Annotated in this window: 220 protein-coding genes, 2 tRNA genes and 4 pseudogenes (2 of these 226 cut by a window edge); 156 read left to right on the top strand and 70 right to left on the bottom strand. The window is 38.0% G+C overall.

The window, feature by feature from the left end:
• Positions 1-157: the 5' end (the start) of an alanine--tRNA ligase gene (gene alaS, locus SOI76_RS12360; protein WP_104079450.1), read on the bottom strand. The gene continues 2,480 nt to the left of window position 1, outside the view; 157 of the gene's 2,637 nt are visible here — the first part of the coding sequence; its start codon is at positions 155-157; the stop codon falls past the left edge of the window.
• A gap of 270 nt (positions 158-427) precedes the next feature.
• Between alaS and epD the strand changes: the two genes are divergently transcribed.
• The 6 genes from epD (at position 428) to SOI76_RS12330 (ending at position 6,773) form a co-directional block, all read left to right on the top strand.
• Positions 428-1,447, top strand: a complete 1,020-nt coding sequence (gene epD, locus SOI76_RS12355; RefSeq protein ID WP_104079451.1) for a type I glyceraldehyde-3-phosphate dehydrogenase — start codon at positions 428-430, stop codon at positions 1,445-1,447.
• A 166-nt stretch (positions 1,448-1,613) separates the two neighbouring features.
• Positions 1,614-2,699, top strand: a complete 1,086-nt coding sequence (locus SOI76_RS12350; protein WP_104079452.1) for a hypothetical protein — start codon at positions 1,614-1,616, stop codon at positions 2,697-2,699.
• Positions 2,700-2,888: 189 nt separating this feature from the next.
• On the top strand, positions 2,889-4,055 hold the full coding sequence (gene hisZ, locus SOI76_RS12345; RefSeq protein WP_014206187.1) for an ATP phosphoribosyltransferase regulatory subunit: 1,167 nt from the start codon (positions 2,889-2,891) through the stop codon (positions 4,053-4,055).
• A gap of 64 nt (positions 4,056-4,119) precedes the next feature.
• Complete coding sequence (gene purA / locus SOI76_RS12340) at positions 4,120-5,439, top strand: adenylosuccinate synthase (RefSeq protein ID WP_002121613.1); 1,320 nt, start codon at positions 4,120-4,122, stop codon at positions 5,437-5,439.
• 121 nt (positions 5,440-5,560) lie between these two features.
• Entirely contained in the window at positions 5,561-5,878 is a 318-nt protein-coding gene (locus tag SOI76_RS12335) for a hypothetical protein (RefSeq protein ID WP_104079453.1), read from the top strand.
• A gap of 115 nt (positions 5,879-5,993) precedes the next feature.
• Complete coding sequence (locus SOI76_RS12330; protein WP_057074204.1) at positions 5,994-6,773, top strand: M48 family metallopeptidase; 780 nt, start codon at positions 5,994-5,996, stop codon at positions 6,771-6,773.
• Positions 6,774-6,827: 54 nt separating this feature from the next.
• Here the strand turns inward: SOI76_RS12330 and tas are convergent, their stop codons facing one another.
• Together tas and crp are read right to left on the bottom strand one after the other, a co-directional pair.
• Entirely contained in the window at positions 6,828-7,877 is a 1,050-nt protein-coding gene (gene tas / locus SOI76_RS12325) for an NADP(H)-dependent aldo-keto reductase (protein ID WP_057074205.1), read from the bottom strand.
• A 159-nt stretch (positions 7,878-8,036) separates the two neighbouring features.
• Positions 8,037-8,744, bottom strand: a complete 708-nt coding sequence (gene crp, locus SOI76_RS12320; RefSeq protein WP_005070320.1) for a cAMP-activated global transcriptional regulator CRP — start codon at positions 8,742-8,744, stop codon at positions 8,037-8,039.
• Positions 8,745-8,984: 240 nt separating this feature from the next.
• Between crp and SOI76_RS12315 the strand changes: the two genes are divergently transcribed.
• From SOI76_RS12315 to SOI76_RS12305, 3 genes are all read left to right on the top strand, one after another.
• Complete coding sequence (locus SOI76_RS12315; RefSeq protein ID WP_002121587.1) at positions 8,985-9,104, top strand: hypothetical protein; 120 nt, start codon at positions 8,985-8,987, stop codon at positions 9,102-9,104.
• 78 nt (positions 9,105-9,182) lie between these two features.
• Positions 9,183-9,605, top strand: a complete 423-nt coding sequence (locus tag SOI76_RS12310; RefSeq protein ID WP_002121528.1) for an OsmC family protein — start codon at positions 9,183-9,185, stop codon at positions 9,603-9,605.
• A gap of 126 nt (positions 9,606-9,731) precedes the next feature.
• A complete protein-coding gene (locus SOI76_RS12305; RefSeq protein ID WP_104079454.1) occupies positions 9,732-10,097 on the top strand; it encodes a GNAT family N-acetyltransferase in 366 nt (121 codons plus the stop codon).
• Here SOI76_RS12305 and SOI76_RS12300 read toward each other — a convergent pair.
• Complete coding sequence (locus SOI76_RS12300; protein WP_104079455.1) at positions 10,094-10,903, bottom strand: M23 family metallopeptidase; 810 nt, start codon at positions 10,901-10,903, stop codon at positions 10,094-10,096. The genes SOI76_RS12305 and SOI76_RS12300 overlap by 4 nt on opposite strands.
• A 300-nt stretch (positions 10,904-11,203) precedes the next feature.
• Here SOI76_RS12300 and clpB point away from each other — a divergent pair, with 300 nt between their 5' ends.
• Positions 11,204-13,783 (top strand): ATP-dependent chaperone ClpB, encoded by a 2,580-nt coding sequence (gene clpB, locus SOI76_RS12295; RefSeq protein ID WP_005070314.1) that lies wholly within the window; start codon positions 11,204-11,206, stop codon positions 13,781-13,783.
• A gap of 260 nt (positions 13,784-14,043) precedes the next feature.
• The gene (locus SOI76_RS12290) at positions 14,044-14,460 is read left to right on the top strand and encodes a hypothetical protein (RefSeq protein ID WP_104079456.1); all 417 of its coding nucleotides are present in this window, start codon (positions 14,044-14,046) and stop codon (positions 14,458-14,460) included.
• An 18-nt stretch (positions 14,461-14,478) separates the two neighbouring features.
• Here the strand turns inward: SOI76_RS12290 and rlmKL are convergent, their stop codons facing one another.
• Positions 14,479-16,689, bottom strand: coding sequence for a bifunctional 23S rRNA (guanine(2069)-N(7))-methyltransferase RlmK/23S rRNA (guanine(2445)-N(2))-methyltransferase RlmL (gene rlmKL / locus SOI76_RS12285; protein WP_205668398.1), 2,211 nt, complete (start codon positions 16,687-16,689; stop codon positions 14,479-14,481).
• A 239-nt stretch (positions 16,690-16,928) separates the two neighbouring features.
• Here rlmKL and SOI76_RS12280 point away from each other — a divergent pair, with 239 nt between their 5' ends.
• From SOI76_RS12280 to SOI76_RS12260, 5 genes are all read left to right on the top strand, one after another.
• On the top strand, positions 16,929-17,273 hold the full coding sequence (locus tag SOI76_RS12280; RefSeq protein WP_104079458.1) for a hypothetical protein: 345 nt from the start codon (positions 16,929-16,931) through the stop codon (positions 17,271-17,273).
• 124 nt (positions 17,274-17,397) lie between these two features.
• The gene (gene pyrB, locus SOI76_RS12275; protein ID WP_016141676.1) at positions 17,398-18,414 is read left to right on the top strand and encodes an aspartate carbamoyltransferase catalytic subunit; all 1,017 of its coding nucleotides are present in this window, start codon (positions 17,398-17,400) and stop codon (positions 18,412-18,414) included.
• A 12-nt stretch (positions 18,415-18,426) separates the two neighbouring features.
• Entirely contained in the window at positions 18,427-19,662 is a 1,236-nt protein-coding gene (gene pyrX / locus SOI76_RS12270) for a dihydroorotase (RefSeq protein WP_205668399.1), read from the top strand.
• Between the two features lie 213 nt (positions 19,663-19,875).
• The gene (locus SOI76_RS12265; protein ID WP_104079460.1) at positions 19,876-21,303 is read left to right on the top strand and encodes an OmpA family protein; all 1,428 of its coding nucleotides are present in this window, start codon (positions 19,876-19,878) and stop codon (positions 21,301-21,303) included.
• A gap of 93 nt (positions 21,304-21,396) precedes the next feature.
• Positions 21,397-22,176 carry a Rossmann-like and DUF2520 domain-containing protein gene (locus tag SOI76_RS12260; RefSeq protein WP_104079461.1) on the top strand — a complete coding sequence of 260 codons (780 nt, stop codon included), beginning with the start codon at positions 21,397-21,399 and terminating at the stop codon, positions 22,174-22,176.
• A gap of 14 nt (positions 22,177-22,190) precedes the next feature.
• On the opposite strand, the gene yliJ is transcribed toward SOI76_RS12260, so the two are convergent.
• Complete coding sequence (yliJ, locus tag SOI76_RS12255) at positions 22,191-22,817, bottom strand: glutathione S-transferase family protein (protein ID WP_104079462.1); 627 nt, start codon at positions 22,815-22,817, stop codon at positions 22,191-22,193.
• A gap of 171 nt (positions 22,818-22,988) precedes the next feature.
• A complete protein-coding gene (gene trmB / locus SOI76_RS12250) occupies positions 22,989-23,705 on the bottom strand; it encodes a tRNA (guanosine(46)-N7)-methyltransferase TrmB (RefSeq protein WP_104079463.1) in 717 nt (238 codons plus the stop codon).
• 145 nt (positions 23,706-23,850) lie between these two features.
• Here trmB and SOI76_RS12245 point away from each other — a divergent pair, with 145 nt between their 5' ends.
• Together SOI76_RS12245 and gstB are read left to right on the top strand one after the other, a co-directional pair.
• On the top strand, positions 23,851-26,289 hold the full coding sequence (locus SOI76_RS12245; protein WP_104079464.1) for an ExeM/NucH family extracellular endonuclease: 2,439 nt from the start codon (positions 23,851-23,853) through the stop codon (positions 26,287-26,289).
• Between the two features lie 207 nt (positions 26,290-26,496).
• Positions 26,497-27,108 (top strand): glutathione binding-like protein, encoded by a 612-nt coding sequence (gene gstB, locus SOI76_RS12240; protein WP_016141668.1) that lies wholly within the window; start codon positions 26,497-26,499, stop codon positions 27,106-27,108.
• Between the two features lie 60 nt (positions 27,109-27,168).
• On the opposite strand, the gene SOI76_RS12235 is transcribed toward gstB, so the two are convergent.
• Both SOI76_RS12235 and ahpF read right to left on the bottom strand, forming a co-directional pair.
• Entirely contained in the window at positions 27,169-27,513 is a 345-nt protein-coding gene (locus SOI76_RS12235) for a hypothetical protein (protein ID WP_057074217.1), read from the bottom strand.
• A 171-nt stretch (positions 27,514-27,684) separates the two neighbouring features.
• Positions 27,685-29,250 (bottom strand): alkyl hydroperoxide reductase subunit F, encoded by a 1,566-nt coding sequence (ahpF, locus tag SOI76_RS12230; RefSeq protein WP_032006576.1) that lies wholly within the window; start codon positions 29,248-29,250, stop codon positions 27,685-27,687.
• A gap of 256 nt (positions 29,251-29,506) precedes the next feature.
• On the opposite strand from ahpF, the gene SOI76_RS12225 reads away from it, so the two are divergent.
• Both SOI76_RS12225 and mdmC read left to right on the top strand, forming a co-directional pair.
• Positions 29,507-29,725, top strand: a complete 219-nt coding sequence (locus SOI76_RS12225; protein WP_069122663.1) for a DUF1653 domain-containing protein — start codon at positions 29,507-29,509, stop codon at positions 29,723-29,725.
• Positions 29,726-29,770: 45 nt separating this feature from the next.
• Positions 29,771-30,358 (top strand): O-methyltransferase, encoded by a 588-nt coding sequence (gene mdmC / locus SOI76_RS12220; RefSeq protein ID WP_104080184.1) that lies wholly within the window; start codon positions 29,771-29,773, stop codon positions 30,356-30,358.
• A 65-nt stretch (positions 30,359-30,423) separates the two neighbouring features.
• On the opposite strand, the gene SOI76_RS12215 is transcribed toward mdmC, so the two are convergent.
• Together SOI76_RS12215 and ahpC are read right to left on the bottom strand one after the other, a co-directional pair.
• Positions 30,424-30,639 (bottom strand): KTSC domain-containing protein, encoded by a 216-nt coding sequence (locus SOI76_RS12215; protein WP_005070287.1) that lies wholly within the window; start codon positions 30,637-30,639, stop codon positions 30,424-30,426.
• Between the two features lie 194 nt (positions 30,640-30,833).
• A complete protein-coding gene (ahpC, locus tag SOI76_RS12210; protein WP_003652649.1) occupies positions 30,834-31,397 on the bottom strand; it encodes an alkyl hydroperoxide reductase subunit C in 564 nt (187 codons plus the stop codon).
• A gap of 352 nt (positions 31,398-31,749) precedes the next feature.
• Here ahpC and hrpA point away from each other — a divergent pair, with 352 nt between their 5' ends.
• Both hrpA and fabH read left to right on the top strand, forming a co-directional pair.
• Positions 31,750-35,607: an ATP-dependent RNA helicase HrpA gene (hrpA, locus tag SOI76_RS12205; RefSeq protein WP_104080185.1), complete on the top strand. Its 3,858-nt coding sequence runs from the start codon at positions 31,750-31,752 to the stop codon at positions 35,605-35,607.
• A gap of 95 nt (positions 35,608-35,702) precedes the next feature.
• Entirely contained in the window at positions 35,703-36,809 is a 1,107-nt protein-coding gene (gene fabH / locus SOI76_RS12200) for a beta-ketoacyl-ACP synthase III (protein ID WP_104080186.1), read from the top strand.
• 99 nt (positions 36,810-36,908) lie between these two features.
• On the opposite strand, the gene SOI76_RS12195 is transcribed toward fabH, so the two are convergent.
• The 7 genes and pseudogenes from SOI76_RS12195 to benA all read right to left on the bottom strand — a co-directional run bounded on the left by SOI76_RS12195 (position 36,909) and on the right by benA (position 45,068).
• The gene (locus SOI76_RS12195; protein WP_104080187.1) at positions 36,909-38,165 is read right to left on the bottom strand and encodes an OprD family outer membrane porin; all 1,257 of its coding nucleotides are present in this window, start codon (positions 38,163-38,165) and stop codon (positions 36,909-36,911) included.
• A 44-nt stretch (positions 38,166-38,209) separates the two neighbouring features.
• The gene (benK, locus tag SOI76_RS12190; RefSeq protein ID WP_104080188.1) at positions 38,210-39,568 is read right to left on the bottom strand and encodes an aromatic acid/H+ symport family MFS transporter; all 1,359 of its coding nucleotides are present in this window, start codon (positions 39,566-39,568) and stop codon (positions 38,210-38,212) included.
• Between the two features lie 477 nt (positions 39,569-40,045).
• Positions 40,046-41,239 carry a benzoate/H(+) symporter BenE gene (gene benE, locus SOI76_RS12185; RefSeq protein ID WP_104080189.1) on the bottom strand — a complete coding sequence of 398 codons (1,194 nt, stop codon included), beginning with the start codon at positions 41,237-41,239 and terminating at the stop codon, positions 40,046-40,048.
• Positions 41,240-41,296: 57 nt separating this feature from the next.
• The gene (benD, locus tag SOI76_RS12180; protein WP_104080190.1) at positions 41,297-42,082 is read right to left on the bottom strand and encodes a 1,6-dihydroxycyclohexa-2,4-diene-1-carboxylate dehydrogenase; all 786 of its coding nucleotides are present in this window, start codon (positions 42,080-42,082) and stop codon (positions 41,297-41,299) included.
• Positions 42,083-42,100: 18 nt separating this feature from the next.
• Positions 42,101-43,117 (bottom strand): benzoate 1,2-dioxygenase electron transfer component BenC, encoded by a 1,017-nt coding sequence (gene benC / locus SOI76_RS12175; protein WP_032052684.1) that lies wholly within the window; start codon positions 43,115-43,117, stop codon positions 42,101-42,103.
• Positions 43,118-43,169: 52 nt separating this feature from the next.
• Positions 43,170-43,689, bottom strand: a pseudogene (benB, locus tag SOI76_RS12170) (benzoate 1,2-dioxygenase small subunit).
• On the bottom strand, positions 43,686-45,068 hold the full coding sequence (benA, locus tag SOI76_RS12165; RefSeq protein WP_004793610.1) for a benzoate 1,2-dioxygenase large subunit: 1,383 nt from the start codon (positions 45,066-45,068) through the stop codon (positions 43,686-43,688). Before benA ends, benB begins: the two are co-directional and overlap by 4 nt.
• Before the next feature lie 106 nt (positions 45,069-45,174).
• Between benA and SOI76_RS12160 the strand changes: the two are divergent.
• Positions 45,175-45,304, top strand: a pseudogene (locus SOI76_RS12160) (hypothetical protein).
• 44 nt (positions 45,305-45,348) lie between these two features.
• Positions 45,349-46,308, top strand: a complete 960-nt coding sequence (benM, locus tag SOI76_RS12155) for a LysR family transcriptional regulator (RefSeq protein WP_004702719.1) — start codon at positions 45,349-45,351, stop codon at positions 46,306-46,308.
• Between the two features lie 47 nt (positions 46,309-46,355).
• On the opposite strand, the gene SOI76_RS12150 is transcribed toward benM, so the two are convergent.
• Entirely contained in the window at positions 46,356-46,556 is a 201-nt protein-coding gene (locus SOI76_RS12150) for a heavy-metal-associated domain-containing protein (RefSeq protein ID WP_104080191.1), read from the bottom strand.
• Positions 46,557-46,722: 166 nt separating this feature from the next.
• Between SOI76_RS12150 and actP the strand changes: the two genes are divergently transcribed.
• The 3 genes from actP (at position 46,723) to SOI76_RS12135 (ending at position 50,108) form a co-directional block, all read left to right on the top strand.
• Positions 46,723-49,194: a heavy metal translocating P-type ATPase gene (gene actP, locus SOI76_RS12145; RefSeq protein ID WP_104080192.1), complete on the top strand. Its 2,472-nt coding sequence runs from the start codon at positions 46,723-46,725 to the stop codon at positions 49,192-49,194.
• A 75-nt stretch (positions 49,195-49,269) separates the two neighbouring features.
• Positions 49,270-49,671, top strand: a complete 402-nt coding sequence (cueR, locus tag SOI76_RS12140; RefSeq protein ID WP_004642046.1) for a Cu(I)-responsive transcriptional regulator — start codon at positions 49,270-49,272, stop codon at positions 49,669-49,671.
• Between the two features lie 29 nt (positions 49,672-49,700).
• Positions 49,701-50,108 carry a GFA family protein gene (locus tag SOI76_RS12135; protein ID WP_104080193.1) on the top strand — a complete coding sequence of 136 codons (408 nt, stop codon included), beginning with the start codon at positions 49,701-49,703 and terminating at the stop codon, positions 50,106-50,108.
• 595 nt (positions 50,109-50,703) lie between these two features.
• Here the strand turns inward: SOI76_RS12135 and SOI76_RS12130 are convergent.
• The gene (locus SOI76_RS12130) at positions 50,704-51,060 is read right to left on the bottom strand and encodes a four-helix bundle copper-binding protein (protein WP_104080194.1); all 357 of its coding nucleotides are present in this window, start codon (positions 51,058-51,060) and stop codon (positions 50,704-50,706) included.
• A 475-nt stretch (positions 51,061-51,535) separates the two neighbouring features.
• Positions 51,536-51,865, bottom strand: coding sequence for a hypothetical protein (locus SOI76_RS12125; RefSeq protein ID WP_104080195.1), 330 nt, complete (start codon positions 51,863-51,865; stop codon positions 51,536-51,538).
• A gap of 441 nt (positions 51,866-52,306) precedes the next feature.
• Between SOI76_RS12125 and SOI76_RS12120 the strand changes: the two genes are divergently transcribed.
• Positions 52,307-52,900, top strand: coding sequence for a LysE family translocator (locus tag SOI76_RS12120; RefSeq protein WP_057074231.1), 594 nt, complete (start codon positions 52,307-52,309; stop codon positions 52,898-52,900).
• A 47-nt stretch (positions 52,901-52,947) separates the two neighbouring features.
• Positions 52,948-53,166: a hypothetical protein gene (locus SOI76_RS12115; RefSeq protein ID WP_104080196.1), complete on the top strand. Its 219-nt coding sequence runs from the start codon at positions 52,948-52,950 to the stop codon at positions 53,164-53,166.
• 262 nt (positions 53,167-53,428) lie between these two features.
• Here SOI76_RS12115 and xseB read toward each other — a convergent pair whose 3' ends face one another.
• Both xseB and xseA read right to left on the bottom strand, forming a co-directional pair.
• Positions 53,429-53,623 (bottom strand): exodeoxyribonuclease VII small subunit, encoded by a 195-nt coding sequence (gene xseB / locus SOI76_RS12110; protein ID WP_104080197.1) that lies wholly within the window; start codon positions 53,621-53,623, stop codon positions 53,429-53,431.
• Positions 53,613-54,878 carry an exodeoxyribonuclease VII large subunit gene (gene xseA / locus SOI76_RS12105; protein WP_104080198.1) on the bottom strand — a complete coding sequence of 422 codons (1,266 nt, stop codon included), beginning with the start codon at positions 54,876-54,878 and terminating at the stop codon, positions 53,613-53,615. The genes xseB and xseA overlap by 11 nt, the downstream gene beginning before the upstream one ends.
• A 256-nt stretch (positions 54,879-55,134) precedes the next feature.
• Here xseA and SOI76_RS12100 point away from each other — a divergent pair.
• Both SOI76_RS12100 and SOI76_RS12095 read left to right on the top strand, forming a co-directional pair.
• Positions 55,135-55,211, top strand: a tRNA-Met gene (locus SOI76_RS12100).
• Between the two features lie 175 nt (positions 55,212-55,386).
• Entirely contained in the window at positions 55,387-55,620 is a 234-nt protein-coding gene (locus SOI76_RS12095; protein WP_002119938.1) for a hypothetical protein, read from the top strand.
• 151 nt (positions 55,621-55,771) lie between these two features.
• Here the strand turns inward: SOI76_RS12095 and SOI76_RS12090 are convergent, their stop codons facing one another.
• Entirely contained in the window at positions 55,772-56,443 is a 672-nt protein-coding gene (locus SOI76_RS12090; RefSeq protein WP_104080199.1) for an XRE family transcriptional regulator, read from the bottom strand.
• Between the two features lie 673 nt (positions 56,444-57,116).
• On the opposite strand from SOI76_RS12090, the gene SOI76_RS12085 reads away from it, so the two are divergent.
• The 3 genes from SOI76_RS12085 (at position 57,117) to SOI76_RS12075 (ending at position 58,545) form a co-directional block, all read left to right on the top strand.
• Positions 57,117-57,371 (top strand): hypothetical protein, encoded by a 255-nt coding sequence (locus tag SOI76_RS12085; RefSeq protein WP_016141646.1) that lies wholly within the window; start codon positions 57,117-57,119, stop codon positions 57,369-57,371.
• A gap of 209 nt (positions 57,372-57,580) precedes the next feature.
• Positions 57,581-57,970, top strand: coding sequence for a hypothetical protein (locus SOI76_RS12080; protein ID WP_104080200.1), 390 nt, complete (start codon positions 57,581-57,583; stop codon positions 57,968-57,970).
• 29 nt (positions 57,971-57,999) lie between these two features.
• Positions 58,000-58,545, top strand: a complete 546-nt coding sequence (locus SOI76_RS12075) for a glycoside hydrolase family 108 protein (protein ID WP_104080201.1) — start codon at positions 58,000-58,002, stop codon at positions 58,543-58,545.
• A gap of 97 nt (positions 58,546-58,642) precedes the next feature.
• Here the strand turns inward: SOI76_RS12075 and SOI76_RS12070 are convergent, their stop codons facing one another.
• Positions 58,643-59,260, bottom strand: a complete 618-nt coding sequence (locus SOI76_RS12070; protein ID WP_104080202.1) for a LysE family translocator — start codon at positions 59,258-59,260, stop codon at positions 58,643-58,645.
• A gap of 239 nt (positions 59,261-59,499) precedes the next feature.
• On the opposite strand from SOI76_RS12070, the gene SOI76_RS12065 reads away from it, so the two are divergent.
• From SOI76_RS12065 to SOI76_RS12050, 4 genes are all read left to right on the top strand, one after another.
• Complete coding sequence (locus tag SOI76_RS12065; protein ID WP_104080203.1) at positions 59,500-60,432, top strand: lauroyl acyltransferase; 933 nt, start codon at positions 59,500-59,502, stop codon at positions 60,430-60,432.
• Between the two features lie 241 nt (positions 60,433-60,673).
• Positions 60,674-60,889, top strand: a complete 216-nt coding sequence (cspV, locus tag SOI76_RS12060) for a cold-shock protein (protein ID WP_032055504.1) — start codon at positions 60,674-60,676, stop codon at positions 60,887-60,889.
• Between the two features lie 213 nt (positions 60,890-61,102).
• Positions 61,103-61,324, top strand: coding sequence for a hypothetical protein (locus SOI76_RS12055; RefSeq protein ID WP_104080204.1), 222 nt, complete (start codon positions 61,103-61,105; stop codon positions 61,322-61,324).
• A gap of 355 nt (positions 61,325-61,679) precedes the next feature.
• Entirely contained in the window at positions 61,680-62,489 is an 810-nt protein-coding gene (locus tag SOI76_RS12050; protein WP_104080205.1) for a pyrroline-5-carboxylate reductase family protein, read from the top strand.
• Between the two features lie 15 nt (positions 62,490-62,504).
• Here SOI76_RS12050 and SOI76_RS12045 read toward each other — a convergent pair whose 3' ends face one another.
• The 3 genes from SOI76_RS12045 to SOI76_RS12035 form a co-directional block, all read right to left on the bottom strand.
• Complete coding sequence (locus SOI76_RS12045) at positions 62,505-62,621, bottom strand: hypothetical protein (protein WP_004793556.1); 117 nt, start codon at positions 62,619-62,621, stop codon at positions 62,505-62,507.
• 178 nt (positions 62,622-62,799) lie between these two features.
• Entirely contained in the window at positions 62,800-63,285 is a 486-nt protein-coding gene (locus tag SOI76_RS12040) for an Lrp/AsnC family transcriptional regulator (RefSeq protein WP_104080307.1), read from the bottom strand.
• Positions 63,286-63,518: 233 nt separating this feature from the next.
• Positions 63,519-64,193, bottom strand: a complete 675-nt coding sequence (locus SOI76_RS12035) for an HAD family hydrolase (protein WP_104080206.1) — start codon at positions 64,191-64,193, stop codon at positions 63,519-63,521.
• A 197-nt stretch (positions 64,194-64,390) separates the two neighbouring features.
• On the opposite strand from SOI76_RS12035, the gene yafE reads away from it, so the two are divergent.
• Both yafE and SOI76_RS12025 read left to right on the top strand, forming a co-directional pair.
• Positions 64,391-65,158 carry a class I SAM-dependent methyltransferase gene (gene yafE / locus SOI76_RS12030; RefSeq protein ID WP_104080207.1) on the top strand — a complete coding sequence of 256 codons (768 nt, stop codon included), beginning with the start codon at positions 64,391-64,393 and terminating at the stop codon, positions 65,156-65,158.
• A gap of 282 nt (positions 65,159-65,440) precedes the next feature.
• The gene (locus SOI76_RS12025) at positions 65,441-65,779 is read left to right on the top strand and encodes a hypothetical protein (RefSeq protein ID WP_016141636.1); all 339 of its coding nucleotides are present in this window, start codon (positions 65,441-65,443) and stop codon (positions 65,777-65,779) included.
• 220 nt (positions 65,780-65,999) lie between these two features.
• On the opposite strand, the gene SOI76_RS12020 is transcribed toward SOI76_RS12025, so the two are convergent.
• Positions 66,000-66,542 (bottom strand): AAA family ATPase, encoded by a 543-nt coding sequence (locus SOI76_RS12020; RefSeq protein WP_104080208.1) that lies wholly within the window; start codon positions 66,540-66,542, stop codon positions 66,000-66,002.
• Positions 66,543-66,696: 154 nt separating this feature from the next.
• On the opposite strand from SOI76_RS12020, the gene SOI76_RS18700 reads away from it, so the two are divergent.
• The 3 genes from SOI76_RS18700 to SOI76_RS12010 all read left to right on the top strand — a co-directional run bounded on the left by SOI76_RS18700 (position 66,697) and on the right by SOI76_RS12010 (position 68,538).
• On the top strand, positions 66,697-66,822 hold the full coding sequence (locus SOI76_RS18700) for a YHYH domain-containing protein (RefSeq protein WP_005076872.1): 126 nt from the start codon (positions 66,697-66,699) through the stop codon (positions 66,820-66,822).
• 91 nt (positions 66,823-66,913) lie between these two features.
• Complete coding sequence (locus tag SOI76_RS12015; RefSeq protein ID WP_104080209.1) at positions 66,914-67,336, top strand: hypothetical protein; 423 nt, start codon at positions 66,914-66,916, stop codon at positions 67,334-67,336.
• A 647-nt stretch (positions 67,337-67,983) separates the two neighbouring features.
• On the top strand, positions 67,984-68,538 hold the full coding sequence (locus SOI76_RS12010; RefSeq protein ID WP_104080211.1) for a TetR/AcrR family transcriptional regulator: 555 nt from the start codon (positions 67,984-67,986) through the stop codon (positions 68,536-68,538).
• A gap of 54 nt (positions 68,539-68,592) precedes the next feature.
• Here the strand turns inward: SOI76_RS12010 and SOI76_RS12005 are convergent, their stop codons facing one another.
• The gene (locus tag SOI76_RS12005) at positions 68,593-69,534 is read right to left on the bottom strand and encodes a metal-dependent hydrolase (protein ID WP_104080212.1); all 942 of its coding nucleotides are present in this window, start codon (positions 69,532-69,534) and stop codon (positions 68,593-68,595) included.
• A 295-nt stretch (positions 69,535-69,829) separates the two neighbouring features.
• Complete coding sequence (locus SOI76_RS11995) at positions 69,830-70,063, bottom strand: DUF2171 domain-containing protein (protein WP_016141633.1); 234 nt, start codon at positions 70,061-70,063, stop codon at positions 69,830-69,832.
• Positions 70,064-70,312: 249 nt separating this feature from the next.
• Here SOI76_RS11995 and SOI76_RS11990 point away from each other — a divergent pair, with 249 nt between their 5' ends.
• The 4 genes from SOI76_RS11990 to SOI76_RS11975 are packed head-to-tail and all read left to right on the top strand — an operon-like array spanning position 70,313 to position 73,323.
• Positions 70,313-71,326: an acyl-CoA/acyl-ACP dehydrogenase gene (locus SOI76_RS11990; RefSeq protein ID WP_104080213.1), complete on the top strand. Its 1,014-nt coding sequence runs from the start codon at positions 70,313-70,315 to the stop codon at positions 71,324-71,326.
• A complete protein-coding gene (locus SOI76_RS11985; protein WP_104080214.1) occupies positions 71,314-72,108 on the top strand; it encodes a PIG-L deacetylase family protein in 795 nt (264 codons plus the stop codon). Before SOI76_RS11990 ends, SOI76_RS11985 begins: the two co-directional genes overlap by 13 nt.
• Positions 72,083-72,682: a class I SAM-dependent methyltransferase gene (nodS, locus tag SOI76_RS11980; protein WP_104080215.1), complete on the top strand. Its 600-nt coding sequence runs from the start codon at positions 72,083-72,085 to the stop codon at positions 72,680-72,682. Before SOI76_RS11985 ends, nodS begins: the two co-directional genes overlap by 26 nt.
• Complete coding sequence (locus tag SOI76_RS11975; protein WP_205668455.1) at positions 72,679-73,323, top strand: glycosyltransferase; 645 nt, start codon at positions 72,679-72,681, stop codon at positions 73,321-73,323. The genes nodS and SOI76_RS11975 overlap by 4 nt, the downstream gene beginning before the upstream one ends.
• 4 nt (positions 73,324-73,327) lie before the next feature.
• On the opposite strand, the gene SOI76_RS11970 is transcribed toward SOI76_RS11975, so the two are convergent.
• Entirely contained in the window at positions 73,328-73,690 is a 363-nt protein-coding gene (locus tag SOI76_RS11970; protein WP_104080217.1) for a DUF3592 domain-containing protein, read from the bottom strand.
• A 241-nt stretch (positions 73,691-73,931) separates the two neighbouring features.
• Between SOI76_RS11970 and SOI76_RS11965 the strand changes: the two genes are divergently transcribed.
• The 3 genes from SOI76_RS11965 to SOI76_RS11955 all read left to right on the top strand — a co-directional run bounded on the left by SOI76_RS11965 (position 73,932) and on the right by SOI76_RS11955 (position 77,246).
• The gene (locus SOI76_RS11965; protein WP_104080218.1) at positions 73,932-75,185 is read left to right on the top strand and encodes a mechanosensitive ion channel family protein; all 1,254 of its coding nucleotides are present in this window, start codon (positions 73,932-73,934) and stop codon (positions 75,183-75,185) included.
• 300 nt (positions 75,186-75,485) lie between these two features.
• Entirely contained in the window at positions 75,486-76,727 is a 1,242-nt protein-coding gene (locus SOI76_RS11960) for an NADH:flavin oxidoreductase/NADH oxidase family protein (RefSeq protein ID WP_104080219.1), read from the top strand.
• A 39-nt stretch (positions 76,728-76,766) separates the two neighbouring features.
• Positions 76,767-77,246 carry a DUF6632 domain-containing protein gene (locus tag SOI76_RS11955; protein WP_104080220.1) on the top strand — a complete coding sequence of 160 codons (480 nt, stop codon included), beginning with the start codon at positions 76,767-76,769 and terminating at the stop codon, positions 77,244-77,246.
• A gap of 47 nt (positions 77,247-77,293) precedes the next feature.
• Here the strand turns inward: SOI76_RS11955 and SOI76_RS11950 are convergent, their stop codons facing one another.
• Positions 77,294-77,698 (bottom strand): hypothetical protein, encoded by a 405-nt coding sequence (locus tag SOI76_RS11950; protein WP_104080221.1) that lies wholly within the window; start codon positions 77,696-77,698, stop codon positions 77,294-77,296.
• 148 nt (positions 77,699-77,846) lie between these two features.
• Positions 77,847-79,097, bottom strand: a complete 1,251-nt coding sequence (locus SOI76_RS11945; protein ID WP_104080222.1) for an MFS transporter — start codon at positions 79,095-79,097, stop codon at positions 77,847-77,849.
• Between the two features lie 111 nt (positions 79,098-79,208).
• Between SOI76_RS11945 and SOI76_RS11940 the strand changes: the two genes are divergently transcribed.
• The 5 genes and pseudogenes from SOI76_RS11940 (at position 79,209) to SOI76_RS11925 (ending at position 82,417) form a co-directional block, all read left to right on the top strand.
• Positions 79,209-79,655: a winged helix-turn-helix transcriptional regulator gene (locus SOI76_RS11940; RefSeq protein WP_104080223.1), complete on the top strand. Its 447-nt coding sequence runs from the start codon at positions 79,209-79,211 to the stop codon at positions 79,653-79,655.
• A gap of 85 nt (positions 79,656-79,740) precedes the next feature.
• Positions 79,741-80,070 (top strand): hypothetical protein, encoded by a 330-nt coding sequence (locus tag SOI76_RS11935; RefSeq protein ID WP_001210984.1) that lies wholly within the window; start codon positions 79,741-79,743, stop codon positions 80,068-80,070.
• A 76-nt stretch (positions 80,071-80,146) separates the two neighbouring features.
• Positions 80,147-80,230, top strand: a pseudogene (locus tag SOI76_RS18695) (hypothetical protein); the annotation flags it as partial.
• A gap of 581 nt (positions 80,231-80,811) precedes the next feature.
• On the top strand, positions 80,812-81,405 hold the full coding sequence (locus tag SOI76_RS11930) for a DUF4142 domain-containing protein (protein WP_104080226.1): 594 nt from the start codon (positions 80,812-80,814) through the stop codon (positions 81,403-81,405).
• A 382-nt stretch (positions 81,406-81,787) separates the two neighbouring features.
• On the top strand, positions 81,788-82,417 hold the full coding sequence (locus SOI76_RS11925; RefSeq protein ID WP_104080227.1) for a hypothetical protein: 630 nt from the start codon (positions 81,788-81,790) through the stop codon (positions 82,415-82,417).
• A gap of 48 nt (positions 82,418-82,465) precedes the next feature.
• Here SOI76_RS11925 and SOI76_RS11920 read toward each other — a convergent pair whose 3' ends face one another.
• From SOI76_RS11920 to cysS, 4 genes are all read right to left on the bottom strand, one after another.
• Positions 82,466-83,092, bottom strand: a complete 627-nt coding sequence (locus tag SOI76_RS11920) for a TetR/AcrR family transcriptional regulator (protein ID WP_104080228.1) — start codon at positions 83,090-83,092, stop codon at positions 82,466-82,468.
• Positions 83,093-83,197: 105 nt separating this feature from the next.
• Complete coding sequence (locus SOI76_RS11915) at positions 83,198-84,553, bottom strand: hypothetical protein (RefSeq protein WP_086375757.1); 1,356 nt, start codon at positions 84,551-84,553, stop codon at positions 83,198-83,200.
• Between the two features lie 353 nt (positions 84,554-84,906).
• A tRNA-Gly gene (locus tag SOI76_RS11910) sits at positions 84,907-84,982 on the bottom strand.
• A gap of 63 nt (positions 84,983-85,045) precedes the next feature.
• Complete coding sequence (gene cysS / locus SOI76_RS11905; RefSeq protein WP_104080229.1) at positions 85,046-86,467, bottom strand: cysteine--tRNA ligase; 1,422 nt, start codon at positions 86,465-86,467, stop codon at positions 85,046-85,048.
• A gap of 213 nt (positions 86,468-86,680) precedes the next feature.
• Between cysS and kdsD the strand changes: the two genes are divergently transcribed.
• From kdsD to SOI76_RS11845, 11 genes are all read left to right on the top strand, one after another.
• On the top strand, positions 86,681-87,658 hold the full coding sequence (gene kdsD / locus SOI76_RS11900; RefSeq protein ID WP_002122342.1) for a KpsF/GutQ family sugar-phosphate isomerase: 978 nt from the start codon (positions 86,681-86,683) through the stop codon (positions 87,656-87,658).
• A 3-nt stretch (positions 87,659-87,661) separates the two neighbouring features.
• A complete protein-coding gene (gene kdsC, locus SOI76_RS11895) occupies positions 87,662-88,201 on the top strand; it encodes a KdsC family phosphatase (RefSeq protein ID WP_016141540.1) in 540 nt (179 codons plus the stop codon).
• Positions 88,202-88,238: 37 nt separating this feature from the next.
• Complete coding sequence (gene lptC, locus SOI76_RS11890; protein WP_045126504.1) at positions 88,239-88,787, top strand: LPS export ABC transporter periplasmic protein LptC; 549 nt, start codon at positions 88,239-88,241, stop codon at positions 88,785-88,787.
• A complete protein-coding gene (lptA, locus tag SOI76_RS11885; protein WP_002122334.1) occupies positions 88,771-89,319 on the top strand; it encodes a lipopolysaccharide transport periplasmic protein LptA in 549 nt (182 codons plus the stop codon). The genes lptC and lptA overlap by 17 nt, the downstream gene beginning before the upstream one ends.
• Positions 89,319-90,065, top strand: coding sequence for an LPS export ABC transporter ATP-binding protein (gene lptB / locus SOI76_RS11880; RefSeq protein ID WP_009389082.1), 747 nt, complete (start codon positions 89,319-89,321; stop codon positions 90,063-90,065). The genes lptA and lptB overlap by 1 nt, the downstream gene beginning before the upstream one ends.
• Positions 90,066-90,338: 273 nt before the next feature.
• A complete protein-coding gene (locus SOI76_RS18690; RefSeq protein ID WP_016141537.1) occupies positions 90,339-91,805 on the top strand; it encodes a TolC family protein in 1,467 nt (488 codons plus the stop codon).
• Positions 91,802-93,943 carry a type I secretion system permease/ATPase gene (paxB, locus tag SOI76_RS11865; protein ID WP_104080230.1) on the top strand — a complete coding sequence of 714 codons (2,142 nt, stop codon included), beginning with the start codon at positions 91,802-91,804 and terminating at the stop codon, positions 93,941-93,943. The genes SOI76_RS18690 and paxB overlap by 4 nt, the downstream gene beginning before the upstream one ends.
• The gene (locus SOI76_RS11860) at positions 93,940-95,130 is read left to right on the top strand and encodes an HlyD family efflux transporter periplasmic adaptor subunit (RefSeq protein WP_057075330.1); all 1,191 of its coding nucleotides are present in this window, start codon (positions 93,940-93,942) and stop codon (positions 95,128-95,130) included. The genes paxB and SOI76_RS11860 overlap by 4 nt, the downstream gene beginning before the upstream one ends.
• Positions 95,131-95,222: 92 nt before the next feature.
• Complete coding sequence (locus tag SOI76_RS11855; protein ID WP_104080231.1) at positions 95,223-95,822, top strand: IMPACT family protein; 600 nt, start codon at positions 95,223-95,225, stop codon at positions 95,820-95,822.
• The gene (locus SOI76_RS11850; RefSeq protein ID WP_104080232.1) at positions 95,815-96,426 is read left to right on the top strand and encodes a DapH/DapD/GlmU-related protein; all 612 of its coding nucleotides are present in this window, start codon (positions 95,815-95,817) and stop codon (positions 96,424-96,426) included. The genes SOI76_RS11855 and SOI76_RS11850 overlap by 8 nt, the downstream gene beginning before the upstream one ends.
• A 155-nt stretch (positions 96,427-96,581) precedes the next feature.
• Positions 96,582-97,424: a universal stress protein gene (locus SOI76_RS11845; protein ID WP_002115820.1), complete on the top strand. Its 843-nt coding sequence runs from the start codon at positions 96,582-96,584 to the stop codon at positions 97,422-97,424.
• A 116-nt stretch (positions 97,425-97,540) separates the two neighbouring features.
• Here SOI76_RS11845 and SOI76_RS11840 read toward each other — a convergent pair whose 3' ends face one another.
• The 5 genes from SOI76_RS11840 to mutS all read right to left on the bottom strand — a co-directional run bounded on the left by SOI76_RS11840 (position 97,541) and on the right by mutS (position 103,101).
• Complete coding sequence (locus SOI76_RS11840) at positions 97,541-98,209, bottom strand: O-methyltransferase (RefSeq protein ID WP_104080233.1); 669 nt, start codon at positions 98,207-98,209, stop codon at positions 97,541-97,543.
• A 138-nt stretch (positions 98,210-98,347) separates the two neighbouring features.
• Positions 98,348-99,070 (bottom strand): D-Ala-D-Ala carboxypeptidase family metallohydrolase, encoded by a 723-nt coding sequence (locus SOI76_RS11835; protein ID WP_199937157.1) that lies wholly within the window; start codon positions 99,068-99,070, stop codon positions 98,348-98,350.
• Between the two features lie 130 nt (positions 99,071-99,200).
• A complete protein-coding gene (fdxA, locus tag SOI76_RS11830) occupies positions 99,201-99,524 on the bottom strand; it encodes a ferredoxin FdxA (protein WP_002051033.1) in 324 nt (107 codons plus the stop codon).
• Between the two features lie 345 nt (positions 99,525-99,869).
• Positions 99,870-100,400, bottom strand: coding sequence for a GNAT family N-acetyltransferase (locus SOI76_RS11825; RefSeq protein WP_104080234.1), 531 nt, complete (start codon positions 100,398-100,400; stop codon positions 99,870-99,872).
• A 61-nt stretch (positions 100,401-100,461) separates the two neighbouring features.
• Complete coding sequence (gene mutS / locus SOI76_RS11820; protein ID WP_104080235.1) at positions 100,462-103,101, bottom strand: DNA mismatch repair protein MutS; 2,640 nt, start codon at positions 103,099-103,101, stop codon at positions 100,462-100,464.
• Positions 103,102-103,824: 723 nt separating this feature from the next.
• On the opposite strand from mutS, the gene SOI76_RS11815 reads away from it, so the two are divergent.
• Positions 103,825-104,283: a hypothetical protein gene (locus tag SOI76_RS11815; RefSeq protein WP_032055920.1), complete on the top strand. Its 459-nt coding sequence runs from the start codon at positions 103,825-103,827 to the stop codon at positions 104,281-104,283.
• Positions 104,284-104,400: 117 nt separating this feature from the next.
• Positions 104,401-104,715, top strand: a complete 315-nt coding sequence (locus SOI76_RS11810; protein WP_032055919.1) for a hypothetical protein — start codon at positions 104,401-104,403, stop codon at positions 104,713-104,715.
• 516 nt (positions 104,716-105,231) lie between these two features.
• Here the strand turns inward: SOI76_RS11810 and SOI76_RS11805 are convergent.
• The 3 genes from SOI76_RS11805 to SOI76_RS11795 all read right to left on the bottom strand — a co-directional run bounded on the left by SOI76_RS11805 (position 105,232) and on the right by SOI76_RS11795 (position 107,923).
• Positions 105,232-105,669 carry a DUF2147 domain-containing protein gene (locus SOI76_RS11805; protein ID WP_104080236.1) on the bottom strand — a complete coding sequence of 146 codons (438 nt, stop codon included), beginning with the start codon at positions 105,667-105,669 and terminating at the stop codon, positions 105,232-105,234.
• Between the two features lie 310 nt (positions 105,670-105,979).
• On the bottom strand, positions 105,980-107,008 hold the full coding sequence (locus SOI76_RS11800) for a MerR family transcriptional regulator (RefSeq protein ID WP_104080237.1): 1,029 nt from the start codon (positions 107,006-107,008) through the stop codon (positions 105,980-105,982).
• Positions 107,009-107,224: 216 nt separating this feature from the next.
• Complete coding sequence (locus SOI76_RS11795; protein ID WP_104080238.1) at positions 107,225-107,923, bottom strand: DUF1826 domain-containing protein; 699 nt, start codon at positions 107,921-107,923, stop codon at positions 107,225-107,227.
• Positions 107,924-108,275: 352 nt separating this feature from the next.
• Here SOI76_RS11795 and dos point away from each other — a divergent pair, with 352 nt between their 5' ends.
• Together dos and SOI76_RS11785 are read left to right on the top strand one after the other, a co-directional pair.
• Positions 108,276-109,649 (top strand): EAL domain-containing protein, encoded by a 1,374-nt coding sequence (gene dos, locus SOI76_RS11790; protein ID WP_104080239.1) that lies wholly within the window; start codon positions 108,276-108,278, stop codon positions 109,647-109,649.
• A gap of 146 nt (positions 109,650-109,795) precedes the next feature.
• Positions 109,796-111,742: an acid phosphatase gene (locus tag SOI76_RS11785; RefSeq protein ID WP_104080240.1), complete on the top strand. Its 1,947-nt coding sequence runs from the start codon at positions 109,796-109,798 to the stop codon at positions 111,740-111,742.
• 187 nt (positions 111,743-111,929) lie between these two features.
• On the opposite strand, the gene SOI76_RS11780 is transcribed toward SOI76_RS11785, so the two are convergent.
• Positions 111,930-112,688, bottom strand: a complete 759-nt coding sequence (locus SOI76_RS11780) for an HD domain-containing protein (protein WP_104080241.1) — start codon at positions 112,686-112,688, stop codon at positions 111,930-111,932.
• Positions 112,689-113,380: 692 nt separating this feature from the next.
• On the opposite strand from SOI76_RS11780, the gene SOI76_RS11775 reads away from it, so the two are divergent.
• On the top strand, positions 113,381-113,935 hold the full coding sequence (locus SOI76_RS11775) for a TetR/AcrR family transcriptional regulator (RefSeq protein ID WP_205668456.1): 555 nt from the start codon (positions 113,381-113,383) through the stop codon (positions 113,933-113,935).
• A gap of 175 nt (positions 113,936-114,110) precedes the next feature.
• Here the strand turns inward: SOI76_RS11775 and SOI76_RS11770 are convergent, their stop codons facing one another.
• Positions 114,111-114,209: an excalibur calcium-binding domain-containing protein gene (locus SOI76_RS11770; protein WP_199937158.1), complete on the bottom strand. Its 99-nt coding sequence runs from the start codon at positions 114,207-114,209 to the stop codon at positions 114,111-114,113.
• Positions 114,210-114,760: 551 nt separating this feature from the next.
• On the opposite strand from SOI76_RS11770, the gene SOI76_RS11765 reads away from it, so the two are divergent.
• The 16 genes from SOI76_RS11765 (at position 114,761) to SOI76_RS11690 (ending at position 129,545) form a co-directional block, all read left to right on the top strand.
• Positions 114,761-115,453: a hypothetical protein gene (locus SOI76_RS11765; protein WP_104080242.1), complete on the top strand. Its 693-nt coding sequence runs from the start codon at positions 114,761-114,763 to the stop codon at positions 115,451-115,453.
• 164 nt (positions 115,454-115,617) lie between these two features.
• Positions 115,618-115,935: a hypothetical protein gene (locus SOI76_RS11760; RefSeq protein ID WP_205668457.1), complete on the top strand. Its 318-nt coding sequence runs from the start codon at positions 115,618-115,620 to the stop codon at positions 115,933-115,935.
• Positions 115,936-116,110: 175 nt separating this feature from the next.
• The gene (locus tag SOI76_RS11755) at positions 116,111-116,305 is read left to right on the top strand and encodes a hypothetical protein (protein ID WP_079284409.1); all 195 of its coding nucleotides are present in this window, start codon (positions 116,111-116,113) and stop codon (positions 116,303-116,305) included.
• Positions 116,306-116,555: 250 nt separating this feature from the next.
• Positions 116,556-117,017 (top strand): hypothetical protein, encoded by a 462-nt coding sequence (locus SOI76_RS11750; RefSeq protein WP_057075310.1) that lies wholly within the window; start codon positions 116,556-116,558, stop codon positions 117,015-117,017.
• A gap of 312 nt (positions 117,018-117,329) precedes the next feature.
• A complete protein-coding gene (locus tag SOI76_RS11745) occupies positions 117,330-117,674 on the top strand; it encodes a hypothetical protein (protein ID WP_032055899.1) in 345 nt (114 codons plus the stop codon).
• Positions 117,675-117,794: 120 nt separating this feature from the next.
• Entirely contained in the window at positions 117,795-118,739 is a 945-nt protein-coding gene (locus SOI76_RS11740) for a DUF4424 family protein (protein ID WP_205668458.1), read from the top strand.
• Positions 118,740-118,835: 96 nt separating this feature from the next.
• Positions 118,836-119,747 carry a LysR family transcriptional regulator MumR gene (mumR, locus tag SOI76_RS11735; protein WP_032038316.1) on the top strand — a complete coding sequence of 304 codons (912 nt, stop codon included), beginning with the start codon at positions 118,836-118,838 and terminating at the stop codon, positions 119,745-119,747.
• Positions 119,748-120,045: 298 nt separating this feature from the next.
• Positions 120,046-121,299, top strand: a complete 1,254-nt coding sequence (ycsG, locus tag SOI76_RS11730; RefSeq protein WP_104080244.1) for an NRAMP family divalent metal transporter — start codon at positions 120,046-120,048, stop codon at positions 121,297-121,299.
• Positions 121,300-121,333: 34 nt separating this feature from the next.
• Entirely contained in the window at positions 121,334-122,098 is a 765-nt protein-coding gene (locus SOI76_RS11725; RefSeq protein WP_104080245.1) for a LamB/YcsF family protein, read from the top strand.
• 2 nt (positions 122,099-122,100) lie between these two features.
• Positions 122,101-122,916, top strand: a complete 816-nt coding sequence (locus tag SOI76_RS11720; RefSeq protein WP_104080246.1) for a putative hydro-lyase — start codon at positions 122,101-122,103, stop codon at positions 122,914-122,916.
• Positions 122,917-122,948: 32 nt separating this feature from the next.
• Positions 122,949-124,532, top strand: coding sequence for an urea amidolyase family protein (gene ybgK / locus SOI76_RS11715; RefSeq protein ID WP_104080247.1), 1,584 nt, complete (start codon positions 122,949-122,951; stop codon positions 124,530-124,532).
• Positions 124,532-126,250: an acetyl/propionyl/methylcrotonyl-CoA carboxylase subunit alpha gene (gene bccA, locus SOI76_RS11710; RefSeq protein WP_104080310.1), complete on the top strand. Its 1,719-nt coding sequence runs from the start codon at positions 124,532-124,534 to the stop codon at positions 126,248-126,250. The genes ybgK and bccA overlap by 1 nt, the downstream gene beginning before the upstream one ends.
• 303 nt (positions 126,251-126,553) lie before the next feature.
• Positions 126,554-127,774, top strand: coding sequence for a chloride channel protein (locus tag SOI76_RS11705; protein ID WP_104080248.1), 1,221 nt, complete (start codon positions 126,554-126,556; stop codon positions 127,772-127,774).
• A gap of 109 nt (positions 127,775-127,883) precedes the next feature.
• Positions 127,884-128,792, top strand: a complete 909-nt coding sequence (locus SOI76_RS11700) for an SEL1-like repeat protein (protein WP_104080249.1) — start codon at positions 127,884-127,886, stop codon at positions 128,790-128,792.
• A gap of 183 nt (positions 128,793-128,975) precedes the next feature.
• Entirely contained in the window at positions 128,976-129,176 is a 201-nt protein-coding gene (locus tag SOI76_RS11695; RefSeq protein ID WP_104080250.1) for a hypothetical protein, read from the top strand.
• 12 nt (positions 129,177-129,188) lie between these two features.
• Positions 129,189-129,545: a hypothetical protein gene (locus SOI76_RS11690; protein WP_104080251.1), complete on the top strand. Its 357-nt coding sequence runs from the start codon at positions 129,189-129,191 to the stop codon at positions 129,543-129,545.
• 67 nt (positions 129,546-129,612) lie between these two features.
• On the opposite strand, the gene SOI76_RS11685 is transcribed toward SOI76_RS11690, so the two are convergent.
• The gene (locus SOI76_RS11685) at positions 129,613-130,833 is read right to left on the bottom strand and encodes a reverse transcriptase/maturase family protein (protein WP_104080252.1); all 1,221 of its coding nucleotides are present in this window, start codon (positions 130,831-130,833) and stop codon (positions 129,613-129,615) included.
• A gap of 1,291 nt (positions 130,834-132,124) precedes the next feature.
• Between SOI76_RS11685 and SOI76_RS11680 the strand changes: the two genes are divergently transcribed.
• Positions 132,125-132,691, top strand: a complete 567-nt coding sequence (locus SOI76_RS11680) for a TetR/AcrR family transcriptional regulator (RefSeq protein WP_104080253.1) — start codon at positions 132,125-132,127, stop codon at positions 132,689-132,691.
• A 51-nt stretch (positions 132,692-132,742) separates the two neighbouring features.
• On the opposite strand, the gene SOI76_RS11675 is transcribed toward SOI76_RS11680, so the two are convergent.
• Complete coding sequence (locus SOI76_RS11675; protein WP_032055881.1) at positions 132,743-133,174, bottom strand: SRPBCC family protein; 432 nt, start codon at positions 133,172-133,174, stop codon at positions 132,743-132,745.
• 128 nt (positions 133,175-133,302) lie between these two features.
• Positions 133,303-134,235 (bottom strand): aromatic amino acid DMT transporter YddG, encoded by a 933-nt coding sequence (yddG, locus tag SOI76_RS11670; protein WP_104080254.1) that lies wholly within the window; start codon positions 134,233-134,235, stop codon positions 133,303-133,305.
• A 204-nt stretch (positions 134,236-134,439) separates the two neighbouring features.
• Between yddG and SOI76_RS11665 the strand changes: the two genes are divergently transcribed.
• Both SOI76_RS11665 and ybdR read left to right on the top strand, forming a co-directional pair.
• Positions 134,440-135,390 carry a 3-hydroxyacyl-CoA dehydrogenase NAD-binding domain-containing protein gene (locus tag SOI76_RS11665; RefSeq protein WP_104080255.1) on the top strand — a complete coding sequence of 317 codons (951 nt, stop codon included), beginning with the start codon at positions 134,440-134,442 and terminating at the stop codon, positions 135,388-135,390.
• A gap of 238 nt (positions 135,391-135,628) precedes the next feature.
• Entirely contained in the window at positions 135,629-136,792 is a 1,164-nt protein-coding gene (gene ybdR, locus SOI76_RS11660; protein ID WP_104080256.1) for a zinc-dependent alcohol dehydrogenase, read from the top strand.
• Between the two features lie 212 nt (positions 136,793-137,004).
• Here the strand turns inward: ybdR and kefF are convergent, their stop codons facing one another.
• Positions 137,005-137,541 carry an NAD(P)H-dependent oxidoreductase gene (gene kefF / locus SOI76_RS11655; RefSeq protein ID WP_032055874.1) on the bottom strand — a complete coding sequence of 179 codons (537 nt, stop codon included), beginning with the start codon at positions 137,539-137,541 and terminating at the stop codon, positions 137,005-137,007.
• Between the two features lie 92 nt (positions 137,542-137,633).
• On the opposite strand from kefF, the gene SOI76_RS11650 reads away from it, so the two are divergent.
• Positions 137,634-137,987: a winged helix-turn-helix transcriptional regulator gene (locus SOI76_RS11650; RefSeq protein WP_032055872.1), complete on the top strand. Its 354-nt coding sequence runs from the start codon at positions 137,634-137,636 to the stop codon at positions 137,985-137,987.
• A gap of 127 nt (positions 137,988-138,114) precedes the next feature.
• Here SOI76_RS11650 and SOI76_RS11645 read toward each other — a convergent pair whose 3' ends face one another.
• Positions 138,115-138,516: a hypothetical protein gene (locus SOI76_RS11645; protein WP_104080257.1), complete on the bottom strand. Its 402-nt coding sequence runs from the start codon at positions 138,514-138,516 to the stop codon at positions 138,115-138,117.
• The gene (locus SOI76_RS11640; protein ID WP_104080258.1) at positions 138,509-139,849 is read right to left on the bottom strand and encodes an MFS transporter; all 1,341 of its coding nucleotides are present in this window, start codon (positions 139,847-139,849) and stop codon (positions 138,509-138,511) included. Before SOI76_RS11640 ends, SOI76_RS11645 begins: the two co-directional genes overlap by 8 nt.
• A gap of 98 nt (positions 139,850-139,947) precedes the next feature.
• Here SOI76_RS11640 and SOI76_RS11635 point away from each other — a divergent pair, with 98 nt between their 5' ends.
• The 28 genes from SOI76_RS11635 (at position 139,948) to SOI76_RS11500 (ending at position 180,746) form a co-directional block, all read left to right on the top strand.
• Positions 139,948-140,844 carry a LysR family transcriptional regulator gene (locus SOI76_RS11635; protein ID WP_104080259.1) on the top strand — a complete coding sequence of 299 codons (897 nt, stop codon included), beginning with the start codon at positions 139,948-139,950 and terminating at the stop codon, positions 140,842-140,844.
• A gap of 104 nt (positions 140,845-140,948) precedes the next feature.
• Positions 140,949-144,146 carry a type VI secretion system Vgr family protein gene (locus tag SOI76_RS11630; RefSeq protein WP_104080260.1) on the top strand — a complete coding sequence of 1,066 codons (3,198 nt, stop codon included), beginning with the start codon at positions 140,949-140,951 and terminating at the stop codon, positions 144,144-144,146.
• Between the two features lie 9 nt (positions 144,147-144,155).
• Entirely contained in the window at positions 144,156-149,012 is a 4,857-nt protein-coding gene (locus tag SOI76_RS11625; RefSeq protein ID WP_250621812.1) for an RHS repeat-associated core domain-containing protein, read from the top strand.
• Positions 149,009-149,413: a hypothetical protein gene (locus SOI76_RS11620; RefSeq protein ID WP_104080261.1), complete on the top strand. Its 405-nt coding sequence runs from the start codon at positions 149,009-149,011 to the stop codon at positions 149,411-149,413. The genes SOI76_RS11625 and SOI76_RS11620 overlap by 4 nt, the downstream gene beginning before the upstream one ends.
• A 217-nt stretch (positions 149,414-149,630) precedes the next feature.
• Positions 149,631-152,258 (top strand): type VI secretion system Vgr family protein, encoded by a 2,628-nt coding sequence (locus SOI76_RS11615; RefSeq protein WP_205668459.1) that lies wholly within the window; start codon positions 149,631-149,633, stop codon positions 152,256-152,258.
• 1 nt (position 152,259) lies between these two features.
• Entirely contained in the window at positions 152,260-153,180 is a 921-nt protein-coding gene (locus SOI76_RS11610; protein ID WP_104080262.1) for a hypothetical protein, read from the top strand.
• Positions 153,173-155,926, top strand: a complete 2,754-nt coding sequence (locus SOI76_RS11605; RefSeq protein ID WP_104080263.1) for a T6SS effector BTH_I2691 family protein — start codon at positions 153,173-153,175, stop codon at positions 155,924-155,926. Before SOI76_RS11610 ends, SOI76_RS11605 begins: the two co-directional genes overlap by 8 nt.
• A 10-nt stretch (positions 155,927-155,936) precedes the next feature.
• Positions 155,937-156,671: a putative type VI secretion system effector gene (locus tag SOI76_RS11600; RefSeq protein ID WP_081399337.1), complete on the top strand. Its 735-nt coding sequence runs from the start codon at positions 155,937-155,939 to the stop codon at positions 156,669-156,671.
• 51 nt (positions 156,672-156,722) lie between these two features.
• Positions 156,723-157,499 carry a putative type VI secretion system effector gene (locus SOI76_RS11595; RefSeq protein ID WP_005304004.1) on the top strand — a complete coding sequence of 259 codons (777 nt, stop codon included), beginning with the start codon at positions 156,723-156,725 and terminating at the stop codon, positions 157,497-157,499.
• Between the two features lie 16 nt (positions 157,500-157,515).
• Positions 157,516-158,421, top strand: a complete 906-nt coding sequence (locus SOI76_RS11590; protein WP_005304006.1) for a tetratricopeptide repeat protein — start codon at positions 157,516-157,518, stop codon at positions 158,419-158,421.
• A 692-nt stretch (positions 158,422-159,113) separates the two neighbouring features.
• The gene (locus SOI76_RS11585) at positions 159,114-159,803 is read left to right on the top strand and encodes a hypothetical protein (protein ID WP_104080264.1); all 690 of its coding nucleotides are present in this window, start codon (positions 159,114-159,116) and stop codon (positions 159,801-159,803) included.
• Positions 159,804-159,819: 16 nt separating this feature from the next.
• Entirely contained in the window at positions 159,820-160,323 is a 504-nt protein-coding gene (gene tssB, locus SOI76_RS11580; RefSeq protein WP_005041656.1) for a type VI secretion system contractile sheath small subunit, read from the top strand.
• Entirely contained in the window at positions 160,316-161,797 is a 1,482-nt protein-coding gene (tssC, locus tag SOI76_RS11575) for a type VI secretion system contractile sheath large subunit (protein ID WP_057074691.1), read from the top strand. The genes tssB and tssC overlap by 8 nt, the downstream gene beginning before the upstream one ends.
• A 49-nt stretch (positions 161,798-161,846) precedes the next feature.
• A complete protein-coding gene (locus SOI76_RS11570) occupies positions 161,847-162,350 on the top strand; it encodes an Hcp family type VI secretion system effector (RefSeq protein ID WP_016141469.1) in 504 nt (167 codons plus the stop codon).
• A gap of 78 nt (positions 162,351-162,428) precedes the next feature.
• Positions 162,429-162,905: a type VI secretion system baseplate subunit TssE gene (gene tssE, locus SOI76_RS11565; protein WP_002048404.1), complete on the top strand. Its 477-nt coding sequence runs from the start codon at positions 162,429-162,431 to the stop codon at positions 162,903-162,905.
• A 16-nt stretch (positions 162,906-162,921) separates the two neighbouring features.
• A complete protein-coding gene (tssF, locus tag SOI76_RS11560) occupies positions 162,922-164,733 on the top strand; it encodes a type VI secretion system baseplate subunit TssF (RefSeq protein WP_104080265.1) in 1,812 nt (603 codons plus the stop codon).
• Positions 164,697-165,695 carry a type VI secretion system baseplate subunit TssG gene (gene tssG, locus SOI76_RS11555; RefSeq protein ID WP_104080266.1) on the top strand — a complete coding sequence of 333 codons (999 nt, stop codon included), beginning with the start codon at positions 164,697-164,699 and terminating at the stop codon, positions 165,693-165,695. The genes tssF and tssG overlap by 37 nt, the downstream gene beginning before the upstream one ends.
• Positions 165,692-167,101, top strand: coding sequence for a hypothetical protein (locus SOI76_RS11550; protein WP_104080267.1), 1,410 nt, complete (start codon positions 165,692-165,694; stop codon positions 167,099-167,101). Before tssG ends, SOI76_RS11550 begins: the two co-directional genes overlap by 4 nt.
• Positions 167,102-167,131: 30 nt before the next feature.
• A complete protein-coding gene (gene tssM / locus SOI76_RS11545; RefSeq protein ID WP_104080268.1) occupies positions 167,132-170,953 on the top strand; it encodes a type VI secretion system membrane subunit TssM in 3,822 nt (1,273 codons plus the stop codon).
• Between the two features lie 37 nt (positions 170,954-170,990).
• A complete protein-coding gene (gene tagF / locus SOI76_RS11540; protein ID WP_104080269.1) occupies positions 170,991-171,950 on the top strand; it encodes a type VI secretion system-associated protein TagF in 960 nt (319 codons plus the stop codon).
• A gap of 2 nt (positions 171,951-171,952) precedes the next feature.
• A complete protein-coding gene (gene motB / locus SOI76_RS11535; RefSeq protein WP_104080270.1) occupies positions 171,953-172,720 on the top strand; it encodes an OmpA family protein in 768 nt (255 codons plus the stop codon).
• A 16-nt stretch (positions 172,721-172,736) separates the two neighbouring features.
• A complete protein-coding gene (locus SOI76_RS11530; RefSeq protein ID WP_004793184.1) occupies positions 172,737-173,000 on the top strand; it encodes a PAAR domain-containing protein in 264 nt (87 codons plus the stop codon).
• A 148-nt stretch (positions 173,001-173,148) separates the two neighbouring features.
• Positions 173,149-175,830 (top strand): type VI secretion system ATPase TssH, encoded by a 2,682-nt coding sequence (gene tssH / locus SOI76_RS11525; RefSeq protein ID WP_104080271.1) that lies wholly within the window; start codon positions 173,149-173,151, stop codon positions 175,828-175,830.
• A gap of 22 nt (positions 175,831-175,852) precedes the next feature.
• Positions 175,853-176,947, top strand: a complete 1,095-nt coding sequence (tssA, locus tag SOI76_RS11520) for a type VI secretion system protein TssA (RefSeq protein ID WP_032053535.1) — start codon at positions 175,853-175,855, stop codon at positions 176,945-176,947.
• Positions 176,948-176,963: 16 nt separating this feature from the next.
• Positions 176,964-178,328 (top strand): type VI secretion system baseplate subunit TssK, encoded by a 1,365-nt coding sequence (gene tssK / locus SOI76_RS11515; protein WP_032053536.1) that lies wholly within the window; start codon positions 176,964-176,966, stop codon positions 178,326-178,328.
• A gap of 17 nt (positions 178,329-178,345) precedes the next feature.
• Entirely contained in the window at positions 178,346-179,152 is an 807-nt protein-coding gene (gene icmH, locus SOI76_RS11510; protein WP_016141458.1) for a type IVB secretion system protein IcmH/DotU, read from the top strand.
• 12 nt (positions 179,153-179,164) lie between these two features.
• Complete coding sequence (locus SOI76_RS11505; RefSeq protein ID WP_104080272.1) at positions 179,165-179,785, top strand: hypothetical protein; 621 nt, start codon at positions 179,165-179,167, stop codon at positions 179,783-179,785.
• Between the two features lie 7 nt (positions 179,786-179,792).
• The gene (locus SOI76_RS11500; protein WP_016141456.1) at positions 179,793-180,746 is read left to right on the top strand and encodes a M15 family metallopeptidase; all 954 of its coding nucleotides are present in this window, start codon (positions 179,793-179,795) and stop codon (positions 180,744-180,746) included.
• Here the strand turns inward: SOI76_RS11500 and SOI76_RS11495 are convergent.
• Positions 180,743-181,600, bottom strand: a complete 858-nt coding sequence (locus SOI76_RS11495; RefSeq protein WP_068562777.1) for a LysR family transcriptional regulator — start codon at positions 181,598-181,600, stop codon at positions 180,743-180,745. The genes SOI76_RS11500 and SOI76_RS11495 overlap by 4 nt on opposite strands.
• A gap of 147 nt (positions 181,601-181,747) precedes the next feature.
• Between SOI76_RS11495 and SOI76_RS11490 the strand changes: the two genes are divergently transcribed.
• From SOI76_RS11490 to SOI76_RS11475, 4 genes are all read left to right on the top strand, one after another.
• The gene (locus tag SOI76_RS11490) at positions 181,748-182,416 is read left to right on the top strand and encodes an ankyrin repeat domain-containing protein (RefSeq protein ID WP_068562776.1); all 669 of its coding nucleotides are present in this window, start codon (positions 181,748-181,750) and stop codon (positions 182,414-182,416) included.
• A gap of 16 nt (positions 182,417-182,432) precedes the next feature.
• Positions 182,433-182,918 (top strand): nucleoside deaminase, encoded by a 486-nt coding sequence (locus SOI76_RS11485; protein WP_104080312.1) that lies wholly within the window; start codon positions 182,433-182,435, stop codon positions 182,916-182,918.
• A complete protein-coding gene (cynX, locus tag SOI76_RS11480; protein WP_104080273.1) occupies positions 182,915-184,096 on the top strand; it encodes a cyanate transporter in 1,182 nt (393 codons plus the stop codon). Before SOI76_RS11485 ends, cynX begins: the two co-directional genes overlap by 4 nt.
• A 129-nt stretch (positions 184,097-184,225) precedes the next feature.
• Positions 184,226-185,383 carry a winged helix-turn-helix domain-containing protein gene (locus SOI76_RS11475; RefSeq protein WP_104080274.1) on the top strand — a complete coding sequence of 386 codons (1,158 nt, stop codon included), beginning with the start codon at positions 184,226-184,228 and terminating at the stop codon, positions 185,381-185,383.
• A 40-nt stretch (positions 185,384-185,423) separates the two neighbouring features.
• Here SOI76_RS11475 and SOI76_RS11470 read toward each other — a convergent pair whose 3' ends face one another.
• Both SOI76_RS11470 and SOI76_RS11465 read right to left on the bottom strand, forming a co-directional pair.
• The gene (locus SOI76_RS11470) at positions 185,424-185,882 is read right to left on the bottom strand and encodes a GNAT family N-acetyltransferase (RefSeq protein WP_274389063.1); all 459 of its coding nucleotides are present in this window, start codon (positions 185,880-185,882) and stop codon (positions 185,424-185,426) included.
• 287 nt (positions 185,883-186,169) lie between these two features.
• Entirely contained in the window at positions 186,170-186,829 is a 660-nt protein-coding gene (locus SOI76_RS11465) for an epoxyqueuosine reductase QueH (RefSeq protein ID WP_104080275.1), read from the bottom strand.
• A 435-nt stretch (positions 186,830-187,264) separates the two neighbouring features.
• Here SOI76_RS11465 and SOI76_RS11460 point away from each other — a divergent pair, with 435 nt between their 5' ends.
• The 4 genes from SOI76_RS11460 to SOI76_RS11445 all read left to right on the top strand — a co-directional run bounded on the left by SOI76_RS11460 (position 187,265) and on the right by SOI76_RS11445 (position 190,300).
• A complete protein-coding gene (locus SOI76_RS11460) occupies positions 187,265-187,558 on the top strand; it encodes a hypothetical protein (RefSeq protein WP_104080276.1) in 294 nt (97 codons plus the stop codon).
• Between the two features lie 203 nt (positions 187,559-187,761).
• Positions 187,762-188,226 (top strand): redox-sensitive transcriptional activator SoxR, encoded by a 465-nt coding sequence (gene soxR, locus SOI76_RS11455; protein ID WP_104080277.1) that lies wholly within the window; start codon positions 187,762-187,764, stop codon positions 188,224-188,226.
• 161 nt (positions 188,227-188,387) lie between these two features.
• Positions 188,388-188,822: an I78 family peptidase inhibitor gene (locus SOI76_RS11450; protein ID WP_104080278.1), complete on the top strand. Its 435-nt coding sequence runs from the start codon at positions 188,388-188,390 to the stop codon at positions 188,820-188,822.
• 542 nt (positions 188,823-189,364) lie between these two features.
• A complete protein-coding gene (locus SOI76_RS11445) occupies positions 189,365-190,300 on the top strand; it encodes a dihydrodipicolinate synthase family protein (RefSeq protein ID WP_000065199.1) in 936 nt (311 codons plus the stop codon).
• A 55-nt stretch (positions 190,301-190,355) separates the two neighbouring features.
• Here the strand turns inward: SOI76_RS11445 and SOI76_RS11440 are convergent, their stop codons facing one another.
• A complete protein-coding gene (locus SOI76_RS11440; protein ID WP_104080279.1) occupies positions 190,356-191,261 on the bottom strand; it encodes a DMT family transporter in 906 nt (301 codons plus the stop codon).
• Positions 191,262-191,681: 420 nt separating this feature from the next.
• Between SOI76_RS11440 and ygaE the strand changes: the two genes are divergently transcribed.
• The 6 genes from ygaE to ybbB all read left to right on the top strand — a co-directional run bounded on the left by ygaE (position 191,682) and on the right by ybbB (position 196,856).
• Positions 191,682-192,365: a GntR family transcriptional regulator gene (ygaE, locus tag SOI76_RS11435; RefSeq protein WP_000174668.1), complete on the top strand. Its 684-nt coding sequence runs from the start codon at positions 191,682-191,684 to the stop codon at positions 192,363-192,365.
• Positions 192,366-192,533: 168 nt separating this feature from the next.
• On the top strand, positions 192,534-193,466 hold the full coding sequence (locus SOI76_RS11430; RefSeq protein WP_104080280.1) for a 4-hydroxyproline epimerase: 933 nt from the start codon (positions 192,534-192,536) through the stop codon (positions 193,464-193,466).
• Positions 193,463-194,566, top strand: coding sequence for an NAD(P)/FAD-dependent oxidoreductase (ooxB, locus tag SOI76_RS11425; protein ID WP_104080281.1), 1,104 nt, complete (start codon positions 193,463-193,465; stop codon positions 194,564-194,566). Before SOI76_RS11430 ends, ooxB begins: the two co-directional genes overlap by 4 nt.
• Positions 194,567-194,797: a 2Fe-2S iron-sulfur cluster-binding protein gene (locus tag SOI76_RS11420; protein ID WP_104080282.1), complete on the top strand. Its 231-nt coding sequence runs from the start codon at positions 194,567-194,569 to the stop codon at positions 194,795-194,797. It begins immediately after the preceding gene.
• Positions 194,797-196,059 carry an FAD-dependent oxidoreductase gene (ooxA, locus tag SOI76_RS11415; protein ID WP_104080283.1) on the top strand — a complete coding sequence of 421 codons (1,263 nt, stop codon included), beginning with the start codon at positions 194,797-194,799 and terminating at the stop codon, positions 196,057-196,059. The genes SOI76_RS11420 and ooxA overlap by 1 nt, the downstream gene beginning before the upstream one ends.
• 44 nt (positions 196,060-196,103) lie before the next feature.
• Entirely contained in the window at positions 196,104-196,856 is a 753-nt protein-coding gene (gene ybbB / locus SOI76_RS11410; protein ID WP_065708507.1) for an AraC family transcriptional regulator, read from the top strand.
• 66 nt (positions 196,857-196,922) lie between these two features.
• Here ybbB and abaF read toward each other — a convergent pair whose 3' ends face one another.
• The 3 genes from abaF to yveA all read right to left on the bottom strand — a co-directional run bounded on the left by abaF (position 196,923) and on the right by yveA (position 201,675).
• Positions 196,923-198,212: a fosfomycin efflux MFS transporter AbaF gene (abaF, locus tag SOI76_RS11405; protein ID WP_104080284.1), complete on the bottom strand. Its 1,290-nt coding sequence runs from the start codon at positions 198,210-198,212 to the stop codon at positions 196,923-196,925.
• 158 nt (positions 198,213-198,370) lie between these two features.
• Positions 198,371-199,951: an aldehyde dehydrogenase (NADP(+)) gene (locus SOI76_RS11400; protein ID WP_104080285.1), complete on the bottom strand. Its 1,581-nt coding sequence runs from the start codon at positions 199,949-199,951 to the stop codon at positions 198,371-198,373.
• Positions 199,952-200,103: 152 nt separating this feature from the next.
• Complete coding sequence (gene yveA, locus SOI76_RS11395) at positions 200,104-201,675, bottom strand: APC family permease (protein WP_104080286.1); 1,572 nt, start codon at positions 201,673-201,675, stop codon at positions 200,104-200,106.
• A gap of 449 nt (positions 201,676-202,124) precedes the next feature.
• Here yveA and sdaA point away from each other — a divergent pair, with 449 nt between their 5' ends.
• Positions 202,125-203,504 carry an L-serine ammonia-lyase gene (gene sdaA / locus SOI76_RS11390; RefSeq protein ID WP_104080287.1) on the top strand — a complete coding sequence of 460 codons (1,380 nt, stop codon included), beginning with the start codon at positions 202,125-202,127 and terminating at the stop codon, positions 203,502-203,504.
• Between the two features lie 43 nt (positions 203,505-203,547).
• Here the strand turns inward: sdaA and paaZ are convergent, their stop codons facing one another.
• On the bottom strand, positions 203,548-205,650 hold the full coding sequence (paaZ, locus tag SOI76_RS11385) for a phenylacetic acid degradation bifunctional protein PaaZ (RefSeq protein ID WP_104080288.1): 2,103 nt from the start codon (positions 205,648-205,650) through the stop codon (positions 203,548-203,550).
• A gap of 265 nt (positions 205,651-205,915) precedes the next feature.
• Between paaZ and paaA the strand changes: the two genes are divergently transcribed.
• From paaA to paaI, 13 genes are all read left to right on the top strand, one after another.
• The gene (gene paaA / locus SOI76_RS11380) at positions 205,916-206,854 is read left to right on the top strand and encodes a 1,2-phenylacetyl-CoA epoxidase subunit PaaA (RefSeq protein WP_017399176.1); all 939 of its coding nucleotides are present in this window, start codon (positions 205,916-205,918) and stop codon (positions 206,852-206,854) included.
• A 32-nt stretch (positions 206,855-206,886) separates the two neighbouring features.
• On the top strand, positions 206,887-207,177 hold the full coding sequence (paaB, locus tag SOI76_RS11375) for a 1,2-phenylacetyl-CoA epoxidase subunit PaaB (RefSeq protein ID WP_000389648.1): 291 nt from the start codon (positions 206,887-206,889) through the stop codon (positions 207,175-207,177).
• A gap of 12 nt (positions 207,178-207,189) precedes the next feature.
• Positions 207,190-207,945: a 1,2-phenylacetyl-CoA epoxidase subunit PaaC gene (paaC, locus tag SOI76_RS11370; RefSeq protein ID WP_001016793.1), complete on the top strand. Its 756-nt coding sequence runs from the start codon at positions 207,190-207,192 to the stop codon at positions 207,943-207,945.
• A 16-nt stretch (positions 207,946-207,961) separates the two neighbouring features.
• The gene (gene paaD / locus SOI76_RS11365; RefSeq protein ID WP_001177938.1) at positions 207,962-208,462 is read left to right on the top strand and encodes a 1,2-phenylacetyl-CoA epoxidase subunit PaaD; all 501 of its coding nucleotides are present in this window, start codon (positions 207,962-207,964) and stop codon (positions 208,460-208,462) included.
• 23 nt (positions 208,463-208,485) lie between these two features.
• Positions 208,486-209,547, top strand: coding sequence for a 1,2-phenylacetyl-CoA epoxidase subunit PaaE (gene paaE, locus SOI76_RS11360; RefSeq protein WP_104080289.1), 1,062 nt, complete (start codon positions 208,486-208,488; stop codon positions 209,545-209,547).
• An 8-nt stretch (positions 209,548-209,555) separates the two neighbouring features.
• Positions 209,556-210,329, top strand: a complete 774-nt coding sequence (gene paaF / locus SOI76_RS11355) for an enoyl-CoA hydratase-related protein (protein ID WP_104080290.1) — start codon at positions 209,556-209,558, stop codon at positions 210,327-210,329.
• Positions 210,329-211,120: a 2-(1,2-epoxy-1,2-dihydrophenyl)acetyl-CoA isomerase PaaG gene (paaG, locus tag SOI76_RS11350; protein ID WP_104080291.1), complete on the top strand. Its 792-nt coding sequence runs from the start codon at positions 210,329-210,331 to the stop codon at positions 211,118-211,120. Before paaF ends, paaG begins: the two co-directional genes overlap by 1 nt.
• A gap of 2 nt (positions 211,121-211,122) precedes the next feature.
• Complete coding sequence (gene paaH, locus SOI76_RS11345; RefSeq protein WP_104080292.1) at positions 211,123-212,661, top strand: 3-hydroxyacyl-CoA dehydrogenase; 1,539 nt, start codon at positions 211,123-211,125, stop codon at positions 212,659-212,661.
• A 12-nt stretch (positions 212,662-212,673) separates the two neighbouring features.
• Positions 212,674-213,882, top strand: a complete 1,209-nt coding sequence (pcaF, locus tag SOI76_RS11340; protein ID WP_104080293.1) for a 3-oxoadipyl-CoA thiolase — start codon at positions 212,674-212,676, stop codon at positions 213,880-213,882.
• A 40-nt stretch (positions 213,883-213,922) separates the two neighbouring features.
• Entirely contained in the window at positions 213,923-215,212 is a 1,290-nt protein-coding gene (paaK, locus tag SOI76_RS11335; RefSeq protein ID WP_000377865.1) for a phenylacetate--CoA ligase PaaK, read from the top strand.
• A gap of 53 nt (positions 215,213-215,265) precedes the next feature.
• The gene (gene paaX / locus SOI76_RS11330) at positions 215,266-216,231 is read left to right on the top strand and encodes a phenylacetic acid degradation operon negative regulatory protein PaaX (RefSeq protein WP_000062822.1); all 966 of its coding nucleotides are present in this window, start codon (positions 215,266-215,268) and stop codon (positions 216,229-216,231) included.
• Positions 216,218-216,823 (top strand): DapH/DapD/GlmU-related protein, encoded by a 606-nt coding sequence (gene paaY / locus SOI76_RS11325; RefSeq protein WP_104080294.1) that lies wholly within the window; start codon positions 216,218-216,220, stop codon positions 216,821-216,823. Before paaX ends, paaY begins: the two co-directional genes overlap by 14 nt.
• Before the next feature lie 77 nt (positions 216,824-216,900).
• Positions 216,901-217,284, top strand: coding sequence for a PaaI family thioesterase (gene paaI, locus SOI76_RS11320; protein WP_104080295.1), 384 nt, complete (start codon positions 216,901-216,903; stop codon positions 217,282-217,284).
• A 36-nt stretch (positions 217,285-217,320) separates the two neighbouring features.
• On the opposite strand, the gene SOI76_RS11315 is transcribed toward paaI, so the two are convergent.
• The 3 genes from SOI76_RS11315 to SOI76_RS11305 all read right to left on the bottom strand — a co-directional run bounded on the left by SOI76_RS11315 (position 217,321) and on the right by SOI76_RS11305 (position 218,974).
• Positions 217,321-217,743, bottom strand: a complete 423-nt coding sequence (locus SOI76_RS11315; RefSeq protein ID WP_104080296.1) for a hypothetical protein — start codon at positions 217,741-217,743, stop codon at positions 217,321-217,323.
• A gap of 89 nt (positions 217,744-217,832) precedes the next feature.
• Entirely contained in the window at positions 217,833-218,339 is a 507-nt protein-coding gene (locus SOI76_RS11310; RefSeq protein WP_104080297.1) for an SMI1/KNR4 family protein, read from the bottom strand.
• Positions 218,340-218,392: 53 nt separating this feature from the next.
• Positions 218,393-218,974 (bottom strand): histidine phosphatase family protein, encoded by a 582-nt coding sequence (locus SOI76_RS11305; RefSeq protein WP_104080298.1) that lies wholly within the window; start codon positions 218,972-218,974, stop codon positions 218,393-218,395.
• Positions 218,975-219,187: 213 nt separating this feature from the next.
• Here SOI76_RS11305 and SOI76_RS11300 point away from each other — a divergent pair, with 213 nt between their 5' ends.
• Positions 219,188-219,685 carry a GNAT family N-acetyltransferase gene (locus SOI76_RS11300; RefSeq protein ID WP_104080299.1) on the top strand — a complete coding sequence of 166 codons (498 nt, stop codon included), beginning with the start codon at positions 219,188-219,190 and terminating at the stop codon, positions 219,683-219,685.
• Between the two features lie 8 nt (positions 219,686-219,693).
• On the opposite strand, the gene SOI76_RS11295 is transcribed toward SOI76_RS11300, so the two are convergent.
• Both SOI76_RS11295 and SOI76_RS11290 read right to left on the bottom strand, forming a co-directional pair.
• The gene (locus tag SOI76_RS11295; protein WP_104080300.1) at positions 219,694-219,957 is read right to left on the bottom strand and encodes a hypothetical protein; all 264 of its coding nucleotides are present in this window, start codon (positions 219,955-219,957) and stop codon (positions 219,694-219,696) included.
• Between the two features lie 83 nt (positions 219,958-220,040).
• Complete coding sequence (locus tag SOI76_RS11290) at positions 220,041-221,030, bottom strand: DUF4238 domain-containing protein (RefSeq protein ID WP_250621813.1); 990 nt, start codon at positions 221,028-221,030, stop codon at positions 220,041-220,043.
• A gap of 716 nt (positions 221,031-221,746) precedes the next feature.
• On the opposite strand from SOI76_RS11290, the gene SOI76_RS11285 reads away from it, so the two are divergent.
• Positions 221,747-222,301, top strand: coding sequence for a TetR/AcrR family transcriptional regulator (locus SOI76_RS11285; protein WP_104080302.1), 555 nt, complete (start codon positions 221,747-221,749; stop codon positions 222,299-222,301).
• A gap of 43 nt (positions 222,302-222,344) precedes the next feature.
• On the opposite strand, the gene SOI76_RS11280 is transcribed toward SOI76_RS11285, so the two are convergent.
• Positions 222,345-222,812, bottom strand: a complete 468-nt coding sequence (locus SOI76_RS11280) for an Lrp/AsnC family transcriptional regulator (protein ID WP_057074727.1) — start codon at positions 222,810-222,812, stop codon at positions 222,345-222,347.
• A 118-nt stretch (positions 222,813-222,930) separates the two neighbouring features.
• On the opposite strand from SOI76_RS11280, the gene SOI76_RS11275 reads away from it, so the two are divergent.
• The 4 genes and pseudogenes from SOI76_RS11275 (at position 222,931) to SOI76_RS11260 (ending at position 225,814) form a co-directional block, all read left to right on the top strand.
• A complete protein-coding gene (locus SOI76_RS11275; protein ID WP_104080303.1) occupies positions 222,931-223,791 on the top strand; it encodes an EamA family transporter in 861 nt (286 codons plus the stop codon).
• Positions 223,792-223,991: 200 nt separating this feature from the next.
• Entirely contained in the window at positions 223,992-224,618 is a 627-nt protein-coding gene (locus SOI76_RS11270; protein ID WP_205668460.1) for a hypothetical protein, read from the top strand.
• A 142-nt stretch (positions 224,619-224,760) separates the two neighbouring features.
• Positions 224,761-225,143 (top strand): annotated as a pseudogene (locus SOI76_RS11265) (TetR family transcriptional regulator); the annotation flags it as partial.
• 200 nt (positions 225,144-225,343) lie between these two features.
• Entirely contained in the window at positions 225,344-225,814 is a 471-nt protein-coding gene (locus SOI76_RS11260; RefSeq protein WP_104080304.1) for a hypothetical protein, read from the top strand.
• Between the two features lie 208 nt (positions 225,815-226,022).
• Here the strand turns inward: SOI76_RS11260 and leuD are convergent, their stop codons facing one another.
• Together leuD and leuC are read right to left on the bottom strand one after the other, a co-directional pair.
• Positions 226,023-226,673: a 3-isopropylmalate dehydratase small subunit gene (gene leuD, locus SOI76_RS11255; protein WP_104080305.1), complete on the bottom strand. Its 651-nt coding sequence runs from the start codon at positions 226,671-226,673 to the stop codon at positions 226,023-226,025.
• Positions 226,674-226,691: 18 nt separating this feature from the next.
• Positions 226,692-228,110, bottom strand: coding sequence for a 3-isopropylmalate dehydratase large subunit (gene leuC, locus SOI76_RS11250; RefSeq protein ID WP_320541595.1), 1,419 nt, complete (start codon positions 228,108-228,110; stop codon positions 226,692-226,694).
• A 250-nt stretch (positions 228,111-228,360) separates the two neighbouring features.
• Between leuC and SOI76_RS11245 the strand changes: the two genes are divergently transcribed.
• The 3 genes from SOI76_RS11245 to SOI76_RS11235 all read left to right on the top strand — a co-directional run.
• Complete coding sequence (locus SOI76_RS11245) at positions 228,361-229,287, top strand: LysR family transcriptional regulator (protein WP_104080596.1); 927 nt, start codon at positions 228,361-228,363, stop codon at positions 229,285-229,287.
• A gap of 111 nt (positions 229,288-229,398) precedes the next feature.
• Positions 229,399-230,592 (top strand): CaiB/BaiF CoA transferase family protein, encoded by a 1,194-nt coding sequence (locus SOI76_RS11240; RefSeq protein WP_013198374.1) that lies wholly within the window; start codon positions 229,399-229,401, stop codon positions 230,590-230,592.
• Positions 230,589-230,686, top strand: the 5' end (the start) of a protein-coding gene (locus tag SOI76_RS11235) for a hydroxymethylglutaryl-CoA lyase (protein WP_104080595.1). 841 nt of this gene lie beyond the right edge of the window; only the first 98 of its 939 coding nucleotides appear in the window; the start codon lies at positions 230,589-230,591; its stop codon lies off the right edge, out of view. Before SOI76_RS11240 ends, SOI76_RS11235 begins: the two co-directional genes overlap by 4 nt.

Genomic DNA, 230,686 nt, shown 5'->3' with positions numbered 1-230,686 from the left:
CAAGACCTAAAAAGCAGTCTTTAAACTGGTTCATCCCAGCATTTGTAAATAATAAAGTTGGGTCGTTGGCAGGAACAAGAGAACTCGACGCGACACGTGTATGCCCTTGCGTTTCAAAGTAGCGCAAAAATGCTTCACGAATTTCAGCAGATGTCATTAAACGAGTACTCACAACCAAGTCACTCCATATTTTCGAATTTGGCTAAAAGTATCAATGCCTGTTTGTTTTATGCCAAACCTTAGCATGTGATACGGGGCTTATTTTTTAAAAACGCTAAATTGTAGCGGAAAAACCCCACCGAACCAACGATTTTAAAAGGAATATCTTACAAAACTGTGATTTGGCTAAAAATCTATATTCAATTGGCTACGACGTGCTTTACTATATGCCTTCTTTAGTTTGTAGTTTTGTTGATAAGGATTGGTCATGCAACGTATCGCCATTAATGGGTTTGGTCGGATTGGACGTAATGTTTTACGTGCCTGGTTCGAAAGCCCAAAACAATTTCATTTTGAAATCGTGGCGATTAACGATATAGCAGATGTCCAGACGTTAGTGCATTTATTTAAATATGATTCTACGCATGGCCGTTTCAATGGAAATGTAGACATATTGATTGAAAATGAAAAAGTTTTTCTGAATATTCAGTCAAATCAACGAACGCTAAAAGTTGAGGTTTTAAAGCAGAAACAACCTGAACTTTTACCATGGTCTAGTTTAGATATTGATGTGGTACTTGAGTGTACGGGACTGTTCCGTTCTCATGCGGATGCGACACGTCATCTACAAGCAGGGGCGAAGCGGGTTATTATTGGGGCAGCACCTTTTGATCATGTCGATGCAGCCATTGTTTATGGTGTGAACCATAATGAAGTCAAAGTGACTGATCAGATCATATCAAGTGTTTCATGTACTACTCAGGCTTTGGTTCCATTAGTAAAAATCATTGATGACGCTTTCGGTATTGAAACTGCACTTATGACAGAAATTCATGCAATGACGGCAGATCAATCTGTTCTTGACCACGCACATCGTGATTTACGTCGCGCTAGAGCTTCAGGGCAAAATATTATCCCGACCACGTCAAGTGCACTCGGTGCATTAAAACGTGTTATGCCTAAGATGGAAGACCGTATTGATGGTTATTCAATTCGGGTACCGACTATTAACGTAGCTGCAATTGACTTAACTTTTATCGCGCAATCTCCAATTACTGTGCATCATATTAATGAGTTACTCATTAAAGCATCTCAAACAGACTATGCAGAAATTATGGCAGTAACAGATGAGCCATTGGTTTCAAGTGATTTTAATCATTCACCTTATTCACTGATTGTTGATTTAACTCAGACTATGGTTGTGGGGCATCAAGCTAAAGTATTTGCTTGGTATGATAATGAATGGGGTTATGCAAACCGATTATTAGATCTGTGTGATTCTTTCTAAAATTGAATTTAAGTAATAAAGGATGTTTTGAATAAACATCCTTTTTATAATTATTAATTTGAAGTATAAAAAGCTCAAATAACTAAAATTCTAAATATTAGTGTTGTGTAAAATTATATCTATTTGTATGATTCGCAAACATTAAAATTTTAATTATAGAGTTCATATGAAATTTAACTCAAAAAGAATAAGTGGTTTTTTAATTTTTACATCTACTATTATTTTAGCTGCTTGTGGTGGTGAAGGCTCAGATCAAAATACCCATGATCAAGCTGAAAATAATTTAGAAAAAGAAGACAAAATTTACCAAGTCTATTATCAACCTTCTGATATTTCTTCAGGTATCTATAATGATTCTTTTGAAATTACTCAATATCCAATTAAGAATAATGAAATATTTTTTGCAAAGTCACATAACCAGCCGCTAGAAACTGAAATTTTAACTGAACAGAAATTTTTAAATAAAGGGACCTTACAAACACATACTGTGAAAAGGTTAACATCTAGCAGTTGGACTTATGAATTAACACCTGATTTGAAAAAGAATTTAAAATTTGAAATTGTAAAGTTGGATGGCGAAAATATCTTTGACCGTGTATTGCCGGGCTATAAAGAAAATAAAAATTTAGAAACGGGCCTTCACAATCAACTTGATAAAAATTTAATAGACTTCTACCAAAATTATAAGAATGTTAGGTTTCCAAAAAATAGTTATTGTTATCGTTTAAAAGAGACTCAATGGAATCAATCTTATATTTCAGATATATCTGGTTTTGATTCAAATCCATTGTTTAGTGAGAAAAAGCAGTCAATCATCGAAAGATATAATAACCTAGGTCTAGATAAAAAGTATTTTAGACTTCTAAATTCGCGGTGGTACGGCTATAACTTAACTGTTTTAGAAAACTTAGAAACTGGTGATATTCAAAGCGCATTGGGAAATAATAATAACCAGTCTGCTTTTTTTATTAATTTTATATCAAGTAGTCGGTGGGATGCTGATAGAAATTTAGCGTATGAAAAGTCTCATTTGTATTCTATAGAAGATAACCCGCTTAATAATGTGCATTCATTAATTGCTTTCAGACAAAAGCTAAAAATCGCAAATCTTGAAAAAGGTTGTTTTGCTTTTAATACTCAAGCAGCTCAAGCTATTCAAAGATTAAATTTAGTTAACTGGCAACCAGGTGATAGTTCAGATATTGGCCCATTCTTTGGTCGAAGAACTTTTGTCTATGATATGAGTGAATGAGAATAAGGTATTGAATATTATTATTAATTCATTAAATCTTCTTTTTGACTTTAGAGTTTATTAAGAAAGATTTATGCAAATTGTCAGGTGCATGGCACAAAGTATCATGCTACACTAAGAGAAATCGGGTGTGTTCCCGATTTTTTTATGTGGGGTCGTTCCACGTTGATCAGATTTTAGGCTTGAAATATGACCATTTCAGAGACATGGTTGCTGCCTGACGGGGTAGCAGATGTATTGCCGGAACAGGCGCAAGTCATTGAAAAACTTCGCCGTGAAGCTTTAGATTTCCTCGCGGTACGAGGTTATCAATTGGTATATACACCATTTATCGAATACATCGAATCGTTGTCTTCATTATCAGAATCAAATCAAGACTTAGATTTAGTAACTTTTAAGGTCATTGATCAGCTCTCAGGCCGTTTACTCGGTGTTCGTGCTGATATGACGCCACAAGTTGCACGTATCGATGCACATGTAAGACCAGTTGAAGGCGTTGCACGTTACTGTTATTCAGGGACTGTATTACATACTAAACCACAAAATTTCAATGCCACACGTGCACCTCTACAATTAGGTGCAGAGTTATACGGGCATGACAGTATCGAAGCTGATGTCGAAATGGTCGATGTTATGCTGGGGTTGATCGAGAACATCTATACTTTACAAGGCGCGCATTTAGATTTGGGTCATGTAGGGTTGTTCCGCAGTTTAGTAAAATGTGCTGGACTGTCAAAAAATGAAGAGCATGAGCTTTCAGATCTTTATCAAAGAAAAGCGTTACCAGAGTTAGCTGAATTTACTCAAAACCTCAATATGGGTTCTGATTTCTATGCACTTGGCCGTTATTCTAGTGATCTAGAAGCATTGCAGGCGAATTTAAGTGCAAACATCTTACAAGATGCTGAATTTAAGTCAGCATTAGATGCACTTAAAACTACACTTGCGCAAATTAAAGGCCGTTGGCCAAATCTCAATATCGGTATTGATGTTGTAGAGCTACGCAGTTATCACTATCACACTGGCTTAATGTATGCAGTCTATGCACCGAACCGTGCTGCACCTTTAGCACAGGGTGGCCGTTACGATGGTATTGGTGAGCACTTTGGTCGTGCACGTCCTGCTACTGGCTTTAGTTGTGATTTATATGCCTTAGGTGCAAATCAGTTCGCCGAAATCGAAACTGTTGTTGCTCCAAAAGGCTCAGAACAGGATTTACTCTCAGCAATTTCGAATGCACGCGCTCAAGGTTTACGTGTAGTTCAATTGTTAGGTAATGATGATTTAAGTTCTATTCCATATGCGACCCATCAACTCGTGTCGCAAAATGGACAATGGAATATTGAAAAGATTTAATTGCCAACGGTAAGTTTTTTACTGGTGGTTTCCAATTTTAACAGCATGATGTAATGAGGCTATTATGGGCAAAAATGTTGTGGTACTTGGTACCCAATGGGGCGACGAAGGTAAAGGTAAAATCGTCGACCTGCTCACAGATCAGGCGGCTGCGGTAGTACGTTATCAAGGCGGACATAACGCAGGTCATACTCTTGTCGTAGGTGGTAAAAAGACTGTATTGCACCTCATTCCATCAGGCATTTTACGTGAAAACGTATTGTGCTTAATTGGTAATGGTGTAGTACTTTCACCAGCCGCGTTAATTGAAGAAATGGGAATTTTGGAAGCGGAAGGTGTTCCTGTTAAAGAACGTCTACGTATTTCTCCAAACTGTCCACTCATTTTGCCTAACCACATTGCACTTGATCAGGCACGTGAGAAGAAACGTGGTAATGCTAAAATCGGTACTACAGGTCGTGGTATTGGTCCTGCATACGAAGATAAAGTGGCTCGCCGTGCAGTGCGTGTTGCTGACCTTGTTCGTGGTGGCGCGGCATTAGAAGAAAAACTTCAAGAAATGCTTGAGTTACATAACTTCCAGTTAACTCAGTTCTACGGTGTAGAAGCTGTTAAATTTGAAGATGTATTGGCTCTTTGCAACCAATGGCGTGAAGTACTTGCTCCATTAGTGATTGATGTTACTAAAGTGTTGCATGACTATCGCAAAGAAGGTAAGGCTGTAATGTTTGAAGGAGCTCAAGGCTCACTTCTAGACATCGACCACGGTACTTATCCGTATGTTACAAGTTCAAATACAACTGCTGGTGGCGTAAGCTCCGGTTCAGGTATGGGACCTTTACATCTTGATTATGTATTAGGTATTACTAAAGCTTATACAACACGTGTAGGTGCTGGTCCATTCCCAACTGAATTAGTTTACGATGCAGCTGCTGATTCTGGTGACCCAATTGGTAAACACCTAGGTACAGTTGGTCATGAATTTGGTGCTTCTACTGGCCGTCAACGTCGTTGTGGTTGGTTTGACGCTGAAATTCTTCGCCGTTCTGTAGATGTAAACTCTCTTTCAGGTATTTGCTTAACTAAACTTGACGTTTTAGATGGTTTAGAAGAAGTGAAAATCTGTGTGGGTTATGAAAATACAGATTCAGGTTGTGTAGGTTCTTCAGATGCGGTTTCTTTTGAATGCTTGAAGCCAATCTATGAAACTATGCCTGGTTGGAGCGAGTCGACTGTTGGTTTAACTAGTATCGATCAATTACCGGCAAATGCTTTGGCTTATGTTAAGCGTATTGAACAATTAATCGAATGTCCGATTGATATCGTTTCAACTGGTCCAGACCGTGCGGAAACAATCGTTTTACGTCACCCATTCTCTGCTTAATTAGCAAAGATTAAAAAGGCCTCCTGACAGGGGGCTTTTTTGTACCCGACTAAAGTGCAGTTTTCGTTTTATTAGATTCAGATTAAAACGTTCTATATAGATAAGGAATGATGGGCTCAGGATGAAGCTGCAACCAACTATTTCAAAAACAATTTTTTATTCTTTTTTATTTGCTATTGGTGGTTCACCCACAATGGCAATGTTGGTCATTTATGGCCAAGAATATCATAAAGATTTCTTTATGACTGCTTTTATGAGCTTGTCAGTTCTATTCGCATGCGTGTTAATTCCTGTAGTACTCATACAAAATAGTTATTTACTATGGAAAAGAGAAAGTCCTAATCTTGAAGAGAAAGTTAAGACCTTAAGCCATGTTTATTTGGGCTTAAATATAATCTGTTTAATTTTCTGGATTTATTTGATGACTTTATCGACTTGATCGTTACATAAATACTATGATCATGAAGAAATGAGACATTCAAAGCATGAGTGGTATTTCTTATAATAAGTGCAAAAGAATAAACAGCTTTTTATCGATTTAGGTGATCCATGTTATGAATAAAAAACTCTTTTTAAGCTTGTGTGCGGCAAGTGTGATGACCATTTCTGGCTGTGCAACAGTAGCAGACATGGCAGGCGCAGATACTGCAACCTTAAATGCTCAATCTGCTCAAGGTTTTAATAAGATGGTGCAGGAAGCACGTGGTAAGGGTGCTCTCGATACAAGCTCTAGTACATATAACCGTATTAATGCTGTATTCAACCGTTTAAAACCATATGCGAACCAGATGAATCAGACTGGTCAACCATTTAGCTGGCAGTTAGCGGTGTTGAAATCAGATACGATTAACGCTTACGTTGCACCTGGTGGCAAGGTAGTGTTCTATACAGGTATTGTGAATAAATTGAACCTGACAGATGCTGAAATTGCAGCTGTTATGGGTCATGAAATGACACATGCTTTAGAAGAGCATGCAAAAAGTAAAATCGGTGCACAAGCTTTAACTGATTTAGCTCTTGGTATCGGTTTAAGCTATGCGGGTAATAATGTAGGCCAGCTTGGTACTGCTGCTGCTCAGTTAGGTACACAAGTAGGTGTGGGTTTACCATATTCTCGTAGCTTGGAAAGTCGTGCTGACCAAGGTGGTTTAATGTTGATGGCGCGTGCAGGCTATAATCCAAATGCTGCTATTACACTTTGGGAAAAAATGAATAAGCTTGAAGGTGGCGGTGGTTCATCATTCTTGTCTACTCACCCATCTAACTCTCAACGTATTGGCGATATGCGTAAAAACCTACCTGCGGCAATGGCAGTTTATAATAGCCGCAGATAAGATGTAAATTTTATATAGATAAAGAAAACGGATGCTTTAGCATCCGTTTTTTATTTAAGGAGCAGGGTTGGGCTGTTGGGTATGGATGGCCTCAATACCTTTTAGAACTTCACTTGGTAGTTCAATCTCAAATGCCTGAATATTTTCTTTGAGTTGATCTAAATTAGTGGCACCAATAATTGTGCTTGTCACAAAGAATTGTTGTTTAATAAAAGCTAAGGCCATTTGAGTTAAGCTTAGCCCATGCTTTTCTGCTAGCTGTGCGTATTGTTCAGTCGCCCATTCGCTTTGAGGGTTGCTGTAGCGGCTAAAACGCGGAAATAGTGTTACACGAGCATTAGCAGGACGAGCGCCATTTCTAAACTTACCCGTTAGGTAACCAAAAGCCAGAGGAGAGTAGGCGAGCAAGCCGACATCTTCATATTTAGCAATTTCTGACATACCTATTTCATAAGTACGGTTAAGCAGGCTATATGGGTTTTGAACACTTACAAATTTACTGACACCTAGCTTTTCGGCCAAATGTAAAAATTTCATAGTGCCCCACGGGGTTTCATTTGATAAACCAATATAGCGAATGCGTCCGCGATTAATCTCTTCTTGTAGGGCGAGTAATGTTTCTTCTAGAGGTGTTGTGTCGTAATCATTTTCAGCTTGCTGATTGCCATAAGCGAGCGTACCGAAAAAGTTGGTATGACGTTCAGGCCAATGCAGTTGATAAAGATCGATATAGTCCGTTTGGAGGCGTTTAAGTGAACCATCTAGGGCTTTGGCAATGTGGTCGCTGTTAAAGCGCGTATGGCCTTCTCGGATGTGTGTTCCTCCAAAGCCCGGACCTGCAATTTTAGATGCGAGAAAAACTTTATCGCGTTGTCCGTGTTGGGCAAACCAATTGCCAATAATCGTTTCAGTTGCGCCATAAGTTTCAGGTTTTGGCGGAACAGAATACATCTCTGCCGTATCCCAAAAATATAGACCATTGGCCAAGGCGTAATTGAGTTGTTCAAAAGCTTCTTGTTGGGAGTTTTGCTCGCCAAATGTCATGGTGCCTAAACAAATTTCTGGAAGTTTAAGGCCTGTGCGACTAAGTGGGTTAAATTGCATACAGCGGAATCCTTGGAAATTTTGAGTTAGCCTAACGGAGAATATGTATTCAACTTAAATCATAAAATTAGAATAGTTTGTAAGTTTTGTGTATTAACTCATTGTTGCATATAAAAAAAGCAAACCGAAGTTTGCTTTTTATTAAAAATTTAATGAATATTATTCTTCATCGTCGTAGTCATCATCAGAAACAGTGTTTTCTTCTAATGATGCATCAAAAATAAGAATGGCTTTACCATCAGTTTGGATCATACCTTGATCTTCTAAGGTTTTGAGTACACGGCCAACCATCTCACGTGAACATCCCACAATACGGCCAATTTCTTGACGAGTAATACGAATTTGACGACCGTTTGGCAAAATCATTGCTTCTGGCTGAGAAGATAGATCGATTAAACAACGTGCAATACGACCAGACACATCAATGAACGCAAGATCTGTCATTTTACGTGTCGTATTTTTTAGACGGCGAACTAATTGTGCAAAAACAGCATAACTTAAATCTGGATATTGTTTGCTAAGTTCGTGGAAGTTGTCATATGAAATTTCTGCAATTTCGCAGACATCGCGAGTACGAACTTCGGCTGTACGTTGAGGGTTCGGTTCGAAAAGCCCCATTTCCCCAAAGAAATCGCCCGGATTTAAATACGCAACAACAATTTCACGTTCATCATCTTCACGTAAAATAATTGAAACTGAGCCTTTTAAAATTAAATATAAAGATTTTGACTCTGTTCCGGCATCAACAATTGTGGTTCGTTTTGGATATCTGTTGATGTGAGCACGTTTTAACAATGCTTTAACGGATTCAGGTAGTTGCCCCGGAGATAAAGCATCTGTGCTGAGTTGTGAAAAATTTGAAGTCATGCTTAATATGTTCCGAATAGGGTAAACAATTCACACAAGCTCGAGATGAGCTATTACACAGAAGAGATGAAATTCCTTATCAACTCATTTTATGTTAGTGTACAAAACAAGGGCCTGTTGACATTTCACAGATGGTTGCAACATAAGACAATTCTTTTAGACGTACCAAATAAGAACTATGAAATTTAGCCATTCTAAATAAATAGATCTTAACAATGGAACGTACAAAATAACTTGGTCTTGCGCTATGCCTGCGCTGCTTTAATTGCAACTCAGATTATGGCTGAAATTTCACAAACTTTATTACAAAACTGGACAAAGGATTGCCATTGTCTGGGTTTTGCGTCTTATTTGGATTAATTTTTAGCTATAACGCAATCCATAGATGAAATGTCAACAGACCCTGCTTAAATTTATAATTTTTTTTGGGTAGTTGCAATGCAAACAAGTGTACATTGGCTAGAGAATGTTGCTTTTGAAGCGAAATCGGATAGTGGGCATAGTGTCATCATGGACGGCTCACCTGAGTATGGTGGTGAAAACCGTGGTCCACGTCCTATGGAATTGATATTAATGGGACTTGGTGGGTGTGCTTCGTTTGATATTGTGACCATTTTAAAGAAATCTCGCCAAGATGTGACGAATGTTGTATGTAATTTAAAAGCTGAGCGTGCTGACGCAATTCCGGCTGTGTTTACTAAAATCCACTTACATTTTGTGGTAACTGGTAAAGCTGTGAAAGAAAAGCAGGTTGCAAAAGCAGTTGAATTGTCTGCCGAGAAATATTGTTCAGCAAGTAAAATGCTTTCCGATGGTGGTGTTGAAATTACACATGACTTCGAAATTATTGAAGCGGAATAAGGCATTTTTTGATAGCTAGAAATTAAAAAAAGCTGACATGAGAGTTGGCTTTTTTATTGTCAAAAATAACTAAAAAATAAAAGGAAGAATGAAAGTGAATATTTGTTATGTGATCTACTTAAACAGATGGGGTACCCACAACCTCTTACTCTTATTCAAGAAAAATTTGAGATACTCCATAATGAAGCTAGCTCACAAATTTTGATTGCTGAAGAGAGGGGTAAAATTTATGGTTTTTTATCTCTCTACTTTATTCCGCAAATAGCTTTGCAAGGTGACTTTGCCAAAATATGTTATCTGTGTGTTGATGAGAATATGCGTAGCAAAGGTGTAGGGCATTTACTGGTCCAAGAAGCAGAAAGGTTAGCAAGACAACGTGGTTGTGACAGAATGGAACTTCATTCTGGAATGCAAAGACCTTTGGCACATCAATTTTACCTAAGAGAAGGCTATATCGAAGCGCCAAAGTATTTTCGTAAAGCTTTAAATTAACGAGCTGTATTTAGAAAAAGCTGAGGATCTACCCGAGCATTATTAAGGCTCATACCCCAATGCAGGTGAGGGCCTGTCACACGTCCAGTTTTGCCCACTAAACCTAACGTTTCTCCTTGTCGGATATGTTGGCCTTTCTCTACTTTAATTGCGCTTAAATGGCAGAACATGCTGACTAAGCCTTGGCCATGATCAATCAATACAGTTTGTCCATTAAAAAAATAAGATCCAGTTTGAATAACCACACCATCTGCGGGCGCAACAACTTTTTGTCCTACTGGCGCAGGAATATCTAAACCTGAGTGAGGCGCGCGTTCCTCGCCATTAAAGAAGCGCTTTCTTCCAAAAGAGTTGCTAAATTTCCCTGAAGTTGGGCGTATAAATGTGGGTAGGGTTTGCCATGAGCTCTGTGTAAATGAGTTATACACATCATTTTGTTCTTTTGCTTCTTGAGCGTAACGGTCTAATTGACTGTGGTTAGGGTTCACATAATCTTGGTTCGAGACTTTAATGCGTTGCTCAGCGTAAGGATAAGACTTAACTTCTATTTGAATCGGGGCTTTATTTGTGTCGAGTTGAATACTGCCGATTGGAGTAGATAATGGAATGCCAACCACGGCATAACGCTGCTGACCTTCTTGGCTAATTAAAACAGGCTTTTGTTGAAAAGTGACCTGAGTAATATCAGTAGGTAGAGGAACAACTGCAATTCCACCAGGTCTTCTGGAATCTTGGGGAAGCTGAGCGATTGTCAGTGCCGAAGTAAAAAGACAAGTCGTTGTTAATATAATATGTTTAAAGTGCATTTTTCATTTCAAAACGAGTAGGAAACTAGCAAGATAAACTAAAGCTTAATTACTAAATTCTCAATGAAGACTTTGTGAAAAGCGTAGTAAGAATAAGTATGAATCTAAATATTCAAGCATTTTAATAAAATGTAGCTGAACTGTACTTGAAATATATACAAAACAATCCCATATTATAATGGAGTTTTACTCATTATTGTTTTATTAACATTATGAAAAATATATAAAAATTTATTTGAAATCCGAAGAAGTGTTCCCATCTATTAGACAAGTACAAATTTGTTGTGAGGAATAACAAGAATGCGTTTTGAGAAATTTACAAACCGCTTGCAGCAAGCCCTCTCAGATGCTCAATCTTTAGCGATGGGTAAAGACCATACTGCTATCGCAGGTATTCATATTTTGTCTACCTTATTAGAAGAGCCATCAAATATTAGTTTGTTGCAACAAGCAGGTGCGCGTTTACCTGAACTTAAACAAAAACTTGAACAGGCTATAAAAGATGCGCCGACAATTGCCAATCCAACGGGCGATGTCAACTTAAACCCAGAGGCTGTTAAAGCACTTAATTTGGCAGACAGATATGCGCAAAAGGCAGGTGATGAATTTTTATCAACTGACTGGGTTTTATTGGGCTTGGCAGAGACAGGCGAAACTAAAAATATTTTAAGCGCGGTAGGTGTAACTCCCGACAGCTTACGCAAAGTAATTGAACATATTCGAGGTAATGACAAAGTCATGAGTAATAATCACGAAGACCAACGTGACTCACTTAATAAATATACGATTGATTTAACAGAGCGTGCTTTATCTGGAAAACTTGATCCTGTCATTGGGCGTGATGATGAAATTCGCCGTACCATTCAGGTGTTATCGCGTCGTACCAAAAACAACCCTGTTCTTATTGGTGAGCCGGGCGTAGGTAAAACCGCTATTGTTGAAGGTTTGGCACAGCGTATTGTGAATGGTGAAGTGCCAGAGGGGTTAAAGAATAAACGTGTTCTATCCCTCGACTTAGGTTCATTACTGGCTGGTGCTAAATATCGTGGTGAGTTTGAAGAACGTTTAAAAGCTGTTTTAAAAGACTTGGCAAAACACGAAGGCGAAATTATCTTATTCATTGACGAGTTACATACGCTCGTAGGTGCAGGTAAAGGCGATGGCGCAATGGATGCAGGTAATATGTTAAAACCTGCGTTAGCTCGTGGTGAATTGCGCTGTGTGGGTGCGACAACCTTAGATGAATATCGTCAATATATTGAAAAAGATGCAGCTTTAGAGCGTCGTTTCCAAAAAGTGCTAGTTGATGAGCCAAGTGTTGAAGATACGATTGCAATTTTACGTGGACTCAAAGAAAAATATGCCACTCACCATGGTGTGCAAATTTTAGACTCTGCGATTATTGCAGCGGCGAAAATGTCTCATCGCTATATCACCGACCGTCAATTACCAGACAAGGCAATTGATTTGATTGATGAGGCAGCTTCTCGTATTAAAATGGAGATTGACTCTAAACCTGAAGCACTCGATAAGCTTGATCGCCGTTTAATCCAGTTGAAAATGCAATTGGAAGCTGTGAAAAAAGATGAAGATGTCGGCAGTAAAGCTGAAGTCACTCATCTTGAAAAACAGATTGCTGAAGTCGAGAAAGAATACAACGATCTTGAAGAAATCTGGAAGTCTGAAAAAACTTTGGTAGAAGGTACTAAACAGGCTCAGGTTGAACTTGATAAAGCCCGTATTGCTTTTGAGAAAGCTCAGCGTGAAGGTGATTTGGCTGAGGCAGCACGTTTACAGTATGGCGTAATCCCAGAGTTGCAAAAACAACTGGAGCAAGATGAAGTTGCAGAAGAGAACGAAGAGCCAAAACTCATTCGTACTAAAGTAACTGAAAATGAAATTGCTGAAGTTGTAAGTGCTGCAACAGGAATTCCGGTTGCTAAAATGATGCAAGGCGAGCGTGAAAAACTCCTTAACATGGAAGAGTTTTTACATGACCGCGTAGTTGGGCAGGATGAAGCTGTTGTTGCGGTGTCGAATGCAGTACGTCGTTCACGTGCTGGTTTGTCTGACCCGAATCGTCCAAGTGGTTCATTCTTGTTCTTGGGTCCAACAGGTGTTGGTAAAACAGAGTTGACTAAAGCTTTAGCTAACTTCTTGTTTGACAGTGATGATGCGATGATCCGTATCGACATGAGTGAATTCATGGAGAAACATTCTGTTAGCCGTTTGGTTGGTGCACCTCCAGGATATGTTGGTTATGAAGAAGGCGGTGTTTTAACTGAAGCTGTTCGCCGTAAGCCATATAGCGTGGTGCTGTTTGATGAGGTTGAAAAAGCACATCCAGATGTTTTCAATATCTTGCTCCAAGTATTGGACGATGGCCGCTTAACAGACTCACAAGGTCGAGTAGTAGACTTTAAAAATACGGTAATTGTGATGACTTCGAACTTAGGTTCACAAGATGTACGTGAGCTAGGTGAGGGTGCAACAGACGATGAAGTGCGTACTATTGTAATGAATGCGGTAAGTCAGCATTTCCGTCCGGAATTTATTAACCGGATTGATGAGCTTGTAATTTTCCATTCACTCAAAAAAGCACAAATTCGTGGTATTGCCGATATTCAGTTGGATCGATTACGTTCGCGTCTTGTTGATCGTGACATGAGTTTAACTGTAGATGATACCGCTTTTGATTTATTGATTGATGCTGGTTTCGATCCTGTCTATGGCGCGCGTCCATTAAAACGTGCGATTCAACAACAGATTGAAAACACATTAGCTCAAAAAATCTTGTCGGGTGATTTTGTTGCAGGTGATACCATTTTAGTTAAAGGTGAAAATGGTCATTTAGTCTTTGATAAAATGAAACTCAGCTAAGCTTTTTCTGCTAAAACCGAAAAGAGAATATGGAAACATATTCTCTTTTTTTATTTTCTATAGAGTTGGCACTGTCGTATAGGTCTGAGATAAAAATCTATAAAACAACGTGAATCTTCACCAAAAAATGTGTGAAATATTTCAGGTTTTAAATTGATCAATGTTAATGGTCGGGAAGTCTATTTATAAGATTGCGACATGTTTAAAAAATTGTTAATTTTGTTCGATATAACGAACAATAACAATTTAGGATAGATGCGATGAACAATAAACAAGGATTTTCGCTGTGCGTTTTAGGCCTTATTACGCTGATACCAATTAATGTTTTGGCAGCGCAGCCTCTAAGTGAAGGGGCATTAGCGACACAGACTGGAGCGGTGAATGCAGCTTTACCTGTAATTATTGCGAAAGCTCAAGATGATGCTAAGAAACCTATAGTAGAACAACAACAAGCACGTCAGGCATTGGGCGATAACTATTTACAACAAGTTCGATGGGATGCGCTTAGAACGAGCGTACTTTCTCCGTATCAAGAACAAAAACAAAATCATGTGCTAGATAGTAAAGAAAAGAAGAAACTGGAAATGATTGCGTTACCGGAAAGAGCAGACCGATTTACCAAATATGATTTTGAATCAAAAAATGTTCATGGTGAGGTTATTATTACCGTGAAGTAATAATAACCTCTAGTCTTATTAATATTGATCTAGGCCAGGATGCTGGATTTTCCATGCACGGTGGATTTTTTGATTACGTTTAAAATCAGGGCCAATGGTTTCAGAAGTGATTTCTTCAACCTGAAAAATAGCTTCGATCTCTTCGTCCATTTCAAAACCACGATAGTTGTTTGAGAAATAGAGCGTTCCTTCACTGTTTAGACGGTTCATTGCACGTTTAATGAGTGAAACATGGTCGCGTTGGACGTCGAAAGTACCGTAGAACTTTTTAGAGTTTGAGAATGTCGGTGGATCAATAAAAATAAGATCGTATTGTTCATGACCTTCTTTTAACCATTCAAAACAGTCACTCGCAAAGAACATGTGCTGTTCATCTGCATGATCTACAGTCAGGCCATTTAAAACGAAGTTTTCTTTTGACCAGCTTAAGTAGGTGTTAGATAAGTCTACACTTGTCGTACTTGCAGCCCCGCCTAAAGCAGCATGTAAGCTTGCTGTAGACGTGTAACTATATAAGTTCAAGAAGTGCTTACCACGAGCTTCTTGAGCAATACGTAAACGCATTTGACGGTGGTCAAGGAATAAGCCTGTATCTAGGTAATCTGTCAGGTTCACTAAAATTTTAGCTTTCCCTTCCTGAACGATAAAACGTTTTGAAGCTGTGCTTTGTTTCGTATATTGATTAGTACCTGTTTGGCGCGCACGTGTCTTAATAAAAATGGCATCGCGGTTTAAACCGGTAACAGCACGAATTGCAGCGAGTGCTAAATTAAAACGTTTTTTTGCTTTTTCAGGATCAATTGTTTTTGGTGGTGCATATTCCTGAACGTGTAAGCGATCGCCGTATAAGTCAACAGCGACATTAAAGTCAGGTAAGTCTGCATCATACAAACGTAAGCAATAAACATTTTCTTTCGTTGCCCATTTTTTCAAGGCAGTCATATTTTTTTGCAAACGGTTAGCAAAGTCTTGAGCTTCTTCCATTTCAATAGGTTGAGCTTGCCAAGTTGCTAAGAATGGCTGAGTTACTTTTTCAGGCTTAATTGAACCAAAACGAATGTAAATTGGTAACTTACCATTCATTAAACGTAAGGTTTCAGGTGCTTCAAACGCTAAAACATCGGCTTGTTCAATTTGAGCTGCAATAATAGCTGCATATTGATTTGGGAAATGTTTTTGTAGAAGTGCAGATAGACCTAAGTAAAGAGAGCGGTTAGATGCTTTATCACCTAAACGTTCACCATATGGAGGATTAGTCACAATAAATGCAGTTTTGCCTTCAGCTAAAAAATCAGGCCAGTCAGCTAAAGTCCGTTCTTCAATTTGAAATTGGCCTAACTGTTTTTCAAAGCCTGCCGCAATAATATTTTCACGAGTGGCTTTTACAGCCTCCCAGTCCGCATCGTAGGCATAAAATTTAGGTAAAGGTAATTCAAGCGCCTTTTCATGACGTTCTGCTGCTTCAGCTTTAAGTGAAAGCCAAAGTTCGCGGTCATGACCATGCCAGCCATTAAAGCCAAAACGGCGAACCAGTCCTGGCGCACGGTCAGTTAAAATCATTAATGCTTCAATAATAAATGTACCTGAACCACACATCGGGTCGAGCACAATCTCTGGCTTACGCTGTTGAAGCTGAGCTTTTTGTAAGATTGCCGCAGCAAGGTTTTCTTTAATTGGTGCATCCGTCATATAACGACGGTAACCACGTTTATGTAATGAATCACCAGACAAATCTAGGCAATAGGTATGTTCAGTTTTACCTGCTAAAACATAGAGCGTAATTTCTGGTTGTTTAGTATCAATGCTCGGACGACGACCTACAGCTTCCATAAAGGAATCAACTACACCATCTTTTGCTCTAAGCGTTGCAAATTGAGTGTTAACCTTAATTTCACGTTCTGCATGTAAGCGAATAGCGAAGGTACTTTGTGGTGCAAAAATAAGTGACCAGTCAAAGCTAATCGCACCTTCATAAAGCTCTTCTGCTACATCACGTGCATCATGTGTATGTTCGAGTTCATAAGTATGAATAGGCAGTAAAACACGAGAAGCAAGACGCGACCACATACAGATGCGGTAAGCATGTTCAAGCGTCCCTTCAATGATTAAACGTCCTGCTTTACGTTCTGTCACTTTGGTGCCAAGCTGTTCTATTTCTTCTTGTAAGAGGGCTTCTAAACCATCAGCACAAGTAATCCAATAGTGGTTTAAACGTAAAGAGGTATTCATAAACTCGATTGACCAAAACATATAAATATTAACGATGCAAAGTTTAACTTATTTTGATGTGTAAAGGTTTTTAAATTATTGCAACCTAGCATAATCTAACCAATAAACTGATTTTTAATAATTAATACAGTAAAAGTGGTATGTATTTTGCTAACTCTATCCTATCAATGGTTATTTAATTAACAAACATAGCCAGTTTTTAACCATTTTATTATTTTAAATTGATGGGGTAATTATAAATGAAAGACATGATGGGGAATGGTTTTATAGCAAATGCAGAAGCTTTCACACTATCTACCCAAATTTATGTGCGCATGCGTAGAGTGACGGGGCGGGTAATCGATGCAATGTACATGGTTCAAAATAAAGATTATGCAAAATATGTCATTGCGCTTGCACTAGAAACTGAAGATGACGAATTAAAACAATGTGTAGAGCGATTGAAATCGTTGGTTGATACAATATCTGAGCCTTCTCAAAAAGAAAAAATTGCTGTTGGGAAAGTCGAAGAAGAGTCGGAAATTACCGCCGAGGATATTTATCGGGCACAAGTTCCGCACCATTACATTGGTGCATTAAGGTAATTGCTAATAAGGTTCTAAATTTTCTGGTCAATTTAGGGCCTTATTCTGTAAAGTTCTTCTGCGAAAAGGGCGGAATTCAGCTACACTATGCACGTTTTCGCGATTCGACCCATAGGAATCCATTATGCATATTGCAGCGTTGCATCAACCGAGCCAGGTTCAGCTCAATCAAGACGGAAATTTAAAACATTTTTTAACGATTGAGGGACTTTCAAAAGAAAACCTCACCAAGATTTTAGATACCGCACAAAGCTTTTTAGATGATAATAATAATTTAATTAACCGTCCGCTCTTAGAGGGATTGACGGTTATGAATCTCTTCTTTGAAAACTCCACACGTACCCGTACTACTTTTGAAGCAGCAGCAAAACGTTTGTCTGCTAATGTACTGAACATTGATATTGCACGTTCAAGTACTTCAAAAGGTGAAACCCTGCGCGATACGCTCTGGAATCTTGAAGCAATGGCAGCGGATATTTTTGTTGTTCGCCATTCATCTTCGGGTGCTGCACATTTCATTGCTAAAGATGTATGTCCAAAAGTCGCAATTATTAATGCAGGGGATGGCCGTCATGCACATCCAACGCAAGCGATGCTCGATATGCTGACGATTCGCCGTGAAACTAAAAAACCATTTGAAGATTTAAGCGTTGCCATTATTGGTGACATTAAACACTCTCGTGTTGCACGTTCAGATGTGGCTGCACTGCAAACATTGGGCTGTAAAGATATTCGTGTGATTGCACCGAATACATTATTGCCAGTGGGCTTTTCTGAATATGGCGAGCATGTTCGCTTATTCAACAACATGGATGCTGGGATTGCAGATTGTGATGTGATTATTGCTTTACGTATTCAAAATGAGCGTATTGACTCACCAGCATTATCTTCACAGTCTGAATTCTACAGAATGTATGGCTTAAACAAAGAACGTCTTGGTTTAGCTAAACCGGATTGTATTGTAATGCACCCGGGACCAATGAATCGTGGTGTAGAAATTGATTCAAGTGTTGCTGATGGAGACCAGTCGGTTATTTTGAAACAAGTGACCAATGGTATTGCAGTTCGTATGGCGGTATTGGCGTTATCAATGCAAGGCCAACTCCAAGAGCAAGGTTTAATTGAAGCGATTACGTTGTAAGGAATGGATCACATGAGTATTGTAAAAATTGAAAATGTACGTGTGTTAGACCCAATCCAAAAAACAGACAGCGTACAAACTGTATATATTGAAAATGGCAAGTTGGTTGCTCCAGTAGAGCAAGTTGAGCAAACCATTGACGGCCAAGGTAAATGGTTAATGCCAACCATGGTTGATTTATGCGCGCGTTTGCGTGAACCGGGTCAACAGCAACACGGAACATTGAAATCAGAAGGTAAGGCAGCACGTGCCAATGGTATTTTGCATGTTATTACACCACCTGATTCAAAGCCGATTGTACAAGACAACGGTGCTCTCATTCATGGCTTGATTGAAAAGGCATGGCATGATGGGGGCATTCACATGCATATTATTGGTGCTCAAACCCAAGGTTTAAATGGTAAGCAACCAGCAAACATGGCTGGCCTGAAAAAAGGTGGTTGTACTGCTGTTTCTAATGCGAATGCTGCTTTTGAAAATGACGATGTAGTTATTCGTACTTTGGAATATGCAGCGGGTCTTGGTCTAACGGTTGTGTTTTATGCTGAAGAGCCACAGATTGCTAAAGATGGATGTGCACACGAAGGCTTTATTGCTTCTCGCCAAGGTTTGCCGATGATTCCGGCAATTGCTGAAACTGTAGCGATTGCAAAGTATCTGCTTATGATTGAAGCAACTGGCGTAAAAGCTCACTTTGGTTTGTTATCTTGCGGTGCATCGGTTGAATTAATTCGCGCAGCTAAAGCAAAAGGTTTACCTGTGACTGCCGATGTCGCAATGCATCAGTTGCATTTAACTGAACACTTAACTGATGGTTTCAATTCACTTGCGCATGTCCGTCCACCATTGCGTTCTGAGCAAGATAAAGAACTTTTACGTCAAGGCTTAAAAGAAGGCGTGATTGATGCGATTTGTACGCATCATGAGCCTTTAAGCAGTTCTGCCAAAATGGCGCCGTTTGCTGAAACTCAACCGGGCATTACCGCTTTTGATACCTATGTATCTTTAGGTATTCAGCTTATTAATGAAGGTTTATTCGAACCTTTAGAGTGGGTTGAAAAAGTGACCAGCGTGCCTGCGCAGGTTGCTAATATGACTACGCGTTGGAAAGATGAAGCAGGATGGGTATTAGTAGATCCTGAATTAAGCTGGACGGTAAGCAAAGAAACTATTTTATCACAAGGAAAAAACACCCCATTATTGGGTCAAGACCTTACGGGTAAAGTACTTCAAACTTTTGCTAACTGATCAAACGCTTAGTTAAAGTAAATTTAAAATATAAACAGGTAGATCAATGAGGTCTACCTGTTTTGTAAATAATAGATGGTAATTTGTATATAAATTATTTAAAAAACAACAAAAGATTGAGCACGGATTAGAATAAAAAACTATCAGCAAAGAGAAGTATTTGAATAATCAAAAGTTGCTGGTTACGACTTATAAGATTCGGGAGAATAATCAATGTCGATAAACCCTATAGAACTGCTTAAAGAAAAAGTATCAACAACATTATTAAATAACCAGGACGGATACCTAGGCGAAAAGTCGAATGCTTTATCTAAGTTTTATCCAATTTTACTTTCATTATTAGCTGCTAAACCTGATCTTATTGGACAATTAAAAAACAGTTTGGCTCCTTCGTTATCAGACCTTTTTTCTCATAATGATCAAATCAAGAATACTGTACTGACTCATTTAAGTGGTACAGCACCAAATAATGAAATCGAAAGCACACTCAACAGTGCAATTAAACCTAGCCTTAATGCAATTTCGGATGTTGCCGGAAATGATCAACAGAGTATTGTGAATTATTTACGTCAGCATGCAGATACTATTCGTTCGCATTTACCGGGATGGGCAGTAGGTCTATTAGCTCCTTTAGGACTTGGTGCAGGTTTATCTTCAGTTCCACATGCAACTTCAGCAGCCCCACCATTAGCTGCAGCCAGTGAAAAAACAGGCAAATCTCGTGGGTTCCTCCCTATTATTGCCTTAATTATTTTGGGTCTTATCATTGCTTGGTTATGGCGTTCTTGTCAGCATAAAGAAGCTGTACCAGCACCTGAACCTACGGCTGCCAGCGGTGTTGAAGCTACTACTGCAGCCGCGCCTGCGAGTTTAACCTTAAGTACAGATGATAAAGGTGCTGTGAGCCAGTGTCAGGCAGGTATTGGTGATCAAGGATTCTTAGCAACACTACAAACCCAAGTTAAGCAAGTTTTCTCATCAACTCAAGATTGTAATGTGGATACTAGTCAAACTTATGCGGCTGGATTTACAGACAAAGATGCGCTTGCGGGTGTACTTGGTGCATTAAAAGGTGTTCCAAATGCATCTTTAGAATGGATAGGTGACAAAATTACTTTGAAAGCAGGTGATGCAGCAGCGTTAGCAGCATTAACCTCAAAAGTAAAAGCACTTGTTCCTCACACTGAAGTCGTTTCTACAGCACCAGAAACAGCTGAACAGTCTGTAAGTAATAGCTTAACTGCTTCGCAAACTGCTTTGGGCTCAATTGACCCGAATAATGTCGATGTAAATGCATTAGTAAAAGCACTTAACTTGCAAATCATTAACTTTGCGAGTGGCTCAAGCGATATTCCAGCAGACAACAAAGCCATTCTTGATCAAGCTGCAACACTCTTAAATAAAGTAAGCGGTGTGAAATTAAATGTGGGTGGTCACACTGACTCGACGGGTAATGCAGCAGCAAATAAAGCTTTATCACAACGCCGTGCTCAAGCAGTAGTCGACTATTTAACATCTAAAGGTGTAGACGGGTCTAAATTAGTTGCACAAGGTCATGGCTCTGATCAACCAGTTGCAGAGAACACGACAGAAGAAGGACGTTTTAAAAACCGTCGTATCGAGTTTTCAGTAGCTCAATAATGCTCTGATGAATTAAAAATTAGTTATTTTAATTTGAAAAAAGCTTCTCATTTTGAGAAGCTTTTTTGTTGAAACAAATAGTGTTGGATTGATATGAAAATCAGTTTGGTGGGAAGTGGGCGAGTTGCCTTTCATTTGGCAAAAGTACTTTTGGCTCAAGGTCATCACATCGTACAAGTCTATGCGCGTGATTTTGAGAAGACCCAGAAATTTGCAGAGAAAATCCAAGCAAAAGCCTGTCAGTCTCTTCGAGAATTTCAACAGACTGATCTTATCATTTTAGCGGTTTCAGATAGCGCGATTGCAGAGCTTGCAAAGCAGATTCATGAATTGCTTCCTGAAACACTTATGGTTCACACCTCTGGTAGCACAGATATTGAAGTTATCAGTCATGTGCATAAAAAAGCAGGGGTATTTTATCCATTACAGACATTTAGCTTTGAAAGAGACGTCGATTGGCAAGCCACACCATTATTTGTTGAAGCGGTAACAGATGCCGATCAAAAACTACTTTTAAATTTAGCAAATAGCCTAAGTAAGAGGGTATATCAATACACGTCAAAACAGCGTTTAACTTTGCATTTAGCAGCAGTATTTGCCTGTAATTTTAGTAACTATTGTTTTGATATGGCAAAGCAGGTAGTAGATAAAGAACAGGTCGACTTTAGTTTGCTCTATCCTTTAATTATAGAAACAGCAAAAAAAGCGACTGAAAATGATCCAAAGCAAATGCAAACTGGGCCTGCGGTAAGGGGAGATCAGAATATCTTGGCAATGCATCAAGACTTATTGGCTCAAGCAAATCGAATTGATTTAAAACAGGTGTATCAACTTTTAAGTGATGGCATTTTGAAACGCCATCACTCGGACTAAAGTTTATTCAAAAATTAAGGTTCGCCGTTATTACCCCATTTTAAGAAGCCTGCACGTTGATTTAACAGTTCAAAATATTGATCGACATGCTTAAGTGTTGGATGGTCAAAAGGAGTAGCCTTCCAGCGCTGTACAGATAGACCAATTGGAATATCAGCTAAGCTAAATTGTGAACCAGCAACATAGGCTTGAGTTTTTGCTAGTTGTTGATCGAGAATCTGCATATGATGATTCCAGTCATCAATACCTTGTTGTAATAAGTTTGGATCTTGATGATCTGGTGAATGTCTCAACAGAGACATAATTGTATAAGTCCAGCTGTTATTCAGCTCGATCGCTTGCCAATCAATCCATTGGTCAACAAAAAATCTTTCTTTTGCTTGAGTAGGGTAAAGCTGATGTTCTTTATCGTAAGCATTTGCCAAATAACGGATAATACTGTTGGATTGCCAAAGGACTAAATCGCCATCTATAACAACAGGAATTTGACCATTTGGATTTAATTGTAAATATTCAGGTGATTGAGCAGAGCGAAAGCCTCGACCCCAATCTTCTCTTTCATATTCAAGATTTAGTTCTTCACACAGCCATAAGACTTTGCGAACATTAATGGAATTATCACGCCCTAAAATTTTTAACATGTGTTGTCCTTAGTATTTTTAGTATGGCAAGTACCAGTCTCTATAAATAGCTAGATTGAGTTCAATTGGCAATCATTATTTAGCCAGAAAAATGGACAAGATAAATTATAAGTTTATTTAATTTTTAATATTGAAATGAAAAGGGCCTAGTTTGTTACTAAGCCCTGTTTCTTACTTTATCTTCTTAAAGATAAAGTCATTAATTTTATGACCTGACTCAATGCCACGGCGTTCAAACTTAGTCACTGGGCGCCAGTCTGGACGTGGGTAGCTGTTACCTTTACCTGCCAAGTTTTCAAGGTTTGGACGGTTGTCTAAAACATCTAACATCCACTCAGCATACGGTTCCCAGTCTGTTGCTGCGTGGAATGTACCACCGAGCTCAAGTTTTTGTTCAACCAATTGCATACGCTCGTGAATAACAAAACGACGTTTGAAATGACGTTTCTTTTGCCATGGGTCTGGGAAGTAAAGTTGTACGCAGTTAATGCTGTTGTTTGGCATTTCACGTAAAACCTGAATCGCGTCTGCATCAAGTACACGTAAGTTTTTAACTTCTGCTATACCTGCTTCATAAAGACACTGAGCAATACCAGGTACGTGAACTTCAATACCCACATAGTTGCGTTCAGGGTTCGCTTTTGCCATAAGCACTAATGAACGACCCATACCAAAACCGATTTCAACAGTTAAAGGACGTTCTGGATGTTCGAAGTGTTGGCGTAAGTCACCAACAGGATATTCCAAAATTAAATCGCGATGTTGTTCTAATGCCGTGCGTTGAGACGTATTAAGTGGTGCTGAACGACGCATAAACGTCACAATTTCACGGTGTTCAGGCAAATTGTCTAAGTCTGCAATTTGCGTTTCTAACTGATCGATCGACATAACCTTGGCAATATTGAAATTCAAATGCGGTATTTTAAGTCTTCATGTGGTCAAGTCAAATGTTTCGGTGTTTTTCTTCATGTAGATGTCATGTTCAATATTTAATCTAAGAATCTATATAAATTTCAAATGAACATATTTACTCATGAAAACTTTTCAATTACGCACACTTTCTGTGCTATTAGGGGCACTTGGTGCTTTTACATATAGTCCTTGGGCACAAGCACAGCTCATGTTTAGTCAATATGTTGACGGCAGTAGTAACCGCAAAGGTTTGGAAATTTATAATCCAGATGGGACTACAGTTAATTTAGCCGACTATGAAATTCAACAATTTAATAATGGCGGTACAGCAAAAACAGCGACTTTCCGTTTACAAGGATCGTTAACCAGTAAGCAGAAGTTTTTAGTAGGTCGTTCTGAGTTACAAGCTGAACTTGGTAGTAAGGTCAATCAGGTCGCTGCATTATCTTTTAATGGTGATGATGCCGTTGTACTCGTTTATAAAGGCACACCTGTAGACCGTTTTGGGCGTATTGGTGAGCGACCAGAAGCAGGATGGGGAACAGCCGTTTCGAGCTTGGGAAATAGTTTTAAGCGTATTGAAACTGAGAACCCAGCTTTAAGTATTGATGCAACCGCTACATTTGATTTGGACCGTTCATGGTCAGCTTGGACAAATCGAAATGACTTTTCAAATTTATCAAGTTCTACAACTCAGCTTCCTGTTGAATCAGTAAGTTGTTCAAGCTCGGATACACCAATTGCTGATCTATCAACCGCAGCACAAAACCAGACTTATACCGTACGTGGGGTGATTACTGCCGACTATCGTTATGCCAATGGTTTCTCTGGTTTTTATGTTCAGACACCAGATACGAAAGCACGTACAAATGTCAGCAATGCTATTTTTGTTTATATTCCAAATAGTAGTGCGGTAAAAGGTGGGCAAGTTGGCGATGAAGTTATTTTGCGAGGTCGTTTAACAACTTATCAAAACCAGTTGCAATTAGATCAATTACAACAAGATATTCAAACTTGTAATAGCAATATGGCAAATCAGGTGCAGCCGATTAGCCTCGAACTTCCATTTGCTAGCTTAACAGGTGGTTCAACCCATTCTCCGCAGCGTTATCAAGGTATGTTGGTTAAATTACCTCAGACTTTAACCGTGAGCGAGAATTACAATTATGGCCGTTATGGTGAATTATCTCTAAGCTTAGGCCGCTTATATATTCCAACCAATTTATATCCAGCGTTATCTCCTGAAGCCAAAGCTCTTGCTCAGAAAAATTTATTGTCGAAAATTATTTTTGACGACGGCTATAACAATCAAAACCGTACCCCATGGTTACCGACAAATTTTAGTGCTGCCAATACGTTACGTTCGGGTTATCAACTTAAAAATGCTGAAGGTATTTTGGAATATCGTTTTAATGGTTGGCGTGTGCAACCAGTGCTTGGACGTAATCAGCCTGAAGTGATTACTCAAACAAACCCGCGTCAAAATGTCATTACCAAAAATGCTAATCACATTCGCGTAGCTTCATTTAACGTTTTGAACTATGACAATGGTGCAACTGGTTTCCCAACAGAGCGTGGTGCAACAACACAAGCTGAGTTTGATAAACAGCACCGTAAAATTGTGAGTGCACTCAAAGCAATTGATGCTGATGTCTACGGTTTAATGGAAATTGCGAACAATGGTTATGGTCCGAAGAGTGCAATTGCTCATTTAACCAGTGCTTTAGGTAGTGATTGGAAATACGTTGTTCCTGAAAACTTAGACCGTTTAGGTAGTGACGCAATCGCAGTTGCTATTATTTATAACAGCAAGCGTGTTAAACCTTTAAATAAACCTGTTGTACTTGATTTAGGCGATAAGAACCGAACAACATTGGCGCAAAGTTTCCAAGCAGTTCGCGGTAATAAAACGTTTACAGTTATTCCAAATCACTTGAAATCGAAAAGCTGTAGTGGGGTGGATGCTAGCTCTACTGACGCAGACCAAAAAGATGGTCAAGGTTGTTGGAACCCAACTCGTGTGAAAGCAGTTGATCAAATTGTGCAGTGGCTTGCAAAAAATCCAACTCAAGTGCCTAAGCAAAATGCTTTACTTGTCGGGGATATGAACAGCTATGCAAAAGAAGAACCTATTTTGTCATTTGAAAAAGCAAACTACAAAGTTTTGCTGAATGACACCAAGGTAGGGCAGGGTACTCAGGCATATAGCTATGTGTTTGGTGTTGCGAGTGATGCCAATGGTAATGGTGGAGCAGGTAACTTAGACCATGCAATTGCCGATGCCTCTTTATATCCAAAAGTGGTCAGAACCTTTGCATGGCATATCAATGCAGATGAGCCAACAGCTTTAGACTACAACGAAGAATATAAAACTGATGAGCAAAAGACATTGTTCTATGGTGAAGATGCTTATCGTTCTTCAGATCATGACCCTGTAATTGTTGATCTGGATTTAAATGGAAAAGACTCAAGCCAGCCTGATGATGATAAGAAAAACGGTATTTTTGATTTCTTAACTGAATTAATGAATTGGCTTAGTCAGCTTTTTAAGCGTAATTAACGGAAAAGTTGCGTGACGCAAATGTGTTTTATCATATTTTAAACAATCGTCACGCAAGACAACTTGCAAGGAATAAATTTTTCAAGAATATTAGAAGGTGTAAGTATTTTATAAGTTTACGCTTTTTTACAATTAAGGAATTGTGCAAACCTTGCAGGTTTTCTAGAAGCAATTTAAAACGTTAATATGAGATAACAAGGATCAGATATGAAATTATATTATTCGCCAGGCGCATGTTCTTTAGCTGCACATATTATTTTAAATGAAATTAATGTTGATTTTGACTTAGAACGAGTAGATTTAAAAACACATAAAACAGAAAAAGGCGCCGACTATTACGAAATTAATCCAAAGGGATATGTACCGGCATTAGAAATTAACCCTGGTTTAATGTTAACTGAAAATGTTGCGATTTTACCTTTCCTTGCTCAGCATGATCCTAAGCAGGATTTAATTCCGCCATCAGGGATGGGCCGTGCGAAAGTATTGGAGTGGTTGGGATATTTGAACTCTGAATTACATGATGCTTATGCAGTCTTCTTTGGGGCGCCGTTAACCACTGATGAAAAAACCAAAGCTTATGCAGAAATTGATCGTCTTTTAAAATATATCGATAATTATTTGTCTGAATCTGATTACGATTATTTAGTAAATGATAATTTCGGTCCAGCAGATGCTTATTTATTTGTTTTAACAAATTGGTCAAACTCAATTGAGCATGATTTAACACCATATAAGCACATTATTGCATTACGTAATAAAGTTGCAGAACGTCAATCTGTACAAATTGCGATGCGTGATGAAGGCTTAATTTCATAATAGATTTTAAAGTCATGAAAAAGCCCCTAATCAATAGGGGCTTTTTTATACTAAAGACGATTAGTGTTGAGCGTCTTTTTTCACTTCAGCAGCGGTATTTTCCACAGCTTGAGCTGTATCAGCAGTTGCCTTACGAGCAGTCGCTTCAGTTTGCGCAGCAGCATCAGCGGTTGCATCAGCAGCGTGGTCAGCAGCAGCATCAATTTTGTCTGAAGCGTTGTCTGTTGCAGTTGCAATATCATCAGCAGCTTTATCACCAGCAGACTTAATATCAGCACTTGCTTGTTGAGCAGCATTTTCTAAATGTTCACCTGTAGTCGCGCCAGTTTCTGGAGCTTTATCTTTATTACAACCAACAAGGGCAACAGTCGCAGCAAGACCTAAAGCAACAAGTAATTTATTCATTGTGTTTTTCCTTCTAATTCATGGCATCCAAATATGGATGTCTAAAATATAAACATAAAGTAAATGATTAATAAAGATCGAAAATTGTTAAGAAGTTGTAACTCTATTATTAAAAAAGCCTAGCATTTTGTAATGCTAGGCTTGAACTAAACAATAATGATTTGACTGTTTTTATTGCCCAGAACGGATGATGTAATCAAACGCAGAGAGCGATGCTTTAGCGCCTTCACCTGTGGCAATAATGATTTGCTTGTAAGGTACAGTCGTACAGTCACCCGCAGCAAATACACCTTGCACATTGGTTTCGTTGCGGTCATTGACAATGATCTCGCCACGGTTGGTTAACTCAACTTCACTGTCTTTCAAGAAGTCAGTGTTTGGTAATAAACCAATCTGTACAAAGATCCCTGCAAGCTCGACCACATGCTCTTCATCAGTCGCACGATCTTTATATTTAAGACCAGTCACTTGTGAACCATCACCTAACACTTCTGTACTTAAGGCATTCATAATCACAGTTGTGTTTGGCAAGCTATGCAATTTGTTTTGCAAGACTTGGTCAGCACGAAGTTTGGTATCGAACTCAACTAAAGTTACATGTTCAACAATACCTGCAAGGTCAATCGCAGCTTCAACACCTGAGTTACCACCACCAATCACAGCAACACGTTTACCTTTGAACAACGGACCATCACAGTGTGGGCAGTATGCGACACCACGAGTACGGTATTCTTGCTCACCCGGTACATTCATTTCTCTCCAACGTGCCCCTGTTGAAAGGATCACAGTTTTCGATTCAAGTTTCGCACCGTTTTCAAGTTCAACCGCAACCAAGCCATTTTCAGTTTGGTTGGCACCTGTGATTTTGCTGACACGTTGCAGGTTCATGATATCGACATCATATTCACGAACATGTGCTTCCATCTCGGCAGCAAACTTAGGACCTTGAGTCTTTTGCACAGACGTGAAGTTTTCAATATCCATGGTATCCATGACCTGACCACCAAAGCGTTCAGCCACGATACCGGTATTAATGCCTTTACGTGCCGCATAAATTGCAGCTGTTGCACCTGCAGGTCCACCACCAATCACCAATACATCAAATGCATCTTTAGCATTGAGTACTGCTGCATCTTTTTCAGCCGAGTTGGTATCAAGTTTCGCTACAATCTCTTCAAGGGTCATACGACCTTGACCAATGTGTTCGTTGTCTTGGAATACCATCGGCACAGCCATGATTTTGCGTTGTTCCACTTCATCTTGGAAGAATGAACCGTCAATCATGGTTGCTGTGGTGTTCGGGTTATAAATCGCAATCAGGTTAAGCGCCTGTACCACGTCCGGACAGTTATGACAGCTAAGCGATACGAATACATCAAAGTTTGCTTTGAGGTTTAAACCTTTAATCTGGTTAAGTACTTCATCAGACACTTTAGGTGCATAACCAGATACCTGTAACAGTGCCAAGATCAAAGACGTAAACTCATGGCCCATTGGCAAGCCTGCAAAGAACACACGAGGCTGTTCACCTGCTTTAGCCACACCAAAGCTTGGACGGCGTGTATTGTTGCCATCAAAACGGGCAGTCACCTTGTCAGAAAGCTCGGCGATTTCACTTACCAGCTCTTTAATTTGAGCCGCTTTATCTGATTCATCTAAAGCAGCAACTAATTCGATTGGACTTTCTAGACGTTCTAAGTAAGCTTTTAATTGAGTTTTAATGTTTTGATCTAACATCTGTTTTTACTCCAATGCATCCAAATTCTTTCAATAGATGCATAGTACGTGAAAACACAGAATAGGTAAAACAGTATGTTTTTATAGATTTGATCGGTTTTTTGAATTATTGAAAACATTCATAAATAAGATCAATAATTTATCTCTAAAATATTCTTTTTTATCTTTTGTAGTGTTTTAAAGTGAAAGTATTTAAAAATTTATATATGTTATATGGCTGTAAAGATTTTATGTCATAACATTAAAAGGTACTTTCATGTCATTGCAACGCGGCATTTATCAGCATTATAAAGGTAATCTCTATCAAGTTTTTTCTGTGGCAAAACACAGCGAGACTGAAGAAGAGTTAGTCGTTTATCAGTGTCTTTATGGTGACTATTCAACTTGGGTACGTCCGCTAGATATGTTTACTGAAACGGTTCAAATGGCTGATGGAAGTCTCGTGCCGCGCTTTAAGTTAATTCAAAGCACTTAACTCAAACGGCTGTCATATAAAATAACGATTTTAAAGGGTGAATATATGCCAAATACTTTTTTCTTACAAAGAGTTGCCGATTTATATGACACCTTTAAACGACATGATGCCCAGCAGGCAGATCGTTTGCTGAGGTATCGCAATATTGAGGCTGAGTCTGCAAAACTGCTATCGCAATTTATTCGAATGCAGCAAGCCAAATCAATTTTAGAAATCGGGACTTCAACAGGTTATTCTACTTTATGGCTTGCCGAGGCGGCACAAGCAACTCACGGTAAAGTAACCACGCTTGAAATTGATGCCAATCGTAGTAATGAGGCAAAACGCCATGCGACTGAACTGGCATTAGATGAGTTGGTTGATTTTTGGGTGGGAGATGCAGCCGACTATTTAAAAGAAGCTCAGGAAACTTTCGATTTTATTTTGTTAGATGCTGAGCGTCCTGCTTATGAGAGTTATTGGCCAGATTTAAAACGGCTGATGAAGCCAAAAGGTGGCGTACTTATTATTGATAATGTTATTTCACATGCGGCTGAAGTCAGTTCATTCTTGTCTTTAATTAAAAAAGATGAAAATTTTATGAGTAGTATTTTGCCCGTAGGCGCTGGTTTATGTATTGTGGTGGCAAGATAAACCATTTGAAAATATGATTTATTCATTCATAAAGGCCTGTTCAAAGCAGGCCTTATTTCATTATGTTATGAAGCATTCACTAAAGATAGGCGAGTAAAGTGTAAGTCGAATTCTAAATATTTATGTACAAAAGCAGCTTTGTCTGTTGATCGTAATAAGTTGTCATAAATAAATTCTGGTACAGGATGATAAAGTTCACCTGAACCATCGCTATAAAATATTTTTAGATGACGTGAAGTCGCATTGTATTTCCATGAAGTGACTGCCACAGTATTCGCCATAAATTTTTCCCCTTTTATTTCATATGACTTAAGCTCAAAAAACATCGGTTATTTATTCGACATTACTCAAACTTCATGTAATGGGGAAGGGCATAATTGTAAAAGTATCAGTAGAAAATGTGATGTGCTTATTCAAAACAAAAGAACCATCCGATGAGGGATGGTTCTTTGAGTTTTTAAAATCTAATAAGAGATTAGATTTTACCAACTAGGTCGATAGATGGAGCAAGAGTTGCTTCGCCTTCTTTCCATTTAGCTGGGCAAACTTCACCTGGGTGAGCGTGTACGTATTGAGCAGCTTTTACTTTACGAAGAAGTTCAGATGCGTCACGGCCGATACCACCAGCGTTGAGTTCAACGATTTGGATTTTACCTTCTGGATCGATAACGAAAGTACCACGGTCAGCTAAACCTTCAGACTCGATAAGAACGTCGAAGTTTTTAGAAAGAGTCCAAGTTGGGTCACCAACTAATGGGTATTGGATTTTTTTGATTTCTTCAGAAGTGTCGTGCCAAGCTTTGTGAGTGAAGTGTGTATCAGTAGATACAGCATAAATTTCAACACCAAGTTTTTGGAATTCAGCGTAGTTGTCAGCTAAGTCACCAAGTTCAGTTGGACAAACGAAAGTGAAGTCAGCTGGATAGAAGAATACAACAGACCATTTACCTTTAAGGTTAGTTTCGTTAACTTCAACAAATTGGCCGTTGTGGTAAGCAGTTGCTTGGAATGGTTTAACTTCAGTATTAATCAAGCTCATCATTGTCTCCATGATTGAGGTTTATATTTAAACTTGTTTACGAGATCTAGAATAAATAAAAATTCTTTATTGGGGAAATAGTATTTTTACATGACTAAAATCGGAAAATCGAATAAGTGATAAATTTACGATTTTTAAGTCCCCAAACACTGTATTCGATTTGACTGCAAAAACATGTAAATCAAATGACAGTTATCGTAAAAGAAACTTGCCTAACAACATGAAGTCTAGTGAGACAAAATTCAAGGGCAAAATTTTAAAAAATTAAAAATATATAAAAACCCAACTGTTTTACCTTATGGTCATTAGAGCGTAAAATAGAGGATTGTTGTATTTTTAGGAAAATTTGTCTGTGCAGAATGATTTAAATATTGATCAGTGGGTGATGGCAAGAGATCGTTACCGTTTAAATCGTTTGCGTAAAGATAAAAAAGCCAATGCAGCAGAGATTGAAAAATTATTTGAACAGTCTAATGCAAAAGTAAGACAGCGATTTGAACGTCTCCCTAAAATTAAACTGAATCAGGATTTACCTGTATCTCAATATGCAGACCGTTTAATTGATGCGATTCAAAAGCATCAGGTCATTATTGTGGCTGGTGAGACGGGTTCAGGTAAAACCACACAGCTTCCTCAGATTGCAATGTTAGCAGGCCGTGGCTTAACAGGCATGATTGGTCATACCCAGCCACGTCGTTTAGCTGCACGTAGTGTTTCTCAGCGTATTGCAGAAGAAGTCGGCGAAAAGCTTGGCGAATCGATTGGTTTTAAAATTCGTTTTAATGAACAAGGTTCGCAAGATTCAATTGTACGGTTAATGACCGATGGTATTTTGCTTGCTGAGTTAGGCAATGACCGCTTCTTGTCTAAATATGACACGATCATTATTGATGAAGCGCATGAACGCTCACTCAATATCGATTTTATTATGGGTTATTTAAAGCAGTTACTGCCAAAACGCCCAGATCTAAAAGTTATTGTGACTTCGGCAACTTTAGATGTAAATCGCTTTAGTAATTACTTTAATGATGCACCTATTTTTGAAGTAGAAGGGCGTAGTTATCCTGTCGAAGTACTTTATCGCCCAATTTCAGAAATGAATATTGGCGGCAGTGATGACGACGAGTTTGATGATTTTGAAGAAAACCTTCCACGCGCAGTTGTACAAGCGGTAGAAGAATGCTTTGCTGATGCGGAAGCAAAAGGTCACCCAGAACATGCCGATATTCTAATTTTCTCAAGCACAGAGCAAGAAATTCGTGAGTTGCAGGAAACCTTGCAAAAGTACGGGCCAAGACATACCGAAATTTTACCTTTGTATGCGCGCTTAGCTGTTTCTGAACAACAAAAGATTTTTAGTCCGGGTGGTAAAGGTCGTCGTATTATTATTGCGACCAACGTGGCCGAAACTGCACTGACTGTTCCAAATATTCGTTATGTGATTGATAGCGGTTTTGCCCGTATATCGCGTTATAACTACCGTTCACGTGTGCAACGTTTACCCATTGAAGCAATTTCTCAAGCCGCTGCCAATCAGCGTAAAGGGCGTTGTGGTCGTATTGCTCCGGGTGTCTGTATTCGTTTATATAGCGAAGAAGACTTTTTAAGCCGTCCTGAGTTTACCGAACCTGAAATTAAACGGACTAACTTAGCGTCTGTTATTTTGCAAATGCAGAGCTTAGGGTTAGGTGAGCTAGAAAACTTTGATTTTATTGAACCACCAGATTTCCGCCTTGTAAATGATGGCCGTAAGTTGCTCATTGAGTTAGGCGCATTTAACGAGAAGAAAAATGAGCTGACCAAAGTCGGGCAAATGATGGCACGTATGCCAATTGATCCACGTTTGGCACGTATGATCGTGGGTGGTGCTCATTTTGGCGTACTCAAAGAAATCTTAATTGTGGTAAGTGCTTTAGCTGTTCAGGACCCGCGTGAGCGTCCGGCCGACAAACAGATGCAAGCTGACCAAAAGCATGCATTATTCCGCGAGGCAGATTCAGATTTTCTGTTTTATTTAAAACTTTGGGAGATTTTAAATCCTAAAGGCGAAGCAGGAATGTCTGAAAATAAACGGCGTCAATTTGCCAAGCAGCATTTCTTAAGCTGGTTGCGTTTACGTGAATGGAAACAGACACACCAGCAATTGGTTGAGTTAGCCGAAGGCTTAAAACTTAGCTTTAATGAAAAGCCTGCAAATTATGAAAACTTGCATCGCGCGTTGCTGACAGGTTTATTATCGTTCATTGCCAATAAAACTGATGAACGTAATACCTTTATGGCGGTGCGTCAGCAAAAGGCTAAAGTTTTCCCTGCAAGTACTTTGCATAAAACCAATACTTCTTGGGTGATGGCTTTTGAGATGGTCGAAACCTCTCAAGTGTACTTACGTACTTTAGCCAAAATTGATCCTGAATGGATTTTGCTAGCTGCACGTGACTTATTGAAATATCACTATTTTGAGCCGCATTGGTCTAAGAAAGCGGGAATCGTAAATGCATATGCGCAAATTTCCCTGTTTGGTTTAATTATTGAGCCGAAACGGTTAATTAATTTTGAGAAAGTTGATCAGCCTGCTGCTCATGAGATTTTCTTACGCGATGCATTAACCACAGGTAACTTGGGTACAGTTCCACCATTTTTAAAACACAACTTACTTAAGCTTGAAGAAGTAGAGCGAGTTGAGGATAAATTGCGTCGTCGTGATTTGGTGGTGGATGAAGAAACAATTTATCAGTTTTATGCGTCGAAAATTCCTGAGGAAATCGCGAGTCGCCGTAGTTTTGAAGACTGGCGTGCAACGGTAGAAGCAAATAATCCTCGTTATTTATTTATTGACGATGATGCGCTCTGGCTCAATGACCGACCAACAACGCAGCAATTCCCAGATCATTTACGCAATGGGCAGCTGCGTTTAGCAACCACATATCATTTTGATCCGAGTCATGATGAAGATGGTGCCACTGTTCAAATTCCTGTACAGGCGTTGCCTCAAGTCGATGAAAATATTTGGTCATGGGGAATTCCAGGTTGGCGCCAAGATTTAATTGAAGCACTACTAAAAGCTTTACCTAAAGACAAGCGTCGTAATGTAGTGCCAATTCCTGATACTGCTCGTAAGCTCATGCAAGGGGTTGATGCAGTACATTTACGTGAACATATTTTTAGTTATTTAGCTTTTGCCTTACGTGGTGAGCAAATTACTGAAAAAGATTTCTCGTTTGAACGTATTGATCCATATTTAGTGCCTTTCATTAAAGTGATTGATGAAAAAGGTAAGCTGATTGCGAAAGGTCGTGATTTACCTGAGTTAAAAGCACGTTGCCGCGTAGAAACGCATCGCCCAGTTAAACAGCAAAAAGGTGAGTTTAAGGACTTTCCTGAAAACTTTACTTTTGAGGCCTCTCATAAAGTCACGGGCGTTATAGTAAAGCAATATCAGGCTTTAGTTCCGACCAAGGCTTTTGCTGACCTCGAAGCTAAAGATGAGTCAGGCATTGTTATTCAAACGTTTAACGATCAAGCTGAGGCGATTAAACAGCACCGCGAAGGTATTATTCGTCTAGTCCATATGCAACTTGGTGATTTAGTTCGTCAGTTGAAAAAGCAGATTTCAAAACCGCTCGCGTTGGCTTATTCACCTTTGGGCGATAAAGCTAAGCTTGAGCAGATGTTGGTCTATGCAACGTTGCAGATGGCAATTACGACTTTGCCAATTAACGCTGATGAATTTAATAAGCTGCTAGATCAGGTCAAAAAGCAATTTTTGAGTTATGGTCAGCAAGCACTTGAGCAATTAAGTGATATTTATATTCAGTGGCAACAAATCCGTCGTCAGCTTTTAGTGCTTGATCCAAACGTGTTTGGGCGCAGTATTGATGATATTGAAGATCAACTCGATTTAATGTCACTTGGCAATTTTGTTTACCGTCAACCCGTCGATCTTTGGCAGGAATACCCGCGTTATTTAAAAGCACTGCTATTGCGTTTAGATCGATTGCCAAATAATCTACAGCGAGATCATGCTGCAATTGACGATGTCGATCCATGGATGGACAAGGTATTTAAATTCAAAAACGATCCAAAAATCAAAGAATTGTATTTGATGTTGGAAGAATTCCGCATTTCTTTATTTTCTCAACCGATGAAAACCAAGATGCCTATTTCGCCAACTCGACTGCAAAAGTTATGGGATCGTTTGGGAATCAGTTAAGATAGATCGGGGTCTGTTTATGCTGTTGTTTAGCCTACAACGCAATTTATAAATGAAAGATTAACAGACCCTATTCATTTTTTTAGGAGTTTTACATGGGCATTCGTATCACAGGTACTGGGTTATTTCACCCAACAGAAATCATTTCTAATGAAGAACTGGCCGACAGTTTAAATGCTTATGTGGAACAATATAACCAAGAGAATGCAGAGAAAATTGCAGCAGGTGAGCTAGAAGAGCTACGTGGTTCAAGTGCTGAATTTATTGAAAAAGCGTCTGGTATTAAGCGCCGTTACGTGATTGAGAAATCAGGTATCCTTGATCCAACACGTTTACGTCCGCGTTTGTCTGAACGTTCAAATGATGAACTTTCACTTCAAGCAGAGTGGGGTGTTATTGCTGCGAAACAGGCAATGGAAAATGCAGGCGTAACTGCTGAAGATATCGATGTTGTGATTTTGGCATGTTCAAACATGCAGCGTGCTTATCCAGCAGTTGCAATTGAAATCCAGTCAGCACTTGGCATTCAAGGTTATGCCTACGATATGAACGTTGCATGTTCAGCTGCCACTTTTGGTTTGAAACAAGCGGCTGATGCAATTCGTTCAGGTGCTCGCCGTGTTTTATTGGTGAACGTTGAGATTACATCTGGTCACCTAGACTACCGTAACCGTGATTGTCACTTCATTTTTGGTGATGTTGCGACCGCTTCTATTATTGAAGAAACCACTACTAAGACTGGTTTTGAAATTTTAGATATTCATTTATTTACTCAATTTTCAAACAACATTCGCAATAACTTCGGTTTCTTAAACCGTAGCGAAGATGCAGTCGTTGACGACAAGTTATTCCGTCAAGATGGCCGTAAAGTCTTTAAAGATGTTTGTCCATTGGTGGCAAAAATCATTAATGCCCAGTTGGAAAAAATGCAGTTAACTGCAAACGATATTAAGCGTTTCTGGTTACACCAAGCTAATGCCAACATGAATGAATTAATCTTGAAATATGTGGCTGGTAAAGATGCAGATCTAAGCCGTGCACCCATTATTCTAGATGAGTTTGCCAATACTTCTTCAGCAGGTGTAATTATTGCTTTACATCGTACAGGCCATGAAGTAGATGATGGTGAATATGGGGTGATTTCATCTTTCGGTGCTGGCTACTCAGTAGGCTCGATTGTTGTGCAAAAGCACGTCGCTTAAGTTACTAGATTCATTAAAAACGCTCGTAAGAGCGTTTTTTATGGTTCAAAAATAATAAAGCGAACCAAAATTGGCCCGCTTAACTTAAATCAAAAATAATTAAAACTTTTTAGTGTAGTTTACAAACAAGCGATCTTCACCAAAGTCATTGCCATGTTTAACGTTGTAATCAATTCGAATGTATTGCAGGGCAAGACCTTTTAAGAAAGGCTGCTGAAATGCATAGTTTAAAATTACATTCGATTCAGTTTCATGGTTTTTCTCGCCATTTGCTGCTTTAAAGTCATGGCCATAGACATATTTCACCATTGCGTTTAAGCCCGGAACGTAATCTTTAAAGTCGTAGCCGTACATAACGTGGTAAGACTTTTCTTCTTTTTTAAAGAATCCCGTGGCATTCCAGTTAATGAAATAAGTCTCTGGTAAAAAGCCATCCGGTAAGGGATAGGCTGACTCGCCGATAATTTGCTGGTAACCCAAACCAAAGGTATGGTTTTTTACTTTAAATGTTTCTAATACTCCAATGTTTTGCGCATCAATATCAAAAGTATTGCCGTCATTTTTTGCATTGAAGTATTTAAACTTAGAGGTGAGGGCAAAATTAGGTTGTTTCCAATTATGCTCAAGTCCTACATAGTGTTTATTGTAGAGATCTTCCAAATTACCAAAGTAATATTCACCCTTGAGTGACGGCGTAAATTGATAGCGCAGGTCAATGTAATTTAAACCATCAGATTCTTTGGTAATGCCATTTGAAGTGAAAGAAAACTTTTTAAAGTCTTCTTCATTTCGTGGCGACACTTTTTCAACCCGACCAATTTCAGCGTAAAGCTGATCTGAAAGTTGTGACTTAAGATTGGTTCCCCAATAAGAAGCAAGTAATTGGCGGCTGGCATCCACAGCTGTTACAGGTAAATCTAACCAGAGTTCGCCTACACTTAATAAAGTTTTGTCATAACCCAGCTTTAAAGTTGCACCGTATTTTAAGAAGTCGGATGCTTGTGATTGAGTTTCTTTATTAAAAGGCAAAACCGTATCCGCAACGTGTTTGTCTGAACTTAAACGCACGGCATATTGAACAGAAGCATCAGCTCCAATGGTTATAGGCTTATCTGCTATGACTAGTGGAGTGTCATGCATTTTCGATTTATAAAATAATGACGCTGCCTGAGACCAACTGCCCGTATCTTTGAGTGCATCATTATCAAAATTACGATTGATATAGGCATTCTTTAGCGTGAACTTCCATTCATCTTCGGGCTGCTGATTTGGATTTGCAGCGAATGAATTGCCACACATCAACACTAAGGTCGCAAAAGTTAAAGCACATGGCTTAAAGCGGTGTAATAATTCCATAATCCATTTCCAAAAAGATGCGCCAGTCCTCTGCGCATTTATATTTACTGCTGGGTAATCGTGTTTTGAGGGTTAAAGGTTGATGGCGTTTGTGCGGCAACAGAGGCTTTTAGATTGACCATAAATATTGCAAGTGCAGCAATCACACCCGGAATTGCAATCGCTAAGAAATTCATTTGGTGAGGAAGCTCAAGTGTGAGTAGGGCTCCGGTTAAAACTGGTCCGATAATCGCACCGATACGACCAATGCCAGATGCCCAGCCCATGCCAGTTGAACGAAGTGCGGTTGGATAGAACTGTGCAACAAACGTGTAGAGTAAGATTTGTGAGCCAATTGTGGCAGCACCAGCAATCGCAATTAGGCTATATAAAATAAATTGTGGACTATTAATGCCAAGCAGAATTAAAGCTGCTGATCCCACAATAAACATGATCGTAATAACAGGTTTTAAATGAAATCTGTCTGCTAAAGCACCGCCACCAATTGCACCGACCATGCCGCCAATATTGAGTGCAAACAGGAACAACATGCTTGCACCTAATGAGTAGCCCGCTTGCAGCATGAGTTTAGGTAACCAGCTTCCTAAGGCATACACCATAAGTAAGCACATAAAGAAAGCAATCCAGAACATAAATGTGCTGAAGGTACGACCTTGTTGGAAAAGTGCTCGGACAGGGGCATCGGTTGTGGTGCTTTCATTTAACACCAGTTGAGTATTGGCGTTTACCTGAGTTTGAGGCGCAATTTTACTAACAATACCTTTCGCCTGCTCGCTATGGTTTGATTTCACTAAAAAGGCGAGAGATTCTGGCAAAAATTTCCAGATCAGTGGGAGCAGCAACAGGGGAATACCCGCAATTAAAAACATGATTTGCCAGCCCATATCTTTTACTAGCCATGCACCGAGTAGAGCAGATGTCATGCCGCCAATAGCATAGCCACTAAACATGATTGCGACTAATGTACTGCGGATTTTTTTGGGTGCGTATTCAGTCATAAGCGCGACGACGTTTGGCATAACGCCACCAATCCCAAGACCTGCGATAAAGCGCAAAATAGCAAACTCTGTTGGTCCTTTGGCAAAGGCACCCATAAAGGTAAATCCGCTAAATAAGGTGACACAAATCAGGATGGTTTTTTTTCGCCCTAGTTTGTCTGAAAGCGTGCCGAAAATCATGGCACCGAACATCATCCCGAATAGAGCAGCACTGGCGAGTAACCCAGCTTCAACAGCAGTTAATGCCCATTGTTGCATTAACAGAGGAAGAGCAACCCCATAAATAACTAAATCATATCCATCAAAAATAATAATAAGTAGGCACCAGATTAAAACTTTCCAATGAAAAGATGTAAAACTGGCTTTATCAATTAACTCATTAATATTAACCTTGCTCGTATCCATTTTCTTCACCTCCAATTTGTGAAGCATCGCGTTATTTTTAAATAAACTATTTTGTTATTGGGTTAGAGTCAAAAACCTAATTGATATATCTTTATGTCTTTAAGGTATTGTGTTTAAATTAATGTAAGCAATTGAAAAATATAATTTATTATTCTTGTCTTTATGCGTGTTTTTGTTGCGTTTAAAATAGGGCTAAATATTGTATGATGAGAATTTTAAGGATTTTATAGATGTTTTTTTATATAGTTTATTGATAATAATCACAGCTAAAAATATCGTTAAATTTGTATTATGAGTTGAAGTTAAAATATAAAAACAAAATACTAAAGTCTATTATTTAATTATTTTTGTGATTTATCTTAAAAATGAAATTTAATTTATATTCAATAGAAATCGCCAAATCAGTGTTAGCGAATTATTTGCATCCTGATTTGGCGATTGCAGTTTTATTTTAGTGGTGCGCACTTAGATAAAAATTTAATTTGTGGCTGGAGTTGAGCGTGGTGTGAGAATGAAATGGGCGATTACACCAATACAAATACCCCAAAAGACTGAGCTTAATCCAAGGAAATGCATGCCCGATGCAGTAGCTAAAAAGGTAATAAGTGCAGCATCACGTTGACTGTCATTTTTCATAGCAACAGAAATATTGGTCGCAATCGCTCCAAGCAAGGCTAAACCTGCCAATGCTGCAACCAACTCTTTAGGAAGTAAGCTAAATAGCATCACAATACTGCCAGCAAATAAGCCTCCTAAAATATAAAAAATTCCGTTGGCGATTCCAGCGATGTAACGTTTTTCTTTAAGTTCATGTGCATCTTTGCCCATACATAAAGCAGCGGTAATTGAGGCAAGCACAATCGTAATCCCGCCGATGCAGGCAACGGCTAAAGAGGCAATACTGGTGACAGTAATAATGGGTTTGGCTGGCGTGTCGTAACCGCTGAGTTTCATAATCGCCATACCCGGTAAAAATTGACCGGTTAGACTGACTAAAATGAGAGGAACAGCGAGGTTGAGTGTTGAGTTCCATGTCCATTCTGGGCTTATCCACTGTGGGATTGCTAAATTAAAACTCACATCAACCGGATTCATTTTGCCTAAAATAAGACTTAATAAAACTCCGGCAGCTAACACCCAAATCATGGTGTAGCGCGGCATTAAACGTTTAGCAATTAAAAAGACAATAAGCATGCTAAAGACAATAAAAGGCATGCTATCAGACGCGGTAAATAGACTAATACCAAATTGAAAAAGAATACCTGCCATCATGCCCGCAGCGACGTCTTGCGGAATCCATTTAAGTAATTTGTCGAAGTAACCTGTAACGCCAATTAAAAAAATAACTATGGCGGAAGTAATATAGGCGGCTACTGCTTCATTCAACGAGACGTTTGGAAATAGGGTAACTAATAGGGCAGTGCCCGGTGCAGACCATGCGGTTATGACAGGAGTTTTATATTTAATCGAAAGATAAATACCTGAAACGGCGGCACCAATTGAAATTCCCCAAATCCATGACACCATCATGTCGGTGGACACATGAGCACGCTGAGCAGCTTGGAAAAAAATAATCAGTGGGCCTGAGTAAGAAATTAAAACCGCAAGAAAGCCAGCAACTGTTGCTGATATGGACCAGTCATTTTTTAATGTCTTTAACAGGGTTGCCATGTGTGATTGCCTCCATGCAAATCATGTTATTTACCCAATCATGCAAAAAGATCAGGGTTAACCCTGATCTCCACCTCCGACCGAAATAACCGATCCGGTCATATATGATGCTTCGTCTGATGCAAGAAATAAAATTGCATTGACTTGTTCTTGAATTGTGCCATAACGGCCCATAAATGTTCGATCTATGGTTTGATCAACCACTTGCTGCATCCAGTCTTTTTCATTTTGACTTAATGGGTTGGCGTTTCGCGGTACTTTGCGAGGTGGTGCTTCGGTTCCACCCGTCGCAACAGCATTGACTCGAATTCCATCTTTAGCATGTTCAAAAGCAAGCGATGCCGTTAAAGCATTTACTCCACCTTTAGATGCCGAGTAGGGAATACGATTAATACCACGGGTTGCAATTGAAGACACATTTACAATCACCCCCGATTGTTGCTTAATCATGGCGGGTAACACAGCACGGCAGCACCATAACGTTGGAAACAATGAACGATTTACTTCCTTAATGATCTCTTCTTCGGAAAACTCTTCAAAAGGTTTCATCCAGATCGCGCCACCTACATTATTAATCAGGATATCTACCCGACCATAGTGTTCAATGGCTTTTGCAACTACCGCTTGAGCACCTGCATAGGTTTCAAGGTCAGCATTAATCGTGACGGCATTGCCATTTTCACTCTGAATTTCTTTGAGTACGTCTTCAACATATTCAGAGCGGTCAGCCATGATGACTTGGCCGCCTTCAGCTGCAACTTGCAGTGCCACACCACGACCAATACCTTGGGCACTACCCGTAACAATCACGACTTTATTGATAAATCTTTGACGGTTTGACATAGATAACTTCTCCACCTGTTAATTCGCAGAGAATTTTTCAAATAAGAAGTTAGCAGGTTTGATATTTTCAGTTTCTAACCAGCCACGTACCGCTTCTACCATTGGCACTGGACCACATAGATAAACATCGACATCGCCACCGTTTAACCATTCACTTTCAATATGACCAGTGACATAGCCTTTGCGTTCATGGTTACTCTCAGAGCTTGCGACCACAGTTCGATATTCAAACCATGGGAATTTCGCCTGCAACTCATTGAGTTTTTCTAGAGCAACCAAATCAAAGTCATTGGTGACACCAAAGACTAAACGAACTGGTTGTTCTGAACCTTTTTCTTCAAGCACTTGTAACATCGACATAAATGGGGCAATACCAGTACCGCCTGCAAGCATTAGCACTGGACGCGCTACATTACGTAAGTAGAAGCTACCGAATGGACCTGTAAATGTCATTTTGTCGCCAGCTTTAGCATTCTTGCTTAAGAATTCACTCATCTTGCCATTTGGTACATTACGTACCACAAAGCCTGTTAAGCGATTGCCCGGTTTTGAGCTAAATGAATAGGAACGTGTTTCGCCAGTTTCTGGAATTGCAACGTTGACGTATTGACCTGCAAGGAAATGAATATCCGGTTGACCTTCATCAAGTTGAATGTCAAAAGTGATGGTTGAATCTGATAAGTTTTCAACGCGGGCTAGGGTACCTTGGAAGCTATGAATTTCTGTTTTGCAGACATCTGATGACGCCTGAATCTGAAATACAGCATCGGAAGTTGGGCGACATTGGCAAGCAAGAATATAGCCTTGCTCAGCTTCTTCAGGGGTTAATGCATCTTCAATATAGGTTTCTTCTGGCATGTCATAACTACCGGATTCGCAAAATGCGCGGCAAGTTCCACATGCACCATCACGGCAATCCAAAGGAATATTAATTTTTTGGCGATAGGCTGCGTCAGATAGGGTTTCGCCTTGAGCTACGTTAATGAAACGTGTAACACCATCTTCAAATTGAAGTGCGATATTGTGGTTTGACATGGCATGTATCCTACAAAATATTTGAAACTTTTACCCTCAGTCAACAGTCCGTTTAACTGAGGGGGTATGTCTTAAAGGTGGTAAATATCAATCACTTGATTGATGTAGTCATTTTTCAAAACGACATACTTGCTCAAGATTTTTGGTTGATCACCTGAAAAATCGATCACATAACGTGACATACCGAAATAGCTATAATTTGTCTTGTAACGGAAACTCAAGGTATTCCAGTTAAAGCGAACAGTAACTTTGTCACCGTCGCGCTCAACGACTTCAACATTGGCAATATTGTGGCTTGTGCGAGTATCTGGCATGGTTGCAGATGAGCGCTCGGTTTTAATACGGAACACACGATCTTCTAAACCTTGACGGTCTGGATAATAAATAAGTGAAATTTCAGATTGCGGATCTTCAGTTAATCTATCGTCGTCGTCCCAAGCTGGCATCCAAAAAGAAGCTTCTGGTGCATAGCATTCAAGCCAATCATCCCATTGTTCATCATCTAAAAAGCGAGCTTCACGATAGAGAAACTGAGCAATATTTTCTAAAGTTGCTTTGTCTTGAGCACTCATGCTGTTTCTCCCTGATCAGCAATTTCTTTCTCTGATGCAATCGCGTGTTTCATGGTGTGTAACCAATATTGATGCTGGGCAAGATAAAGTCCCTCATCTTCAGTTTTGATACCACTTAACATGGGTTTTAAACCGATTTCGTTCGCTGCATCATCTGGTCCATAAATCCAGTGTTTTGAACCACGGCACATGTCATTCCACTCAAGGGCAATACCTGCGTAGCCTGCCTGACAAGCACGGAATTCTTCTAAATCGTCCGGTGTTGCCATACCTGATGCATTAAAGAAATCTTCATATTGACGGATACGACGTGCGCGAGCTTCGGGTGCTTCGCCTTTAGGTGCGATACAGTAAATGGTGACTTCAGTTCTATTAACTGAAAGTGGGCGAAGTACACGAATTTGCGAACCGAACTGGTCCATCAAATAAACATTTGGATAGAGACACAAGTTACGTGAGCGCTCAATCATCCATTTCGACATCGCTTCACCGTATTTTTCGGTGTATTCGTCTGCTTTCGGGAAGTTTGGACGGTCTTCTGGGTTTGCCCATTGTGTCCAAAGCAACATGTGGCCATTTTCAAAGCCATACGAGCCACCGCCTTGTTTACCCCAAGAACCTGCACTCATCGCACGGATGTTATCGGCAGCTTGAGTTTCTTTACGGTGTTGAGTTGTTGCTGCGTAGTTCCAGTGAACAGCAGAAACGTGGTAACCATCGGCACCATTTTCAGCGGTGAGTTTCCAGTTGCCTTCATAGGTATAGGTAGATGAACCACGTAAAACTTCAAGGCCATGTTCAGACTGGTCAACAATCATGTCGATGATTTTGGTGGTTTCACCCAAGAATTCTTCAAGTGAAGGAACATCGGGATTTAAGCTACCAAATAAGAAACCTTTGTAGCTCTCAAAACGAGCCACTTTTTTAAGGTCATGTGAGCCTTCTTGGTTAAAGCAGTCCGAGTAACCAGCTTCGCTTGGATCTTTAACTTTTAAAAGTTTACCTGAGTTGTTAAACGTCCAGCCGTGGAAAGGGCAGGTATATGTTGCTTTGTTACCACGCTTGTGACGGCAAAGTTGTGCTCCGCGGTGTGAACACGCATTGATCATGGCATTGAGTTCGCCGTTACGGTTGCGGGCAATAATGACTGGCTGACGACCAATGTGAGTGGTGTAGTAGTCATTATTATTTGGAATTTGGCTTTCGTGTGCTAAGTAAACCCAATTACCTTCGAAGATATATTTCATTTCGAGGTCAAATAGGGCTTCGTCAGTAAACACTGAGCGATGAAGTTTAAATTCACCTGTATCGATATTATCTACAAGTAATTCATCAATACGGTCAAGATGGCTAGTATTGATTACAGGAATACGTGGCATGTCCGTTCTCCGACTTTCCAAAAGTGTGGAAGTCACCAAGGCCTTAGCTACGATCTACAAGGTCTTGATATCCTAATATTGTCAATGAAGCGCATGAGTGCGCTGGGTGTTTAACCGTGAATTGATGAAGATGAATCACTGGAAGATTGGCAAGAAGGCTTTTTCACAAAGCAATTCATCGCTTCATCGGTTTGTTGCTTGTATATACCTTAAAAGAATGGTTAAACTGTGTCTAAGACTGAATTTGCATTTTTTTATATCTTAAAGGTATGGAAGTCTTATGGAACTAAGACATTTACGGTATTTTGTGGCTGTTGTTGAAGAGCAGAGCTTTACAAAAGCTGCGGAAAAACTATTTATTGCTCAACCACCTTTGAGTCGACAGATTCAAAATTTGGAAAGTGAGCTTGGAATTCAACTGTTTGAGCGTGGAAGCCGTCCTTTACAGACAACCCCAGCCGGACATTTCTTTTATCAGCACGCCCTTAAACTTTTGTCGAATGCTGAAGAAATAAAAAGTATGACCAAACGTATTGGTCTAATTGAACGTAGTGTGACGATTGGTTTTGTCGGGTCTTTACTCTATGGTTTACTGCCTCGAATCATTTATTTATTTCGGCAACAACAACCTCATTTGAATATTCAATTAATGGAGTTAAGTACAACCGAGCAACTACAGGCATTAAAAGAAGGACGTATTGATGTTGGATTTGGACGCCTAAGAATTAGTGATCCTGCGGTGAGACGTATTTTGCTACGTAAAGAACGCTTGGTGGTTGCTGCGCATACGAGTCATCCGATTGCTCAGCGTACGGAAGGGGTATATTTGGCCGATCTCATTGATGAAAAGATGTTTATGTATCCCACTTCGCCGAAACCCAATTTTTCGACCCAGCTTTTGAACATTTTTGCCGAACATAGTTTGGTTCCAAAAAATATGCATGAAATACGGGAAATTCAACTGGCTTTGGGCTTGGTGGCAGCGGGTGAAGGTTTGTGTATTATTCCTGCCAGTGCCGATACTATTCGCTTTCCTCATTTAAATTACATTCCGATTTTAGATAACGGCGCAGTCAGTCCGATTTTCATTACGGCACGCGCAATGGACCGAAGTGAAGACTTACAGCTTTTGTTTGATTGTATTTATCAGGTGTATGATCTTGAAGGTATTCCATATAAACGCACCGTTTTCACGCTCGATCAGAATCCGATAGATGATTCAGACGGTATCGATTTTTAAATAAAGCAGGCATAGCCTCAAAAGCTGAAGCTATGCGGTTTTATATCTTATTGCACTTTCGCTGGGAAACCATTTTCTTCAAGTGCTTCGGTAATTTTGTCGATGCTTTCACTGCTTTCAACAGTCACGATTTTGGTCGCTAAGTCTACATCTACTTTTGCATTTGGATCGACGTCCTGAATCGTCGCAGTCACTCCACGAGCGCAGCCACCACAAGTCATATTTTCAATAAGTAGTTTCATGTTCATACTCCATCAAGAATGAGATGTTTGTTTGGATAACACTGAGTCTAAACCTTGTCATGATTGTAAGGTCAAGACTAATTTTTTAAAAAAATATGCTTGACCTTCCCATGATGGGAATCTGTATGCTCGATACAGAATATTAAATTTTGCAGATTTGCAGAGGTGTTTGATGGACTCAAAAAACACAAAATTGCCAGCATATAGTGAAACACTTCCAATCGAAGGCATGACCTGTGCCTCGTGTGTAGGTCGTGTCGAAAAAGCACTTAAGAAAGTTGAAAATGTAGAAATTGCCAACGTTAATTTGGCAACAGAGAAAGCCGTTGTTTATTCAAATCAACCGATTCAGCGTGAAGCATTGGTTAAAGCAGTTGAACGAGCTGGTTATGATGTTCCAAAAGCTGCGCCAGTGGAGTTGTCTATTGAGGGCATGACCTGTGCATCTTGTGTTGCACGAGTTGAAAAAGCCCTAAAAAAAGTAGACGGCGTTCAAGAAGCCACAGTCAATTTAGCAACAGAGCAGGCTTGGGTGCAGGCAGATAATTCAGTCAATGTTGAAGACTTAATTCGCGCTGTTAAAAAAGCAGGTTATAACGCGAAAGTATCTGAAAAAAATCAAGATGAGCAACTCGATAAAAAAGCGTCAGAGTTAGATCAGCTCAAAAAAGATTTGATCATTTCGATTGTGTTGGCTTTACCTGTGTTTATTTTGGAAATGGGTTCACATCTAATTCCAGCTTTTCACATGTGGGTCATGCACACCATTGGTCAATACAATAGCTGGCTTTTACAGTTTGTTTTAACCACCTTAGTTCTTGTTTTTCCTTGTCGCCGTTTTTACCAAAAAGGTATCCCAGCCTTATGGCGTTTAGCGCCAGATATGAACTCGCTGGTTGCTGTTGGAACTTTGGCTGCTTACAGTTTCTCAGTTGTAGCAACCTTTATGCCGCATGTGTTACCACAAGGCACGGTCAATGTTTACTTTGAAGCGGCTGCCGTTATTGTTAGTTTAATTTTACTTGGGCGATATTTTGAAGCCAAAGCTAAAGGACGTACTTCGCAAGCGATTCAACATTTGGTAGGAATGCAGCCAAAAACAGCCCGTATTCAACGTGACGGTCAAGTGGTGGAAGTTGCTGTTGCCGAAGTGGTCAGTGGAACTATTGTAGAAATTCGTCCGGGTGAACGTGTGCCAGTCGATGGTGAGGTGGTTGAAGGGCACAGCTATATTGATGAATCTATGATTACGGGTGAGCCTGTTCCTGTTGAAAAAATAGTAGGGCATCAGGTGGTCGGGGGTACAGTCAATCAAAACGGTACTCTAAACATTCGGGCAACCGCCGTTGGTTCTTCGTCTGTACTTTCACAAATTATTCGAATGGTTGAACAAGCCCAAGGTTCTAAACTTCCAATTCAGGACTTAGTCGATAAAGTCACTATGTGGTTTGTGCCTGTAGTCATGTTAATTGCTGCAATTACTTTCTTGGTTTGGTTTATTTTGGGGCCAGAGCCTGCGCTGACTTTTGGTTTAGTGAATGCTGTTGCGGTACTGATCATTGCTTGTCCTTGTGCGATGGGACTTGCAACACCAACTTCTATTATGGTCGGTACTGGACGTGGTGCTGAGTTAGGTGTCTTGTTCCGTAAAGGTGAAGCTTTACAGCTTTTACAAGAAGCGCAGGTCGTTGCAGTTGATAAAACGGGTACGCTCACCGAAGGCAAACCGACACTGACAGACTTTAATGTGCAATCAGGTTTTGAACGTAAACAATTGCTGACTTTCGTTGCCTCTATCGAAGCCAAGTCTGAACATCCAATTGCGCTTGCCATTGTTCAAGCAGCAGAAAGTGAAGGCTTAAACTTATTACCCGTAACAGCATTTAACTCAATTACAGGTTCAGGTATTGAAGCGGAAGTTTCAGGCCAAAAAGTACAAATTGGCGCAGATCGTTATATGCACCAACTTGGTTTAGATACCAGCTCATTCCAAGCGATTGCTGCTCAATTGGGTGAAGAAGGCAAAACACCACTCTATGTTGCCATTGACCAGCAACTTGCAGCAATTATTGCCGTGGCAGATCCAATTAAAGAAACAACCTATACTGCGATTGAGGCCTTACATCAGCTTGGGTTAAAGGTTGCAATGATTACTGGAGACAACCGTCATACGGCACAAGCCATTGCCAAAAAGCTGAACATTGATGAAGTTGTGGCCGAGGTTTTACCCGAGGGCAAAGTGGACACAGTTCGCCAACTGCAAAAACAATATGGTCGCTTAGCTTTTGTTGGTGATGGTATTAACGACGCACCAGCCTTGGCGCAAGCAGACGTGGGCTTAGCCATTGGTACAGGAACTGATGTTGCTATTGAAGCTGCCGATGTGGTGCTGATGTCAGGCAGTTTAAAAGGCGTACCGAACGCAATTGCGCTAAGTAAAGCAACTATGCGAAACATACGCCAAAACCTGTTCTGGGCATTTGTATATAACGTTGCACTTATTCCAATTGCAGCAGGTGCCCTATATCCAGCATTTGGTGTGTTACTTTCACCTATGTTTGCAGCAGGCGCGATGGCACTTTCTTCAGTCTTTGTTTTAGGCAATGCGTTACGCTTAAAACGCTTTCATGCGCCAGTACAGTAAGCGTGCTGAAAATCAACTTTTGGTTTAAGATCATGACAGCAGGTCTTAAACCAAATTTAGTATTTGAGGTGTGAGATGAATATCGGTCAGGCATCCAAACATTCGGGCATTTCGGCGAAAATGATTCGCTATTATGAAGAAATCGGTTTACTTGAAGCAGCTCAGCGTTCTGCTTCTGGCTATCGTATTTACTCAGAAACAGACCTTAAAACTTTAAACTTTTTAAAACACGCGAGAGAGTTAGGTTTTTCATCAGAACAGATGAAAGAGCTTATTTCGCTTTGGAAAAACACAGATCGGCAGAGTGCTGAGGTGAAAGCCTTAACCGTAAAACACATTGCCGAATTAAAACAGAAAATTGCTCATCTACAAGAAATGGTCAATATTTTGCAGGCTTCAGCCGATGATTGCTGCGGTAACCAACAAGCTTCTTGTGCCATCTTAGATCATATTGAAAAAGGTGTGGGTGTAAGCTAAGTTTCATTAAAATAAAAAAAGGAAAAATGATGGCTTATACAGCTTCTTGTCTTTGTAATGGGATTCAACTGCAAATTAATAGCGAATTAGCACCCATCATGGTTTGTCATTGTACACAATGTCAAAAAGCACAAGGAGCTGCTTTTGCTGCCATTACCCAAGTACAAAAAAGTAACTTAAATATTGTGCAAGGTGAAAAGCTTTTACAGGCTTATTTTGCTTCTCCAAACAAAAAGAGAGTGTTCTGTAAAACTTGTGGTTCACCGATCTGGAGTGAACGTCTAGATAAACCTGAGGTGGTGCGTTTAAGGGTAGGTCTGATTAATGAGGAAATATCGACGTCAGTCATCTCTCATGCTTTTGTGTCTTCAAAAGTGAAGTGGTATCCAATTTGCGATAATGCTCGCCAATACCAAAATGGGGTAGAAAACCCTTAAATATTAAGGTTAGATCGTATTTTATTCATTTGTAAAAAAACGTGAACAAGACTAGCCATGAATAAATAATGTGCTATAACTGTACCTAAGGTAATCGTAATATCTCCTCGATCCACAGGGAAACTTGGGACAGGGCAAAAGATACGATAAGACCTTACATATAGCTAGCAAAGAGCAAACCAAGAGATGGATAGACACAAATCTTAGATTGCTCACCGTTGCAGAAAAGCCCGTGAAACGGGCTTTTTTAATGCCTGTAAAAACTATTTCTTATGTAGAGATAGCTTATATTTTTAACTTATTTATGAAAAAGTAATGTAAAAATAATAAAATATTTCAAATATACAGACTATTCTGTATTGCTTTTTATTTTTATTCGCTGTACATTTAGTTAACGGTTTAAAGTTCAAGTTTAATAATGAACTCATGGTCGTTGTGGGAGATCTAAGAGCCTGCATTTTCCCCAAGATGCGGGTTTTTTTTATGCCTATAAAAAAGTATTCCTTAAATAATAAATATATAATTTATTGTTATTTAATGTATTTTAATCAGCCTACGATCTAAAGAAGCGTAGGCTTTACATCAGGAAAATTATTTAAGCACGATAGGCAAGACAAGCTTGAGCACAGGCTAAACATGCTTTCGCACAGATCTGACAATGTTCATGCTCATGTTTGCTGCATTCCGCTGCACAAAGTTGACATGCATTTGCACAAAGTTGCATTACTGGCTCTGCTAGTTCTGAGTTTCTTAGTTCTAACGACGTACAAAGTTGGCAGATCTCTACGCATGTCATGCAATGCTTAATACATTCACGCATCATACTTACATGTTCTTCTTGCAAACAGGCTGCTGCACAGGTTTTGCATGCAATCATACATTCAATGCATGCTTGGATTGAGGTAGAGGTATCACAAAATAAAGAAGGGTTGGTTTCTTGTTGCATTTCCATAAGAGTTCTCCTGTCGAAGACTATTATTAAAAAACAGAATATTGTTATCTTTTTTCATTTTATAAAATCATTTCTTTGGCAGGTGAGTTTGAAATGAAAGGTCTACAAACGCTCCATAGGGAGTTAACCTCGTATAAGAATGTTACATCTATTTGAGTTAGATCGGTTCGAGTTGATTTATAAAACGCGAAATACCGATAAAAAAATTAGGTTTAAAATTTGATTCGATATAATACTTTTGGCTAATTTCTTATTGTTTGAAATTTGTGCAAATTATCAGTGTGAACTTTAAGGGCACACGAAATGGAAAACGTTAATCAGTACGCTCACGGAGCTGAGCATGAAGTCCACATACATTGCAAACGATCATTAAGCACACTAATACTGAGTATGTTTGTATTAATCGCAACAGGTCGTTAACGGAAAAAGCACCCGAGGGTGCTTTTTCTATATGCGTTTACAGAGGAAAATAAGTTTAGGATTTGATAAAGCCACGGCGTTTTTTGTAGGCTTTACGGTCATAAGAAGGGATATTGGATTGTTGGAGATCAATCGCAAGTTGTTTCTTGCGTTGAAACTGAACTTCACTTAGAAGAGCAGCATAAATTTTGGGACGGTCAGTTTTAAACTTTTCTACATCCAATGGAATCGTATCTTCATTTTTGACAATGTACACAACAGAGCCATTGCCATTCATTTCATAAACCGTCCAACCAATTCGTACAATGTAGAGTCCGGTTTTCTGATTCTTTCCTAAATAAGATTTAAAACCATCTGGATGAGGGCGAACATAAGCATTCATCATGCATCCTCCATCATCTGATTTATGTGATGAAAGCGGCGATCAATGAATTGATGGGGAGCAAGACATCATATTCAGTAAAATCACGATTTCTAGTTGTTTATATATTGATCAATTCGAAAATTTCAAGTAAGAAAAACGATTATTAAGTAAACTAAATGAGTGCAATATATTAAAAATAACAACTTATTTTTTTGAGTGAAAATCTCGAGTTAGTTTTTTTGATGAGCTTGTAAAAATAGCTCGTTATTCTCTATTTTTGTGATCAATTTTGCATATTTAAAATTGTTGAAACTGTAAGTGAATTTAAGGTCAGTTTAACTTAATTAATTGTTTTAAAAATAAATAATTAAATATTAATATTTCTTGTTACAACCATTTTGTCGACAATAGATATTCCTTTTTGACATATTTCGCCTAGCATAACTAAAGAGTTCGTTGCCTATGGTGTCATTTATATTTATTGGACTTGTGGTCACCATTTTGTTGACTCCAGGCCCAACGAATACATTGTTAGCCTCAGCCGGAATACAAGCAGGGGTGAAGCAGTCTCTTAAACTTATTCCTGCTGAAGTGATGGGTTATCTCATTGCAATTACTTCGTGGGGTATTTTGCTGGAGTCAGTTTCACATTTTATCCCTTGGCTTCCTGCCTTATTAAAGTTAATAAGTGCAACTTTTATTCTCTACCTTGCATTTAAACTTTGGATAACATCAACAAATGACATCAAATTAGACAGCCCACTGATTACGCCTAAGGCTTTATTTGTTGCAACACTTTTAAACCCTAAAGCTTTACTCTTTGCTTCTGCTATTTTTCCACATGCAGCATGGGAAGTGCTTCACGTTTATTTTGTGCATATTGCTATTTTTTTATCATTAATTACACCCATTGCATTTTTATGGATTGCTTTTGGAACCGTATTAATTTCAAACAAAGTAACTTGGTTAAACCAACGTAATTTACAACGTACGGCTGCATTTATTTTAACTTTTTTTGCGATGCCAATCGGCTATTCTGCGATTAGCTCATTTTAAACTTAACCCATTATTTATATTAAAAATTTAATTTTCAGGAGATTTTCATGACAAGATTAAAAGTAATTATCAAGGATCAGTTTGATAAAGAAACAATTGCTTTGGCAAAAGTTAGACCAATGAATGATCACGCACTTGAACTTCATAGGAGCGTTGAACATATTGAAATTAATGACGATATTATTTTGCCTAATATGGATTTACTCTATGAAAATCCAAAAGATGGCAAAATTTATCAATTAATTGGACCTTTTAGCGAGGAATAGGTCTTAAATTAAGTTTAACGATAATCATGAGTAGAGCTTGTGTCTGGTTTGATCTTAATAATAGAAGTTTAGTTAAGATTTGGTGAAAATTAAGTCAAACTAACCTACAGACACAATTAAAATATTGAACATCTAAAATGGTTATGGGACTATGCTTATGCAAAAGTGTGACCTAATCCACATTTTTGTATTTCAGGATTAAGTGGATTTCACTAAGCCCATTCCTTCAATGAGAAGTAGGAATGGGCTTTTTCTATTCAATTTATTCTTTAAATGTTTCATCTAAAGCTTGCTGAACAGCTTCTATACGTGACTTACACGCTTTATAAGCAGTAATCGATTCTTCAACGATTTTCATTAAATTATCAATATCTGGGCTTTCTTGAGATTCTAATAATTCGGCATTTTTCTTCAAAATGTCATGGGCGTCCTTAAAGGTTAACTCTTCATTCTTCATTTGGGATTACCTGTGTAATGTTGGCTTCTACCACACCATCTTGCATTTCAATAGCAATGGCAGGGCTTGAAATTTGATGGATAGAGCGAATCGCTTTTCCTTCGGATCTGACAATTGCATAGCCCTTGGCTTGGACCTGTTTAGGATTTTGCAAAAGAATTTCCTTCATTAAAGATTCGATTTGAGCTAATGAAAATTTAACTTGTTGCTGTGAGCTGAACTGAATACGTTCTCTCATCTGATCAAGCAAGCGATGCGCCGAGTTAAGTTGATTTTGTGCGGATGACTTAATGTGATGAAGCAGTTGATCATTCTTGCTTTGATAGGTCGTGATTTGATGCTGAGAAAGCAGCTTGATGGTTTGTAGACTATCTACTGCTTCTTGTACACGCTCAACAATATGGTTGCGAATACCAGCAATCACTTTACTCGGTGTATCAAACGAACGGTGTGCAATCTCATCTAAGATAGTACGGTCTTTTTCATGACCAATTCCCACCCAAATCGGTACACTGCGTTTGCAGAGCAGAGCGGCAAGCTCATAATCATTTAAATAAGCCAAGTCATTAACAGCACCACCACCACGAATAATCACAATCAAATCTGGTGGAAATGTAAATGTGCTGGCCCATTGTCTTAAACCTGAACCTAAAGACTCAATCAAACTGGTTGCAGCCGTATTTCCTTGAAATGTCGCGCTGTGATACACAAAATGGCAAACCCCATTTCTCTCTAGAGCATCCGCATCTTTTTTAAAGTCGCCGAGGCCCGCTGCATTTTGAGGGGCAATCACTAAAACATTTTGGATATCAAAAGGAGTAGGGAGGAGTTTATTTTTATGAATTAAGCCTTCTTGAGTGAGTCGTTCAATAATTTGCTGATAACGTTTAGCAATTTCACCCAATGTAAAGCTTGAGTCAATTTCTTCAATATTGACCGAAAACCCATATTGAGGATCAAAACGTGCTCTAATTTTGATAAGCACATTTAAGTCACTTGAGATTTCGATACCAGTTTCACGTTCAAACTTTAAAACAATTTTACTTGCTGAAAATTTCCAGATTGTGGCTTTACAACTAGCAATGACTTTATCTGTCTCGGCATCTTTTTCTGCGAGTTCTAGATAATAATGGCCACCTTTAACATTTAAATTTCGAATTTCTGCTTTTACCCAAACTGGTTCATCAAAGGCCAGACGGATAACTTCCTGAACTGTGCCGAGATATTCACTAAGGGAAAACTGAGGTTCAGACATAGGAACTAAAGATTAAAGGGCCAAACTAGATAGTATAAAAGCCACCCATCCAAGGCAATTGCTGTTTATGAATATCAGGTTCTGTTTAAAATAAATACAACAATTTAAACAACTAAAAGCTGGAAATCGATATCGCTATTTAGACCGAATGGTTAAAATGAAAAAATAATAAAAAGAGAATTGGTAATAATTACAACCGATTAAAAAATAAAGTTTGCTTTATAAAATATATGAGCGTATAAAGCTTACTTCCAATTGCGGGGTGGAGCAGTCTGGTAGCTCGTCGGGCTCATAACCCGAAGGTCGTTGGTTCAAATCCGACTCCCGCATCCAAAAATATTATGCTCTGTGATGTACCACTTTTCATAATACAAAAATTATGAAAAGCTATTAGCTTATAAATAACCCTATATAAAGCTAAATATTAAATTCTAGACGAACTGTCCATACCCTAAATCTAGCGTTCTAATTACATACCGTTAAATCACATGAGCTCAGTGATGAGTGAATGATTGTGAATATAGTAAATGAGTGGCACATTGCCACAGCCGTAAATGGCAACGAAATTAATGTGAGGATTGTTCCTCACGTGCGTAAGCAAAACTCTCTCGATGGATATCGTTGGGTCGAAGTTGGTAAAAAAATTCAACTTCAGTCTGGTGAAGAAATTGAGTTAAACCAAGATGGTAAAAGCTTCTACGCTGGATTTAATCAACTTTATCGTTTAAATACATATTGTTGATAAAACCATGGTAATAAATCGAGAGAACCTATCTCTTTTAATGGAGATAGGTTTTTTTATGTCTACATGTTATATAAATAATTAAAGTTATATAAAGGTAAACTCTATTAAAGCAATGAAATTATTATTTTAGCTATATTTAATAGCTTAATTAGCCTGCCCGCCAAAACTGACGGCCCATCACTTTAAAGTTCTTTCCGTTCTCTTCAGTTACACGTCGATCTCTAAATTTTTCATTTAAGCTATGCAAAATTAAAGAACCGTCTGCTTCTTTAAAAATTTGTTTAATCATTCCTTCGCCAGCAAAGTAAACCGCATAAATCTCACCATCAATGACTTCAGACTGTGAGATATCAATACCCACCAAATCTCCATCTTTAATGTAGTCGGTCATGCTATCGCCCTTTGCTTTAATAATACGCATGCATTCTTGAGCAACACGTTTTTCTTTAAAGAATGAAGCGGGGAAAGGAATTTTTCCATTAATAGCATCAAAGTGAAACTCTATAGATTCACCCGTACCACAAGAAAAGTTAGCTTCTACAACTTCAATCCAGACATATTGATCGGTAGATTCAGCACTCACCACAGTAGGGCTAAATACGTCGCTTTCTCTAAATGAATCTTCTGTATTGCCAGTTGTTAACCAATAACCATCCACACCTAAAAACTGAGCAATTAAAGGAAGAAACGCAGATTTCAAATTTTTCCCCGATTCTAAAGCCTGATAGGCTGGCTGAGACATTTTTACTGCTTCTGCCACTTCAGCCTGAGTTTTTTTGGCTTTAATTCTAGAATCTTTTAAACGGTCTTTAAGAGCCATAATGGTCACACCAGCAAACTTATAACAAATATATAACTAAAGTTATATCGAGTAAAACAACTATAGTTATTGACTAACAATAACTATAGTTATAATATCAGTTATATCTTCAGCTGCATAGATAAAGTTTAAATTGTGTTTAAGTCACTATTTCTAGCTTTATCAGGGTGTTGAGATCAAAGCTAAATTTATTTTGTTTCTATAAGTAGCAGAATAAAAGGGAGATAGCTCAATTATTATTTGCTAAGAGGCTATCAAAACAAAAATTGGAATAAAAAAAGCCCGATTCCGTGGATCAGGCTTAATGTTCGTCGATAAAGGGTATCAAGAACATGAAGAATTTAACAAAGTTTGTGAGCTCTAACAAAAGTTTCCGATATACGGCAAAGCCTTATATGAACTTTTTGGTCAAAAAATTAAAGTATGGAAAATGTTTAATTCTAGAAGGTTTAATACTTTTTTACATTTTTAGAAAAGGAAATATTTATTTGTAAATTAAGGCTTTAAATATATAACGTTTAGGTCTTTATGATTGTTGTACCAGAAGAAACGTTTCGGACACATATTTGTAGTAATAGCTTGGCTATATTGCTGAGAGAATGTATGAAAACTTCAAGAATAACAAACGATAAAGACGCCTTACTAAACGAGTGAGTTGAGTTGGAGATAGTGAATGACTACAGCAATGCAGAACAGAGCTAAACAACTTAAAAATGCAAAACGTGGAGGGTATGTCCCAACAATTGCAAAAGACGTAAACAAATATAAGGTACAAAAAATAAAAAGAGCACTCGAGGAGGCAAAGCAGATTGTCAATGAACTTGAAGATGAAGCATTCATATTTGATGATCAAGTCTCTATGCAAAAAGCGCTAGGTGCAATCACAGTAATTGAGTTGATTGAACAGGCCTTAAGCAGTGCACACTAACAGGCTTTAGCATACAAACATTCTTTCTTGGGCCCCTGAAACATGGGGTCAAGGATAAGTTCGTCTTGCGATTTGGCGCGGTTTAAAAGCGTTAGTGTTTTTTATTGACTGTAATAAAGAAAACTAAGGGTAACTATAAAACATAAAAAACAACAAGCTAATGATTATGTTGATTTTTTAAGTTTTATCCTTTAAAGCAGGACAAAGTCATGGAAACAGTTTCAACCAGTGGGTTAGCCACTTTTTTAAATATTTATAGTATTGCCATTATGGTGGCTTTTGCAGTCAGCTTAGTTGTCGCAGTTGTATTAATGATGCGTTTTCCGCGTTCACCACAAGAATGGATTGTGGGTCTCATCTGTACCGTAGTTTCAAGTCTGACAGGCGGTTCCTTCATTATTATGAAATGGAATTTACATGAATGGGTATCCGATATTTGGGGAATGATCACGTTATGTGGATTCTTCTTCATTTGCGGATTACCGGGCTGGGCTATTGTGAGATGGGTATTTAACTTTATCAATAAACAAGAAGGTAAAACGATTGTGGAGGTCATGAAAGACCTAAAAAAGGCGAAAGATGATCTTCAAAATAGTTAAGACGGATTCAATCATATAGGTAAAATAAAATGAATATTGATCAATACTTAGAATCACTCATCAGCCGAGAAGGCGGCTATGTTAACCATCCATCTGATCACGGCCATGCCACTAAATTTGGTATTACAGAAGCCGTCGCTCGATCAAATGGATATCAAGGTCATATGCAAGATTTACCATTAACCGTGGCTAAATCTATCTATAAACAACAATATTGGCTTGAACCTCAGTTTGACCAAATTGATACGATTAGCCCCGCTATTGCCGAAGAGTTACTCGATACAGCTATCAACTGTGGTGTCAATTTTGCAAAGCCTTTATTACAACGTGCTTTAAATCTGCTGAATAAAGAGGGAAAAGAAGGTTGGCCAAATCTTGTGGTAGATGGTCAATATGGTCCTCTTACTTTTCAAGCTCTTAAGATGTATTTAAATAACCGACATAAAGAAGGTGAAAAGGTGTTAGTCCGTGTTTTAAATATTATGCAAGGGCAGCGTTATATCGAAATTACAGAGAATAACCCCAAGTATGAAGATTTTTTTTATGGTTGGATATTAAACAGAGTAGTGGTCTAAAAATTGTAATTAGATAAAAATATATTTAAAGATCAAAAGACTTGAAAAGCCTAACCATGAGTTTAGGCTTTTAAAACATAATATATTAAGTAATAATTTATTGGGCGATGAGTAAAACTGCGAGAACAAAGAAAATAGCACCACTAATTTTATTGAGGATCGAGAAATTATTGCCCGCCAACATTTTCTCTTTAAAAATAGAAGAAAAATTTGCGTAGACCAAATGAATTAAAAAACCGATAAAACAAAAGGTTAAAGAGAGAATTAAAAACTGATTTAAAATTTCTTTCTTGATATCAATAAATTGAGGGAAGAGTGCAATAAAAAATACGATTGTTTTTGGATTAAGTAAAGAGGCGAGCAGACCTTCATAAAATAGTTTAAATTTACTTATAACTTTACTATTTTGTTGAGCAGTCATTAACTCTTGTGAAGGAGGCTTTTTAGTAAAGTTTTTATATCCTAGATACATTAAATAAAATGCACCAATAAATTTTAAAACCGTAAAAATAGTAGGGTTACTGGTGATAATAAGTCCTACACCGCTGGCAGAAATTACAGCAATCACAAACATACCAATAATTAAACCACTTATTCCAAACAAAGCAGTTTTAACACCATAGTTAATTGAATTTGTGACAGTAAATAAAACTCCCGGTCCTGGGCTTAATAGGGTAAGAAATGCTATTGTTATAAATACTAAAAGACCGCTCACGCTGATATATCCTATTTATCAATTGAGGCAAGATTGTGCGGTTACTTTAAATGAGAAAATAATTGTTGTATACAGAAGGTTATGTATATTTAAGTCTTACATAGATTAAATATTTAAAATATAGATTTGTATAAATAAATAGGGCATATAAAACTATAAAAGTGAAAGCAACATAAGCACACAACGTTAAAAATTGAGCATGTTAGTATGCTAAGTCTATACCTCAAGAAATCTATAGTATGACGAAAAATGAACGGCAGTTTAAATCTGGCGAGTTTCAATTTTCCTTTTTATCATTTAAATATTGGGGTATATGGTTTTTAGCTTTTATTCTAATGTTATTTGCGATGTTACCTTGGGCTATTCAATGGCGCCTTGCTGACTTACTATCAAAAATAGCGTGGAAATCTTTAAGTTCTCGAAGAAAAACTACACTACGTAATTTACAAGCATGTTTCCCAGAAAAAACACCTTTGCAAATTGAGGCAAAAGCTAAACAGGTTTTTGTTGATACTTTAACGGGTGTATTTGAAGCTCTAAATGCTTGGTATTGCCCAAATTGGTTTAAAAGCCGTGTCCACATAGATGGTTTAGAAAATTTAACCAATAATCAGGAAAATGGCGTACTTTTATTAGGTACCCACAGTACGCTTTTAGATGCAGGTGGAGCGGCGTGTACTTTATTCTTTAATATGGACGTAGTTTACCGACCTCAAAACAATCCGTTTTTAGATTTTCTGATTCATCGTAGTCGTGCAAGAGTGTATAAGAACCAGATTGCTCGAGATAACATGCGTGGACTCATCCAAAATCTTAAACATGGTCATGCGATATGGTATAGCCCAGATCAGGACTTTGGCTTAAAACAAGGTGTCATGGCATCATTTTTCGGTATTCAGGCCGCTACAGTTACAGCTCATCGCAGACTAATGGATATCTCAAAAGCAGCAGCCGTGCCTTTATATTTTTACCGTAGTGGTAATATTCGTAACCCTCAATACCATGTGTTGGTAGAACCAAAATTAGAAAACTTCCCAAGTGGCTGTGAAGTCAGTGACGCTGAAAGAGTAAACAAGATTATTGAGAATCAAATTCGTATTGCCCCTACACAATACATGTGGTTTCACCGACGTTTTAAGACACGTCCTGCTGGTGAACAGAAGTTTTACTAGGGATAAAGAGGCATAGAATTTTTGTTGCTTTAATTATGTTGAATATCGATTGCAAATGATTTTGAAGCGTGTATTATCGAGCATAACTAACAAAATATTCTTGTCATCATAAATTTCTATTTTCGTAGTTTTATTTATAATCCTTCGGTTTTCAGTTGTTTAAGTTTTCACGTCTATTTTTTAGTTAAATTGGTTTCCCCCAATAATAAGTTATAATATTTTAAAGATTCAGGATTAAAACATGTCTAATTCTACTGGTACAGTAAAGTGGTTCAATGAAACTAAAGGTTTTGGTTTTATTGCAACTGATGAAGGCAAAGATATTTTTGCTCATTTTACCGATATTCAAACACAAGGTTTTAAAGTTCTTCTCGAAGGGCAACGTGTTGAGTTCACTGTAGTACAAGGTAAAAAAGGGCCACAGGCTTCAAATATTGTTATTCTTCAAAACTCATAATTAAATAAAAATACTTTATTGAATTTAAATACATTTTTAAATAAATTATATTTAAACATATAGTATTTTGCGAAAACCCACTTAAATTTGTGGGTTTTTTATAATTTAAAACTCAAATTGTATTTAAAATAAAAGAGAAGTATCAAATACTTGTTTAGAATGGCTTCATTAATTTTATGTTATAATATGATTTATTAAATTTTTGGTATTAAAATGGATATTTGTATTGGCGGTATTTTTGACGGTCAAAAAATAGAAAATAATAAAGATACTTTTAAAGTGGAAGATCATTATTCGGATCATAGTTCTCAATATGTTAAACAACACTTTCATTTATCTGGAAAAATTCTTTCTTTCTGGGTGTGCGAAGATATAGATTTAGCGCAAGCAACAAGAAGAGCAGAGCGAATTGTAGAAAAAAAAGAAAAGATTTAATTAAAGTTAAAAAAATACACCTACAATATTATTGTAAATAAAAGATATTCTACTTAATAAGCTCAATTGAAAAATTTTATTCTCTTACAGAGATATAGACTATTTACAATACTATAGTAATAGTTACATATTTTGAACAATTCTTAGGTGGTCTTTGCTTATAAAGCTACTACATTAGGCTTAAGTTAAAGTTGTTTTATTTATTGCGCAAATAAAACAAAACCCATTTTAATAATATATTTTATTAAAATGGGTTCTTTATACAGAATTCAGACGGTCATCTTAAATTTAATATTCATAATTAATAGAAATATTTATTGTTATAAGCCTCTCTTAAGAAAGGAAAACATTTTAAATGTTAAATGCAGTACACCCTAATATTTGCTTTGTTGGTAGTAGTAATTTAGCTTTGGCTTTAATAGGAGGGTTGGTTTTAAAAGGATTTAAAAAAGAAAAAATACATCTAATTGAAGAGAAAAATATTAATCCTACAAATGCTTTAAAGCAAAATGAAAATGGATTAAAAAAAGCTGAAATTGTTGTATTGCTATTAGAACCTAAACAGTTAAAAGAGATACTTGTACCTCTTAAAAAAGTGTTAGCAAATAAAATCATTGTTTCAATGATGGCAGGGATTGATATTGCAAACTTGGGCCGTTTTACAGGTTCAAAAAAAATTGTCCGTGTGATTTCAAATCCGCCTGTGCTTACACATACGGGTACGCATGTACTTATTGCTTCAGAGCAAATGGACCAACTCGATAAAGACTTAATCGAGTCATTATACTCTGCAACGGGACAGACCTTTTGGGCGCCCTCTGAATCACAAACCGATGCAATTATTGCGCTTTCTGGTTCGGGTCCAGCTTACTTTTTCTATATTTTAGATAGCATGATAAAGACAGGGGTTTCTTTAGGGCTTGATAAGCAATTTGCCCTAGATTTAGCATTCCAAGCGGCCAGCGGTGCAGTTGAAATGGTTCGTAAAAGTAATGTCCCACCTGCAGATTTGTGCGGGAAAGTCACTTTGGCTAACGGAATTACAGAATCAGCTCTAAGAATGTTTGAGCTAGGGAACCTATCCGATGATATACGTTTAGCAATGAAGGCCGCATATCATCGTAGTAAAGAAATTACTTCTGAAATTATTACAGAAGTTAATTAACTCTTTTTGCGCAACTTAGGCCTTTAAAAAGTATTCCCAAATAATGAAACCTAAGCCAAACCCAATAAAAGAGTAGAGAGTAATAATAAAGAATACAAAACTGGCCTTATTTTTTTTCTTCAAAATGTTCATGGCGATGCCTCCAATTCAGATTAATTACATTTTGAAGAAGTAGTGGCTGTAATCATAGATACAGAATTTTTTAAAAAAAATATAACAGAGCTATTATCTGTTATATTTTTTAGCATTTAAATTAATAAAGATTTTAAAATCAATAAATTAAAGATTTAACTGTAAGTGTTTAACCCTTTTATTCAATTAACATTAAATCGGCTGTATTGGCAGATTTGAGAGGGCGTAGGGCAAAGGTCGAACGGGTGTGGCGTATTCCTTTAATTGAATAAAGTTTTTTTCTTAAAAATCGTTCGTAATGGTCAGCATCTTTGACTGCTACTTTCACCAAATAATCATAGTCACCTGTAACGAGATGCGCTTCCACTACTTCAGGTATATCTGCTAATGCTTCGCTGAACTTCTCTAGCATTTCGTCGTCATGGCGCTCTAAAGTAATTTCAATAAAAAAAACTTCATGAATGCCAATCGCTTTTTGGTTTACGTTTACCGTATATCCTTCAATAATTTTTAAAGTTTCCAGACGTTTTAGTCGTGTCCAGCATGGAGAAGATGAAAGACCAACTTCTTCGGCCAATTGAGCAACGGTTAAACGGCCATTACTACGTAACGCAGATAAAATTTTCCGATCTATACGATCTAGTGTGTATTCTGTTCTGTTCAAAATATAAACCAAAGAAGAATCTTCTGATAAAATTCAATATACTTTATTTTTATGCTGTGAATGTTTAAAAATTTTAAAAAATACAGGAAACATTTTGAGTCAAAGGTACATACACTATTTCTATGCATCGAACCTTTCTGGATAGAGGTTGGGATGGAGCAAAGAGCACTGTTTCAGTAAGGGTGACTAAACAGTGCTCTTTGTGGATTTAATAAAAGAACAAATATCCTTTTCTAAAGAATGAAATTTTCTAATGTATTAATTGCTGTTTCTAACTGTTCATAATGATGAATTTTTTCATCTGCTAAAGAAGAGTTGATAGAAGGATTTGGGTGAAAAAAGATAGTTCGCATTCCGACTTTTCTAGCACCTTCGATATCGGCTTTAAGGTTATCTCCGACAAAAATACAGTGATTAGGAATACAGTCGAGTTCCTTACATGCAAACTCAAATATTCGTGGATCTGGTTTTCGTATACCTATCGCTTCTGAGACAATGACTGTAGAGAAAAACTCTCTGAGTCCAAGCGCATAAAAGTTGCTTTCTTGAAAAGGTGATTTTCCATTAGAAACTAAGTCTAATTTATGTCCTTTGTGATAAAGATTTTGAATTGTTTCTGGAACTTTCTCAAAAGGGCGGCAAAACTTATTAAAGTCGTTAATGTATGATTCAAGTAGGCTCTCAACACTAAAGGTTTTTATATTAAAATCTTCTAATAATTGAGAATAAACCAAATCTTTCCACACACTTCCATTGTTATCTAATTCGATAAATCTAGTAATAAAAGCTTGTTTATTTTCTTGTGATACTAATTGAAAAAAGTTTACTTGCCACTCAACAAATTTTATAAGGGATGTATTTCGGTCAAGTAGAGTTTGATCTAAATCGAATAAAATGGCTTTTTGCATCTACTGTTCTTATAAAATTTCTAGATACAAACAGTATAGCGATCTAACTAAGTTTAGAAGTTTCACATTTTGTCATTGCTGTGTATCAAGTTAAAATTAAATAATAACTTTTATTTATCAATCAAAGAAAAACTAATCATTATTTTTTATCTAACTTTTCCTTTAATGTGATTCCATTACAAAGGAGGAGCAAGGTTATGATCACCCAGCACGATATAAACCAAAAACAATATCAAAATAAATCTATCGATTATTTAAACAGCCAAGCTCATTCTGAAGGGATTGAATTTAATAAATTTATTAATGAAGTTCAGAAAATTGAAAAGGCTGTAGTTCTTGATTTAGGCTGTGGTGGTGGTCATGTCTCGTATAATGTTGCTCCACATGCTGACCTTGTTTTTGCTTACGATTTATCTCATGAAATGTTAGACACCGTGTCTAAGGCTGCTAGCCAACGTAAATTAAAAAATATCTTTGTGCAGCAGGGCATTGCTGAAGACATGCCTTTTAGTGATCAGCAGTTTGATGTCGTGATTAGCCGATATTCAGCTCATCACTGGCAACATGTTCCGACGGCTATGAAAGAAATAAACCGCGTGCTTAAGCCTGATGGTATTGTTATTTTTGTAGACATTATCAGTTCTAGCTCGCCCATATTAGATACGTTTTTACAGACCATCGAAACGATTCGAGACCCAAGTCATGTACGAAACTATAGTGTCAAAGAGTGGATGTATTTTATTGAAGATGCAGGCTTTGACTTGGTAGGTTTAGATAAACAAACGCTCGCGTTAGACTTTGATAGTTGGGTAAAGCGAATGAAAACGCCTGAAGATCAAATCAAAACTTTACGCTATTTGCAGGAAGGTTCATCTGACCTCGTGAAGAAGTATTTCAAAATTCAAAATGACGGTAGCTTTGAAAGCCATGTGGGTTATTTTGTCTTTAAGAAACTAGGATTTTAAAGCGCTGAAATGAGTAAGGGTTTTAGTAGTGTAGAAATCAATTAAATATTGCTAAAACTCTTTTCTTGAATAACTTGGACTATATTAAAGATCGCTATAAAAAAATTTAATATTATTTTTGATAAAAATTAATCACCCAATTTTATTAAGGTGATTAAGTATTCAAAAGAGAAGAGATTTTATCCTATTTTCTTTATTATTAATAGACACTTATAAATAATTATTATTTAATACGCCCGCAATATTATCACTAATACTTTTAATAACTTTTTCGGGGAAATAATGCGTAATTTTTTAGTAACGATTTTCACTTTATTCGTAGCAACATCAATTTATGCTGCTCAAGAGTCTAGAAATCTTTTAGAGCAAACACAGTGTGAGAAAGCAGTAGAGCTACATGGTTTTTTAAGCCGTGCTCAACTTGATTGCAACTATCACTATTATTCAGAAGAGTTAAAGGATGCTGCTGCAAAATGTACTAAACATGATCTCGGCGAAAAATACGGTAGAGAAGTCATGAAATTTGGTATGAAGGAGTTTGAAGAGCGTAAGAAAGAGGACACACAGGGCCACTTTTGTCATAAGGTTTTAAAAGAGTTTCCAAAATATATTAAACAATAAAAAAATAAGGTTTTAAAAACCGATTCTAGCAAGCCGATAAAATGGATTTAATTATCCATTTTATCGGTGTATTACTAAATATAATCTGCCAATTAAACTAGAAAATAAATCTTAAAAATCCACCTAATATCACATTAACACCTAAAATTTCTTTTATTTTCTTTATTTAAGCATGGGAAAGAGAGAATTTCTGCATGTAAGTTACTAGATGATGAGTCTGTTAACCCGCTTTCGTTTTGTCATCATGATTCAATGGGTCACATAAATTATTGAAGTTTGTTTGGACCACCTGAATAGCTGTTGAAAAGTCACAAATAGAAATAACCTTGCTAGAGAGTTGAGTATGACTACTTAAGAAATTTTCTAAACGTTGCTCAAAGCTATATGAAAACCGAATTAGCTCGATTGTATTTTTTAAAGTTTCTTTAGGTTTTTTGCCTGTAGCTACAGACTTTAAGTAACGTTGTAGTAGCCTTCTTGTTCTTAAATAAAAAGGAACTTCCAACTTTAAAATTAATGAGCTTTCAAGCAATAATGGAAGCAAACGTTTGTCGTAAGCTCCCTCTACAATCCAGCTATCTTGTAAGATAATTTCTTTAATACCCAGTGAGATCTTTTCTTCCGAATTCTTTACAAACTCACTTCCACTTATATTCCAGTAGATCTCATCAAATGGATGAGTTGATATCTTTAATTGCTGGGCTAATTTATTAGCGATAGTTGTTTTACCAGCACCAGAAGGGCCTACAATACAAATTTTCATGCTTTATCTTTTTAAATGAATATTTCAATAAAATGGTTATAAATAAAAACTAGACTAAAGTTTATAAGTCACTCATCTGTTTTATCAAAGCTTAATAATTTTATTTTGTACAATAAAAACTCAATTATAATTCCAACTTGAAGGAAATAAACTCATGAAAAAACTTTTATTCATTTGTCTAATCGGTTTAGCAGTTACACAGGTTAATGCTCATTCTGGGGGTACAAACTCTAAAGGATGCCATACAAATAGTAAAACAGGTGACCATCATTGTCATTAAATAAGGGTATGAAAGAGTAAGCTGACTTCTGGTTTACTCTTTTTAATATTTTTAGTTTTATATTTTTTATGAATAATAAGAGGAAAAAAGAATGGAAATGATATTGGGAGTATTTGGCTTATTGGTTTTATTTTTAATATTAAGTAAAAAGCATAAGAAGAAAAATCTCACTGATGAAAGATCAATAGTCTATTTGGTTGATATTGTTGGGGAGCAATCTTATCAAGCAAATTTAAGAAAGATTGCTGGGCCTAAACAAGAAAAGTCAAAATATGTAGAAGTAATGGCTAGAGTTGTTTCTGAACCTTTTAATGCTTATGACAAGAACGCAGTTAAAATTGAAATTAATGGTTTAACAGTTGGCTATTTAAGTAGAGATGATGCCAAATTATTAGCGGGTAAAGTGATAAATAAGACTGTGCCAGCTTTAATTAATGGTGGTTGGCTTAATAGCGATAGTGAAGGTAGCTATGGCGTAAAACTCGGTATCCAAAGTCTTAATGAATTAATATAACGAAGTGCATTTTTAAGTTTACCTTACATTTTTAAATCTAAAAAAAGAAAAGCATTCTCTAAGGTATTAATAAATCTTTTTATTCATGTTTTTAAAGCTTTATTTGTAGCCAATATCACATTGACACCTAAAACCCCTCCGATTATCCTTTGCCTGCTGGCCACATTGCCAGTCGACTTTGACAGGTCGGATAGCCAACGCACACGAAAAAGTCTCTCTTTTTTGTGGGCATCCCTGCGTGCCCCCTCTGCGGTGGAACGGGAGGGGGACACCTTCGGGTGTGCTGATCTTTTGGCTATCAGTCTGTCAACCTTCTCTCGTTTCACCACCATTATTTGACAGTAATGTAGTGAAGCTTCTTTATAGCCAAAGGAGTCCGCTCATGCGTACTATTTCTTCTTTAATGGCCTTTGCCAAACTCTCTTTTATACCGCCTAACTGGTCTTTAAAACGGTTTAACCGACTCTAGGTTTTCTACGCCTTAAGAATCGTTACGACTAAAAATCATAGCAACAATAAAACCCGAGATAGGTGAGCACGCCGTTTTGGTGCTGCTTATTCATGTCTGTTTTTAGCACTCATTTTAAGAGTGACGGTATTTCTATCTCATTTACATACAACAAAAAATTATTTTAAGCGGTATATCTATGCCAAATTTACAATCTTCCTTTACAGCATTAAAAGTGCTTCACGTAGCAAAAGACTTATTTAATCAAGATGGGTTTCAAAAAATCGGTGTTGATCGAATTATTGCTGAAGCACAAGTGTCTAAAACTACGTTTTATAAAATCTTCCATTCAAAAGAACGTCTCATTGAGATGAGTCTTACTTTCCAGAAAGATGCGCTAAAAGATAAAGTATTTTCAATTCTCTATTCCTACAATGGACAAATGGTGCTCGATAAACTTAAGGAGATTTACTTTCTACATGCCAATTTAGATGGTTTTTACCGTTTGCCATTTAAGGCAATTTTTGAAATTGAAAAGCTTTATCCAGTTGCCTATAAAATTGTGGTTGACTACAGAAACTGGTTTATTGAGGAAATATATAAGCTGCTTTTAACACTCAAATCGACCGCTTCGGTCCAAGATGCTTATATGTTTTTATTTATGATTGATGGCGCGATGGTTCAGCTTTTAGGCACAAATAGTGTAGATGATAGAGCACGATTATTAGATTATTTCTTTTTAAACTTGGCTTAATCAGATAAAACCTTAAAAAAAAGCCCCAACTCAGGGGCTTTTATTTCAGAATGTTTAACTTAATGACACAGATTTTGCAGAATGCATTCCTTCAAAATATTGAACCGCAGGCGAGCGAGCCATATAAGCTAAAGCTTGCGCGGTGTCTCCCTCATGAAGCGGGTTAAATTTTGGAGAAACCCATCTTAAGGTCGCTTTCCACAAATATTTTATGGTCGGTAAGTTGTCTGAGCGAGTCGCGGTTTTTTCAAATTCACGAATAATTTTGAAGTAGCCACGGCGCATTAGTTTTTGAATATCCTCGTGCTCTAAATCCTGCTTACCTAGACTACGGGCAAAGTCAGCAAGGAAGTAAATAAACAGTGGGAAAACCGCCGCCATAATCACTTGGCGCGACACATAAAAACCAAATTTGTTTGTTAAGAGATGCTCAAATAAATCGTAAGCAACACATCGATGTTCAACTTCTTCAGCCAAATGCCAACGGAATAAATCTGCCATGGCAGGGTCAGCTTGGTCCCAAGTATTACTGTCGAGTGTCCATTGACCAATAGTTCCGGTAAAGTGCTCGATTGCGGCGATCACACCTACCCGAAAAAGTAACCAATATTCATCTAGCTTTTCACCTTTTAAAAAAGGTATGCCTAAAGGTTTGTCACCCAATAAAATGTTAAAAACAAAATGGGCACGGTTGAGTGTTTCTTGAATGTCGTAACCATTTTCACGTAAGAAGTCCTGTGCTTTTTCATGGGCACGTGCATGAGCAGCTTCTTGGCGGACAAATCCAATCACTTCTTGTTTTAGTGCTTCATCGGTAATCAAAGGCAGGGTTTTATTAAACACACGGCAAAACCAAAATTCACCAGCCGGCAAGAGCATGTTAATGCCATTGGCGACATGAGAGCATAGAGGATCATTCGGCATCCAGCAGACGGATGACTCCGCAAAATCAAAATGTACTTTTCTTGCTTTAAGCTGATGATTCCCTGTGAGCATATCCGTCACCCTATTCATAATTGTTCATTTAATGCGAATGGGTCATTTTTAGCATTCAGATAACTTAATCACCATGTGCTTAAGGGACAAAAATATCTCTTGAATGGTTTGTTCAGATAAAAAACAATGTCACTTCGTGTTTTTGAAGCTTATGCAATAAAAAAAGCTCCTTAATAAAAAGGAGCCTTCATTTTTATCATTTAGGCCTAAAATAATTTAAGCCTACTCATTTATTTTTATACTGAAATATTTTAATTATAAATGACCACGGTGAATAACTCGCCGTGCTTCAAGCCTAGATCGCTTGCCATTGCTCTTTAACTTCTTCTGAATTTTTATTCAGAATGACTTGGTTTTCTTTGACTTCCCCAATCCATCCAGTAGGGATAAGGTGATGTTGGCCACTTTCATCTCGGGTGAGTTTGAGTTGGTTCTCACCATCAAGATGGTCGACAGTTCCTACTTTTGTGCCACATGAAGCAATGACATCAGCATGTTTTTTAATATCATTAATATTTAAAGTATTCATTTTGGACCTCTTCTTTGGAAATAGAAAAACGGTAAGAACTAAACTACTTTAAATAATCGCTTAAATGTTGGGTTTTTAATAAACCTTACATGATCGGATTATAAGTTCACTTAATAGGAATATTTGGATAACAATGAAATAATTGGATATAAAACTAATATTATTTTTCTTTTTATTACAATTTACGTGTTTATTTAAACAGAAATATTTAGTTATGGTTGAGTTAAGTCTTATAAATAATTATTTGCAATGAATATCAAAATACCTATAAACATGACAATTTTGAGTATCTTGAATGAATTTGAAACTGCCTCAGCTGAGGTTAAAAGTAAGCTGCGTATTAGTTTGCTCTATCAATTAATCAATGTAACAAAAAATTTACCTCATCCAGCTTCGGGGCAGACTTATCAACGTTGGCAAATTTTTGGGCAGATTGCTGGGGTGGATTTAAGTCTAGCTAAGCTTTTTGAGTCTCATTGCGATGCTTTAAGCATTTTAAATGAATTGGGTTATCAACAAGAAATAGATAACAAGACTTGGGCGGTTTGGGCAGCTGATGGTGGACCAGCGCCTTTGCATGTAACTAATGACCTCTGTAGTGGCATTAAACCGTGGTGCTCTGGCGCGGAGTTTATCCAAAAAGCTTTAATGAGTTATAAAGATCAGCAGGGGCAGGCGCAGCTTTGTATTGCCGACTTAAGTCATCCATCCATAACGACCGATTTAAGCCACTGGCATGCTGTAGGCATGCATGCCACACAGACCGCGCAAGTAGCTTTTAAAAATACCCCTGTTACGGCAATAGGTCAGCCAAATAGTTATTTAAAACGTCCAGGTTTTTGGCATGGTGCAGCAGGTGTTGCGGCCTGTTGGTATGGTGCCGCCGTGCGCTTAGCGGGTTATTTGCAAGAAAGTTGTCAGGCAAATCCTAATCCGTATAAAAAATTGTATTTAGGCGTGGTCGCTCAGCAATTAGAAATCACTAAACACTATTTTCAATATGTTGCCGAGTTGATTGACCATAAACCAACGCTAAGTCATGAACGGGAAATACGCATATTACGTGCCCAAACAGAACAATGTTGTCTGGATGTTATTGAGCGGGTAGGGAAAGCTTTAGGCGCACGTCCTTTTTGTGAAGATGCGACATTTGCTCAGCTCATGGCAGATTTGCCAGTGTTTATCAGGCAAAGTCATGCTGCTTTTGACTATGAGCAAATTGCAGAACTCTGTGTGTCGGAGCAAAGCCTATGGGAACTTTAAAACATCCTTTGGTTGAAGACCGCGTTATTTTTGGTGAGGGCACGGCCAAAGAGCAATGGTTAAATGTATTTAAAGATCATCCGCTAGCGCCTTTAGATCTTGAGTTATTTCGTTCTAAAAGAGTGGTGATTGTCGCTCCACATCCTGATGATGAAGTGCTTGGCTGTGGCGGGTTAATGCAGCAACTGATCACGCTGAATTGTAAAATAGTGGTTTTAGCTGTCAGTAACGGCACACAAAGCCACCCTAACTCTACAAAATATCCTCCAGATCAGCTCAATATTCTTCGTCCACAAGAAAGCTTGGAGGCCTTAAATTGTCTAGACGTAGCAGAGTCAACCGAACATGTAGAGCTTAATTTGTTAGATGGTCAGATTCATTTGCAAACCGAGCAACTCTGGCAGTATCTAGATCAGATGGTTCAAGCCAAAGATATTCTAATTTGTAGTTATGAATTTGATGGACATCCAGACCATGAAGCAGTGGGTAAAACCGTACAAGCCTATGCAACTGCTAAGCAACTCCTATGTTTACACGTATTAATTTGGGCTTGGCATTGGGCAAAGCCTTTAGACCCTCGCATTGATTGGCACCGAGCAAAAGCATTTTCCTTAACACAAGAACAGCTAACTAAAAAACATCAAGCAATTTTGCAGTTTAAAACCCAACTAGAAGCAGATGAAAGCACGGGGAACGCCGCCGTTCTCTCTCCAAGTGCGATTAATCGTCTTTTAATGCCTTATGAGGTTTATTTGAGTGATTCATTCTCGCATGTACTTTGAAGATTTATATCGTCATACCAGTGATCCATGGGGCTATGACGCTCACTGGTATGAAGCCCGAAAAAGACAAATTTGTCTCGCGCTGCTGACAAAGCCTCGCTATCCAAAGGTGCTTGAGGTGGGGTGTTCAAATGGTCATTTAAGTTTTCATTTAGCGCAAAGAGCTGAGAAGTTAGTGTGTATAGATGTCTCTGAGCGTGCTGTTCAACTGGCATCCACACGGCTACAAGAATTTGAGCATGTTGTGGTTGAAAATAGAAAAATACCCGAAGACTACTCAATTCAAAAATTTGATCTGATTTTAATTAGTGAGATGGCCTATTACTTGTCGGCAGATGAATTACATCAGTTTATTGAAAAGTTAAAACATAGTTTAAATGATGACGGTGAAATTCTGTGTTGCCACTGGCGTCATGAGATTCAAGATTTTGAGTTAAATGCCGAGCAAGTCCATCAAGCTTTTCAGCAATATTTCCCATTTCATCACTACCTCAGCTTAAACGATCCAGATTTTATGATTGATCTATGGACGGCGAACACTTCCTCTTTAGCACAGCAGGAAAAACTAAGATGAAAATAGGTATCGTCATTCCAGCGCATAACGAAGAGTACTATTTATCTGCCTGTCTACAGTCTATTCAGGTGGCGATAGATAACATTCACGGTTATGACGTAGAAGTGCTTGTTGTACTCGATAGCTGTACAGATCAGTCGCGTTTGATCGTACAAAGCCATCAAATCAATTGGATTGAATGTGACTATGCATGTGTTGGGCAAGCGAGAGACTTAGGTATTCGCCATTTAATCGGGCGTGATGTAACTTGGATTGCATGTACCGATGCAGACACCGTTGTCAGCCCTGATTGGCTGCGCTATCAAATCCAGCACCAACCCACAGATGCAATTTGCGGCACTGTAACGCTAGACGATTTTAGTCATCTCTCTATAACGAAACAGCAGAAATATTTAGCACACTATAAAGATGAAATGGATCACGCGCATATTCACGGGGCAAATTTAAGTTTTAGTGCAGAAGTCTACCTTTTGGTCGGTGGCTTTGAGCCTATTTCATGTCATGAAGACGTGTCTTTAATTAAAAAATTGATCAAGCATTGTTGCAATATTACTTGGAGCAATCTGGTTCGAGTAACTACAAGTAGTCGTTTAAATGGGCGCGCACCTCAAGGTTTATCCTACTTTTTAAATAATCTCTAATGACCTAAATCATCACTTCACCCAATATCGAAATATTCTTTAAATTTTTGGGATCATATTTAATTTTGATAATACTACCCAGTTTATATTTATAGTGATCTTGCTTAGCAATAAGCACCTTTAGATTTTCAGTAATGATTTGGCCTTGCTCAGATTGAAATTTCAATTTGAAATAACATAAAGGGCGATATTGCACCTTAGCTAATGAGTCCTGAAAATATACGACCTCGGCAGAAGTAATTATTCCTCGTTTATAAATTAAAAATTTATGTACCAGACTTTTAAGAAAAAAGATCCAAACAATATAGATAAAGAATAAGCTGAACCAGACCATTCCAATAAAAGTTAAAAAATCGGAAAATTTCACTCATTCAAACCAAAATTACTTGTCTAACGTATTATTCTAAATGAACTGATAAGTTCGATCTACTTTATATATTGGTCTGAAACATAAACAGATGAGGCTTTAAAACTAACAGATCATAATTAAATTTGAGCAGGGTATATAACTTAGTTGTTGTATTTATGACTACATATGTAAACAAACCTTATGATCCAATGCCTTAGGCCTTAAAATTACTGAAAATAAAGTTTTAAGGTGTATAGGTTTGGATTTTTTTAATTTTTTTCGTGATATTCGGGATGAGTTAAGCCAATATCCTTGGCTAGAGATGTTTGTTTCACTCACTATTTTGATTTTATTTGCAGCAATCGCAAATTTTATTGCCAAACGCATTATTGTTCGGGGTGTTCGTCATTTAGTTACAAAGCTAAAATCACCAAATCAGTCTATTTTTGCTCAGCATAGCGTTATAAAGAGATTTGCAAATATTATTCCTGCCGTTGTGATTATGAATGGTATTGCAACAGTGCCTCATCTATCTTCAAAATTTATTACTTTTGTAGAGATGGCTGCGCAAGCATTTATTTTCCTAACTCTAGCGCTTACGGTCAGTGAAATATTAAATATCTTTAACCTTATTTACCAGCGTAATCCAAAATCTAGAAATAAACCAATTAAAGGTTATTTACAGCTCGTTAAACTCATTTTATTTGTGGTTTGTGGCCTTATGATTTTGGGAACCTTCCTTAAAAAGGATGTGTTCACTTTACTTGCAGGCTTTGGTGCGATGGCCGCGGTATTAATGCTGGTTTTCCAAAACACCATTTTGTCTTTGGTGGCAAGTGTACAAATTGCTTCTTATGACATGGTGCGTATTGGCGACTGGATTGAAATGCCATCACTCAATGCTGATGGTGATGTGATTGATATTTCATTGCATACAGTAACTGTTCAAAATTTTGATAAAACCTATACCACCATACCAACCAATAAACTCGTTACCGATACTTTTAAAAACTGGCGAGGCATGAGTAACTCAGGCTGCCGTCGGATGAAACGCTCACTCTTTCTTGATCAAAGCAGTGTGCATTTTATGAGTGATGACGAGCAACAAAAGCTCAAAGAGTTTTTACTGTTAGACCAATATCTTGATGCGAAGCAATCTGAAATTGAAGAGTTTAATAAGCAATTAAGCAATCAATCTCGTTACAACAAGCGCCGTTTAACTAACATCGGAACATTTAGAGCCTATGTCGAATTTTACTTGCGCCAGCACAAGGGCATTGCTCAAAACCAAACGATTATGGTTCGCCAGTTACAACCGACCAGCCAAGGTTTGCCGTTAGAGATTTATGCATTTACCAACACGATTGCATGGGTTTCCTATGAGGCCATTCAGTCTGATATTTTCGATCATTTAATTGCGATTCTTCCTGAATTTGGTTTACGTGTTTACCAAGCACCATCGGGTCATGATTTGCAAAGATTAACGTCAGAGATTAATCCGAGTGAAGTTTAAAGCCATAAATCACGGTATTTAAAGTATTTTGAAAAGGCTCCCATAGGGGGGCTTTTTTGTTTTTTCTCACTCTTAAGCATTATTTTAAAAGATTAATAGTTACTTCTTGACCGTTCTGACATAGGAATTGTCCTTTAATGATATTAACAAGTTCTATTTTGGAACTTAATGTGTAGCTATCTTGAGGAAGAGAAAAATACATTCTCTTAATTTAAAGGACAGGTCATGAGATTTAAATGTAAAACTTATTTTTAAATAAATTCAATAGTTTAGTGACTAAAATAAGATTAGAGGTCTAAAATGAAAAACGAATTAAAACTGGCATCACCATTTACTTTAAAAGATCGCTTTACACTCAAGAATAGGCTGATTAAATCGGCTTTAAGTGAAGGGCTGGCACATACCGATGGGCGACCGAGTAAAGAGCTGATTCAGCTATACCAAACTTGGTCTCAGTCTGGAGCTGGGGTTTTGATCACGGGTAATGTGATGATTGACTCTAGAGCAATTGGTGAACCGGGTAATGTGATTATTGAAGACGAAAAAGATTTTGACCTCATCAAAGAATGGGCAGAGGTTGCTAAATCTGGAGGTAGTGAAGTCTGGATGCAAATCAATCATCCGGGCAAACAAGCAATTCGAGGGTTGAATAAAGAAACTGTTTCACCGTCAGCTGTACCTTTTAGCCCCAAAATGGCAGCAGTTTTTGCTACACCGCGAGAGTTAACTCAGGACGAAATTGAAGATCTTATTCAACGCTATGCAAACACTGCTGAAATTGCCAAGAAAGCAGGGTTTACAGGTGTACAGTTACATGGCGCACATGGTTATCTCATTAGTCAGTTCCTTTCTCCGTATCATAACCGCCGTACAGATCAATGGGGTGGAAGTGTCGAAAATCGACGTAGATTTGTTCTTGAGGTCTATAAAGCAATTCGAAATCGGGTCGGGCCTGACTATCCGGTAAGCATTAAATTGAACTCAGCCGATTTTCAAAGAGGCGGCTTTACCGAAGAAGAATCACTCACAACCATTCAAGCGCTCGATGAGGTGGGCATCGACTTAATCGAGATTTCTGGTGGAACCTATGAAAAACCGATTATGCAGTTGGGGAAACCTAAAGAATCAACCATCTCTCGTGAAGCTTACTTTTTAGACTTTGCTAAAAAAGTTCGTGGACTCAGTAAAGTGCCACTTATGGTGACGGGTGGCTTTAGAAGTCTGCAAGGGATTGAGAGCGCTTTATCAAATAACGATTTAGATTTTGTTGGCCTTGGGCGAATTTTTGCAATTGAACCATTGGCAGCTAAACGTTTACTCAGTGGGCTTGAAACGATAAACCAAGTTAAACCTTTAACTACAGGCATTAAGTTTATTGACAACTTAGGATCGTTAGAAATTACTTGGTATACCCGTCAAATGCATAGATTAGGACGGGGGAGCTTACCGATTCCAAATGAAAATGGACTCAAATCTTTTATTTTGGATATTAAAGATAAAGGCTTGGGGATTTTCAAAACTCGTCGATTGCGAGCTTCTTAAAACTATAAATAAACGTTTATATCAATGAGGACATCAGTAATGCCAACAACTCATCAGATAAAAATATCGAGATTTAGCCTAGCCGCAAAATTTACGGGAATTAGCTTTTTGCTATTTTTTGTCGGAGCAGCGCTTCTTATCTTTTTTAATATTCCTGCAATTTTACTTCAGTTTGAATGGGGGAAATTTCTTGTGCGACTGGTCCGCTGGGGATCGTTACATGGTGGAGCTGAGCATTACGAGTTGATGATCTCAGCTATCTATATTGTATGGGGCTGGTTTCTTTTAAAAGCAGCGAATGAACCACTAAAAAACTATCTATTTTTTGAATTTACCATGTTTGCAAATATTGCTCATTTCGGCGCAATGCTTGTTATGGGTTTGGTGATAACACATGAAACTCCACATTTGATTGGAGATGTATTGTTGGGTTGGGTTCTGCTCTTAATTTATATTTATTTCTGGTGGCCTATTAGAAAAATATATAAGTCTGATAGTAAGTTAAATCATTCAATTTAAGAGCTAGAGGTTGAGGGGAGCGAAAATTGAATTAGTGCTCCTCATTATTATCCGGCAAACCAAATGTTTTGATGATCACACATGGGACTTAAATGTTTAATGCGTAGATTGTCTTGCTCAAAATCACCACTCCCTCCAGTAATATCTAATGTACTCCCTAAGCCGATCTGCTGACCTTTATAACTTAAAGTGTTTTTTTCAGCATCCCACTGAGCGCTATGTTCTGGAAAGACAATGAGTATATCTTTCACATAAAGACATCCTTGCTTTAACTCCAAGTTTCCTTTTAAGCGTGCTGAACCAGAGAAACCATCGTACTGATAGGCTGGGAGTTTCACAGCATTTGTACTGTCGTTTGCTTCTTGCTGGTGGCATCCTGCAACAAGGGCAAATACAGCTGTGTAAAGCAACTTATTATTAATACCCAATTTTGTTCCTATAGGGATTTGCATATATTTGATAGTAATTGTCTAAAATTGCATATCAATCTTTAGATTGTTAAAGAAGATTTCATTCTATTACCGCTCGAACTTAAGATTTAAAGACTAAACTTTCTTATTCATGGGCTTATAAAACTTTGTATTATTATAGTTTGTTTATTTATATATTGTTATCTTTTTCATTTGTGCTTTGAGGCACGATATGACGTGTCATCCACCAAAATAATAATGCCAACAAACTTACACCTGCACCTAAGGCACATACACCAAACCAACTTGCATAAGCATAAGTCGCTGTTGTGCTGATTGCACCTAATCCGCTACCTACTGCATAAAAGAGCATGTATAGACCAACAAGACGGCTATGCGCTTCTGGACGTGTGCGAAAAATCATACTCTGGTTGGTCACATGCAAGGCTTGTCCGCCCAAGTCTAGCAATACGATGCCAATCATGAGTGCCCAGAGTGAGTAAGCCATGAGTGAAAGTGGACCCCAAGCGAGCAGTAATATTAACAGTGCTGCCAAGCTTGTGCGCTGAGCATATCCACGGTCGGCCCAGTAACCCGCACGTGCAGCAGCCAAAGCACCAATCATTCCAACAAGTCCAAAAGACCCAATTACAGTATGCGAGAAGCTATAAGGCGGGGCACTTAACGGCAGTACTAATGCGCTCCAAAAAATATTAAATGCGGCGAACATGAGTAAAGCTAACACACCGCGCACTTGTAGCACTTTTTCTTGGCGCAGTAGATTGAGCATAGAAGCCAGAAGCTGCGGGTAGCGCATGGCACTAGGTTGAATATTTAAATGAGGCAGACGTTTCCAAAGGGGTAATGCAATCATAAGCATGATGAGGGCTGCACAAAAGTACACGCCGCGCCAACCCGCCACATCACTAATGCCTCCTGAAAATATACGGGCAAGCAGTAAACCAATGAACACACCACTTTGTGCAGTACCAACCACATGTCCTTGCTCATGTGGGGCCGCCGCATTTGCAGCATAGGCAATAAGCCCTTGTGTCATGGCTGTGCCGAGTAAACCCACCGCAAGCATTCCTGCCAAAAGAATAATCGTAGAGTGAGCAAAGCCAACCATTAACAATGCAGATATTAAGGCAATTAACTGTAGGGCCATTAACCGACGCCGATTTACCAAATCACCTAATGGCACTAGAAAGATTAAGGCTAGGGCACAACCTATTTGAGTGGCGGTCACCACACCACCAATAGCGGCATGACTAACCTTAAAGTCTCTCGCCAATATGTCGAGCAAGGGCTGCGCATAATAGACATTTGCTACGCTTGCACCACTTGCTATAGCAAATAGCAAAATTACGCCACGAGGTAGGTTCGAATGCGTTTTATTGTTATCTACTGGAGACGTTGAAGATACAAGGGAAGCTTTCATGGGCCTAAATCCATTTAATCTAGTTTTAAAATGAAACTAGTTGAATGTTAAGCTTGCTAGTTTTAAAATGCAACTAGGTGGCTTATTGCTGATGATTGGTAAAGAAACTCGATGGCGAACTCTACACTAATGAAATATGAACCTTGTCCTGTTGCGCGCTGTGTCAATCTCATAGGAGATCGTTGGTCACTGCTTATTGTGCGCGATGCATTTGATGGAATGCGCCGTTTTGGAGATTTTCAGCGGAGCTTGGGAGTGGCGCGAAATATTCTATCTGACCGACTTAAAAAGTTAGTCGATGCTGATGTTCTTGAAATGCAAGACGCTTCGGATGGCACGGCTTATCAGGAATATGTGCTGACCACTAAAGGGGAGAGTTTATTCCCAGTGATTGTGGCTTTGCGACAATGGGGAGAGCACAACTTATTTGAAAGTGGTGAGCGCCATTCGCTGTTAATTGATAAAAATACAGGTCAGCAAATTCCATTTATGACACCAGTTGCGGCAGATGGAACAGCGCTGAGAGCTTCAAATACTCAAGTGCAAAAGGTGAAATAAAATAAGAGAAAACAAAAATAACCTTTTTTAACTTAAATTTGGGCAGATTAGTTGATAACCTTGCGCGTCAAATTAAGGTGAGATTATGAGATTTATATTCCTCTTTATAAGCGCAGTTTCAATTCAATGTTATGCAGCATCAGAAGCTATGGAACTTCATTACTGTGAAACTGTGAAAAAAGCAGCGAGTGGTGTGATGGATGCTAGACAACATGAAGTGCCAGCTAAAGAGTTACATGACATCGCCAATCATCTTGAAGAGCAACAAGCCAAACAACTTTATCAAGAGCTTATCAAATCTGCATATTCTTCAAAGCTATTTGAAGATCCTCTCATTAAGTCAAAAGCTGTCGAAAATTTTCAAACCACTTGGCATGAACAATGTTTGGCAAAAGAATTAGCTAAAAATATGTGAGTGTTAGGGGGAAATGGCTAGCTTAAGTTGGAAGATAGAACTTTATTTCTTATTTATCTCTTCACTAACACTGGCTAAGCGCGGTAAAGAAGGAGAGAAGGTATTAGTTCGAGTTCTTAATATCATGCAAGGCCAACGTTACATTGAAATCTGTGAATGAAATCCTACCCAAGAGCAATTCTTTTATGGTTGGATCCGCTAACCGCGTTTCACTATGAAGGTACTGATTTCGCTGTGTATTCTATTTTCAGGATGCACAGCTCATATGATATCTACAAAAGTGCATGTCACTGTTTGTGTGCAGTGTGTGAATTAAAGTTTTTAGGAGAACGCTTTTTTATAGATGTGCGAATAAGTTAAATTGGATTAAATTTTCTTTAAATATATTTAATTTTAGCTTTAGTATCTATAAGTTAATATAACGAGCTTTATTGTTATTTTCGTAAAAGTAAAAAATAAAAATTGTTTTTAAATTATTGTTTCTTAAAATTATATATATTTTATATTTACATTAATAAGATTGGATACAGATGCATGATTCATTATTAAATTTATATCATCTACTTTAAATAAGCTATTTACCCTTTGCGAAGAATATTCAACGAACGGTATAAATATGGTTGATTGAAATAATGAATAAATAAACCCAACCTTGAATTTACAAGTAGGGATATAGATTGGAAATGTGAAAAAGCTACCCATAGGTAGAAATACTCATGAATTAAGTTAAAGGATATTGGTATGAAAGCTATTTTAACGAAGAAAATTATTAGCTGTATCGCAATTAGTGGTGTTTTAAGTTTTAGTGCATTTGAGATTATGGCGGCGAATCAACAAACTATAAATGATGGGAAGAATCACTCTAAAATATTAAATGAAAACCATGAAAATTTGACTGATAGTCAAATTTTCAAAATATTAAGTACAGCTAATAATGGTGAAATTAAGCAGGCAAAAACTGCATTGCCAAAACTAAAAATGGATGAAGCTAAGAAATATGCTGAAATGATGATTAAAGAACATTCAGCCAATGAAAAAAATGCACAAGCGTTGGCAAGTCGGTTACAGTTAATTTCACAAACCAGTAATCTTAGTAAATCATTGCAAAATGATAGTGATAAAATTGTTAGTAAGCTTAATCAAATAACATCAGATACTGATAAAAATTATATGATGAGTCAAGTTAAAGTTCACCGTAAAGTTTTGAAGATAATTGATAAGCAGTTAATACCAAACACGAAAAGTTCTGAATTAAAAAATATGCTCGTACAAACACGTGGTGCTGTTGCGAAACACCTAAAAGCAGCTGAAGATATATTTAAAAATATGAAATAATATATAATTATTATCTTTTAAAAATATATTTAAAAAAGCCTAGTATTAATTAACTAGGCTTTTTTAAATTGCATATACATAAAATCATAATTTCCTGCAGGGCAGTGTAAAGCTAGAATGTTGTGGGTAATTTTTAATCTAGCGAAATATAATGATTATGGGATAAAGGATGATATAATTGTGATGACTATTTGAATAAGAATTTTTATTGATGAGAAATAATTTCTTTAATTAATAACATCTCCTTACTTAATAGGGGTATTTATGAAACATAACTAACCTAAAGGTGAATTATAATAATAATTGTCAAGCATATTTCAAAAGTTCTTTTAATTTAGCTCTTTTGAAAGACACTAGATTTTAAAATATAGGGAGTAAGAAAATGGTAAATATAAAAAAATCAAATTTAGATGGTAATCATACGACTCAGAAAGAGCCATCTTCTAATGGTAATGTATCAAATAGCAAACCATTACAAAACATTTCATCCACAATTGATAATGCTCGTCCAGATTTAAACTCACCACCGACCAATAACAATCATGTACCCGATATGAATGAAGGGGGAGAGAATTTGGTTGCTACAGGTGCAGGAACCTTGGGAGGAGCGGCGGTAGGTGCTGCATTTGGTGTTGTTGGGGGGCCTCCAGGTGCTATTGTTGGAGGGATTATTGGTGGTGTAGTAGGGGGAATAGCAGGTAATGATATAGCTCAAACAAATAATCAAAAAGATGATAGTAATTCTTGGCAAGAAGAAGATAATTATTGGCGAGAAAACTATAAAAAAATGCCATATTATACTGAAAACAAGAATCTAGAATATGATCGTGATTATCGAGCGGCTTATCGTTTAGGTTATGAAAATCGTGTACCTAATAATGCAGAAATTAATTTTTCCGAGGTTGAATCTAAATTGAAAACTAAATGGGAACAAGTTAAAGGCAGTTCACGTTTACAGTGGGAGGAAGCTAAATTTGCTGTAGAAGATGGATTGAAAAAAATTCATCCTTAAGTCATTTAATACTTAGAAAGTCTCTTCAATGGGGGAGACTTTGCGATATTAGCCCAAAGATGAAGTGGGTTTATCTACATTAAACCTGATTCCACCTTCGATATAATCTTTTAAATATTTTCCAATGATTTTTGGATCTTTAATACTAGTGGGCCAATAATGCTCAAGCCCAACATCACTGATAATATTTAAAACTGTATTAAAGGTAAATAAAACTTTTAGAGTTAAAGCTTCGGTATCAGCTTCAGGTAAAGCAAGCTTTAATAAATTAACGGCTTTATCAGAGATAGGGACTAATGTTTTAGCAACTAATACTCTTCCTTCATTGCCTGCACTGATTGTTCGCGAGAAAAACTTGATATGGTGAATTCCATTTTCTTTTAATAAGATTTTAACCATTGGGTTCATTAATGAATCGACAACCTCTGAAACTTTAACATTTTCTGGATGTATAGAGTTCAGCATCTTCAAGCTCTCCTCTACATAGGGTTGCATCACATAATCTAATGCAGCCTCTACTAATCCCCATTTTGAATTGAAGTGATAGTACAAAGCAGATTTGTTAGCTACTTTGGCAGCTTCATTAATTTTCTGTACTGACAAAGCTTCAATATTATTCTGTGAAAACAGAAAAATAGCTGCCTCAATTAGTTTCTCTTTGGTCTTTATGCTCATTCGCGCTTTGGAAATAGAGGTGAGGGATGAATTGAGTTATCTTACCTTTTGAAAAATCATAAACCAATCACTCAATGGATTGGTTTATGAAATTATCACTAAAAGTTATGAACAACCTTTTGATTCAAAGTCTTCTTTACTGGTATATCGAATATCAGGTAAGTAATCTCCGAGAACTGTTTTTTCTTCACCCCATGCTTTTACATTCTGAATTGCATGAGCGAAACTTGAATCTGGTAGCAAATTTCTCATAATTAAAAGTGTGAAATCAGGATGCCCGAATGTCACGCCATCTTGAGCTGTGTAACCCGTACCACGTGGACTTAATGGTAAATAGTAAACGCCGCATTCTTCTCTTGCATTTGAAGGTCTGTCTTCAGGTAAAGACGCAATAATGGTGTAGAAGCCATCTGAATTTACTTTTTTAATTTGCTCGTCATAAATACAGTAGTTTGTTGCTGTAGTAATGAGTTCATTCGTGCAAATTGATACATAGCGGACATCAGATTTTTGAACAAAAGGCTCATTATCAAAAGTTTTTTCCGTATTCGGGAGTTTTCCTTTTAGCTCAATCACTTTGCCTAAACGTCTACTGGTAGTAGCGAAGACATATTCATTATCTGGGGTAGCCCAATAGTTTAGTTTAGGAGTAACAGGCAAACCTTCACATTGAGAAATAGGTTGTTTAGTAACTGGATCATATTTATAAATACATTTGAAGTTATCTAAGCCACTAAACGCCTTATACCACTTAGGTTCTTTTTGTGCAGGAAAGCCATCATATAAATTCTGATTAAAGGCGCTTATCATTCCTTGTAGAGGTAGAGTAGTTACTCGATCAATAGGACCCTTTTTAACTTTTAATATATCGCAGACTTCTTTGCCTTGTTTTATATCATTATTTGCAAGTTGTACTTTAATTCTAGGGAAAGACACATTGCCTTTTACATTCATATTTTTATTAGGAACATACACCCGATATAAAATGGCCACTTTATTATCTGCGGTTTTTGGAGCATATAATGTATTTGCTGCAGGATTTGCAGGCAAATCTCCTAATTCAAGTTTTACACTATAAGATCTTGCTTTTGCGAAACGGTCATTTCCAACTAAAAAGGTATTGGTAGAACCATCATCAGGTTTAATTGCTCTATCTAATAGAGAATTGACTCGCTCACCAACTGATGTATAGCTTACTAATGAAAAATGACGAGAATACGGAAATTCACCATCAATAAGAATTTTTGCACCTTCAGGTACAGTAAACTCTGAAGACCAATAAGATACATTTGTATCCGGATAGGCAAAATTAAGAGGGTCTTCACCAGAATTAGTCTTGCTGTTCGGACCGTCTTGCCACATACAATCAGTTAGTGACGAATCTGGATTTGAAGGATTGCTGCTAAGCTCATTATCATCGCTATCATTACATGCGGTTATACTTAAAGCACTTACTAGCATGAGTAGTGTAAATCCTAGCCTAGTTTTTTTAGTTTTATTCATATCTCATTCCCTTTGAAGCTATTTAAATTGTTAACTTTTTACCGTGTTAACTGGATTTAGTGCTTTTTTGCACTAAAAATTAATCCATTTAGATTAAATATATTAATCTAAATGGATTAAAATACAAGCAAATTTTCTGAAGGTTTAAAGCACGACTTAGATATTAAGAATTAAATAGAAATGAATTGAAATTTGAATTTTTTTATTAAGGTCATTTTGATATTAAACAATCAGATGTAGCCTGATTTTAGTTAACTGAAAAGCAATAAAAAAACCACCTAATCCTTTCGAATTAAGTGGTTTTTAAATTTTGGAGCGGGAAACGAGACTCGAACTCGCGACCCCAACCTTGGCAAGGTTATGCTCTACCAACTGAGCTATTCCCGCAATGTGAGCACATTATAGAGTGTTTCACTAAAGTGTCAACACTCTTGTGATTTAATTGAACAGTTAATCAGCACGACGCCAAACTGTCCCTTGGCGAGTGTCTTCAAGTACCACACCTTGGTCGAGTAAAGACTGACGAATACCGTCTGCTTTAGCAAAGTCTTTTGCCTTTTTCGCATCAACACGTTGTTGAATGAACTCTTCAATTTCAGCATCAGACAAAGCAAGCGCTTCTTGTCCAATATCTGATTTTAAGAAATCATCTACATTGTGTTGTACCAAACCTAAAATGTTGGTGAGGTGACGTAATGTCGAATAAAGCACAGTCGCTTGGTCAGCTTGCTCTTCTTTTACAGCACGGTTCAATTCTTTGTTCAGTTCAAACAACACAGCCATTGCTTCGGCAGTATTGAAATCATCACACATTGCATTGTTAAAACGTTCAATAAAGCTTTGATCAAGCGTTTCAGTTGTCGTTTGACCATACACTTGTTGATAAGCTTTAAATGAATGATAGAAACGTGTTAAAGAAGTTTTTGCCTCTTTAAGTGCTACATCAGAGAAGTTCACAGGGCTACGATAGTGTGAAGACACAATAAAGTAGCGGATCACTTCAGGGTGGAATTTCTCCATCACGTCACGAATCGTAAAGAAGTTGCCTAAAGATTTAGACATCTTTTCACCATCAACGTTAATGAAGCCAACATGCATCCAGTAGTTTACATATTGCTCACCAGTCGAAGCTTCACTTTGCGCAATTTCATTTTCATGGTGCGGGAACATTAAATCTGAACCACCACCATGAATGTCAAAGTGATTGCCTAAGCAGCAAGTCGACATTGCAGAACATTCAATGTGCCAACCCGGACGGCCATTACCCCAAGGAGATGCCCAAGATGGTTCATTTTCTTTTGCATGTTTCCAAAGTACAAAGTCAAAAGGGTGTTTCTTTTCAACTTCTACATCAACACGCTCACTTGCGCCAGCTTGCATATCATCAAGCTTACGACCAGAGAGGCGTCCATATTTTTCAAATTTGGTGACTTCAAAATAAACATCGCCGTTTGAAGCAGGGTAAGCAGCGCCTTTGTTGACCAAATTGCCAATCATGTTTTGCATCTGATCGATATATTCAGTCGCTTTAGGTGCTTCATCTGGTGCTAAACAGCCTAAGTTCGCCGCATCTTCATTCATTGCATCAATGAAACGAGTGGTGAGTTGTTGGATTGCTTCACCATTCTCATTCGCACGTTTGATGATTTTGTCGTCAATGTCGGTAATGTTGCGAATGTAGCGAACATTCCAGCCTTGACTACGTAAGAAACGAATAATGTAGTCAAATGCAACCATAACTCGAGCATGCCCGATATGACAGTAGTCGTAAACGGTCATACCGCAGACGTACATATCGATGTGACCTTCTTTGCGAGGTACAAATTCAACTTTTTTTCGTTGCTCAGAGTTATATAAAACAAACGGTTGCATAAGGGTTTTCAAACGCTCAACAAAAACAGTGTTACATCATAACTGATGCATCATTTTTCACAAAGGTTTATGCAAGAATTTTATAAGCTTGTGAAATCTTATACATTTAAAAACGTGTAGATGATTGAGTTATGTTAGAATGCCCCCAAATCTTTTGATTAAAATCACCGATCTTCACAAGAGATCAGATCAATTATTTTGAGTCAAACTCGTATGCCCAATCCTACAGATTTCCAAAGCAGCGCATTAGCAACATTGCGTATTGAGCAACAAGCCTTAGACGTGTTAGCAACACAAATTGGTGACAGTTTTAACCGAGCTTGTGAAATATTGTTACAGTGTAAAGGTCGTGTTGTGATCACTGGCATGGGTAAGTCAGGGCATATTGGCCGTAAAATGGCTGCAACTTTCGCCTCAACTGGTACACCATCTTTCTTTATGCATCCGGGTGAAGCTGGACATGGTGATTTGGGAATGCTGGTTCGTGGGGATGTTTTAATTGCGATTTCCAATTCTGGAAAAAGTGATGAAATCATGATGTTGATGCCACTCATCAAACATCTTGGCGTTCCTCTTATTACCATTAGCCGTGATGATAAAGGCCCAATGCCGCAAAATGCTGACATCGCTTTAACTTTAGGCGAATCTGACGAGGCATGTCCATTAGGTTTAGCACCTACGTCGAGTACTACAGCAACTTTAGTATTGGGTGATGCACTGGCTGTTGCTTTACTTGAAGCACGTGGTTTTACCGCAGATGATTTTGCTCGTTCGCATCCAGCAGGTGCGTTGGGTAAACGCTTACTTTTACATGTAAAACACCTCATGCATACAGGCGATGAGCTGCCAAAAGTTTCACCAGATACACCAATGAATCAAGTGCTTTATGAAATCTCTAATAAACGTTTAGGCTTGACGACAATTGTAGATGAACAAGAACATTTGCTTGGTATTTTCACCGATGGTGACTTGCGCCGTTTAATTGATAAACAGCAAGGTTTCGATGTGAATTTGCCTGTTTCAGAAGTGATGACAAAAAAACCATCAACGATTTCTCAAGAAGCACGTGCGGTAGAAGCTCTACAACAGCTGAACCTGAAAAAAATTAGTCAGTTTGTGGTGGTAGATGACCAAAACAAAGTGATTGGTGTAATTAGTATGCATGACCTTATTCAGGCAGGGGTAAATTAATCAATGGCATCTTATGCATTGTTAGAACAAGCACGTCATTTACAGGCATTGGTTCTGGATGTTGATGGTATTTTGAGTGATGGCTTCGTAACCTTAACCAATAGTGGCGATGAAATTAAATCATTCGATATTCGTGATGGTTTAGGCATGAAGCTTGTGCAGCAAGCGAACATGAAAGTCATCATTATTACAGGCCGAAAAAGTAATATTGTTGAAAAGCGTATGTCTGACTTAGGGGTAGATCTGGTCTTTCAAGGGCGTGAAGACAAAGGTTCTGCACTGCGTGAAGCATGTGCGCAGTTTAATATTTTACCTTCAGATTGCTTATATATGGGTGATGATTGGCCTGATTTGTCGGCTTTTGCGATTGCAGGCATGAGTGTTACTGTGCCAAATGGTCACGAAGAAGTACGTCGCCGTGCGCATTTGGTTACGCAATCGATGGGTGGGCGTGGTGCTGTACGTGAAGTCTGTGATATGTTGCTGATCGCAAAAGGCATTTACCAAGAACTTCTTGAAAAATATCTTGCAGTACCGCATTAATAATAAGATTACTTAAAAAGGTAGGCTATTCCTGCTCATGGATACCAGAGTTTTATCAATTGTTGCTGTAGTGGTTGCTGCTATAAGTGGTGGTTATTACTACTATAGTGGCAAGGCAAAAAAACTAGACATTGGTTCTGCGAAGAATATGACATATTCAGCGCAGGGCGTCCATTTGACTCAAACTGATGATCAAGGCAATTTGTATATTCGTGCTGAAGTTCGTCAGCTTGAACAGGATATGCAACAAAAAACATCAAAGTTGGATCAACTTAATGCCTCAATGTATAAAGATGGCAAAGTTGATGCAACGTTCTTTGCAAAACAGGCAAATGGCTACGATGATAACCGTAAAGTTATATTATCGGGCGATGTGGTTGCTACTAAACTTGCGCCACAAGGGAAGATTGAATTCCAAACTGATGAGTTAACTGGATATCCAAAAACCAGAGAAATTGAAACGAATCATCAAGTGGTTGTTCAATCTCCGCAAGCCGAGTTTGTCAGCAAAGGACTAAAAGCCAATTTGAATAATGGTCAGTACGAATTTTTTAATATTCGAGGAAAGTATGCACCAAAGTCTTAATTTAAAACGTTCTTCAGCTTTCCTAAAACAAGCTGCGGTAATTACATTCGTTGCTCTATCATCTGCTTCGACTTTTGCTTTGCCGTCTGACCGTAATCAACAAATTTCGTTAGTAGCAGACCGTGCAACTTATAATGAGAAAACGGGTTTAACGACTTATACGGGTAATGTCGTAATTGAGCAAGGTACGATGAAGCTTCAAGCCGACTCAATTGTGGCTACTCTAAACTCTAAACGTGAAATTCAAACGATTACTGCCAAAGGTAGACCGTCTAAATTCCAGCAGCAAATTAGTGCTGACAAAGGCGTTGCACGAGGCGAGGGTCAAACCATTGTTTATAATGCAGATACAGGCATTATTACTTTGACTGGTGGTGCATATTTATATCAAGATGGTTCAAGTATTCGTGGTAACTCACTGAAATATAGTATGAACAAAGGCGATGTTGAAGCTCAAGGTTCATCATCAAACCGTGTTCAAATTATTATTCCGCCATCAACTTCAAAAAGTTTCCCAGGAGCGCGTGACTAATGCAACAAGCTCTTCAACAACCCCAAACTTTGTGTATTAAGCACTTAGCAAAAAACTATAGTAAACGTTGGGTCGTCAAAGACGTATCTTTTAGTATGCAAAGTGGACAGATTGTTGGTTTGCTTGGCCCTAACGGTGCAGGAAAAACAACAAGCTTCTATATGGTTGTTGGACTAGTGCGTATGGACAAAGGTGAAATTCACCTTGATGATCTTGATATGTCCGATTTGGCAATGCATGAACGGGCACGTAAAGGCATCGGATATCTTCCGCAAGAAGCTTCTATCTTTAGAAAGCTCACAATTGCTGAAAATATTATGTCTATTTTAGAAACACGCAAAGACTTAAATAAACAGCAGCGCCAGCAACGTCTTACTGAATTATTAAATGACTTTAAAATCAGTCATATTAAAGATTCATTGGGTATGAGTGTGTCGGGCGGTGAGCGCCGCCGTGCTGAAATTGCACGTGCATTGGCTGCTGATCCTAAATTTATGTTGCTTGATGAACCGTTTGCTGGTGTCGATCCAATTTCGGTAGGTGATATTAAAGATATTATCCAGACTTTAAAAGATCGTGGTATTGGTGTACTCATTACTGACCATAACGTACGTGAAACTCTAGCAATTTGTGAACGTGCATATATTGTGAGTGAAGGTGCGGTAATTGCTGAAGGCACGCCACAAGAAATTCTGGATAACGAACAGGTACGTAAAGTCTACTTAGGTGACGATTTTACAGTTTAAACAAAAAAGTTAATCTGTTTGGCTAAAAAGAGGTCAGTGTCTCTTTTTAGTTTTTTTATATTTATACTTTAAAAACAATAAATTAGTCTAAACAATTGATGAAAAAATAATGTGTGAATTATTCCTTCATTTATGCTTCTTTATGCAAAAAAATATGTAGAATGTAGAAGCTTTTAAACGATAACAAACAAGATCAACAAGACAAGCATGATTGGATATAACCAGAGAAGAGTAAAAAGGACATGTAAAAAGCCGGCTTTCCTGAAAGGGTTGATGCTTTTAACTACATTGCATGTACCTATGGTGATATATGCCGCTAAACCAAGTGAGCAATATCACACATTGAAAAACAACTTATCGCAGCTTTTTACCCCTAAAAGTAGTGATGAATTTAAAGTTGCTAAAATGCAAGAGCTGAGTAATTTTAAGCTAGATCGTTCTAGAGTTCAGGAGTTTCCGACTGTTCAACTCAATGATCGAGCAGCTTCATCTTATTCAACTCTACCATCAAGGAAAATGACTCTGCAGGAAGCGGTGAGAATCGCAATCCAGCGTAACCCTGATATTTCCCAAGCCATTTCAACTTTAGCTGGCCAAAACGCCGGTATTGATGTTGCAAAGGCGGGTTATTACCCTCAAATTTCAGGTGGTATTACCACAGGTGACTTGAGCAGTGGTGAGCGTGGTCGGCAGTTATTGACTTTAAATGCAACTCAAATGCTCTATGATTTTGGTAAAGTGAAATCAGGTGTATCGGTTGAGAAGGCTAAGCTGCAAGTCGAGCAGGCCAATGTTCTGGTCAGCATTGATGATATTGCACTTGATGTCGCACAGTCGATTATTAATATTCAGCGCTATCTTCAATTAAATAAAATTGCCGAACAGCAAATTGCAGGTATTCAGCGAATTCAGGAAATCGCTAATTTACGTGCAAATGCTGGTATTAGTAGTCAAGCCGATCCAATTCAAGCCCAATCTTATTTGCAAGCTGCTCAGTCTGGTCTGATTGCTCAGCAATCATTGTTACGTCAATATCAGCAGCATTTAAGAACATTATTGGGTGGCGATGTTTCTCGAACGGGATGGATTATTTCAGATGATTTGGTGAAAGTATCTGATTTATATGGTGAACCTCAGTTTAATACCATTCCAAAAATGATCGCAGCCCAAGCGGGTATTGAAGTCGCTAAAGCGCAAAAAGAGCAGACCCGTTTAACACGTTATCCAACTTTGGCAGTCAAAGGTTCTTTGAGTCAGGCCATTAATGGCAAAAATCCAAATAATGATGAAGATGACGGTCTATATAGTTCGGTCATGCTTGAAGCAACCAGTCAGTTTTATCAAGGTGGGGCAGTTTCTTCTCAGGTAAAAATGGCGAGTTATGCAGAAGAAGCCGCTAAATCTAAAGTGAATTCTGTTTATCTGGATGTTCTAGATCAGATCAGAACCAGCCGTGAGCAAATTGAAAATAAACAACGACAAATGCAGGTTTTAGCAAATCGCCAAGCGACGACGGTTCGTACACGTGAGCTTTATCAAGAGCAGTACAAACTCGGTACACGTTCATTGGTTGACTTATTAAATGCCGAACAAGCGATTCATAGTGCTAATTCAGAACTCGAAACAGCTCGTTATGATATCTACAGCAGTATTGTTCAATACATTGCAGCAACAGGACGTTCGCGCCAAGCTTATGACTTAAATAATATTTCAATTCAGGGGTTCGAAGTACAACCATGATGACAAAAATAAACTACCAGCCCTGGTTACAGGCAGTCTTAACGATTGCTAAACATTATAGAATTGAGCCTTCAGAAGAAAGAATTCGTTTACAACTTGACTGGAACCAAAATCAAAACCTTGATGATGTTTTACAGCTCATTACACGTCAAGTTGGACTCAATTTACGTAAAGTGCCATTTTCTTTAGAGTTGCTCAACCCATGGCGTTTACCTGTCATGGTCGAGTTCAATGACGGACAAGTCGGTGTAATTGATAAAGCTGATACTCAAGGAAATGTCAGTATCCAATTTAGTGGAGATCATGGCCTTTCTCAAAATTTAAGCTTAGATGTTTTAAAAACTACAATTAAGAATGTCTATATTCTGCGCCCTGAAACATCTATTCCCGATGCACGTATTGATGAATATATCAAACCGTATGAAGCAAGTTGGTTCTGGTCAATTGTTCTAAGAGACTGGAAACGCTACGTTGATATTATGTTTGCCTCACTCATTGCCAACGTATTGGCACTGGCAACCATTATTTTCTCAATGCAAGTGTATGACCGCGTTGTACCTTCTCAGTCTATTCCGACTTTATGGGTGCTGGCAGGTGGTGTACTGATAGCAGCTCTTTTTGAGTTTACCTTACGTATATCGCGAGTGTATTTATCCGATATTATTGGTAAACGTGCTGACTTACGTGTTTCTGACCGTGTATTTGGTCATGCCTTACGTATCAAAAATAAAGATCGTTCAAAATCTACTGGTAGTTTTATTTCCCAGATTCGTGAACTCGAAGGCGTTCGCGAGTTGGTGACATCAACCACCATTAGTGCCATTGCCGATTTCCCATTCTTTTTCCTGTTCCTAATCATCTTTGCTATTATTGGTGGAAAACTGTTTTGGGTGATGTTGCTGGTTGTACCCCTTATGCTTTTGCCAGGTATTCTGGCGCAGAAGAAACTGGCGCAACTCGCACAAGAGGGTATGAGAGAATCCTCAATCCGTAACGCGATTCTTGTTGAAGCGGTGCAAGGTATTGAAGATATCAAGTTATTACGTGCTGAGTCTCGTTTCCAAAACCAGTGGAACCACATGAACGAAGTTTCAGCCGATATCGGGATGAGACAGCGTAAAATTGTTGGGACCTTAATGGCATGGACTCAAATGCTACAAGGCTTGACCTATGCAATTGTGGTGCTAGTGGGATGTTTTGCCGTGATGGAAGGTGAAATGACTACGGGTGCTTTAGTTGCGTGTTCAATCTTATCTTCACGTATGTTAGGCCCAGTTGCACAAATTACAGGTGTGTTAGGCCGGTTACAGCAAGCAAAAGTTGCAAAACAAAGTCTTGATGAACTCATGCAGCGCCCAATCGATCAGGCGGACCGCTCGCATCTGGTTCACAAGGCCGTTTTAAATGGCGATTACGAATTAAAAAATGTCTTATTCCAATATGGAGAAGAAGACCCGAAACCGAGTTTGGCCATTCGTCATTTAAAAATTCGTGCTGGTGAAAAAATTGCAATCTTAGGTCGTAATGGTGCAGGTAAATCGACACTGCTTCAACTTCTATCTGGTATGCAAGTTCCAACTCAAGGTGCAGTGCACTTAGATGGTCTTGATCTTTCTTTAATTGATCCGTCTGATGTACGCCGTGATATGGGCCTACTCAACCAAAATGCACATCTTTTCTACGGTACGATTCGTGAAAACCTGACTTTAGGTGCACCACTTGCAACAGATGAAGATATTCTTCGTGCTTTGGTGGTGACTGGTGCATTACCTTTTGTTCAAGAGAAAAAAGAAGGGTTAGATCACCTGATTTTAGAAGGTGGTGTTGGTTTCTCTGGTGGTCAGAAACAAGCATTGTTACTGGCACGTCTATTGATTCGTCAACCTAACATTTTACTGTTGGATGAACCGACAGCAGCGATTGATGATGTGGCAGAGAAACAACTGATTGATCATTTAAAAGTTTGGCTAGCACATCGTACTTTGGTCGTTGCGACGCACCGCCGAGCTGTTTTAGATCTGGTGGACCGTATTATTGTCGTTAACGAAGGCAAAATCGTGATGGATGGTCCAAGAGATCAGGTCCTTAATCAATCAACAGCCCAACAAAAACAAGTAAGCCAAGGGGGTAATTCATGAGCGAACAACAACAAGAACTCACCCGTTCAATGAATGTCTCTTATAGTGAGCCACCATTACCACGCGCCAGTTTAGTGATCTGGATTGTGGGAATCGGTTTGGTTATTTTCTTTATCTGGGCATGGGTATTTAAACTTGAAGAAGTTTCTACTGGTACGGGTAAAGTGATTCCATCCTCTAAAGAGCAGGTGATCCAGTCTTTAGAAGGTGGTATTTTAACCAAGCTGAATGTACAAGAAGGCGACATTGTTCAAAAAGGACAAGTTCTTGCACAGCTCGATCCAACCCGTTTTGCGTCAAATGTCGGTGAATCAAGATCTTTACTGATCTCTGCTCAAGCGACAGCAGCGCGTTTGCGTGCGGAAGTAAATGGTACGCCTTTGGTTTTTCCTGAAATTGTGATGAAAGAACCAAAGCTTGTACAAGAAGAAACAGCGCTATATCGTTCGCGTCGCGCTGATCTTGAGCAAACGCTTGCAGGTTTAAGACAGGCTTTACAACTGGTACAACAAGAACTGGCAATGACAGAGCCGTTAGTTGCAAAAGGTGCAGCAAGTGAGGTCGAGGTTTTACGTCTACGTCGTGAAGCAAATGATCTGCAAAACAAAATGAATGATGCGCAGAACCAGTATTATGTGAAAGCGCGTGAAGAGCTATCTAAGGCTACGACTGATAGTAAAACACAGCAACAAATCGTACTGGGCCGTAGTGACAGTTTAGATCGTGCAGTGTTTAGAGCACCAGTACGTGGGGTTGTAAAAGAAATTGCGGTGACTACGCATGGTGGGGTTATTCCACAAAACGGTAAATTGATGACGATTGTACCAATCGATGAACAACTGCTGATTGAAGCGCGTATTTTGCCGCGTGACATTGCCTTTATTCGTCCAGGACAAGAAGCTCTGGTTAAGATTACTGCCTACGATTACTCAATTTATGGTGGTCTAAAAGGTAAAGTTACGGTTATTTCACCCGACACGATTCGTGATGAGGTTAAACAAGACCAATTCTATTACCGTGTTTATATCCGCACTGATTCTGACAAGCTTTATAATAAAGAAGGTAAGGCTTTTGGAATTACGCCGGGTATGGTGGCAACAGTAGATATTCGTACTGGTGAAAAAACAGTACTGGATTACTTACTTAAACCATTTAATAAAGCCAAAGAAGCATTACGAGAAAGATAATAAAAAAAGCCCCGAGATTCGGGGCTTTTTTATGGGTTTGATTCTTTTAAATTCACGTTATAATTTGATTTTTATTATGCTTTATTTAATTTATGGCTTTTACGATTGCATCACAGATTACATTTGAAGAAGAAATTAAAAAAAGCAGATTTCAGACCATCGCTGCACCAGTCGAAAATGAACAGCAAGTTAAAGAATTTTTAGAACACAACAAAGATATCTCGACCACTCACCAATGTTGGGCATGGAAAATTGGGCATAACGTACGCTTTAACGATGATGGTGAGCCGTCAGGCACAGCAGGGCGTCCAATCTTGGCAACCATTGAAGGGAATGACTTAACTAATATTATTGTGATGGTTAACCGTTGGTATGGTGGAATAAAACTAGGAACAGGCGGCCTTGTACGAGCTTATGGTGGCTGTGCTGGACAATGTTTACTGTTGGCTGAACGTATTGAACTCATTGCCAAGAAGACGATTCATTTTTCTTGCCATTTTAATGAATGGGCCATATTTCAATATGAGCTGACTCAACAACAAATTGAATATCAGGAAACTTACACGGCAACAGGTGTAGATATTGAAGCAAGGCTACAAATACATCAAATTGAACCGCTGGCGTTAAAACTTAGAGATGTTACACGTGGTCGTGAAGAATTAAAAATAGAAGAGGAATTAACTGATGACTGATTCCTTACTCAAATATCGTGAGCAACATAAACACCGCTTAAACTATATGCCATGGTTATATTGGAGTTTAAAACCTAAACATCGTGCTTGGGCCGAAGAATGGCAAAAAGAATATCAAGCTTATTTAATGGATATGGAAACCGTTGAGATTGGTGAAAATTGTTTTATTTCACCTTTGGCACACATTTTTGCTGAGCCGGGGCGCAAAATTATCATTGGCGATAATAGTTTTATTGCGGCTGATTGCACATTGCATGGACCGCTTGAAATCGGTAACGAAGTCGCAATAAATCATCATTGTATTTTAGATGGTGGGCGAGCGGGCATAAAGTTGCATGACCAAGTCCGAATTGCAGCATATTGTCATTTATATGCATTTGACCACGGGATGCAATTAGACCGTCCGCTTTACCAACAGCCGGTTACTTCTAAAGGAATTGAAATTGAGCAGGACGCTTGGTTGGGTGCACATGTGGGGATCAAAGATGGTATAAAAATCGGTAAACATGCTGTGGTCGGGATGAATAGTATGGTGACCAAAGATGTTGAGCCGTACCATATTGTGGGTGGGAATCCCGCAAAATTTATTCGCTTAAGAGAATAATGCAGTTTTAAGAATGTAATAAAATGTTTGATCTTTAAACAAAAAAGTTGGTTTTTATACATAAACCTTAACATACCAATTTTTATCTATGTTAAGTTAAAGCTAAGTTTTAATAATAATCTCCAAGGCAATAGACCTGAAGAAGAGAGGCTAACATGAACCGTGTTATTGCGTGTATTGACTCATCACCGTGTATTAATGCTATTGCCGATGCAGCAGCATGGGTTGCTAAAGCAACTGGACGGGAACTTGTATTATTACAAATTCTGGACTATTACCCAGCCAGTTATCATCTCGGTGAAATTAGTGGGGTAATCGGCTTTGAAAGCAATGCAATGCTGCTAAAAGAGTTAGCTGAGCTAGAGCAAAAACAAAGTGAACTCGCGTTAGATTATAGTAATAATTTACTCCGTCACATTTCTGATCTTATTCAAGAAAAACACGGAATTACCAGTTCAAAAATCCAAGAAAAAGGTGATTTTTTAGAGCAAAGTTTTAATCTCTTACATGAAAATGATATCGTCATTTTAGGTCGAGTCGGGGAAAGAGCCGCCGAAAAACATAAACCAATTGGTAGTAATGTCGAAAACTTCATTCGTGGTGCGAATTGTACTGTGTTGACCATTGGTGAAAACTTTAAAGTCCCAACCCGATTTATCTTTGCTTATGAATACTCGCCAACATGCCAAAAAATGATGCGCCGTATTGCCCAAAGTGACTTATTGCGAACACTGCAATGTCATTTGGTGTATGTAGGGGATCATCCAGAAATATTAAATGAACCAGAGCATTATCTTAAACAAGCGGGTCTAGATGTAGTCACCGTTTACCGTTATGGCGATGTTGCACAAAATATTCTAGAGTACCAACAAGAGCATGGTATTCAGATCATTGTGTTAGGGGCATTTAGCCATAGCAAAATTCACCAGTTCTTCTTGGGAAGTATTGCGACAACTATATTCCGAAACGCGACTGTACCGTTACTTGTGGCTAAATGATGAGATTTGCATATAGTTATCCGCAAATCTTGTGGATAACTATATGGAAAAGCAACAGTAATAAAAGTAATTAATTGATTATAAATAATAAAATAAAAAAGATGATTTTTTAACCATTATTTCACAATTGCAATTGCGAAGCCATCATGACCTTTTGAGCCAACCGTTTGCAGAGCTGTACAAGACAATATTTGCGGATGGTTTTCTAAGGCTTTAAACATTTCACGGATGCCTTCAATACTCGGTTTTTTATTCTCAGGATTTAAAATATCACCTGCGCGAATTACATTGTCGAGCACGATAATCGTACCAGATCTCGAAAATTTCAAACTCAATTCTAAATATTCAGGATAACCCTGTTTATCAGCATCAATGAAAATAAAATCAAAAGGCTCGATAGATTGAGGATCAATCGCAGAAAGGATATCTGCAGCGCGGCCAGCTCGCAGATCGACTTTTACCGGAAGATTAGCATAGTCGATATTTTTCTGAGCCATTTCTGCATGAGTAGCACGGCCTTCTATTGTGAGTAAATAACCATCTTCAGGTAAAGCAAGGCCTAACCAGATGGTACTGTATGCAGCAAAAGTTCCGATTTCTAAGACTCGTTTGCATTTATTCATTTGAATAAGCATCTGCAAGAACATTCCTTGGTTAGGAGCCACTGCAAGATGATTTGAAAAGCCGTGTTCATCGGTATTCTTTAATGCATATTCGAGTCGCGGGTCTTCGGGAATTAAATGTGAATCGATATATTGGTCAATGTCTGTCCACATCTGCTGCATAATCAAATTTACCTATATGTTGATCGGGCTATTTTAAACGTTTATGCCTAGAGTGCAAAAATCTTCAGTTCAAGAAATTTTGGTTGATTGGGAAATGAACAATAAAAAAACTCCTTTCAGTTGAAAGGAGTTTTTTTATTAGAAATTACACATCGAACTGTTTCGGGTGAGGTCAGGGCCCCAAGTACGATAGCCTTGCGTATCGATATGAATCTGTCCTGAGCTATATAAGCCAATACCCATATTTAAGCTTTGACCATGCTGAGCCCAGAACTGACAAAGTTTAAACTTGGTATTTTCGATAAATGCATAATCTTGAGCTTGTGGAAACTCAGGACCAATACGGAAATCGATTGCCGAGTTAAATAAATGTTTAGATGAGCTTGCACCACCCGCACATTCATTTAAAGGTAAATCTCGATAAACCGAGGTCACTTCAAAGTCGGTAAGAACTTTTGCTGCCACTAAATATTTAAATACGCGTAGGGTCGATAAAGAATTTCCCCATAGCTCGCGGTTAGGCACAGCATATTCTGAACGTCCACATTTTTGCCAATCACGTGCTGAGCGTAATAACTCAAAGCTTGGCACAATACCTGCGACGTTGTTTCGGGTTAAGAAATTTTCGTACTCACGCACACGCTGGTAATTTTCACCCGAACTTAACCAGTTTCGATAAGATGCAGGCTCAACTTTAGGGGGAATTGGGCGCTCGATAATAACGCGCTCTTGTGGAATAAAGATTCGTTTACCACTTGGAGAGGTTTTGCCTGTTGTTGTGTGTTGGGGAGAGCTGACACAACCTACCATAACCGCTGGGATTATGCATAAGGGTACCAAACTCTGCAAAAACTTCCGCATAAGAAAAATTAAGCACTTATAAATATTGCGGCTATTTTAATGCAAAACAGTGCACAAATTACGAGGAATTTGCAATGAAATGTTTGAATAGGGTATAAAAAAGATCAGCGGTTGCTGATCTTTTTTTAAATTACTTTTCAAGATATTGTAATTTATCAGGTTTACCGTTCCATTCTTCACGGTCAGCTGGTTGATCGCCAATTTGAGTAATGTTAGGCCATTTTTGAGAAAGTTCAGCATTTAATTCAATAAACACTTCTTGACCTTCAGGTAACTCATCTTCAGAGAAAATTGCATTTGCCGGGCACTCTGGTTCACATAATGCACAGTCAATACATTCATCCGGATTAATCACTAGGAAATTCGGACCTTCGTAAAAACAGTCTACAGGACAAACTTCTACGCAATCTTGGTATTTACATTTAATACAATTTTCAGTGACAACAAAGGTCATGGCGACAGCTACCTAAAAAATATGGTTTCATTTTGAATAGCTTATTTTAGGCAAAAAAGGGGTAAACAAACAATTGCTTTTATTGATATTCTTTATTCATGCATATGAAGATAAGTTAATACGTTGATAATCAAACAGATCTTTGAGCCTTAGGAGTTGCGAAACTATAAAACTAAAATAATAATATATTTTATAAAACAATAACTTAAAAAATATTTTATTTAATTATTTAGATGTCATTTAAGTCAAGGCATCTATTTTAATAGATACCTTAACTTTTCATTTTTTTCTTTCATAAATTTTGATTTTCTGCCTTTTTGTTAAAAAGCCCTTAAATTTTTAGCGCTAAACGTTACATAGTAAATGGATATCTTCGGGTTCAAGCTGCCAAAGTTGTTGATCTGGAGCACTTAATGGTTGCGCGCCATGCTTCATATAGAAGTCAACAGTGCGCCGACTTGGAGTTGCTGAAATATAGAGTTGGTTTGCACCGAGTTGCTTGGCCGATTCTTTTGCGGCTTGCATCAGTTTGGCGCCAATACCTTGACCTTGCTGATCTGCATCGACGTAGAAATAGTGGAGTAATTTAGCGTGAGGGTAATCCGCTATAACTTGGTTTGAGACTACGCTCACACCAACGAGTTTTTCAGAGGTGTCAAAAGCACCGATAAATATTGAACCTTGTGCAAAGAGTTGTTTGAGTTTAGGCGGGTCATTTTCTAGATGATATGAATCCCAATTTTGTACATCAAAAAAACAATCAACCAATTCTAGCTGTTGCTGTTTTTGTATGTAGTTTTGAGTAATTAATTCACGGCGGCTAATCTGCTGCCAAATAAGATCAATTTCTGAACTTTGCAAAGATCTTAAGATCATATAAATATTATTCTCCGATACGAATAAGCAGACCTAAGCCTGCTTATTCGGAAGTGCTTTATTAAGATTTGAGTGCAGCTTTCAGCTCGTAGAGTTGTTCAAGTGCCTGACGGGGCGATAAATTATCGACTTCAATTTGCTTAAGTAAATCTAGAGCAGGGGATGAAACTTCGATCTCGACAACTTTCTCTATGATTTGTGAACCAGAGCTTGCATCTGGTGGAGCAAACAAATCATTTTGAAAACTAGTTTGTAGATGTTGTTGCTGCTGTTTCTCTAAGATACGCAGACGCTTCTGCGCTTCTTTAATAACATTGGCAGGAATACCCGCTAATTTTGCAACTTGTAAACCATGACTTTGACTCGCAGGGCCTTGCTGAACCTTATGCAATAAAATCAGATTGCCATTAAGCTCTTGCGCTGTCACATGATAATTATCGATTCCTGCTTCACTACCAAGTTCGGTTAACTCGAAATAATGAGTGGCAAATAAACATAAACATTTTACACGTTTAGTTAAATCGACCACGCATGCCCATGCTAAAGATAAACCGTCATAGGTACTGGTTCCACGGCCCACCTCATCCATTAACACCAACGACTGGTTAGTAGCATGGTGAAGAATTTGCGAAGTTTCTGTCATCTCGACCATAAAGGTAGATTTGCCTGTAGATAAGTCGTCGGCTGAACCAATACGGGTAAAAATTCGGTCAATTGGACCAAGTTTGACTGCTTTCGCCGGAACATAGCTACCGCAATAAGCAAGCAAACTGATTAATGCTGTTTGTCGCATGAAGGTTGACTTACCGCCCATGTTTGGACCGGTAATAATTGCCATGCGGTGCTGAGCATCAAGGAAAGTATCATTTGGGGTAAATGGTGCTTTATTTAATGCTTCAACAACAGGATGACGACCTGCCTGAATTTTAATGCCTGTTTCGGGGGTAAATTCAGGGCGCGCCCAATTGTTTAAACGTGCTTGATGAGTAAAGTTTGCAATAACATCAATTTGAGCAATTGCTGAACTCATCATTTGTAGATGGGCAATATTTTCACGAAGGTTTTCAAGCAAAGCTTCAAATAATGCTTTTTCACGTGAGAGGGCACGTGACTCGCTCGATAGAACCTTATCTTCAAAACTCTTTAGCTCAGGGGTAATGTAGCGTTCAGCATTCTTTAAAGTTTGACGACGGATATAGTCGGCTGGCGCTTGTTCTGCTTGAGCACGAGTCAGTTCGATGTAGTAACCACTTACACGGTTATAACCGATTTTAAGGGTATTAATGCCTGTACGTTCACGCTCTTTAATTTCTAAGTCAATTAAGAATTGACCTGCATGATCGCGAATTTGACGTAATTCGTCGAGCTCAGCATCATATCCTTCTGCAATTACATTGCCATCACGAAGTAATACAGGAGGATTTTCAACAATCGCTGCCATCAAGTGCTGATGAAGCGCTTTAAAATCGCCAAGTTCTTCATCTAGTTGAACTAATAACTTAGATTTTTTTGCTTGAATGACTGGAGTTAATGCCGTTCTTAAAGCTGGAATTTGTGCACATGCATGACGAAGTTGCACCAAATCACGTGGTCGCGCACTACCTAGTGCAACACGGCTAAGCACACGTTCAATATCACCAATTTCTTTAAGCACTAAACGAACTGGGTTTTCGTGATACCCCTGAATGAGTTGTTCAATCGCATCTAAACGAGCATCAAGCAATGCAGTATCACGCACAGGTTGCATGAGTGTGCGGCTTAATAGACGGCCACCCATTGCAGTTTGGCAGTCATTTACCAATTGGAATAATGATGTTCCGTGTTCAAATAACGGTTCAATAATTTCTAAGTTGCGGCGCGTGATTGGGTCGAGCGCAATAAAGTCGGTACTTTGTTCAAGTTGGATTGAACGAATATGCGGTAATGCAGTTTTTTGGGTTTCTTTTGCATAGTGAATGAGTGCAGCGGCAGCAGCTTTGGCTAAAGGTAATGGGTCTAAACCAAAACCTGAAAGTGTTGATACCGTAAACTGATCACATAAAGTTTTTTGTGCATTATTTAGATTAAAGTCTACATTCGGACGTTTAGTAACAGGGCAATCTAAGTGCTTTTTAATCTGTTCGATAATATTGGTGTCGACCAAGTCTTCATCAATCAAGATTTCACTTGGCATTAAACGTGCAAGCTCAATAGGTAATTGTTCTGGCTTGTAATCTTGTTGTTGAACTTTAAAAATACCCGCACTCAAGTCGAGTAAAGCAAAACCAATCTGGTTTTGATGAATGCATAAGGAAACGAGATTAGATGATTGATAACTGCTGAGTAGTGCGTCATCAGTTAATGTACCAGGGGTCAGAATACGAACAACTTTACGTTCAACAGGGCCTTTACCTGTCACTTCTCCAACTTGTTCGCAAATGGCGACAGTGCGCCCAGCTTTAACAAGACGCGCCAAATAACCTTCTGCCGAATGATAGGGAACTCCTGCCATTGGAATAGGTCGGCCACTGGCTTTGCCACGATGGGTTAAGGTAATGCCTAAAAGTTTGGCTGCTAAATGAGCATCTTCAAAGAAGAGTTCATAAAAGTCACCCATACGGTAGAACAGCAACGCATGTTGATAGTCCGTTTTAACTTTGAGATATTGCTGCATCATAGGTGTATGAGAAGATAAGTCAGCCATGATTTCAGCGCTATTCATGTATGTTAAATCCTTAAATTTAAATAATAAATAAGTTAATTTTGAAAGTTTGGCTGTCCAACCAATTCTAACAACTTCTGTACAAAACTGACCTAATGTAAGAAAAAAGCACACCTTTTCGTGTATCTTTTTATGTCAAAATTGAGTCAACAGTGTGTGAGAGCTTAACTTAAACTCTCACGGTTGCCATCTTAACAAATTGAGGCTGTTTGACAAAAAGGATTCCTAAAATGAATGAAGAAATAAGCAACAAAAAGAAGGCAACCTTCCAGCCCATCTAATAGCTAATTCATTAAAAGTAATAATCGATTATTTTTATCTATAATTCGCTTATCTACAGTTTCAAAATTATTTTATGCATATTACATACCACATTTTTAGCTAAAAAGAAGCTCATCGAAAAATAAGCTTTTTATTTCTATTGGTTTATAGGAAATTTTGAGAAAACATTTAATTAAATAATTTTTATTTTTACCAAAAAGTAAAATTAACTTGTTAAAAAATATTTCATTTTATCTCTATTCATCCATAAATTTTGCGGATTAGTTATCAAAACCATAATTTTTTTATGTGTTTTTTTGGAAAGCTTACTTAAAGCTTTAATTACTTACATTCTACTCTTATATACTTACTTTTCGATACATTTCTTGGGCCATAATCATACTTATAGAACAACGAATATTCATAATTTAGCACCTTATAACAATAGTACGGAGATAAGTAATGCCAAAGTATTTAGCTGTAGCAGAGAAAGTATATAAGAAGATTAAAAATGATGGCTTATACACTAATGACATTGCTGAGAACCTTAATTGTCTTATCAGCCAAATTAGAAAAGCCATTAAAGGAACAGAGTTTAAGCTCAAATATAACTATATTGATTTTGATGAACTTTTAACCAAGCCATTAAGTGAGTGTAAAGTTCAACTTGATCTAAGCGTTATGCCAAGATTTGAAAATGAAGGTGAATATCTTCTTTGGTTGGCTGGTTTTATAGAACGAATCACAGAAGGAGGCAAAACTAAATTACCTCCTATTTCACAGTTTGTACCGCCGGGTTTCAAGTTCTCTCATGATTCAATACCTGTCGCGAAGGCTGTTCAAAAGGAAGAACATGCGGACATGATTATTAGTTATTTCAAATCTGAGGACTTTATTAAATCAAATAAAGTGCCTTCATAAATTATAGAAGTGTCAGTTCATGATGCTTCTATATTCTGCTGATTTGATTCAGCTACCGCCACTTGGGGCGGTTTTTTCAATAATGAAAATTAAATATAAATAATGAAAGGTTAATAAATGGCAGATAAAGCAATTATAGACATTGCAAAAATTTTGGTGGCTCATCACTTTATTTTGAACAAAGAAAAATCATTTGATATAGAAAAAATTTTATTACCACTTATTGAAGGTTGGAGTGAATTTGGTGATAACGGACCAACTATAACAGTGGTCAGTGATCTAAAAGGCATTTCTTTTAAATCGGAGTCATTGAGTAGTACTGTCGAGAACTTTGTTACTTGGAGTGAAGTACCAAATGGATCTGATCTTAAAGCTGTGCTGGAATTTATAGAAAGTATTCTTCGGGAATATTTCTATAAAGATGAGGTTTAAAAGGTTCTCTGAGTTATATGTAGTTTTCTGTGAGAAGGAGTTATTTTTTTAAAAAAATATGAAACATGTATTGAATTTATATGTTTAAACTTTTAATATATATTTTATATATTACTGCGCTGAAAGTTTTTATTTTTGTGGCCCGTTTCTCTTATTGAGGAGCGGGTTTTTTAATACCTATAATTTAAAAAATTTTCATTAAATATAAGTGTAGAATGAATTTTTAATTTTTGAGAAATCTATATAACTCTTACAGCGCATCTTTATTATGGAGCAATTCCACATGTATAGACCTAAAATTGGTGAAATCATAAGTGATAACAAGTGTGTGAGAAGGGTAACAGATCATAAATGTGTCAATTTTATAGGGCCGGATAAAAATGGAACTCAGGTTAAATTTGAACACTATAAAAGATGAGGTTGAAATTAATTTAGAAAATTGCATGGCCATTGAGATAAATGAATTACATCAAAACCATGCGATTTATAAATAAAGAGTTTTAAAGCTCTCGAAGCTTATTTAACGCGATACCATGTTTGATTTCGGCCAATTGCAGAGATACCAATGTATCCACGAGCGGTAAGTTTTTCGCCACTTGGTGATACTGTCACGCTAAAGCGATATGTCTTATCTGACTGGGGGTCGAGAATAGATCCCTTGTCATATTTATTTTGGCCGACATATTTTAGATTTTTGACGATGGTTAAACCGATTAAAGATTTATTTTTATAAGTGCCTTCACACATCGTACATTTGTTGGCTTCACTTGGAACAAGTATTTTTTCGATATTGGCAGAGAGGTTGCCGTTTTTATCTTCGCTAAATTTTACCAGTGCTCTTGGTTGATTGGTTGCATCATCAATTGTTTTCCAAACACTGCCATGTATTTTGTCCGAAGCAAATGAATGAATTGAATAAAAGCTGAGTAAAAGTAAGTATAAATATTTTTTCATATCAATATATTCTCAAATTAAAATTTGATGGTTTTAAAGGTCTGAATTATTCATTTTAAATTTAACTTCACAGTCTTCTTAATATTGAATCTATAAGCTAAACAATATGTAAAGTTATAATCTATTTATTGAAATATTATTTTGTTCAATTTATTTATGCAATTGCGATAATTGACAGAATGATTAAACAGAATCTCAAGAGCAGATTATCAATGAATTAATGTAACGGATAAAAAATCATTATTTCAGAGATAGGGAGTTTTTTAAAAAGCTACACCAAATTATGGTGTAGCCAGCTGCTTTGATAGAACTAAGCACCACGCATTAGTGCTGCTACTGCTTTTTCCAGAAATTGTAGAGTCACTGGTTTGAGCCAAGTTCCGTCAGCAAGGCTTGGTTCATTGTGCATTGCGGTACGGATTTTTTCTTGAGTACTTGAATTTTTGCCAGCATAGCCTTGTAGCATAGAAAGCCATTGCTGTGCCAAACGCTTTGCTCCTTCACTATCTGGTGGGACCTCAGCATCAATCAATTTTTCAATATCGACTAATAATTGAGGCCATTTTTTCATCTCACGAATGTAATTTTCTTTTAGAAAAGCAAACTCATCGTCAGATAAATAACGCGCAAAAATACTCAGCTTACTCTCAGAAAAAGCTTTAAGTAAAAACTCAACAACTTCTGGCGTTACTCCCAATTTTTCCTGAAATTCAGGCTCGGCTGAATTTATGGTATTTAATTTAACCAGCCATTCAGGATTAGCTCGCGTATTGTGCTCAAGAGTTTTCATCCACTTTCGAGCTAGGTCTTGAGCTGCTTCGCTGTTGGATGGTGCACCAGCATTAAATAGTGTATTTGCTGCCTGAGTTAACTCTTGCCATTCTTGGTGGCTCTTAGTGCCTGCTTGTAAGAAAGTCAGTTTTTCAAGCTCTTCTTTTGTAAAGTATTTCTCATACATTGCTATAAGCTCCAGTGTTTTTAGCCAATCCTCCAAACCAAGCTCTTCACCATTTATGATCTGAGATTTAAGTTTGCTGAGCTGATTTCGCAATTTCTGTTGCTCGGTCAGTCTCTGATCAATAGCTTGAATCTGCTGATCAATAATCGGTAAAAGCGCAAGATTGGGGTCTTCAAGAACCGTATGGATTTCGGCTAACGACATTCCCAGTCCTCGTAATGCTTGAATCTGATGCAAACGAGTAATGTCTTTACGGGTGTATAGTCGATAACCAGCATCGGAACGGACCGAAGGCTGAAGTAAACCGATATCGTCATAGTGATGAAGAGCACGGACAGTAAGTCCTGTTTGCTTAGCCAATTCACCAACTTTTAACAGCATCTTTTTAGCTCCTTCTTCCTTAGGCGTGTTTTATGCTAGGGGCTTACGTTACGTGAGGGTCAACTACTTTAAATCATATTTTTTGATTCTTTTTTCTTTATTCACTCTTCAAATTTATTTTATTCATTGTTGGGGTGTCTTAAGCAAGATTAGATAAGCCAGTTTTTTTGGATAAAAATGACTTCAAGTCATTTCAGTCATGGAGGGGCAATATATTTAGCAAATCAATAGCAACCGATATTCCCCATCTTTTTCAACAGGCGCTCGATGAACACAAGGTAAAACCTTTTGAGTTGGATGATCTACTGCTAATCGCCAAATATGTCCCGTGCCTAAATTTACAGGTTGAGCGTCGGGTTTAGGCTGATAATGCAAATCAAAAAAATACTCTGCCAAGAAGGCTTCAAACTCAGCATCTAGGCCATCATGTAATTCTTTGAGCTTTTCTCTAATTTCTGGAATTAAAATTTTTTGTTCAACTTGGTGATTTGGCACAATATCGCTTGCAGCGCCGTGATAGGTACATAAAAAGGTGTCGGTTTCAATGGGGGAGCGATCAACATGAAATGAATATACATCTGTTGAAATGAAATCTAGCTCTTCATCGCGCTCATAGTTTTTAAGTAAATTAAGGACAGGTGAGGCACCAAATTCAGTTAACTGCTCGATATCTTCTAAAATAATTTTTCTGGCCAAATTACCTTTTTCTGAAAGTTGTAGCGCTAACAAGTCTTCAACGGAAACTTCTGTAATATTTTCTTTTAACTCAAGTTTATTCACAATTTCTTTAAAGTCGCCCACCAAATTTCTGTGCCAGCAAATCGCATTTGTCTCTCCTTGAAAATGTGTATTTACAAGTTCAGGGAAGCTAGAAACTTTTCTAATTTGATTACTGTCAGAAAACGCGTTTTGCATATGAGAATTAAATAAACCAGAAGCCGAGTCGCATAATATACACTGAGCTTTGTTGAAAATATTCCACTTTAGAGCGGTAAGGGGGAATTATTGGGCCTAGGGGAAAAGAGTTGCGGTAAATTTCTTTTAGTATTCAAGCCTTGTGCCAGCTAGCTAGAAGCATGTATCGTTAGGGAATAATACTTTAAAATAATAAGGTGATTGAAAGCAAAATTATTCAATAAAATAACCGGGCTGCACCACCAAAATTAAAACAACAATGGTCTCAAGAGAAGTCCTATAAAAGTAAATAAAACATTAGGTTTTATTGGTGAAAATTGACAGGGCATATCACTGATCAAGATTGGGGTTTATGAAGTATATTTTTACGGTTGATTTATTTATGATAGCTTCGTCTTACTTTAAAAAACGCAGAAAAAATTACCGTACCGTAAAGGATCAGCAGCTTACAATCGCAGCAAAAGCCAATATTTTTATTTGTATTATTTTTTGTTTGTTTTGGACCATATATTTCGCATTTGCACAAATGTGGTTAATTGTTTATATGGATATCTTTTTTACGCTGATCTCCATTTTTAGCCTTTTTCTTATTTATATAAATCGTATTTCAGCGGGTATTCTTTTATCTCAAGTCGTTCTGCTTGTTTTTCCAGTGATTTTTTGCTTATTTTTTGATGTGGCAACCACTGACCGTCCGCAGGTGGCCCAATTATTTTTACCTGCCGGAGCGATATTGGGGTATTTAAATTACCGTAGAAATCCAAGCTATTTACAAATCGTTTTAATTCTATTGTCGGTCGGATGTTTTATATTTTTTAGCGGCAGCTCTTTTAATCTTGAGAGCGCTATACCGTTATCTGAAGATATTCGTGACCACGGTGGGTGGATTGCGACTTGTGTGGCGACACTGATGATTTGTATTTCAATTTACACTATGCAATTAGAGATACAAACCGAAAATACCATGGTGCAAGACTTACGTTTAGCGCTTGCAAAGGAACAATTTGAGCTTTTCTATCAACCACAAATAGATTCATCTGAAACGCTAATTGGTGCGGAAGCTCTGCTCAGGTGGCGCCATCCTGTTTTGGGTCATGTTCCAACACAAGATTTTATTCCAGCAGCTGAAAATTATGGATTAATGCCAGAGATTGGGGAATGGGTATTAACTCAAGGCTGTAAAGTTTTACAAGATTGGAGTAAAAAAGCCGAGACTAAAGATCTAACGCTTTCAATTAATATTAGTGCTGATCATTTTATGCAGCCCACCTTTGAGCAAACTTTGATTGATTTGGTTTTACAATACGGCATAAATCCATCTCGGCTCATTTTAGAAATTACTGAGAATATTGCTTTAAATAATTGTGTAAGCCTCATCGAAAAAATGCATTTCCTATCAAAAAATGGAATTCAACTTTCACTTGATGATTTTGGTACAGGTTATTCATCTTTAAGCTATTTACAGAAGATGCCGATTAAACAAATTAAGATTGATCGTAGCTTTGTACAGGCAGCTTTGGAGGATAAGCGTAGTAATAAGTTAGTCACAGGCATTATTAAAATTGGATTAGATCTGAACCTCCGAGTGTTGGTAGAAGGCATCGAAACGCCTGAACAATTTAATGCTTTTAAAGACAGTGGATGCACTGAGTTTCAAGGTTATTTATGGGGATGCCCGAAATCTTTAAATGATTTTATGAAACAGTTGCCACATTTTAAAAAATAGGCAAAAGCTCTATTTTTCAGCATGTAGATATAGAAATTAAAAAGAGGCTCTATATTATTTAGAAAAATTTAAATTAATTTTAAATATGTAATATCAGCTAAACATTGATAGTGAAAGATACGGTTATTTATTAAACGGGTCACATCATGTCTAGCTTTAAAATAAATACACTTTTACTTTCTCTTATTTCTTGTTCGGTCTTTTTTACGGGTTGTAATGACAGCAATAGCTCAGATGATAATTCGACAGCAAATCAAGAAATACCAGCAGCGCCAAAGGGTGTAGGCTTTGAAGATACTGCTCCAGTGCCATCAAATATCACGACCATTGTAGATTCGTGGACGACCAATCAACGTGGCGATGCACGATATGCCACGGTTGAAACAAATGCTGGGGTACGTGTGCTGAGCGGTTTTTTAGATGTATGGACGCCATCTAGTTTATTTGTAGATGCAGGCCAATCTGCCGAAGCAAGAGATGGCTTTCCGGCGGTAGTCGAATCGAACTGGACGGGTTTACCGGGCGACAGTACCGACGGTACAAAAAAGAATGCAGATGTATTGAACTACAATATTAATTATTCAATTCAGACCACGCATAAGCGTACAGAAGAAGAAGCTATACGTGCCTATTTAGATGATAGACGTGGAAAAAGCTATAGCGTAACGACAGGAATGGGCGCATTAACCGATCCGTGGCGAAAACTCACTAGGCAAACCACCACAATCAACTCAGTGCCAGCCGATGCTACACAAGTAAAATATGATGACAAAGGCAATAATAGTGGACTAACCACCGCCGATGGAAATGCCAATTTCGGAAAAGTCGTTGAATTTGTGCAAGCGATGGGGAATAACTCATCAACAGAGTCAGCAAAACGTTTTTATAAATATGCTCGTCCATGGCGTTGGAGTCCGGAAGTCATTGTAGTGCCGAGTTTAGAGCCTGCAAAAAGTAGTACCCCTGCAACTGACGGCGGTTTCCCGAGTGGGCACACTGCCGAAGCTGGCCGAAATGCAATTGCGATGGCCTATTTAGTGCCGCAGCGTTATCAGGAATTGATTGCGCGTGGTTTAGATTTGGGTGATTCACGTATTATCGCGGGCATGCACTCAGCGATGGACGTGATTGGCGGACGACTTCAGTCGATTGCCGCAGATGTTGCCAACTTAAATGCGATGACGGTAGAGCAAAGAAAAGAAGCTTATTTACAAGCTCAAACACAGCTCATGAAAGAGACCAATAGTTCAACGTTTGAATCATTTTATAGTTTGGCGAAAACACCTTATGACGTGAATGACCGTTTTGCCGATCTTGAAAAATTAAAACAGCAAGTAGACCACTGGATGACCTATGGTTTTAACCAAATTGGCGATAAAACAAAAATAGCTACGGTGCCTAAAGGAGCAGAAGTTTTATTGGAAACTCGACTTCCATATTTAACTGCCGATCAGCGCCGTGTGGTTTTAAAATCAACCGCGCTTGCTTCGGGTTATCCAGTCATGGATGACGTTGAGGGCTATGGGCGCTTAAACCTGTTCAGAGCGGGTGCAGGTTATGGCAGTTTTGATGGTGATGTAAATCTGACAATGGATGCGAGTTTAGGTGGTTTTAACCAATATGACCAATGGAGTAATGATATTACGGGTGCGGGTAAACTCACCAAATCAGGCACAGGAACTTTAGCACTGACAGGAAATAACTCGTTTACTGGTGGTATTGATTTAAAGCAGGGTGGTTTAGAAATATTGTCTAAGCATGGCGCTGGTCAAGGCGATATTTATATGCATGAAAATAGCCTATTAAAAACCAACTCAGCTAAAACAGTTACCATTGCGGGTAATTTAACTCAGCTTGCAGGAACGACATTTAATATCACGTTTAAATCGAATGTACTTCCAGCAGTTCAGGTCGCAAATACCCTTACTTTAAATGGAACATTGCAGCTCGTCACAAAAGACAATTTAGCGGCGGGAACCTATACGGTGTTATCTGCTAAAAAAGTTCAAGGCACCTATAAAAAAGTGACACTGAATGGCAAAGATATTACGCCAATCTATCAAAATAACAGTGTTAAGTTTACGGTGTCATAAGTTGAGTTTTGAAATTTATTCTTTGCATATTGACCTATAGGGTTAGTCTGCTAAGTCTCTTTGGTTCTGCCACTATAACTTAATGTAGTGGCAGAACTCTAAATCTAAGGGATCTGTCTTTGTCACAATGAATCCAACTTAGGATGTTTCAACACTTGGTGTAAGCAATTTATAAATATTATTATTTCTACTCTTTATATAAATTTGACTTAATCATGAGCGGTAAACCAAGACTACTTAATAAACTAGTTCGAGAATTTGGCACATTCTTACTTTCTAAATCTATAAGCTCAATAAATTCTTTATTAAATTGTTTTCTAGGGTATTTTTCTAAAATTACATTTCTGAAAGTGACGGGGATTATATATAGACCGTCACTAATCACATCACAGGATGCACCTTGCTGTAAAAGAGTAATTTCTGCTGAGTCAGAATGATCTATATAGCCGTTCATATGTAAGCAGATAGAGTCTTTAATTACTTCACTTTTCTTCTCATCAAAGCTATGTTCTTTAGCCTTTAGCTCAAATTGTTTAGCACTTTCATAGGTAAAACAATTACAACCTTTACTATAAATATGTTGTTCAGTTAAGCCAATATCATGAAAAAGTGAGGCTATTAAAAGTGACTCATCATCAAATTGCTGTTTTTGTATATTGCCTAAAGCAGCTCCCCAGAAATAGGTTCGCCATGAATGATTGTAGATAGATATACTTGCTTTAGCTTCTAGTTCCTCAAGTGCAACTTTAACCATTTGAGTATCTGGTATCACGATCTGATCGATATCAAAATCATGAGAAGTTTTGAATCGAAAGTAATTTGTTTTTATAGAGGCTATAACACTTGGCAGCATAATTTTTTGAATTAACTTAATTTTCTCTTTGAAGTTGAGCTGACCATTTGTAGCTTGAATCCAGTGATACGAACCAATTCTTTTAGTTTTCATATATTAGATCTCATTTTAGAGTAATTACTCTAAAATATTGCCATAGATGTTTTTTTGCAAGTTGTATCTTTTAAGACATCGATAGAGCTTTGATTAATAAGCGTTTTATAAACCCCAATTTAACAATAAATTTTAATTATTTATCCTTACTTTTTAATGATCTATTTTAAAGCAAATGTCATTTTGTGTGCTTGACTGAAAGAGGTCTGAATATTATTCTTCGCCTGCTGGCCACATTGCCAGTCGGTCGTCGCGGACCGCTTTTTTCGACCACATCAGGATTATTTCTTCTGAGGAATAGTCTTGTGTGCATCTCGTTCCCTCCCGTAGCGGTAGGACGGGAGAGGGACACCCTCGGGTGTGCTGGAGTCGAAACCAGTCCGCGAACCCTCTTCCGTTCTGCCACCATAATTTATAATGTTTTGGCAGAACCCCCAATAAAAAGGAGTTGGTTTTGCACATCCATTATTTCTTGGCAATCTTTGTCAAAAGCTATAACGACACAGCTTAAATATTTAGAGCAGTTTGATCGCCGTAAGGTTTTCGGGCTTTAAATTATTTCGTCTTAAAACTTAATCAACAATAAAACTTGAGATGTGCCAAGCACAGTCTTACGGGCTTTGCTGTGCCTTTTTTCTCCCAAAAAAGTATCTCATTTATATACAACAATAATTTTTTATAACGGTAAAACTATGCCACATTTAGATCTTCCATTTCGTGCTTTAAGCGTACTGCACACTTCCCGCTATCTTTTTAATAAATATGGCTTTCACAATGTCGGAGTCGACCGAATTATTGATTCGGCAAAAATTCCCAAAGCGACTTTTTATAACTACTTTCACTCAAAAAAGCGTCTTATTGAAATGAGCCTAACTTTTCAAAAAGATGGCCTTAAACATGAAGTCATTTCGATTATCTACGTCCAAAAAGAATTAACTATATTTGAAAAACTTCGCAAAATTTACTTTTTACATGCTGACTTAGATGGTCTTTATCATTTGCCATTCAAAGCTATTTTTGAAATTTCGAAAACTTATCCCAAAGCATATCAGCTCGTAATTGATTATCGGAATTGGTTCATTAATGAAATCTATAATTTGCTTTTAACGACTAATGAAAACGCTTCAAAACAAGATGCACACATGTTCTTGTTTGTGATTGACGGGGCAATGGTTCAGCTTTTAGATCCAAACAAACCAGATGAAAGAGAGCGGTTGCTTGAGTATTTTTTATTGGGGTTTGGGTGAGAGAGAAATTAGTATAAACAGTATTCTTTGGAGAGTTGATCATCTAGTTTTAGAAATGAATTGTTTTAAGTAATTCATTTCTAATAATAAGCTCATATTCTTAATCTGAGGAAGCTAATTAAAAAAAACTGGACTTAACAGGTTTTTAAAATTCTATACTTTTTGAAAATAACTTTTAGCCGCAGATCTTTTCGCAAGGAATACCGTCATTGTCTCGATCTAAGCTATGCATTCCACATTGCAGTGCTTGACGTGCTTGAGAACAACTTTTCATTTGACCACAAGTACGAGGATATGACCCACATTTAAGTGGGATCGAATCAGTATTAGTTCTTTTTGAACTCGGAGCTGGAGTAGATCTAGGTGATTTTTGTTTAGGATAAAGAACTGGTTTAGTTCTCGACTCAGCTTCTGACCTGTTAGATATACTATAAGGATAATCTGACTGATCTACATTCATCTGAGCATTATATATTGCTCTAGCCTCTTCAGGTGTTAAGCCTTTAGGGTGCATTGGTACAGAATTAATAGGGGATACAGTTACACATCCAATTAATAAAAGTGGTAATAGTATTAAGTTAAAAAGTATTTTCATTTTCTTTTTTTAAAGTAGCTAACTTATATTGATCTTGTCATAACACAAATAGAGTAACAATATAGGTATGATAAAAAAGGAAATTTATTTATTTTGATTTTCTATAAAACATAAAGTAAAGTTCGCTCGCAAGTTATTAAGTAAAATGAATAACTTTTTATGAATACTATAAAAGCTTTTAATGATTTTTATAAAGCTAAACACATGGTTCCAAATTGTAAAATATAGATATGGCTTCTAAAAATTTTCTTTCTACGCTTGCACGGAAAAGTAAGGAGAACAAAGGAAATATAGCTATATGTTCTATTCTTTTTATTATTCCTTTATTTGTATTTCCTGCTTATCCAAAAAACGAATGGCAGTACGAGCTATATCAATACATCACACAAACTATGCATGTGACTGTTGGTACGAAAGGGCCATTACCGTTTTTTACGATTCTTTATAGCATTTACATAACGATAGTCATGTTCTTTGTTGGTTGTGTTATCTCCTATTTTTTTATTAAAAAATATGGAATTAATAAAGCTTATCAAGAAGAAATTTATAAATTCTTTTTTAAAGCCGAGTTTGAATCTTCAAAAAAATATCCTTTGCTAGAAAGGCCTCTAATTAAAAAGACTTTGGTCTCAAGTACATTTGCTGGTTGTTTTGTTATGGGAATTATTCATTTCATTGAGGATGATATTACTCAGCAAAGGCCTAGACGTAGAGGTGGACTCATATCATTTTGTTATAACTATAGAGTGGGGGTTATGTTTTGGGAAATCATAAGTACTGCCTTTAGCATTTTTCCTATTTTTTATTTTGGCCTGTTATTCTTATATATTATTAATTATTTTTTTCGCGGGTTAGGTACAGGTAAGGTGGCTATTCCTTTAGAAGTGCCAAGCGAAAAACAAAAGAGAACTAGGAGGGTCTGATATTTTTCTTTTGAATTGATAAAACACAATTCACTTAACCTATCAATAAATGTGACAGAATCTAACTTTTTAAAACCTGTAAATGCCACTATCCTAATTAGACTTGAGCACAATCTTTTGAAGTGTTCCTTTTTAGTTTAGTTAGTTTTTTAGGTATTTAAAAAATGAATAAAATGCATGTAACTTTAGCGGTAATTGTTGGTTTAATTGTTGGTGGCGTAATAGGCGCTCTAGGTTACTCTAAAACTGCTGCACGTTATGACGCAATGACCACAGCCTGTGTCATGGTAAATCAAGCAGTTGAACATGAAATCTTGAAACCAGAGCAAGTCAAACAGCTCGGTGAGCTTACAGGCCAAAGCCTTAAAAAAGATTATGAGTCAGTTGCCGCTAAATTTAAATTCTCTGAAAAGCAATTAGGTAATGCATCTGAAGGTTCTCATTGTAGTCAGTTTATTGTTGGGGTAAATGCAGCACAATAACCATTAAAAAGCCCACAGTGTGTGGGCTTTTTTTTATAATATTTAGTTAGGGTAGCTATAATATTAACTGACCATATTATCTACAGACTGCTATAATAATGATCATCACAAAATTTAAACTAAGCTTGCCCCAAAGGCAGGCTTTTTGTATGTGCAAACAGATCTGCTAGGAAATATGAAACGTTATCTTAAACAAACTCCAACGACCACTTCTCATTGGACAACAGAGCAAGACTGCTTCTTGATAGAAAATAACTCTCTCTCAATTTACGAACTTACAGTCCATCTCCCTTTTTCCGAAGAGGAAATAAGAGTGCGTAGAGCGGTGCTTGGTTTAGTTCGACGCGATAAGCAGATGAAAACATATTAATTTTACCAAATGGTAAAAATCAATATGAAAGAAAATATTTCAAAGTATCTCTATTCAAGCTTTTATTTTGTGGATGAGTTATCAAAACCATATTTTTTTTCGGTGTTTTTTTGGTGCAATTTACATAAAGATCCAATTACTTACAATCAAATCTAATAAGATTACCTTTACTTACACATCTTTAAGCATAATCAAACTCATAAAACATTCATAGATCAGCACTTTATAACAATAGGACGGAGAGAGGTTAATGCCAAAGTATCTAGCTGTAGCCGAAAAGGTTTATAAAAATATTAAAAAAGATAGCTTATTCACTGATGACATTACTCAGAACCTTAACTGTTTAATTAGTCAGATTCGAAAAGCCATAAAGGGAACTGAGTTTAAGCTCAAGTTCAACTATATAGACTTTGAAGAAAACTTAACCAAACCGTTAAGTGAGTGCAAAGTTAAAATTGATCTGAGTGTTATGCCAAAGTTCGCAAATGAAGGTGAATATCTTCTTTGGTTAGCTGGTTTTATTGAGCGAATCACAGAAGGTGGAAAACCTAAATTACCGCCAATTTCACACTTTTTACCACCAGGTTTTAAGATGTCGAAAGATGCGTCATTTGCTATGACTGTTACTCCTCCAAAAGAAGAGCATGCAGACATGATTATCAATTATTTTAAATCTGAGGATTTTATTAAAACCAATAAAACTCCTTCATAAAAGAATATAGAAGCAAATGTCCACCTTGCTTCTATATACCTGCTGGTTTTAACTCAGCGACCGCCTTCTGGGGCGGTTTTTTTTGCCTAAGAAGAGTTATCACACAATTTATTATTTTAGTTAAAGCCATAATTAAGTAATTTTTAAATGTATATAAATATTCAAAAATTTACTTATTTTGTATAAATAACAAAGGTTTGCTTATATCTTTTGGTAAAGAAAAATATACATTTTTCACATAAGCAACGTTCCATGTAACGCAATGAAACATTTAGCTGTTCATAATCTTTAAAAAAAGAGAGCATGAACGAAATGAATGAAAACGCAGAGCTTATAAAATATATAGACGTTGCGGAGAATGTCTATGAACGTGTTTATGAGAATAATCAAGTTTCAAATAATTTGATTGTTAATCTCAACCGTATTATGGCGGAAATAAAAAAACAGGCCGAAGAAAAAGATCTGAAGTTAAAATATAATTCGATCGACTTTGAATATTGTCTGAGTTTGCCTGTAGCCGATAGAGATATAAAAATTGACCTCAGTTTAATTCCTCATTTTGAATACCGTGATGAATGCATTTTATGGCTAACCAACTTTATTGGGAAAATTAGTGTGCCTAAAAAGATGACCAGACAAAAGCTAAGTTTTCATTAAAGTTTTTAGATTTAAAGCGATATAAGTCATTACTAAAAAACTAACCGCATCTGTGCTTAAACAGTTATGCTTTATTACAGATCGATATTTCATAATTAGAAAATGACAGAGCGGTTTAAAATGAAAACGTTTGTATTAACCTTTGCTGTTTTAGCTTCGCTATCTACCTATGGTCTAGCCAATGACTCTACGGGTTACGTGGATACAGGTGGGATTCAATATCTCAAAAATTCGCAAATTGCTATGCAAAGCGAAGATCTATTTATTAGTAAAAAGATTATTAAGGTCGACTATCTTTATAAAAACTTAAGCAATAAAGACGTAACGGAAACGATCTTATTTCCGTTACCACGCATTGATAATTTTTTTGAGTCTGATTTTGCTCACACCGAACAGCTTTTAAAAAGTTTTAAAATTGTGGTGGATGGTAAAAATATAAAACCTGAGATGCATGTCAGAACCTTTATTCAAAAAGATGAAAAATCGCCACTGATTGATGCAACGGATGAGTTTAAGCAATGCGGTTTTAGTGAACAAGAGATGCTAAACCCATGGACTCGCACTAACTATGATTATGAATATTATGTAGACAAGCTAAAACAATGTAATAAGCCGCAAATACAGAAAATTTTAGCTAATTTTAAAAAAGATGACGTGATCCCGTGGTCATCTCAAGTGGTTTATAGTTGGAAGCAGACTTTCAAAGCCAATGGTTTGACTAAGATTCATCATGAATATAAACCGTTGGTGGGTGGTTCAGTTGCTCTCTATCCAGATGAATATAACCAGCAATTTTGTATGGATAAACAATTTAAGCTAGGCTTAAAAAAAGCCAGCGCAGAAAATTCGCCGTTTAGTGCTCTGGGCTATATTTTGAAGACGGGTGCAAATTGGGCAAAGCCGATTGAAAACTTTAAGCTCACCATTGAGCGAGATAAAGATGAACTAGTGTCATTTTGTTGGGATGGTCAAGTTAAAAAGATTAGCCCAACTCAATTTCAAATGACCAAGACTAAGTTTGTACCTAAAAAAGATCTAGATATTATTTTTGTGAGAGTGAAATAGGCCAAACTCAAATAAAAATGCAGAAATGGGTAGCGTAATCACACTAACAACTCCCATACTGTAAAAGTAAAGGAGTTTTTTAAGACAGGATGACACGTGAATTTAAAGAATCTTGAAGCATTTTATTGGGTGGTGACTTTAAATAGCTTCAATAAAGCGGCGACTAAATTGCAAACCACACAGCCTGCGGTATCTCAAAAAATCACAGCTCTTGAAAATGAATTAGGTTTTAAAGTTTTAGATCGAAACTATCGGCAGTTTAAACCGACTCATAAAGGCTTAACTTTATTTAAGTATGCCGAAAAATTTATGCGACTAGAGACCGATCTGGTCGCAGAACTGACAGAAAACCAGCACCTAACGGGTACTATTCGTTTGGGAGTTTCCGAAACTATTGTTTATACATGGTTAGTTGAATATATCGAAAAGGTTCAACAAGAGTTCCCAAAAATTTCAGTCGAAATCGTGGTGGACCTTACGCCTAACTTACAAGAAGGTGTTCGGACAGGCGACTTAGACATGGCTTTTTTGCTTGGGCCAACTTTAGCTTTTGAATGTATTGAACAAGCCTTGTGTGACTTTGAACTAAGTTTCTTGGCTTCACCGTCATTTAAAGGCGGAGTTGCTCAAATGTCTTTTAAAACTCTCATGTCACATACCATTTTAACTTATCCAAAAATTACCTATCCCTATAAAGAATTAAAAGCACGAATGAAAGAGCAAGGGATTGATGAACCACTTTCAATTACTAGTTACTCATTGGCAACTCTGTTGCGTTTAGCCGAGCAGGGCTTGGGTATTGCTGTGGTGCCGACCTTAACAGCGCTAAAAGAAATTACTGATGGACGACTAGAAATATTAAATACGCCTATTCAGTTAAAGACGTTTCATTTCACCTCGATCTACATTCAAGGAAACGATGTTGCCTTAAAAGAGAAATTAACCGAAGTTGCGGTTAAGGTTTCTGAATGCGCTATGAAAAGACTCAATGAGCAAATTAAAAAATAAGCTGTTTTGTATGTAAAACAATAAAGGCAGCTTATTAACTTCAATAAGTAGAGCTTATCTTGATTTTCTAACACCTAATAAATCATTTAAAATCAATAGTTTAAATTTTTACCCTAATGTAAAAAGTCTTATTGTTCGTAGGGATTAGCTATGTTTTTATTTTAGACACAAGATTTGATCACCGATTGTATTAATTGGGGAACAGGGAATCTTTGTCATTTTAAAGGATTAAAGAATATCGTTTGGGACAAAAAATGGTGTTCTTGGTTCAACTTGAAAATAGCGTTGTTAAGCTCAAATGGATGAGGAACGCATTAATATGTCTTTACTGAAATCTTCTTTTTTATCAGATCGCCAATGGGCCATTGTGGCCTCGATCTTTATGATGGCGACCTCTGCAATGGGGCCCGGATTTTTAACCCAAACTGCTGTATTTACAGTCAAGTTAGGCGCGGCATTTGGCTTTGCCATTTTAGTTTCCATTTTGATTGATTATGTGGTTCAACAAAATATTTGGCGAGTGGTGACACTTACTCAAATGCGTGCATCAGACATTGCTAATAAAGCATTGCCGGGTAGTGGTTATTTACTGGCGTTTCTAGTGATTTTGGGCGGGTTTTTCTTTAGTGTGGGTAACATTGCAGGTGCAGCTTTAGGTTTAAATGCACTTTTTGGCCTAGACACAAAGTGGGGCGGTATTTTAAGTGGTGCGTTAGCCATTTTGATTTTTGCATCAAGAAAAGCAACGCTTGCCATGGATAAAAGCATGATCGTGTTGGGATTGCTTAAAATCCTCCTGATTATTATTGTTGCTGTCATTGTAATGCCTCCTGTTGGGCAAGCTGTACATCAAACCTTTGCTCCAGATCAGATCGACTTTGCCATTATTACCACCATTGTTGGCGGTACAGTAGGTGGCTATATCTGTTACGCGGGAGCACACCGTTTACTCGATAAAGGCGCGGTTGGCCCTGAAAATATTGATGAAGTTGCTAAAGCTGCGACCAAGGGCATTGTTGTGGTCGGCATCATGCGCTATGTGTTGTTCTTGGCTTTTTTAGGTGTGGTGGTGAGCGGTGCAACCATTGATTTAGCCAGCCATGACGCCAATCCGGCAGCTCAAGCATTCCAATATACAGCGGGTACATTTGGTTTTAAATTATTCGGCTTAATTTTCTGGGCAGCAGGGATTAGTAGCACCATTGGCGCAGCATATACTTCAGTGTCATTCTTTACTGCGTTTAAAAAGAACTTAACACCAAAACAAACCAACTATACGACCATTACCTTTATCGCATTGGCTTTATTGCTCTATGTGTTATTGGGTGCAACTCCGGCAGGCCTACTCATTTTCGTAGGTGGTTTTAACGGATTGGTGTTGCCAATTGGCCTTACAATTTTTGTATATGTTGCCGCGTGCCGTAAAGATTTGATGGGTAATTATAACTATCCAAAATGGTTGCTTATTTTGGGTGGATTAACATGTCTGTTAACGTGGTGGATGGGCTACATGTCGTTTACGACTGTGTTTAACTATTTGACCAAGCTTTAAGCCAGACGTTGTTAAGTAATAAAGGAATAATGCCATGTTTGTAGATTTAAATAGTGATTTGGGTGAAAGCTTTGGCTCATGGAAAATGGGTAATGATGACCAGATTTTACCTGTCGTGACCAGTGCCAATATTGCTTGTGGCTTTCATGCGGGCGACCCGCTCGGCATTTTAAAAACGGTTCGTAAAGCCGTTGAGCTTGGCGTGACTATTGGTGCTCACGTGTCTTATCCAGACCTTGTAGGCTTTGGCCGCCGTAATATGGATTTGTCACGTGACGAACTGATTGCCGATGTGCTTTACCAAATTTCTGCACTTGATGGTTTGGCTAAAGTAGCGGGCTCAAAAGTGCAATATGTTAAACCACATGGCGCGCTTTATAACACCATTGCACATGACCAAGCTCAGGCAGCAGCCGTGATTGATGCAATTAAAATGTATAACCCCGAATTGGTTTTAGTGGCTTTGGCAGGTTCTAACTTAGTCGAACAGGCACGAGCTGCGGGTTTAAATGTTGTGTCTGAAGCATTTGCAGACCGTGCTTATAACAGTGATGGTTCACTGGTGTCTCGTCGTCTCGAAGGTGCAGTTTTACATGACTCGGCATTTGTTGCTAGCCGTGTGGTGTCTATGCTTAAAAATGGTGGAGTCGAGTCAATTGATGGTGTATTTACTCCAATTCAAGCCGACACCATTTGCTTACATGGCGATACCGACGGTGCACTAGAAATGTCGGCTGCCATTAAAGCCGAGCTTGTAAAAAACAATATTGAAATTCGCCCGTTTGTAAATAAAACATAAGGATGAGCACCATGTATAAGGATATTAAAGTCGACCCAGCTCAGCTTGAAGCCGCATTAGATGCGCGTTTAAAAATCCGTGCAGGTTTTGATAAACCGACAGCAGGCATGGCTGCGGGCATGACGCAGGTCAACATGATCTCGGTGCCAAAAGAGTGGGCATATGACTTTTTGCTCTATGCACACCGTAATCCGCAAAGCTGCCCAGTGCTTGATGTGCTCGAAGAAGGCATCTATGCAACTAAGCTTGCAGCAGACTCAGACATCCGCACTGACTTCCCACGTTATCGCATTTGGAAAGATGGCGAAATGGTCGATGAAGTGACCGATGCAAGAGAGATTTATAACGCTCATCCTGATTTGGTGACTTTCTTAATTGGTTGCAGTTTTTCATTTGAAACAGCTTTGCAAGAAGCGGGTATTGAAGTTCGTCATATTCATGACGACACCAATGTGCCGATGTATTTGAGCAATATAAAGTGCGAACCAGCAGGCCGTATTTCAGGAAATATGGTGGTTTCAATGCGACCAATTCCATCGCATCAAATTAGTGAAGCGGTAAAAATTACAGCACGTATGCCGAGTGTACATGGCGCGCCTGTACATATTGGTCACCCTGAAAGCTTAGGCATTAAGGATGTAAATAAGCCAGACTTTGGCGATGCTTCTCGTATTGAAGCGGGTGAAATTCCAGTGTTTTGGGCGTGTGGAGTGACGCCGCAAGCGGCGGTCATGAACTCGAAAATTCCTTTTGCGATTAGTCATGCACCGGGTTACATGTTTATTACCGACATTCCTGACCGTGCTTGGATTGGCTAATTGGACTAAAGAAGAATTAAAAGGATAAGCAAATGCGTTTTTTATCGGTAAACGCCGATTGTTTTCTGATTGAGCTTGCGAGCTTAGAGGAAACTTTGGCGTTGTACAATAAATTGCAAAATACGCAATTGAATGGAATTAAAGACTTAGTCCCCGCTGCAAAAACAATTTTGGTTTTCTTTAATGAGATCGAAACCAACTTTAAAACGTTGGTTGCTTCAATTCAGAGTCTCAAAGTTGATTCTGGATTTGAGCGTAGCGGCCAAGAAGTGATTGTACCGATTTGCTATAACGGCGAAGACCTTGTTCAAGTTGCCGAGTTACAAGGGCTGACTGTGGCTGATGTGATTAGAAAACATCACCAAAGTGTGTGGAATGTTGCTTTTATTGGGTTTGCGCCGGGCTTTGCTTATATGAGCAGTCCCGATAAGCCGTTTACCGATATTCCACGCTTAACAGTTCCGCGTAAAAAAATACCGTCAGGCTCTTTGGGCTTGGCTGGAAAATACTCTGGTATTTACCCAAAAGACAGTCCGGGTGGTTGGCAGCTGATTGGTACTACATCAGAAAAAATGTGGGATTTAGAACGTAAAAATCCTGCGTTACTGTTACCGGGCATGACCGTACATTTTGAAGATGTGACGCATAACCCAACGACAGTGACTGTACCGCAGCAAATCACGCGTACGGTTGAGCTGAAACAATCGGTGCCACTATTTACGATCACGGCGCCAAGTTTACAAATGCTTATTCAAGACGAAGGGCGATTAAACCAGACCAATATTGGTGTTGGGGTAGCTGGTGCAATGGATTTATCTGCCATGCACAGTGCTAACCATATTGTGGGTAACCCAACCGATACACCCGTTATTGAAGTTTTAAATGGTGGCTTAAAAGCCAAAATGCAGCATGCAGGTGTTATTGCAGTGGCTGGGGCTATCTCAAACATTCGTGTGAAATTTGCCGACGGACAAACCGCAGACTTTGCAAGCTATCAACCAATTGATCTGGATGAAGGCGATGAATTCCAAATTCAGCCACCAACAGCAGGTTTAAGAAATTATTTGGCAGTTCGTGGTGGTATAGACGTTGAACCAGTACTCAATAGTGCCTCGTTTGACAGCTTGGCAGTGTTAGGTCCAGAACCTTTAAAGCTTGGAGATACCATTTACCAAGGGCAGGTAAAGGCAGCCAATATTAGCGTAAATGAAGTGGGCAAAAGTGACTTACCGCGAACTGGCGAAGTCGTTGAGCTAGATATTGTGATGGGCCCACGCACAGACTGGTTTGAACAAGACAGTATTGAGCTGCTCTGTCAGCAAGAATGGTTGGTAACCAATGAAAGCAACCGAGTCGGGCTAAGACTTTCAGGTGAACAGCCTCTAACTCGCAAAATTACCCATGAACTGGAAAGTGAAGGCACATGTATTGGTGCTTTGCAGATTCCACCGAGTGGCCAACCCGTTTTGTTTATGAACGATCACCCTTTAACGGGCGGATATCCGGTTATTGCCTCTGTTGCTAAACACCATTGGGATTTGGTGGCACAGATTCCGGCAGGTTGCCGCATCAAATTTAAAAGAATTGCCGAATTTACAGATTTTGAGAATGAATGATGAATACAGAAAAATTATTGATTGCTAACCGTGGTGAAATTGCCGTTCGTATTATCCATGCTTGTCGTGACATGGGAATTGCATCGGTCGCGTTATATGCAGATGACGACATTAGCAGCATGCATGTCGAACTTGCAGATGAAGCATGGGGCTTGGCTGGTGCAACTGCTAGCGAGACTTACCTAAATATTCCAGCAATTATCGAAATTGCAAAAAAATCGAAAGCGACTATGGTGCATCCGGGTTATGGCTTTTTATCCGAACGTGCTGAATTTGCCCAAGCCGTGATTGATGCGGGCTTAAAATGGGTAGGGCCATCACCAAGTGCCATTGAAAAACTAGGCGATAAAATCGAAGCACGTAAAATTGCTGCTTCCGTTGGTGCGCCCTTGGTTCAGGGCACGCAAGACCCACTTAATAATGCAGATGAAGCTTTAGAGTTTGCCAAACAATATGGTTTACCAATTGCCATTAAAGCCGCATTCGGTGGCGGTGGGCGTGGCTTAAAAGTCGCGTGGAAACTCGAAGAAGTCAAAGAACTTTATGAGTCGGCAGTGCGAGAGGCAAAAGCTGCTTTTGGTCGTGGTGAATGTTTTGTCGAGCAATATCTTGATAAACCGCGCCATGTAGAAGCGCAGGTGATAGCAGACCAACATGGAAACATTGTGGTACTTGGTACACGTGATTGCTCGTTGCAACGCCGTAACCAAAAGTTAGTTGAAGAAGCGCCCGCGCCATTTATTAGCGATGAGATTTACCAACAAATTTTAAGCTCGGCAAAAAACATTTGTCAGGCCGCAAACTATGTGGGTGCGGGAACAGTTGAATATTTACTGAGCCGTGACGGCAAGCTTTCATTCTTAGAAGTAAATACGCGTTTGCAAGTTGAACACCCAGTGACTGAAGAAACATCAAAAGTCGACTTGGTAGTAGAGCAAATTCGTGTGGCACAGGGCCATGAGCTTTCTATTAAAGAAACACCGAAAGCACAAGGTCATGCCATTGAGTTTCGTATTAATGCCGAAGACCCAGCTCGCGGGTTTATTCCAGCGTTTGGTGTGTTGAGTTTATTTGAAGCGCCGTTTGGTAACGGTATACGAGTCGACACAGGTGTTCGCACGGGTTCATTAGTATCTAGCCACTTTGACTCACTCATGGCAAAACTGATTGTGACTGGTCCAACCCGAGAAGTTGCAATTGCCCGCGCTAAACGTGCTTTAAAACAATTTAAAATTGAAGGTGTAGCTTCGGTTTTAGACTTTCACCGTGCGGTACTTAATGAACCTGACTTTACAGAGGAATTTAATGTACATACGCGTTGGATCGAAAACGACTTTAAACAAGAATTAAAGCCGACTAAACGCGGCATTCCAAACCATCAACAACCCATGCTACTCAGCTACATTGAAATTGATGGGAAGTTACACCGTTTAGGTCTACCTGCGGGCATGTTTGCACAAGGTCCAGCAACCGCAGTTCAAGCACAGACTGCCGAGCCAGAAGTGAGTGCTGAGCATTTACTTGCCCCAATTAATGGTGTGATTAGCGCTTGGAAAGTCGAAAATGGTGAGCAAGTGACAGAAGGGCAAGTGGTTGCCATTATGGAAGCCATGAAAATGGAAGTACAGGTACTGGCGCACCGCAGTGGCGTTATTCAGATTGGTGCAGAGAAGGGCGCAACCTGCCATGCAGAAACTGTGATTGCGAGTATTAATTAAGTTTTGAATAAATGATTTGGCTCACTTAAGCATTAGTTTAATTGGGTCAAATCTAATGCTTATTTATTCACTCGGTTTGTTATTTTTCACAGTACTCGTTAACCATTTTCAGCTTGAAAATCAGCCCTAATTGTGAGATATTTATCACAGTTTAGTGATACCAAAAATTAATCACTGTATTGAAAGCTCGCTTATGCGGGCTTTAATTTTTAGCCCAGTTTAAGCATTTCTCACTTAATGAGCTGGCAGCATAAAAATATTTGAGAATTTGGCATCCACTCAAAGGCGAATTGAAGAAAGCGAATGAAAATTCTACCTTCATCTGAATATGATCAAATTCTAAAATACAGTGTCTATTGGCTCGTCATCTCGATTGTGATTGGAGTCGTCGCGGGGTTGGCATCGACCTTAATTTTTGTCGCTTTTGATATTTCAAACAAAGTCAGAAGTCTGCATCACTGGCTCATCTACTTTTTGCCTTTTGTGGGTTTTGGTATTGGTTATCTCATTAAAAAATATGGATCACCGATTGAGCGGGGAACCCATTTACTGATTGATGAAATTCACCAGCCTAAGTCGTTTATTCCAAAACGAATGAGCCCCATCATTTTTATTACTTCAATTTTAACGCAGTTATTTGGTGGTTCGGCAGGACGTGAAGCGCCTGCGGTTCAGCTTTCGGGTGCCTTAATTGACCACTTAAGCCATATACTAAAAGTCTCGGAAGATAACCGAAAAATCTGTTTAATCGCCAGTATTGGTGCAGGCTTTGCAGGGGTGTTTGGCTTGCCTCTGGCGGGTGCAATCTATGGTTTAGAAATTACTGCTTTGGGTAATTTAAGATACTCAGCTATTTTTCCATGTTTTGTGTCGGCTCTGATTGCATCGGCTATCCCTGAGCTATTTGATATTGTTCATCCACATATTTTTTATGTGATTAGTGAGTTTCCAGCCATTCATTTTGGCACGCTCATGAACTTAATTGTGGCAGGTCTGATCTTTGGTTTAGTCGCACGTTTCTTTATTGCTGCCATTCATTTTGCGAGTGACATTTTTTATAAATACGTTCGGTATTTGCCATTAAGAACGATGGCGGGTGGTATTGTCATTATGCTACTTACGTTGTTCACTGCGCATCAGCAATACAACGGTTTGGGTACAGATAAAATCATTTCATCTTTTTATGTGCCGATTGAGTTTTACGACTTTTTTAATAAGACCGTTTTTACTGCCATCACTTTAGGTTCGGGCTTTAAAGGTGGAGAAATTACACCACTCTTTTATGTAGGTGCGACATTAGGGAATGCTTTGGGGGCGGTTTTAAACTTACCAATTTCATTGCTTGCTGGCTTAGGATTAGTCAGTTTGTTTTCTGGGGCGAGTAAGGCACCGTTAACATCTATTATTTTAGCTGTTGAGCTATTTGGAATGAATGTTGCCACTTACGCCATTATTACTTGTTTGTTGGCAGCGTTATTTTCTGGAAATTGTGGGTTGTATCGTCGTAAGAAATTGATGGATTAGGGAGTATTTTATAGGTAGGGTTTGATTGGGTTTTGAGTCAATTGTACTTGAGGATTTATGCTAAAATTCATTCAATATATTTATCATCACAAGCAATTTAATATTTATTATGTTTTTTATTTTAAGAAAAAAACTTCAAAAAATTGGCATTATTTTCGTAGCAATCAACTTATTAGCTTGTAGTCATCAACCAGATTTTAAAGATATTTCGCATTTAGCAGAAAAAGGCGATGCAGGAGCTCAAGCAAAACTTGGTGAATTATATGTAGAGGGAGAAGTTGTTCCTCAAGATTATAAAAAGGCATTTGAATGGTATAGCAAAGCTGCTAATCAAGGAAATGCAGAGGCACAGAATAATTTGGGAGCAATGTATGCTCTTGGGCAAGGGATAGAGCAGAATTATAAAAAAGCATTCGAATGGTATAGTAAAGCTGCTGAACAAGGGGAAGTAAAAGCACAAAGTAATTTAGGTGCATATTACGCAAATGGTGATGGTGGAGTTAAAAACTATCAGAAAGCCTTTGAGTGGTTTAGCAAAGCTGCTGCACAAGATAATGCCGAAGCTAAATACTCTTTGGGCATACTTTATGAAGAAGGTTATGGAGTAACCCAAGATTATAAAAAAGCATTTGATTGGTATAGCAAAGCTGCTGCACAAAATTATGCCGATGCGCAAAATAATCTTGCAGCACTTTATGCACAAGGTAAGGGCGTAGAGCTAAATAATAAAAAAGCCTTTGAGTTATATAGCAAAGCGGCTGAGCAAGGAAATGAAAAAGCACAAAATAACTTGGGGGCGATATATGCTCTTGGGATAGGTGTAAATCAAGATTATAAGAAAGCATTCGAATGGTATAGCAAAGCTGCTCAACAGGAAAATGATGAAGCACAATTTACTGTAGGGATGATGTACTACAAAGGTGAGGGTGTACAGCAAAACAATGAATTAGCCGAAAAGTGGCTAAGGAAAGCGGCGGAAAATGGCAATAAGGATGCTTTATCGCTATTTGAAGAATAGTTATTTAAAATTTAATAGATGCTAATACATAAATTAAAAAACGTTTTATTTTGATAAAAATAGGCTGCATTTTTTTAGGCCATATTTTGTTGAAATATTGGTAGGTGTTTTTTTGCTTAGGTTAAGAGTGAAAATAAGTTTTAAGTAATTGATAAATTATTCTATCTGTATCGGGTGATTGAAATGAAAATATTAAAAATACTTAAATGGCTTATTATCCTATTTCTAATGTTTGTTATCTTGTTCGGTATGATCGAATTTATTGCAAATAAATTCTTTGACAATGCAGCTACGAAAGATGCATGTGCTGACTCTGGAGGGGCATGGGATCATCAAAAAGATACCTGCCAATTTGGACCTAATGACCCTAGAAGTAAAAAATAATTGGGAATATAAATGGAAAAACAATTTGCCGATGAGAAAATGAAAAAATACTTGCGATTAATGCGTTTACGTAGAAACTTTGTACTCTCAGTATTTTTAGTTCCATCAGTTGTTATTGTTGTATTGATGCTAGCAAGAGTAGATGAAAAGTACTTATCTATTTATTTTCCGATAGTAATGATTCCTATCATATTATTTTTGATGTTTAAGCTGCTAGCTAACGATATATGCCCTTGGTGTAAATATGGCTTTTTCATGAATGATCTAGGTTCTTTTGTTAATGGGCTAAGTTTTATTTTCAGAAAACAATGCTCTCATTGCGGGCAGCCAGATAAATTATCAAAAAATGTAGATGTACATGACTCTTAAAACTATAGAATATTATCACCGTAAGAAGTTGATGGATTGATTAAGCCTTTTTAAGGAGTTGACTAGATTAAGTTAAACCGAGAAATTTTCTATTTTCACTAGAAAGAGAACTTAAATCAATATTTAAACCACCCACTCCATATATTCTATGGAGAACTTTCTGATGTAAATCAATCATGTGGTTTTCAAGCTCAGTATAGTTAGTAATACAATCTGAGTATGCAGCTTTATAACCAGATATACGTGATTCAATAGCAATCCCAAGATTAGCTAACTTAATATTACTATCCAGTAATTGTGTGATTGAGCCTAATTGTAGTAATTCAGTACGGATCATGTGTAATTGTTCATTTGTCAAAATAAGCTCATAGTCAGCATTACATTTTTTCTTACTTAAACCTAATCCTAAAAACTCAACTGTTTCGTTTGGGTTGTAAATTACTGTCTTTGAATTTAATTCACCAAGTAGGGGAATATCTAAATCTAATTTTTTTAAAGATGTACGGCAAAAACTGTCAATTTGTTCACATTCATGCTTACTCTTAGCAAAGAAAATTAAATCATCGGCATATCTTACAGCACTAAAACCAGTAGCTTTAATCTCATTATCAAAAGTTCCTAAAAATAAATTTGCAAAAAAAGGAGACAAAGGCATTCCTTGACGGACACCATGTCCTCTTTTAATTCCAAGTTTTTTAATCCTTGATGCTTGAGAGTTTGAAGTGATACGTACTTCACGATTTATTATCGAAAATAATAATGGATGTAGCGAACGATGTTTAACTAAAGATTTAATCTTTTCCTTAAGTTTTTCACGGTCTACATTATCGAAGAATGCAGTGATATCAGTTTTATAAACCCAATTATGCTTCTTGCGAAGTTCACAGGCTTTCTTCGCCGCATCTTTGACTGTTTTTTTAGTAATAAAACCATAGCTTATACCATTATCAAGTTGATTATGATAATAATTGTTCAGTACATTTAGTAAAGCTCGCTGTACTATACGGTCTTCAATAGTTGGTACACAAATTAACCTATATTTACCATTCGATTTAGGAACTAAAAACGGATGGAGATCACTAAATCCATAAGATCTATCTAACAACTTTTTTGAAATTTTTTTTAATAGTTGTTTTTTATTATGATTAAAATCATTGAGGCTTATGTTATTTAAATCCAAAGAGTTTTTAGATTGTTTTTTTGAATTTTTCCAAATATGATCCCAAGCTTCTTCAAGATTAGCAAGGCTTGCAACCTGAACTAATGCAGTTTTTACTTTTTTTGTCATCGTAATTCTTGCCGCAAATGTCTAACCCTAGGTTTGCGTTAAAGAGGTGGAATCTCATGACTACTCAGCCCGTCATGGGCGAATGAATAGTCCAGAGACACGCCAGTGACCCATGACCAACTAGTGACCGTGGTATCAGTATGCCGCTTGGATACGTGCAGCGCAACTCGCAAAGAGATGCAAACCGTGAACCGCGCAACCGCCGCCGAACAAATGAGAATGAGACGCAATAACAAGGTATTTAACTCACTCAAATCCAAATCCTCCCAATAACAAATGTGTAAATGACTTAATAGGGCGCAAATACCGTATGAAAGCCAATCGAAAACACAGCCAGAGTGAGGTGACGACTTACGCGCTTCCCCATCCGTGCTCATGGGCTGCCCCACACGCTCTTTACCCGCCTTCCCGACATTACCTAGGGAAGAAGACGGGTCCAAGCTAGAAATCTCATGACTACTCAGCCCGTCATGGGCGAATGAATAGTCCAGAGACACGCCAGTGACCCATGACCAACTAGTGACCGTGGTATCACAATGCCGCTTGGATACGTGCAGCGCAACTCGCAAAGATGAAAATTAGAAGCTACGTTCTAACAATAATGAGGATAATGGTTTATTTTTCAAGAACAAAATCAAATTATTTATAAAAAATTAAATCTACTGGTTTTTTATCTAGGTATTTCGTCGATTGTCCATTTAGTTATATTTTTCTTACATCTTCGACCGCTCTACTTTAATACAAATGTCATTTCCCACGCTTGACGCCAACAAAAGCGAATACTATCCTTTGCGGGCTGGCCTACATTGCCAGTCGGCTTTGACAGGCCGTCATCATCTAGAACATCAAAAAAGTAATTTTTTGGTGTTGAACTCGTTCGTCCCCCTTCGTAGCGGTAGGACGGAGGAGGGACGCCTTGTGCGTGCCAGTTCCTAGATGACTGGTCTGTCAACCCGCCTTCGTTCTGCCACCATAATCATTTGACAGTGATTAGGTAGAACTTCTATTTCATCTAGGAGTCCGCTATGCGTACTAATTCTTCTCATTTATTGGCCTTTGCCAAACTCTCTCTAGCCATACCGCTTAAACAGTTTATAAATCGGTTTAATCGACTCTAGGTTTTTACGCCTAAACATTGTTACGACTAAAACATAGCAACAATAAAACCGAGGTAGGCGAGCACACCATTATTGTGCGGCTTTTACATGCCTGTTTTTAGCACTCAATTTAAGAGTGACGGTATTTCTATCTCTTTTACATACAACAAAAAATTATTTTAAACGGTATAACTATGCCAAATTTAGAAGCTTCATTTAGAGCACTACGAGTGCTGCACACAGCAAAAGATTTATTTACTCAAAATGGGTTTAACAAGGTCGGAGTTGACCGAATTATTGCTGAGGCCAAAATTCCCAAAGCGACTTTCTATAACATCTTTCATTCAAAAGCACGACTGATCGAGATGTGTTTAACCTTTCAAACGGATGCGCTCAAAGTAAAAGTCCTTTCAATTATCAATTCATACAGCGGACTTATGGTGTTCGATAAAATCAAGCAAATTTACTTTTTACATGCCAATTTAGAAGGATTTTACCGTTTACCATTTAAAGCAATTTTTGAAATTGAAAAGTGTTATGCAACGGCTTATCGAGTGGTTGTTGATTATAGAAACTGGTTTATAAATGAGCTTTATAAGCTGCTTCTTACTGTAAAAACTACCGCTTCAATAAAAGACGCCCACATGTTTCTATTTGCGATTGATGGAGCAATGGTTCAGTTGTTAAGTGCCAATAGCGTAGATGAACGGGATAAATTATTAGATTACTTTTTATTTATGCTATCTGAGCATTCAACTTAAACCTTAAAACAAAAAGCCCGTGATTGGGCTTTTTTTGTGGATATTGGTCTATTAAAACTTGAGTTTTTTAAGCCCGCGACTCACACCATTTTGTAGAGCGGCTTTAATAATAGGGCCAATAAATGGTACGCGGCCTTTAAAGCTAATGGTGTAATCCAAACGACTACGATTATTTCCCAAATCAGTAAATTTCATTACACCACGGTGAGCTTTAATTGGGCTAATGCCGCTCGTAATTGCATATTCGATCAGTTCATTTTCTTTATAAACTAAATTGGTTTCTACAAATGAAGGGGTCAATGGAATAGACATTTTGCGCGCAGAGCCAACACCATTACGAGCGTCTTTTCCGTCGCTTATACGAGTCACTTTAGCAGGAGCGAAAAGTTTACTTAGGTTTTCATGCTCACTTAAAGTCGCGAAGACCTTGTCTACGGGTGCATCAAATTCTTGTACGATGTTGATTTTTTGAGTTTTTAACATCTTATTCCCTCTAGAAATTATTTTGACATTGGTAATTGTCAGAATTTGGATGTTAGCACGCTTTGGGCAATGGGGGAATTCTTCTTCGTCGGAGTTATCGCATACTTAAAAAATTCACTTTGGTACATCTACAATGCTTTTTGGCCTTTTCTTAATTTTTTAAAGAAGGGCTGAATCACAGACCAGTTGGTTGAAACCCAGCAAATAAAGGAACCGGCCGTCACCATTGCTGTTCCTTGCCAAAAGCTCATTGAAAGTTGAGTTTGTAAAACAAACATCGCCAAAATAGACGAAATGATCGGGGTGAAATAAGAGGCCACCACAAGCACGGTAATGTTTCCATGAATGATGCCAATATTCCACGCGGCATAACCAAAACCCATGGCAGCAGACGCTACTAAAAGGGTGATGACGGTTGGAATATCTATTGACGGAATAGCGAATTGCCCCGATACAAGCAGCTTGAACCATAGCGTGAGCGCGACACCAACAAAGAAAATGAAAATTGGATTTTGCCCATTACTTAATTTTTTAGTGAGTACACAGTAAAAAGCCCAAATGATGGCGCCTGCAAATGCCAAAATATAGCTCAGTGGGTTGCTATGAAAATTATCGACAAGACTATTTAGACTAAAATCACCGCTTCCAGTTTGAATAAAAATAATGCCGAAAATTGAAAGCATTAGACCTAAAATAATAAGGAAATTAAACTTTAATTCCTTAAAAATAACAAAAGCTAAAACCGTTAAACTCGGCCACAGATAGTTAACAATACTAATTTCAATTGCTTGCCGTGCTGTCTGAGAATAAGCAATTGCAAATGAGAAGCACACTTCATAAGCCACGAACAGAATTGTGCCAAATATTAAGTATTTTTTAGAGATCTGCTTAAAATCTGGAACTTTGAAAATGGCAAGCAACAGTAGCGCACTTAAAGAATAAATAAAGGTAACACCTAGCTCAGGCCCAATGGCGGCACTGACTTGTTTCATTAAGCCGACCAGAGATGCCCACATGAGAATGGCGCTTAAACCAATCAATGTTGCTAGATTTTTTGACATAAAATTCAATAAATAACGGTTAAAAAATGGTAAAAGATGAAGCTATATAGATGAAAGGAATAAATTTTCAAGCTAAGGAATATAGGACAAATTATATAAAATATAAACAATTAAATTTATTGATTGGTTGAATCTGCTATGTTTATTTAAGCATTCATTTGAGTAAAGAAATTTCGGATAAAACAACATTTGTACGAGGAAAATATGGAAGTCATTAAAACGGTTGGTGTTGTTGGAGCTGGTGTAATAGGTGCGAGTTGGACGGCCTTATTTTTATATAAAGGATTTAAAGTTAATGTTTACGACCCGTATCCGATCGATGAAGCGGTCTTTAAAAAAAGAATATCTGCAAATTTAAATGATTTATTGGCTTTAGACCAAAACGCTGAACACAGTTATTCTCCGCAAGAGGTGCTGCTTCATCTGGAAATTTTTAATAGTTTAAAAGATGCAGTTTCAGACGTAGATTTTATTCAGGAAAATGCCCCTGAACGTCTCGATGTGAAACAACAGCTATATCAAGAAATCACGGCATATTGCCCTGAACATACCATTATTGCTTCAAGTTCATCGGGCTTAAAAGTGTCTGATTTTCAAAAAGAGGCGCAACATCCTGAACGTATTTTATTAGGTCATCCTTTTAATCCGCCTCATCTCTTACCTTTGGTCGAGATCGTTGGCGGTAATTTGACTGATCCTCAAATTTTAAAACAGGCTTCTGAGTTCTATAAACAGTTGGGCAAGAATCCAATTGTTTTAAATAAAGAAGTAAAAGGGCATGTCGCAAACCGTTTGCAGGCTACGTTATGGCGAGAAGCTTTTTCATTGGTTGAACAAGGTGTGTGTTCTGCCGAAGATGTTGATGTCGCGATTACCAGTGGGCCGGGTTTAAGATGGGCGTTATTTGGCCCTTACATTAATATGCAGCTTGCAAATCAAAAGGGATTTAAAGAGGCAATTCATCATTTAGGCCCACCAATGACAGAATGGTGGAATGATATGCACGCATTTCAACATTCAGACGAGACAACAGAGTTGTTGGAAGCACAAACCAACCAGCTTTTAAACCAATATAAAGATGTCGATTTATACCAAACCAGAGACAAAGGTCTGGTTGATATTTTAAAGCTCAGGCAGCAACTTAAACTAGATTAAGTTAAATCTTTAAGACAAAGCCAATCATTTTATTGCAGAGATGATTGGCTTTTTTTGTTGGGGCAAATAATAAAAACATGCCTAGCTGAAACAATCCTATATTCATTAAATGTTACTGAAATTCCTATCGCGTTGCATTTGAACTATATGCCTTACGTGAAAAGTAAGAATCGTTGCAAACCGTAAAGAAAGCCTCCTCATAATCAAAGGACATCACAGAAAATAGAGGAATAACAATATGCGCGCTTTAACTTACCACGGTACAGAAGACGTTCGAGTAGAAACAGTAGCAGACCCTATTATTCAAGAACCAGATGACATTATTTTACGCGTGACTGCCACTGCGATATGTGGCTCTGATTTACATTTATATCGAGGAAAAATCCCTAGAACCGAACAAGGCGATATCTTTGGGCACGAATTTATGGGCGTGGTTGAAGAGGTCGGCCCAGCCGTCACCGCAGTAAAAAAGGGTGATCGAGTGATTGTTCCTTTTGTGATTGCTTGCGGCGAATGTTTCTTTTGTCAACTTGACCTAACCGCTGCCTGCGAAACCACCAATACAGGGCGCGGCGCAATTATTAATAAAAAGCAGATTCCACCAGGTGCAGCTTTGTTTGGCTATAGCCATCTTTACGGCGGTGTACCGGGCGGGCAAGCAGAATATGTTCGTGTACCAAAAGCCAATAAAGGCCCTTTTAAAGTGCCAACCTCATTGTCAGATGAAAAAGTACTTTTCTTGACCGATATTTTACCCACCGCTTGGCAAGCTGTGACCAATGCCCAGGTGAAACATGGCTCAACCGTTGCAATTTATGGTGCTGGTCCAGTCGGACTGTTAAGCGCTGCTTGTGCCAAGATGCTCGGTGCTGAAAAGATATTTATGGTCGATCACAATGACTATCGATTGAACTATGCAGCGGCAACATATGGTGCCATTCCAGTTAATTTTGATGAAGTCGATGCGGCCGAATTTATTATTCAACATACCGACAATTACCGCGGTGTTGATGCTGTGATTGATGCGATTGGTTTCGAGGCAAAGGGCAGTGTTATTGAAACAGTCCTGACCAATTTAAAGCTTGAAGGTTCAAGTGGTGCAGCACTGCGTCAATGCATTGCGGCAGTTCGCCGTGGTGGGGTGGTCAGCGTACCGGGTGTATATGCAGGCCCAATTCATGGTTTCTTATTTGGCGATGCTTTTGATAAAGGACTGACTTTTAAAATGGGGCAAACACATGTGCATCAATATTTGCCGCAACTCTTAGAACTGATTGAGCGTGGTGATTTGTCACCTGAAACCATCATTACCCACCGAATGAAATTAGAAGATGCCGCAGAGGGATACCGTATTTTTAATGAAAGAGAAGAGGACTGCCGTAAGGTGATTCTGCTTCCTTAACATTCTCAATCTTATAATTCATTCTTAAGCCTCTTAGTGAAAGGGGCCTTAATTATTGGAACTTATATGTGCTTATACGGTACGAAGGGACTGGGTGGCTAGTTGTAGATGACGGTTGAAATCATTACAAGGACAAACTGTAAAAACTATTTACCTTTGCACCTGTAGCTTAAACTAAAAGAGAGCATCGATATTGATGCTCTCTTTTGACATTATGCTTCAGTTAAATGCTTTAATACTTTATGGCCATGCTCAACCGATTTTAACTGAATTTTAGACTCCGAATTACCCGATAAAGGTGATACGTCATAAAGCAAATAAGTGCCACTTAATTGCATTTGCGTATATTGAACTGAATATTGAACCGCTTTTAAAAAGCTATCGATTAAATTTTCTTGGACATTCACCATATCAGCTTCTTTTTGCCCAACCGTCATACTAATAATGACTTTTTTGTCTTTTAATTTGTCGCCCTGAGAGCCATAAGCGAACTGATAAGTAAAGACTTCATCAAACCATAACTTTAAGATTGCTGGCATATTAAACCAGAACATCGGATATTGCAGAATGATGGTGTCGTGGCGTAATAACGCTTCTTGTTCAGCACTCACGTCAATTTTATAGTCTGGATAAAGCTGGAAAATATCTCGCACTTCAAGGTCCGGATAGGTTTTTATAAGTTCATTCACAATTGTTTTATTTGCAATTGATTGAGCGTAGTAGGGATGGGCCAAAATAAGTAAAGCCATAATAATGCCTTGTAGCTATAAAAATCATAGTCACTATAATTTTTATAGTATGGGTGTACAATAACTATCAAAGTTGATAGGTGGCGTTAAAAATGGCAAATACTAAAAATAAATGTGAAATCAGTATGAATGGAAAAACTTATCCATGTCATATCAGTATGGCTATGGACTTGGTGGGTGGAAAATGGAAAGGCGTTATTTTGTATTACTTAAAAGATGGGCCAAAACGTTTTAATGAAATCAATCAATTAATGCCAACAATCACAGAAATGACTTTAAGTCTTCAACTTAAACAATTAGAGCAAAGTGGCTTAATCTCCAGAACTGTTTATGGTGAAAAAGCACCGATTAAAGTAGTCTATGAAATGACTGAGTTGGGTCAATCTTTTAAGCCTGTTTTAGAGTCTTTATCGGCATGGGCACATACGATGATTAATCAGGAATAAGATTAAAAAAATTAACTTTCTTAAAAATGTAAATATTAGCCCCATCCCTTTGCATGGGGCTTTTTATACCCAAAAATTACTCACAAATAAGCAAAATAGGTGCCATCTTTAAGCTACTTTAGATGAGTTAAGAAGATGAAGGAACTAAAGTTTCATGTAAATACAGCCAATAACATTTTTTATCTTCTACTTTAATGCAGGCCGTCGAAGTGCGTACTGTCTCGATTCCATCAGTTTGCTGATGTTCCTGATATTGCACCCAACAATAATTTTCAAATTCGTATAAAGCTGTACTCTTAATAATGTCGATTTTTAAAGAGGGTTTCTTTCCAATATTTTGACTAAATAAGTTTTTAACTTCGGCTAAACCAATACTCTGACCTTGAACCGTGACCATCTTAAAATTTTGATCAAAGCTATCTAAAAGCGGGCTCAGACTTTGCTCTGCATTTTTTCCTGTAAATACATTTTCGATCAAAATATGTAGGTCAATGACACTTTGAATAGCCTGATCCATTTGTTTAGACATAGGTTTTCTCCTTTAAAACGGGAATGAGTGAAAGTAAGCAGAGTAAAGCTGCAATTAAAAAAGTATGTTGATAGCGAATCAGGTCGCTTGAGCCAGACATCAAGTTATATATCGAAATCAGAACAACAGTACCGACACTAAATGAAACTTGTCGATTAATATTCCAGAGCACACTTCCTTGTAATAAATCTTGGCCTGAAAAATCAATCAGGGAGCTAATTTGGGCAATATTGGCACTTAGACCGCCACCCATACCTATCAATAAATAAGCAATCACTAAAAAGCTTAAAGGGCTTGTTTTTGAAATACAAAACAAAAGAAATATGCCAAAGCTATGTAGGGTTATTCCAATAATAAGAAGAGACTTTTTTCCTAACCGTTGATAGAGCAGACTGCCACTAATCATGGCAGTGAGTGCCCCAGTTGCATAGAGCAACATGAATAAACCGGTTTGTTTTGTATTAAAGCCAAAGTTAAGCTGTAAATTAAAAATATTGAGTAAATTAACGCCTGTAAAAATACCCGGAACGGCGTAATAGACAATAAATGCATTACGTAAATTTTTATTTTTTAATAACCCAAGATTAAGAACAGGATGGGAAATGTTTTTCGCATGTCGAATGTAAAAAATAAGCAATCCGACTGAAATTAGAAAACTCGTTAGAACGAATGAGGCGTTATGGTAATCACTATAAAATGAAAAGGAGAGTAATAAAGATAACAGACTTATATTAAAAATAACTAAGCCTTTTAAGTCAGGTTTTTCACTCGACACATTCTCTGTTTTTTTTATCCAGAACCATGCCAGAGCTGCTGCCAGTAAAGAAAAAGGAAGGTTAGATAAAAATACCCATCGCCAATTCAATGAATCAATAATTACGCCGCCAATCGCAGGTGAAAATGCAGGGGCAATAAGCGCAATTGCCATAATCATGGTAGAAATACGTTGGCGTTCTTGGTTGGGGAATAATGCATATACGAGTGCTTGCCCGATTGGAATTAATAAACCTCCAGCTACGCCTTGAATAAATCGCCAAAAAATTAAGCTATAAATCGATTCACTAAAGCCAATAAAGCAAATGCTGATCGAAAATAACAGCATCGAATAACACAATAACTTTTGGTTCCCAAGTTTGGTGGCTAACCATAAACTCATGGGCATAATTAAAATGAGGCCGAGAATATAAGCATTTGTTACCCAAGCGACCATGGATTGGCTAACTGAAAATGACGATGCAATATGAGGTAATGCAATTGCAGACATAAAAATGTTGATGCAATCAATAAAGAACCCAAGTAAAAACACCGTTGCTATTTTATATCGATAAGACATACCTACCTCCGTGCAGGCAGGGTAAGATTCGGCTCTTTTATTGTCGATGCAAGCGAAGTAAAATCATTGTTTAATAATTTCAAACAATCGGCTGAATTGTGCAAAAAAATCTCAAGCAAATTACTAGTTTTTTACAAGTCGTTGATTCCGGGTCTTTTACTAAGGCTGCCGAAATTTTGGGACTGAGCCGATCAATGGTGAGTATTGATATAAAACAATTAGAAAAGCAGTTAAATACAAGTCTCTTAATTCGAAATACCCGTAATATTGCATTAACTGAAATTGGTCAGCATTTTTATGAAGATTTTAAACAAATCCAACTTCAGATCGATGAAGTATTTGAGCGAAGCCAACACTTAGGTACAAGCATTACAGGCACTTTACGGTTTTCGTCTACTAATGAATTTGGTCAACGCTTTATTCTGCCTTTACTTCCTGAGTTTTGTCGCCTTTACCCACATTTACGTTTACAGTATTCATTTAATTCATCTCTCGATGATTTAGTGACTGAAAAATTAGATCTGGTTATTCGACTAGGGAATTTAAAAAACTCATCTCTAAAAACTCGAAAAATTGGAGAATATCCAATTTATATTGTTGCTACTCCACAATTTATACAAAACCATCCTGTAGAAAATATATCTGATTTAGCAAATGTTCCCTGGATTGGTCACACATTATTGAACTGGCAAGATTCACAATATATTTTGGAAAATAGTTTAGGTGAGCAATATTCATTACCTTTTATTCGAAGTCAGTATGAATCAAACTCGGTAACAGCCATTCATCAAATGGCTCTCTCATCATTAGGTATTGCGATTTGCCCAGCATGGTTAGTTGATGAAGATATTCAACAAAACCGGTTAATTCGATTATTTCCCGATTTCTCACTACCACTACAAAATATTCAATTACTTTATCCTCATACCTCTAATTTATCGGCCAAAACGAGAGCATTTATAGACTTTTTGGTGTCCCATCTTTCTTTTAGATAAACTAAAAAATATGTAAGTCTTGGAAGATAAGCTATTTTATATAAATAGACAATTCTGTCTGTTTTTTATAAAATATCGATGATTATGACTCAGTTTTTATAATAATGATGTCCCATAAAATATTTCAAATTTTAGATAGTTTAGGGTTGGTCGCACAGAACCGCGTTCTTCATGTGCAATTTTCCAACGCATCATTAAACAATCAAGTTTTCTTACAACGTATTGAAGGCGAGCATACGCTCAACCAAGGTAGCGTTGCTGAATTACTGTGTCTGTCGACGAACGCGCATATTGCATTAAAACAATTTATTGGCTGTCAGGTGGCCGTCGATCAGGTGACTGATACAGGCCAATTTTTTAGAACAACAGGCATTATTACCGAAGCGAGCCAAGGACAAAGCGACGGCTCACTCACCATTTATAATCTCACCTTAAAAGACCCAACTGCACTTTGGCATAAACGCCGTAATAGTCGTGTGTTTATGAACAAAAGCGTGCGCGATATTAGCGAAATTTTGTTTAAAGAATGGCAGGGGAAAAGTCCATTATTAGCCTCAAGCTTAACCCTCGACACTGCAGGCTTAACTAAAGACTACGATGTGCGTCCATTTGTGATGCAGTCTAACGAAAGTGACTATGACTTTTTAAGCCGTTTATGGCGTAGTGAAGGCATTAACTGGTTGGTCGATGAATCACAACTTTTTGTCGCTGACCCGAATGCTTCCATTCAGCCACAAGTACTACATTTAATTGATGATAACCAAAATTATCAAGCCCTTGAACGTCGTAGCCTACGCTACCAACGCAGCAGTGCCACAGAACAGTTTGATACCATTACCCAAGTCAAGGCAGAGCGCCGCTTACAGCCAACTTCAGTTCATGTGCAACGTTGGCAAGCCGATGCCCTACAGCAAGAAGAAGGCAGTGGCAGCGTACAAGGCACGCAAAAGCACAGCGAAAACTATGATAATGCTAGCCTGAATCTTGAAGATGCATGGCACGTTAGCCCAGCTTGGATGCAGGACTTAAACGGTGAAGATCAAGCTACAGCTTCAGGCAATAGCCAGATTGAACGGCTTAACCAGCACATTAATGCTTACCATCACCTGAGTTCTAAACAGTTTACCGTTGCTGGTAACGTCCGTGATGCACAGGTCGGTTACTGGTTTGAACTCAATGACCATCCTGAACTCGACCAACATGACAGTGCGGACAAAGAGTTCTTAATCTTAAGCAAGCACTACTATAACCAAAATAATTTACCGAAAGAATTACAGCAGCAACTTGAGCACTTATTACCAAAAGACAAGTTCAAGGCTGCGCAACTCGACAACCAAAACCTTGAGCAGCGCCACTTTGCTGAGCTAAATGTCGTTCGACGTAATATTAAAGCGGTGCCTGAATATAACCCGTTAGAACACCGACCAGCTGCTCACCCGCAGCGCGCTAGAGTGGTGGGACTGGAAGGCGAAAGCATTCATGTCGATCAGTGGGGACGCATTAAAGTCCGTTTCTTGTTTACCCGAACTGACGACCATAGTCATGACGGTGGGGCAGGAAGTAACGACAATGACACCGACTCCGCTTGGGTCGATGTGCTGACTCCGTGGGCGGGCGCCGGTTATGGCGCACGTTTCTTGCCTCGCGTGGGTGAGATCGTTGTCATCGATTTCTTTGACGGCAACATTGACCGTCCATTTGTGGTGGGCCGTATTCATCAAGCTGAACGTCACCCGACCCAGTTCGACCAGAAAGGCCAATTACCTGATACTAAAAAGCTCAGTGGCATCCGCTCAGAAGAAGTGGATGGCAAAGGCTTTAACCAGCTACGTTTTGATGACACCACAGGCCAGATCAGTGCCCAACTACAAAGTAGCCATGCCGCAAGCCAGCTCAACTTGGGTAACTTAAGCCATCCAAAAGACAAGGCGGAAAGTGATGGTCGTGGTGAAGGTTTTGAGCTACGAACAGACCAATGGGGTGCGGTAAGAGCGGGTAGCGGCTTACTCGTTAGTACCCATAAACAGGACCAAGCTCAAGGTGTACACCTTGATGCAAATGAGGCCAAACAACAAATCGAAGGGGGCCTCAACAATGCCAAGGCACTTAGTGAAGTTGCCAAAAACCAGCAAACTGACCCATTGGAAGTGCTTGAGAATTTAAAAACGTTCATAAAACAAATTGAAGAAAAAGATCAAGACAAAGCTGCTGCTTTTAAGCAAGCCTTGATGATACTAACTGCACCTAACAGTATTGCTCTAGCCAGTAATGAAGACATTCACCTCAGCGCAGATGCTCAGTTAAGTCAGACTGCTGGTGATAGCATTAACCTGACTACGCAAAAGAACCTGATTGCACACGCCCAAAATAAAATCAGCCTTTTTGCGGCTCAAGAAGGCGCAAGACTTTATGCCGGCAAAGGTAAAGTTGAGATACAAGCGCAAGGCGACGGAGCAGATTTAATTGCCCGTAAAGCTGTTCAGATTATTTCAACAGAAGACAAAATTGAAATTAGTGCTTCTAAAGAAATCGTTATCACGGCGGGTGGCTCTCAAATCAAGATTAATGGCTCGGGAATTTTCCCTGTCACTGGTGGCAAGTTTGAGGTAAAAGCTGGGCAGCATTTATTTATGGGAGGAGGAAGTGCGAATTTAAGTTCTTCACTACCGCCTCCGCCCAAACGTAGCCCAGGAAATTTAGAGCTCATCCATGATTATGCGCATGGTGAGTTTGTTAAAGGTGGAAGTTATACGGTTGTTGATAACTTAGGAAAAGAAGTCACTGGCAAGTTAGATGATAAGGGATTTGCAAGAGTTTCTGGCTTAGCAACAGGTGCAGTAAAAGTCTTCTTCGAACCAGATCACCGTGATCCTTGGGATGCAGCAAGTGACTTTAAACGTCCAGTTGAGTGGCCAAATAAGAATGATGCGGATACTGAACAATCAGATTCATTAATTGCACAAATGAGTAAAACAGCCCAGTCCAAACTCGGTGAATTATCTAAACAATTAACCAATCCTGCGAATATTATGAAAAATATTCAAACTGCACAAAGCATAAAATCTGAAGGAGCAAAGGCTTTAATGCCAATGTTAAAAACAGAGGCGCAGGGATTAGTGACTGATCAAGTAAAAAGCTTTTTACCCATTTCAGAAGTAGGCCAAAAAATAGGTAACAACATTGATCTTGCATTAATTCAGAAAATAAATGACTTCAGCAAATTAAGTTCTGTTGATGGCAGTAGCTTGGTGACTAATGCTCTTCCTCAATATTTGCAAAGCCCTTTTAAAAAGAATTCGTAGAGAAATAAAATGTCTGGAAAAACAGAAGTTGTTAAACCCTTATCAGAAGTTGCTATTAAAGATGTTAGTCACTCAAAACAAAAAATAGATGACTGGTTAAAAAGTCATACTCATCAAATTGTGACATTAGACTTGCTAGCCAGTGTAATGGGAACAATTCCAATTATTGGCAATGTCATGGCTGCTATAGATGTGGTTTCTGACATTTGCTATATCTACGATAAAGGTTTTCAAAATGCCGATATTATGGATTGGACGACAATGGGTATTGACCTGATTGGGATTGTACCTATTCCGGGAACAACAGCAATCCGTACCTCTGCTCGCCCAGCTTTGTTTCTAGTCCGTCAAGAAGTTAAACGTGTAGGTAAAGCTGCTTTAGGTGAAGCAGTAATTGTAGTGATTTCTAATCATTTAAATGATCAGGTTGCAGGAGAGATAGAAAAATTTTGTAAAACGGGTTTGCAACAGCTAAATTCAATTTTGTCTGAATGTGGAAAAACGGTCCAAAATGCAACTACACAAATTAATGGCGGAATTGTTCGAGTTGTAACAAAAGGCCAAGTATTTACAAATGCAGGCTCAAATACAAACCGCGCTCAACAGCAAGCTGCTGGTGTTATTAAAGGAATAAAAAGTGGTGATTTAACGCGAGCTGGAAAAAATTTAGTTTACATGACTGAAAACTTGGGGAAAGCTCTTATTAAAACAGGAGCAAACTCCAATGCTAAAGTTGTTACTTCTTTAGTTCCTGCACATCTAAAGCAGCCGATATTAAATGTAGGCGCAACGATTAATAAAATTGGTATTACTGCCAATACTAAAATTAAAGGCTTGGGAAATGTAGCGCAGCCGCAAACAATTGGGTGGCTATTTGATGTATTGAGAATGAGTGCTTCTAAATTTAGGAAAAAGAAACCAGCTCAAGTTAAGCCAACTCAAACCACACAAGTTAAACATGACAAGAAAAATAATAAATTAGAAAAGGCGAATACTGAACCCGACGCGACTCATAATGCGAATGCATGTAAAAACTGTAAAGGTGCTGCGACTAAACGATCGATTACTTTTGCCATGGGTACTGAGTTTTTAAATCATACCGATGCCCAAATTCATCCATTATTAATAGAGCAATTTTCGAGAACGTACGTATCGAACTTATATCAGTATGATCAATCGATTTTCGGAGCGCGGTGGATTACACCTTTTACAACCAAGATTGCTCGTTGTTCTAGTTACAACATTAATGAACCTAAAGAACCGATTGAGCAAGAGGGCTGGGAGTATATTGGCAGCGATGGCCGTCCTGTTCGCTTACCAGAGCTAAAAGTTGAGCAGAGTTACTATGATGAAGTAGAAACTTTTACTTATACAGTTGTCTCACCTGAAATTAGAGCAATTTCATATGGTGTTTCAGAAACTCGCTTCTATCAAAAATATAAAAATGAGTTTCGTTTAGTCTCCATTGAACGTCAAAATGGATTTAGTATTGGGCTGCGTTATGACCATGAATTAGAAAATGGTGATAGCTATTTATCCGACATTATATTTAAACAGCAACAACAAACACTGGCGCATGTTGCATTACAAATTAATGATGTGCAGAAAGTTGTTGCAGCTTGGTTGGTTGAAGATGGTCAACTCATTAGACAACTATCAGCATATCAATATAACGAGCAAGGCGATTTAATTAAGGCAACCAATGAGTTTGCTGCTTCTTATGAATATCTATACCAAGCTCACTTATTGACTCGTTATACTGATCTTACTCAAAGAGGAATGAACTTAAAGTGGGATGGAAATTTACCAAGCTCTAAGGCTATAGAGGAATGGGCTGATGATTATAGCTCTGCGACTAAATTAGATTGGGATGAAAACATTCGCGTAACTTCAGTCATGGATATCGATGGTAACGTGACTGAATACTATTATGGTATTACGGGTTATACCTATCGAATTATTTATCCAGACAATTTGCAAGAATGGTTCTTTAGAGACCAAGCAAAAAATATAACATCGCATATTGCTACAGATGGAACTGAAACATCGTATACCTACGACGAACGCGGTAATGTCTTAAGTATGGTTCAGGCCGATGGCTCAACCTTTTATTATGAATACGACGAAAAAGATAATCTGACTGGTTTTGTTGACGCTGAACAGGGGCGTTGGTTTAAAGAATACGATGCTTCAGGAAATATAATTAAAGAAATTGATCCGCTGAAGCATGAAACAGCCTATACCTATAACGCGATGGGTTTGGTAACCTCCATTAAAGATGCTAAAGGCGGTAAGAAGACACTTAAATATGATGATCAAGGGAACTTGGTTACTTATATGGATTGTTCTGGTAAAGAAACGCACTGGCATTATGATGATCGCGGGCGTGTCAAATTTATTGAAAATGCTTTAAAGCAAAAAGTTGAATATTTCTATACGGAATTAACTGCTGAACCAAGACAGCCTCTAGCAAAAGGCTTACCGCTGAATGCTTTTGGACAACTCGAGAAAATTAAACACGCTGATGGAGCTGAAGAGCATTTTATTCATGATGAAGAAGGTCGATTATTAGTTCATATTGACCCTAAAGGCCAGCAGACACGTTATGAATATGATGCGGCTGGTTTAATTACTAAGCGTATTGACCCATTAAATCAAACCTTAAAATATCAATGGGACCGCTTGAGTCGCTTAAAACGGTTAATTAATGAAAATGGCGCAAGTTATGAATTTATTTATGATGTTGCGGGTCGATTAGTAAAAGAAATTGATTTTGATGGCAAAGAAACTGTTTATACGTACGATGAATATAATGGTCGTTTAACTAGTAGTATTGAAGTCGCTTCTGCCTATGGTCAAGATTTCAAAGATCGTGCTGCACCTAAAGACCGTATTCAGCAATTTATTTTTGACAGTATGGGACGTTTAGAACAACGTACAGCAGGATATGGTTATCAAGGGCAAGAGCTTGAAGAAAAGCAAATAGAAGAATTTTCTTATGATGGCCTAGGTCATTTAGTTCAAGCTAAAAATGCAGAAACTAACTTACAGTGGTTTTATGATGCAGCAGGTAATTTAATTAAAGAACATCATCAAGATGTTGTAACTCAGAAAACTGCTGTGTGGAAACATGTCTATGATGAATTAAATAATCGAACCACAACCATTCGACCAGATGGACAGAAAATAGATTGGCTCACTTATGGAAGTGGACATGTCTATGGCATGGCTTTAAATGGTGAAGATGTTGTTAGTTTTGAGCGTGACGATTTACATAGAGAGACGTTACGACACTATGTAAATGGACTTAGCCAACAACAACGTTATGATGAAGTCGGGCGCTTAACTCAGCAATTAATGTTGAATGGGCATGATAAAGGCTATCAGGCCCAAACTCAAAATAATGCTATCCAGCATACCAACCAATTGATTGAACGCTTATATCACTACGATCAAACAGGTGAGTTAACGCTCATTAAGGATACTCGTCGTGGGGCTATTCATTATAAATATGATCCTGTTGGGCGTTTATTAGAAGCGACCAGTAAGCTTGGAAAAGAGACATTTAATTTTGACCCAGCAAGTAATATTCTAGATCGATATAACAGTACCAAAGAGCAATCCTCACAGCACACTGCCGCTGAAAAAGGTCTTGGTTATAACCGCTTAGTTAATAACGTCGTACAAGAATATCTTGACCAACAATATCAATATGATGCTTTTGGGCAACTGATTCGACAAAAGTCATCACAAGGTGATTTAAATCTTAAGTGGGATGTATTGGGGCGTCTTATTCGTAGCCGAAACAATCAATATACGGCAGAATACCGCTATGATGCTTTAGGCCGACGTATTCAAAAAAGAAGTAAGCATCACCATACTGGACAAGAACAGAACATTATTTATGGTTGGGATGGTGATACTTTAGCGTATGAATCTAGCGCTGATATAACTAAACACTATTTCTACGAAAAAGATAGTTTCGTGCCTTTGTTGCAAGCGGCGTATCATCACTCAATTGAGTTACATCAAATCCAAGACTGGGCAGAAAAAACATATAGCATTTATAAAGACCCTCTTTGGAATACCGTAAAACAAAGCCAAGGCTTTGATGATGTATGGTTCTATCACTGTGACCATTTAGGAACACCGCAAGAAATGAGTAACCAGACAGGTGCCATTGTTTGGAAAGCTCAATATAAAGCTTGGGGCGAATGTAAGGTTGAACAAGCTAAGTCAGATTTCTTTGAAAATTCAGAGATTATAAGCAACAACATCCGTTTCCAAGGTCAGTATTTTGATGGGGAAACAGGACTTCATTACAACCGTTATCGTTATTATTCGCCGTATGTAGGACGGTTTATTAGTAAAGATCCGATTGGATTATTGGGTGGTTTTAATGTTTATGCTTATGCACCTAATCCTAATAATTGGATTGATCCGTTAGGCTTAAGAAGTAGAAACAAAACCTTACCAATTAATGCGAGAAGTCGTAATACTAAAAAGTTAGTAAATTGCATTAATGCAGACGGGAAAAAAGTTAGTGCTGATGATGCTAGAAAAGATGATTTCTTATTTAATAATAAAAATGATGCAATGAATGCTGGATCTAAAATGTTGGGGCCAGGCGCTGTGAGAACTTATAATGAAAAAGGTCAGTGGAATGGTTGGAAAAATGCTAAAGGAGATACTGTATATTGGAATCATGGAGATTGGGGTAAAGGCGTTGGTACCTCAACTTTCCCTCATTTGAATTATGACGTGAGTGGGAAGAAAGGGCACTTATTTATGAAAGACAAAATTGAAAATTCAGGTATGGTAGATGACTTTTATAGTAAATATGAAAAGGCTCGAGGGTGTCCATGACTTTATTAGAAATAACTGAAAACAGTGATGATTCAAAGTTATTGGATTTGAGTTGTGATCAAGATGAAATTACGTTGACTATAGCTCATGATTATTTTGATAAAATTATTTGTATCACTTTTCCTTTTCAAAACTTTTTTAGTAGTTTTTCGAGTAAAAGTGATGGTATATGTTTTTTATCTATTGAAAATATAAAAGACACACTAAATGTAAAAAATGGAGTTTATATTCCTTCTACAGATTTTGGTGATTTTATGTATGACGTGAGAGAAGGTAATAGCAGTGGATATGGTTTGAGAGAAAGTAAATTTAAAATTTTTTTTAAAGTTATAGGAAGTTTTAAAGTAGTCATTCCTGTTGAAAATTTTGAAAAAATAAAAATTGAATTCCTAAATAATTAGTAGAGGTGTTAATAAATTTATCGGAATACTAAAAAATTAATAATCGTTAAAAGTGAGTTAATAGCGTAAGTTGTTAATTCACTTTTTTTTATATTTATCACGGATAGTATTCTCATTCATTCGTGTATTCATATGGTTAAGTTTCCCTTTACAAAATAGACAGATGTTTCTGTATTTTATAAAATAATGCCAATCCTGACAAAGTTTTCATAAAAAAATGTTATCTCATATACACAGAATTCTAGAAGATTTGGGTATCAGCTCGCAAAAACGCGTGCTTCATATTCAGTTTTCTAATCCATCGTTGAATACTCAAGTCTTTTTACAAAGTATTGAAGGACGGCATCAGCTAAATGAAGGACTGACTGCCGATTTATTTTGTCTTTCTACCAATGCCTATATTTCATTAAAACAATTTATTGGTTGTCAGGTTGCAGTCGATCAAGTAACTGATCAGGGGCAGCTATTTAGAACTACAGGAATTATTACAGAAGCCAGTCAGGGGCAGAGTGATGGTTCATTAACATTATATAAACTGAGATTACAAGACCCGACCGCGCTATGGCATAAACGCCGAAATAGCCGTGTATTTATGAATAAAAGTGTACGGGACATTACTGAAATTCTATTTACTGAGTGGCAGAACAAAAGCCCGTTGTTTGCTTCTGGTTTAACTTTGGATTTAAAAGGTCTAACCGAAGACTACGATGTTCGACCTTTTATAATGCAAAGTAATGAAACGGATTATGAATTTTTAACTCGACTTTGGCGTAGTGAAGGCATTAACTGGTTAATTGATGAAGCTCAGTTGTTTGCCATTGATAGCTCAGTTGAGATTCAACCGCAAAAATTACGTTTAATTGATAATAATGAATCATATTTAGCATTAGACCGAAAAAATATCCGTTATCACCGCAGTAGCGCAGTTGAACAACAAGACAGTATGACGAGTCTTGTGCCAACTCGAAGCTTGCAACCTACAGCCGTGCATGTACAACGCTGGCAGGCAGATGCTTTAAGTCAAGAAGAAGGTATGGGCAGTGTTCAGTCAAAGCATAGCCACAGTGCTAATCAGGATAATGCGAGTTTAAGTCTAGAACATGCATGGCATGTCAGCCCTGCTTGGATGCAAGATTTAAAAGGTGAAGATCAAGCTACCGCATCGGGTCACCAGCAGCTAGAAAAACTCAACAATAATCTATCTGATTATTATGCGTCTCAATCAAAATATTTCCGTGCACAAACTACGGTACGTGATACGCAAGTTGGCTATTGGTTTGAATTGAATGAACATCCCGAAATAGATACGCATAGCGGATCAGACAAAGAATTTCTGATTATTGGTAAAAGCTTCTATTTACAAAATAATTTGCCTAAAGATTTGCAACAGCAAATCAATCAACTTTTTAGTCAAAGCCAATGGCAAAACAATCAATCAGGGCCAAATGACCAAATTGAGCGTCAGGGTAATGAGCTCATCTTATCGCGTAGAAATATAAAAACTGTTCCTGAGTATAACCCGCTTGAACATCGACCAGCCGCTCATCCGCAGCGTGCTAGAGTGGTTGGGTTAGAGGGTGAAAGCATTCATGTCGACCAGTGGGGCCGCATTAAAGTCCGCTTCCTGTTTACCCGAACAGATGACCATAGCCATGAAGGTGGAACAGGAAGTAACGACAATGACACCGACTCCGCTTGGGTCGATGTATTAACCCCATGGGCAGGTGAGGGTTATGGCGCACGTTTCTTGCCTCGCGTGGGCGAGATCGTGGTGATCGACTTCTTTGACGGCAACATTGACCGCCCGTTTGTGGTGGGTCGTATTCATGAGGCTGAACGTCACCCAACGCAATTCGACCAGAAAGGGCAGTTACCTGATACTAAAAAACTCAGTGGTATCCGCTCCGAAGAAGTCGACGGTAAAGGTTTTAACCAGCTACGCTTTGATGACACCACAGGGCAAATTAGTGCCCAGCTACAAAGTAGCCATGCGGCCAGCCAACTAAACTTAGGTAACTTAAGTCATCCAAAAGACAAGGCGGAAAGTGATAGTCGTGGTGAAGGTTTCGAGCTACGAACAGACCAGTGGGGGGCAGTCAGAGCAGGCAGCGGCTTACTCCTTAGTACCCACAAACAGGATCAAGCTCAAGGCGTACACCTCAATGCAAATGAGACCAAACAACAAATAGAAGGTGGCCTCAACAATGCCAAGGCACTCAGTGAAGTTGCTAAAAATCAGCAAACCGACCCGTTAGATATGCTTGAGAATATTCAGACTTTCTTAGAAGTTCTCAAACAAGAAGATCCTAAAAAGGCTGCTGAGTTTCAATCAGCAGTGATGCTGCTGGCATCTCCAAAAAGTATTGCTGTAAGTAGTAATGAAGATATACACCTTAGTGCAAATGGTCAGCTCACTCAAAGTGCTGGAGATAGTATTAATATTAGTACGCAAAAGAATATAGTGAGTCATGCGAGTCAAAAAATAAGTCTATTTGCCGCCCAAGAAGGTGCTCGGATTTTTGCTGGTCAAGGTAAACTAGAAATTCAGGCACAAGGTGATGGCTTAGATGTGATTGCTCGAAAGGGCGTACAAATTACTTCAACTGAAGACACGGTTTTTATTACTAGCCCAACTGAAATTAATCTGACTGTAAGTGGATCTCAAGTTAAGTTGAATGGTTCGGGTATTTTCCCTGTTACGGGCGGTAAGCTTGAGGTGAAAGCAGGGCAGCATTTGTTTATGGGAGGATCATCAATAAATCCACCTGCATTAGATTTACCAGACTGTTCTGCTAAACAGACTCAAGCTGCTCAAAATGGATCAGCAAAAGTGATATTAGACTAAGATGAAGCTTTTATTTTCTAAAGATGAATTAAATTCTAAAAAGTTAAGTAATTTAATCTCAAACCTATTTGAACAAAATGGTCATATTAGTTTTTTATGTGATGAGACTTTATTGAATGGATTTTTTGATGAGTTTATCGAAAAGTTAAAAGATTATGAATTGGAACCAATAGAGATTGCAGCTGGCGCTAAAAAAAATAGCCGTCCAGCTCTTTTCTTTATAAAAATAAAAGTGAAAGAAGATCTAGCAAATTCATTAGACTTTATTACTCATACATTATTAATGAATTTAGATCAAAATGAGGATGGTTATTTTATTCATGGATTTAGCAAAATTGTTGATCTAAAAATTGCAGTTCAAACTTTTAAAAAACTTGTTATTGCAAAAGATACAAACAATAAATTTATTTTTCGTTGGTATGATCCACGAGTGTTGGTTTACTTGCCCGCAATAATTGATAAGAAAAGCGAACGAATTGAATCATTTTTAGAGAATTGGCATTTTGTTTTTTTTAACGGTTTGTATGAGGTGAAAATTCAGGAAAAAAGGTCGCTTTTTCCTCTTACTTTTACAAATGCTGAGTCAGCAAAACTAGATTTAATTGAGTTGTCGAATACGGTGATTAAACAATCTCTTATATATGACGAGAAGTTGTTGATTCGTCAGGATGAGATATTGGATTCACTTCATCACGCAATAACACATTATGGAATTTTACATGTAACGGATCTTATTGCTTATGGAATGTATTCCGTTATTTTGCATAGAAATTTTATAAAAAGTCGTTTGATTTCAGCCATACTTGATCATTATTGGGTTGATAGAAGTGAGACCAACTCATTTACCAAAGCAATGGACTATTTAGAAGAAAATCAATATTCACAAGTTATAAGAGAATGTAAAGAGAGCTACCATGGCTAATGATAAACCGACTTTTGCGAAACAAATGAAAAAATTTGGGACGCCAGCACAACAAGAGCAGAAAGTAGTTCAAAAGTTAGGCGTTAGTCCAAATCCAAGCAAAATTAGTCAGCAGGCTGCTGCATCGACGACTCAGAATAATAAAATACCAGTCACTCAGATGTCTAAAAAGGAATGTACTAACTTTTGTCGCCCTACAGGTATAAATATATTACCTCTTAAATATTCGGTAGCTCGTTTAGGAGTAAAACCATTACCGGCACAATTAGGGGCCAATGTTACTAATGTTTCACTTAAGGAATATAAATATACAGTTCGAATGATTAATTCAGGATATATTTACTTACTCATAAAAAGAAAATCAGGGAAAAAAGAGTGGGTTGCGTATATTACTAATAAGAAGGGGTTTCATCAGGAGTTTGCTATAGGGGGTAAAGCTCCAATTGTTGCTCAAGATTTTGCATGCAATAAAGCTGGACATAGTGCTAACGCTTCTTTAATTACCATTCCTTCTATAAATAATGATAATGCCCAGACGGTCTATTTGCTTCATGCTCACGCTCCACTCACCAAAAAAATGAGAGAACAATTTGAAAAAAATGCTGATCAGTATGCGACTTCAGGCTACTGGCAAAAAATTGATGTAACAAAAGGAGCTGTCCAGCAACATTGTCTTTCTAGTGCCCAGTTAAGTGCTGTTGCATTGCCATTAGAATCATATGGTTCTGCTCGTTGGGGAGCAATAAACAAGAAATTTAGTGAGAAACCGAAAGAGCATATTGGTGTTGCGCTTTATGATCCGATTGGAATTACTTCTAAATTAAATGAAGATCGTAATATATTAAGCTTTAAAGAGATTGATAGTTTCTTAAAAGAAAATAAAGACGGCTTTAGCAACGAACATAAGCTTCAAACTATGACTTTGATTGATAATGTGAAGCAAAACTTAGTTGCAAACTCTATTCAGGCAAAGTTCAAAATTATTGATTCAAATGAACAGCAAAGGAAGAAAATTACAGAACCTTATCTTCAAGCAGCGATTCAAAGAGCTGAACGTATGGGTGATAAAAAGGGACTTGAGAATCTTAAAAATTTCGAAAAAAATGCGCCTGCAAAAGCTGCAGCCGAACTTGAAAAACAGAGAGCAGAGGCTGTTAAACAAGCGACTGTGGATGGCGATCATGCATGGAAAAAGTATCAAGCACAGTTAGATCTGAATGGCTTGGAAAAGTTCCGTAAGGATGTCGATAAGAAATCGGAAGAGAGTTATGCTGCTGCGGCTCGCTATGTAGATGATCATTATAACTGGCTGGTTTCTTCTAATCTTTTAAAAGGTCTGTTCTATTTTGACCAGAGTGAGGAATTGAAACAGGGTAAAACACCGAAAGAAAGCAATGGCTTTATTTTTCATGCGGTTATTATGGACTTAATGTATGGAATGAATTTATTGCAAAAAGGGAAAGATTTACTTAATAAATGGATATGTGAAAAAAAAGTTTTGGATAAAAACCTATTCTTGAGAGCCTATTGTTTTAATAACAAAGTCTTGATGGATGAGTATGCCAAGATATTTGAAAGTCCAAGTTCAGCAAAAGACTTACTGGATTATAGTAAACAGAGTTTTAGTATGTTTACCGCAGCCGATGCTGCCTTTGATAGTTGGTTGGGTAGTATTGAGGGGAAAAAATTTATCTCGGCAAATGATTTTAAATGGCCAGATAAACTGTTCTACTGGATATCTTTGATGCTGAATACGGCTCTAAAAGAGTTTGGTGATATACGTTTAAGAACAATAAATATTAGTACAATTACTATAATGGCGCGTGAAGGTGCTCAACGTCATACAGCTCAATTGTTATATTTAAGATCAGGAAATTTGGCTCAACAAATCCCATTGATGAGATTGATGTATAACCTAGAATTTAGAGCTGCTGCAATTTCGTCTTTACCGCAAAGTGGTATGACTTATACTTATCGAAATACTAGGGCGATAGAAATTAAAAACTCAGTATCCTTAGCAGTTAAAGGGCAACCTGATATTACCAAAAATCGAATACTTGCTATCGTAGGTGTTTTTGAGTTACTGAATTTTTATTTCCAATATGATGCTTGGAAATCTGATATTAAAGATAAGCCAGAGCTATCCGTACAATTGGTAGGTTCGATGTTCTCGGTATCTGCTGTTGCATTTGATATGTTAGGTGAGAGTTGGAGCCGTAGAACTGCCACAGGTGCAGCGGCCTCTGCAGCAGCATTTAGATTAACTGCTGGAAGTCTTGGAACTTTAGGTGGAATAACTGGTTTATATGTAGATTCAAAAACCTTAAAAGAGACGAACTCACTTGTTATCCAAACAATGTTATTTACCAGAATTTTGATCAACTTAGGCTTGTCAATTGGACAGGCAGGTGTATTAGCTAGTGCTATTTTACAACATAGCAAAAATGCAGTAATTAAAAGAGTTTTAACTAAATTCACAGCGAATGCTCTAGTCGCATTTTTAATGAGTGCTCGAGTAATTGCTGGATTGAATCTTATAACATTAGGCTTAATTAGCGCAGAAATTTTACTTAAAAAATATGTTTTGGATGATGCAATGGAAGATTGGTGTCAAAAAACAGCTTTTAAATTAGCATCTGACCCTAAAAAAGAGTCAATATTTAAATCTACATCTAGAAATGAAAAAAAATTCCAAACTGCAGATGAAGAATATGAAGAGTTTATGAAAGCGATAGTGAGCGTTTAAAATGTATGAGATGTTAAAATTTGAAGGTCGCATTCAAAGATTAGAGATTTATGATGACTCTTTAAGTGCATTTGGAAAGTCTGGTGATGCTCAAATTGCATCTTCAGCGATTTTGAGTGGTGTGGCAGAAAATGTTTCATTGTCTGCACAAACTGTATTTCTCGCTTCACGTAGTCGTTTACATGTCAAATCAGTTGTTATGGAAATCGATGGTAAAGTTTGCGTAGGGCAATTCCATCGTGCGTTATTTGAACATAATGAATATGTCATTTGTGTCGTAAGACGTCTTGAAAAAAATTTGTATGAACTTTATTCAGTATTGAGCCCTAAAACAGGCTTACTTCATATGCAGGTTGGGATGGGAGCTTCTGTTAAAGCTCATCAGACTTCTATAGCTAAAGGTAGAAATGTTTGGTACGCAATAACAATTTTATTAGGATCTTTAATTTATTTTTGGGCAAGAGGTTTTAATCAGGTTGATATATTAATTTTTTTAGGAGTGGCTATTTTATTTTATTTTATTTTATTTTTTATTATTAAAAATGCATCCAACTCATTAAAACATTTTTCAGAAAAGTCAGAACAAATTTTTAGTTTGTATGGCTTTAAAGATCCGCAAGAGGTTTTTTTATTGCCAAGTCGTTATTTGAGTGAAAAAGATCATTTGTTACTAGAATCCGTATATGAATATAGAAAAGTTATTGAAAGTGATCCATATCCAGAAAGCTATATAGAGCAAAAATAAAAGAATGGGGCCAATAACTAAAGGCTAAAAGGTTATTTAAAGGTAAAGATTTTGAAATTACATCTTCAACTGGTTCAGGGCCCAATCCATTCTCTAGATAAAGCCAAATCTAAAATACCTGTAAATCAGGATGTGGGCGACATCGCAGCAGGTACCGCTTTTGCAGGTGTACTTGCTGGAAGCAGCTCCTTACTTACAAGCTCACCTATTTTATTAATGGCTGGAAAAGCAAAAGATGGTATAACTTTTATAGGTGAAATAGATAAGTATCCATTAGTAGGGCAATTTACGACAGCACGTTTTGAAGAAAATGACGAATTGATTGCTGTAATTAGCGAAAAAACTATTGATGGACGTCATCAAGTTTATGCAATTGTTGATCCTAAATCAGGTCTATTGTATATGATCTATGAAATGGGTCGTTCAGTAAAAATGGGATATAGAGCTATTATGATGCAGACTTGTTTTTTTAGTGCTCTGTCATTTGGCTTGTTCATGGTGATACTTATATTTAGTTTTATCTCTTCTTCTGATTATTCTGGTGAGAGTATAATATTCTTCTTTGAGGCAGTGCTTATAACATTTTTTATTTCAGTTTCATTTTCTGCATTCATAAATTATTTTAGTTTTCGAAAATCATATGAGAATTTTGGCAATTTATCTGAACAAATATTTGAAAAATTAGGTTTTGAAAATCCTAAAGAGCAGGATTTTTATAATGATTTTTTAACTGATAATGGTGTTCAGATTAGTGTAATGAAGTATAGAAAAAATTTAAAAGGCCAAGATCCTTATCCAGAAGATTATTTTGATAAGAAAAATTTTTGAAGTAAAAGGTTAATTAATGAAGCTTAGATTGTTTGTCATTACCTTAATATTATTCACATCTGCATGCACTCAAGACAAAGAAGAACACACTCACGGAACTTTGACTAAAGATTATAAAGATGTGTCTGAATACAAGTCTAAACATGATCTGGAAAAGGCTGTGAAGGCAAATGATGCAGAGGCTATTTTTGTATTAGCATCTATGTATGCCACAGGCGAAGGTGAAAAATTTGATCAAAAGAAAGCATTGGAACTATTTGAAAAATCTGCACAACTAGGCTCCTCAAATGCCATGCTTCAATTAGGACTGATTTATCGAAATGGCAATGAAGTTGTTAAAAAAGATGATCAAAAAGCTTTAATTTGGTTTGAAGAAGGAGCTAAAAAGGGAAATCCTTCCGCAATTCACAATGTTGGGTTGGCCTATTACAAAGGTTTAAATGTAAAACAGGATAGAGCAAAAGCTTTTACATATTTTATTCGATCTGCTGAATTAGGACTCATACAATCCCAGACGGTAGTTGCTGCTCAATTATATGTAGGTGATGGTGTCGAGAAAGACATCAAAACATCTTTTAAGTGGTTATTAAAAGCTGCTGAACAGGGAGATCTTGAGTCACAAAACAATGTAGGCTTGGCTTATGAGCGAGGTGATGGTGTAGAGCAAGATCCGCTTCAATCACTTGTCTGGTTTAAACGCGCTGCTGATCATGGACATGCGTTAGCGCAATATAATACTGCTCTTAAGTATTATAATGGTGCAGGTATGAAACAGAATTTAGATGAATCAATACGATATGCAGAAATGGCTGTACGCAATGGAAATAAATCTGGAGCAGAGTTGTTATTTAATATTTATTCGGATGATAGTAGTTCAAAATTTAGTCCTGAAAAAGCTAATTATTGGAAGTCTAAAATATAAATTTATACTTAAATAAAAGTTCTTTTGAGTGGAAAGGTCTTTTTATTTTTCTCTAACTTAAAACTCGCAATATTCTTTAAAACTATAACGCCAAATAGTTTATTTTTCTTGATATCGAATATGGTTTTGAGTTATGCAAGAGCTTGACCCTAAAGGAAAGTTAGTTATTCACAAATCTATGGGCTTTATTGGTTCTACTTGCTCTCACAAAGTGAAATGAAAAATATACTAAATAGACCGATTAGTCTTGACAATTTTATTTTTATTAATTTTGAGTTTCTACTTCCATAAATTTGAAATGTATCTTTTACAATCATTTAATTCGTTTATCTTTTAAATCAACTAAAATCTTTTTAAGAAAATGTTTCATAAAACTTAACTAAGTGATATTTATGATAATTTTTTGTTTAGTTTTAATTTTTATTTAATTTATAAAATTCAACAACTTATTTTTAATTACAAAAAATAACAATATCATATTTTTATAAGAATAACTTTATTAAGCTATATTTTATAAGCATATTAACTATTTACTTTTAGTTTAAGTTGATATGATTTTTATATAAAATATGTTTGTTTATATGATAAACTGTGCCTAAATTTTTTGAATATAAGGTTTTTAGACTGATTTTTTAATGTTTTAAGAATATTAACTTTTCGGTAAAGCCTTGAATAAATAAGAAAACAGAGGAATGAAAGTTGTGTTGAAACGAAGTATTTTGATACTTTTTTTGACTGGAAACATTATCGGTCTATCATATGCTCAAGCAGCAGAACTAGAGCCTATAAAACTTAAAAAAAGTTGTATTAAGAAGAACCCTCTAGCTGAAGGTCAAAATGATCCTGAGCTATTGAATATTTTTAAGCAAGTTTGTGATAGCGATAATACAACTCAAAAAAATGATTTATTAGCTAAAGCTGCTATGCGGTTTTATCAGACCAATCAACCAGTTAAAGCATTGAATTTAGCAAGTCAACTGCAAAGTCAAAATATACGCGGTTCATTAATAACAGATGTCTTGTTTTTATCAGGTGTGAGCATTGCAAATAATTCTTTGCAGCAAATGCGTACTCAGGAATTGAGATATTTAAGCAATGATGTGACTTATCCTCCTGCAAAGCAGTTAATTGAAAATATTCATACTGCCATGCCTGCTCCTGATCCATCGAGCTTTAAAGCGAGTTCAGAAAGTAGCTCAGATGATAACGAAAAAAGAAGTTATAAAAAACAGTATGTAACGCGTAATAAGACGAGTACTTCTAGAACGTCAAATAAACGAGTATCAAGCCCAGCAAAGACGACTACAGTAAAACCTAAAACTGCACCTGCAGCCACTGTTAATAAATCAAAAAGTTCGCCTTTTGACCCTTTAATTAAATAATCCGGAATAGAATCTTATGGCTAAGAGAGAGAGCGTACAAAAGAAGCTTCAGCGAATTCGACCTCCACGTGTTCAGCTTACATATGATGTCGAAATTGGTGATGCAAAAGAAGCAAAAGAGCTACCATTCGTTGTAGGTGTGATGGGTGATTTTTCGGCTGCATCTGAGCTTGAGCGTACAAAATTAAAAGATAAAAAATTCATTAATGTTGATTTAGATAATATTGATGAAGTTATGGAGTCATTGTCTCCAAGAGCTGCTTTCCAAGTAGATAATACGTTGACAGAAGAGGGCGGTAAGATCGCTGTTGATTTAACATTTAAGTCAATGGAAGATTTTCGTCCGGAAAATGTGGTTCAACAGGTTGATCCATTAAAGAAACTTGTGGAAGCGCGTGAGCGTTTAACTGACTTAAGAAACAAAATTTCTAACAGTGAGCGTTTAGAAGATTTACTTGATGAAGTTCTTAAAAATACAGATCAGATTCGTAAATTAAGTGCGGAGGCTGATCATGAATAATACACAATCTGCAGCAATGCCACTTGTTGAGAATGAGCAAGTTACACTATTAGACTCGATTGTTGAAGAAAGCCGTATTGCCCGAAATGAAGAAGAACATTCGCGTGCAAAAAGCTTAATTGGTGAGCTTGCCAAAGAAGTAATGGCAGGCACAATTACAGTTTCTGAAAATATGACTTTATCAATTGATAAGCGTATTGCGGAAATTGATGCTCTGATTTCAAATCAATTAAGTCAGATCATGCACAATGAGCAATTCCAAAAGATTGAATCAACTTGGCGTGGTCTTTATTATTTCTGTCAAGAGACACCATCTAACCCTCTTATTAAAATTCGTATGTTGAATACGACTAAGAAAGAGTTAGTAAAAGATTTCCAAGGTGCTACAGACTTCGATCAAAGCACTTTGTTTAAGAAAATCTATGAAGAAGAATACGGTTCTTTTGGTGGTGCACCATACTCGGCATTAATCGGTGATTTTGAATTTGACCGTACGCCTTCTGATATGTATTTGCTTGAGCAAATCTCTCATGTTGCTGCAGCAGCCCATGCGCCATTTATTTCGGCCGCTAGCCCAAGCATTCTTGGCCTTGAGTCATTTACGGATATCGACCGTCCTCGAGATGTATCAAAAATCTTTGAAACAGCGGAATATGTTCAATGGCGTTCATTCCGTGACAGTGAAGATGCTCGTTATGTTGCTTTAACCTTGCCACATGTACTTGGTCGTCTTCCTTATCATCCAAAGGAAGGAACAGCTACAGAAGGGTTTAACTTTGCTGAAGATGTTTCGGGTGCAAACCACAATGAATATTTGTGGATGAATGCTGCTTACGCTTTCGGTACTCGTTTAACTAATGCATTTGATATGCATGGTTGGTGTGCTGCAATTCGTGGTGTTGAGGGTGGTGGATTAGTCGAAGGCTTGCCAGTACACACTTTTAAAACACAAGATGGTGAAGTGGTATTTAAGTGCCCAACAGAGATTGCAATCACTGACCGCCGTGAAAAAGAATTAAGCGATTTAGGCTTTATTCCTTTGGTTCATTGTAAAAACACTGATTACGCTGCTTTCTTTGGTGCACAGTCAACTCAAAAACCTAAAAAATATGACAATGATACAGCAAATGCTAACTCTGCTTTATCGAGTCAAATTCAGTACATCATGGCCGTTTCACGTATTGCTCATTATTTAAAAGCAATGATGAGAGACAAAGTGGGTAGCTTTGCTTCTGCTGGAAATGTTGAAGCATTCTTAAATGAGTGGTTGTCGCAGTATGTATTACTTGACGATGGGGCTTCTCAAGAAGCAAAAGCTCAATACCCTCTACGTGAAGCGTCTGTAAAAGTTGTAGAAGACCCTGCTCAACCAGGTCACTACAAATCTGTGGTTTTCTTGCGACCACACTTCCAGCTGGATGAGTTGTCAGTTTCTTTACGACTTGTCACTGAGTTACCTCAGTCCTCAAATTAATAAAGGTCAGCGAAAGAATAACTTTAAATTAAAAATAGGAAAGTTCTAAATGAAAGATATATACGTTGAGTTTCGTGGTAAGTATAAAGTTGACGGAGAGTCTCGTGACGCTGAGCACAAAGGCTGGTTAGAAGTTAACTCTTGGTCTCACAACATTCGTCAACCTAAATCTGCTACTTCAAGTAGTGTTGGTGGTCATACTGCTGAACGTGTTGAACATTCAGATATGGTTTTTGTTAAAGACCTAGATGCAACTAGCCCGAAATTATGGGAAGCATGTTCAGCTGGTTATACATTTGATGAAGTACAAATCGACTTCTACCGTGCAAATGGTGATAAGCGCATCAAGTACTTACAAATTAAATTGAAACATGTTTTAGTTTCTAGTGTAACTCCAACAGTTAATGAAGAAGGTGTTCCAACAGAAGCGTTTGGTTTGAAATACGCGGCTGTTGAATGGACTTACAATCAACAAGATATTAACGGTACTGCTAAAGGTGCTGTTACTAAGAAATGGTCACTTTCTAACAATACTGCTTCTTACGCGGCGTAATTGTTTAAGTGAATATTTGGTGGAGGCTGACATAAAGTTAGCCTCTGCTGTCTTTAAGCATGCTTGTTGTGAACTCGAATGAATTTAGATCGGCTTTATCCCTATGGATTTCGTTCAACTTTGTTTGACCGCTTAATTCCTGAAAGTGAAGATTATGCAAAAGGTCTTTCTATTCAGCAATTAAGAGAATCGGTAGCAAAAGATTTAGAAGACTTGCTTAACAGTCGAGTCGCTAAGTTGGATCATGTAGTCGATGATTATCCACTAGTTAAAAAATCTATACTCCAGTTCGGTATTATTGATTTTGTGGGGCTTTCTACAGCCAATCCGCTAGATCGTGACAAGATTTGCCAATCTATTGAACAGTCAATTGCAGCTCATGAACCCAGATTAAGACAAATACGGGTAGAGATGTTGTTGGATGGGCACAATATGGGGGCATTGTGTTTAAGCATTCAAGCATATCTAAATATTCATCCACTGTATGAACCTGTCGTTTTTGATGCATTGTTAAAACCGACAACGCAGCAATATGTAATTTCAGCGAGAACCTAAGCATAGTGGGTGTGTTGTGATAGAAGAGCTTTTACCTTTTTACGAAAAACAACTACAGGAATTTGGTCAGCAATCTCGTGAATTTGCTCAAAAATATCCGAAAATTGCTCAGCGTTTATCTTTAAATCAAGAGCAGATTGATGATCCGCATATCGAACGTCTTATACAGGCATTTTCATTAATTTCGGCTCGTATTGATAAAAAGCTTGCTGATAGTTATGACGTATTTACACGTTCTTTATTTGAGGTGATGTTCCCTCAATACTTACGTCATTTTCCGGCTTGTTCAGTAATAAGTTTTGAAGATATAAATAAAATAAAACAGCTCACAGAAGCGCATATTGTTCCTGCTCACACAGTCTTGAAGTCACGTAGCTTTAAAGGGGTTCAGTGTGAGTTTAATACTACGCAAGAAGTCAAATTACTCCCTATAAATTTACAAGCGCTAGAGTTTAAAAGCACACCTAGTGCACACATGCATTTAAGTCAAAATGCGACTTTAACTTTTAAGTTTGAAATTTTTAATCATGCTCATGTATGTTTAATAAATGAAAAACTACCTATTTATTTAGATGCAATTTCTAATTTTCCACTTCAAGTACTAGACAGTATTTTTAAGAAGGGAACAACTTTTGCCATTAAAATAGGGCAGAAAATTGTTGAACTGGATAAAAATCCATTTGAGTTAACAGGTTTTTCCGAGCAAGAAAGTCTATTGCCACTCGATCAGCATACTCATCATGCTTATCGTTTGCTGATGGAGTATTTTTGTTTTCCTGAAAAATTTAATTATCTGAAACTCGATTTAGGTTTTTTAAATCGCTTATCTCTAGAAAATAGTAATTTTGAACTGCTTATACATTTTAAATTAAATTTAAATGATCAAGCTGTAGTGCGAAATTATTCTGAATTAAATGTCGCTAATTTTAAATTGTTTACTACACCAGTTATTAATTTATTTGAAAAATACGCTGAACCACAAAAAATTGTACATAAGCAATTAGAATATCCACTGATTACAGATGCTCATCATCCTGAGTTTTATCAGGTGTATTCAATTACTGAAATGAATATGGTTCGTGAAAAAACGACTCAAGAAGAGAGCTATGTTCCAGTGCTGCCTTTTTTTGCCATGAGTCATTATCATGCTGACACGGCACGTTTTTTCTATTCGGTGAATTATCAAAAGCTACAGCCCAATTTTGTCGAAATGGGTTATTCAATTATTTCTAAAAATTTAAATCCTTCGTCAACACGTTCGGATTTTATTAGCACAAAACTATTATGCTCAAATCGTGACTTGCCGCATGAAGCATTAGGACAGTCCAATAATATATTAAATCTAAATGATAGTAGTTTGGCTCGTCGTGCCATTGTTTTAAAAAGACCTACAAAACCTTATCAATTTGGTCAAAGTCAGAGTGAGCAGTGGCGTGTTATTTCACACCTTTCATTAAATAGTTTAGCTTTAATGAAAGGTGATGCGGTATCTCATATTAAAGAGTTACTTGCTTTATATAACTTACCTTTATCAAAAGAAAATTATCTAATTATTGAATCAATCAAACATCTCGAATTTTCACTCACTCATAAGCTTGTAGATGGAAAACCATTCCCAATGTTTGTAAGAGGGGTAAAAGCAGAATTACAGATTGATTCATCGGTATTTAGAGGACATAGCCTATACATTTTTAGCCAATTGTTAAGTCGTGTTTTTAATTTAAAGGTTCAAATTAATAGTTTTGTTGATTTGGTTGTTAAGGATTATTCATCTCAGCAGGAGTTATACCAATGCAGTCAGAACGTTGGTGGCAAGACTCTTCTGTAACAGCTGAGCTCTTTACAAAGCCAAAGTCTTTTGAGTTTATTCAAGCCACACGACTATTAAGACACGATTCAAGTCGTGCAATGTGTTCATCTTGGAGTGATCATTTTAAGTTTGAGACATCCTTTAATTTAAATTTTCCTGCTACAGAGATTGAAAATTTAGAATTAACGGATGAGCGAATTTATATTACAAATTTAATCGTTGGCCTTACGGGCATACAAGGTACTTTGCCTTATACATATACGAATAAAATTAAACAGGCCCCACGTCAGCAACGGGCTGAAACTAAAGAGTTTTTGAGCTTATTTAATCATAAGCTTACTGCTCAATATGTAGAGTCTAGTATTACCTATAATCTGCCGATTAGATATGAGATAGAACATAAAAACGATTATTTAGATATTCTGCATGCTTTGAATGGCTATGTGCGTTCACAGCATCAACAAGCTGATCTGGATGAATATTTTGCAGAATTTTCAGGATTAATGCAGGGACAAAATAATACAGTTCATGCATTAAAAACAATGCTGTCATGTATTTTTAAACATGACATTACGATTAAAGAATTCGTACAAGAATCTTTTAAGTTGGCAAGTGACCAATTAACAACGTTAGGTGGAAATCAGCCGAGTTTACTTGGTATTAACACCTTTTGTGGGGAAACCATTCAGCAGATTGATGGGAAAATTGAAATTCAAATTGGGCCATTAAAACGTCAGCAATATCTAAATTTCTTACCAAACCAAGAGTTAAGTTTAAAACTTAAAAAGCTCGTGGAAACTTGGTGTAGCCCAACTTTATCGATAGATCTGCGGCTTATCTTGGATGAGTCAGAAATACAACCCATTTGCTTAACTCACAACAACGAGAGTGGTTTAGGGCAGGGTTCTTTTCTCATATCACGACAACCAAAAATACATAACCATGAAACTTGCTATAGCCTTATTGGAGAGAAAATATGATTAAAAAAATATTACTCTCATTCATTGCTATTTTTTCATTGGTTAGTGGAATTATTATTTTCTACTGGCGTGATGTTCAATATAATCCCGATAAAGGAGATTTTTTCCTTTATTTCTTGATGCTACCCGCAGTTATTACCTTGGTGATCTTATCGCCATGGTTAATTTATAGCGCTTATAAAACTTATAAAGACAAGAAAGAGCAAGCTATAAATCAAGATAAAGACGATACTAGTCAAAAACAAAACACAGTAGCTGATCAACCATTAGAACAGCTAGACTTTAATATTTACTCTGCTTTTGCTTTACATGCATTAGGTGAGAATGAAAGCATTATTGAGCAGCTACAAAACTTTAAAAGCCCAGAGCTGGATGATCAACTGTTAAATTCTTACGGATTGCCTCTTTTATCTTATCGTATTAAAGATTTGGATGAAGAGAATCATGAGGAGAGCGAATATGCTTCTCCACGACAAGTTCGTATGATGTCATTGATAAGACAGCAACTAGAACAAAATATAGAAAATTTATATCTTCTAGCCGAGCATTTAAAACGTTCAACTTTATTTTATGAGTCGCAACAGGCCCGTGAATATCACATGCATCCGGCATGGGTGGATCCTGATTCTGAATATGATGATGTTCAAATGCCGATCGTAGAAGTTTATCGTTTAAATCGCTTAAATCTACACATCCTTCTTTCGGAGGATTTATTACATATCTGGAATGATGACCAAAGTAATGAACTAATTTTAGAATTCTTTGCTGAGGTTGGTATTCCTGCTCAAAAGCTCCATATTGAATATCATTTTTTTGGAGAGCAACTGGCTTATCAAGAGTTGATACACCTATTAAAGGGTATTCATAAAAGAGAACATGAGATGTTCTTTTTGGTCGTAGCTGACTCTGAAATTGATCAGGATCTGGTCGATGAAAAATCTTGGATGATTAAAGATTATATTCCTGCTGAATTTGCGGCCAGCTGTTTACTGGCTGATCCTTTAGTGAAAATTCAAGAATTAGAACCTTCTAAGGCACTGAAAGTTGTTGTGGGCCAACAAGATACAGCGAAGCTTTTTAAAAATCTTAAATTTAATGATTTGCCTCAGCATGAAGGTGAGGAGCCTTATGTACTGATATTGTCAGATCAGACCGATATAAAAGTTTCGAAAAAATTGCAGCAGCACTTTTTTCAAATGCCTGTCGAACCGCATCACTATATTTATGTGAAATCTTCATTAGGGCATACCCAACATTTAGCTGATATTTATGGCTTTATGCTGAGTATGCATTTTCCTGAACATATCATTCCTTTTGTCTTTGGAGAAAATACGGTGTCAGCGCATACATTTGTGCAATCTGTCACTGAAAATTCAGAAGATGATGCGATGGTGTTGAATAACTAATTTAAACTTTGGACTTAGAACGAGAATAGAATGCATACAATTTTAGGCTACTTGTGGCAGTACATCACGAATCCTAAAGCAATTATCGCCGTGTCATTGTTCGTGGCATTGATGTCTTCATATACTTCAATTCCTCGTCATATATTCTGGGCTTTAGCAACTGCCTATGCTTTGGGTCTTATTGTTTATGGTATCTATTGGCTTATTCAACGAAGAAAGCATGCTGCTCAAGGTGAAGAGCTAGTTGAAGCAATTGAAAAAGATAACCAAGCTGAATATGGCAAAAATAAAGATAAAGAAGAACTTCAGCTTATTAATCAACAAATGAAAGAATCAATCCAATTGATTCGTAAATCTAAGTTGGGTGATAAAAAAGGGAATGCTGCACTATATGAGCTTCCTTGGTATATGGTTATTGGTAACCCGGCAGCAGGTAAAAGTTCGGCTATTTATAACTCTGGTTTAAAGTTTCCATTTGAAGAAACGCATCAGAAAATGGTATCTGCTGGCCTAAGTGGTACTCGAAATTGTGACTGGTTCTTCTCTACAGAAGGTATTTTGCTTGATACAGCAGGTCGTTATTCTGTTTATAGTGAAGATCATTCTGAGTGGTTAGGTTTCTTAAATATTTTAAAAAAGAACCGTTCTAAAGCTCCAGTCAATGGTTTGATTTTAATCGTTAGTATTGCTGAGCTCATTAGTCAAAGTCCTGAAAATTCGTTAAAGCTTGCTAAAAATTTACGTGCTCGTATTCAAGATCTAACCGAACGTTTAGAAGTTGTTGTGCCTGTTTATTTGGTCTTTTCAAAGATGGACTTAATTGCAGGTTTTACTGAATTCTTTGAGTTTTACGAAGCTCAAGAATACAACCAAGCTTGGGGAGCAACGCTTCCATATGAGCAAAATTCTTCTCATAACGCAGTAGATTTGTTCGAAAAACATTACAACATTCTTTACGATGGTCTAAAAGGGGTAAGCTCGACTCATTTAAGCCGCCGTCATTCGCAAAATATTTCACCAAGTGTAATGACTTTCCCATTAGAGTTTAAAACACTAAAACCAGCTTTAAAAAGCTTTATTGGTACACTTTTTGAAGATAATCCATATCAATTTCAACCTGTTTTCCGCGGCTTCTACTTCACGAGTGCTTTGCAGGAAGGTGTAATTGAAAGTCCAATGACTGAACAAATTGCCCAAGAATTCCAGCTGACTCAAATCGCTCAAAGTGATTTAAAGGATTATTCAAAAAATACCCCTAATCATGGCTATTTCTTAAATGGTCTATTTTCAGATGTTATTTTAAGAGATAAAGATCTTGTTAAGCAGCATGTAAATACAAACAGAAAACGTCAACGGTATATTGCATTTATTGGTGCTTTAGCGGGTGTTTCAATTATTTTGGGTGTATGGGTTTGGTCTTACCGTAATAACCAACAATTAATTGGTGAAGTTCAAGCAGATTTAAATAAAGTTGTTCAGTTAGAAAGAGCTTCTGGTCAGCAACTTTCTACTCAATTAGAAGCTTTGCTAATTCTTCAAAGACGTCTACAACAGCTAGATGAGTTTGATGAAAATAGACCACTTAAGTTTAGTTTTGGTTTATATCAGGGCAATGAGCTTCGTGAAAAGCTAAAAGCCGAATATTTAAAAGGTGTTAAGCAAATTGTGTTAACACCAACACAGCAAAATATTGCTCAATATTTGCAACGTGTAAAAAATAATGAAGCAACCTTAAAAGCGAATCATACGAATGTTGAGATCAAGCAAACTGCTCAATCTCAACAATATTTGGAACCTTCAGATACCAATCCTCAAGACGCTTATAATGCATTAAAAGCTTATTTAATGATGAGCAATCCGCAATATATGGATGCAAGTCATCTAAGCGATCAGGTTACGCGTTTCTGGCGCTCTTGGTTAGATGCAAATAAAGGTCAAATGCCACGTGCAGACATGATTCAAGAAGCTGAACAGATCTTGTCTTACGCAATGACTTTGGCAAATGATAAGCAATTCCCAGTTTTAGAAGCTGACTCTCAAATTGTAGATCAAACACGTCAAGTATTGCTCTCGGTTGTTCGAGGAATGCCTGCGCGTGATCGTGTTTATAACGAAATAAAAATGCGTGCAGCAGTACGTTTCCCTGCGTTGACTGTAAGTCAGATTGTAGGTGAAGCCAATAAAAATGTTGTATTAGGAAGTTATGCATTGCCTGGCGTATTTACTCAAAAGGCATGGAATGACTATGTAGAAAAAGCAATTGAAGAGGCCGCGGATAAGCCAACAGATAGTAAAGATTGGGTGCTAAATAGTCGTCAATCTGATGATCTAACTTTCTCAGGTAGTCCAGAGCAAATTAGAAAGCAGCTGACAGCTCTCTATAAGCAAGAATATATTGCGGAATGGAGAAAATTCTTAAGTGGTATTCACTATGCTAAAGCTGGTCAATTTGCTCAGCAAGTTAAAAATATTGATGTCTTAGGTGAACCGCAAAATTCTCCAATTAGAACATTAATTGAAAGAGTAGCAGTCGAAACAAACTGGGATAATCCGGTTGTTCAAGCTGAGCTCGCAGCTCCACAAAAAGGATTTATTGTGTGGTTTAAGCGTAAAGTTTTAAATCATGATGACAAGCAAGTTGCTAATCAAGTGGCAAATAATGCTCAAGGCGCTATTTCTCAAGAATATCAAATGTTCTATCAGTTGGTTCGCAAACGTGATGACCAACAAGGTAAGTCATTGCTTGATGAATATATGACAAATTTAGCTCTAGTTCGTAGTAAGTTTAACGAGCTTAAGAATGCGGGTGAAATTGGACCTAATGCGATGACATTAGTCAAGCAAACCCTTAATGAGCAAACGTCTGTATTTAACCAAACTCAAAAAATTGTCGATGAAAAAATGGCGGTTGGTTTCAATGAAATTGATCAACGATTACTACAAAAATTGGTAGTTAGTCCACTTACGCAGGCTTTTGAGAGTTTAATTACACCGACACAAGACGAAATTAATAAATTATGGGTAATGCAAGCCTATCAACCATTTACAGCAAATCTTGCTAAGAAATATCCATTTAACTCATCAGCTTCTTTACAGGCAACAAGTAGTGAAATTGGTCAAATCTTGGGTGAAAACGGTAGTATTTCTCGCTTTGTAAAAGAAAGTCTTGATCCATTTGTGATTCGTCGTGGGTATACGTTAACGTCTAAAACTTGGAAAGATTTAGGCATTAGTTTAAATCCTCAATTCGTTATGAATTTCCAAAGATATGTTGCACCAGCCAATGGTATGGCAACTGGTGAGTTGAATGCTCAAGCGCAAGCGGCACCAGCGACTAACCAATCTAACTTCCAGTTCTACCCAATTCCAAACCCGCAATTGCTTTCATATACCGTTGATATTGATGGTCAACGTATGACTTATGAAAACGGTGTTCAGCAGTGGGTTAACTTCATTTGGCCAAATCAAGGCAGTATTCCAGGTGCTCGTATTACCGCTGTAGATTTACAAGGCCAAACACATACAATTTTTGATGAGCCAGGTGAGTACGGTATTAACCGTTTAATTGATAGTGCTCAACGTAAGGAACAAAATGGCGGATTTGAAATGCTTTGGCGTAGTAAAACTGATCCATCATTATTTGTGAAAATGAATTTCCGTCTAATTAGCAGTAATTCAGGCAGTATTGGTTCAAGCCGTGGTTATGCAGGTATGCAACTGGTTGACAAAGTCACTGCCGACAAAGCAGCTCGTGTAGTATCTGCTCAGCAAGCGCCAGCTCAAGCTGCTCCAGCAAGAACTGAAAATCCTGTTTCAGCACTTGCTCAGCCTTCTGCGGGAGTTAAACCATGACATGGAAAATAACTTCTATGCGAAAGGAGGAGCAATAATGCAAACATTAAAAACAACTCCTTTGTATTACGGCAAAAGTCCTGCACGAGGCGACTTTTTAAAAACAAAAGGTCAGAATGCTCTAATACAGTTGCTTGATCAGTGGATTACTGAAGCATTGGAATATGCAATGCAATCAGGTAGCTTTAAACAAGCTTATAACACGTTACCTTCATTGGATTTCTTTATTGCGAATCCGAAAGAAAATATGTTTTTAGCGGCAAATTTGCTCGCAAGTGAAGATAGTTCAGGTCGATCTTTTCCAATGGTACTGAGCCATTTATTAGAAATTGATTTACCGTATGATAATTTGTTGTACGCACCATATAGCTATAAACATGTACTCGTTGATTTATTTCAAAACAATCGTGCTTTAAAAGGAATTAAAGATTCCGATCTGTTGCTTGGAAAATTAGGGCACTTACAAAATCAAATTCAGGTTTTAACTGAACGCGAGTGTGTAGGTTTCTATGAAAATCATACGATGCATTCATTTGCTCAACTCATGAAGTTAAGTATTTATCAATTGGCGCAAAGTATGATTGGGCTGGGATTATTACTGCAACCAATTTTACAAAATGGAACGAGTCGCTTAAATAAAGTTTTAATTTTGCCTATTAATAATCCTGCTTACAGTTATGAAATAGCAGCATTTTGGGTCAGCATTATTTGTCGCTTTTTAAAAGAACATAATACTGAGGTATTGATAGGTTTATTACATCGAGATCAACCTGTATTATTCTTCGGTTTTCAAGGGGCTGATATTTTAGCCCTGAGCGATATTTTTACTCAGAATATGGATAGTAAACATTGGGTTTCTTTAATAGAAGCTCAGTGGATTGATACTTATTTGGAGCAGAATGCTGGTTTAGCTACGCTAGAACAATCATTATGCCAACGCCAATTAAGTTTAAATCAAGGCTTAAAACTATTTAGACAGACTTTTTTGGGTGAATAATAATGAATCAACGATATCAAACTAAACTTTCACAGCTCATAAAAGGCTGTTTTATCTATGCTATTGCTAACTATGCTTTGGCTCAGCCGATTGTCGTAGAAGGTGTGGTCCCTAACGAAGCAAGTAAACAGGCTATCTTATTAAAAATGCAATCTGTTTATGGTGCTGATCAGGTTGTAGATAAAATACAAGTGAGACCCGTAGCTGCTCCAAATGGGTGGAGTGACTCGGTGACGCGAGTGATTACCCCTGATCTTAAAAAGGTTTCGCAAGGGAAATTAAGCGTAAATGGTACTCGATTTGAGCTAAGTGGAAAAATGCTGAATCCAGCAGATATCCAGCCTACAATTCAATCTTTTCAAGGGTTAGTGCAGCCACCATATCAACTGTATTCACAGTTATCAGTCAATCAGGCTGAGCAAAAAATCATTGATGACGCACTTAAAAATCGAATTATTGAGTTTGAATCTGGTAGTGCAGTTTTAACTAATGCTGGTCAAAAAATTCTCGATGAGATGGCTGTTGCTTTAAATAAAGTAGGCGGTAAAAAAGTCAAAATTATTGGTCATACTGATAGTTCCGGTGATGCAACTAAAAACTTAAAACTTAGCCAAGATCGAGCATTAGCAGTGAAAAACTATTTGATTAGTAAAAGTATTCCTGCCGATCATTTATCTACAGAAGGTTTAGGTTCATCTAAGCCAGTTGCAGATAACACTTCTCCAGAAGGCAGAAAGAAAAACCGTCGAATTGAGTTTACTGTTCTATAAATATAAGGAGAAGAACATGGCTAGCCCTTACATTACGATTGGATGCCCAACCACTGGTGGAGGGCAAGTCATTTCAGGAAACAGTACATTTTTAATTGATGGAATTGCAATTGCCTGTGTAGGAGATAAGGCAACTTGTCCGTTACACAAAACGGTTTCTACGATTGTATCGGGAGATCCAAATATGCTTGTTATGGGAAAATCCGCAGCACGTGTAAATGATTCATTATCATGTGGCTGTAAATTATTGCCAAAACAGAGTTTAGTTAATCAAGGATAAGGGTAGAGATATTTTTATATAGATATAAATATCTACTAAAACATATTAACGCTTGAAATGATGAGTAGTTTGTCTGATAAAGCTGAATTTTGTTAATATACAGGCATTATGATTTTAAGCATTAAATTATTTAAAAATATTGAGAGTAATGATGAGTAATTTAAAAATTTTAATTACAAAACTTTCTACAGTTGCACGAACTGCTTTAGAAAAATCGGCTAATGCTTGTGTTATTCAACAAAATTACGAAATTGAAATTGAGCATTTATTTTTAGAATTACTTAATCAATCTTTAGAGAATGATTTAAAAATTTTATTAAAGAAGTATAAAATTTCATCTGAAGCTTTAGTTGATGATTTAAAAGAAACAATTTCTCAATTACCAAAAGGTAATACTCGAACTCCTATTTTTGCTAAATCTATTGTTCGTTTGTTTGAACAAGCTTGGTTATTAGCTTCGGCTGAACAAAATCCAGTTATTCGTAGTGGTCATTTATTAGTTGCGTTATTAACTGCGCCTGATTTATATCAAATTGCAACAAGAGCTTCGAGTTTATTTGACCTTTTACCAATTGATTCCATGAAACATAAGTTTCTTGAAATTTGTGAGAAGAGTGTTGAACAACAAGATGAAACAAAAACGCCTTCTGATGAAGCTGACTCAACAGAGGCGACTGTAGCAAATACCAAAGTAGCTAAAACACCTGCACTTGACCAATATACGATTAATCTCACTGAAAAAGCGAAAAAAGGTGGTATAGATCCAGTTATTGGACGTGAATATGAAATTCGCTTAATGCTCGATATTTTAATGCGTAGACGCCAAAACAATCCGATCTTAACCGGAGAACCTGGTGTTGGTAAAACAGCTGTAGTGGAAGGTTTGGCTTTAAAAATTGCTCAAGGTTTAGTACCAAACGCCCTAAAAAATGTACATTTACATGTGCTGGATATGGGACTATTACAGGCAGGTGCAAGTGTTAAAGGCGAGTTTGAAAATCGTTTAAAACAGGTTATTCAAGAAGTTCAAGCTTCTACTCATCCTATTATTTTATTTATTGATGAAGCACATACTTTAATTGGTGCAGGTGGACAAGCAGGGCAAAATGATGCTGCAAATCTTTTAAAACCAGCACTTGCACGTGGTGAGTTGCGCACAATTGCTGCGACTACTTGGGCAGAATACAAACAATATTTTGAAAAAGATGCTGCATTGAGCCGACGTTTTCAGGTAGTAAAAGTAGAAGAGCCAACCGAAGAAGTTGCAGTAGATATGTTGCGGGCGATGATTCCAGTCATGCAGCAGCATTTTAAATTGCAAATTGATGATGAGGCGATCGTTACCGCGGTTCATTCTTCACATCGATATATTAGTGGTCGCCAACTTCCGGATAAAGCAATTAGTGTGCTTGATACGGCTGCAGCACGTGTTGCTTTGACTCAAAATGCTCAACCTGTAAAGCTTGATCAGTTAAAGGCCCAAGAGCATAACTTAAAGCTTGAGCAGCAAATTTTAGAAAATGAGCATCGTCAAATTCCAATTCATCATGAACGATTGGAAACTTTAAAAGCTAATTTAGAATCTTTACAAGAAGAGATCCAAGAAACCGAAGAGCAGTGGCAAAAAGAATTAGAACTTGTTCATAAAATTCAAGAGTTAGAAGCACAGAATCATGCTAATGAGTCTGAAGCTTTCGATCAGATTAATCTACTGCGTAAAGATCTTGCCGATATTCAAGGTCAGCAACCATTAGTATTTGAAAGAGTAAACTCTCAAATCATTAATGAAATTATTTCTGATTGGACAGGTATTCCTGTTGGAAAAATGGTCAATGATGAAATTAAACAGATATTAACGCTTGAAGATAAATTGGGCGAGCGTGTAATGGGGCAAGATTATGCACTCACACAATTAGTTCAAGGCATTAAAACTTCAAAAGCAAAACTTGAAGATCCTAATAAGCCACAAGGTGTATTTCTTTTAGTGGGACCGAGTGGTGTAGGTAAAACTGAAACTGCATTAACTTTGGCAAATGAGTTATATGGTGGTGAGCAGCATTTAATCACAATTAATATGTCTGAATATCAAGAAGCCCATACTGTATCTTCGCTAAAAGGTGCACCTCCAGGATATGTCGGATATGGTCAAGGTGGGGTTTTAACAGAAGCGGTTCGCCGTAACCCGTACAGTGTTGTGTTACTTGATGAAATTGAAAAAGCTCATAGCGATGTTCAGGAACTGTTCTATCAAGTATTCGATAAAGGTACTTTAGAAGATGGTGAAGGACGAGTAATTGATTTTAAAAACACGACTATTTTGTTAACTTCAAATGCTGGTTCAAGTGCCATTATGCAGGCTTGCTTAAATAGACCTGTAGAAGAGTGGCCTACAGCTGAAGAGTTGATTGAGCACTTAAAACCAAGTTTATATAAACAATTTAAGCCTGCATTTTTAGGCCGAATGAGAGTTGTACCTTATTTCCCACTGCATGATGATCTACTTGTACGAATCATTAAGCATAAGTTAGGCAAAATCACAGCAAGAATTGAGAAACAATACGGAACACAAGTCCAGTATTCTGATGATTTGGTAGAGCTCCTCTTAAGCCGTTGTACAGAAGTCGATAGTGGTGCGCGTAACGTTGATAATATTTTAAATTCTACAGCGTTACCTGCATTGGCTACAGAAATTTTGGTGGCTTTAGCAGAGCAAAAACTACCAAAAATTATCATGATTGATGCTAAAGATGACGAAATTCAATATGTACTAGACCCAGTTGTAAAAGCTGCTAAAAAAAGGACTAGTAAAAAATTGAAGTCAGAAGTTTAAAATTGAATAGAGCTAAAATTAGATGAATATTGATATTTCTGAACTACTTGAACCCATTAGTGATAGTTTGCCTTGTGGTGACGACTTTTCGTTTTCTAATGAATTTCATGAAATAAAAAAAGCGAAGACACAAGATGATCTATTACTAGATCAAGGTGATTGGGTTGCTGAGCGCAAACAAGCCGATTGGGACTTTGTAGCAAAGAACACAAGTGTTTTGCTAAAAGATAAAACGAAAGATATTCGTCTATTAACTTGGCTCTTAGAAGCTTGGACTCATCTTGATGGTTTTGAAGGTATGGCGAAAGGTTTAACTTTAAGCCATTCCATGCTAAATCAATACTGGCAGGAAATTCATCCTGTTATTGAAGATGATGACTTGGATCAACGCATTGGTTTATTACAGGGTTTAATTAATCAACTTCCGATGTTGTTAAAGAAAGTCCCTTTAACCAATACGGCTCCTTATTATAATTTGCTTGATTATGATAATTTTCTTTATCACGAAAATGTTCGCCGTAAACAAACAGAAGAGTATGATAGCCAGTCGGGGCCATCGGAATTAGAACAATTCGACCAAGCTATTTTTAATACGTCTAAAACTTTTCAATATTCTAACTATCAAGATTTTAGTTCAGTGTTAACTGAGTGGGATGTTTTAAAGCAAACTCTCGATCATTTAATGGGGCTAGATTCGCCAAGTTTTGCTGCGATTGATTCAGCATTTGAGACTATTCACAGCACATTACGCAAGATTTATAAAGCAGAAGCTTTTGGTTCAGGACTTGCACCAATCCAAGAACAGGCTACTGTCATCACGAGCTCATCTATGGAAAATCAAGTGCCTGTACAAGTTGTTTCAGATCAGCCTGCTTTTCAGCCTCAAGCACAAACACACTTGGCTAACCGCGAGCAAGCAATGAAAGTGCTGCAAGAGATCGCAGATTACTTCCAAGCAAATGAACCTCATAGCCCTGTGAGCTATATGCTTCAAAAAACTATTAAATGGAGTCAAATGCCATTACATGAATGGTTAGCGCAAGTCATTAAAGATGAGCATCCATTACAAATGGTTCAGGAAATGTTAGGTGTACAGCCTAAAAATGAATATGAATAAAGATTGGTAAAGACATATGTTTAAAGCTGAAAAAGTCCTGTGGGGCGAAGGTTTATTTTTAAGACCTCAACATTTCCAAATTCAAGATACCTATCATGAACAACGCCTAAATCATACGGTTCGTGCGGTTGTGCCTTTTTCGTATGGTATTCAAAAATTGAGTTTCGACGAGGCTCAATTGAGTACGCATATACTTGCTCTTGAGTCTGTAGAGATGATCTGGCAAGACGGTGAAATTTATCAGGCGCCTGCATATGATTTATTGCCTGAACCAATTTTATTAGATGATCTTAATTTACGTGGTGAGATGCTAATCTATTTAGCATTGCCACTCTTACAAGCAAATAAGCAAAATCTAATTGATCAAAACCAATCACAAAAGGGTAGATATCAATCTCACCTTGTCGAAACGCATGATCTATTTACGAATGCTACCGAAGCCGATATTAGTTTGCTACGCCGCCGTGCTGTTTTTAAATTATTAGATGTTCATAGTAATCCAGACCATAATTTAGATGGTTTCTTATATCTGCCGATTGGAAAAATTAAGCGCCAAAGCTCTGGTGCTTTTGAAATTGACCGAAAGTTTATTCCACCAATTTTGCACGTGGATGCCTCTGAAACACTCATTTCAAACTTAAAAAGAACACTGAATGTTATTAAGGCAAAAATTAAGACGATTCAAACCAATAACCGAGAAAATGAACAGAAATTAATTGAATTCCGTTCAGGTGATATTGTTTCTTTCTGGTTAGTGAATGCCTTAAATACAGCTCATGCCGGTTTAAATCACTTTGTGCAATATCCACAAATCCATCCAGAACGGTTGTTTTTCGAATTATTGCGTTTAGCAGGTTCATTATTAACTTTCTCGACAGCCTATGATGTCGATCAGTTGCCTGCTTATAAACATCATAATTTACAAGAAAGTTTTACTCAGTTAGACACGATTCTGCGTGATTTACTCGATACGATTATTTCAAGTCGTTATATCAGTATTGCGCTTAAAGAGATCCGACCTTCATATTGGGTGGGAAGTCTTGAAACCGATAAGATTACTCGAGACACTCGACTTTATATTGCTGTATCAAGTAGTGCTATGCAGACCCATGAGTTGATCCAGATCGTACCTTTACGATTCAAGATTGGTAGCACTTTGGATGTAGAGCAACGTGTAGTTGCTGCATTACCTGCAATTCCATTACATCATTTGATTCAGGTTCCAACGGCAATACCGGTACGTTCTGGTGTGAGTTATTTTGAAATTGAACCGCATCACGAGCTATATCAGCGCATGCTAGATTCAGAGACGATCTGTATTTATGTTCCAGCTGGTTTCCAAGATATCAGTATTGAATTGATTGCGGTCATGAACGCTTAACGGTAAAGGAGAGAAAAATGTCACAATCTACAGGCGCTCCTTCTTTATTTGACGATGGGCAAATCGGGACAGGTGGAAATAACAATAGCCAGTCGCAGGCAAAACTACAGGCAATTAATCTTATTGATTTATTGCATGATGGCTTTTATTTGATTTTTTTAATTCGAAATCAATATGTGCCAGCAGATGCGCAGCAATTCCGTGAAAAAACCCTAAATTTGCTTAATCAATTTGAGCAACAAGCTAAAAAACTACAATTTTCAGCTGATGATATTCATGATGCTAAATATGCATTTTGTGCATTAATTGATGAAACCATCGTAACGCAACAAGACCCAAGCTATTTTAATTTACAGAATGCTTGGTTGATTAGCCCATTGCAATTGAGCTTGTTTGGTTCTCAGTTAGCGGGCTATCGCTTTTTTGAAATTTTGGAGCAATTGCGAAGCCGTGGAAAAGAACGACTAGCTGCTCTTGAAGTATTTCATTACTGCCTTTTACTTGGTTTTCAAGGTAAGTACCGCATTGAGTCTATTGAAAGTCTTAACCACTTAGTATCAAGAGTGGGTGATGAAATTGACTATTTAAAAGGGAAAAAAGTTGCGTTTTCGCCGTTCTCGGCAATTCCCGATCAAATACGAAATATTATTCATCGCGAAGTACCTTTCTTTTGGATTTTGATCTTTTTATTGATTTTTGCATTACTTACCTTTGCAGGTTTAAGATTTATGCTGAACAATCAAAATGATAAAGCATTATCTAATTATCAAAATGTGATTTCTGCTCCTCAAGAGCAAGCGCATATTACAATTTATTTACCTTGATGATGGTACGAAATGGCTCAGGAAAAACCAACTTCTATTCGAGTTTTACAATCGAATAAAAAAAAGCCGAAATCACCACTACTTTATATTGTGATTGGTGTAATTGCAGGGGTGTTTGTCAGCATCTCGCTATTCCTGTTCTTGTCTCAACCGAATTCGCCAGAATCAGCAGCAATTGAGAGTAAATCAATAGAAGATCAAATTTTAAATCAAGATGCTGCTCATTCTTCTGATGAACAAAATCAGGTTGCTGTAAGCCAAGACAACGAAACAGACTCAATGAGCCGTGATGGCTTTGAACAGCCAAAAGATAATGAGTTAAGCAATATTTTTAAACCTGCTCCACATAAAGCTGTTGCTACGAATGAACAACGAGTTTCGCCGTTTGATGAGCAGCTAACAGGTGAAAAGAAAGTTCAGGTTGTGCCTCAGCTACAGACGGGTGCAGCTAAAGCGGCTCAGCCCAAAATACAGCCAACTCAGCAAAAACCTGTGAGTAAGCCGCAGCAACAAGTAGTGCAGGCTAAACCCGTAGTTGAGAGTAAAGCTCCAGCTGAACCAGAACCTGAGGTTGAGCCACCTAAGGCATCGGTAGATATTAAAATTACACGAAGTCCTTTTGCCGTGAATTAATGAACTGATGATGATCTTTCTCATTTTCTTTTGCTTTACATGTTTGGCAATTGGTTTAGCGTTTTTAATGTCTTATGAACTCAGGAGTAGAAGCAAAGATTTTGTTTTGTCATTACTGCCCCAAGGGCGTAAACAGCTTAATCAGGTGAAGCAATTTGCTCAAACCATGAATCAGGCAGCTGCTCCTGAAAAATTACAATCTCATTGGCATTTACAACAATGGTGGATTGTAATTGCAGGCTTTTTTTTGTTTGCCAGTATATTAATTTTTGCTTTTACTCGTCCGATTAGTTCAACTCGAATTGAAGCTGAATATCTGAAAAAAACTGATCCTCAAATTTATGCACTTTTAAATGGTGAAATATTATCGCCGCCGCCAGAAGTGGATGAAAGCTTAATTGAGGCCGCAATTGTTGAGGCTACGCAGTTAGAGCAGCAATATTCGTCTCAAAATAGTGGAGCTATTAATTCTTCACCGATTGATAATGCAAGTTTCGATGGTCGAGCTATTCTGGACACGACTTTGGTTGATCGTAAATGGGACAAAATGAACCCACGTTATAAACAGCGTTTACTCATGGTGTTTAAAATCATGAAAGAACAGTATGGTTATGAGTTGGTTTTATTAGAAGGCTATCGTAGCCCAGCACGTCAGAATATGCTGGCGGGCAATCCTAACACGACTAGAGCGAGGGGGTATCAAAGCTATCACCAGTTTGGTTTGGCTGCTGATGTAGCATTTAAACGAAATGGAAAAGTGGTTATTTCTGAGCGAGACCCGTGGGCAATGCAAGGCTATCGATTATATGGACAAGTTGCCGAATCGGTGGGGCTGACTTGGGGTGGACGTTGGAAATCTATCCAAGATTATGGGCATACCGAATTCCGTATGCCAGGCTTAAGAAAAACTCAAGAAATGGCAGAAAAACTTATTGCTGAAAGTTCGAATGATATAAGTTAAATATTGATTGAGGATTGAAAACGATCCTTTAAAACGGTCGTCATTTTATCTACAAGCTGGGAGATTATCCCAGCTTTTTCCCATGTGTAAATTGAAACGACCATAGGCGGAACAGCCCCGAATGAATCATATCGACGTACTCTACGTCCAGTGGTCGTAGCCACAGGTAATAAAGATAACCCTAATCCTGTTTCAACACTGACTAACACGCTTTCTAGGCTACTCCCCGTAAAGGCAATATACCAACGTCGCCGCTCACGTTCTAAGGTTGCGAACATTTCGTCCCGATAAAGTCCGCCTTGAGGAAAAGTGACTAAACTCACGGGGTCAGTCGATGGAGTCTTTGAGTTTTCACTTGCAAACCATGCCATTTCTTCTGGGAATGTAGCGTGGTGATCAGCACTGGCTGCGGGTTCTTTGACAATAATAATATCCAATTCACCATTCCGATAACGGTCTGTTAGGTTCCGACTTAAGCCAGAGGTTACGTCTAAACGAATGGAACGATGCTCTTTGGCAAATATACCGAAAACTTCAGCCATTGCAGGACTCATCATATCTTCTGGTAGACCAATACGAATAGGAATACTTCCTGCCGGATCTTTAAGTAGGGCCTCAGCTTCTTGTTGAAGAGTCAAAATCCGCTGCGCATAACCAATCAGATATTCTCCCGAAACTGTCAATTTGAAAGGTCTTGCTGTTCGATCTATAAGCACATGACCCACTGATTCTTCAAGCCGTGCTAACTGCTGACTAATCGTTGATTGAGTCAGATGTAATCGATCGGCGGCTGCGGTAAAACTGCCCGTTTCAAAAATAGTGACAAAAGCACGTAAAAGGCGAGGATCAAACATATTATGCACCGCTATGTTTAAAAGCAGATCAGATAAGTATTTATAATCTTAATACTATCGATTAAATAATTTAATTTCCAAATACTTTTGATGGTGTTTATTCTATTTACAAAATGTTTTGCCATAAATTTCTATTGGGAGACCAGCATGCGTAAGTCACTAATATGGATAAATCTGATCGTCGCGGTAGGGGCTTTAGGTTTTACAAATATGACGAATGCAATGAGTGAGTACCCTTTACATCAGGCAGCAATAAATAACGACACTCAATCTATAAAAAAGATTTTATCTCAAAAGGCTTTAATTGATGAGCGGGATGAAACTGGTTCGACTGCTTTGATGGTCGCAACAAGAGCAAATAATGTACATGCTGCTCATATGCTGATAGAGGCGGGTGCGGATGTAAATGCAAAAGATAATATTCAAGACAGTCCGTATTTGTACGCCGGCGCACAAGGATATTTAAAAATTCTAAGAATGACACTCATGCATGGTGCCGATTTAAAAAGTACTAATCGTTACGGTGGGACTGCGCTCATTCCTGCAGCGGAGCGAGGCCATGTTGAAACGGTTCGTACATTAATTGCGGCTGGTATAGATGTTAATCATGTCAATAATTTGGGGTGGACCGCATTGCTTGAGGCCATTATTTTGGGCAATGGAGAACCAAAATATCAACGCATTGTAGAGCTTTTATTAAAAGCAGGGGCTGATCCGAACTTGGCTGATAAAGACGGCATTACGCCATTACAACATGCGCGTTCACGAGGCTACCGCGAAATTGAAAAAAGACTTCTTGCAGCTGGTGCAAAATAAAAAGTGAGAGTACATGATGGAAAAAGGTGAACAGTTTTTACGTAATGCGATTGAGCTTGCCTATAACAATATTGAAAAAGGTGGCAGACCATTTGGAGCAGTAGTTGTAAAGAATGGAGAAATTATTGCTTCATGTGTAAATCAGATTCTGACAACCAACGATCCCACTGCACATGCCGAATTACTGGCGATTCGTGCAGCCAGCCAAGTTTTAGGAACTGCCAATTTAGAAGGCTGCTCTGTGTATGCAAGTGGTCATCCATGCCCAATGTGTATGGCTGCAATGCGTTTAGCAGGTATCAAGTCGGTGAGCTATGCATATTCTAATGAAGACGGAACACCATTTGGTTTGTCTACAGCCGAAATATATATAGAGCTTGCCAAGCCGTTTTCTGAACAATCAATGAAAATTCAATATATACCGATCAGAGTTGAAAACCGCACTGATCTTTATGTGCATTGGAAGAATTATCAGGCCCAGAATTCAGGCTCAGAAGAATGAAGCAGTCTGGAGTTTTTTTGACTCGTCCCATGCTTGTTGTAACGGTAGCTTTGGTGGGCCTTAATTTAAGACCATTTATCACAAGTATTGGACCATTAATTGCCAATATTCGAACAGCCACTGGCTTAAGCCTACAAGGAATGGCACTACTTACTTTGCTACCGATGATGCTTATGGGGCTTGTTGCATTTGTTGGCCCAATATTGCAGAACTATGTGGGCGAACGAAAAGCTATTCTTGGTGCATTGCTCGCCATTTGTGGAGGATGTGCTGTCCGATTTTTATTGCCTACATCTGAAGGATTAATTCTTAGTGCAATAGTAATTGGATTCGGAGTTGCGATGATACAAGCCGCTTTTCCGGGCATGATTAAACGAGAATTTAGCCAATACATAGGTCCGATGATGGGGCTTTATTCGGCTATGCTCATGGGCGGTGGGGCGTTAGGAGCATGGTTAGCTCCCATAATTTCAAATATAACGGGTGTCTGGTCGATTGGACTGGCTTTTTTTGCTATTCCAGCTTTATTTACATTTATATTGGCACTTATCTTTTTACCATCAAAAGTTCGCTCATCCATTCATCGCGCGCCTATAAGAAAGTTATTAAAGCAACCTCGAACTTGGTTATTAATGGCTTGTTTCGGGCTTGTAAATGGTGGCTACTCATCAGTCGTAGCTTGGTTAGCACCTTCTTTTCAAGATCAGGGTCGGAGCGCAGCGCAAAGTGGACAACTACTTGCTTTACTGGCCTTGAGCCAAGCAGCTTCAGCACTCATTTTGCCTGTTTTAGCTAGGAAATATAAAGATCGACGTCCATGGTTATGGTTTACGTTAGCCATGCAACTAGTCGGTTTCTCTGGAATGGCTTTTATGCCTGAGTTCGCCTCTATGCTTTGGGCAATTTGTTTAGGCGCGGGTTTAGGGGGATGTTTTGCCTTAACGCTTATAGTTGCATTAGATCATTTTGATGAACCGATACATGCAGGTGCTTTATCTGCACTGATGCAAGGCGGTGGTTTTTTACTGGCAGCAATCCCGCCGTGGATTATTGCGATTTTGCATGATCTTACAGGAGCTTACAAAGCAGGCTGGCTTTTTCATTTAGTCAGTGTGATATTAGCTGTTATTTTAGTAATTAGATTGAATCCCAAAAGTTATTTTAAAGTGAGTCTGTAAAACGTTGAGTTAGCCAAGATTCTTTTTTTAAGAATTGCTGCTCCTATAATCACAAGCAAATGAGGAAATAGTGATACGATAGTACTGAAAATTTCAGCTTCTAAATGAATACAACAATATTTGATTTCTATGACTTCTTCTTTGAAACAACTCACTTTATTTAATCAAGGCCTAGGGAAAACCAGTCGATTTGCAAAAGGCTTGGAAGGCACTTTACAGGCGATTGAGCATTTAGGATATGTGCAAATTGATACCATATCGGTTGTAGAGCGAGCTCATCACCATATATTGTGGAGCCGAGTGCCTGATTATGAGCTAAGTCATCTCAATAGTTTGGTACGTGAGCGCCAGATTTTTGAATATTGGTATCATGCCGCATCTTATCTTCCTATGAAAGATTATCGCTATGCGCTGCCTGCCATGATGTCTGTTAGGAAAGGGGAAAGCCGTTATTTTAATAGAGGCGATCAGCAGCTCATGAATGAAATTTTGGCGCGTGTTCGTGCTGAAGGAAAAATTCGTCTACGTGATATTGATAAGAATAATAAAAAGAGTTTAGGAAACTGGTGGAATACAGGTCCGGGCCGCCGTGCTTTTGAGCAGTTATATATGCAAGGTGACCTGATGATCTGCGAACGTAACGGAATGGAAAAGGTCTATGATTTGACCGAGCGCTGCTTGCCTGAAAATATTGATTTAAGTATGCCTACGCTTTATGAATATGCGCAGTATTTATTTAATAATACGCTTCGAGCACATGGTGCATTTACATGGAAACAACTGGTTCATTTAAAGAAAAATGATTTAAAAGAAACTATGCGTGCTGTGCTAATGGAGCAAATTGACGCAGGCGTAGTATCTGCAATTACGCTTGAGAATGGTCAAACGCTATATATTGATGCCGTTGCAATAGAACAAAAGCTTAATACTGAGTTCGGTTTAAAAATACTTTCACCTTTTGATAACTCGCTTATTCATCGTGACCGTTTAACTTTTTTATTTGAGTTTGATTATCGGATTGAATGCTATGTACCAGCGGCTAAAAGAGTATATGGTTATTTTTGTTTGCCGATTCTATATCAAGATGAGTTAGTCGGCCGAGTAGATTGTAAAGCGCATCGTTCTATAAAAGAGTTAGAAGTAATTAGTCTGCATCTAGAAAAAACAGTAAAAAATAAGGAGCTCTTCTTTTTTGAATTGGAGCAAGAGCTCAAGCGTTTTGCAGCGTTTAATCAATGCTCAACTATTAATGACAAAGTAATAAAGCTTATTCATACTAAAATTTAAACACCAAAAGCACTCCAGCTTTTAGTGCTTTTTACTTTCTTTAGTTCAATGGCATACGGTATTGAATAATTCCTGGCTTTTGTGCAATCCAGTCATAGAGCTTTTGGGCTGTTTGATTGCTTTCTTGAGTATGCCAATATAAACGTTCACAGTGATGTGCAATTGCTTGTTTCTGTACGTATTCAATGAGTTGCTTACCAATATGTTGACCACGGAATTCAGGTGAAACATAGAGGTCTTCTAGATAGCAGTAATTATTTTCTGCCCATGTTGAACGATGAAACATATAGGTGACAAAACCTAAGATACGTTCTTTATTTCTGGCAACAGCACAATAAATTGGTTCTTTTTCATCAAAGAAACGCTCCCAAGTCTTTTTTGTTATATGAAGAGGTAAATTGACCTGATAGAAATTTTGATAGGCAAGCCAATATTTTTCCCATTGTAAATAGTCTTGCTGCTGAACAGGAACGATTTCGATAGTTTTATTTTCAATCATAATTACACTTCATTCTTACTCATTGATTAAAATTATATTTTGGATATAAGTAGCTTAAGTAAACATTAAGATATTAAAAACTAACATAATAAATCTGACGAGAAAAGAAATTACTTATTCTCATTACTTTTTTAAATTTATTAATCTTATTTTAAGCTAACTTCATTATTCTAATAATATCAAAGCTCAGTACAGTACACCTTTTGGCCACATTCTCCAGATGTGGCCTTTTTTTATTGGGAATAAATATAGCTTAGAATGAATTAATTTTTTAAGGAGAATAAGATTTAATCTTCTTCCATGGCATTACTATAGAACTTAACACCTAGTTTAATTCGGTCTCGACCATTACTCATACGCCAACGATTGGTGTCACGTAAAGAATATACACAGCCACAATATTCCTGTTGGTAGAATTCCTCTCGTTTACTGATTTCAATCATTCGACTAGAGCCACCATTTTTTCGCCAGTTATAATCCCAATATTGAATATCTGGATAATTGGATGCTGCCCGAATTCCGCAATCATTAATTTGAGCCATATTTTTCCAACGAGAAATTCCTAACGAACTACTGATGAGACTAAAGCCGTGTTCATGTGCATAAAGGGCAGTTCGCTCGAAACGCATATCGAAACACATGGTACAACGAATGCCGCGTTCGGGTTCATCCTCCATACCTTTAGCTCGAGCAAACCAATTGTCTGTGTCATAATCGGCATCGATAAATGGAATATTATGCTTTTCTGCAAAACGAATATTTTCTTCCTTACGGATGAGATATTCTTTTATTGGGTGAATATTAGGATTATAAAAAAATATTGAAAATTTAATTCCAGAATCAATCAATGCTTCCATGACTTCTCCTGAACAAGGAGCACAACAAGAGTGAAGTAATAATTGATCATGTCCAGATGGGAGTTCTAATTTTAAACGTTGAGTTGGCATAATAAAAAATTAAATTGCAATTCTAATGATTATATATTTTGTATTTAAATAATGTGAACTGAATTATTTTCAATTAAAAGTGAAAATAATTTATTACTCTATTTAATATTAAGTTAAATATAATGAAATAAGTATATTGTGAAATATTAAAATTAATTATATAACTGCATTTAATTTTTCTGCCTTTTATACTATATAATAATATAAAATATATAAGATTTTTATATTTATAAAAACAATAAACCTAAAATTTTATTTGGTAAGTAATTGATGTATCTAGATATAATTTGTAATTTTATGATTTTTATTTGTGATGTGCATCACAAATAAACCTTATTTTTTTAATTAAAATATTTCTTTAGATTTGTAGCTTTAATAAATCTATACTATAAAATTCAATGTGTTTTTAAACTTAAGCGTGTGATAATTTGAGATATGAAAGATTGGCAATGTAAGTATTGTAATGGTTACATTATGGTTAATCATTCAAAGATCAGCGTAGGAGAAAAAGTTTACTTTTTGGTATATAAATTTGATGCAAAGAATGAACGGAAAAAATTATATAAAAAGGGAATAGTAGTTGCTCGCTACGATAATATACTTCACATCGAGTCACGTAAAAAAACTTATAAAATCGATCAAGCTAGGGTCTATCCTCTAGGAGCACCAATGCCTTTTGTTTACAACATGTTTTGGATTTGCGGGTGCCCGTGTGCTCTACAAAATTAATTTCTTAAATTTAAATGTTAGCACCTCATTTTATAGATTTAACAGAATTAATAGTCTCATTAAATTTATCTTCTTAGGTTTTATCGAAAAGTTAAGACCATCAAACTCAGAAAAATGGCTTTTAGCAGTCAGGTTGGTTGGCTTATTTATTTGACAAAATACAGAGGCTCTCTTATAAACCTCGAGTAAAGTTGAGGTCAATTATGATAAATGAAAATAAAAAAGCTGACCCTAGTCGAGTTTTGACAGTGGGTGAGGTTGCAAAAAGGAGCGGGGTTCCTGTCTCAACGCTGCATTTTTATGAGGCGAAAGGGCTCATAAAAAGTCTAAGAACTAACGGTAATCAACGCCGTTTCCCATTAATCGTTTTAAGATATATTGCGATTATTAAAGTTGCTCAAAGAGTTGGGATTCCCTTAGATGAAATTAAATCAGCTCTTAGTGCATATCCTATGGGAAGCAAATTAACAGCTAAACAGTGGAAAGAGTTATCAAGCCATTGGCGAAAAGATCTGGATGAGCGTATTCAAAAATTAACGAGACTACGCGATGAAATGGACTGGTGTATTGGCTGTGGTTGCTTGTCATTAGAGCAATGCCCTTTAAGAAATCCAGAAGATGTTTTAGGGCAAGACGGTTCCGGACCCCGAATTTTAGAAAGGCCTTAATTGCAATATTTTAATCATTGTTTTTAGAACAGAATATTTTAAATTCTAATCAATTAAAGAGCGGTTAATAGAATTGCTAAGAGAGTTTTTTATTGTAAACAAGACACATGAAACATGAATTTTTTTGATATCTTTATTTTTTTATTAAGAAGCAAAAATTTATGAAAAAAATTATCTTTCTTGGTTTAGCGCTTGTTTCGTTAACGGCTTGTTCATCTGCACAACATAAAGATTCAACTCCACCAAAAATTGGTTCACCAAACCCAGCTAGTCAATATTGTGTTGAACAAGGCGGGAAATTAGAAATTAGAAATGAAGCAAATGGACAGGTTGGGTATTGTCATTTACCAAACGGCCAAGTCGTTGAAGAATGGAAATTATTCCGTGATAATCAAGCGAACTGTGTAGCAGAAGAAGCTCAAAAATTGGTAGGTCAATCTGGCCTTACTGATGACCAAATTAAGCAAAAAACTAAATCAGAAATTGTACGCAAAGTGGCTCCAGGTCAACCTATGACTATGGATTATCGTACAAACCGAGTTACAGTTACTATTGATCCTGCAACTAAGAAAATTACTCAGGCAACCTGTGGTTAATTAAGCTTTACTAAATTAAATCTTGAAATAAAAAGCCTGCTGAAATGCAGGTTTTTTTATTAAGTAATAAAAAAAAGCCTCTAGCGGACTAGAGGCAGAAAACTTCAGATGCAAGAACAGGTGAATTATGCATCTGAGTTAAGTAGGTTGTATCAAACCATGTAAAGCACTTTACCAGTAAAAATGAATAAAAATAGGGAGGTGCGACTAATGGCTAATGTTCTGTGGTTGTTTATTGAGCGCCTATAAGCTCGCATTTAATTTCTCTTCTCAGTACTAATTTTTAAATTTTTAAGTTCTATTTTTAAAAAAATATAAGGAAAATTTAATTTTTTAATTCTCTTAATAAAATTACTATTTGATTTATATGAACTTTTTCTCAGGTAAAGAATTTAGAGAGAAAGACTATTCTTTTTGTTGTATATCGTATACGATATATAAAGAATGATTAACAGCTATTAATCCCATTCCATAACTTTTGAGATGGATTAACTCGAAAGTACGACTACCCAGAGTTTTATTTGTATTACTGAGGAATAATTATGAGTAATATCTTCACAGGATGTATCCCGGCGCTAATGACCCCATGTACTCCTAACCGTGAGCCAGATTTTGACGCGCTTGTGAAAAAAGGGCATGAGCTGATTGAAGCCGGCATGAGTGCGGTAGTGTATTGTGGTTCTATGGGTGATTGGCCTTTACTAACCGAAGCTCAACGTCAAGAAGGGGTGGCACGACTTGTTGCTGCTGGCATTCCTACAATTGTTGGTACTGGTGCAGTTAATTCAAAAGAAGCAGTTTCTCATGCAGCTCATGCAGAAAAAGTCGGTGCACAAGGGCTTATGGTTATTCCACGTGTACTGTCACGTGGAGCCTCACCAACTGCACAAAAAGCTCACTTTTCTGCAATTTTAAAAGCAGCGCCAAGCTTACCTGCAGTGATTTACAATAGCCCATATTATGGATTTGCGACTCGTGCAGATTTGTTTTTTGAATTGCGCCGTGAATTTCCAAACTTAATTGGTTTTAAAGAGTTTGGTGGTGCTGCTGATATGCGTTATGCGGCTGAGTTCATTACTTCACAAGATGATTCAGTCACCTTAATGGCAGGTGTAGATACTCAAGTTTTCCATGGTTTCGTAAACTGTAACGCAACGGGTGCGATTACCGGGATTGGTAATGCTTTGCCTAAAGAAGTTTTACAGTTGGTTGACCTGAGTAAGAAAGCCGCAGCAGGCGATGCAAAAGCCCGTCGTTTAGCGCAAGAGTTATCAAGTGCATTAGAAGTTTTATCTTCTTTTGACGAAGGAACGGATCTTGTTCTGTACTATAAATATTTAATGGTACTTAACGGTGATAAAGAATATACCTTACATTTTAACGAAACGGATGCATTGAGTGAATCACAACGTAAATACGTTGAAACTCAGTATGAACTATTCCGTACTTGGTATCGTAACTGGTCAGCTGAAATCTAAGAAAATATGTATAAAAAAGAGGCTAATGATTGAGCCTCTTTTTTACTTCTATTATTTATTTTTTAGTGAGAACAATAACGCAGAGAAAAATTAGAATTAAACCCAAGTAACTATGCATTGTTAAACTTTCGCCTACTACAACAACTGCTAATAATGCTGCAACTGGAATCTCAACCAAAGCTAATGTCATAGCTTGACTGGCTGGAATTCGTTTAAGGCCAAAACTAAAAAATAAATAGCCCAAAAACATAGGAACAATCGGAATATAAATTGCAACCCAGAGATTTGTTGGGTAATCAAAAAGGTTTTGTGCAGTAATGAATAATGTAGGTAGTAACAGCACTGCAGAGATACCAAAAATCACTCCCATGGCAGCTCTTGAGTCGACATCTTGGCGAATTAGGTTTCTCATTATCCAAGAATATGTTGCATAGCTCAGGCTAGAGAGTAAACCAAAAAATACCCCTAAAATACGATCAGATTGTACGATTTGGTGCTGCGCATGATCACCAGAATAAGAGAGTAAAATAATTCCTAAAAAACCGAGAATAAAACTGATGAGCCATTTTAAAGAAAGTTTTCGCTTATCTAAAATCCATTCTAAAAGCACTGAAAACAAAGGTGCACAGCCAATCGAAATCACGGTGCCAATCGATACACCAGCTAAAGAGACAGATGAATAAAATGCAAATGGACAAAGAATTGAAACGACAACGGCAATAAAGATTTGAGACTTATAGTTAAATAGTTTTTGATAATTCTTTTTAATAGCTTTTAAGCTTAAAAATGTATGAATTAATCCACCGAAGCCCACAGAAATGGTAGCAATTACAAGTGGACTAATGCCTTTTGCAAAAGATGCCGCTGTACCTGCTGTACCCCATAGAAAAGCAGCAAATAGTACAGATAAGAAACCCGTATAATAATTCAGCGAAAATTTTGCTTCTGTTGGCGTACTCATATGAAGTGACTCAAACTTTAAAAGTTTTATGCAGCATGATTTTTACAAGATAAAAATTTTATCTTGCAGGCAATAACTCAGTGCAATGGATAAGAATTTTTTGACAGTTACCCGTCAAGAGAACAGGGTAGTATGCTGGTATTTATGACGATTTGCTTGGTTAAATACACTAAAATAATGACGATTTCAGCATAGTCTAATAATAGTTTTGTGATTTAAATGGTATAAAGTATACTTTAGCTATTAATGCAGTTAAAAATTATTAGCTCCAATAAATAGAGAAAATGAGTTTTAGCAGCATTGAAATAAAGGTAAGCCGTGCCGAAAATAATGCTTGAAAAGCAATGATTTCATTATGGCGGATGAATAAAAATTATCATCCTTTTATTTGTGTCATATTTTGAGGTTAAGAGAATATTCGTGACGCTACCATCTTTTAATGTATCAAATCTTGGTGCAATGCCTTCGGTATCTGAAGTTATTGTCAAATATATTAGAGAAGCAATTATTGCAGGGCATATTGCTGAAGGCGAACCAATTCGTCAGGATGAAATTGCCAAACTTTTTAATGTTAGCAAAATTCCCGTACGTGAAGCTTTAAAGCAACTTGAAGCCGAAGGCTTGGTTGAGTTTATAAAAAATCGTGGCGCAATTGTGACTCGTATTTCTGAAGAAGAGTTGGCACAGATTTTTGAAGTCCGAGTGATGTTGGAAACGAAGCTGATTCAGCTCGCCGTGCCGAATATGACAGAAGAAACTTATAAAAAGGCAGATGAAATTTGTAACGCCTTTATTGATAACATGGATATTGGAAGCTGGACCACATTAAATTGGCAGTTACATGCGTGCCTTTATGAACCAGCACAGCGACCTTATATGCTCGGATTAATTCGTTCGATTTACGATAAAATTGAGCGCTATTTAAGATTACAAATGAATGTTTCCGAAGGCAAATCGCGTGCAAATGATGAGCACAAAGAAATTGTGAAAGCCTGTAAAGCCAAGGATGTTGATTTGGCGGTTAAGTTAATTGAAGAGCATATTAATGGTGTTTGCCAATCACTTTATGAGCACTTACCTCACCATAAAAATGTGAAAAAATAAGCGCTGCATTCTTTATCATTTCAATTAGGCCAATGGCCTAATTTTTTTGTCTTTATTTTTGAAGAAGCATGTTTTCACTATGCTGATTTCGTCATCGTTTTATAAGAAAACGATCAAGCTTGCTGTTTTGAGATCAGTCATCCTAGAAAAAAATGTAAGGATACTTCTATGAAAACAGTAAAAATTTTGGACTCTCATACTGGTGGTGAACCAACACGATTAGTGCTTGAAGGTTTTCCTGATTTAGGCACAGGGGATATGGAAAGCCGCCGAAAAATATTATCAGAACAATATGACCATTTCCGTCGAGCAACCATGTTAGAGCCGCGCGGTAATGATGTGTTGGTTGGCGCATTATTGTGTAAACCTGTGAATCCCAAAGCGAGCGCGGGCGTTATTTTCTTTAATAACACAGGCTACCTAGGCATGTGTGGTCATGGCACGATTGGTTTAGTGGCTTCGTTAGCACACTTGGGAAAAATACAAGTTGGTACACACTTAATTGAAACTCCAGTCGGGGATGTTGAAGCGACATTGCATGAAGATCATTCAGTGAGTGTGCGCAATGTACCAGCATATCGTTATAAAAAAGCAGTCGAAGTTGATGTTGAAAAATATGGAAAAGTTACTGGTGATATTGCATGGGGCGGTAACTGGTTCTTCTTGATTAATGATCATGGTCAACGTGTTTCAAGTGATAATTTGGATCAACTGACTGAATATGCGTGGACGGTTAGACAAGCGCTTACGGCACAAGGAATAACCGGTAAAGATGGGCAAGAAATTGACCATATCGAGTTATTTGCAAGTGACGCCGAAGCAGACAGTAAAAATTTCGTGCTTTGTCCAGGCAAGGCCTATGACCGTTCACCGTGTGGAACCGGAACGAGTGCGAAAATTGCTTGCTTGGCCGCAGATGGCAAACTTGAGCCAGGAAAGTTATGGAAACAAGCCAGCATTATCGGTAGCCAGTTTATTGCCTCGTATGAACAAGCAGGGGAATATGTGATTCCAACCATTCGTGGTGAAGCTTACATGAGTGCCGAAGCAACTTTATTTATGGATGAAAATGACCCATTTGCTTGGGGTATTCAGCTATGAGAACCGATGCCATCGTCATTGGGGCAGGCATTGTAGGTGCTGCATGTGCTTATGAATTGGCTCGGCAAGGGTTAAATGTACAAGTTTTAGATGCTCGGATCGGTGGTGCAACAGCCGCAGGTATGGGACATTTGGTCATTATGGATGACTTGGAAGCCGAATTAAAACTTAGTCATTGGTCAGTTCAGCTATGGCATGAATTAGGGCACGAGCTTTCGGAAGACTGTGCCTATCGCCAAACGCCAACTTTATGGCTGGCAAGCAGCGCAGAAGAAATGCAGATTGCTGAGGAAAAATATCAACGTCTCACTGCACAAGGTGTCCGTTGCCAACTTCGAAACGCAGAGGAAATCCGTCAGCTTGAACCTCACTTAAAGCAGGGTCTTTATGGTGGTTTAGAAGTTTTTGATGATGGAATTTTATATGCACCCTGTGCTGCCGAATGGTTGTTAAAAAAAATTCCCCACAAGGTTCAGGTGCAACAAGCTAAAGTTATTCATATTGAAGAAAATCGGGTTCAGCTAAGTGATGGAACATGGCTAGAAGCTGCGCATATTGTTTTAGCAAACGGTATTCATGCGACAGATTTTTTTCCAGAGTTACCGATTGAACCTAAAAAAGGTCATTTGGCTATTACTGACCGTTACCCTGAATTAAATGTAAAACATACGTTAGTGGCTTTGGCTTATGCAGCCAGCACTCAAGCGACAAGTGGAATTTCGGTGGCTTGTAATATTCAGCCTAGACCGACAGGCCAGCTTTTTATTGGGTCATCTCGTCAGTTTAATACAGTTGATCCGACTGTAGAGCCAGAAGTCTTTACTCGGGTACTTAAAGAGGCTGTCGATTATTTTCCAGCTTTGGCTGATCTTAATGTTATTCGGGCATGGACTGGCTTTCGCGCTGCTACTCCAGATGGTATTCCAGTAATTGGACGACATCCTGCATTTCAATCGGTTTATTTAGCGGTAGGTCATGAAGGATTAGGTGTAACCACAGCAACAGGTACAGCAAGACTGATTGCCTCACACATATGTGGATTAACTTTTGATATAGATCCAGAACCTTTTTTACCTCATCGTTTTATAGGAGCTGCATAGATGATTCAGCTTTTTATTAACGGCCAATCGGTTTCTGTGATTGAGGGCACCAGTGTTGCTGCTGCTTTAGTACAAGCGAAGTCTTATAGCCGTTTGTCTGTCTGTGGGGAAAAACGTACTCCATTTTGTGGAATGGGAGTTTGTCAGGAATGTCGTGTCAATATTAATGGACTCAGAGTGCTTGCTTGCCAGACGCTGTGCCAGCAAGACATGAAGGTGGAAACACAGTAATGGAAAAAGAATACGATGTGGTCGTTGTCGGTGCTGGGCCTGCTGGGTTATCAGCTGCTATTGCAGCCGCCGAAAGTGGCGGACGAATTTTAGTATTAGATAATAACCCACAGGCGGGCGGTCAAATCTGGCGCGCTGGACCGATTTTTCCTGTACCTGAAATGGCGCAGCAAAAATATCAACAAATCAAGGCTTATTCTAATATTGAATTTATGTTTGGTGCGAAAATTGTCGCCGCGCCTTTTGTAGGCCAATTGCTTGTTGAGCGACCTCACGACAGCCTAAATTTGTCTTATCACCAGCTTATATTGTGTACGGGCGCAAGAGAACTGTTTTTGCCTTTTCCTGGTTGGACTTTACCTGGTGTAACAGGGGCAGGTGGTTTGCAAGCCTTAATTAAAGCAGGCACACCTGTCAAAAATGAACGCATTGTGATTGCGGGCTCTGGACCATTACTCTTAGCAAGTGCGGACACAGCGAAAAAAGCAGAGGCTCAAGTTCTCTATGTTGCCGAACAGGCGGCTTCATCTTCCGTTCGTAAATTTGCACTTAAACTTTGGCGCTGGCCTGCGAAAATAATACAGGCGTTATCTTTGCCTTATCGTTTATATCAACCTGACAGTTATGTGATTGAAGCGATTGGTCAGGAACGTCTTGAACGAGTAAGGCTACAAACGCCGAAGGGAATCATTGAAATTGAGTGTGATCGACTCGCGTGCGGGTTTGGCTTAGTACCGAATACTCAATTGGGACAGTTAATGGGTTGTCAAATTAAGGACAATGCGATTACGGTCGATGACTATCAACATACATCACAACCACAGGTGTGGGCAGCAGGTGAGTGTACAGGTTTTGGCGGAAGTGAGCTGGCGATGGTTGAAGGTAGCATCGCAGGTTATGCTGCTATAGGTCAAAATGAAAAAGCGAGTCAATTATTTGCTCAAAGACAACGGTATCGTTTATTTGCATATCTCCTTGAGAAAAGCTTCAAGTTACGTGCTGAGTTAAAAACGCTTGCACGCCCAGAAACTATTTTTTGTCGATGTGAAGATGTAACTTTTGATAAAGTTGCCGAGCGTAATAGTTGGATTGATGCAAAATTACATACACGCTGTGGAATGGGAGCATGTCAGGGAAGTACATGTGCAACAGCAGCAGCCTGCCTATTTGATTGGCAGTTGCCTAACTCTAGACCACCATTACTGCCTACTCGTGTAAAAAGCCTCATAGAGATGTCCACTTCTCCTTTAAATCAAAAATGAAATGTTCTAGAGTAGACAAGTTATAACTTTGTCCGCTCTAGCTCATGACTTTGGTTCAAATTCCGAAACTAACTACCACTTTGGAAGATTTCTTAAAAAATCTGGAAAGTATAGAACCATTGTTTGATGCTTTATCTTCGGTGGTGTTTTTCATCAAAAATACCGAAGCACGCTATGTCTTTGTCAATCAAACATTAGTAAATCGCTGCGGTCTCAAAGATAAAACTGCAATATTGGGAAAAACCTCTTCTGAAGTTTTTCCTCATTCACTTGGAAAAATATATACATCGCAAGACTTGCAAGTTATTCGCCGCGGTAAAAAGTTAACAGAGCAATTAGAACTACATTTATATGCAAAAAATCAGTCGGGTTGGTGTTTAACTTATAAAGAACCATTATTTGATGCGGATGGAAACTTAGTAGGAATAGCGGGTATTTCTAATGATTTAAATGTGCCTGAAAATACACATCCTGCTTTTTATAAAATGGTTCAGGTTGAGGAATATATTAAAAAGAATTACGCCGAAACCATTACTTTGGCGCATTTGACCGCAATTGCTGGTGTATCTGTGGCTCAGTTAGAACGTTATTGCAAAAAAATATACCATTTAACGCCTCGGCAAATGATTAGCAAAATACGACTTCAAGTCGCCACTGAACTATTGGCGACAGATTTACCAATCACTCAAATTGGTTTGCGCTGTGGTTATACCGACCATAGTGCTTTTTGTCGTCAGTTTAAGTTGCATACAGGCATGTCACCTACTTTGTATCGCGCCTCTACCAAAAATATTTAGATAAAAAAATGGGTTGTATAGAACAACCCAAAATGATTATTAAGTGTTGAATTTGTATATTAAAGATTAATCTTTAAAAGTTAGAGATCGGCCTTTGGTTTCTTTCACCAGCAAAATCGAGACAATAGAGATCAGACTTGCGGCAACCAAATATAAAGAAATCGGAACCGAGCTATTAAATTCTTTGAGTAAGGTTAAGGCAATTAATGGAGCAAGGGAACCTGCCATAATTGGCGCGACCTGATAACAAAATGAAAGCGCCGTATAGCGAATATGAGTAGGAAATAACTCAGTCATTAACGCAGAGTAAGGCGAGTAGGTCATGGACTCAATAAATAAACCAAGCACAATTGCTAACATAATGAGCCAGTCATTGCCTGTATCCATCAAAGGAAAGCCGACAAAACCCCAAAAAGCAGTAAGTACAGCCCCAATAAGATAAATAGGTTTGCGGCCAAATATATCGCTTAAATGTCCCATAAAAGGAATAATAAAGAAATGGATCAGATGAGCGCCAAACATGAGCAGTAAGATCTGCGAAGTATCTTTATGGACGACTAACTTTAAATAACTGATCGAAAAAGTAACCACCATATAGTACAAAATGTTTTCTGCGAATCGGGCACCAATACCCGCAATAACAGATTTCTTATGATATTTTAAAACCTCAATAATCCCGAGTTGTTGTTTTTCAAGAAGCTGTTGTTTGGCCTGTGCTTCTTTAAACACTTCGGCATCGTCTACATTTTTTCGAATCCATAAACCAATCAGTACTACGACTGCTGAGAACCAGAATGCACAGCGCCATCCCCAATCTAGAAATTGTTCGGGCGAAAGGTTTTTTGAAAGTAATAATAAAACCAGTGTGGCTACTAAATTCCCGAGCGGTACACCAGTTTGTGGCCAGCTTGCCCAATAACCTCTGCGATCATCTGGACTGTGCTCTGAAACCAAAATAACTGCGCCACCCCATTCACCACCAAAAGCAAAGCCTTGAATTAGACGTAGCATGACCAAAAGTGTAGGCGCCCAATAGCCAATTTGATGAAAGGTTGGAATACAGCCCATTAAAAAAGTAGTGATACCGACAATAATGAGGCTAATTTGCAATAATTTCTTGCGACCAATTTTATCGCCGTAATGACCAAACACGAGGCCACCAATAGGTCTTGCTAAAAAGCCAACAGCATAGAGGGCAAATGCTGCCAAAATTCCATCTATAGCATTGCCGGTTTGTTGAAAGAAAAGTTCGCCAAAGACAAGGGCAGAAGCGGTGCCATAAAGGAAAAATTCATACCATTCTGCTACGGAGCCAACCATGGAGGCCGCTACTACCTTTTTTAGTGTTGTCGTCATATACCAATATCCTTATTTGAAAATATGTTACGCATTGATTTGATGGAGCATCGTGCTATTCATTTTTTGCACTTTTTTATTTAAATAGTGTGCGGTTACGCTGGACGCTTTGAACTAAAAAAAAGGAATTCATCTCTTGGATAAACTCCTTTAAAAAATTAAAGAGCAGCTTTACTCATTTCACCATTAACCAAGCGCGCGATACCAAGCGGATTGGCATTTTGAAGCGCGAGTGGCAATAAGTGATCTGGATAGTTTTGGTAGCATACTGGACGTAAATAACGTTCGATTGCCAAGGTTCCTACCGATGTGCCACGTGCATCTGAAGTTGCAGGATATGGCCCGCCGTGAACCATGGCATCACAGACTTCCACACCTGTTGGGTAACCATTTAGAAGTAAACGTCCTGCTTTTTCTTCAAGTAATGGAATAAGGGTCGCGAAGTTTTCAAAATCTTGCGGTTCGGCAATTAAAGATGCTGTAAGTTGACCACGTAGACCATTTAAAGCGAGAGCGAGCTGCTCTGCCGATTCAACTTCAATCACAATCGTCGTTGGGCCGAACACTTCTTCTTGAAGTAATTCATCATGCTCGAGTAAAAGAGATACATCGGCTTTAAAGAGCTGAGGATAGGCTTGCGGACCTTGTTGGGGTTGACCCGCTAAATGCTCAATTTTGTCATGTGCGAGTAATTCTTTAAGACCATGCTCGTAGCTTCTTAAAGTGCCTTTGTTAAGCATAGTTTGTGGCGGTTGTTGAGCCATTGCAGCCTTGAACTGCGTAATAAATTGGCTAAATTCAGGTGATTTAATTCCAATTATTAAACCTGGATTGGTACAGAACTGACCGCAACCTAAAACCACTGAACCACTAAGTTCGGTCGCAATTTTATCACCATGCACTTTTAGAGCTTCGGGTAATAAAATCATTGGGTTAATGCTCGACATTTCGGCAAAAACAGGAATGGGTTCAGGACGTGCAGCAGCTAAATCGCAGAGAGCACGACCACCTTTAAGTGAACCTGTAAATCCAACAGCTTTAATTGCAGGATGTTTTACCAGTGGCTCACCGACACCTTGACCATAAATCATGCTAAAGATGCCTTTTGGCAAAGCGCATTTCTCAATCGCACTACAAATGGCATTTGCAATTGATTCGGCTGTTGCCATGTGACCGCTATGAGCCTTCACAATAACTGGACATCCAGCCGCAAGTGCTGAAGCGGTATCCCCACCAGCAGTAGAAAAGGCAAGAGGGAAGTTACTGGCACCAAATACGGCCACTGGCCCAACACCGATTTTATATTGACGTAAATCTGGACGTGGAAGAGGTTGACGTTCAGGCAAAGCCAAATCAATACGGGCACCTAAATAGTCACCACGGCGTAATACTTGAGCAAATAGGCGTAATTGACCTGTGGTCCGCCCACGTTCACCGCGAATACGCGCTTCCGGCAAAGCAGTTTCTTGACAGACTGTTGCAATAAACTGGTCATCAAGCGCATCAATTTCACTGGCAATCGTTTCTAGAAAAACAGCGCGTTGTTCTGGCGTAGTTTGTCTAAAAGCCGGATAAGCCAATGCAGCTGCTTGAGCTGCCTGATCAATTTCTTCAGGAGTTGCTTGAGCAAACTGATAGGGTAATGCTTCATCTGTTGCAGCATCGTAGCTTAATACAAACTTACTGCCTGCACTTGAACGTTGACCTGCAATAAAATTTTGACCAGTAATATTTAACATTATCAACCTCACTTGAGAGTGAACGTCAAAAGTGGTTCTTCTGACGTTGGAGAGTTATCAAAGCGAAGGTTCTACTTTTGAAAATATAGTATTTTGTATACGTTATTGATCAAAAGAAAACCTTAACTTATATGTGTTTAAGCAAGCAATTGCTAAGCTTCATCGTCATTTTTAATCAGTGCTTTTGGTAAACCTGAGCGGATACCCCAGTAGTAGCAACCAAGAGAAATCACCATGACGAATAAGGTGTCGAAAGGCGCTGCCAATAGGTGTGTTGCACCGTCACCGAAGCTGCCAAGGTAAGAGGCAAGAATCATTAAAATGTAGTAAACAAGGAGCCACGCTGATGACTTTAACTGTTGGGCAAGGCTGACTTCTTGGGTTGGCACATAGCGCTTAAAAATGACGTAGAGTGCAAACAACACGATTTGTGCGCCTAATAACCATGAAATGACATTCCAGCCAGACCAATACACAATAAAAGACGCAATGACAAAAGCAAGCGGCCCGAGAACAGTAAATCCTTTTACATAGAATGGACGCTCAAGCTCAGGAGCATTACGGCGTAAAGCACCCACTGTGACAGGAGCTAGGGCATAACTTAAAACTAACGCTGCCGAAACTACGGAAATTAATTTATCCCAAGATGGAAACGGCATGGTCCAAAATACTGAAAGTGCAAACGTTAACCATAATGCATAACGTGGAATGCCTGATTTTGGATCTACACGAGTAAAAATACGGAAGAATGTATTACTGTTCGACCATGCATAAATGACACGTGGAGTTGCAGCCATATAGATATTGCCGCAGCCAGACGGAGAAATAATGGCATCTGAAACAACTAACAGTGCTAACCATCCCAAACCTAATAACATGGCAATGTCACGGTAAGGTAATGGGAACTTGTCACTAAGTCCTGACCAACCATTGGCTAACATATCGGTAGGTACTGCACCTAAGAAAGCAACTTGAAGCACTACATAAATAACCGTTGCCAAAACAACAGATAAGATGAGTGCAAAAGGAATCGTAAATTGAGGACGTTTTACTTCACTTGCTACCGAAATAATCGGCGTTAAACCCAAATACGCAAAAATAATACCGCCAGCAGATACGGCACCTTGTACGCCATGAGCGCCCATTGGAGCAAACTCGGTCATTGAAAAGTTTGCAGGTTTAAAATGGTATAGAAGTGCAACCATGACTAAAACGGGAACAGCAAATTTCAATGCACTAATCAGGTTGTTGGCAATTGCAAAGGTTTTTACGCTGTAATAGTTCAATGCAAAAAATACGCATAAAAGCGCAAACTGAAACAACCATCCAATGGTAGTTGGAGTTCGAACACCATCATGTACGGCGGTAAGAGAAGGGAACCATGCGGCTGCATATTCACGAGCAGCGACGACTTCAATTGCAATTAAACTTGAAAAGGCAATGACGGTCACAGAACCCAATAAATATCCTTGTAATGGGCCATGTGAAAATACGGGATAACGGATAATACCGCCTGCTCGGGGTAAGGCTGCGCCTAACTCACAATAAATAATTCCCAGAATTAAAACGGCAAAGCCCCCAATAATCCATGACAATATACCCGCAGGGCCGGCTTGAGAGGCCACATGACTTGCTGAAAATAACCATCCTGAACCGAAAATGGCGCCTAAGCCAATGAATGTAAGATCCATTAGAGATAACTGTTTTTTAAACTGACTTGTCATTACGTTTTCCTTAACGACAGAACTATTGTTCTTTCATATATCGTATACGATATATGGTTATTGGTAAATAGGGGAATTTTTATTCTATTTATTAGCAATGGATGATTTAAATATTATGTAAATAATTGTTTTTAATTAATTTTAAATGGTTTAAATTTTAAGTAAATAACTTTAAAACCAAATTTTTTTTATAAAAAATTGGCCAAGGTTTGTGATTTTATTTGCTCAAAAGAACAATTCTTCAATATTGGTTGGGTCATTTACCATTTAAATTAATGGAAAATTCAATTTTTTAAAAAGGCTGTATTAGCAATTGATTGTGTTGTTTTTAGGCAATGAAACATTTATTTTCAGTGCTTTATAGATGGCTTAATGATAATTTTAGAGCTATCCGAAAGGACACAATAATGACGAACATACGAATAATAATGAATCGAAGGTAGGACCACGTGTTTATTAGTGTATTTGATCTTTTTAAAATTGGCATCGGCCCATCTAGCTCCCATACAGTTGGACCAATGCGTGCGGCATACAGTTTTGTGGATGATTTATTGAAGCAAAACGATTTACAAGCGACGGTTAGAGTTCAGGTGAAGTTATATGGATCGCTGTCGGCAACCGGTGTCGGTCATGCGACAGACAAGGCTGTTCTGTTAGGTTTAATGGGCTTTGATCCTGAACATATTGATACTCAAGTAAGCACAAGCTTGATTGAAGATGTTCTTGAAAATAAGGCAATCCAGCTTCATCGGCAAAAGAGTATTGTTTTTGACTATAAGCATGATGTGCTTTTTTTAGATGAATCTTTGCCTTATCACCCCAATGCAATGGAGCTGATAGCGTATAACGGGGCACAAGAAGTTTTGTATGCAGAAACTTACTATTCGGTTGGTGGCGGCTTTATTGTCAGTGAAAGACAATTAACACACACCCAAACTGAAACCAACGACGTTAAAGTTCCATATCCATTTCACAGTGCGGCTGAACTTTTAAGCTTATGTAAGACTCATCATTTATCAATAAGTGAGTTAATGCTTGAAAATGAAAAAAGCTGGCGTAGTGAAGCTGAAATTCGTAGCAAGATTATGGAAATCTGGAAAGTAATGCAGCACTGCATTCACAACGGATTAATTAATGAAGGCATATTACCGGGCGGTTTAAATGTAAAACGTCGGGCTAAAAAAATTCACGATAAGTTATTAAATAAGAAAAACTCAAACCTGATTGTGACGACCTTTCATGCGATGGAATGGGTCAATTTATTTGCCTTAGCGGTAAATGAAGAAAATGCTGCTGGCGGTCGAGTAGTGACGGCACCTACAAATGGTGCAGCAGGAATTATTCCGGCGGTTTTATATTACTACGTGACTTTCTCTAAAGACTTTTCCGAAGATAAAGTGGTTCGCTTTTTTCTAAGTGCGGCAGCCGTTGGCATTTTATGTAAACTCAATGCTTCTATTTCTGGTGCAGAAGTAGGGTGTCAGGGAGAAGTCGGCTCGGCATGTGCAATGGCTTCGGCAGGTTTAGCCGAAATTTTAGGAGCATCACCTGAGCAAGTGGAGCATGCAGCTGAAATTGGGCTTGAACATAATTTAGGTTTAACGTGTGACCCGATTGGTGGTTTGGTTCAGGTGCCTTGTATTGAACGAAATGCAATTGCCGCTGTAAAAGCCATTAACGCAGCCCAAATGGCACTTCATGATGACGATGCACACTTTGTCACCCTAGATAAAGTGATCCAGACTATGAAGGAAACAGGCAAAGATATGTCTGAGAAATATAAAGAGACTTCAAAAGGTGGTCTCGCTGTTAACGCTATTGAGTGCTAAAAAAATGAGATGGGGACGAGGTGACCCCATCTCATTTTAACCATTAAGCCTCGCGAGCAACTAAGGTTAAAATGTCGTAGGTTGCGACAAGTTCACCACGTTGGTTTTTGACTTTAATATCCCATACCACAACGCCATGCGCAGGTTGAGATGGGTCTTTTTGTGGTTTAGGGGTTTTTTGCTTACAGGTGAGTTCAACTTGGATTGAGTCACCAATTTTAACCGGTTCAACAAAACGTAAGTTGTCCATACCGTAATTGGCAATTACAGGGCCTTGTGCTGCATCTACAAATAGACCTGCTGCGGCAGACACAATGAAGTAGCCGTGTGCCACACGTTCACCAAAGAAAGACTCGGCCGCTGCGATTTTGTCAGTATGTGCATAGAAGTAGTCACCGCTTAAACAAGCAAAATTGACAATATCTGCTTCGGTGACTGTACGACGCGCCGTTAATAAACGTTCACCAATCACTAACTCATCAAAAGACTTTTTAAATGGATGTACACGGTCTTCATTAACTTTTGAGCCAGCAGTCCATGAGTGGGTAATTTGTGTCAGACTGTTTGGAGAACCCTGAATTGCAGTGCGCTGCATATAGTGTTTAACTGCACGAATACCACCTAATTCTTCACCGCCACCTGCACGACCAGGGCCGCCGTGTACTAAATGTGGAAGTGGTGAACCATGTCCTGTACTTTCTTTTGCTGATTCTGCATCAAGTACATGCACACGGCCATGCCAAGGCGCAATTTTTTGAATAATCTGTTCAATATTCTCATCGTTATTTTTAACGACAGAAGCCACTAGGCTACCTTCACCACGTGAAACAAGGTCAGCTAGTTCTTCAATGTTTTGATATGGCATGAGTGTACATACCGGACCGAAAGCTTCCGTGGTATGAACATTCGTTGCTTGTAAAGGTTGTTCGCACACCAATAAAGTTGGAGCGAAAAAAGCACCTTTTTCAGGATGGTCTGCATTAAATTTAAAGCTATCATTGCCACCAAAAACAATTTTTGCATCTTTGCTGAGTTCAGCAACTTTTTCTGCAACGTCATGTTTTTGTTTAATGCTCGCCAAAGCACCCATGGTGGTTTCTTCTTTTTGAGGGTCGCCCACCACAACTTTAGCAAGTTTGGCAGTTAGCTTTTCTTGCACAGTTGCTAACAAGTTTTCAGGAACAAGTGCACGACGAATGGCAGTACATTTTTGGCCTGCTTTGGTGGTCATTTCACGGAAGACTTCACGCACAAATAAATCGACAGTTTCTTCATTTGCCTCAGGGCTTAAAATTGCGCTGTTTACCGAGTCGGCTTCCATGCTAAATGGAATCGAATATTTATTGAGGTGAGGGTGGTTACGTAGTTTTTGACCTGTGTAGGCAGAACCTGTAAAGGTCACACAGTCTTGAGGGCCTAAGTGGTCGAACAAGTCATAAGTCTGACCACAAATGAGTTGTAGCGAGCCTTTTGGTAATACATGTGCCTCTTCAATCGCTTTTACAACCGCTTGAGTTAATTGGGCACCATCGGTTGCAGGTTTAACAATACATGGCACACCTGCAAGTAAAGTTGGTGCAATCTTTTCAAGCATTCCCCAAATTGGAAAGTTAAAAGCATTAATGTGAACGGCAACACCTGCTTTAGGACTTAAAATGTGCTTAGCACCGAAAGTTCCATTTTTAGATAATTGAATCCAGCTGTCTTCAGTAATAATTTTTTCGTCATTGAGTTCACGGCGAACCAGACTTGAATAGGCAAATAACGTCTGGATGCCACCTTCAATATCAATCCATGCATCTTTACGAGTTGCGCCTGTCGCATAAGCAAGTTTGTAGAACTCTTCTTTACGCTCAAGTAAATGTTGGGCAATTTGTTTTAACGCATTTGCACGTTGGTGAAATGTCCAGTTAGCCAGTTCTGAACCATTTTGTTTGGCATATTGAACAACACGTTTCATATCAATGCCATGACTACTTACGGCATAAATCGCTTCACCTGTAATGGCATGATAAACAGGGCGTAGTTCTTCACTCGTCGAATGCCAAGTTCCATAGACATAAGAAGCAAGATGAGGCAGTTGATGCTCAGACTGTTGAAAATCTGTGTCAGTTGAGGTTCCTTCTAGGTGTGCTTGTTCAAGCATGACCAAACTCCTTTTTTATTTGATACATCAATTATAAAAATTGCAAAAATATGATTCATAATTTCAGATTAATTTGTCTAAAAGTCAACTTTATTTTGATTTGTAAACGTAAAAAGATTTTTTGTTTTTAATTAATGTTTATTAATTTCAAATATTTAGTCATTGTTTATTGGCTGAATTTAATTTGATACTAAAAAAGTGATTGACTTTGTTTTTAGTGTATCGAAAAATAGATTCAAGGGTGATACCTACAGGGAATGAAAGAATGGAAAACAATTACCAGAAATTTGAACAAAATATTGCCAATGAAATTACGATCGAGGCTAAGGATCAAATGCCCGATGCCTATCGCAAAACATTGATTCGTCAAATTGGGCAACATGGCCATTCTGAAATTGTAGGTATGTTGCCTGAAGGAAACTGGATTACTCGTGCACCAACTTTAAAACGTAAAGCGGTTTTACTGGCGAAAGTACAAGATGAAGCGGGTCATGGTTTATATCTGTATAGCGCGGCAGAAACTTTAGGTGCAGACCGTGATGACATGATGGAAAAGTTGATTGATGGGAAAATGAAATACTCATCAATCTTTAACTATCCAACTTTGACTTGGGCAGATGTCGCTGCAATTGGTTGGCTTGTCGATGGGGCAGCCATTGTGAACCAAGTTGCGCTTTGCCGTACTTCATATGGGCCATATGCACGTGCGATGGTACGTATTTGTAAAGAAGAAAGTTTCCACCAACGTCAAGGTTTTGAAGCCATGATGGCTTTGGCAAACGGTACACCAGAACAAAAACAGATGGCACAAGATGCAGTGAATCGTTTCTGGTGGCCAGCACTGATGATGTTTGGCCCAAGTGATGAGCATTCTCCAAACAGCGCGCAAAGCATGGCGTGGAAAATCAAACGCTTTAGTAACGATGAATTACGACAAAAGTTCGTCGATAACACCGTACCGCAAGTGTTGCAACTTGGCTTGGAAGTACCGGACCCAGATTTAAAGTTCAATGAAGAAACAGGCCACTATGAGTTTGGCGAGATTGACTGGCACGAATTTAATGAAGTGATTGCCGGACGTGGACCATGTAATCACGAGCGTATCGAAGCACGCCGTAAAGCATGGGAAAACGGCAAATGGGTTCGTGATGCAGCAGTGGTCTACGCGAAAAAACAACAGCTTGAAGCGAACAAAGTGGCTTAACAAGATTTATGGAAAAATTTGAGGAAATCAAAATGGAAGATAAAAATAACTGGTCGCTCTACGAAGTATTTGTACGTAGTAAACAAGGCTTAAGCCACCGTCATGTAGGCAGCTTAAGAGCACCTGATGATGAAATCGCACTGCAACATGCTCGTGATGTTTATACGCGCCGTAATGAAGGAATTAGCATTTGGGTAGTTCGTTCAGAACTGATTAAGTCATCACAGCCAGATGAAAAAGCTGAATTTTTCGATCCTTCTTTAGACAAGGTTTATCGTCATCCGACTTTTTACCATATCCCAGATGGCATTGAGCACATGTAAGGGGAATGGCAAATGAATCATTCAGTTTTATCTAAATTCTTATTACATATTGGCGACAGCCAACTGGTTTTATCTCAGCGTTTGGCTGAATGGTGCGGGCATGCACCTGAGCTAGAAATTGATATTGCCTTAGCAAATATCGGCTTGGACTTGTTGGGTCAAGCAAGAAACTTTCTGACTTTGGCTGGTCAATATGATGAAGCTAAGCGTGATGAAGACCAACTTGCGTATTTCCGTACAGAACGTGAATTTTTAAACCTATTGTTGTGCGAACAACCCAATGGTGATTTTGCACAAACGATTGTACGCCAGTGGTTGATGGACCATTACCATCTTCATTTATTTACGGCCTTAGCGCAAAGCTCACTTCCTGAATTAAGTGCGCTTGCTGTCAAATCTTTAAAAGAAGTGAAGTATCACATTCGCTTTTCGACAAGCTGGATGGAACGTTTAAGTTTAAGCACAGATGAAGCGCATCAACGTGTACAAGACGGATTAAATAATTTATGGCGCTTTACCGCTGAATTATTTGAACTGAGTGCAGACGAGCAAGCACTAGTTGCAGAAGGTGTGATTCCAGATTTTTCAAATGAAAAAGAACAATGGAACCAAACCATTGCAGATGAGCTTAAGCGTTTTGAATTAAATGTTGCTGTGAACGGTGCTTATCGCCGTGGTGCAAAACAAGGATTACATACCGAGCATTTGGGTTATTTATTGGCTGAAATGCAATGTATTCAAAGAACTTATCCGGGAATGACCTGGTAAGACAAGGAGGTGAGCCATGCAAATGATTCGTCATTGCATCGACCAATGTTGGGATGTTCTACAAACGGTCAGTGATCCTGAAATTCCGGTTTTATCGGTTGTCGATTTAGGCATGATTCGCGGTGTAGAGATTAACGATCAACAAGAAATTATTGTTCGTCTAACTCCGACATATAGCGGTTGCCCAGCAACAGATATGTTGAAAGCACAAATTGTTGAGGCATTTACCGCAGAAGCTTTGACACCAGTCAAAGTCATGGTCGATTTATCAGAAGCATGGACCACGGACTGGATGTCTGAAGCGGGTAAAAAGAAACTGCAAGTTTATGGCATTGCACCACCTGAAGGATTGGCGCATCAGTGTGGAACTCACGTTCATTTAAATGATGGTGTCGAGTGCCCACGTTGTAAAAGCCGACATACCCGACTGTTAACAGAGTTTAGTTCTACCGCCTGTAAAGCACTTTATAAATGTCAGGACTGTCTTGAGCCTTTTGATTACTTCAAATGTATTTAAGTCTTTAGATAAGGAAATCAGCCATGAGCCAATTTGTACCATTAAAAGTAAAAAGTATTACGCCTCAAACCGATCAGGCAATTTGTATTGCATTTGACGTTGTACCTGAACAACAAGAACAATTTCAATTTCAACCAGGTCAACATTTAACCATTCGCCATTTAACCGAAGCGGGTGAAATCCGCCGTTGTTATTCAATTTGTAGCTATGCGGGTAAAGAAGACATCAGCATTGCGGTTAAAAAAATTGATCAGGGTCAATTTTCAAACTGGGCAAATGACCATTTGAAAGTGGGCGATGTGCTTGAAGTGATGCCACCACAAGGGGTGTTTTTTCAAAAAGCAGCCAAGATGGGCGGACAAAACTATTTAGGTGTTGCTGCGGGCAGTGGTATTACCCCAATTTTATCGATTGTTAAGCAAGTTTTGTTTGAGCAACCTGAAGCAAAATTTACGTTGCTCTATGGCAATCGTTCATGGAAACAAACCATGTTTGCCGAGCAAATTATGGATTTGAAAGATCAGTTTAAAGAGCGCTTTCAACTTATCAATATTTTTTCTCGTGAGTTCAACGATAGCGAGCTAATGAACGGTCGTATTGATGCAGAAAAGTTAAAACAGCTTTTTGATTTTGAAGTGCTTGAAACGAGTTTTGACCATGTATTTGCTTGTGGTCCAGACGAAATGATGAATGCTGTAGAAAGCACCTTGCCGAACTTTGGTATTGCCAAAGAGCGAATTCACACTGAGCGCTTCCATACAGGCCAAGCGCGTAAACGTAGTGTTGAAGCAGATGCAAACCGTAAAGAAGAAAAAGTAAACATCATTTTAGATGGTCGTGAGCTGATTGTTTCCGTGGCTCAAGATGATGAAAGTATTCTTGATGCGGCTTTACGTGCGGGGGCTGATTTACCGTATGCATGTAAAGGTGGGGTGTGTGCGACCTGTCGCTGTAAGGTACTTTCAGGCGAAGTCGATATGTTCCTTAACTATAGTCTTGAAGAAGATGAAGTTGAAAAGGGCTATGTGCTGAGCTGTCAGACCTTACCAAAAGGCTCAAATGTTCGCTTGAGTTTTGATGAATAGAGGCTGTCATGCAAGAGTTGATCAAAGCCAGTACAGCTGTTGACGGTGTTTTGTTATTAACCCTAAACCGTCCAGAAAAAAGAAATGCTTTAAACAATGCAACCTTGCAGTGTTTGTGCGAGTTGCTCGAAGAAGCTGAACATAATGCTCAAGTCAAAGCAGTGGTTTTAACGGGTAACGCTCAGTGTTTTGCGGCTGGAGCAGATCTTAGCGAGCTGGCTGCAATGGATGCCGTGTCTTTGCAACTCGATATTCGCCCGAAGCTTTGGCAAAAAATTGATGCGTTTAGTAAGCCACTGATTAGTGCAGTCAATGGCTATGCCTTAGGCGCTGGGTTTGAGTTGGTTTTGCATTCAGATATGGTGATTTGCGGTGAAAATGCCCGTTTTGCTTTACCTGAAATTGGCCTTGGTATGTTGCCGGGTGCAGGCGGAACACAACGTTTAGCACGCTTGGTTGGGCAACAACTTACCATGCGCTGGGCTATGACAGGTGAGATGATTTCGGCAAAACACGCAGAGCAACACGGCATTTGCAGTCAAGTGGTGCCGACCGAATTAACCGTTGAATATGCGGTTCAACTTGCAGCCAAAATAGCCAAACAAGCACCTTTAGCGATTCGCGTGATTAAACAATCAATTAAAAGTATTCATGAAACGACTTTAAGTCAGGGACTCAAGTTTGAACGTCAAAACTTTGTCTGGCTGGCGGCTACAAAAGATCGAAACGAAGGGATTAATGCTTTCTTTGAGAAAAGAAAGCCAGTGTTTAGAGGTGAGTGATGGACTATCAAAATATTATTGCTGAAGAAAAAAATGGTGTTGGCTACCTGACATTTAACCGCCCAAAAGCACTGAATAGCTTTAACGTAGATATGCACCGCGAAGTGGCTGAGGTTTTAAACCAGTGGACCAAAAATCCGGATGTTCGCTGTGTGGTGATTAGTGGCGAAGGCCGCGGCTTCTGTGCAGGGCAAGACTTAGGCGACCGTGTAGTAGACCCAAATGCTGAAGCTCCAGATTTAGGATATTCCATTGAAACTTACTATAACCCGCTGATTAAAACGATTGTAAATATGCCAAAGCCTGTCATTTGCGCGGTAAATGGCGTGGCAGCAGGTGCAGGGGCAAATATTGCACTGGCGTGTGACTTGGTGATAGCAGCTAAATCGGCAAACTTTGTACAAGCATTTTGTCGTTTAGGTTTGGTTCCAGACTCAGCTGGTACATGGTTTTTACCACGTACTGTAGGTCATGCACGTGCGATGGGTTTGACCTTATTAGGTGACAAACTACCGGCAGAAACCGCAAAAGAATGGGGCATGATTTGGGATGTAGTTGAAGACGCCGAGCTTAAAACAAAAGTGACTGAACTTGCTGAACGTTTAGCGAAACAGCCTACATTTGGTCTATCTCTCATTAAAAAAGCCATTCATCAATCAAGCAATAACACCTTTGATGAGCAAATGCTGTTAGAGCGAGATTTACAACGTATTGCGGGTCGTTCAGAAGATTATCGTGAAGGTGTACAAGCCTTTATGAATAAACGTGAACCAAATTTTAAAGGGCGCTAAGCATGACAGATTTAGATTTATCTCGTGCCCGAATTGCCGTCATTGGTTCTGGCACCATGGGTATTGGTATTGCCCAGTTAGCCATCGTAAACGGGCACCCAACCATTTTGTATGATCTGGACGCTCAAAAAGCGCAACAAGCCGCTCACGGCTTAGGGCAGACGTTTAAAAAGCTAGTTGAAAAGAGCAAGCTCACACAACAGCAAGCTGATGAAGCTTTAGCACGTTTAACTGTGGTGAATCAAATTGAAGCTTTAAGTGATTCTGACTTAATCATTGAAGCAGTGGTTGAGAAAAAAGAAGTTAAACAGTCTTTATTTAAGCAACTCGCTGAAATTTGTAGTGCGCAAACCATTTTTGCAAGCAATACATCTTCAATTTCGGTGACTGCAATTTCGGCGGGCATTGCTCACCCTGAGCGCGTAGTGGGTTTACACTTTTTTAACCCTGCACCAGTGATGAAACTGGTTGAAATTGTACAAGGCTTAAAAACACCAAACAGCTTATGTTTGGCTTTAAAAAACTTGATGTTGAATTGGAAAAAAATTCCAGTACTCACCAAGTCAACTCCCGGGTTTATTGTTAACCGAATTGCTCGTCCGTTTTATGCAGAAGGCTTTAGAGCCCTGCAAGAACAAGTTACCAGCTACGACCAGCTAGACTATGCCTTAAAGCAGTGTGGTGGTTTTGCGATGGGGCCGTGTGAACTCACCGACCTTATTGGGCAAGATGTTAACTTTTCAGTGACCCAAAGCGTTTATCAAGAGTTTTTTTACGAACCACGCTACCGTCCAAGCCTCATTCAAAAAGAATTGGTCGATGCAGGTGCTTGGGGCCGTAAGTCAAAACAAGGCTTTTATAGTTATAACGAAAAAAATCAGTACGAGACTTTTCAGCCTCAAGCTGTAGTCGCCAAACCAGTTGATGCCCATATTCAGCTAAAAGGGACTTGGTCTCAGCTACCTGCTTTTTTAACGCGTTTAGGTTTAAAAAGCGGATCTGCGAGTGACGACAATATCCTTCAAATTGATGATATCGATTTACGTTTAAGCCAAGGTGAGTCAGCCAATATTCATTACCTAAGCCGTAAAGTGGTTTTAATGGATTGGCACCATGATTTTGAGCACGCAGAGGCTTTAGTACTCAGTCATAACGAGCTTTGTGAAACAAATGATCTGGCTAAAGTTGAAGCGTACTTTGCACAGTTTGGTATCAGCGTGATGTGGATTAAAGACCATCCCGCACTGTTAACCTTGCGCACCATCGCTTTACTCATTAATGAAGCCTGCGAAGCAAGTTTACATGGTGTTGCGAGTCTGGAAGATATTGATAATGCCATGAAATATGGAGTGAATTATCCTAAAGGTCCTTACCAGTGGTTGACACAAATGGGCGGTGCTTATGTGCTCCAAACCTTAAATAACTTATATGCACTCTATGGAGAGGAGAAATATCGCGCGAGTATCTATCTCAAGCAATATGTAGCGAAAACTCAAAACATTGCCACTCAATATTCACGTGATATGACCGAATTTGCATAATCAGGAGTCAACATGGAAGACGTTTTAATTTGCGATTTTATTCGTACCCCAATTGGACGATATGCAGGTGCCCTAAGTGCTGTACGTGCAGATGATTTAGCTGCATTGCCCATCAAATATTTAAAAGATAAACACCCGAACTTGCCGTGGAATACGGTAGACGAAGTATTTTTAGGATGTGCTAACCAAGCAGGTGAAGACAACCGCAACGTTGCACGTATGGCAACACTGTTAGCAGGCCTACCTGATACAGTCCCTGCCATGACCGTCAATCGTTTGTGTGCTTCGGGTTTAGATGCGGTAGGCCTTGCGGCACGCTCAATTAAAGCTGGTGAAGCGCAGTTCGTTTTAGCTGGTGGTGTTGAGTCAATGAGCCGTGCACCATTTGTACAAGCTAAACCAACTGAAGCATTTAGCCGTACACCTGAAATTTATGACACCACTATTGGCTGGCGCTTTGTAAATAAGCAACTTAAAGCGCAATACGGCACCGACAGCATGCCGGAAACTGCCGAAAATGTAGCTGAAAAATATCAAATTAGCCGTGAAGACCAAGATGCGTTTGCATTGCGTAGTCAACAAAAAACGGCTGCGGCACAACAAAACGGTTTCTTTAACGATGAGATTTTGCCTGTCGAGATTGTAGACCGTAAGAAAAACGTAGTTGTGGTGAACCGCGATGAACATCCGCGTGAAACGACACTTGAAGCACTCGCTAAGCTAAAAGCGCCATTTAAAAAAGAAGGCGGTTCGGTGACTGCCGGAAATGCCTCTGGTATAAATGACGGCGCTGCGTGTGTGTTAATTACCAACCGTGAATTTGCAGATACACATGGTTTAAAACCTTTAGCACGTGTAATTGGCATTGCAAGTGCAGGGGTTGAACCCAAATATATGGGTATAGGTCCTGTTCCGGCTGTGCAGAAAATTTTAAAGCAAACAGGTTTAACGCTAGATCAGATGGATGTGATTGAGCTGAATGAAGCATTCGCAGCCCAATCTTTAGCATGTATGCGTGAACTCGGTCTAAAAGATGACGATGAACGCGTGAACCCAAATGGCGGTGCGATTGCACTCGGACATCCGCTCGGCATGAGTGGTACACGTTTAGTGATTACGGCAACACGTGAGCTAAAAAAACGAGGTGGGCGCTATGCACTTTGCACGATGTGTGTAGGTGTTGGACAAGGCGTCGCACTGATTTTGGAAAACTTAAATTAATTTAGACGGTTTTTAAAATTACATAATGAGGAGAGAGGCGATGGACAGCCTTACAACGGATAATGTTGAGCAATTAACACTTGCAGAGCTTAGAGAGCTGCAAACTAAACGGTTAAAACAAACCCTGACTTTTGTATATGAAAATAGTCCGGTCTATAAGAAAAAGTTCGATGAAGCGGGTGTACATCCTGATGACTTCGTGACTTTAGACGATCTGGCGAAGTTTCCATTTACCACCAAACAGGATTTAAGAGACAACTATCCGTTTGGAATGTTTGCCGTGCCGCAAGAACAGATTGTGCGTTTACATGCATCATCAGGCACAACGGGTAAACCGACCGTGGTGGGTTATACCCAAAAAGATATTAACACTTGGTCGGACATTGTTGCGCGTTGCTTACGCATGGCAGGTTTAACCGCGAAAGATATGGTTCAGGTGGCTTATGGCTATGGACTATTTACAGGTGGACTAGGTGCACATTATGGTGCCGAGCGCTTAGGTGCAACAGTTATTCCAATGTCTGGTGGGCAAACTGAAAAGCAAGTTCAGCTTATTCAAGACTTTAAACCGACTGCAATCATGGTTACGCCATCATATTGCGTGAGCATTATTGAAAAGCTTGAACAACAATTTGGTACTGCACGTAATACGTCTTTAAAAGTCGGTATTTTTGGTGCCGAGCCGTGGACCAACGAACTGCGCCGTGAAATTGAAGAACGCCTTAATATTAAAGCGCTCGATATTTATGGCTTGTCTGAGGTCATGGGGCCGGGCGTTGCCATGCAATGTCTAGGTGAGGGCGAAGGATTAACCATTTGGGAAGATCATTTCTATCCGGAAATTATTAACCCTGAAACAGGTGAAGTCTGTAAAGATGGTGAACTTGGCGAGTTAGTCTTTACCACCATTACCAAAGAAGGCTTACCGATTATTCGTTACCGTACTCGTGATTTGACCCGTTTATTACCGGGTGAAAATCTGGCAATGCGCAAAATGGATAAAATTGTGGGTCGTAGCGACGACATGCTGATTATTCGCGGCGTGAACGTTTTCCCGACCCAAATTGAAGAGCAAATTTTGCAAGTTCCGCATTTAGTTCCAAATTATGAAATTTTGGTGACTAAAAAAGGCCATATGGATACTTTGCATATTCGTACAGAGATGTGTCATAACTGTACTATACAGGCCAATCAACTTGCTCAGGAGTTAATGAAACGCATTAAAACCATGATTGGGATTAGCGTTACTGTAGAAGTTGTGACAGAAGCGACCTTACCTCGTTCGGAAGGTAAGGCAAAGCGGGTAATCGATATGCGTCAGATTGCTTAACATCAAGATCATTCAGGGTATAGAATCTATACCCTGAAACTAAACGCCAAGACATGAGTATGAGTGCAAAAATACAGCAAATAATTGATTCTGTTGTAAAGAATGAAACCTTAAGTGGAACTTCGCTTATTTCGACAATTTTTGGAGATTCAGTACTTCATCGGGGTGGAAACATTAGTCTTGCAAGCTTGATTCAGTTATTAGAGCTATTTGGTTTTAATGACCGCGCTGTAAGAACCTCTGTTTTTCGTTTAGTTAAAAATGATTGGTTATGTTCAGACAAAATTGGCAGAACCAGTTTTTATCGAATTACCGATTCAAGCCGTTCGACCTATTTGCAAGCCGAGCAACGTATTTATAACGACCAGATGAAAGAGTGGGACCATTATTGGGATCTTATTCTGATGTCTAGCCTCGATACTGAAAATAAAGCGTTGCTAAAGAAAGAACTCGAATGGTTAGGGTTTGCCAATATTTCTACAAACTTAATGGCTTATCCGGGTTGTAACCGTATTGAACTGCAACGCTTGTTGGTTGACTTAAATATGAGTGAGCAAGTGGTGGTGTTTAAAGCCGAAACATTGCAGCTCTTTAATAATTCGGTCGATACCATTGGCCGTATGCTCAGAACCAACTGGCCAATCGATGAATTACGCCAAAGATATCTACAGTTTCTCGATATTTTTAGAGAAATTGGCGTGTTGCTGATGCAGGAAAACGAACAACTCGAACCAGTTCAGGCCTTTCAAATTCGAACTTTGCTGATTCACTATTATCGAAGAATTTTGTTGAAAGACCCTGCATTACCGCTTGAGTTGTTGCCAACTGACTGGCCTGCGATTAGTGCACGAACTTTATCAATGAATATTTATAAAAAAGTATTTGAACCTGCCGATGAATACTTCTTGTCTGTTGCCGCAACAGCAGAAGGACCAATGCCAAATGCCACAGCACATTATTGGCGCCGTTTCGGAGGTTTGGTGGCAACAAATGAGAGGTTAAATCATGCCTTGTTATAGTATTGACGGTGTTATTCCCGTCGTTAGCCCAGACGCTTTTGTACATCCAACCGCTGTTTTAATTGGTGATGTGATTATTGAAGCGGGCGTATATGTAGGGCCATTTGCCTCATTGCGTGCCGATTTTGGTCGAATCCATATTAAGCAAAATGCCAATATACAAGATAGCTGCACCGTACATGGCTTTCCGCAAAGCGTGACTTTAGTTGAGGAAATGGGGCACATTGGGCATGGGGCAATTTTGCATGGCTGCCGCATTGGTAAAAATGTTTTGGTCGGCATGAACAGCGTAATTTTGGACTATGCCGAAATTGGTGAAAACACCATTATTGGCGCAAATAGTTTAGTTAAAACCAAAGATATTATTCCGGCAAATGTACTGGCAATGGGTAGTCCTGCAAAAGTTGCACGTGATTTATCAGAACAAGAAAAAAAATGGAAAACCAGAGGCACGCAAGAGTACATTGAGCTTGCACAGCGCTGCTTAAACTCAATGCAAGAAGTTCAGCCTTTAAGCTCAGAGTTGGATGACCGCTTGACCTATAAGGACTTTAATTCTTCAAACTATCAGATTAAACAAGATAGCGTTTAACGGCTTTTAATCAGTCGATTTCAATATAGATAGATTTATAACACTTAAGGAATACTCGCACGAGTAGGGAGACGTTTGTGCAAAAAATGGAAAATACTGCGGTTGATCAATTCGCAGAGCTATTGGGTGTTCAAGTGCTGCATCGCAGTTTTGATGAAGCGCGTTGTCAGCTTAATGTAAAAGACGAACACATGAATGCCTTGGGTGGCGTACATGGTGGTGTCATATTTTCTTTAGCCGATATTGCTTTTGCGATGGCTTGTAATGCAGGGGATGCGCCATATACAGGCCTACAGGCTGACATTCGCTATATGAGCAGTGCGAAAGATAGGGTGTTATTTGCAACAGCAACCAAGGTCGGCAGTAGTAAAAAATTCGCGCATTATGAAGTTGTAATAACAGACGGTTTGAATAATAAAGTCGCTTTATTTACCTCTACGTGTTACAGGCTTGCGCCGTGATAGGTGGTTGTTTGATGGTTAGAGATTAAAAGATCACTACCCAGTACAAAACCAACGCTCGAATTTTCCTTCTTTATCATAAATTTTGTGAGCTAATGCATAAGGGCACTCTATTAAGAAGTACCATCCTATGTAATTATTTTCCTCATCCATCTTATTGATCGCATCACTGCCGATCCAGACTTGCTTTAACTGCTTAATTTGTTCTTCTGCTGATCCAGTTAGCACTTCTCCATCTCTAGATGGGTCTTCAAAGTTCAAGTTATAAAATAGAGAAATATCACCAGTGTCTAACAAACTTTTTAAAGCCATGAAGAATGCTGTATCTTGGTCATATTCGAGCATAATCGTTGGGTAAATTTCTTTGAGAAAGTTACCCGATAAATAGAATAAATCATCTAAACCTTCCTTAAACTCATACTCATGAAAGGTTTTTAGAATTAATTCTAGTTGATTCATTAAAATTTATGCTCCGTATCTAAACGGCCTATCATTAGTAGACTGCTTTTATTTTTTCTAATGCCTAATTATATTATTAGGTATATTCATTACCGAATCATGTCTTCTATCCAAGTTTTAAAATTAGGATAAGAACTTTGAGCATCATTTATAATTTCAGTAACTGTTCTAGAATTAGATTTAGAATTCTGTTTTGCAAAAGTCAGAAAATCATTATTAATTTGAGTGTTAGCTTCAGGATATTCGATAGATTCAAATGGACCATGATTCTGTGACAACAACCAAAGATAATCATTAAAATCTTTCGCTACAACTCCCATTTCTCCTTCTGATCCTAAGAATACAATTGGTTGATCTAATATATTTTTGTCTTTATTTACTATCCAAAAAGCAGCACACCCACCTGTACCATCTTGGCCAAAAAATAATAATGTACTAGCATCAGCTTGAGGATTTCCAGTCCAAGCTGTTAAAAATCCAGCTGTTTCTTCAGGTGATAAGAAATCTTGGTATGGCTCAAAATCAATGCCATCTCCATCAGCATAATCAAAATCTAGTTGGTGTAACTTCTTAAGTAAATCGGGAAATTGAGTCATAAGTTCTCTATTCATTATTTTAAAGAGTTTCTAAAATTATATAATTTATCAGTTCAATAAGTAAAAACCTGAGTGTTTCTAATTGGCTGATAAACCAGATTGTATCTAAATTGCTGCATTAAATCTTTTGAAAGTGGTTGAGGTTGTTGTATTTGCATCATCAAAAGCTGTAAAAACTGTCCATGACTAAACACAGCCAAATTCTTTTGGACATAATTATCACTCAATGCCTTTAACTTTTCATAAAAAGCTTGAACCCGCATATATAGATCTTCAAAAGACTCCGCGTCATCTGCATCTTTATGCTGATAATCCATTTTCTCCCAATATGCTTTTACCCAAGCTTTACGGTCATCCATATTGGTATTGGCACATTTACGCTCAGACAAATAGCTAAATTCATGCAAATGCTTATCTACTTCAAAAGTGAGATTATATTTTTCTAGTAGTGGGGCAGCGGTTTGATGTGTACGTAGATATTGAGACACAATCACATGATCAATCCTGGGGAGCTTTAAACAGAGTGCTTGAGCTTGTTTATGCCCATCTTCACTTAAAGTAATTGAAGCATGTGAAAGGGTTTTTCCATTAATATTCGCTTCACTTTCAGCATGTCGGATCAGAAAAATACTCATTTTGATTCCATTAGACTCTTTAGGTCGATGTTTCTCACTTAGAGATTGTTAATTTTATAAATTGAGAGTAGGGTAAATCCTTTTACACACCTAAGTATGTGTTATTTCTTTATCATCATATTTTATGAGTAATAGGTAAATTACAGTTTTTTATAATTCTAATTAATAGATTATGCTAACTTATTCCGTATTAAATTTTTTAATTATAAAAAGATGTCAAATATTGAGATTAAAATTTTAAGTATCAACGAGCTTAAAGATTTCAGAACTATCAGACTTTCCGCTTTAAAAAAATCACCAAAAATGTTTGGATCTACCTATGATGCAGAGGTAGAGAGACCTTCAATGTTTTTTGAAGCGTGCCTATCAAATTCAATGGTATTTGGTGCCTACTATAAAAATGAAATAATAGGCTTAGCCACATTAACACAAGAGATTGGAGTAAAGCTTTCTCATAAAGCATATTTATCAAGTGTGTTTATTGAACCTGAATTTCAACAAAAAGGCATTGCAAGTCGTCTACTTAATGCAGTCATTGAATATAGTAAAAAGCACGTTGAACAAATTTTACTTACTGTTGCAGAAGACAATAAAGCAGCAATTCACCTTTATAAAAAACTTGGTTTTCAAATCTATGGAATTGAAGAAAAAGCTCTAAAAGATAATGATGAATATATTGATGAAATTCTAATGAAGCTTTTTGTGATCTAATATTTTTATTATTTTGCCAAAACTAATTCCTGACTTTCATTGTAAAAAGTTAAGGTATAGCTTTTTAAAGTTTTCCCATTTATAACATCATGTTTTAAAGCAGGGCCAGGATATATCCAATCTTTTTGAATATTAGGATCATTTTTAATTAAATCTACATCTTCTTCAAAGTTAGCTAATGTTTGGATAGAAAAACGTTCAGCAGTTACATTAAACATTTGGGGATAATAGCCAAACTCGGCGGAAATCCAATTATTAATTTCTGTTTGCATAGTGTGGGCTTCCTTAAGTAATTTTGATTAATTAACTGAACCTTTTAATATATTTAAAATTAAAAGCGTACTATTTAAGTTAGCTATTTTTTTATTTCTTTTATAATTTTTAATCTTTTCCCAACCAATTTTTTGTAAATTTTCAATTGATCTTCAGTAGTGCCAATAATGTATTGATCGGCATAAAAAGCTAATTTTTTATTAACTTCCTTGACAAAATCTATTGACACGTAATTTATACCTTTTTTAAAGCGATCAGATTTATTAATCATATAACCCACTTTAGGAGAAATTGCATAAAAAAAGTCTGCCTCATCCTCAGAGGGAACAGCTATATCATTCTCATTCATTGCTTTATGTATATTAATAATTGGGTGATCTGAGGTTATGAAATCTTCATTTGTTTCATTAATTAATAAGCAATGTATATCAATTTTTCGTGTTTCAAAAAAACTTTTCCCTATATTCATACCAAACATATAACTAATAAACCACCAAGATTCTTTATAAATTTTCTGTAATTCTTGGTTTGTCTGAGTAGCTAAGACTTTATCTCTGAATGGTTTAGTTCTGGCAATTTGGTGTCCCAAATAGCTCATAAAATTAATCATATTTTGAATGTCATCCAAAACTGATAAATCGTGGTTTTTTAAGCTTTTTAGGATAGAACTAACACCATTTTCATGTCCTGTATGCAGCTTTTCTAGTGCATTACTTTTAAATACTTCGATATAAGCTTGGACTTTCTCATCTTTTTTCTCTGATTTTATATATAGAGATTCTAGTGCTTGAAATTGTAAGAATGAATCTAAATAAAGTTTATGTAATTTTTGTAGTTCCTCTGGTGATTGTTTTGATATTAATAAGATTAGCTTTAAATGCTGCTCTGTAATGAACTGATATCTATAGAAGTCTTTCTCCTTAAGAATTGCTTTAACACTGTCATGAGCTATTTTAAGTTTCTTTGTTGTATACCATACTTCTAAGTTATTTAAGGACCAATTTTTTAAGTAATTAGCCCATACATAGTGATTTTCTCTTTGTGGTTCTAATTGTTTCGGTGTCATTTCCATTTGATGTTCTAGTACCATTTTAAAAGATTATTAAAATTAACCTACTATAGTTTATACCAAATATTTATTACCTACCCAAAAACACTCTATCACTAAGCTGTTTTTTCATTTCCCCTTACAATCCCCACTTAACAATAACCCACCCATTATTTAGCCTTACTTTTCTAATGATTTAATTTAAAACAAATGGCATTTTGCGTGCTTGACTGCAAAAAGGTTGGGCACTATTCTTTGCCTGCTGGCCACATTGCCAGACGGTCGTCGCGGACCGTGATGAAAGATCGCATCAGAGTTATTCCTTCTGAGGGATAGTCTTATGCGTGAACTCCTCGTCTCCTCCCGTAGCGGTAGGACGGGAGAGGGACACCTTCGGGTGTGCTGGTTATCTTTCCCAGTCCGCGAACCCTTTCTCGTTCTGCCACCATAATTTTAATGTCTGGCAGAACTCCCAATAAAAAAGGAGTTGGCTTTGCACATCCATTATTTCTTGGCTCTCAATGCCAAAAGCTATAACGACACAGCTTAAAAATTAAAGCAGCTTGAACGCCCTAAAGTTTTCAGGCTTAAAGTCATTTTTATTTAAAACTTAGCAACAACAAATTTGAGATGTGCCAAGCACAGTCTTTACGGCTTTGCTGTGTCTTTTTTTCTCCCAAAAAGGGCACAGGCTTTTTTTATCTCATTTACAAACAACAAGAATTTATAACGGTAAAACTATGCCAAAGTTAGTGCTTTCTTCCCGTGCCATACAAGTCATCAACAAGTCGATTGATTTATTTCACCATCGTGGCTTTCATACGGTTGGGATAGATCGAATCGTTAAAGAATGTGAAATTACCAAAGCGACTTTTTATAACTTTTTCCATTCAAAAGAGCGGTTTATTGAAATCTGTCTAATCGTACAAAAAGAGCGATTAAAAGAAAAAGTGGTCTCAATTGTAGAGTATGCCCAAGGCACAAGTGCGACCGATAAACTCAAAAAGCTTTATTTCTTACATACCGATGTAGAGGGGATGTATTACCTCTTATTTAAAGCCATGTTTGAAACGAAACTGAGCTATCCAAAAGCCTATATCACCGCGGTGAGATATCGCACATGGTTGCTGAATGAAATCTATAGCCAGCTTATAAAACTAAAAACCGATACGACTTTTCAGGACGCCAAACTATTTTTATATATGATTGAAGGCGCAATCATTCAGCTTTTAAGTTCAGATGGGGCAGATAACAAAGAAAGCTATTGGAATATGATTTCTAATGTCTTTCTTTAGATGCTTGAGCCTTTGTTTAGAGAAGAAGCCAAAATAGAAAAGTTTAAATATTTAACTCAAAGTTTACTTTTACACGATCTAAAACAATTAAGGTTCGATATGTTTTTACATCTTCATTATCAGCAAAATGTTTTCTAACTAAACTTTCAAAATGAGATAAGTTATTGCTCAGCATGATAATGATAAAAGAGACTCCGCCATTCACAAAATAGCACTGTTGAATTTCATCAACAGATGCAAAGTATTGCTTCGCTCTGTCCATAACGACAGAGCGATCTTCGCTAAGTCGAACTTCAATAATAGAAGTAATTTTTTCACCAAATTTAAGCGGATTTAAAATAGCGCAATTTCTTAAAATAATTTCCTTTTCTTCCATACGAGATATACGTCTTTGAACAGAAGCAGCAGATAGACCAATTTTTTCAGAAATTTCTCGATGAGACGTCTTATTGTCTTTTTGCAGTATTCTTAAGATTGCGTAGTCAAAATTATCTAAAGAAATATCTGACATGAGTAAATCTCTCATTAAGTTTTAAATATAGAGTTATTTAATCGTTTTATTGAGAGAAATAGAAGAAATATATTGATTATATAGAATTAAAATTTCAATCATTCCCAGAGCGATAAATATGATGATTGAAACCAACTCCAAGCAAGGTATGGCATTTGCAGCCGCATTTCTATCTTTAGTTTCTGTGCAAATAGGAGCATCAATAGGAAAAGCCCTTTTTCCAATTCTTAGTGCTGAAGGAGTGACCTTAACTCGACTTGCTTTAGCAGCGTGTTTCTTATGGATTGTTTATAAACCTTGGAGAGATTGGAACAGACAGACCAATTGGAAAAATCTAATTATTTATGGGGCCATCCTCACTTTAATGAATACTTTAATTTATAAAGCATTTTCTTATATGTCTGTGGGGATCGCTATTTCCATTGAAGTGTTAGGACCGCTTACTGTTGCTATTTTAATGTCTAAAAATAAATTAGATTATTTTTGGGGAGCATTATCTCTGATTGGTTTGCTTCTTTTACCCATGGGCAATTCAAATCATAACTTCAGTTTTATTGGTATGACGTATGCGCTTGTGGCGGCAGTAGGTTGGGGGCTATATATTATTTACGGCTCTAAAGTTGCAAAAGGTGGGGGAAGTTCTGTTGCGACTGGAATGTTCTTGGCGGCTTTGTTTGCAATACCTTTAGGGGCATCTCACATTGTCCATATTTTTGATAGTTATAAGATTCTTTTGACATGTTTGCTCATGGCGATGCTAGCAAGTGCGATTCCATTTATATTAGATATGGTTGCGATGAAAAAACTGCATCCACGCGTTTTTGGAATTTTATTGAGTGCATCACCCGCGGTGAGTGCTTTGGCTGGATGGCTGATTTTAGATGAACGATTAAATAGTTTTCAGATCATTGGAATAACAATTATTATGGCATCGTGTGCAGGATGTTCTTATTTTTCTTATAAACGTAATACTGCATAAGCCTGTTCTTCTATAATGGCTTATATCTAAAGCTGGATAAATCAATTTGAAGGGGGAGAGAAATAATAAATAAAGCCCCCGTAGAAAGGCTGCTTGTGTACAAAAGAATATAAAAACAGCAAGTAACACTTACTCAAGTGTCATTTTAATCTGTTTGATATTTATACAATATAATTACATGATCACAAGGATATGAACCGATGAAATTTCTAAAATTTCTAACTTTTAGCACGATTCTTACCTTATCCGCACATAGTTATGCGACAGTAGGTGGTGGACAAAAAATTGAAGTATTGGGCTATCAGCAAAAAGAGAAGAAACTGTATGTTTTAAGACATTATGAAGATGGTCGAGGACGCCTACCACAACTCTATTATTATCTATTAAATAGTAAATCGCCTGATAAACTTATTGAAGTTAAATCGCTCTATATCAATCCAAAAACACATAAGATTGATTATGATCAAGATAGTACAGCGTTTAATAAGGCGCTTAAAAAAATTAAAAGGAATTTAATCCCCTTAGTCGTAAGTAATAGTAAGACTGTAAAAATTCAAACGTTAAAAACTCATCAGAATCAAGTATCAGCTTGGTTTGATCCTTCAGGAAAGATCACACAATATCAAACAGAATATGTTGTAAAATCGCCGTCTTTAAAAAGTAAGACCCACATTGCGGTCCATTACAGCAAAGCAATAAAAATTTCCCAAAATTATAGTGTGCCTAAACACAATAAGAAGTTGGTTGTCGTTAAATATTTGGGGATTCCAGAAGAAACTGGTTACGATATTGAAGACCCTGTTTTACTACTACCTATAAAAAAATAAGCTTAAGAGCAAATTATTTTCTTGGTTCAAACCGGCAATATACCTAATATCTGTGTATATTCAGCTCAGAACTTATCTCCACTTGGATGTTTTAATTTATAGTTCATCATAAAGCCCAATTTAACAATAACTTATTCATTTTAAAATCTGTTTGATCGTGCAAAAAGAACATCTAAAAGAAAAAGTCGTTTCAATTGTAGAGTACGACCAAGACTCAAGCGTGAAGGATAAACTCAAGAAACTTTATTTCTTACATACCGATGTAGAAGGGCTTTACTTTCTATTATTTAAAGCCATTTTTGAAACAAAATTGGTCTATCTAAAAGCCTATATAACCGCAGTGAGATATCGCACATGGCTCATCAATGAAATCTATAGCCAGCTTATAAAATTAAAAACCGATGCGACTTTTCAAGATGCAAAACTGTTTTGATAATGATTGAAGGGGCAATTATTCACTTTTTAAGTTCAGATGGGGCAATCGATCAGGAAAGAGTGACAGATTTTTATACAATTTATGTCTAACAGAGTCCAATTAATCTTTATTATTTGTGATCTATTGGTCATTAATTTTTAACACTGTGGACGGTTTGGGCAATAGATTGCAAAAGTTTCATATTAATTACTTAATAGGCAAAATCCCTTACATTTTGTAATGGTTAATTCATCATAATTCCTTAAAAGGCAAAAGATATAAGAATGCCTATAACAAAAGGGAAATAGGGATGACAAAATTTATAGCTATCGCCGAAAAGGTTTATCAAGAATGTGAGAAAAAGAATTTATTTTCTGAAAGTGTTGTTGAGCAGCTCAATAATTTAGTGAGTGCGATAAGAAAAGAACTAAAAGGTTCTTCATGTAAACTAAAAAATAATTACATTGATTTTGAAGCGTGTTTAAACAAGCCACCCGATCAGTGCTTAGTTAAGTTAGATATCAGTTTAATGCCCAAATATAAAAATAAGCTTGAATACATTATGTGGCTAGCGGGATTTATTGAAAGAATTACAGTTGGAGGGAGACCTAAGCTTCCACCACTCGCTAGCTTGATTCCTGCTGAATATCAAGCCAGACAAGAAGTTAAAGTTGATCTAGAAGAAGAAAGAAGAAGATCAGAAGAAAGCGCCAATATGATTAGAAGTTATTTTGATTCTGAAGATTATAAAAAAAATGAAAAAAGTTTCGCAATTTCATAAGATGAAGCGCTAAATTTTATTTACAAATGGAAATCTCAAGCAGCTGTTTATGAGAACAGTTGCTTGTTTATGTTTAAAAAAACTCTATGAAATATGTGGTTTTATTAACTAAATCTGATCGTGAATCAACTATCCGTCAAATAAATAGTTTGAGTAATTCATAGATTGGTTGAGGTTTTCAGCCAATCTATGAATGATGCATTCACCACTATTTAGCTAACTCTTGGAATACCCAAGGACGAACCTGTTTGGTTTTTTCTTCATATGCGCGAATTGCATCCGCATTTTGAAGCGTTAAACCAATATCATCCAAACCATTTAACAAGCAGTGCTTACGAAATGGATCAACTTCAAATTTAAAAGCTTCACCTGTTGGCGTACGTACTTCTTGAGCTGCTAAATCAATTGTTAATTGATATCCTTCATTGACAGCGCATTCTTTAAATAACTGATCAACAATTTCTTCTGACAAAATGACAGGTAACATGCCATTTTTGAAACAGTTATTAAAGAAAATATCAGCAAAGCTTGGTGCAATAACCGTACGGAATCCATATTCATTTAATGCCCAAGGCGCATGCTCACGGCTTGAACCACAACCAAAGTTAGTACGAGCAATTAAAACGGTTGCCCCTTGATAACGTGGCTGATTTAAAACGAAATCCGGATTTTTTGGACGTACTGAATTGTCTTGTCCCGGATAGCCTTCGTCTAAATAACGAAGTTCATCAAATAAGTTGTCGCCAAAACCAGTACGTTTAATCGACTTTAAAAACTGTTTTGGAATAATTAAATCTGTATCAACATTGGCACGATCTAATGGTGCAACGATACCTTGTTCAACTGTATAAGCTTTCATGGTTTGCTCCAGACCGAATTAAAATGAACGAACATCAACAAAGTGACCAGCGATTGCAGCCGCTGCCGCCATTGCCGGACTCACCAAGTGAGTGCGACCGCCATTGCCTTGTCGGCCTTCAAAGTTACGATTAGACGTCGATGCACAGTGTTCACCCGGTTGTAACTTATCAGCATTCATTGCTAAACACATTGAACAACCCGGTTCGCGCCATTCAAAACCAGCTTCCAAGAAGATTTTATCTAAGCCTTCTTTTTCCGCCTGTTGTTTCACTAAACCAGACCCCGGAACAATCATAGCTTGCTTAATGCTAGAGGCTACTTTACGCCCCTTAACCACCTCAGCCGCAGCACGAATATCTTCGATACGAGAGTTCGTACAAGAACCGATAAAGACACGATCAAGTTGAATATCAGCTAATGCCTGTCCTGCATTTAAGCCCATATATTGATAAGCACGTGTCCAGTCATTGCGTTGTACGTCATCTTTCGCTTGTTCTAAAGTTGGTACAGCTTCAGTAACAGGAATAACCATTTCTGGTGAAGTTCCCCAAGATACTTGTGGTTCGATTTCTGCGCCATTTAACTCAACGACTGCATCAAATACTACATCATCATCTGAATGCAAGGTGTTCCAGTAAGCAACTGCTTGCTCCCATTGCTCGCCTTTTGGTGCGTAGCTACGGCCTTTTACGTATTCAATAGTTTTGTCATCAACTGCAACCATACCGACACGAGCACCCGCTTCAATCGCCATGTTACATACCGTCATACGTCCTTCAATCGACATATCACGGAAAACTTGGCCACCGAATTCAATTGCATAGCCCGTACCGCCAGCGGTACCAATTTTACCGATAATCGCCAACACCACATCTTTTGGTGTTACACCCTTGCCCAATACGCCATCTACACGCACTAACATATTTTTAGATTTTTTCTGAATTAAGCATTGTGTTGCTAACACATGTTCAACTTCAGATGTTCCAATACCATGCGCCAAGCAACCGAAAGCACCGTGAGTCGCTGTATGTGAATCACCACATACGACTGTCATGCCCGGCAAAGTTAAACCTTGTTCAGGTCCAATCACATGTAAAATCCCTTGGCGTATGTCATTGATATCAAATTCAATAATATTAAAAGTCTTGCAATTGTTATTGAGTGTTTGTACAGGAATACGCGATGTGTCATCTTCAATACCGGCGATACCTTGGTCACGTTCTTTTTTAGATGTTGGAACGTTGTGGTCCGGTGTCGCGACGTTTGCACTTAAACGCCATGGTTGACGACCCGCAAGTTGCAATCCATCGAATGCTTGGGGACTTGTTACTTCATTTAATAAATGACGGTCAATGTATAGTAAACATGAGCCATCATCACGTTGTGAGACTAAATGTGCATCCCACAATTTGTCATATAAAGTTTTGCCTGCCATATCGTCTTGCTCCATAAGACTAAGTAATTTTAGGATGAGATCATCGCGCGATTTGGGAGCTAATTTATCACTTCATAATATGCTCAGTGTTCGCATGTAGCGAAGAGGACTTGACGTTTTAAGAAATGTAAGAGGTATATGAATAACGGTTATGCTTCTTGTGCCCAAAACCTTGAATCTTTTATGATGTGTCATACTTTGATTTAATTGTTAAAGGAAAAGTCATAGATAGGGAAATTGGTGACGTGTGATGCATATAGAAAATATTATTCGTAAACTGGATTTGGTCACCTTAACGATTTTCCAATCTGTTTGTGATGAAAAATCTCTGAGCAAGGCCGCTGAAAAAAATATGATTGCGCTGTCTGCCGCAAGTAAGCGTTTAACTGATTTGGAGCATTTGATTGGAACCAAACTATTTATTCGTGATGGTAAAGGCATGCAAATTACACCTGCTGGTGAAAGCCTGCTTTATCATTGCAGAACCATCTTAGACTCGGTTTATAAAGCTTCGGTTGAGTTAGAAGAATACAAAATAGGCATTAAAGGTTTTGTACGATTACAGGCAAATTTATCAACGATCATTCAGTTTTTACCCGAAAGCCTACATCCTTTTATTGTTGAAAACCCTCAAATTAAAATTGAACTTGAAGAACGCCCTAGTATAGAAATTATTCAAAATGTAAGTAATAAAATTGCTGACTTAGGGATCTGCGTTGCTGAGAATTTATCAGAAGATCTGGATTATTATCATTATCGTAGCGATCGGCTGGTCGCGGTTATACAAAACCAGCAATATTTAAGTGAACAGAAAATCATTTCCTTTGAAGATGCATTAGATTACGACTTTATTGGTTTGCATACTCAGAGTGCGATTAACCGGATTTTGCAGCAAAAGTCTGAAGCGTTAGGAAAGCAGCTCAAACTCAGAATATTGGTGACAAGTTTTGATGCTGTTTGCCGTATGGTACAGGCGGGTATGGGGATTGGGATTTTGCCTCATAAAGTTTTTGAAATCTTTGGTAAACCCTTAGGGCTGGCAAGTGTAGAGTTAACCGATGATTGGGCAAAAAGAGACTTATATCTTGTGTCCAAGCATGATGAGTTTTTAAATCCAGTAACTTTGCTTTTAAAACAATATTTTATGCATCCACATAAAGAAATTGCATCTGAATAAATTTCATAGGTTTCGCAAACCACGAAGATTTGTTGGTCTTTTAAGAATTGTATTACTGCTCATTGCGCCATAAATTTAATTCTATCGGAAGTAGATATAATATGGATTGTTATGAGTCTAGCCCTTGAGAAAATAAAAGTCCTAGAAATAGGAACGCTAATTGCAGCTCCTTTTGCAACACGCATTCTTGCGGAGTTCGGTGCTGAAGTCATAAAAATTGAGCCTATTGGCAAAGGTGATCCACTTCGTAAATGGCGTAAGTTACATCACGGAACATCTTTGTGGTGGTACTTACAGTCACGTAATAAGAAATCTTTAGCGCTTAATCTTAAGTCACCGGAAGCAATTGCTTTAATCAAAAAGATGATTGTCGATACCGACATTCTGGTCGAAAACATGCGTCCCGGTGCGCTTGAAAAATTAGGTCTAGATTGGGAAACCTTAAAATCAATTAACCCTAAACTAACTTTTGTTCGTATATCTGGTTATGGGCAATCTGGCCCTTATAAAGACAAGCCGGGCTTTGGTGCAATTGGTGAGGCAATGGGTGGAATTCGTTATACCACGGGTTCTCAAGATTCTGCGCCTGCACGAGTTGGCGTGAGTTTGGGTGACTCACTTGCTTCATTACATGCGGTGATTGGCGCTTTAATGTCGATTGTGAATATCAAAACCAATAATGGTAATGGACAGATTGTTGACGTGTCACTTGCAGAAAGTGTCTTCAATATTATGGAAAGTGTTGTCCCAGAATACGACTTGCATGGCTTTATTCGGGAACGTTCTGGAGGTTCGTTACCGGGCATTGCACCTTCAAATACCTATCGAACGAAGGATAATGCTTTTGTGGTGATTGCAGGAAACAGTGATCCAATTTTTAAGCGCTTAATGCATGTGATTGGTCGTGAAGATTTAGCAAATCGACCTGAGTTTGAACACAACGATGGGCGTGCGCAGCAAAGTGATTTACTCGATGCTGCAATTGAATCATGGAGTCGACAGCATTCAATTGATGAAGTCTTGCAACAGCTTGAACAGGCTGAGGTTCCATCAGGACGAATTTATTCTGTAGCAGACATGGTCAATGATCCGCACTTTAATGCACGTGATATGTTGCTTTCAACTGAGTTGCCTGATGGTCAGGTGGTAAAAATGCCGGGTATAGTTCCGAAGCTTTCTGAAACACCGGGGCAGGTCAAATGGCGTGGTCCTGAGTTGGGCGAACATACCGAATCTGTTTTAAAACAATATGGTTATCAAGCTGAAGATATTGAAAGCTTACGTGTATCAGGAGTAGTGCAATGACAACATTTGCCGACTTACTTGTTGTACAAGAAGTCTCTCCACGAGATGGTTTGCAAATTGAGCCGACTTGGGTACCCACGACAAAGAAAATTGA

The sequence above is a fragment of the Acinetobacter pittii genome (assembly GCF_034064985.1).
Lineage (GTDB): Bacteria > Pseudomonadota > Gammaproteobacteria > Pseudomonadales > Moraxellaceae > Acinetobacter > Acinetobacter pittii_H.
Note: the sequence above shows the minus strand (reverse complement) of the source record. Positions and strands in the feature narration are given on the sequence as shown.

Excerpts from the sequence above, each read along its gene's own strand:
- SOI76_RS11835 (WP_199937157.1), bottom strand. The coding sequence starts at position 99,070 with ATGCGGAAGTTTTTGCAGAGTTTGGTACCCTTATGCATAATCCCAGCG.
- SOI76_RS12010 (WP_104080211.1), top strand. The coding sequence starts at position 67,984 with ATGCCAAATTTACAATCTTCCTTTACAGCATTAAAAGTGCTTCACGTA.
- fdxA (WP_002051033.1), bottom strand. The coding sequence starts at position 99,524 with ATGACCTTTGTTGTCACTGAAAATTGTATTAAATGTAAATACCAAGAT.
- SOI76_RS11490 (WP_068562776.1), top strand. The coding sequence starts at position 181,748 with ATGCGTAAGTCACTAATATGGATAAATCTGATCGTCGCGGTAGGGGCT.
- ycsG (WP_104080244.1), top strand. The coding sequence starts at position 120,046 with ATGGATGAGGAACGCATTAATATGTCTTTACTGAAATCTTCTTTTTTA.
- kdsC (WP_016141540.1), top strand. The coding sequence starts at position 87,662 with ATGGCATCTTATGCATTGTTAGAACAAGCACGTCATTTACAGGCATTG.
- SOI76_RS11500 (WP_016141456.1), top strand. The coding sequence starts at position 179,793 with ATGATGATCTTTCTCATTTTCTTTTGCTTTACATGTTTGGCAATTGGT.
- SOI76_RS12045 (WP_004793556.1), bottom strand. The coding sequence starts at position 62,621 with ATGAACATTTTGAAGAAAAAAAATAAGGCCAGTTTTGTATTCTTTATT.
- motB (WP_104080270.1), top strand. The coding sequence starts at position 171,953 with ATGAATCAACGATATCAAACTAAACTTTCACAGCTCATAAAAGGCTGT.
- bccA (WP_104080310.1), top strand. The coding sequence starts at position 124,532 with ATGAATACAGAAAAATTATTGATTGCTAACCGTGGTGAAATTGCCGTT.
- SOI76_RS11815 (WP_032055920.1), top strand. The coding sequence starts at position 103,825 with ATGCCAAAGTATTTAGCTGTAGCAGAGAAAGTATATAAGAAGATTAAA.
- ahpF (WP_032006576.1), bottom strand. The coding sequence starts at position 29,250 with ATGTTAGATCAAAACATTAAAACTCAATTAAAAGCTTACTTAGAACGT.
- SOI76_RS11840 (WP_104080233.1), bottom strand. The coding sequence starts at position 98,209 with ATGCAGCAGATGTGGACAGACATTGACCAATATATCGATTCACATTTA.
- SOI76_RS11245 (WP_104080596.1), top strand. The coding sequence starts at position 228,361 with ATGCATATAGAAAATATTATTCGTAAACTGGATTTGGTCACCTTAACG.
- SOI76_RS11530 (WP_004793184.1), top strand. The coding sequence starts at position 172,737 with ATGGCTAGCCCTTACATTACGATTGGATGCCCAACCACTGGTGGAGGG.
- paaA (WP_017399176.1), top strand. The coding sequence starts at position 205,916 with ATGGAAAACAATTACCAGAAATTTGAACAAAATATTGCCAATGAAATT.
- SOI76_RS11675 (WP_032055881.1), bottom strand. The coding sequence starts at position 133,174 with ATGTTAAAAACTCAAAAAATCAACATCGTACAAGAATTTGATGCACCC.
- SOI76_RS11315 (WP_104080296.1), bottom strand. The coding sequence starts at position 217,743 with ATGAATCAACTAGAATTAATTCTAAAAACCTTTCATGAGTATGAGTTT.
- SOI76_RS11750 (WP_057075310.1), top strand. The coding sequence starts at position 116,556 with ATGCCAAAGTATCTAGCTGTAGCCGAAAAGGTTTATAAAAATATTAAA.
- SOI76_RS12305 (WP_104079454.1), top strand. The coding sequence starts at position 9,732 with ATGGGGTACCCACAACCTCTTACTCTTATTCAAGAAAAATTTGAGATA.
- SOI76_RS11600 (WP_081399337.1), top strand. The coding sequence starts at position 155,937 with ATGTTAAAATTTGAAGGTCGCATTCAAAGATTAGAGATTTATGATGAC.
- SOI76_RS11680 (WP_104080253.1), top strand. The coding sequence starts at position 132,125 with ATGCCAAATTTAGAAGCTTCATTTAGAGCACTACGAGTGCTGCACACA.
- SOI76_RS11760 (WP_205668457.1), top strand. The coding sequence starts at position 115,618 with ATGAATAAAATGCATGTAACTTTAGCGGTAATTGTTGGTTTAATTGTT.
- SOI76_RS11700 (WP_104080249.1), top strand. The coding sequence starts at position 127,884 with ATGTTTTTTATTTTAAGAAAAAAACTTCAAAAAATTGGCATTATTTTC.
- SOI76_RS11720 (WP_104080246.1), top strand. The coding sequence starts at position 122,101 with ATGAGCACCATGTATAAGGATATTAAAGTCGACCCAGCTCAGCTTGAA.
- paaB (WP_000389648.1), top strand. The coding sequence starts at position 206,887 with ATGGAAGATAAAAATAACTGGTCGCTCTACGAAGTATTTGTACGTAGT.
- SOI76_RS11590 (WP_005304006.1), top strand. The coding sequence starts at position 157,516 with ATGAAGCTTAGATTGTTTGTCATTACCTTAATATTATTCACATCTGCA.
- purA (WP_002121613.1), top strand. The coding sequence starts at position 4,120 with ATGGGCAAAAATGTTGTGGTACTTGGTACCCAATGGGGCGACGAAGGT.
- SOI76_RS11685 (WP_104080252.1), bottom strand. The coding sequence starts at position 130,833 with ATGACAAAAAAAGTAAAAACTGCATTAGTTCAGGTTGCAAGCCTTGCT.
- gstB (WP_016141668.1), top strand. The coding sequence starts at position 26,497 with ATGAAATTATATTATTCGCCAGGCGCATGTTCTTTAGCTGCACATATT.
- cueR (WP_004642046.1), top strand. The coding sequence starts at position 49,270 with ATGAATATCGGTCAGGCATCCAAACATTCGGGCATTTCGGCGAAAATG.
- paaH (WP_104080292.1), top strand. The coding sequence starts at position 211,123 with ATGACAGATTTAGATTTATCTCGTGCCCGAATTGCCGTCATTGGTTCT.
- SOI76_RS12215 (WP_005070287.1), bottom strand. The coding sequence starts at position 30,639 with ATGGCGAATACTGTGGCAGTCACTTCATGGAAATACAATGCGACTTCA.
- SOI76_RS12260 (WP_104079461.1), top strand. The coding sequence starts at position 21,397 with ATGAAAATCAGTTTGGTGGGAAGTGGGCGAGTTGCCTTTCATTTGGCA.
- paaF (WP_104080290.1), top strand. The coding sequence starts at position 209,556 with ATGCAAGAGTTGATCAAAGCCAGTACAGCTGTTGACGGTGTTTTGTTA.
- SOI76_RS11570 (WP_016141469.1), top strand. The coding sequence starts at position 161,847 with ATGAAAGATATATACGTTGAGTTTCGTGGTAAGTATAAAGTTGACGGA.
- tssE (WP_002048404.1), top strand. The coding sequence starts at position 162,429 with ATGAATTTAGATCGGCTTTATCCCTATGGATTTCGTTCAACTTTGTTT.
- SOI76_RS11695 (WP_104080250.1), top strand. The coding sequence starts at position 128,976 with ATGAAAATATTAAAAATACTTAAATGGCTTATTATCCTATTTCTAATG.
- SOI76_RS11755 (WP_079284409.1), top strand. The coding sequence starts at position 116,111 with ATGAAACGTTATCTTAAACAAACTCCAACGACCACTTCTCATTGGACA.
- SOI76_RS11935 (WP_001210984.1), top strand. The coding sequence starts at position 79,741 with ATGAGATTTATATTCCTCTTTATAAGCGCAGTTTCAATTCAATGTTAT.
- paaX (WP_000062822.1), top strand. The coding sequence starts at position 215,266 with ATGAGTATGAGTGCAAAAATACAGCAAATAATTGATTCTGTTGTAAAG.
- tssM (WP_104080268.1), top strand. The coding sequence starts at position 167,132 with ATGCATACAATTTTAGGCTACTTGTGGCAGTACATCACGAATCCTAAA.
- benM (WP_004702719.1), top strand. The coding sequence starts at position 45,349 with ATGGAACTAAGACATTTACGGTATTTTGTGGCTGTTGTTGAAGAGCAG.
- SOI76_RS11945 (WP_104080222.1), bottom strand. The coding sequence starts at position 79,097 with ATGAAAGCTTCCCTTGTATCTTCAACGTCTCCAGTAGATAACAATAAA.
- SOI76_RS11400 (WP_104080285.1), bottom strand. The coding sequence starts at position 199,951 with ATGTTAAATATTACTGGTCAAAATTTTATTGCAGGTCAACGTTCAAGT.
- SOI76_RS11550 (WP_104080267.1), top strand. The coding sequence starts at position 165,692 with ATGATTAAAAAAATATTACTCTCATTCATTGCTATTTTTTCATTGGTT.
- SOI76_RS11310 (WP_104080297.1), bottom strand. The coding sequence starts at position 218,339 with ATGACTCAATTTCCCGATTTACTTAAGAAGTTACACCAACTAGATTTT.
- benA (WP_004793610.1), bottom strand. The coding sequence starts at position 45,068 with ATGCCACGTATTCCTGTAATCAATACTAGCCATCTTGACCGTATTGAT.
- tssK (WP_032053536.1), top strand. The coding sequence starts at position 176,964 with ATGTTTAAAGCTGAAAAAGTCCTGTGGGGCGAAGGTTTATTTTTAAGA.
- SOI76_RS11855 (WP_104080231.1), top strand. The coding sequence starts at position 95,223 with ATGGCTTTTACGATTGCATCACAGATTACATTTGAAGAAGAAATTAAA.
- yliJ (WP_104079462.1), bottom strand. The coding sequence starts at position 22,817 with ATGTTAAAAATTTTAGGGCGTGATAATTCCATTAATGTTCGCAAAGTC.
- SOI76_RS12135 (WP_104080193.1), top strand. The coding sequence starts at position 49,701 with ATGGCTTATACAGCTTCTTGTCTTTGTAATGGGATTCAACTGCAAATT.
- SOI76_RS12025 (WP_016141636.1), top strand. The coding sequence starts at position 65,441 with ATGCGTAATTTTTTAGTAACGATTTTCACTTTATTCGTAGCAACATCA.
- SOI76_RS11785 (WP_104080240.1), top strand. The coding sequence starts at position 109,796 with ATGTCTAGCTTTAAAATAAATACACTTTTACTTTCTCTTATTTCTTGT.
- SOI76_RS12120 (WP_057074231.1), top strand. The coding sequence starts at position 52,307 with ATGGTGTCATTTATATTTATTGGACTTGTGGTCACCATTTTGTTGACT.
- abaF (WP_104080284.1), bottom strand. The coding sequence starts at position 198,212 with ATGACGACAACACTAAAAAAGGTAGTAGCGGCCTCCATGGTTGGCTCC.
- leuD (WP_104080305.1), bottom strand. The coding sequence starts at position 226,673 with ATGAAAGCTTATACAGTTGAACAAGGTATCGTTGCACCATTAGATCGT.
- SOI76_RS12235 (WP_057074217.1), bottom strand. The coding sequence starts at position 27,513 with ATGAATAAATTACTTGTTGCTTTAGGTCTTGCTGCGACTGTTGCCCTT.
- SOI76_RS11990 (WP_104080213.1), top strand. The coding sequence starts at position 70,313 with ATGAATATCAAAATACCTATAAACATGACAATTTTGAGTATCTTGAAT.
- SOI76_RS12085 (WP_016141646.1), top strand. The coding sequence starts at position 57,117 with ATGACTACAGCAATGCAGAACAGAGCTAAACAACTTAAAAATGCAAAA.
- trmB (WP_104079463.1), bottom strand. The coding sequence starts at position 23,705 with ATGTCGATCGATCAGTTAGAAACGCAAATTGCAGACTTAGACAATTTG.
- SOI76_RS12245 (WP_104079464.1), top strand. The coding sequence starts at position 23,851 with ATGAAAACTTTTCAATTACGCACACTTTCTGTGCTATTAGGGGCACTT.
- ybbB (WP_065708507.1), top strand. The coding sequence starts at position 196,104 with ATGACTTTGGTTCAAATTCCGAAACTAACTACCACTTTGGAAGATTTC.
- epD (WP_104079451.1), top strand. The coding sequence starts at position 428 with ATGCAACGTATCGCCATTAATGGGTTTGGTCGGATTGGACGTAATGTT.
- SOI76_RS12005 (WP_104080212.1), bottom strand. The coding sequence starts at position 69,534 with ATGCTCACAGGGAATCATCAGCTTAAAGCAAGAAAAGTACATTTTGAT.
- benE (WP_104080189.1), bottom strand. The coding sequence starts at position 41,239 with ATGGCAACCCTGTTAAAGACATTAAAAAATGACTGGTCCATATCAGCA.
- SOI76_RS12290 (WP_104079456.1), top strand. The coding sequence starts at position 14,044 with ATGAACAATAAACAAGGATTTTCGCTGTGCGTTTTAGGCCTTATTACG.
- paxB (WP_104080230.1), top strand. The coding sequence starts at position 91,802 with ATGATGACAAAAATAAACTACCAGCCCTGGTTACAGGCAGTCTTAACG.
- SOI76_RS12310 (WP_002121528.1), top strand. The coding sequence starts at position 9,183 with ATGCAAACAAGTGTACATTGGCTAGAGAATGTTGCTTTTGAAGCGAAA.
- tssB (WP_005041656.1), top strand. The coding sequence starts at position 159,820 with ATGGCTAAGAGAGAGAGCGTACAAAAGAAGCTTCAGCGAATTCGACCT.
- SOI76_RS11845 (WP_002115820.1), top strand. The coding sequence starts at position 96,582 with ATGAACCGTGTTATTGCGTGTATTGACTCATCACCGTGTATTAATGCT.
- SOI76_RS11305 (WP_104080298.1), bottom strand. The coding sequence starts at position 218,974 with ATGAGTATTTTTCTGATCCGACATGCTGAAAGTGAAGCGAATATTAAT.
- SOI76_RS12055 (WP_104080204.1), top strand. The coding sequence starts at position 61,103 with ATGGATATTTGTATTGGCGGTATTTTTGACGGTCAAAAAATAGAAAAT.
- SOI76_RS18700 (WP_005076872.1), top strand. The coding sequence starts at position 66,697 with ATGAAAAAACTTTTATTCATTTGTCTAATCGGTTTAGCAGTTACACAG.
- SOI76_RS11705 (WP_104080248.1), top strand. The coding sequence starts at position 126,554 with ATGAAAATTCTACCTTCATCTGAATATGATCAAATTCTAAAATACAGT.
- SOI76_RS11955 (WP_104080220.1), top strand. The coding sequence starts at position 76,767 with ATGCCAACAACTCATCAGATAAAAATATCGAGATTTAGCCTAGCCGCA.
- SOI76_RS11805 (WP_104080236.1), bottom strand. The coding sequence starts at position 105,669 with ATGAAAAAATATTTATACTTACTTTTACTCAGCTTTTATTCAATTCAT.
- SOI76_RS12115 (WP_104080196.1), top strand. The coding sequence starts at position 52,948 with ATGACAAGATTAAAAGTAATTATCAAGGATCAGTTTGATAAAGAAACA.
- SOI76_RS11960 (WP_104080219.1), top strand. The coding sequence starts at position 75,486 with ATGAAAAACGAATTAAAACTGGCATCACCATTTACTTTAAAAGATCGC.
- lptA (WP_002122334.1), top strand. The coding sequence starts at position 88,771 with ATGCACCAAAGTCTTAATTTAAAACGTTCTTCAGCTTTCCTAAAACAA.
- soxR (WP_104080277.1), top strand. The coding sequence starts at position 187,762 with ATGATAAATGAAAATAAAAAAGCTGACCCTAGTCGAGTTTTGACAGTG.
- ybdR (WP_104080256.1), top strand. The coding sequence starts at position 135,629 with ATGCGCGCTTTAACTTACCACGGTACAGAAGACGTTCGAGTAGAAACA.
- yddG (WP_104080254.1), bottom strand. The coding sequence starts at position 134,235 with ATGTCAAAAAATCTAGCAACATTGATTGGTTTAAGCGCCATTCTCATG.
- SOI76_RS11985 (WP_104080214.1), top strand. The coding sequence starts at position 71,314 with ATGGGAACTTTAAAACATCCTTTGGTTGAAGACCGCGTTATTTTTGGT.
- clpB (WP_005070314.1), top strand. The coding sequence starts at position 11,204 with ATGCGTTTTGAGAAATTTACAAACCGCTTGCAGCAAGCCCTCTCAGAT.
- crp (WP_005070320.1), bottom strand. The coding sequence starts at position 8,744 with ATGACTTCAAATTTTTCACAACTCAGCACAGATGCTTTATCTCCGGGG.
- tagF (WP_104080269.1), top strand. The coding sequence starts at position 170,991 with ATGCAAACATTAAAAACAACTCCTTTGTATTACGGCAAAAGTCCTGCA.
- SOI76_RS11995 (WP_016141633.1), bottom strand. The coding sequence starts at position 70,063 with ATGAATACTTTAAATATTAATGATATTAAAAAACATGCTGATGTCATT.
- benC (WP_032052684.1), bottom strand. The coding sequence starts at position 43,117 with ATGTCAAACCACAATATCGCACTTCAATTTGAAGATGGTGTTACACGT.
- actP (WP_104080192.1), top strand. The coding sequence starts at position 46,723 with ATGGACTCAAAAAACACAAAATTGCCAGCATATAGTGAAACACTTCCA.
- SOI76_RS11620 (WP_104080261.1), top strand. The coding sequence starts at position 149,009 with ATGACTTTATTAGAAATAACTGAAAACAGTGATGATTCAAAGTTATTG.
- yveA (WP_104080286.1), bottom strand. The coding sequence starts at position 201,675 with ATGACAAGTCAGTTTAAAAAACAGTTATCTCTAATGGATCTTACATTC.
- benK (WP_104080188.1), bottom strand. The coding sequence starts at position 39,568 with ATGGATACGAGCAAGGTTAATATTAATGAGTTAATTGATAAAGCCAGT.
- cspV (WP_032055504.1), top strand. The coding sequence starts at position 60,674 with ATGTCTAATTCTACTGGTACAGTAAAGTGGTTCAATGAAACTAAAGGT.
- ooxA (WP_104080283.1), top strand. The coding sequence starts at position 194,797 with ATGGAAAAAGAATACGATGTGGTCGTTGTCGGTGCTGGGCCTGCTGGG.
- SOI76_RS12300 (WP_104079455.1), bottom strand. The coding sequence starts at position 10,903 with ATGCACTTTAAACATATTATATTAACAACGACTTGTCTTTTTACTTCG.
- SOI76_RS11650 (WP_032055872.1), top strand. The coding sequence starts at position 137,634 with ATGGCAAATACTAAAAATAAATGTGAAATCAGTATGAATGGAAAAACT.
- pyrB (WP_016141676.1), top strand. The coding sequence starts at position 17,398 with ATGCATATTGCAGCGTTGCATCAACCGAGCCAGGTTCAGCTCAATCAA.
- SOI76_RS11450 (WP_104080278.1), top strand. The coding sequence starts at position 188,388 with ATGAAAAAAATTATCTTTCTTGGTTTAGCGCTTGTTTCGTTAACGGCT.
- SOI76_RS11745 (WP_032055899.1), top strand. The coding sequence starts at position 117,330 with ATGAATGAAAACGCAGAGCTTATAAAATATATAGACGTTGCGGAGAAT.
- lptC (WP_045126504.1), top strand. The coding sequence starts at position 88,239 with ATGGATACCAGAGTTTTATCAATTGTTGCTGTAGTGGTTGCTGCTATA.
- ooxB (WP_104080281.1), top strand. The coding sequence starts at position 193,463 with ATGAGAACCGATGCCATCGTCATTGGGGCAGGCATTGTAGGTGCTGCA.
- SOI76_RS11640 (WP_104080258.1), bottom strand. The coding sequence starts at position 139,849 with ATGTCTTATCGATATAAAATAGCAACGGTGTTTTTACTTGGGTTCTTT.
- SOI76_RS11940 (WP_104080223.1), top strand. The coding sequence starts at position 79,209 with ATGGCGAACTCTACACTAATGAAATATGAACCTTGTCCTGTTGCGCGC.
- icmH (WP_016141458.1), top strand. The coding sequence starts at position 178,346 with ATGTCACAATCTACAGGCGCTCCTTCTTTATTTGACGATGGGCAAATC.
- xseB (WP_104080197.1), bottom strand. The coding sequence starts at position 53,623 with ATGAAGAATGAAGAGTTAACCTTTAAGGACGCCCATGACATTTTGAAG.
- SOI76_RS11860 (WP_057075330.1), top strand. The coding sequence starts at position 93,940 with ATGAGCGAACAACAACAAGAACTCACCCGTTCAATGAATGTCTCTTAT.
- leuC (WP_320541595.1), bottom strand. The coding sequence starts at position 228,110 with ATGGCAGGCAAAACTTTATATGACAAATTGTGGGATGCACATTTAGTC.
- SOI76_RS11780 (WP_104080241.1), bottom strand. The coding sequence starts at position 112,688 with ATGAAAACTAAAAGAATTGGTTCGTATCACTGGATTCAAGCTACAAAT.
- SOI76_RS12075 (WP_104080201.1), top strand. The coding sequence starts at position 58,000 with ATGAATATTGATCAATACTTAGAATCACTCATCAGCCGAGAAGGCGGC.
- SOI76_RS11585 (WP_104080264.1), top strand. The coding sequence starts at position 159,114 with ATGAAAGTTGTGTTGAAACGAAGTATTTTGATACTTTTTTTGACTGGA.
- SOI76_RS12265 (WP_104079460.1), top strand. The coding sequence starts at position 19,876 with ATGTCGATAAACCCTATAGAACTGCTTAAAGAAAAAGTATCAACAACA.
- SOI76_RS11270 (WP_205668460.1), top strand. The coding sequence starts at position 223,992 with ATGAAATTTCTAAAATTTCTAACTTTTAGCACGATTCTTACCTTATCC.
- SOI76_RS12080 (WP_104080200.1), top strand. The coding sequence starts at position 57,581 with ATGGAAACAGTTTCAACCAGTGGGTTAGCCACTTTTTTAAATATTTAT.
- SOI76_RS11445 (WP_000065199.1), top strand. The coding sequence starts at position 189,365 with ATGAGTAATATCTTCACAGGATGTATCCCGGCGCTAATGACCCCATGT.
- mutS (WP_104080235.1), bottom strand. The coding sequence starts at position 103,101 with ATGAATAGCGCTGAAATCATGGCTGACTTATCTTCTCATACACCTATG.
- SOI76_RS11460 (WP_104080276.1), top strand. The coding sequence starts at position 187,265 with ATGAAAGATTGGCAATGTAAGTATTGTAATGGTTACATTATGGTTAAT.
- paaD (WP_001177938.1), top strand. The coding sequence starts at position 207,962 with ATGCAAATGATTCGTCATTGCATCGACCAATGTTGGGATGTTCTACAA.
- dos (WP_104080239.1), top strand. The coding sequence starts at position 108,276 with ATGAAGTATATTTTTACGGTTGATTTATTTATGATAGCTTCGTCTTAC.
- SOI76_RS11300 (WP_104080299.1), top strand. The coding sequence starts at position 219,188 with ATGTCAAATATTGAGATTAAAATTTTAAGTATCAACGAGCTTAAAGAT.
- SOI76_RS11850 (WP_104080232.1), top strand. The coding sequence starts at position 95,815 with ATGACTGATTCCTTACTCAAATATCGTGAGCAACATAAACACCGCTTA.
- ahpC (WP_003652649.1), bottom strand. The coding sequence starts at position 31,397 with ATGAGCTTGATTAATACTGAAGTTAAACCATTCCAAGCAACTGCTTAC.
- SOI76_RS11630 (WP_104080260.1), top strand. The coding sequence starts at position 140,949 with ATGATGTCCCATAAAATATTTCAAATTTTAGATAGTTTAGGGTTGGTC.
- SOI76_RS12050 (WP_104080205.1), top strand. The coding sequence starts at position 61,680 with ATGTTAAATGCAGTACACCCTAATATTTGCTTTGTTGGTAGTAGTAAT.
- SOI76_RS11740 (WP_205668458.1), top strand. The coding sequence starts at position 117,795 with ATGAAAACGTTTGTATTAACCTTTGCTGTTTTAGCTTCGCTATCTACC.
- SOI76_RS11645 (WP_104080257.1), bottom strand. The coding sequence starts at position 138,516 with ATGTCTAAACAAATGGATCAGGCTATTCAAAGTGTCATTGACCTACAT.
- SOI76_RS11690 (WP_104080251.1), top strand. The coding sequence starts at position 129,189 with ATGGAAAAACAATTTGCCGATGAGAAAATGAAAAAATACTTGCGATTA.
- paaC (WP_001016793.1), top strand. The coding sequence starts at position 207,190 with ATGAATCATTCAGTTTTATCTAAATTCTTATTACATATTGGCGACAGC.
- SOI76_RS11930 (WP_104080226.1), top strand. The coding sequence starts at position 80,812 with ATGAAAGCTATTTTAACGAAGAAAATTATTAGCTGTATCGCAATTAGT.
- benD (WP_104080190.1), bottom strand. The coding sequence starts at position 42,082 with ATGTCAAACCGTCAAAGATTTATCAATAAAGTCGTGATTGTTACGGGT.
- SOI76_RS11765 (WP_104080242.1), top strand. The coding sequence starts at position 114,761 with ATGGCTTCTAAAAATTTTCTTTCTACGCTTGCACGGAAAAGTAAGGAG.
- SOI76_RS11775 (WP_205668456.1), top strand. The coding sequence starts at position 113,381 with ATGCCACATTTAGATCTTCCATTTCGTGCTTTAAGCGTACTGCACACT.
- SOI76_RS11295 (WP_104080300.1), bottom strand. The coding sequence starts at position 219,957 with ATGCAAACAGAAATTAATAATTGGATTTCCGCCGAGTTTGGCTATTAT.
- SOI76_RS11825 (WP_104080234.1), bottom strand. The coding sequence starts at position 100,400 with ATGATCTTAAGATCTTTGCAAAGTTCAGAAATTGATCTTATTTGGCAG.
- SOI76_RS11420 (WP_104080282.1), top strand. The coding sequence starts at position 194,567 with ATGATTCAGCTTTTTATTAACGGCCAATCGGTTTCTGTGATTGAGGGC.
- SOI76_RS11615 (WP_205668459.1), top strand. The coding sequence starts at position 149,631 with ATGTTATCTCATATACACAGAATTCTAGAAGATTTGGGTATCAGCTCG.
- paaY (WP_104080294.1), top strand. The coding sequence starts at position 216,218 with ATGCCTTGTTATAGTATTGACGGTGTTATTCCCGTCGTTAGCCCAGAC.
- SOI76_RS11915 (WP_086375757.1), bottom strand. The coding sequence starts at position 84,553 with ATGCTAGTAAGTGCTTTAAGTATAACCGCATGTAATGATAGCGATGAT.
- SOI76_RS11260 (WP_104080304.1), top strand. The coding sequence starts at position 225,344 with ATGACAAAATTTATAGCTATCGCCGAAAAGGTTTATCAAGAATGTGAG.
- SOI76_RS11280 (WP_057074727.1), bottom strand. The coding sequence starts at position 222,812 with ATGTCAGATATTTCTTTAGATAATTTTGACTACGCAATCTTAAGAATA.
- cysS (WP_104080229.1), bottom strand. The coding sequence starts at position 86,467 with ATGCAACCGTTTGTTTTATATAACTCTGAGCAACGAAAAAAAGTTGAA.
- SOI76_RS11605 (WP_104080263.1), top strand. The coding sequence starts at position 153,173 with ATGGCTAATGATAAACCGACTTTTGCGAAACAAATGAAAAAATTTGGG.
- paaE (WP_104080289.1), top strand. The coding sequence starts at position 208,486 with ATGAGCCAATTTGTACCATTAAAAGTAAAAAGTATTACGCCTCAAACC.
- SOI76_RS11770 (WP_199937158.1), bottom strand. The coding sequence starts at position 114,209 with ATGAAAAGTTGTTCTCAAGCACGTCAAGCACTGCAATGTGGAATGCAT.
- SOI76_RS11795 (WP_104080238.1), bottom strand. The coding sequence starts at position 107,923 with ATGCAAAACGCGTTTTCTGACAGTAATCAAATTAGAAAAGTTTCTAGC.
- SOI76_RS12015 (WP_104080209.1), top strand. The coding sequence starts at position 66,914 with ATGGAAATGATATTGGGAGTATTTGGCTTATTGGTTTTATTTTTAATA.
- SOI76_RS12130 (WP_104080194.1), bottom strand. The coding sequence starts at position 51,060 with ATGGAAATGCAACAAGAAACCAACCCTTCTTTATTTTGTGATACCTCT.
- SOI76_RS12125 (WP_104080195.1), bottom strand. The coding sequence starts at position 51,865 with ATGATGAATGCTTATGTTCGCCCTCATCCAGATGGTTTTAAATCTTAT.
- hisZ (WP_014206187.1), top strand. The coding sequence starts at position 2,889 with ATGACCATTTCAGAGACATGGTTGCTGCCTGACGGGGTAGCAGATGTA.
- ybgK (WP_104080247.1), top strand. The coding sequence starts at position 122,949 with ATGCGTTTTTTATCGGTAAACGCCGATTGTTTTCTGATTGAGCTTGCG.
- paaG (WP_104080291.1), top strand. The coding sequence starts at position 210,329 with ATGGACTATCAAAATATTATTGCTGAAGAAAAAAATGGTGTTGGCTAC.
- SOI76_RS11725 (WP_104080245.1), top strand. The coding sequence starts at position 121,334 with ATGTTTGTAGATTTAAATAGTGATTTGGGTGAAAGCTTTGGCTCATGG.
- yafE (WP_104080207.1), top strand. The coding sequence starts at position 64,391 with ATGATCACCCAGCACGATATAAACCAAAAACAATATCAAAATAAATCT.
- SOI76_RS11975 (WP_205668455.1), top strand. The coding sequence starts at position 72,679 with ATGAAAATAGGTATCGTCATTCCAGCGCATAACGAAGAGTACTATTTA.
- SOI76_RS12335 (WP_104079453.1), top strand. The coding sequence starts at position 5,561 with ATGAAGCTGCAACCAACTATTTCAAAAACAATTTTTTATTCTTTTTTA.
- SOI76_RS12035 (WP_104080206.1), bottom strand. The coding sequence starts at position 64,193 with ATGCAAAAAGCCATTTTATTCGATTTAGATCAAACTCTACTTGACCGA.
- lptB (WP_009389082.1), top strand. The coding sequence starts at position 89,319 with ATGCAACAAGCTCTTCAACAACCCCAAACTTTGTGTATTAAGCACTTA.
- paaZ (WP_104080288.1), bottom strand. The coding sequence starts at position 205,650 with ATGCTTGAACAAGCACACCTAGAAGGAACCTCAACTGACACAGATTTT.
- SOI76_RS12195 (WP_104080187.1), bottom strand. The coding sequence starts at position 38,165 with ATGGAATTATTACACCGCTTTAAGCCATGTGCTTTAACTTTTGCGACC.
- SOI76_RS11610 (WP_104080262.1), top strand. The coding sequence starts at position 152,260 with ATGAAGCTTTTATTTTCTAAAGATGAATTAAATTCTAAAAAGTTAAGT.
- tssH (WP_104080271.1), top strand. The coding sequence starts at position 173,149 with ATGATGAGTAATTTAAAAATTTTAATTACAAAACTTTCTACAGTTGCA.
- tas (WP_057074205.1), bottom strand. The coding sequence starts at position 7,877 with ATGCAATTTAACCCACTTAGTCGCACAGGCCTTAAACTTCCAGAAATT.
- rlmKL (WP_205668398.1), bottom strand. The coding sequence starts at position 16,689 with ATGAATACCTCTTTACGTTTAAACCACTATTGGATTACTTGTGCTGAT.
- SOI76_RS11665 (WP_104080255.1), top strand. The coding sequence starts at position 134,440 with ATGGAAGTCATTAAAACGGTTGGTGTTGTTGGAGCTGGTGTAATAGGT.
- SOI76_RS11505 (WP_104080272.1), top strand. The coding sequence starts at position 179,165 with ATGGCTCAGGAAAAACCAACTTCTATTCGAGTTTTACAATCGAATAAA.
- mdmC (WP_104080184.1), top strand. The coding sequence starts at position 29,771 with ATGCCAAATACTTTTTTCTTACAAAGAGTTGCCGATTTATATGACACC.
- SOI76_RS11475 (WP_104080274.1), top strand. The coding sequence starts at position 184,226 with ATGACTTCTTCTTTGAAACAACTCACTTTATTTAATCAAGGCCTAGGG.
- SOI76_RS11465 (WP_104080275.1), bottom strand. The coding sequence starts at position 186,829 with ATGCCAACTCAACGTTTAAAATTAGAACTCCCATCTGGACATGATCAA.
- SOI76_RS11950 (WP_104080221.1), bottom strand. The coding sequence starts at position 77,698 with ATGCAAATCCCTATAGGAACAAAATTGGGTATTAATAATAAGTTGCTT.
- SOI76_RS12280 (WP_104079458.1), top strand. The coding sequence starts at position 16,929 with ATGAAAGACATGATGGGGAATGGTTTTATAGCAAATGCAGAAGCTTTC.
- SOI76_RS12225 (WP_069122663.1), top strand. The coding sequence starts at position 29,507 with ATGTCATTGCAACGCGGCATTTATCAGCATTATAAAGGTAATCTCTAT.
- tssC (WP_057074691.1), top strand. The coding sequence starts at position 160,316 with ATGAATAATACACAATCTGCAGCAATGCCACTTGTTGAGAATGAGCAA.
- SOI76_RS12020 (WP_104080208.1), bottom strand. The coding sequence starts at position 66,542 with ATGAAAATTTGTATTGTAGGCCCTTCTGGTGCTGGTAAAACAACTATC.
- SOI76_RS11810 (WP_032055919.1), top strand. The coding sequence starts at position 104,401 with ATGGCAGATAAAGCAATTATAGACATTGCAAAAATTTTGGTGGCTCAT.
- SOI76_RS11485 (WP_104080312.1), top strand. The coding sequence starts at position 182,433 with ATGGAAAAAGGTGAACAGTTTTTACGTAATGCGATTGAGCTTGCCTAT.
- SOI76_RS11800 (WP_104080237.1), bottom strand. The coding sequence starts at position 107,008 with ATGCTGTTAAAAGTTGGTGAATTGGCTAAGCAAACAGGACTTACTGTC.
- tssA (WP_032053535.1), top strand. The coding sequence starts at position 175,853 with ATGAATATTGATATTTCTGAACTACTTGAACCCATTAGTGATAGTTTG.
- kdsD (WP_002122342.1), top strand. The coding sequence starts at position 86,681 with ATGCCCAATCCTACAGATTTCCAAAGCAGCGCATTAGCAACATTGCGT.
- SOI76_RS11430 (WP_104080280.1), top strand. The coding sequence starts at position 192,534 with ATGAAAACAGTAAAAATTTTGGACTCTCATACTGGTGGTGAACCAACA.
- SOI76_RS11920 (WP_104080228.1), bottom strand. The coding sequence starts at position 83,092 with ATGAGCATAAAGACCAAAGAGAAACTAATTGAGGCAGCTATTTTTCTG.
- SOI76_RS12350 (WP_104079452.1), top strand. The coding sequence starts at position 1,614 with ATGAAATTTAACTCAAAAAGAATAAGTGGTTTTTTAATTTTTACATCT.
- SOI76_RS18690 (WP_016141537.1), top strand. The coding sequence starts at position 90,339 with ATGCTTTTAACTACATTGCATGTACCTATGGTGATATATGCCGCTAAA.
- fabH (WP_104080186.1), top strand. The coding sequence starts at position 35,703 with ATGGGCATTCGTATCACAGGTACTGGGTTATTTCACCCAACAGAAATC.
- tssG (WP_104080266.1), top strand. The coding sequence starts at position 164,697 with ATGCAGTCAGAACGTTGGTGGCAAGACTCTTCTGTAACAGCTGAGCTC.
- SOI76_RS12150 (WP_104080191.1), bottom strand. The coding sequence starts at position 46,556 with ATGAACATGAAACTACTTATTGAAAATATGACTTGTGGTGGCTGCGCT.
- paaK (WP_000377865.1), top strand. The coding sequence starts at position 213,923 with ATGGACAGCCTTACAACGGATAATGTTGAGCAATTAACACTTGCAGAG.
- kefF (WP_032055874.1), bottom strand. The coding sequence starts at position 137,541 with ATGGCTTTACTTATTTTGGCCCATCCCTACTACGCTCAATCAATTGCA.
- pcaF (WP_104080293.1), top strand. The coding sequence starts at position 212,674 with ATGGAAGACGTTTTAATTTGCGATTTTATTCGTACCCCAATTGGACGA.
- SOI76_RS11275 (WP_104080303.1), top strand. The coding sequence starts at position 222,931 with ATGATGATTGAAACCAACTCCAAGCAAGGTATGGCATTTGCAGCCGCA.
- SOI76_RS11495 (WP_068562777.1), bottom strand. The coding sequence starts at position 181,600 with ATGTTTGATCCTCGCCTTTTACGTGCTTTTGTCACTATTTTTGAAACG.
- SOI76_RS11240 (WP_013198374.1), top strand. The coding sequence starts at position 229,399 with ATGAGTCTAGCCCTTGAGAAAATAAAAGTCCTAGAAATAGGAACGCTA.
- SOI76_RS11470 (WP_274389063.1), bottom strand. The coding sequence starts at position 185,882 with ATGATTGAAAATAAAACTATCGAAATCGTTCCTGTTCAGCAGCAAGAC.
- pyrX (WP_205668399.1), top strand. The coding sequence starts at position 18,427 with ATGAGTATTGTAAAAATTGAAAATGTACGTGTGTTAGACCCAATCCAA.
- SOI76_RS12330 (WP_057074204.1), top strand. The coding sequence starts at position 5,994 with ATGAATAAAAAACTCTTTTTAAGCTTGTGTGCGGCAAGTGTGATGACC.
- xseA (WP_104080198.1), bottom strand. The coding sequence starts at position 54,878 with ATGTCTGAACCTCAGTTTTCCCTTAGTGAATATCTCGGCACAGTTCAG.
- cynX (WP_104080273.1), top strand. The coding sequence starts at position 182,915 with ATGAAGCAGTCTGGAGTTTTTTTGACTCGTCCCATGCTTGTTGTAACG.
- SOI76_RS11440 (WP_104080279.1), bottom strand. The coding sequence starts at position 191,261 with ATGAGTACGCCAACAGAAGCAAAATTTTCGCTGAATTATTATACGGGT.
- SOI76_RS11925 (WP_104080227.1), top strand. The coding sequence starts at position 81,788 with ATGGTAAATATAAAAAAATCAAATTTAGATGGTAATCATACGACTCAG.
- SOI76_RS11625 (WP_250621812.1), top strand. The coding sequence starts at position 144,156 with ATGTCTGGAAAAACAGAAGTTGTTAAACCCTTATCAGAAGTTGCTATT.
- SOI76_RS12090 (WP_104080199.1), bottom strand. The coding sequence starts at position 56,443 with ATGGCTCTTAAAGACCGTTTAAAAGATTCTAGAATTAAAGCCAAAAAA.
- SOI76_RS11290 (WP_250621813.1), bottom strand. The coding sequence starts at position 221,030 with ATGGAAATGACACCGAAACAATTAGAACCACAAAGAGAAAATCACTAT.
- SOI76_RS12095 (WP_002119938.1), top strand. The coding sequence starts at position 55,387 with ATGATTGTGAATATAGTAAATGAGTGGCACATTGCCACAGCCGTAAAT.
- SOI76_RS11285 (WP_104080302.1), top strand. The coding sequence starts at position 221,747 with ATGCCAAAGTTAGTGCTTTCTTCCCGTGCCATACAAGTCATCAACAAG.
- SOI76_RS12065 (WP_104080203.1), top strand. The coding sequence starts at position 59,500 with ATGACGAAAAATGAACGGCAGTTTAAATCTGGCGAGTTTCAATTTTCC.